A 230,686-nucleotide genomic window follows, 5' to 3' on the forward strand; every position below is an offset into this window, starting at 1 on the left:
TTTTTGGATTTGTATACTTTTCTCAATGCATTCATAAAGGCATCGTATTGTCCGTCGCCCTGAGCGTGCTCCTCTATAAGTTCACCATTAATTTCGAGGGCCAGGGTAGTGGAGGGCTTTAAACCTTTCGAATGGGTGAGTACATATGATTTAACAAAAACCTTTTGCTGATAGGTATCGCTATCCAAAACATCGGAAATAATATAGGGGAGGTCCTCCTTGGTTACCTTTTCCTTTTTATCTCCCAATTCAATAATACGTGCCGTAACCTTTTTTAACTCATCATCATTGAGCGTTAATCCCAACTCCTGTAAGTTCTTTTGAATGTTGGCCTTTCCCGAAGTTTTACCTAAGGCGTACTTACGTTTTCTACCAAATCTCTCCGGCATTAAATCATTGAAGTACAAGTTTTTCTTACTGTCCCCATCTGCATGGATTCCTGCAGTTTGAGTAAAAACATTATCCCCTACGATAGGCTTGTTAGCAGGAATTCCAAATCCGGTAAAGGCAGAAACCAACTTGCTCACCTTATATAGGGAAGATTCGTTCACGGCCACCTCTATTTCGGGCATAAAATCGTTGATTACCGCTATAGCACTTGCCATTGGCGCGTTACCAGCCCTTTCACCCATTCCGTTAACGGTTAAATGAAGTCCATGGCAACCTGCTTTAATTGCCTCCATTACATTGGAAACACTTAAATCATAATCGTTATGCCCATGAAAATCGAAATGCATATTGGGATAACGCTGTACTATTTCCGATATAAACTTATATGTTTCTGTGTAGGTCAGGATTCCCAAAGTGTCGGGCAACAAAACCCTTCTTACTGGCTGAGTGGACAGAAAATCTATAAATTGGAATACGTATTCCTTTGAATTTCGCATCCCATTGCTCCAGTCTTCCAAATATACATTGGTAGAGATACCTTCCTTGGCCGCTTCTGCAATGGCCTTTTCTATTTCGCTAAAATGTTGTTCCGGAGTTTTTTTAAGCTGGTGTGTTAGGTGGTTCATAGAACCTTTGGTCAAAAGATTCTGGACCTTGGCACCAGATTTTTTCATCCAATCAATAGAAACACCCCCATCCACGAATGTCAATACCTCAACACGGTTAATATACCCTTTGGTATTGGCCCATTCGGTAATCTGTTGTACCGCTGAAAGTTCTCCCTCCGATACCCTGGCAGAAGCTACTTCAATTCTATCTACATTCAACTCATCCAACAATAACTTAGCCAAGGTAAGCTTTTCGGATGCAGAAAAGGACACCCCAGAGGTCTGTTCGCCATCCCGAAGGGTGGTGTCCATTATTTCAATTATTCTTCGTTTCATTTATGCAGAACTAGTAACCGTATGTCTATTGTCCAATAACTTAAAAACAGTATAATGCCTTTTAATCTATCAAGAAGAGGATGAACCTCCACTTAATATGAGGTACATTTACTGCAACCCAATACTTTACAAGGGAGTATCTTCGGCAAATTCCCTAATATTCTCCTTTATGTTCAAAAGATAATCAATATCATCAAAGCCGTTAAGCATATTATCTTTTTTGTAATTGTTGATATCAAAGCTTTCGGATTCACCAGTAGTTGTCAAAGTAATGGTCTGTTCCGGTAGATTGACTACCAATTCTGTTTTTGGATCCGCATAGATTGCCTCAAATATTTTTTCTAAAAACGGAGCACTTACCTGTACCGGCAATACCCCAATGTTTAGACAGTTGTTCTTAAAAATATCTGCAAAAAAACTGGATACCACACATCTAAATCCATAATCGTAAACTGCCCAAGCAGCATGTTCCCTAGAAGAACCGGATCCAAAGTTTTTGCCCCCAACCAATATTTTACCACTAAAGGTAGGATTGTTCAATACAAAATCCTCTTTTGGACTATTATCCGGATTGTAGCGCCAATCCCTGAACAAATTGTCCCCAAAACCTTTGCGCTCCGTTGCCTTAAGAAAACGGGCAGGAATTATTTGATCCGTATCCACATTTTCAATAGGAAGCGGAACCGCTGTTGTTTTAAGTATATTAAATTTATCGTATGCCATGTTATTTAAACTTAGGTGCCCAGCGCCCAGCGCTAGACGAAAATTAAACTTTATTTTATCACAAAATTATTTTGACCTCTTTAAAACCTTCTTGAAGCTCTTCCAAAAAAATACCGTTCCCAGTCACCACAATTTATGAGGAATGCCTTAAACATTGCCAAAATTGCATTGAGGTATTAAACCAATTCCTCTTGCATCAACTCCCTTGGATCTGTTACCTTTCCGGTAACGGCCGCAGCAGCTGCCACCAACGGACTTGCCAAAAGTGTTCTTGACCCAGGGCCTTGTCTACCTTCAAAATTTCTATTTGAGGTACTCACGGCATATTTCCCTGCAGGAACCTTATCATCGTTCATGGCCAAGCATGCAGAGCAACCCGGTTCACGTAATTCAAAACCAGCTTCGTGCAAAATGTCCAAAATTCCTTCTTCCTTGATGGCAGATTCCACTTTATGGGATCCAGGTACTAACCAAGCAGTAACATTATCTGCTTTTTTTCTGCCCTTAACTATGGAAGCAAAGGCTCTAAAGTCTTCGATACGGCCATTGGTACAACTTCCCAAAAACACAAAATCAATTGGCTTTCCAATCATGTTATCGCCCTCATTAAAGGCCATATATTGAAGTGATTTTTTATAAGTGGCAACACCACCCTCCACAGATTCGGCCTGTGGAATACCATTGGAAATTCCGATACCCATTCCTGGATTGGTACCATAGGTAATCATAGGTTCTATATCGGCAGCATCAAAAGTTATTTCTTTGTCAAAAGTAGCATCCTCATCCGTTTTAAGGGTTTTCCAATATTCCATGGCTTTGTCCCAGTCGGCACCTACAGGAGTAAATTCCCGTCCTTTGATATATTCGAAAGTTTTTTCGTCCGGGGCGATCATCCCTCCACGGGCACCCATTTCAATACTTAGGTTACAAACAGTCATCCTACCTTCCATAGTCATGTTCCTAAAAACATCACCTGCATACTCCACAAAATATCCCGTAGCACCAGAGGTCGTTAATTTGGAAATTATATAAAGGGCCACATCTTTGGGGGTAACGCCCTTACTAAGTTTTCCATTGACATTGATACGCATAGATTTGGCCTTCTGCTGCATAATACACTGGGTGGCCAATACCATTTCCACCTCGGAAGTTCCTATACCAAATGCAATAGCTCCAAATGCGCCATGGGTAGAGGTATGAGAATCACCACATACAATGGTAGCACCGGGTTGGGTAATTCCGTATTCCGGACCTACCACGTGCACAATCCCATTTTTTTCATGCCCAAGTCCCCAATAGGAAATACCGTGAGCCTTGGAATTTTCTTCCAATGCTTTTAGTTGATTGGCCGAAAGTGGATCTTTAACCGGCAAATGCTGGTTAATGGTAGGAGTGTTATGATCTGCAGTGGCAAAAGTACGCCCTGGATACATTACTGGAATACCCCTACTTTTTATACCTAGAAATGCTACCGGACTAGTAACTTCATGAACCATGTGACGGTCTATGAACAGGACATCCGGCCCATTTTCAATCTTATGAACAACATGGGAATCCCATACTTTATCAAATAACGTTTTCTTCATTTTATAGGGTTATGATTTATGATCTTAGATTTAATATTCGCAACAAGGCACTTTGCCTACTTTTTTAATAGCATGCAAAATTAAGACTATCTTGGAAATCATTGAAATTAATATAGGAATAATTACGATGTTCAACATAAAAGTTGCCGAATGTTTGGAATATAACCCAATCTTTTTTTGATATGACATTTAGCCGTCAATCCCATATTTGGGACGAATAATTTAGGGCAGGACCCGGAACACTAAAACCCCAATTATTAACAATAAAAAAGGTGGTCAAAACCAGTTCGACCACCTTTTTAAAATATCTTTTTTTTATTACCTAGCAGCTTTATCCACCTTTAGACGGGCATCCCTGTTGGCTATTTCCCATGCGGTAAGAAAAACCAGTCTGGTTCTATTTTCCAGCAGGTCATAATTAATTTTATCCGGTGTATCCCCTGGTTGGTGATAGTCGGCGTGAGTTCCATTAAAGTAGAATATGATAGGAATATTATTCTTTGCAAAATTGTAATGATCACTTCTGTAGTAGAATCGGTTGGGATCATTTTCATCGTTATAAGTATAGTCCAATTCAATATTCATATACTTCTTGTTGACCTCTTCCGATAGATTATGAAGTTCCGTGCTCAACTTATCCGAACCAATTAAATAAATATAATTCCTATCTCCCGTACGATTAGGGTCTATTCTCCCTATCATATCAATATTTAAATCGGCCACCGTTTGGGACAAAGGAAAAATTGGGTCGTGATCAGCGTAATATTTAGATCCCAAAAGACCTTTTTCCTCTCCTGTAACATGGAGAAAAACAACAGATCGTTTTGGACCATTGCCTTCATCGGCTGCTTTTTTAAAGGCCTCCGCAATCTCCAAAAGTCCAACGGTTCCAGAGCCATCGTCGTCAGCACCATTATAAATTTCCCCCTCATTGTTTACTCCAACGTGATCAAGATGGGCCGAAATTATAACATACTCATCAGGTTTTTCCGAACCTTTTATTACCGCAACCACATTCTCGGATTCCACATCTTTACTATCACTTTCAATATTCAGCATCAATTTGACGGAAACGTTTTTGGAAGTATTTTCCGATAAAATATTTGGGAGAATGGCGTTAGCCACCATGCTATCGATAAAAAAGCTGAAAAAATCATTTTGGACTTCATCTTTCAAACCCATACTGCCTCCATCTTGCCGCTGCATAAAATTAAACCTATTTTTAAAGCGACCGTAGTTGGCCTCATCAAAATACATTACCCCAATGGCACCCTTGTTGGAAGCCAATTCCATTCTTTTTCCAATCGATTCCGACATATTGCTCCAAACAGATGCCTCATTGGAACCTGAAAGGGCATAGGTACCATCCTCATTCATAGGTTCCCCTGCCTTAACCAAAACTATTTTACCCTTTACATCCACGTTGGCATAATCCGAGTAATCCTCTTCTTCTATACCATAGTTTACATAAACGATATTGTCATAACTACCCGTAGCAGCAGTAAATGTCAGCAAGCCTTCCCCATTTTCGTATTCCTTACCGTTTATGGTAACAGATCCCTTAGGTAATTTACTTATGACCAAGGGAACATTTTGAAAATAATTTCCATCAGATTGGGCAGCAGGAATGCCAAGCTCTACATATTCTGCCTTAAGATATTCCACTGCCAATTTTTGCCCTGGTTCTCCAGTGTCCCTTCCTTCAAATTCGTCTGAAGCATAAGTATAAAGATGTTCCTTTAGTTCGGCCTCCGTAATGGATTGAGCATAAACCATGGGGTCTACACTGTTAACTACTGGTTCAATTTGTTGGGAAATGGTTTTTTGCGATGAGTTGCAGGCCATGGAAAGTCCTAACGCAACAAACAGTATCTTTTTCATTCAGCTATTTTTAATTAATTCAGAATTTTCCAAAAATAGGGAAATCTTAAAGAAAGAATCTTACTATTTTTATAAAACTGTTTGGACTCTTAATGTAGGTGCTCCATGAGCGGTACTTATACCAAAAATCTGGAACTGTGATCAAGACCAAAAGCTTTCCATTAGTTTTGGATGATGTAAAACCTACATTGTTTATTAAGCTGTTTCCCCCCAACCTAAGACCCAATAAGTTAATATTCTCTCAAATTCGGCTAATATTTCTCTATTTTAGGGTTTGTGGTTGTATTAAATTTGTAAATCATTATAAAAATCTTTGTCATGCAAATAAAATGGGAAGGCGTAATGCCAGCAGTTACCACCAAATTCACGAAAGAGGACACCTTGGACCTCGAAATGTTCGAAATCAATATAAAGGCACAGCTGAAAGCTGGGGTCAGTGCAATTATCTTGGGCGGTACCCTAGGAGAAGCCAGCACCCTAACAGATGATGAGAAGAAGATATTGATTCAGGAGACTGTGAGAATTGTTGACGGTAACATACCTGTAATCATAAACATAGCCGAACAAACCACCAAAGGTGCCATTGAAGCAGCTTCAAAAGCTAAAAAATATGGGGCCAGTGGTCTAATGATGCTTCCCCCTATGCGATACAAGGCTAATGACTTTGAAACGGTAACCTACTTTAAGGAGGTAGCCAAGAGCACAGATTTACCTATAATGATATACAATAATCCTGTAGATTACGGTATAGAAGTGACTTTGGATATGTTCGAAGAATTGTTGACCATGCCCAACATACAAGCCGTGAAGGAATCTACCCGCGATATCTCGAACATCACGCGGATCAAAAATAGATTTGGCGACCGCTTAAAAGTGTTGACAGGCGTTGACACTTTAGGGCTGGAAAGCGTTCTTATGGGTGCGGACGGCTGGGTTGCCGGACTGGTCTGTGCCTTTCCTGCAGAAACTGTAGCCATTTATAGCTTGGCAAAAGCTGGAAAAATTAAGGAAGCATTGGCCATATATAGATGGTTTTTACCATTATTGGAACTGGACATCAACCCTCAGTTGGTACAAAATATAAAATTGGCCGAAGTAGCTACAGGCATAGGAACTGAGCAAGTAAGGGCCCCTAGACTACCTCTTCAAGGCGAGGAAAGAAAAAAGGTATTGAAAATAATTGAAGAAGGGATAAAGACAAGGCCAACCCTTCCTGAGTATAAACCAGAATTGGTTTAACCTAATTATAACATAAAAAACTTTCTAAAGTGTTACTTTAGTCAAGGAAATTCAAGCTCATCTGAGCGTATAATTATAACAGATTCACAATGATTACAGGGAAAAACTATATTGGAGTAGATACATCGGCCAAGAACAGTAGAACATATTCAACTTTCAATCCAAAATTAAATAAACCTACGGAATGGATTTTCCATGAGGCTTCCCAAGAAGAGGTAAATGCCGCTGTAGACAAGGCGGCACTTGCATTTGAAACCTATGGCAAATTTCCAGACGCCAAAAAAGCCGAATTTTTAAAGGCTATTGCCAGTGAAATTGAAGCCTTGGGTGATGAATTGATTTCGGTTTATGTCCAGGAATCCGGATTACCTGAAGGTAGGGCAAAAGGGGAGCGAGGAAGAACTATGGGACAACTACGGGCTTTTGCTACCTTGTTGGAGGAAGGTTCTTGGGTAGAGGCCACTATAGATACCGCACAACCAGATAGGGAACCATTGCCAAAAGTAGACATCAGAAAAATGCTGCTTCCCATTGGCCCCATTGCAGTATTTGGCGCCAGTAATTTTCCATTGGCCTTTTCCACTGCCGGGGGAGATACCGCCAGTGCCTTGGCTTCTGGCTGCCCTGTAATTGTAAAAAGTCACCCAATGCATGCCGGCACAGGAGAGTTGGTAGCCTCGGCCATTGCTAAAGCAGCAAAAAAGACGGGGATGCCGGATGGTGTTTTCTCCAACCTAAATAGTAGAGATTCTGAGGTAGGACAATTATTGACCATGCACCCAAAAGTAAAAGGGGTAGGTTTTACAGGGAGTACCAATGGAGGTATGGCCCTTTATAAATTGGCCTCGCAAAGAAAAGAGCCGATTCCGGTATTTGCCGAGATGGGCAGTATTAACCCAGTAGTGGTGCTATCCTCAGCCTTGGAACAAAAAAGCTCCGAATGGGCTTCGCAATACGCGGGTTCCATTGTATTGGGAGCTGGACAATTTTGTACTAATCCAGGACTTATAATAGGGATAAAAGGACAGGCCCTCGATGGTTTTATAGCCAACCTTGGCAAGGAAATAGAAAAACTGGAGCCTACTTGCATGTTACACCCCAACATTTACGAAGGTTACGAAAAAGGTAAAAAGGAATTGTCTTCCCAGCCCAAAACAGCGGAAGTGGCTGCTTATAAAGGTGAAACTGCCCCTAATTTCGGTGAACAAAAAATATTGACCGTTGCTGCGCAAGACTTTTTGGACAATCCCGTGTTACATAAGGAGGTTTTTGGTCCGTTTTCAATTGTTGTACAATGCCAGGACAAAGCGGAATTGGTTACCGTAATCCAGCATTTGGAAGGACAGTTAACAGGAACTATTCTAGGGACGGAAACCGAGATAAAAACGAGTCCAGAGGTAGTGAGCGCTTTGGTAAATAGGGTAGGGCGTATAATCTTTAACGGGGTCCCCACCGGAGTGGAAGTTTGCCCGTCAATGATGCATGGCGGCCCATTTCCTTCCACTACGGACAGCAGGTTCACCTCCGTTGGAACTTCGGCCATAAGACGATGGGTCAGGCCAGTATCTTTCCAAAGTTGGCCCGAAGAAATATTACCGGATGCCTTAAAGAATAATAATCCTTTGGACATTATGAGGCTAGTAAACGGTGAGCACAGCAAACAGAAGATTTAGACTAATGCCCAGAAAGACTTTTTTTTGTGTGGATGCCCATACCTGCGGTAATCCCGTTAGGGTAGTTGCAGGGGGAGGACCTAATCTCCTTGGCGCGGACATGAGCGAAAAACGCCAACATTTTTTAAAGGAGTACGATTGGATTAGGAAAGGACTAATGTTTGAACCCCGCGGCCATGACATGATGAGCGGAAGTATTTTTTTCCCGCCTTCCGATCCGGCCAACGATTTTGGCATCCTGTTTATAGAAACCAGTGGTTGTCTCCCCATGTGCGGACATGGTACCATAGGTGCAATTACCATAGGGATAGAGGAAGGGCTACTTTCTCCAAAAGAGCCAGGGAAAATAAGAATGGAAACTCCAGCGGGCTTGGTAAATATTGAATATCAACAAACCGGCAAAAAGGTGGATTGGGTAAAGTTGACCAATGTTAAATCATACCTTGCCGCGTCCGATCTTACCGTGAGTTGTTCAGATTTAGGGGATCTCGTTTTTGATGTCTCCTATGGGGGCAACTATTATGCTATTATTGATCCCCAAAAAAATTTTAAGGGCATTCAGGATTACTCCGCTGGCAAATTGGTCCAGTACAGTCAGGAAATAAGGGAGAAAATAAATCTTAAATACCCCCACAAGTTTATACATCCAGAGAACCCAACCATCAATGGTGTTAGTCATATAGAATGGACAGGGAACACCATATCACCGGATGCCACCGCTAGAAATGCCGTTTTTTATGGGGATAAGGCTATAGACAGATCTCCCTGTGGTACCGGTACCTCTGCACGAATGGCACAATGGCACGCCAAGGGCAAGCTAAAAGTAGGGGATGAGTTTATCCATGAAAGTTTTATCGGATCCCAATTTGTTGGAAAAGTGGAGGAAGAAACTACTTTGGCGGGAAAGACGGCCATCATTCCCAGTATTAAAGGATGGGCACAGGTTTATGGTTATAACAATATCATTATTGATGATGATGATCCCTATGCACACGGTTTTCAAGTAATTTAAGATCATGGGAAAAGATGTAGTGATCATAGGTGGGGGAATAGTCGGACTCTGTTCTGCTTATTTTTTACAAAAAGAAGGACATAAGGTTACGGTATTGGACAAATCGGATATTACTTCCGGGGCTTCTTTTGTCAACGCTGGATATATTACCCCAAGCCATATTATTCCCTTGGCCTCCCCTGGAATGATTTCAAAGGGAATTAAATGGATGTTCAATTCGTCCAGTCCGTTTTATATGCAACCCCGTTGGGATACCGATTTTTTTAAATGGTCTTGGTATTTCCATAAATCCTCCACTAAAGAAAAAGTAGCCTTGGCCATACCATTGATCAAGGAAATAAATATAATTAGCAGGGAACTTTTCACCTCCATAAAGAATTCCGGGGATCTAGGGGATTTTCAACTGGAACGCAAGGGACTATTAATGCTTTATAAAACCGATAAGGAAGGTGAACATGAAATGCAAGTAGCCAAAAAGGCTTCCTATTTAGGCCTGGAGGTTAGCTCTTTGAACAAAAAAGAACTGGATACACTTCAGCCAAATGTTACCATGAACGTCAAAGGTGCTATTCATTATGAGTGTGACGGACATACCACTCCAACGGAGTTCATGAAAAAAATGCTGGAATATTTAAAGAGGAGCGGGGTAATTATTAAGACTAATGAAGAGGTTATAGATTTATCCACAGAAAATGGTCGAATAATAAAGGTAACTACCAATAAGAATGACTATTCCCCAAAAGAAGTTGTTTTGGCAGCAGGCTCTTGGAGCGATAATTTATCAAAGAAATTGAAAATAAAGCTTCCCATACAGGCAGGAAAGGGTTATCGGATAAATGTTCCCAGACCCACTGGGATTACTATTCCGGCCATTTTGATGGAAGCCAAGGTGGCGGTAACGCCAATGGCAGAATATACCCGTTTTGCGGGCACCATGGAATTCTCGGGAATCAATGATGTTATTAGAAAACAACGGGTTGAGGCCATCGCAAATGCCACCACCGAATTTTATCCGGAAATAAAAATAAGTGAGGCAGAAAAATTGGATGCCAAAAGTGGATTACGACCCGTATCTCCAGACGGATTGCCCTATATTGGAAAGAGTAGCTCCCTAAAAAATTTAACCGTTGCAACCGGACACGCCATGATGGGTTGGAGTCTAGGCCCTGTGACCGGAAAATTGGTTTCGGAAATAATATCGGACAAAAAAACATCGATGGATATAAACGGCTTTTCTCCAAATAGACGATTCTAGATCTTATGAATCAAAAAATAAATTCCAAATCATGAAATCGGAAACAAGCATGCTCCTTTTCATGGTTTGGAATTCTTAGGTTAAAAATATTAATTGGGATGAATAACACTACCTTTTAAAAGATAGACTAATGCTCGCTAATCACTACCGCCTGTCTCACCCAATAAATTAAATCCGCCTTTAACTATAACCTGATCACCATCCTTTAAATCGCCCATTTCTGCAATGGCGGTATATCCATTATAGCTATCACCAATTTTAACCGCCTTTGTTTCAAAAACACTTCCTTCATTTCCTTCAGAAACCAAGGTTATAACGTAATGGTTATTATCCTGGACAATTACACTTTCAATGGGCAGGGCGTTTATACTCTTGTTAGAAGTAATGATAGCAGCCTCAACAAACATACCTACTGCAAAATTGTGGTTTTCATCATCGTGTAAATGACCGTGGACCTTTACCGTTCTACTGTCCGCATCAATGGAGGTCCCCACCAAATATACCTCGGCTTCGTAATATTCCGCTGAAGCTTCGGATATTTTAAAACGTATTTTTTGATCCTTTTTTATATTCATAATATCCTTTTCAAAGACAGACAATTCCAAATGAATGTGATCGGTATTTATAATTTCCATAATTTCGTCGGCAGGGGAGACATACATCCCCTTACTAACATTTACTTTGGTTATATTTCCGTCTATTGGGGCAAAAATGGTTGCCTCAGATGCCAAAATTCCTTTTTCAACATTATCCGGAGAAATATTTAACATTTTTAGTTTTTGTCGTAACCCGTTGTATCTGGCAAGATTGCGTTTGTATTCGCTCTCTGCCTTTAAAAAATTCTTTTGTGAAGTTATGTTTTCGGCAACTAGACTTTTTTGGCGGTCAAATTCGGATTTCAAAAAATTAAGCTGTTCAAAGCTTTCTTGATAATCCTGTTGCAATTGTATGAATTCGGGATTTTCCAATGTAAGTAGGGGCTGTCCTTTTTTTACCTTATTTCCGATCAAAAGGGGAGTTCTTTTTATATATCCCCCGGCAAATGCACTTACTATTGCTTTATTTTGGGGAGGAACATCTATGGTCCCAGCAACCACTACCTCTACAGGGAAGTTTTGTAGACTAATACGCCCAAGTTCCATGCCCTCTACGTCAAATTGGGCTTTGGAAATGGTAATGGTATTTGTCGCTTGTTCACTTGGGTCAGCATTGGCAGCAACATTGCTTTTTTCATTGGAATCCCCGCATGCAGACACATTGAGGAAAAGGACTGTTACAATAAGTATATATAGTAATCGTGACATAGTATTTATTTTATAAGTTTAAATAATTGATAGCAATGACAGTTTGATTATAGGCATTAAGGTTCTCCAGATAAGTTAGGGTAATATTGTACCCATTTTCCATACTCTGTATATATTGAAAAAAGTCTATTTCCCCGCTCTGATAGCTTAGGGTCGCCGTTTTTATAATTTCATCGGCAAGAACTTGACCTTCAGTCTCGTAATAGGCAAGCACTTCTTTATACTTTTTTAATTGTCCCATAAGTGACTGGTATTTGGTCCTTAACTGAACAGTATAATCCTCGGCTTCCGCCAGGGACACCTTCTTGGCTATTTTGGCTGCCTTAATTTTGGAGGCATTACCACTAAAAAACAACGGAATCTTAACCCCCACCTGAAAACCATAAAGGTTCTCTCCCAAAGTGGAATTGGTTCCCTGGAAATAATTAAAATTCAGGTCCGGCAATAAATATTGCTGCTCTAGAGTACTTTTTGCTTGGAACATTTTTGTTCTATTTTCAAAAAACGACATCCCTGCATTATTTTCAAGATTCACATCCATTATCTGAAGTTTTTCCATAGGTATCGTCCTCACCAACAGTATAGAATCCGGTTGTACCGTTTTAATGAGTTCCTGATACGCCAAATTGGCATCTTCAACGGCTTTTTTGTAAAGTGTCTGAAGTTCCTTTTGTTTGGCCTGTGCTGTTATTTTTTCCAAATAGTTGCTTTCGCCAAGTTCAAACCTGCGTTGGGCGGAGTAGGAAAAGCGTTCGTACAGATCATTTAGTTCGCTAAAGGTCTTTTCCTTGTGCCTTGCGTATTGCAATCCATGATAATTGGAAGCCAGCTCCTGTTCCAGAATTCGCTTTTTCCGTTCATGAGCACTACTTTCTGTAAGATAATTGGCCTTATTGACACCTTTTTCTGCAAAATAAACGGTTGGAAAAAGAAAGTTCTGCTGTACACCAAAGACCTCCAAAGGCTTGTTGTTGATGGCGATATTGTTTTGATCGTAATGATAGTATAGGTCTGTCTTATCAAAACTGAAGGCACTGCCTATAAGCGCTTTGGATTCATCCACCTTAAGTTTCGATGCCCTTAGGCCAGAGTTGTTACTTAAGGCCAAGGTGTGTATTTCATCAAAATTGAGTCCCTCCTCCTGTGCCTGAACACCGCTGATACCAATTAAGAAAAGTATTACCAAACTTAGGACTTTTACATTGTTCTTGGAATTGACCGTCTCCTTTTTATCTTTTAAATGAAAAATAGAGTAGAGTATGGGCAATACCACCAATGTTAATATAGTGGCGGTAATAAGCCCTCCAATAACTACTGTGGCAAGTGGTCTCTGCACCTCTGCGCCTACGTTAGTGGAAATAGCCATAGGAAGGAAACCCAGTGCGGCAGCGGATGCCGTCAACAAAACGGCTCTTAACCTATCTTTTGATCCCTGTATAATAAGTTCATCAGAATCTTCCATACCTGCGTGTTTTAATTCTTTAAAATGTTCTATCAACACAATTCCATTGAGTACGGCAATCCCGAAAAGGGCTATGAAACCAACACCAGCAGAGATACTAAATGGCATATCCCTGACAAACAAAAGAAGTATTCCTCCAACGGCCGCCAAAGGAATGGCCGAGTAAATAATCAGTGCCTCCCTTATTGAGCTAAATGCAAAATAGAGTAATATCAGAATAAGTACCAACGCTACTGGCACTGCAATTTTCAGTCGGTCTTTGGCACTTTGTAAATTTTCGAATTGCCCCCCGTAAGTGATGGTGTAGCCTGTCGGTAGCTTTACATTTGTTTCGATAAGCTTTTGAATGTCATCTACCACCGACTGAAGGTCCCTATTCCTTACATTGATACCCACTACTATCCTGCGTTTGGTATCGTCCCTAGAGATTTTGGCCGCTCCGGTCGTATAGGAGATTTGGGCCAACTCCCCTAAAGGGATCTTACCGGCCGACGGAGTGTCCACATATAAATTTTTAAGATTGGAAATGTCCTGTCTACTTTTTTGATCCAGTCTTAGTGTTAGGTCAAATCGCTTTTCTCCCTCAAAAACACTCCCTAGGTTGGTCCCTGCAAACCCCATGGAAATAAGATTGTTTAAATCAGCAATATTAAGACCATACCTGGCAATCTTTGCCCTGTCGAATTTTACGTTCATTTGCGGAAGTCCTGCAATTTTCTCTACCGTTATGTCTGCCGCGCCCTCCACATTCTGAATAAGATTTCTTATTTCATTTCCTTTTTTATTCAAGATTTCCAGGTCCTCCCCGAAAATTTTAATGGCAATATCCGCGCGGACACCTGTAATAAGTTCATTAAAGCGCATTTCAATGGGCTGGGTAAATTCTAACTCCATACCAGGGATCACTCCCAGGGCCTCCTTGAATTTATCCGCCAATTCATCCTTAGTCTCTGCAGAAACCCATTCCTTTTTGGATTTAAGGATAATAATAACATCGCTTTCCTCCATAGACATAGGATCCGTGGGTACTTCTGCTGCACCTATTCTGGTTACCACCTGTTTTACTTCCGGGAAATTATCAATTAGAATCTGTTCAATCTTAGTAGTAATTTCAACAGTTTCGCTCAAAGAGGTCCCTGTTTTCAAAACGGGTTGTATCACAAAGTCCCCCTCGTCCAAGGTAGGCACAAACTCTCCGCCCATAGTGGTAAATAGGTATATGGATCCCCCCAATAGCACGACAGAAATAGCCAACACCACCTTTTTCTTTTTTAGTGCCCAACGGATAATGGGATCATAAGATCTATTTAGAAAATCCATTAGACGTACCGAAATGTTTTTTGAGGACTTGGTAGATGGTCTTATAAATATGGAGGCGGCCACCGGAACATAGGTAAAACATAAGATCATGGCACCTATTAAGGCAAAACTAAAGGTGAGCGCCATGGGTTTGAACATTTTCCCCTCTACACCACTTAAGGATAGGATTGGAATGAATACGATGAGTATAATTAGCTGCCCAAAAATAGCCGAGTTCATCATTTTGGAAGCGCCATTAAAGGTAATTTCATTTTTTAGTTGCTGTTGGGCCCTTGTTCCCAGCAATTGCAATTCTCCTTTCTTAGCGGTTATTTGATAGGCTATGAATTCGACAATAATAACTGCACCATCTATAATGATCCCAAAGTCTATGGCCCCTAGGCTCATCAGGTTTGCATCTACCCCAAAAATATACATCATTGAGAGGGCAAATAATAAACAAAGTGGAATTACGGAAGCCACTACCAAACCTGAACGGAGATTTCCCAACAGCAGAACAACCACAAAAATTACGATCAAACAACCCAGGATTAGGTTCTCTGCCACAGTAAAGGTTGTTTTTCCAATAAGCTCGCTACGCTCCAAAAATCCATTTATAAAAACACCTTCGGGCAAGGTCTTGGAAATAGCGTCTATGCGTTCATGAACAGCTTCAATAACCTTTTTGGAATTGGCATCCTTAAGCATCATTACCTGTCCCAAAACCTTTTCTCCTTCCCCATTTCCGGTAATGGCCCCAAAACGGGTGGCACTGCCAAAACCAACATTGGCTACATCCTTAATATAAATAGGTAGGTTGTCCGTTGATTTAACTACAATATTTTCAATATCCTTAAGGGAAGATATAAGCCCTTCCCCCCGAATAAAGTAGGCCTGGTTTACTTTTTCAATATAACCACCTCCCGAAACGCTATTATTCTTTTCCAAGGCCGTAAAAATTTCGGCAGTGGTAATATTCATGGCATGCAGCTTTTGAGTGTTTATAGCTACTTCATATTGTTTTAAATAGCCGCCCCAAGTATTCACCTCCACTACTCCGGGAATTCCCGAAAGTTGCCTCTTCACCACCCAATCCTGGATGGTACGCAGATCCATGGCAGAATACTTGTCCTTATACCCCGGCTTAGTATCCAGAATGTATTGGTAAATTTCTCCAAGACCAGTAGTGATAGGGCCCATTTGGGGAGTACCGAATCCTGCAGGGATTTTCTCGGAGGCAGAGATTAACTTTTCGGAAATTAACTGTCGGGGCAGATAAGTGCCCATATTGTCCTCAAAGACGATGGTGACTACCGAGAGTCCAAATTTTGACACCGATCGAATTTCAATAACACCGGGCAAATTGGCCATTTCCAGTTCCACGGGATAGGTTATGAATTGCTCCATATCCTGAGTGGATAAATTCTGGGAGGTGGTAATTACCTGTACCTGATTATTGGTAACATCGGGAACTGCTCCAATGGGTATCTGCGTTAAGGAATACAGTCCAAAACCTATAATAAATAATGTGAGTAAAAAAACAATTAATTTGTTCTTTATACTGAATTGTATAATATTGGATAACATAATTCATTTATAAAAAGATTGCAAGCTATTGCAAAACAGCTTGTTAAATAATGATTTCAATCAGTAATGAATTATGCAGTCTTGGGGGGTTGGAAAATATCGGAATTTTCTATTTGACAATAAGATTCCTGATAAAAATAGTTTGAAGTGGTATCTGCCACTTGAGGAGTTTTAGGTACCATAAAATCTGCTCCGCTCAGTACAAAGGCAGTGGAATAATGGGAGCAGGTTTGATGATTGAAAGGCAATTCTTCATGATCCTTCTGTTCCTCCCTATGTTCCAAATCGTGCTGGGTTTTAAGTTCCCCATAATGTTTGGATATAAAAACAAACAAGTTATCCCCATATTTCTCTTTGTGGAACTGGGCATGAGTCATAAAATCATCCAATTGGGCAACATCTACCATATCCAAATTAAAACTTTGGAACAGCAATAAAATCGACAACGTTATGGAAAATAATTTGCTCATTTGCCCACTAAAGATAAGAAATAATTATCTCTCACAATAAAAGCTGTTACTAACTTTTTGCCAAATGTTATTCAATGACTACCAAGGCTTTGATCAAAGCCTCTTTTTTATGCCTGCTCAAAGGAATAACTTGTTCGTTTATTTCTACCGTGGAACCGTTAAAATTTTCAATCTTTTCCAAATTAACCGTATAGGATTTGTGGATTCTAAGAAATTTATCCTTGGGCAATTGCTTGGCAAAGGCCTTCATGGTAGAGAGTATTAAAGTCTTTTTATCCGTGGATATAATCTTCACATAATCTCCATAAGCCTCTATCCATAAAATCTCGTTCAGGAATAGTTTAGTTTTTTTAAGGTTACTATTTACATATATATATTCCAGCTCAATCTCCTCCGCATTTTCAAGTTCATAATTGTTAATTGCCTTTCTTATGGAAACATCAAATCGGGTTTTATCCACTGGTTTCTGTAAATAATCCGTTACGTCATAATCGAAGGCCTTCATGGCATAATTGGGGTTGCCAGAAATAAGTATAACCTGCGGTTTATGTTCCAAGGATTCCAGGAATTCGAATCCGTTGAAACCTGGCATTTCAATATCCAAAAATATTAAGTCTATAATATTGCTGCCGATGTCCTTTTTTGCATCTACACCATTATCGTATTCATTTATAAGATCAAGCTTGGAGTGTTCCTTTATTATTTTAGCTACTGCGCGGCGTTGTACCGTTGAGTCGTCTATTAAAATGCATTTTAATTTAGTTTTTTTCATGGTCGAAATTTAACAAACTACCACAACGAATTAAAGCTGACCAAAGCCCAAGATTGGGAACAGTCTAAATTTTCCCGTTACCGTTTGCAACAGGAATATCAACTACTTTAATGCCCAGGGTTAGTGTTTGGCATTTTATAAGGAACAAATATACAGTATGTTATATTAAAAATAATTCTAAATTATTATAAATCGCTCAGACCAAATACAATAGGGCCTAACACAATAAAATATCTGAAAATGGTGAACAAAAAAATAATTTATGAAGCATGACAAATGAAATATTACCCATAAAAAACCATTCGTTTTTATGTAGCTTGCCTGTAAATCAACTTATGGTGTTTTGACCTAGTAGGATTGAGTAGCCCTTTTGATAATACCTTAGGAATATCTGTTACTTGTGTGCCAATTAATGTCCTATTTAAGGTTAAAGGAAAATTTCCCGATCGACCAATGATAAGGATTAAAATACACTCTTTGTATATGTTTATTTTGAATTATCTTTATGTATCTGTCCCCGAATCCAAACCTAAAATGTGCGCTCAAAATATTTTTTTCAATACCAACCTACCCAGAAAATAGTAATGATATGGATTTGGATGAAATGTTCTGGGCATATTATTTTGGAAGTTTGATTGACAAATTCGGCATTCGATGGATGAGCTGTGTCAACCAAGATTAGTCCGTATAAGTCATATAATTAAAGACAAGGGGGATCTCGACAGAACAACACCTTTAGTTACGTAAATAATTGCAAATCAATACTTTAAAACAATTACAATAATCTTTCAATTTAACAAAATGTGTTATGCAAGATTTTAAATTAAACAGTTCCGCAAAAGATGTTAGCTCATACATTGCCAGTTGTCCAGTAACGGTACAGGAGGTTTTGGAAAAATTGCGAAGTACCATCCTAAAAGCGGCACCAGAGGCAGAGGAAACGATTAGTTACAAAATGCCGGCCTTTAAGTATTATGGTATGTTGGTATACTTCGCTGCCTATAAAAATCATATCGGATTCTATGCCACCCCAACGGGTCACAAAGAATTTGAAAAAGAATTGGCTCCCTATAAACAAGGGAAAGGTTCGGTTCAATTTCCACTAAACCAACCCTTGCCGTTCTCTTTAGTTGCAAAAATTGTAAAATTTAGAGCACAGGAGAACTTGGCAAATTTTCAAAACAAGAAGAAAGCTAAAAAATAAATCTTAAAGTATTGTAATGAATGTGGACAATGCCCACTTCCTTAAAAATAGACCATAATTCTCAATTAAACTACCTCGGGGCATTGAAAGGACCCATATTTCAGATTTCGACGCCCGCCTGAATGGGACAGGCAGGCAAGCGCCGGAGCATTTTAATCTCGATTATCGAGTAAAATGGTTGATCTCTGAGCACAGACCATCTTCAATTTCAACAAAAATCTGCAATTTCCTATCTTAGTGGCTACCTTTAATTATGTAACCCTTAATACACAATGAACCATATAAAAACATAGCTCCAAGTTATTATTTTGTTATGTTCTATTTTGTTTTTATTATGACTTTTTAAAGACTAATTTTGACATATGATGAAGAACTACTTAGTCCATTTTGTTTTGTGTATTTCCTTTATACTGGGCATAGCCTTCCCAATAGAACTTTTGGCCCAGGAAATAAAGATTTTTTCCGTTGAGGATTTTGATTTAAAAGGACCGGTTAAATCTTGTTTGGTTGCGACCGATTACGGAAAGGAAGAATATACCTTTAATGAAGGAGGAATTCTAACAAAGGCCGTTACCCGTTATAACGATACAGATTATGACATAACAATTTATAAATTGGATGGTTCCGTACTATTGGAAAAACGGTTAGAGAATTATAGGGACGGTGTATTTGTGAAGAACACCTCTATTGCCAATTTTTATGAATTGGACACCACAGATGGCAAAAAGATTACCGAAAAAATTATTTCGTACAACAAGGAGTTTTTAGATCAGTATGAATACAACTATGGAGAGGACGGGAAGCTCTCCACCATAAAACGTATCAATGATAGCGGTATTGACGAAACTGCACTTAAATATGAAGTCTACAAAGGTGAGGTTACCGAAACATATTATTTAAATGATATCATTTTCAAATCTATCAGGACCTCAAAAATAAAGGGAAAGGACAATACCGTTCACAAATTAATTCTGACCAAAGAATTTCTGGAAGGTTTACCTCAGAAGGCGCTGGAACAGACTTATGACAGTAATAACAAACTGGTCTTGGAAAAAAGGTTTGTTTATAACGATGGTCAAAAAACATTTATTCCCACAGAAAGTATGACCTATACGTACAATGACAAGGGAATGCTAATTTCATTAAAAACTGCCAAAGGTAAATCGGTGAGTGTCCAAGAATTTATTTACCAATACGACAGCCATGAATCCGGCAACTGGATAAAACAGATTATTACCCCGGACAACACCTATAAAACCAGAAAAATTAAATATTACGAAAAGGAAACCATACAGGCTCCGGAAGTCAAGTCGTAAATACTTTATTCCGAAAAATTAACTCCATTCCTCTTTTAGAAGGCCATAGCAGCAGGTATTTCGTTTGAAGCCATCCAACAGATAAACGTTTTTACGCAAGACACCTTCCAATTTGGCCCCCAATTTTTCAACCGCCTTACGGGATTGAATATTGCGTTCATCAATCCTAAATTCTACCTTTTCAAAATGCATTTCATTAAAGGCATGATTGAGCATTAGAAGTTTTACCTGACCATTAAGGCCAGTGCCTTGAAATTCCCTTCCTATCCATGTGGAACCTATTTCAAGAACCTTGTTTTTTTGGTCGATATTCATAAATCGGCTACTACCCGCATACTTTTTATTCCTTTTATCGTAGATAATAAAGGGCATGGCCGTAAAATTTCTTTCTTTCTCCAGAGCCTGTTCCACATACTTTTTTAGTGCTTCGGGTGTCTCAATATCAGAAGGGGAATATTGAACAAGTTTTTCCTGACCGGCAATAGGCAATAAATGATGGTAGTTGCTCATTGACAGTGGCGCCAGTTTCACAAAATCGTTTTCCAGAATTGGGCTAAAGCTTTTCATGTAATTAGATTGATTAAAATATCCTTTTTTATTTCATGCCCACCATCAAATTTAATCAATTCGGCTTTTCCGTTAAATAGCGATTTCAACTTTTCCTTCTCTCTTTGTAGACGGGATTCCGATATAAATTCATCCTTATTGCCCAACACCAATTTTATCTTGGCGTTTTTGGTAAGTAAAAATTTAAAATCCTCAGGAGTAAGTTCCTCTGGGATACCACCAGCATATAATATCAATTGATCTAGGTTAACTTTACTTTTCGCGGTCCAACGGGCAGCTATGGACACCCCTTGGGAAAAGCCCAATACAATTAGTCTGCAATGGGCGGGTATTTTTTCCGAGGCCAACAGATTATCCATATAATTTAAAACATTCCCCGTTTCCAAAACCGTGTTTTCCTTGGTAAGCCAACTAGCTCCAACATGCTTAAAATCCTTGTTCAAATAATATTTTGAGGGAGCCTGTGGAGCAATAATATAATTTTCCTCCTTGGGCAATTCATTAAAATATTTAATAAAATATCTGCTCAAAAATCCAATACCGTGAAATACTATCCAAACATTCTTGGTTTTTTCGCTCAGGATGTTCAAGGCGCAATAGGTATTGGTGGCAGTATATGAAATTTGCTTTTCTTTGAGTTCCATCAATTTTGGGATAAGGTATAAAGTAACACAATTGTTGAATTTCTAATGCTTAATTTTACAAAAAAATAATTCATGAACGAATACAAGGAGAAAATTCTAAAAATTTGCAATGAGCATAACAAAGCTACCCTAATGGAAACCTTGAATATAGAATATATTGATGTTGGAGAGAATTATTTGGTGGCAAAAATGCCAGTTACTTCGCAGGTACATCAACCTGATGGGGTTTTACATGGTGGTGCCACTGTGGCATTGGCCGAAAGTGTAGGAAGTATGGCTTCCCACATTTTTTTGGATACCAAAGAATTTTTTGTTCGTGGTTTGGAAATATCGGCCAATCATGTCAAAAGCATCAGGGAGGGAGATGTTTACGCTAGGGCAGAGGTGGTACATAAAGGCCGTACCACACAGATTTGGGATATTAAAGTAACGGATAAAGACGGAAACCTAATTTCAATTTGCAAACTTACCACCATTGCCTTATCCAAAAAATAGTATGTCCCTAGGTTTTTTAGATCAAATTGAAGAGCACTTTCGTCAAGGATTGCCATTTGTTGCCTATAGAAAACCCAATAAGGCTGAAGTAAAGGTAATTTTTCAAAATGACCGGGAATTACATTATATAAACAACTTTACCGAGAGTGGCTTTGTATTCGCACCCTTTAATGGGGTAGGACCTGCCGTCTTAATTAAAGAGGACGAAGCTTTAGAGGAAACCTTTGAATCGGAACCGGTAAACGCCAAAAATCCAATTTCCCCTTCATTAGATCAGGACTCCGATAAAGATTTTTACCTCAAATTAATAGAACAGGCAATCAAAAGCATTGATTCGGGAAATTTAAAAAAGGTGGTACTATCCAGAAGTATAGAAGTAGGGACCTCAAAGACCCCTTTTGTTATGTTCAGCGATTTGCTCCTCCAATATCCAAAAGCTTTTTGTTATATCTGGTTCCATCCTAAAATTGGGCTGTGGTTGGGAGCCACTCCCGAAATATTTTTGGAAACTGAAAACAATAAATTTAGGACTATGTCCTTAGCTGGCACCCAATTGCATAAGGTTGGAGAAGCACCAATTTGGAAAGAAAAAGAAATTGAAGAGCAGGAGATGGTGACCCAATTTATTCAAAGTTCACTGAAAGACAAGGTTTCTTCCCTAGAGGTATCCGAGGCCATGTCTATTAGAGCGGGCAATCTTTGGCATATTAAATCGTCCGTTTCTGGAAATATGAATAATTCGCGGCTCCAAGAAATTATAGAAGTCCTACACCCAACGCCGGCCGTTTGTGGACTACCAAAAAATGCGGCTAAAGAATTTATTTTGGAAAATGAGAATTATGAACGCCAATTCTATACAGGTTTTTTGGGAGAGTTAAATTTTAAGGAAGATATCAGACGGCCATCAACAAGAAAAAATCAGGAAAATATGGCCTATAGGACCATAAAGAACAGAACCTCCTTGTATGTAAATTTAAGATGCATGCAGGTACTGGAAAACAAGGTAAAAGTCTATGTTGGCGGCGGCATAACCAGTAGGTCGGTCCCCGACAAGGAATGGCAGGAGACACTGGATAAAAGTAGGACCATGTTAAATATAGTTTTAAAGTAAACCAAAAACCAGCTATGAATTGGTTTTAGAAATACCTGAGTTGTATTTTTGCAATAATGAAATATTCCAATATTCCCACCGCACAGTCACTTGTCCATCATTGCAAAGCAAGGGGCATTAAAAATATAATTATATCTCCGGGATCAAGAAATGCACCTTTGACCATAAGTTTTTCGGAAGACCCTTTTTTTAATTGTTATAGTATCGTTGACGAGCGTTGCGCTGCATTTTTTGCTCTGGGCATATCACAGCAACTAATGCAACCTACAGTAATTTTATGTACCTCTGGCAGTGCATTGTTAAACTATTATCCCGCCATTGCGGAAGCTTTCTATAGCGATATACCACTAATTGTTATATCGGCGGATAGGCCCTCTTATAAAGTGGATATAGGGGACGGACAAACCATAAGACAGGAAAATGTGTTTGAAAAGCATATTGGTCACTCCGCAAACCTAAAACAGGATGTTTGTCATTCAACCCATAAAATCAGGAAATATGACCCAGATCAATTAGCGGAAGAAAATATTGACCAATCCCAATTTCTGGTTCAAGAGTACAATGACAAAGCACTTAACAAGGCACTTAATATTGCCATTGCCAATAATACTCCCGTACATATAAATATTCCGTTCGAAGAGCCTTTGTACGAAACAGTGGAGGAATCCCCACTTTTGCCACAGATTGAGTTATTGAAGAAGCAAGGGGAAAATGGTCTAGACGAATGGCAGGACTATATTCATAGCTGGCAAAATGCTTCCCGAAAAATGGTGTTGGTCGGGGTAAATCCGCCTAACGCGGTTGAAAAAATGTATTTGGAAATTCTTGCCAAAGATCCAACGGTTGTGGTAATGACGGAATGTACTTCCAATTTATTTCATCCCAACTTTTTCCCCAATATAGACAGTATAATAGCTCCTATTGAGAAATCCGCCAACAAGGAAGAATTGTTCAAAATGCTACGCCCGGAAATTGTCCTAACATTTGGGGGGCTTATTGTTTCGAAAAAAATAAAGGCTTTTTTAAGGGATTATTCCCCCTTAATGCATTGGCATGTAAATCCCAAAAAAGCATACAACACCTTTTTTAGTCTAACAAAACATTTTAAAACGACTCCCAACGAATTATTTAAAAACCTTTTGGCAAACCCTTCGTCCCAAGAAAGTAACTATTATGACTATTGGACAAAAAGGAAGGATCATTACAAGTTAAGAAGACAACAGTACTTACTGGAAATACCATTTTCTGACATGTGGGTATTCCATAAGACTTTGGAAAGTATTCCAAGTAATTATCAACTACAACTGTCCAACAGTTCTACTGTTAGATATGCCCAATTATTCGATTTGGAGCCCTCTATCCGTGTTTTCTGCAATAGAGGCACCAGTGGTATAGATGGCAGTACTTCAACGGCCATAGGGGCTTCGATTTATGAACCCAGTCCAACATTGCTGATTACGGGCGATTTAAGCTTTATCTATGACAGCAATGGTCTATGGAACAATTACATTAAACCTAATTTTAGGATAATCGTTATCAATAATGGTGGCGGCGGCATTTTTAGAATTTTACCTGGCAAAGAGGAAACCGACAATTTCAATACCTTCTTTGAGACAACCCATAATCTTAATATCCAATCCATAGCTGAAATGTACAACTTTGAATTTGAGTCCGTTTCCAACAAAATCGACTTAATTGAAGCCTTGGGGAATTTCTATAAAGCATCCGAAAAACCCAAAATTCTTGAAATAAAAACGCCTAGATTATTAAATAACAATATTTTGCTTAGTTATTTTGATTTCATATCTTAGAAAGATATTAATCTAATCATTAAGAATATATACTATTATGAGCAAAAGAGATGAATTAATCGAAAAATATGCAGCAGACATCAAGGACAAATTTGGTGAAACTCCAAATATGGATTTATTGACGAAAGTTACCATAGGATTAGGGCCTTCCATATACAACATGGATGCGTCTAAAGTTTCAGGGTCGGATGACAAAGAATTGCAAACGGTTAAGAATAACTTCCTAATTAAAAAACTGGGATTAAAAGATAGCCCACAATTAATGGATGCTATTAAAAGCGTAACAGACAAATACGGCAGTTCCGTAAAGAGCAAGCACAGGGCCGTAGTTTATTATATGTTGGCGAAACACTTTAAAAAGGAATCCGTCTATAAATAATAGTACCTACAATATATACATGAGCCGCCTTTAAAAAGAGCGGCTTTTTTTTATTGAGATTCTTTTTAAACGTATTTTTGCCAAATGATAGCACTTGGAAAATATAATAACTTAGAAATACTTAGGGACACAACAGTTGGTCTCTTTTTGGGAGATGACGAAGGTAATGATGTACTATTGCCCAATAAGTATGTACCCGAGGAATTTGAGATCGGAGACCACTTGGATGTATTTTGCTATCTGGATCATGAAGAGCGAATTGTAGCTACTACATTGGTACCTTTTGTGACTGTAGATCAGTTTCAGTTGCTCCAAGTTGCAGAAGTAAATGAATACGGTGCGTTTATGGACTGGGGACTGGAAAAGCATTTGTTGGTTCCTTTTAGGGAACAGCGCAACAAAATGCAAGAAGGTCAATGGTACGTTGTATATTGCTATTTGGATGAAAAAACAGATAGACTGGTAGCTTCCAACAAGCTGGATAAATTTTTGTCCAATGATGAATTAACAGTGCAAGCCCTGGACGAGGTAGATCTTGTGGTTACCAGACTGACCGATTTAGGCTGGGAGGTAATTATAAACCATAAGCACAAAGGATTGGTTTACTCCAACGAAATTTTCAAAAAAGTGGCCGTTGGGGACAAACTAAAAGGGTATATAAAAAATATAAGGCCAGATAACAAAATAGATGTTAGCTTACAACCTATAGGATACAAAAGTTTAGAGCCTGCGGCAAACTTAATTTATGAAAAACTTGTCGCCAATGGTGGAATTCTAAATTTACACGATAAATCGGACCCAGAGGATATTAAAAGAATTATGCAGATGAGCAAGAAGACTTTTAAAAAGGGAATAGGGGCTCTGTACAAGGAACGTAAAATAGAAATTAAGCCAGATAGCATCAAGTTGCTATAATTTACCAGCTTTAAATAACGGACATTAAATTAGTGGTGTCCAATTATTTAAGGATTTTACTTTTAATTATTTGTCGTTTTGCAACAAAAACCATTACTTTTACAACAACCAAGTTTAAAAACATAAATAGTCGATTTATTTTCACTAATTTTAGAACTCATCCCCTAAACAATTTAGACTATGCCATTCATAGAGGAAAGTGATTTATTAGAATTGCATAAAGACATAGACAAGGCTCAAATCATAAATGAGCGTCTATTGGATCAAATAAAATACAAGAACAAGGAATTAAAGCGCAGTAAGATACAGCGAAATCTATTTGGCAGTATAACCGTGCTTTTTTTAATTGGCACACTGGCCATTTTCTCGTACAATGCAGGATTTATCAGATCTTCCAATTATGAGAACAGAAATAACATGAGCAATAACCTCTTGGTGTCCATAGATAGTCTGGAGGTGATAAAGGCCAGAATAGATAATCTTAAGGAACAGAACGAGGAACTAAGTCTCGTGAAGGAGTTTTATTTGGCTAAAAAGTTTTTGGATAAAGAAAAGATTTATTCCGTTCAGGTTAAGTCCTTTGTAGACAACAACATAACTCTTGCTTCAGAATCTCTCAACAATACAATATTCGTAAAAACCAATCCCTTTTATTCTTACTCTCTGGGAAATTTTGAAACCTTGGAAGAAGCCAGATCTTTTAGGTTCCAATTGGTGAAAATGGGTTTTGAGGATGCATTCGTTGCTTCGTACAAAGAAGGAAAGCGTTTAGAAATAGAAGACCCATATTAAATTGCCAAAAATTAAAGCTTGGATTAGTGCGGCCCGTTTGAGGACACTTCCTCTTTCGTTGTCCGGAATAATTATAGGTACAGCACTGGGAAGCATGTACGGCCAATTTCGTTGGGATATTTTTGTATTTGCACTATTAACCACTGTCGCATTCCAGATTACTTCAAATTTCGCCAATGATTATGGCGATGGTGTTAAAGGCACCGATAATGAAAATAGGGTAGGACCTATGCGCGCTCTCCAAAGTGGCCAGTTAACCAGGCACGAACTTAAAAGTGGGATTGTAATTTCAATTGTAATATGTGTCTTTTTAACAGTTGCCCTATTATATCTCTCCTTTGGTACAAAGAACCTTCTTTTTACCCTAATTTTCGGAGCACTTGGAATTCTGAGCATTTGGGCAGCCATTAAATACACCGTTGGAAAATCGGCCTATGGATATAAGGGCCTGGGAGATTTGTTCGTTTTTCTTTTTTTTGGCCTGCTGGGAGTAATGGGTTCCATGTTTCTTTATACCAAAACACTATTTGCGATGGCTATTTTTCCTGCTGTAGCTATAGGCCTTTTGAGTACGGGGGTATTGAATCTTAACAACTTAAGGGACTATGAGTCCGATAAGACTTCCAATAAAAATACCCTGATAGTGAAGATGGGCATTAAAAACGGTAAAATATACCATGTTTTCCTAATCATAATTAGTTTTATAAGCATGCTGGCCTTTACCTTCATGCATTACCAGAATTGGAAAAATGCCATTCATTTAGCAGCATTTGTACCTATATTTATACATCTAAATAAAATGTGGAAAATTAGGAATACGGTACTGCTGGATCCCGAATTGAAAAAGTTGGCTTTGAGCACTTTTTTATTGTCGATTCTGTTTTATTTTAGTTTTAATAATTTTTCGTAATTTTGAGATAATAACCAATCAAATAAATACACCTTGGAACAACCGATTAGAATTCTTATTGTAGAGGACAACGTGATAATTGCAGATGACATGCAATCTATGTTGGAAGAGATTGGATACGAAATCGTAGACAATGTTATTGTTTACGAGCAGGCAGTTGAAGTCTTAAAGAACAAGGAAGTTGACCTTGTGTTGATCGATATTATCTTAGCCTCCGATAAAACCGGAATTGACTTGGGCAAGCACATTAGGGAAAACTACAACATCCCCTTTATCTTTGTAACATCCAATTCCGATCGGGCCACTGTTGAAAATGCCAAGACTGTAAAGCCCAACGGCTATTTGGTCAAGCCATTTGAGCAACAGGATTTATACACCTCCATTGAAATTGCCCTGTCCAACTTTACTTCCGTAAAGAACAATGGGGCATCTGAAAGTCAGGAAGAGGAAGATGATAGGCTAATGTCCAACAAGGTTTTGAAGGATTCCATTTTCGTTAAAAAACAACATCTGTATTATCGAATCCAATTTGGGGATATACAGTTTATCAAAGCGGATAATGTGTATCTAGAGGTTAATACAGTAGACAAAAAGTTTTTGGTTCGATCTCCTCTCAAGGATTATTTGGAGAAACTACCGCAACAGAAATTTTACAGGGCTCATAAATCCTATATTGTTAACGTGGACCATATTGATGCCATTAACTCCAAGGATATTTTAATTAACAATACACTTATTCCTATTTCAAAGGAATTCAAGGAATTTATTATTTCAGCAATGAATTCGTAACAAATAATTTTATTTAAGAATATAAAGGTGCTTCAAGGCACCTTTTTTATTTACCGCAAACTGCATATTGATCTAATTGATTTTACAGCTAAAGCAGAAGTAAATTCTGTACCATTGTACACATATTAAAGCAGAAACCCCGGCAATAAGACGGGGTTGTTATACTATCAGAATTTCAAAGAGCCTTCTGCTTTTGAAATTCAGGTTTAAGCAATAAAATTTAGAGTAGTTATTTTATCATACACAATATCATTTTATTTAAACTAAATGGGCAGAATATTCCATTTCCCTCAATTTGGACAAGGCCTCCGATTTAGAGTTTACATTTAATTTTAGATATATATTCTGTATATGAAAGTTTACGGTACTCGGAGTTACAAATAAATTATCCGCAATGGTCTTATAAGTAGCTCCCTGACATAAATAATCAATAATCTGATTTTCCCTTTCAGAAAAAGATGCATAAGCTTTTCGTTGAAACATAGCTATTATTTTCTTGGCTATATCGTTGCTTATGGTAGCGCCTTCATACTTTATCGCATTCAGGGCGTGGTACAAACTCTTTATGCCGACAGGCTTGGAAACATAACCATTTGCCATATTTTTGAAGGCTTTTTTTACGATGCCAAAATCACTTTGGCCACTGATCATGATAATTTTAACTTCAGGGTCTTTTTTACGAAAAAGTCCAATACCTTCAATACCACAGCCATCCGGCATAGAAACTTCAGAAGCAATAATATCGGGTAGAACATTATCGTAATCCAAAAGCGCTTCCTTAACCGAAGCATATATGCCTACAAGTGAATATTCCTCATAAGTTTCGAAATAATATTTGTAGGTTTCGTGGAACGATGGGTCATTGTCTATAACAATAATTTTAAGAACGTTAAGTTTCATAAGTTTTGGGATTTGGGGAGACTTCTTTTTTTGCAATAAAAATCAAGTATTGCCATAAGAATAGAGCACCACTTGATACAAATTAAGAACTACTGTTCTAGAATTGGCTATGAACTGTTTTGTCTGCTATTATGCAGATATAGTTCTGTCGCTTTTTGAATCGGTAAGGGTAGGTTTTCATACTTTGGTGATTTGGGATTTAAATATTATTTAATCTATTTCTGCTTCACTATTATAATGGAAAATAAGGAACACTTGGCTAAACTTCATCTTAAGACCGTAGGTATATCTTAAACGCCATGCTCTATCTTCCAATCCTTGTTTTTAAAACTTAAAATTATGTTAATAAAATTTAAATATAGAGATAAAATCTTAAACCTCCATAAAAAAACGATGTATTTTCCTACAAAATAATATTGTAAGGACTATTATGAATTATTCATAAAAATTAAACCATTTCATTGAATTATTAAAACTATAATTGTAAGTAACTCAGGTCCAACCCTAAAGGATATATTATTAAAATTGGAGGCCAAATAAATTTATACTTTTTCATATACTATTGAACATAATAGACATACAGTCCTACAAATACTAATTTGAGTTATTCAAAGCGGTCAATTAACTCATCCCCGTCTTCATATAAATTTTCGGCGGTTGCAGCATTATTATTGACCTTCATAATCCATTTTTCATTTAGATATTTGCCATCCAAGTCTGTGGTATAAGCCATTTCAGCATCGTTTTTCTTATTGTAATCTGCTAAATACACATAATACAGACCATTTTCCTTATTGAAAAATTGCTTGGCACTAATCCCTTTGTGTTTTAAGTCACTTATAAAGGAATCCACATTTTCCTTATTTTTATAAACGTTGGCAATCAAATAGTAGCCTGTTTTTACACCGGCAATCCCCGATTGCTGCTCCATCCTAATTGGTAATTTGGCGTAATCTTTATTCTCTATTGGTAATTTGTTGTATTCTTTATTTTCCGCATTATTAATGCGGTATATGGTTTTTTCCTGCACATTGGCAACAGCAGTTTCATATTGCTCAGTATTTAATTTTTGAAGGTCGGTTTTCATGCTCTGTTTTATTTCGTCTTTCAGTATCCTAACCAACATATCGAACCTTTTGTCAATCTCCCTCTTGTTCGCAGATTCCAAAGAGTCCTGTCTTAGTATTAGTCCATCCAATATTAAACGATTTTCGTTAGCAAGGGTATTTTGGCATCCATCATTTTTTCCAGATTTATCGGCATCGCCCGTATTTACAGTGAGGTTTATTATATGATCTTTGGAGTCGTCATTTTTGGCGTACCTACTTCTAAGCAGCTCCTTTAAGAGCAAGTGATTCTGGTAGGCCAATGAACTTTGGCATTCGCAATTGCTATTGCTACTGCCGTCATTACTAGAAGCTAATCTTAACATATCATTCCCTGAGCCCTCCTTATCAGTGTAGTCATCAATTACTTCCGAATATTGTTGATCACTTAATTTTATGCCTTGATCCCTTCGCTGTATTTCAGCCTTCAGTTTTTTAATCTCTTTTTCGTAGTTCTTTACTATGGGGTCCGACTTTCTCTTCTTGGTAGTGGTGGGCTTTCTATAGGTGGAATTTACTATTGGTTTCCTAGTATCGCCAAAGTCATTTTTAAATGTGTAGGCTAAGGATAGCTCATGGTTCCAACCCAGGCTGGCACCGTATTTTAAAAAATTCTTTTCAAATACGTATCCAAGGGTCATCTTTTTACCAAGATTAAATCCCAGCCCCACAGACAAACCATACCTATCATCAAAAGTTGACTGCAGCCAACCATAATCCGGTAAGTCCAATAAAACAGATCCTGCTATAGAAAAATTCTCCTCCTCATCCCTATGGACCTGTAACAAGGGCATAATTCTACCATTAGTAAACAAGCCTCTCCTAGCGTCGAGCTCGTGCGTATATTGGAGGGAGGCTTTAAGGGTTTTGTCGCTAAAATTGGTAATAACACTATTGGTCGTTTGATTATAACTAACAAGGTCTTGGGCATATAGACCAAAATCGACCTGACCTATAGATAGTACCGCCCCGGGCTGAAGGGCCAACCTGGTCTCTTTTCTGGCATCCAATATTTCCGGGTCGTTTTCTGAAGCTATTATCCTGTTTTTATCTATTCCTGCATTAAGATAGGTGATATTGGTTCCGAAACTTAAATCACTATTCCGACCTAATTGTACTGAAGTGGCATAGTTGGCGTTAATTCCAAATTCCTGCATAACACCGGCACGATTGGTATAGATTCCTATACCCATGGCGGTATTATCATTCAGTTTGTTGCCAAATCCCAGAAAATAGTTTTGATTATTATCGTTAAAAGTGGCGTATTGATTTTGATGTAGAATATTTACATAGGATTTGTTTTCCCTAACCAATGAAAAAGCAGGATGAATTAAAAACCTATTGTAGACCAATTGGTTGTGGTAGGAGGTAGAGGAATTGAAATCGGAATTGGTTTCTTGACAAAATAAAGCATCATTGCAGAGTACAATGCAAAATAATATTAGGAGCAATACCTTCTTAAAAATGGCACCTCTGCAGTTCATCCAAGGGGAAAAATTTATGTTATTCCGATTATAATTTGTTTCTTATAATCATATAGTGCGTGTCTCTCGCTTAACTTGGATCATTCATCTTAAGTTGACCGCAAACCTGGTCGGGGCTTTAGAAAAATTTTGCTGAAATGGTCCAAAAAAATATAGAGGACCAAATTATAAATATGTAGGTAAATTCTTACTATGAATTTATCATAGCTTTACCTCTGTACATTGTATCAGTTACACAATAATTAATGATAGTTCTACTCTTCAAAAACAGTATTTGAGTAATGTATTTGCGCTTTGTCATCAATACTTTCCAAAATATTGAATTGCTTTTTCTCCAATATCCTGTCCCTTTTCTCTTTGGAATAAGTGAATGCTACCCTTTGAGGATGGCTTTTACTTTCGCCTCTGTTGGACATTACATACCCCATTCCGTTTTTACCTGTTAGTAAAATTGAAAAGTCATCTTCAACACTATTGATGTCTGCTCCAAGGTTAACGGAAGTCCCCACTTTCCTATGATCTACCTGAACCATGAACACGTCCAGTCCACCTAAACCTTTTCTACCTTCCGAAGCAAAGACCAAGGAAGAGCCTCCTATTATTTTTGGATAAAGATCGTTATCGTCAGTGTTCACTTTTTCACCTAAATTTTTTGCTATACTAAAAGAACCGTCGTTTTGAATGTCTGCTACATAGATATCATATTTCCCAAACGTACCGGGCATATTGGAGGCAAAGAACAATCTTTTTCCGTCCGGTGAAACGGTAGGATGGATGGCCGAATAATGCTTGGGCGCCAATGCAACTTCTTTTATGTTCTGCCATTCCCCGTTTACTTTATTGGCCTTGAATATTCTGTGTACCAATTCCTTTTTTGAAAATACCCCGTACAAAGGTTTTGAATATACGGCCTTACTAAAATAGGCTGTACGACCATCTTCGGTGATTGCAATTGGCGCATTGTAGGCAAATTTAGACTTTTCCTTGTCCTCAATGTCAGCTACCATCTCACTGTCCAAACCCAGATCTTCCAGAGTCAGTTCCCTGGATACCACCGTTTCTTGAGGTTGTTGAAAGTTGAAATCCCTGTATTTACTTACTTTTTCATGATGATCGTTATTTTTCTCTATGGAGCGGTTTATTTGATAGTCCCCTTTAATTTGAGCCAGCCAATCCTTATCCTCGGAAGTACTTTCCACCACTGTAGATCTAATTTTTTTTAGTGCGAAAAGATATCGTTCATAATAACTTGCCTTGGCCTTAGAACTCCTGTTTGCATCAATTAACTTTTTATACCAAAATATGGCTTCCTCATAATTTTCGACCAAAAAGTTGGCGTTGCCAAGGTCCTCGAATATTTCGTTTTCCTTATAACCCAGTTTTAGAAGTTGTTGATACTTGTCAGCTCTTTTGCTATTTTGGACGACATTGGACTTACTATAGTCGGAAACCTTGGATTCTTGGGCGGACAAGGAACAGAAGAATAACGTAATAATGCAGCCGAGTATCCCTTTAGTGCAATTGGATAGGTTCATATTATTAGATATTGGGGTGTTAAACTAGACAAAGGTCTATTAATTTGTAGGAATAATTATTAGTAAAATTTCATAGGTTTTTGATTTTTTTGAAATCTTCCCCCATACAATTTGGACTCAGGTGGCTAGATTAAAGACTATATTCTCCCGAGGACATATAACATAAAGGCCCCAATTAATTTGAGGCCATTTTTAAAAATTAAGGATCAATTCTTGTGCATTTATCTACCATATTCCATGGCTACAATATCAACTATAAGCGAATTACACCTTCCTTAAGGGAATAGAGAATTGCCAGAACATCTTTTTTTTCGTCATCCCCATGATTATTATTATCCATGGCTTCCATAATATCATCCACAACTGCCAAATACTCTTGTTCTGAAATATTCATTCCCTTATGTGTTGTAACCATATCCCTTCCTGCATATTGCTGAGGCCCACCGGAACCCGCACAAAAGAAGTGGACAGTATGATGCTTTATAAGCTTGAGTCGCTCCGGTTGGTCCCTATACGGTACAAACCGCGGACTAACGGTTGGATTGCCCATGTGTAGATCAACCACCTCATCCACTAATTTTGTAATCCCATTTATTTCGCCTAATCTGCTGTAAAGTGTCTTTGCCATAATGTTTAATTTTAATGATTAAAGTATTACATCAAGTTTAGGCTCTTTACTGAAAAGTCAATTGCTAAATTCATTCAAATAAGTAGATTATTAGTTCATTTGTTGCCTAAAACATCCGTTTTAAAAAGTTAGAGCTGAATAAAAAGTATTTTTACAAAAGAAAGGGTCTATAATGAACAATTCCACCACAAACCCTTTATACGTATTATTGCATTAGGTAATCATCCAGTACTAAGATGTGGCCACTCCTAAAGCATATAACTGTTCCAAATTGGGAGATTCACTACCGCCTGCTGGTTCCAATGTAATACCGAATGCCTCCGATTCGTTGGGGTTGGCCAAGGCAAACACCTTATTGTCATCATCAACAAAGTCCTCCAATAGCCCCATGCTGGTTGGTGTCAACGGATTTAATTTCAGGGACCATACTTGGTAAACAAATCCATTTGGAGGATCGGGTAGGCCTTGCGCATCTATATACACCTTCTTTTCCCCCTTGTTCCAATAAGCCTTTGCGTAGGAGGTAGGGGAGACGGTCTGTCCTCCCAGTGCTACTACCGTTATATTCTTATCACGAATGGTATTCAATAAATCTTCAGTTTTTGCCAAAGAATTTTTGGAATCGGCAATCTGCAGTTCCATAGCGTCGTTTTCCCTGGAAACTACTTCTATATCTAATTTCAATTGATCGTTCTGCTGATAGAGCCATATTAAACCTCCCAAAAATACCAAGGATGCGGCCCAGCCCAAATAGGCCGTCCAACTTACTTTGTTCCTAATCGGTTCGGTTTTGACAATACCCGCCTTGGCCATTCTATTCTGTATATCACTAAATCCTTTTGTCCCAGGGGAAACGGACTTGGTCAATGACAAAACCGAAGCTTCAATGTCCTCAATTTCCTTTTTTATTTCAGGATATTTCTCCGCATTTAGATACACCTCCAAATTTTCTAAATCGGAAAGGGTACCTGCAACATATAGTTCCAATATACCTGATGCTATGTATTCCTTTGTATCCATATTATATTGCCATGTTCGTCCTTATTTGGGAAATACAACTTCTGTTTCTTGTCTTTACCGTTCCCAATGGAATGTCCAATTCTTTTGATACTTCTTTCTGTGTTAGCCCTTTAAAATAAAGTAACTCTATGATCTCGATACACTTGTCCTTTAAATTTACCAATAGTTTTTTTAACCCAATAATATCTTCTTTTCCTTCTTCACTATCCGTCATACTTTCCAAAATACCTACGAAGTAATCAGCAGAAAGGTTCTTTTTACTATTTTTATGCGACTTACTGCGTATTTCATCGATGGCGGCATTCCTTGCAATATTTAATATCCAGGTAAAGAAACGGCCTTTGGAGGCATTGTAGCTCTCGGCGTTGTTCCATGCCTTCATGAACACATCCTGACAAATCTCTTCGGCAACACTGTTATTCTTAACAATAGTATTTATTACCCCACAAATATTTTCGGAATACATATTGTACAGCTTTTGAAAGGCATCAGCATCCTTTTTTTGAAATTGTTCTACAATTATTTCTAATTCCATTCAAGAATTTTTTTAAAGATAAAAAAAGCTGCCCAAAAAGCAGCTTAATAATTTTTTTCAAACTGATCACTATTCTATAATACCGGCGCAACTAATCCTTCCCCCGGCATCACCAGTGGGTTGGGTTACAAAATCATCTTCCCCTTGATGCACAATGACTCCTTTTCCGATTAGGTTTTTGGTCTCGTCCCCACATCCCAAACACCACTCGTCAGTAGAAAACTCCACAGTTGCATTTCCTTCCGCATCTGCCGTGAAATTTCCAATGTCTCCCCTGTGATAACCTTCCGTGGAACCCCATTTACCATGAGGAGCAAAGGTAGGGTTCCAATGGCCACCGGTAGATTTTCCGTCTGCCGAGGAACAGTCCGCTTTTTCATGAATATGAATGGCGTGCTCCCCTGGGGTAAGTCCGGACAAATTGGCATTCATACTTACGGTGCCGTTCTCTTCTGTAAAGCTTACCTCGCCTTTAACATTACTGTCGCTTTTAGGTTCCAGTGAAAATTTAAGGGTCTTAACTTCTATTTCCTCTTTTATTTCCTCGGCCATTGCTTCAACATTTTCCATGGTGTCCTTGGCTTCCTTCTTTGCCTCCTTACAACTATAGGCGCCGAGGAAAAGTAATACCAACGACAATAATTTTATATTTTTCATCTTTCATTTTTTTAGGTTCTCATAAAATTACCAATTTTGGGAAAGGATGTCAAGACCAGAAGGGATACGCGTTATTTTATAACTCAATTGAGTCAAAAACTTTTTTTATTTCAAGGGAAGGATATTTAGACACTGCTCCTTCCTGAATATTTAGCATTATTTTTCTTGCAAAAGGACATCGGCATGTACGGCAACCTCGCTCCAGGTCTTACTAACACCGTCCTTACCAGTATGCAATACTTCGCATGCTTTGTTTATGGATGCCACGGCATTTAAGGCATCCCAATTCTCTAAATTCATTACACCGCTAAAGGAATAGCTGTTATCTCCGGACATTTCATGATCAAGGGGAATATTGGCGGTTTTTCCGTTTAGCGTAACGTCTATAGAACAATTATCCTCACCTTCAACTTTAAATACCCCTGAAATAAGTTCTGTATTATCCATAACACCGAAAAAGAATTCCAAAATCTTGGGATCCCTGGTACCTGTAGCATCATTCGTAAACAGACTGCTCACAGGAATGTTAAAAGTGGTACCGTTCAGGGCTTCCATAGCAGTAGCGCCTTCCGTGGTATTTGTAATATTAATTTTGGTAAACTTGCCGCCAACAGGCAATTTTTCGGTCGTCTTATACGCCGTGAAACTTACTTTGGTCGAATCTGTGACCAGGCTAAATTTTTCGGAAGGAGCGGCCTCCAATTCTACGGCCCCACCATCTTGCCCTTTTTTGGCATCCTTACAGCTTATTCCAGTAATTAAAAGTAAACTTAAGCATGCAAAAGCGATTTTTTTCATGATATTTTATTTGAAATATTAGCTATAAAGTTAAGCATAAAAAATGTTGTCGAACAATTCTTTAAAATGAATTAATCATATTTTAATAATGCTCTGGAATTCATGGAAAATGCATTGTCAATTCTAGGTGTTCAGTAAAGTAGTATCGATTTTTATTTCGCTTTTCAAGGTTCTGTGAACAGGGCATTTATCTGCAATCTCCATTATTCTGGCAATTTGTTTGTCGTCCAGGCTGCCCGTAAGTTTGATGGCTCTCTGAAAAGTATCTATTTTTGCCTCGCTAGAATCACAGTTCTGACAATCGTCCGCATGTAATTTTTGATAGGAGGTATGCACTTCCACATTTTCCAAAGGCCATTTCTTTCTTTTGGCATACATCTGTATGGTCATTGCTGTACAGGCCGACAGGCCGGCCGATACCAATTCATAGGGAGAAGGACCAAAATTATTTCCACCATATGAAACAGGCTCATCCGCGGTGATATAATGACTCCCGACTTTCAATTGAGTGGTAAATCCATCAGCACTATCCAAACTGGCAACCACTTCTTTTTCCGTTTCCAAGGCTATGGCCCCAGGCATCTCCAAATATCTTTTAGACCATTTTCCAATTATTTCCCCGGTATAGGTGGCGTCCTTGGGATTACTTAGTAAATGGTCGGCCCCATCCAAAGAAACAAAGCTTTTGGGATGGCGAACCGCAATGTAAATCTCCTCTGCATTTTTTATTTCCACAACCTGGTCCTGGGGGGAATGAAGAATCAATATAGACTTTCCAGAATTCTTTAAGGTTTCCTGGAAGGATTGTGATTTTAAGTCTTCCAAAAACTGGTTTTTTATAGTAAAGCTTCTTCCTCCAATATTTACCTCTGCAATTCCTTTATCCTTTATGGTTTCGATATCATCCTTAAAAATGTGTTTTACATGTAAAGGATTGGACGGTGCAGCAATAGTTGCAATGGCCCTTATGGAAGATATTTTTTGCGCGGCAAGAATGACTGCGGCCCCGCCCAAGGAATGGCCAATGATCAAAGTTGGAGCAGCGTAATGCTCTTCCAAATATTTGGCCGCCTCCAAGAGATCCTCCACATTGCCAGAAAAATTGGAATCCGAAAATTCGCCTTCACTTTCGCCAAGACCAGTGAAATCGAAACGCAAAACCCCAAAGCCGTCCGCTGTAAGGGCCCTGCTTATATTCCTTATGGCGGTAAAGTTTTTATTGCAGGTAAAACAATGTGCAAATAGTACAAAATTATGTGGGTGTTGGTTGGCAGGAAGGGACAAGCGCCCTACCAAGGTTTCCCCATTCACATTTTTAAAACTTACTTTTTGTTGGTTCATAATACTATTTTTTCTTCAGTATACCCCTTAAGTCGGGATTATAGGTAACACCTATCTGAAGTCGGTCATAATGTGCCCCTGAAAAATGATTTTTCAAATAGCCCGCCTGTACGCTCATATTATTGGTTACATTTATTCCCAAAGCGGCATAGAGCCGGTTTTGACCAAAAGTATCATCTTGAAGATTGATAAAGATTTCATCATAGAAGTTAAGAAAGAAGGTATTGGTCAAAGGAAGGGTCATCTGCAAACGATACCGCATCCTATGTTGCACATCGTTACGATCCCCAAAATCCAAAAAACGTTGTTCCAGGGTATACCTATGCTCAAAGTTAAATTCCCAGACCTTATTTTTCAGGAAAAACCGTTCAAAAATACGGTGCTCAATAGAATTCGTTTCATCTGGAAATTCCTCGAAACTACCATCAGTAACAATATAGCCGTATCCGAAAGTGGTCCAGGCATTGGCATCTATATGATAGTTTATGCCTGTTCGCAAAAGCAATTGATTAAAATTTTTGGCCTGTTCGTAATAACGGAGCTGTGCTTCTGTGTGGATACTTAATTTGTGACTAATCTTGTTGGTGCCGAAATACATATGCCAGGATCCCAACTTGTCTTCCCCATTTACCTGTGCTTTCATAGTAAAGGTTGAAATAAGGATAAGTAAGCCTAAAATTTTCTTCATAATGTTAACGCGTTTCTTTTTTGTGTTTATAATTATTATTTAAGTTTCGTTTAAGCGAGTTTATGCCGCCCAAGGCCCAAAAATACAGTTTCTACAGAAATCACATTTTTTTTTGGGGATATCTGATCAATAGCATTCTATTTCGTCATGATTCCAGGCTCGAAGTAAACATCCAAAAACATAAACTAATTAACATGAGTTCGATTTATATTTAATTGTTATTGAGTTATTTATGATAATTTTGTCCGGTAGAGCCTGCCTATCGGTACACAGGCGCATCCCGATGGTTATCGGGAGAGACCTCAATTTAAATTCGTTATAGTACAATAACCTCTCGACTCCGCCTGCCTTCCGGAGGCAGGCTCGAGGAGACAGTCGCAATTTTTTAATTTACACCAAATAAATGTCTTGTAATTATTTTTTATGTCGAATTCACGTTAATTATTATGGTCCAATAATGGTATTTTAAAAAATTAACGGATATCAATTATTTTTAGCATTATCGGCTATTTGCTCCAACTTCTCGGCTATAGATTCCTTGGATAACCATTTTCCTCTTACCATGACACCAGAAATCTGTTTTAGCGCCGTAATGTCCAAGAGGGGATTGGAATTTAATAATACCAAATCTGCATCCAGACCCTCCTTTATGCTTCCGAAGGTATCCTCCATCCCAAAGTAAATGGCCGGATTAATGGTTCCTGACTGCAAAATCTCTAAAGGAGTTAGTCCCGCTTCTAACATCCCATCAACCTCATGATGAATGGAAAAGCCGGGAACATTGAACAATTGTGGCGCATCCGAACCCAATAACATACCATGTCCATTCTCCTGTAGTTTAAGGATCAGCTGCCTTCTTATGGCCGTGAACTTATTCCATTGCTCTTCGTTAAACCCGGATTCAGGTTTAGTGGATTCATCCTTTCTTCTCTTCCAGTCCTCCAAAGTGGAAACGGGCATATACTTCATTTCCGTTTGTTTCAACAATTCGTCCGAGCTTACTGGAGCAAACCACCTCTCAAATAAACTCTGTGTGGGTACAACCCATACCTGGTTCTTTTTGGACAGGGCCACCAACTCATCAATTTTGGAAGTATCGGCCAAAGGGGTAAAGGAGTACCCAAAAAACCCATTGGCAGAAGGGTCAACGCCTTCAGATTCTGGTACAAGTCCTTCCAAATAACCGTCAACATGGTCTATAGAAGCATATTTGCTTTCCAGAGCATGTCGTATGCCAACCATCACCGGCACATGGCCGGCAAAGGGAATATTAAGTTCATTGGCAGTTTCCACCATCTGATCAAAAACCTCCAACTGCATCCCCGGGTGTATTTTAAGAAAATCGTAGCCCTCGTTCTTATATGTGGTAACTTTCTCAACAGCCTCCTCCTTGGTGGTTACTGTATTGCCATTAAATGAAGGACTGGAAGTAAAAATACGGGGACTCAAAACTTCCCCTTTTAATGCCTTTTCCCTTAGGTCCAGATGGGAAGGGTGACCCAACATTCCCCTAATGGTGGTGATACCATTGGAAAGGTATAAATATAAAGTTTCCTCTATACGGGTGTTGCTGGTAGGAGGCTGGGGAATGTGCGCGTGCATTTCTGCCAGTCCTGGAATAAGGTATTTGTCCTTGGCTTCAATTTTAGTAGGATATTCCTCAGCGTCCTCTACCGATTCCACTATTTTTTTGATTTTTCCGGAGTCGATTACTACCTGCCTATTCTGTAGGATATCACCGTTGCTAACATCAACAATATTGACACCTGTTATCAATATGGCTGTTGGGCTAATACTTTTCTTTTTTGGGGCACAGGAAAGAAAAGTTACAAAACAAATGAGTAAACTAATTTTTTTCATTTTGATAAAGGTTTAAAGTTAATACGTATTGCCGTTATTGGCGGCAGGGGGAATTAACCAATCTGGACAAGCTATTCTGTCCTGAATAATTTATTTTACCTAGTCTGAAAAATAAGGGATCTACCTGTTTCTAACGTAAATTAACTTAAACCGTCCCTTAACATTTTCGCGTTGGTCTATTTCAAAGTTTTTAATGGACTTTATCAATGGGGTCAATTTTTGAAAACCATAGTTCCGTGAATCAAAATTGGGCTGCTTCTTTTGAAGCAGACTACCTACATCTCCCAAGAAAGCCCAACCATCATCATCGGCAAGATCGGAAATTGTGGAAGCAATAAGCTTAATTTCCTTTTGGGTAATCTTGTCCACATTGTCCTTCTTACCCCTTTTGCTATCTGTAGTTTCAGAAGAACTTTCCTCTGTTTGGTTTTTTAGAATCTCAATATATATAAATTTATCACATGCTACAATAAAAGGATTTGGGGTTTTCTTTTCACCAATGCCGATCACGTTCATACCAGCTTCCCTTAACCTGGTAGCCAAACGGGTAAAATCGCTATCACTGGAAACAATACAAAAACCACTTACCTTATTGGAATACAAAATATCCATAGCATCAATGATCATAGCAGAGTCGGTAGCATTCTTGCCCGTGGTATAAGCATATTGTTGAATGGGGGTTATGGCATTTTCCAACAACAAATTCTTCCATTTGGACAATTTGGGATTGGTCCAGTCACCATATATTCTTTTTATGGTAGGGTTGCCATATTTGGCAATTTCCTCCATCATCTCCTTTACATAGGCAGAGGGAATATTGTCACCGTCTATTAATACTGCTAGATTTATGTCCATTTTATTGAATTATTATTTTTAGATTTTTACGAAGCTAACCATTTATTGGTCGCGCGCCTTTTTATTTTCCTTGCAAAGCGATATAATCTCCCTTATCCGTTTCTGCCTTGTTTCTTCCCGCTTGGCTTGGTAAAGCCAATAAAGATAGCTTTTTCTATAACTGGCGGCAAAACCATGATAATTTACATAGGCTGTGGGCTCCACATCGAATGCAAGTTTCAGATCCCCTGGTATAACACCATTTTCAACATCGTCCATAGCATTCCAGGAACCATCCATTTTAGCTTCCTTAATTTTGGTCAGTCCACTTGGGTGCATTTCTCCCCTATTTTTGAGTTCTTTAATATAGGTTTTGTTTAGTTTACTCCAAACACTTTTTGACTTTCTAGGGCAAAAATATTGCCGTCGTTTTCCGTCCCCAAGGCTTTTAACGGTACTGTCTATCCATCCGAAACACAAGGCAACCTTTACGGCATCTTCCCAGCGCATACTATCCTTTTCGTGGGCTACTTTATAAAAAATAAGATAAACCCCAGAACAACTTTTGTGATGCTCGTGTAACCAATTGCGCCATTCCTCATCCGTTTTAAAATAGAATTCTTCAATCCCTTTCAAAATTATATACTTTTAGGGTCTACATAAAAATTTTCATCAACTTCAACAGTTTGGATATCCTCTTCATAGGTTTTTGATTTCCAACCTGCATTGGGGTAATACCAATCTTCGCTACCATTTATACTTAGTCTTAGAGGCATATCAAAACCATTGACAATATTGGTATATCTAAATCGCAGTTGTTTATTTTTTACCTCATATTCCAAAATGGGTATCTTAACAGTCCTGAGGTATTGGTCAAAAAATTGGGTAAGGTCAATACCAGAACTTTTACTTATATAATCCTCAATTTCTTTTGTGGTAACCGTTTTATGGTAGAATTCTTTGTTGAGCCCCCTAAGGATGGTACGCCATTTTTCATCGTCTTCAAGAAGTTGCCTTAAGGTGTGCAACATATTGGCACCCTTATAGTACATGTCTCCCGAACCTTGTTTGTTAACATTATAAGGGCCAATTATGGGCTTGTCGTTATTAATATTTGCCCTGGTACCCACTACATATTCCGAGGCAGCTTTTTTACCGAAGTGGTAATCTACATACAAGTTTTCCGAATAGGCCGTAAAGCTTTCGTGTATCCACATATCGGCCATATCCTTGTAGGTTATATTATTGGCGAACCATTCATGACCCGATTCATGGATAAGGATAAAATCGAATTTTAATCCCCAACCAGTTTTTGAAAGGTCTCTGCCCAAATATCCATTCTTGAACTGATTACCGTAAGTAACCGAACTTTGATGTTCCATCCCCAAATACGGTACTTCCACCAACTTAAAGCCGTCTTCATAAAAGGGGTAGGGGCCAAACCAATGTTCAAAGGCTTCCATCATCATTGGAGCCTGTTTGAACTGTTCCTTGGCTTTTTCCTCATTATCCCGCAGTACATAATAGTCCATCGACAATTTTCCCTTTTCCCCAATATAAGTTTCACCAAAATGGACATAATCGCCTATATTGATATTTACCCCATAATTGTTGATAGGATTGGCCACATACCAATGATAGGTATTTCCATCCTTATTTTCCACCACTTTTAGAAGCCTTCCATTGGAGACATCCATTAAGTCTTTTGGAGTTGTAATGCTTATGGCCATACTATCTACCTCATCGTACATATGGTCCTTATTTGGCCACCAGATGCTGGCGCCCAAACCCTGACAGGAAGTGGCTACAAAGTGTTTTCCATTGTTATCTCTTTTCCATGAGAAACCACCGTCCCATGGGGCTCGGACTGCTTCTTTGGGATGACCAGAGTAATACACTTTTATTTCATTTACGTCCCCTTTCCGTTGTGGCTTCTTAAGGGTGACAAAATGGGCGTTTCCATTCGATTCCCAATTTAAATTATGTCCATCCTGGGTAATCTTTTCAATAATTAGAGGCGGTTGAAGGTCTACTTGCAGCAGCTGCTGTTCTTCCAAAACTGTATAACGAATTATATTACTACCCGAAATGAATTTCTCATCGGGTTTCACTTCAACACTCAAATTATAAAAATTAAGGTCCCACCAAGAGCGCTCAGGGGTAATACTGCCTCTTAGGGTATCCTGTTTGGTAAACGTCGGCTGTTGTGAATAGGAGGAAAGAGCCCAACCGAACAACAAGCATATCGTTATTTTCTTCATTTTAAAAGCGATATTAATTTCTTCCATGACTTTTCATAAGCCATATTATTTGGTCCATAAGCTTCTTGGGCACCCCTACTCATAAAAGCATGACCTGCGTCTTCATATATGTCAAAAGTATAAAGGTTACCATAATCCTTCATTGTTTTTTCAGTATCGGGAATCGTCATATTTACCTTATTATCGGCAGCACCATAAAAACCATATACTGGCGATTTAATAAATTTTAATATAGTTAAATCCTGTGGGGCCGCACCGTAATAAACCATTACATTTTCCAGATTTGGGTTTTGTGCCGCATAACTGAAACTCTGGGAGCCCCCCCAACCAAATCCAACAACCGAAATTTTCCCATTGACGGCTGGGTCATTTTCTACGTAATTATAGACCAAGTTCAAATCTTTTGTTACATGCTCCTGATCCAGGGCATAAATGGCATCTCTAACCTTATCATTATTTTCAAAATCGGTAGTTTTTTCAATACCCTCAACGCGATTCGATATTAGATCTGGGGATATTACCAAAAATCCTTGGCCTGCCACCTTCTCCGAAAAGGTCATTATCCATTCATTTAATCCCAGATTTTCGTGAATTACAATCACTGCTTTGGTAGCTGCACGGCTTTCAGGATACACAACAAAAGCCTTTAAAACGCTACCGTTATCCCTTTCAAAATCTACCCATTCCGCATGTATAAGGGAATCGGAAAGTTGTTTTGATCCTTGGGCCTTTAATATCCCGCTAAAGCCCAACACGAGGACAAGTATTTGTAAATTTAATTTCATACAATTTAGTTCTAACCGTCCTATTTTACCTTAAAATCGCATTTGGAAACACCACTACACTTTCAAAACCGTCCTTCCCAACAGCAGACACCCCAAAGAAAAAATTGTCCAATACAACACCTTCCAAGGTAAATTCCGAAACGTCGCCCACAAACCTGCTATGGTCCCAAGTGGGGGATGTGGTATCCCTCCAATAAATTTTATATCCGGTTGCGCCGGGAACCTTGCTCCATTGAAATTTTGCCGATGGTTCTACAATACCTCCGATTTTTACTTCTTTAGGGGCAGGAGGTGCCCAGGCCAAGGAAGCCAGATTAATGGCATTCACTGAAGTTAATTTTTTGGCATAGTCAAAATTCACATGTTCCATAACATCTCCATAAGCTATTCCATTTTCTACCCGAATATCCTGATGCTGTTGGGTGTAATTTTCATGTGCCTCCATTATCCTTATTCCGGCATAACCCGCATCATTAAAGGGACGGTGGTGGCCACCACGTCCAAACCTATCCAATCTATAGATCATCATTGGGTTCATTTCCGGCATATAGGTTTTAACGTTCTTATAAACGTATCGAGCCAATTGTCTGGAAATACCGTCTACTTCCCCTCCATAAAACCTGCGCATATTTCTTTCCCTTTCCGTCTCGGTAGGGGGCACAGGTTCAGAAAAAATCCTAAAATCGGTATTACTAATAATTCCATCTCCCCCCTTAATATTGCCTATCATATCGTTGTTGAATATTCCAATAATATCCCATCCCTTTTCCTTGGCACTTTTTACCAGGCCCTGGCCCCCAAAAAGACCTTGTTCCTCTCCTGAAAGTCCTAGGTATATGATACTGTTCTCAAACTTATAATTGGAAAGGACCCTAGCCGCCTCTATAGTCCCTGCCATACCACTGGCATTATCATTGGCACCGGGAGAATCCGAAGTGTAATTGTTGGCATCGCTGACACGCGAATCAATATCCCCGCTCATAATAATATAGCGATCCGGATATGTGGTGCCCCTTTGGATGGCCACAACATTAACTACCCAAACATCCTTTGGAATCCGATTACTTTCTTCCTTTTTAACCAAGTCCCTTTGATAGCTTACCTCAAGGCAATCGTTGCATTTTTCGGAAATCCTGTCGAACTCGCTTTTGATCCATCGTCTTGCTGCGCCTATTCCCCTTGTATTGGAAATAGTATCACTTAGGGTATGGCGTGTACCGAAACTTACCAAAGTTGTAACGTCTTTTTTAATTCTTTCGGCCGAAACCTTGTTCATAATATCATAGATACGCTGGTCTGTTTGCCCTATTAAGCAAACAGAAAATAAAAATATATAGGCAATAGCAAATTTGTGCATTCGTCTTGGGTTTTAACTTGGTAATTTACGTTTATCCGTAAAATTAACTTCTTAATTATTTGTTAAGTCCTCCTTTTCGCAGTGCCCATATTCCTAGAATAGGACCAATGCTCAGAACTGTAAAAATATAACTGGAATCTACAACTTCCAACCAGTAAGTTAGCAATTGTATGCTAATTATACTGATAGAGAAACCAATGCAATTTACCAGGGTAAGTGCCGTACCCTTTAGCTCCAAAGGCACTGCAGAAGCCACCAAGGTGGAGAATTGGGGCGAATCCGAAACCACAAACATTCCCCAAAGGCAAAAAGCCAATAGAAATAGGTAGGAGGGCAGGAGAAAAAACAAAGGGGAGGCTATACAGAGGACCCCCGACAGCAGCAATGAAATCAGGGCAACTTTCCTACTTCCCCATCTAAGTGCAAAATGTCCGCCAATGGCACATGAAATACCGCCCAGACCAATAATGGAAAATGTCCACAAGGAAAACGGAAGATGGTTATTATGAATGGAATTGTAAGTTTTAATAGCAAAGGGAATGAAGGCCCAGAACGCATATAGTTCCCACATATGTCCAAAGTAGCCTATGGCCGCTTTCTTAAATGCAGGGATCTTAAAAAGTGCCATTCCTGCTCTTAGTTGCAACACCTTACTAGGTTTTCTATACGGACCATCGGGGACCATAAAATAAATGGTTGCCCCGCCCAGAATTGTCAATAAGGTGGTTATTGTAATTACAATGCTATAATCTTCGCTCAATTTCAAGCCTTGCAGCAAATGGGGAAATGCCGTACCCAGCACCAAGGCACCGACCAAATATCCAAGGGCCTTGCCCAAGCCTTTTTCATAGTAATCGGCTGCTATCTTCATCCCTACAGGGTAAATGCCCGCAAGAAAAAAACCGGCTCCCAATCTTGCCATAAAAAGTGTTGTATTGGAGATGTCCTGGAACAGAAGCACCATATTACATATTGCTGCCGAGAAGGCGCTGAACATAAAAACTTTGGAAGGGGAAAAGCGATCCGCAATCATAAAAATAGCAAACACCAAGGTGCCCAAAATAAAACCTATTTGAACCGAAGACAGCACATAGCCAATAATTTCGGTTCCCAATCCTGTTTTTAGGACTAGGTCATCCAAAACGGCGTTACCAGCAAACCACAACGAAGTGCACGCAAATTGCGAAACTATAATGATGGGCAGTATATAAGAACCCGACTTCAATTTGGCAATAGGTTTCACAACGGACATGTATGAACAGATATAATCTAAAATAGTCGCAACAACCTATATTTGATTACGCAAGATTTTACTTTCTTAATCAATAAAATGCTCCAATAGTCCACGGACATTTTTAATGCTGTCCACATAATAAGTAGCCTGGGTCTTTTGCCTACCTACCTTTACCGTAATGGCGCTTTCCGGTAATTCCTGGAACATAAATTCATCGGTCCAGTCATCACCTATGGCAAATACAAAATCATATTCCTTTTGCGAAAATACGCGCATGGCAGCCCTACCTTTATTTACATTACTGCTCTTAATTTCAATAACCTTATTTCCATTAAGTATGCTCAGATCGTCGTTGGCTATAAGACTTGTAAGTACTGTATTGAGTTCCGTGGCCCGTTTTTGGCCAAAATCTGGATCGGTCTTTCGGTAGTGCCATGCCAGGGAATAGTTTTTTTCTTCAATAAAACTACCCGGCGTCCTATCCACAAAAGATTCCAATACTGGGTGAATTTTTTCCATCCAATCTTTTTTTACATTCTCCAACATTCTAAAATCTTCCCCATTTTCGGAAATCCACACCCCATGTTCCACAATCATGTTGTACTTCTTTGGTAAAAACCATTTGGTAAAAGTGTCCTTATCCCGACCACTAATTAAATAGACATCCGTGTTTTCCAATGCGGACATGCGGTCCAACAAACCATACAATGCCTCATCCGGATTGGCCTTTTGTGGATCCCCGTGAAAGCCCGCCAAGGTACCATCATAGTCCAGGAACATTAATCTTTTTTTCGCTTTAATATAATCCTTTTTAATGTCGCTCAAAATATCATTGGACAACCTGCGCGACTTATAGGAATGGTCTATTAGTTTTTGATTTTTCAGGGAGGTCATAAAATCATTGGCCCATTTTTCAACGTTATACCTTTCCAATCTCTTTTGCAAAATGGCATTTCTTGCCTTCTGCTCTTCAACCGGCATATTAATGGCCTCGTAAAGGGTATCCGCAATCTCTTCAAAATTATTGGGGTTTATGAGCAGGGCTTCATTCATTTCATTAGCGGAACCAGCCATCTCACTCAGGATAAGAACGCCTGTTTTATCCGTTCTTGTTGCAATATATTCTTTGGCTACAAGGTTCATCCCATCACGTATTGGGGTCAGCCAGGCAATATCGCTGGAGGTATAAAGATCAATCAGGTTCTCGAACGGCATGGAGCGGTAAAAATACCAAATGGGCGTCCAGCTCACGGTAGAGAATTCGCCATTGATCCTACCCACCAATTCGTCTATTTCTTTTTTCAATAATTGATATTGTGGCACATTTGATCTTGATGGAACAGCTAGAACAATAAGTCTAACCTTTTCCTTATACTGTGGGTATTTGTTCAAAAAGTATTCAAAGGCATTAAGTCGTTTTGCAATCCCTTTGGAATAATCCAATCGGTCTATAGATAAAAAGAATTTGGCCTCCGGATCCGATTCCTTGTGCATATCCAGCCTGCGCTGTAATTCAGATCGCTCACCAGTTTTGTTTTTATCATGTTTTTTAGCCGCATCACTAAATTTCTTGTAATCGATTCCCATAGGAAAAGAATCCACTTTAATAACCCTATCCTCCAGATAAATATCGTTAAAACTAACCTCAAGCCCCAATAACCTTCGAACAGAACTTAAAAAATGCCGTTCGTAATCATAGGTATGGAAACCTACCAAATCCGATCCCAACAACCCCATTAGAACTTCCTTACGCCAGGGTAAGGTTCTAAAGATTTCGTATGATGGAAAGGGAATATGCAAAAAGAAACCAATGGAAATATTTGGGCGTTTTTCCCTGACCATTTGTGGTACCAGCATTAATTGATAGTCATGTACCCAAATGGTATCGTTTTCCCCTGCTTCTTTCAAAATGGCATCCGCAAATTTTTGATTAACGCTTTTATAGGTGTCCCAGCTTTCCAACTCAAATTCTGAATATTCCAAAAAATAATGAAAAAGAGGCCATATGGTACGGTTACTAAATCCATAATAAAAACCATCTACTTCCTCCGCAGTTAGATTTACTTTGGACGACCCGTGTTTAGCCAAGGCCTTGTCTATTTCAGGAGCAAGTCCGTCCGGAATCTCTTCATCCGTTAATCCACTCCAACCGATCCATAAACTATCGCCCCCTGTATGAACAGATTTCATACCCGTTGCCAACCCGCCTACACTTGGTATTGCAGTGATGCCTCCATTGTCAATTTGTAATTGAACGGGTAATCTATTTGAGATTATGATAGTTTTGTCCATAATTTGCTTTTTTTAAAGGTTATTCGCATTAAATTTCCTTAAATTTCGGTAAAATGATGTGTAAAACCTACTAATTAGGTTTATTTAAAGAATAAAATGATATATGGATAATTTAGACTACGGTATAATAGGGAATTGTAGAAGTGCTGCATTGATTTCTAAGAAGGGTTCTTTAGACTGGTGCTGTTTACCAGAGTTTGATTCCTCCTCCATTTTTGCAAAAATTTTAGATGATGAAATAGGAGGTAGCTTTGAAATCCTTGTAGATGACACTTATACCATAGAACAAAAATATATTCCCCTTACTGCAATCTTGGTCACTAAATTTTCCGATGGTGAAAATAGTTTTGAAATACAGGATTTTATGCCGCGTTATTACAAACCAAGCGGGGGATACAATGCACCACCGGAAATTATAAGATATATAAAACACCTTTCCGGCAAACCCGTATTCAAGGTTTTGTACAATCCCAAATTGGAGTATGCCATGGGGAAAACAAATACCTATGTGAAAGAAAGTTTTATTGCCAGTTTAACCCATGAAGTAAAATTTGACACTTTTTTTCTCTACACTTCCTTCAACAAGGAAGATATCATTTCGCAAGAAGAAATAGTTCTGGAAAGCGATGGGTATTTTCTCTTGGGCTACAATGAAAAGATATTGGAACCAACCTTGGAAAGGGTCTATTTGGAACTGGAGCGCACCAAGGTATACTGGTTGAATTGGTCCAGTAAGACACCCACTTATAAGAAATATGATGCCGAGATAAAAAGAAGTGCCCTAACCCTAAAGATGTTGAGTTATGACAAGTCGGGGGCAGTTCTTGCCGCTGCAACCACCTCGCTCCCTGAAACCATAGGGGAGGTCAGAAATTGGGACTATCGCTTTTGTTGGATACGGGATGCTTCCATGGTTATCAAGGTCGTGGGCCAATTAGGACATAAGAATATAGCCAAACGATATTTACAATTTATTATCGACCTCATCCCCGATAAGGATGAGAAATTACAGATCATGTACGGCATCAACAAAGAAAAAAAGTTGACCGAGGAAACTTTGGACCATTTAAAAGGGTACAAGGGTTCCAAACCAGTAAGAATAGGAAATGCCGCATATAAACAGCGACAGAACGATATTTATGGTATCCTAATGGACGTCATATATACCCAATTGGAAAAATTTGACACGGAAATAGAAAATGGGGAAGAGCTATGGGGAATTACCAAAGGTATTGTTTGGATCGTAAATAAGCATTGGCAAGAGGCCGATAAGGGAATATGGGAATTCCGTACGGAAGATAGGCATTTTACGTTTTCAAAAATTCTGTGCTGGACAGCCATCGATAGGGCGATTAAAGTAGCCGAACTTTTTGGTAAAAAGCGAAAAGTGGATAAATGGCGTACTTTGGAAAAACAGATCAGGGAGGATATCCATCAGCACGCGTGGAACGAAGAAAAACAGGCATTTACACAATCTTATGGGTCGCCGCATTTGGACGCCTCGGTCTTATTGATGGAATCCTACGGCTTCATTGACCCCAAAGACCCTAAATATGTAAGCACGGTACTGGCCATTGAAAAAGAACTTTGCAATGACGGATTGCTATATAGGTATAAAAATGAGGATGACTTTGGACTGCCCTCCTCATCCTTTACCATTTGTACCTTTTGGTTCATCAATAGCCTGTTTAAGATAGGCCACGAAAAGAAGGCCATGAAACATTTTGACCAACTGTTAAGCTATAGCAATCATTTGGGTTTATTTAGTGAGGATATCGATTTTAAGACTAAAAGGTTGCTAGGAAACTTCCCGCAGGCTTATTCGCACTTGGCCCTGATAGAATGTGCCATGAATTTCTCCAAAAAACACAGTGAAATGGAAATTTTGGAATCCCTTCAGGACCACGACAAGTAATATAAGTGACCAAATAAAAGCAAATAACAATATCTAGGGGCGGATTAGTCTGAAATTTTTAAATCTAAGGGGGATCCCGACATTTTTAGTAAGGTACGGCTAAAATAGATCGGTTTTAAAATTTCTCAAAAACACCCAGACCAAATAAAGCAAAATCGTACTTTACCGGATCATGGGGATCCAATTTTCTGAGATTGGCATCCAATTCCGCCAAGGCCTTGCCGTCGTTCTGTTTGCGTTGGATTAGTCCCAATTTGCGTGCCACATTGCCCGAATGAACATCCAATGGACAAGACAATTGCGAAGGCGAAATCTTATCCCAGATACCAAAATCCACGCCGCTGCTGTTATTTCTTACCATCCAGCGCAAGAACATGTTGATTCGTTTGGCCGCAGATCCCTTTTGAGGGTCGGAAACATGTTTTGTGGTTCTAGCCAGATGGTCCAACTCAAAGAATATAGTCTTGAATTGGGAAATAGACATTTGCAGGGAAGTTATATCCCCCTTCAAGGCGAATACGTTTTCCAATCCACCATGTTCCTTATAAATATTGTTTAGACTGCGTATAAAATACCTTAGGTCTTCCCCATTAAAAGTCCTATGTACAAACCCTTGAAGTTTTTCCAGATCCCTCTTTTGATGGTTCATTACAAAGTCGAAAGGGGAATTCTCCAACAGTTCCATCATTCGCTCCGAATTGTTGATGATACTTTTTCTATTGCCCCAAGCAATTGTAGCGGTTAAGAATCCACTGATCTCTATATCTTCCTTTTTTGTAAATCCATGAGGTATCCGGATTGGGTCTGTAGATAAAAAATCCGGGCGATTATACTCTTCTACCTTGGCATCCAAAAATTCTTTTAACTCATCCTGCGTCATTCCAAAGGGAAATTTAATAATTTGTAAAGAAGTATGGGGATAACCAGTATACCATTATACATGGCGTGCAAACAAATAGACCACTGTAGTCCCAATTTAACACGAACATACCCCAAAAATACGCCCAAGATCAATTGTGGCGCCACTAAGAGCGGTGCAATATAATATACTTCCCTTGTCATTTCAAAATTGGTCATATGCACAGCCGCAAATAATAAAACAGAAGCATAAAAACAATATTTGAAATATTTCTTATTCTTGAACCAGATCAACGGGCCGCGAAACAAAATTTCTTCGACTGCCGGAGCAATAATTACTGCCATAAGGAAAAGTGGAACAATGGAATAGTTCTGTAGAAACGTTTCAATGGCATGTTCTCCAAGATCAATTTTCAAAAGCCCTATCAACCATTGGTTAAATATACCGACAGTTATACCAATTATAATACCCCATTGCAATAGAGCCAAAACAATCTTTAATTTTAAGGGATTAGGGGCATGGTCCAAGCGTCTATAAGCAGGAGCTTTTGTAAATTTCAAGACCTTGGCAAGTATTTTCATTGCGTAATGGATCCATCCACCATAGTCAGTTTTCTATCGGCCATATTGGCAAGTTCCTCATTATGGGTTACAATAACAAAAGTTTGCCCAAAGGCATCCCGAAGATCAAAGAACAATTTATGAAGATTATCAGCACTTTCCGAATCCAGATTTCCACTGGGTTCGTCCGCAAAAATTACGGAAGGGTTGTTCACCAAAGCCCTTGCTACTGCCACCCGCTGTTGCTCGCCGCCCGAAAGTTCATTGGGTTTGTGCTGTAACCTATGGGAAAGACCCAGAAACTCCAACAGTTCTATAGCCCTTAATTCTGCCTTTTCCTTTTTTGTTCCCTTAATAAATGCCGGGATACATACATTTTCCAAGGCCGTGAACTCCGGTAATAACTGATGAAATTGAAAAATAAAGCCAATATGGCTATTTCGAAATTTGGCCATAGCCTTATCCGATAATTTAGTTACGTCTTCATCATTAATTAACAAGCTGCTGTCATTCTTATTACTTAAGGTATCCAAAGTGCCCAGTATTTGCAAGAGGGTAGTCTTACCTGCTCCAGAAGGGCCTACAATAGACACCACTTCTCCTTTTTTTATGTGCAAATCAACTCCTTTGAGCACCTGAAGATTGCCGTAAAATTTATTGATATTTGTAGCCTTGATCATCCTTTTTAATTATGGGTTGAAAGTAAACATTACCAAGAAGAATACAAAATAGTTATTCTCCAGTAGCGCCATTATTATCCATTTTAATGGGAGGCCGTAAAAACTCGACCATAAAGAAAAAATTCTGATATGATATTCTTTTTATTATAATATGGTAATGATTATATTGTGATGGCGACAATGAGATAAATTTTAGGACAGGACTTTTATGACACAATATAGAAATTTGGAAGAATATAACTTGGAAATTACCGACGAGGTCAAATCCAGATACTCATCTATTATCAATGAAATAGGGGAGGACCTCAATAGGGACGGTCTAGTAAAAACTCCGGAGAGAGCGGCAAAGGCCATGCTTTTTTTAACCCAAGGTTACAAGCAGGATGCCGTAGAAATTCTAAAAGGAGCTATGTTCAAGGAATCTTATGATGAAATGGTAATCATAAAAGATATTGAGGTATATTCCTTGTGCGAACACCATATGCTACCATTTTTTGGCAAAGCTCATATAGCCTATATTCCTAACGGCCATATCGTTGGCCTAAGCAAAATACCCAGGGTGGTAGATGTTTTTGCAAGACGATTACAGGTGCAGGAGAGGCTCACCAATGATATCCTGGAGTGTATTAACAACACTTTAAAACCACAAGGTGTAGCTGTGGTCATAGAGGCCTCACATATGTGCATGATGATGAGGGGGGTCCAAAAACAAAATTCAGTAACTACTACTTCTGGTTTTAGGGGGCAGTTTGAGAAAATAGAGACGCGGAACGAATTTTTGAAATTGATAAGTTCAAAATTATCTTAGGACCTTATCCTATATAAGGTTCAGGATTATGGCATCTTATTTGATTTAAGACAGCTATAAATTAAATTGTAATTATGTCTACATTGAAAGACCATAAATTAAGGAATCTATTTTTGGGATTGCTTTTTGACGGAATAGGAATGCTTTCTTTCGTTATTCCTGGGATCGGCGAGTTTTCAGACGTCATCTGGGCTCCGGTTGCCGGCTGGCTCATGACCAGATTGTACAAAGGCAAGATAGGACGGGCAGCTGGTGTAATAACCTTTATAGAAGAAATGCTGCCTGGACTGGACATTGTTCCAACCTTTACGATCATGTGGTTCTATACTTATGTTTTTAAGTCCTTTAAAAGAGGGAAATATATTTCGGCCAAGTAATATGATAATCAAGTTCTTAAAGTAGCCTACAAACCGTGCAAGTCTATTAAGTGACCAATGTTACTTAAGTTTTCCCATATCTTTCTTAGATTTATCTAGTATTATAATATTAAGTAAATGAAAAGAAGAAATTTTGTCAAAAAAACCGGCTTAGGTTCTTTGGCAGGAATACTGGGTCTGGATATTGTATATGGAGCTAATATTCCTGAAAACTATACCCTATTGGGGCTTCAGGATCCAGATCCATTTCAAATGTTCAATAAGGATAAGGAAATGGTAGTCCTGAACAGCAAACCGTGGAATATGGAGGCGGTTGCCCATTTGTTGGACGATAGGATTACTCCCAATAAATATATGTTTATCCGTAACAACGGACTTGTTCCGGAAAATATTGATGCAAAGGAATGGACCATAACTTTTGATGGTGAATCTATAAAAGAAAAGAAAACCTTCACCTTGGATGAACTTAAAACAAGATTTCCCCATCACACCTATCAACTTACATTAGAATGCGGAGGCAATGGCAGGAGCGAATTCGACCCGCCTGCTAAGGGAAACCAATGGACAATAGGGGCTGTAGGTTGCGCCACATGGACAGGGGTTCGTTTAAAGGATGTGCTCAAAGATGTTATAATAAAGGATGATGCCGTGTATATAGGTTATCATGCAGCAGACCAACACCTAAGTAGGGACCCCAACAAAGAACCTATTTCAAGGGGAGTTCCCATTTCCAAGGCCATGATGGCTGAAACCCTGTTGGCCTTTAAAATGAACGGAGAGGATATTCCTTTGGTACATGGGTATCCCTTGCGTTTGGTATGTGGGGGATGGCCCGCCTCTACATCAGGAAAATGGGTCAATAGAATCAGCGTTCGAAATATAGTCCATGATGGGGAAAAAATGACGGGAACCTCTTATAAGGTGCCCTGTAATCCGGTTGCCCCGGGTGAAGAAGTTAAGGATGAAGACATGTGCATTATAGAATCCATGCCCGTGAAATCCTTGATAACCTACCCTAAATCCGGAGCCATGATCCCCAAGGGAAAGAAGCTTAATATTAGGGGGCATGCTTGGGCCGGGGAATTGGAAATTTCCAAGGTTTCCTATTCCATCGACTTTGGAGCTACCTGGTCCGAATGCTTGTTGGAAAAACCTGCAAACCGTCTAGCTTGGCAGCATTTTAAGGCAAGTATAGGTTTTCCAAAATCAGGATATTATGAAGTTTGGGCCCGGGCCACAGATGCCAATGGTGTAAGCCAGCCCATGTTGTTGCCAGGATGGAACCCCAAAGGATACTTGAACAATGCATGCCATAGAATTGCCGTAAAAGTTAGTTAAATGAACAAACAGGATAAATTTAGACAGCAGGTCAAGTCATTCTATAGTGTCTTAGTGATTTCGTTCGCCCTGGTTTTGTTAATTGGGGTATTGGGAATTACCTATATGATGGATCCGTCGGCTTTTTCCTTCAAAGGGGATACCCCCAATTCTGAAATTATTGGCAACACTGGGGAAGATGAAGACTGGGACAAGATAGAAAATGGTATCCACCTAAGAACCGGATTTAAGGATGGGGAGGGTTTAATGACGGTGGTCAACAATTGCACCAATTGTCATTCCGCCCAATTGGTTATACAGAATAGAATGAACGAGGAGCGATGGATAGAGATCATTCGCTGGATGCAAAAAACACAGAATTTATGGGATTTGGGACCCAATGAAAAAATCATTGTTAATTATTTGGTTACAAATTATCCAACCAAAAGTAAGGGAAGGAGGGAAGCACTGACTAATATAGAGTGGTACCCACTGGAGGAATAATATTTCATGGGTGAAATGTAAAGGAAAAAGATCGTGGAAAAATATTTTGAAGGTTTCATCAATGCGATTGTAGGAACTGCGAATTGGACTTGGAAATCCATAATATTCGAGGTTCCGTGGTATATGAATTATTTTTGGGGGCTGATAATTATTTCGCTAGTGGTTTGGATGCTGGAAATTTTATTTCCTTGGCGCAAGGATCAATCCATTTTTAGAAGGGATTTTTGGTTGGATGGTTTTTATATGTTTTTCAATTTTTTCCTTTTCGCCATTGCCATAAGTGGCTTCTACAAGTTATTGGGCCTACTTTTTAGCGATTTGGGAATAAAACAAAGTAGTCTAGCCCTTATTGATATGTCACAATTTCCCAGTTGGCTTCAATTATTGATCTTTTTTCTTATTTTGGATTTTGTACAATGGTTTACCCATATTTTACTTCACAAGTATTCATTTTTATGGAAATTCCATCAAATACACCACAGTGTAAAAGAGATGGGATTTGCAGCACATCTCAGGTATCATTGGATGGAAAATGTATTCTATAAACCTTTAAAAACTTTTGGAGTAATGATCTTGGGCGGTTTTGAACCCGAACAGGCCTATATTGTCCATTTCTTTGCCATAGCCATAGGACATTTCAACCATGCCAATATTAAAATTACCTGGGGCCCTTTGAAGTACTTTTTAAACAACCCGGTAATGCATCTATATCATCATGCCCATGATTTACCAGATGGAAAATATGGGGTTAATTTTGGAATCAGCCTCAGTCTGTGGGATTATATTTTTAAAACCGATTATATCCCCGAGGATAGTGGCTCTATTGAACTGGGATTTGAAGGTGATGAAAAAATACCAAATTCCTTTTGGAAACAAATAACCTACGGCCTAAGAAAACCTAAACCGTAGGTATTTATTATAAATGTAATAATTGAATCCGAACCATTTAGCATAAAGACTTCTCTTGGACTAAAGTCTCCTACAATAGAATGTTTAGACCAACAACAACCGATCTTCCCATATTCAGAACATTGTCACTTTTTAATCTGGACAGATGGGAAATGTATGCTTTATCCAACAGGTTATTGGCACTAAGAGTAAAATTCATGGATTTTTTAAGAAATTTAATATCCCCGCCTAAGCCGGCATTTAAAAGGGAGTATCCAGGGGTAACTGTTTCAAAAATGCTTACTTTTCCCTGCTTAAAGGTGGTATTCAAGGAAACAAATGCATTGGACCGAAGCCACCAGCCTCGAGCATTGTTAAACTCTACCCTCAAAGTATTGGTCAATTTGTTGGCAGGTATCAAAGGTAAGGGGTCACCGGTCTGTAATTCGCCGAACACCGTTTGGTAACTACTTTCTATATGCAGCCAGTCGTACGGATGGGGGTGCAAATGAAATCCAATTTCCCCGCCGTAAAGGGTGGCATCTTGTTGTAGATAGTTGTAAACAGGAGTTTCATCCATAAAGGTTCCACTGGGTGCTATAAATATATAATCCTTTATAGTGTTGTGAAAACCATTGATAAAAAATTCATAATGTTCATTTTGAAATTCCAAAGCCAGATCAACTTGAAGGTTTTGTTCATTTTTGAGGTCTGCATTTCCTATTTCAAATCTATTGGTGCCCTCATGGGTACCATAGGAGGTAAGTTCTGCCAAATTGGGAGCTCGGAACCCTGTAGCAACATTGATTCTGCCCGTAAATTGCCTTGAAAAATTGTTTTTATATCCAAAGGCACCATTAAAGCTATTAAAGTTTCTTTTTAAAGGGGCAATATAACCGTCTTCCCCGCTAATACCATAGGCCTTTCCGTCTATTTGTCTATGGTCATAGCGCAGTCCCACTTGAAAATCGTTGTTCTGATTGAGGTGAAAATGTGTGGTCCCCAAAAATCCTATATCCTGGGTAGTTGCATCCGGAATTAAAATCTCTTCCCCAAAATTTTTATTGGTTTGATAAATCCCTTGTACGCCAACAACAGTTTCGAACTTGTCCCATTTAGGGAGATGATACAGTAGGTTGTAATTAAAGGTGTTCAGCTTCATATCCAAGGCAGCTTCTTCATCCCCTTCCTCTTCATGTTCTTCTTCATGCTCTTCTTCGCCTTCTTCATCGTGATGGTGGTCTTCAAATTCCTTACGGTTATTTCCTATGTAACCCAAGGTGATGTCCAAATTGGAGTTGTTGAAAAATATTTTGGTATTGGAACTCAAAATATGGTTGTCCAATTTTTGATATGGTAAATCCGGCGTTCTTGAGGTAGTTTGCAGACCTACCTCTTCCGGAATCCCTAAATTGGACTGGTTGTAATTATACCTTAATTCACTTTTAAAGGAGGTTGCCTGATAACCAAATCCCGCTTTTAAATCTTTTTCGTTGAATCTGGAATTGGTAACCCTATTGTCATCTCCACCTAAATAATCTACATGGTTATTGCTTGCCAAACGCAGAAGGTATTTAAATCTTTCCCCTGAAGTTCTAATTCCTGCTCCACTGCTTACACCTTGGGTATTGCTATTATAATTGAAGTTTATATCTCCCTCCGTGCTATTGGACGCCGCAAATTTTTCCGGGTTTAGATATAGTACTCCTCCCATGGCATCCGATCCATATAATAGGGAAGCAGGACCCTTAATTACCTCAACACTTTCTATTCCCGCTTCGTTTACTCCTAAACCATGTTCTGCCCCAAACTGCTGGTTCTCTAACCGGATCCCCTGCGTGTAAACCAGTACACGGTTAGAGGTAAGCCCTCTGATTACCGGTTTACCTATTCCCACCCCCGTGGAAACTACATCTACACCAGGAATGGTCCCTATACCTTCCACAAGAGTAGGGGCCCCCTGGGTCTTAAGGGTTGATAGCTTTGCATATTCAACCTTCATTACATTTTCACGTTGTAATTTGTGGAATGGGGTAGATACAATAACTTCTTCCATTTCAATGGCACTAGGGGACAAGGAAATATCCAAGGTATTACTACCTTTTTCTATGGTGATATTTCCGGAAAATGTTTGAAAACCTAAATAGGAAGCCACTATTTTATAGGTCCCCGTGGGTAAAGCTTCAATAATATATTTCCCTTCACTATCAGTAATACCGCCCTTTTCCAATTGCGGAAAATATATGGTGACCTGTTCCAAGCCTTCCTGGTTCTCTTTGTTAATTATTTTTCCTGAAAGGCTATTTTGTGAATTTGCAGATATATATGTCAAAATGCAGAGCATTGACAGAATTACATTTTTCATTTATTTTTTTTTAGGTAAAGAATAGAACTACCTAGTGGCAATTCACCTCCAAATTATTATTTATAATAGCTTGGTACTTATATGGACAGCTTTATACCTCAAAGGCTCTAAGAATATTAAAGATAACGGCCTGTCTAAATATCAATATGTATTGGGCCGCCTCTATATTACTATAGCGTTTCTTGGTCACACTGCAAGCATGTCCAAAAATTGTATAAGTCCCGTGAAAATTAATATATAGTGGATGGAGGTCCCCTTCTGGAGAAATGAAGTTTCTGATACTTACTTAAAAAATTATAAAAGTTTATAATTTTTTTTGATTTAGCGATGACAGTAAATGTGGTAAACTCCTGTTGGAAATGTGTGTAGTAATGCGTAAGGTTGAATTTATGGTAATCACAATCCAATTCTACTTCATGTATATGCAGCTTACCTTTTTCTTTACAGACAAAGGTATGGTGCTCAAAAATGGCATGTTTTAGTTTTAATATTGAAGGCAGGGTTATTAACCCGACCAAGAGGACGGCTATAAAAGAAAAGGCTATATTTCTCAAATAAATCTTCACCATTCAAATCTAGTGGTATCCCAACAAAATGATTGTTAAGAAAAGTATAATTATTTAAGGATGAACCCTAAGCCCATGCGGCTCAACATCTTTTTCTCAAATTCCCAAAAGAATTTGAACTGACCGAACAACCACCCATAAATAACTAAAAGGAATTGATAAATGGGAAAAATGAGCAGTATTCTGAAAGTCAAATAAATAAGGCCTCCCCATAGAAAATCGGGGGAAAAATTCTCCCTATATAGTCCGATCCAATCTAGAAATGGCTTTGCAGCATAAACCGAGGATGAACCAGTAATGGAGAATACTATAAAAATTATTACGAGCTGTAAATTGGAGCTTACTCCCCAACGTTGTTTTAATTTCTTCATACCTTAAAAAATCATTGCAAAGATAACTTTTTATACACGTGGAACAAATGGTCCCAATCTTTGATTGTATTTGCGTTGAAAATAAATAAAGTAGTTGTATAATTTATAATTTACCTCGTAGCCATAATCTATATTAGGGTCATAATCTATTCGGAGCTCATAAAGATTGGTATTATATCTATACGGTTGCATTACCCTCTGATTCCATTCTATAACCATAATCCTATTCCTATTTTCCAGAAAGGATTGGGAATAGTAACCTTCGGGCCTGGCAATACTTTGAAGCCAAAAATCGAAGCCCGGTTCTATTATAATAATTTCATATTCAGTTTTATCATCCCGAATAGTTATAGTGTCTCCCTCTGTTTGGGAAAAAGCGGCCTTCTCCTCGTCCGTAACTGAAATTGCTTGCTTAGTACTGCTACAATTGGCCAAGGACAAAACAAAAAGGATTGCAACTCCTATGGTAAAAATAATCTTTTTCATCGCTTATATATTTTCAAAGGACATAGATAAAATATGTAACAGCACAGATTTTACAGGTTTAATAACCGAGATTCACTACACTTACATATCGTCTATTTCCTTCCTATAAGATACAAAAAAAGCCATTTATGTTACAAATGGCTTTCCTTATATTATGTTAAATCTGTTATTTGCCAAAAAGTCCGCCTAGCAAGCCTCCCAATCCACTTTTCTTTTTGCTGGTTCCCATGACCATCCCGGCAACATCGTCCAATACACTTCCATCACCATCAGCATCCAATAAAGTTGTAATCAAGCTCTGGTTCTGTGCTGGTTGCCCACCAAGCATACTGCCCAATAAGCTATTTAGTCCATTGGCATCATTTACATTGCTCTGTGCTTTTTGTTTACCCAAGTAGGCCATTACCAAAGGTGCGGCTATTTTAAGGATTTGGGCAACAGATCCTGCATCCAATCCCGATTTCTGACTTAAAGCATTTTCAACATTAGCTTGCTTTCCTCCAAAGACATGGCCTAAAATACCTGCTCCGTCATTTATAACGGACTGATCAACTCCTCCTCCGAATAGACCGCCAAGATTATCCAACAATCCGCCATCGTGTTTGGAAGAAAGGGCATTCATTAGACCTTCAGCCCCTTGTGGCGAAGACACATTCTTCTTCATGGCACCCAATAAAAGTGGCATAGCCATGCTCAAAACATCTGCTGTTTTGTTTTCTGGTTGACCAGTTTGACTTGCAACCCCGCTAATTAATTGTTTGCCCATTGGGCTGCTTAAAAGATCCAATAATCCTGACATTTTTATAGTGTTATGATTAGTAATTAATATTTTTTAAGATACAAAAAAGAGTTTAAATAGCACTACTTTATACCCACTTCCACTATTTATAAAGATCAATAATTTGTGATGCCAACTCCATACCTATCCTATCCTGGGCCTCCTCTGTTGCAGCCCCAATATGTGGACTTAGGGAAATATCAGGATGCATTAAAATGCGTATTTCCGGAATTGGTTCGGACTCATAAACATCCAATCCTGCAAAGGCCACTTTCCCACTTTCCAGTGCATCAACAAGTGCCACCTCATCCAAAATGCCCCCTCGGGCAGCGTTTACAATGCCAACGCCGTCCTTCATTAGACCAAATTCGCTTTTGCCAATAAGATAGGATTTTTGGGCAGGAACGTGAAGGCTAATAAAATCAGCGGTTTTCAACAAGTTTTCCAAGGGCGTACTTCTAAGTTCAAAAGAAATTGATCGGCCGTCAAAAAAAGGAACTGTCACCGTGGCCTCATCCAAAAAAGGGTCGGTAAAAATAACTTTCATACCAATCCCCAAAGCTATTCTGGCTGTTGCCACACCAATTCTCCCAAACCCTATAATCCCTAAAGTCTTGCCTCTTAGTTCGATACCCTTGGCATAGGCATTTTTAAGTTTCTTAAAATTACTATCGCCTTCCAACGGCATATTCCTATTGGCATCATGTAAAAATCTTACTCCACTGAACAAATGGGCAAAAACCAGTTCGGCCACAGAGGAAGATGAAGCTTCCGGAGTATTGATGACGTGTATGCCTTTGGATTTTGCATAATCCACATCTATATTGTCCATTCCCACGCCACCCCGGCCTATGATTTTCAAGGCAGGGCATCCATCTATTACATCCTTAAAAACTTTAGTGGAGCTTCTGACCAGTAGCACTGAAACCTTATTTTGGTTTATGTAAGATACAAGCTGTTCTTGTGCCACATTCACCGCCAAAACTTCAAAACCGGCATTCTCCAAGGTCTGTTTGCCACTTTTTGATATTCCGTCGTTTGCTAAAATTTTCATGCTAAGTGTTGATTATTATATTTTTAAAATCTACTATTGGTACCAAGTCGATCCAATTGTGTACCTCAAGGAAATAGTTAGATGAAATGCCCTATTGTTTGCACAGGAACTTTGCCTTGCTATTTCAGCGGGCCCAGGCCCAGGAACTAAACTTCTAAGCCTTTCGTTCCAATTCGCTCATTACGTCGACCAAGGTACCGACGCTTTCCAAAGGAAGGGCATTATACATAGAAGCCCTATATCCTCCCACAGAACGATGTCCGTTTATCCCACTTATTCCAGCTTCTTTACACATTTCTTCAAATACATCTTTCAGCTTTTCCTCTGCCAGCGTAAAGGTGGCGTTCATATTGGAACGGTCCTCCTTATGGGCAAAGCCGTTGAACAAAGGGTTCAAATCTATCTCCGAATATAATAGCTGGGCTTTCTTTTCATTTATCTCTTCAATAGCAGCAATTCCTCCCAACTTTTGAAGCCATTCCAGCGTAAGCATGGAAACATAAACTGGAAATACTGCAGGGGTATTGAACATACTTTCCTTCTCTATATGAACCTTGTAATCCAGCATAGATGGAATTTTTCTACTTACCCTGCCCAGGATCTCCTCTTTCACCACTACCAAAGTGGTTCCGGCAGGACCCATGTTCTTTTGGGCACCGGCATAAATAAGGTCGAATTGTGAAAAATCCATTTGTCTGGAAAATATATCGGAACTCATATCACAGACCAAAGTAGCTTCCGTTTTTGGAAATTTCTTTATCTGGGTTCCAAAAATGGTATTATTGGAAGTTAGGTGCAGGTAGTCCAAGTCGCTTGGAATAGTATAACCCTTGGGGATATAGCTAAAATTCTCGTCTTTGGATGATCCCACCTCAATGACCTCGCCAAAAAGCTTGGCTTCCTTCAGCGCTTTATCTGCCCAGGTACCCGTATTAAGATATCCGGCTTTCTTTTCCAATAAGTTGTAGGCTACCATTAAAAACTCCATGCTAGCTCCTCCTTGCAGAAATAAGGCCTGATAGCCCTTTCCTTCGAGGCCCAATAGCTCCAAGGCCAGGGATCTTGCCTTGTCCATTACAGCGACAAAATCCTTACTTCTATGTGAAATTTCTATTAGGGAAAGCCCCAATCCATTAAAATCCAACACAGCCTCAGAAGCTTTTATGATTACTTCCTGTGGCAGGATACAAGGGCCGGCACTAAAATTATGTTTTTTCATTTATCACTAATTAGGGTTATTCAAATATTATATTCCATATATGTGCTTAAAAAAAGCAGCAATTTCCAAGTTAAAAGGAACTTAATTACTTTTTTTTCATGTCCGCACTACGGCTTTTAAAGAGTTATTTTCAAATTGGGATATACTTTTTTCAAAGGTTAAAGGTCATAAATATTTTAGGAAGTAGGGTAGTGCCGACCTAGAATATTGTATTATGTTTTCAACAAAAAATCAACAGTATCAATATTATCCGCATAATCCGTTAAAGATGGTTTTTGGGTTAGCCCAAATGGCACCTCGTCTTCTATAAATCCTTTGGCTACCATGCATTGAATCCTATCCTTTTCATTGGTAAGCCTAATTTTCAATTCCTCCGGGGATTCATAGAACTCGTAAAAAACGGTCGCAATGGGCGAAGCATAATTTTCGTCCTCCTTAAACATAAGGAAACCATTTTCCAAAATTTTATATAAACTCATTAGGTAAACTGCCTTGTTATAATCATAATTGTTGGCATACTTATGTTGTTCAATAATGGTGTTATAAGGATAAAGGGCCTTAAAAAGGGCATCAAAATTATAATCATTTGGAACAAACAATTTGGAAACACTTCTACAGCCCAATCCGTAATACCTAAAAATATCCTCGCCCAATGCAGCCAACTCATCATTGGTTTCATTACCGCTAAGTATGGCCACCGAATTCCTATTTCTCCTAATAATATTTGGTTTATTCCCGAAATAATGTTCAAAATAGCGAGAAGTATTGTCACTTCCCGTAGCAATTATTGCATCAAATTTTTCCAGTTTCCCTTCCGAAAATGAAATTTGATCTTTTAAGGAAGGCTCAACTTCAATTAAATATTGGGCAATAAAGGGCAATAAAATTTTATCGTTGGAGGATAGTTTTACCAAGACTTTATTTCCTGTTATGAGGGTACTTATAAAGTCATGGAAGCCCACCAAAGGGATGTTACCTGCCATGATCAAGGCAACTGTCTTAGGCTTGTTTTTACCCAAATCGTACACAGATAACCAACGTTCCAGTTCTGATGGCGTAAGTAATTCCGACCAACTTTCTAAACTGAATAAAATATTTTCAGGGGTAAACCAGCCATTATGATGTCCGGCCAATACCAGTATTTCATCGAATTTTATAAACCATGCATACTGAATATCATCTATTTGAGTTTTGTTTTTTGCATATTTGCAATATTCTTTAAAAAAACTACCAAGTTTAACAAAAGCATTAAGTCTATGTCTAAGGTCAGTCATTATATTTGTAAAAGATTTTATTAGGCTTTACCTTTGTACAAAAGTATTGATACTGAAATTAAATCAGCATAAAAGAAATATAAAATATGGCAATTATAATAACAGATGAGTGCATAAATTGTGGAGCTTGTGAACCTGAATGCCCAAATACTGCAATTTATGAAGGTGCGGATGATTGGCGCTACAGCGACGGAACCCTTTTAAAGGGAGATGTTGTACTGCCCAATGGGAAGGCCGTTAATGCGGACGAATCCCAGGAGCCGGTAAGCGATGAGATATATTTTATTGTCCCTGATAAGTGTACGGAATGTAAAGGATTCCACGACGAGCCACAGTGTGCCGCGGTGTGTCCGGTAGACTGTTGCGTACCTGATGAAGACCATGTTGAGTCCGAAGAAGTACTTTTGGGCAAACAGCGTTTTATGCATCCTGAATAGGTTATGCATTAGGCTAACTAGGCATTCCCCAATTTAAATTTAATTGGAGGTGCTCAATTTTTTTAGATATTCTATGGCAATTCCAGTTCCTTATTAAGGTTCCTTGCCAATCTTTCAATATAAAAAAGGCTGCCTTAAAGCAGCCTTTTTCCTTTTGTCAACATCCCTTAAAATGTAAACCCTATTTTGGCGTAGTAATAGGCTCCCCCAAAACCCATTTGTACGGAGTCCCAATAACCTCCTCCTTCTACCCAATCGTCCTGCTGATCAGGGTATACATTAAATAGGTTATTAGCCCCTACATTTAATTTAAGGCCATCACATAATTGATAACCAAATACCAGATCGGTAACGAGCCTGGCATCATAGGTATCCGTCGCCTGATTGATCTGGTCCTCAAAACTGGCATAATCGGTGGTGGACTCATACATTTGGTAATCCAATAGCTCCACCTTGCTGAAATGAGTGAATGCCAGACCGGCATCAAACTTATCCCTACTGTAATTCATATTCAGGGTAAATTTGCTTTTTGGGGCAGAAGCCAATAAAAACCCCTTATCCCTTTCTCCAAAGAAAGTTTGCTCATCCAAACTACCATTGTTTACCTTATCTATTTTCATATCGTTTATATTGCCCGTAAAAGTGGCAGATAACCTATTGTCATCAAAACTTTTCTTCCAAGCCAGAACTATATCCAAGCCCGTAGTTTTGGTGTCCACACCATTAACAAAGAATTGTGCCGCCTCCACGTTGGGGATTTGGGGCGCATCAAAATTACCAGTAAGCACTATACGATCGTCAACCTTAATATAGTAGCCATCCACAGTTGCTGTAAAATCCCCAAAAGTTGCGGTAAAACCCAAACCGGCATTAAGGGCTTTTTCCTCTGTTAACTGATCTATTCCAAAGGAAGCCGTTACAGGACTGTTATTGGGTGACAATAAGGATTCTAAGGCAGCCCCACCTACAAAATTCGTAAACTGCAGATTGTAATATTTTTGGGCCAAGGAAGGAGCTCTAAAACCTGTACTTACAGAACCTCTAATATTAACATTATCCGATGCTTTTAACCTTGCGGCCAATTTCCCGTTCAAGGTGCTTCCAAAATCACTGAAATTCTCGAATCGAGCGGCTGCACTTAACAAAAAGGTTTCGGTTAGATCAAACTCGCCGTCGGCATACAGGGACAAATTACTCCTGCTTCTATCCACTTCGTTCTTGGGACTGTATCCAGGAAAACCTTGGGAGCCCCCAGGACGTGGATCGCCCGAATCCGGATCGATGGGCTGGGTCTGGTTGGCCGGGTCCGTAATTAAAAGCCCATTTACGTCATAGGTGCCCCAAGACCCCTCCTCGCCGGCAAAAATGATAAAATTTTCCGTTCTATATTCAGCACCAAAAGCCAAGTTCATCCCCTCCAAAACATCCTCATAATACTTGGAAAAATCCAAATTAACCGTGTTCTGTGTCAGACTATGTCCACCCGCGTCAAAATCGGTGGGAGATACATCCTCCAATGAAGCATTAAGGGTACCTTTTATAAAATAATGAAAATTGTTCTTGCCATAAGTATTGCTGATATCCAATTTCCAGCCATTATCCAATTCTGTTCTAAAACCTGCCGAGAAGGAATTATCAATAATATTGGAAGTAATCCTTGGCGTAAATCCATTGGGGTATATGGAGGGGATTACCCTATTACCTCCATTTCTTGTAAATGCGTAGGCATCCGTATCCCTATAGTTCCTACCACCAAAAGCATATAATTCCGAATTATCGGATAGGGGAACGGAAGCATTCAACATTAAGTTAAAACCGTCTATCGCCGCCTCTCCAAAACCTCTCCTGAAATCGAATCCAGGCCTTAGGGTTTTGTTCTTGCTGATATATTCCGTGGTGACATTGACAAATCCACCGTCATTTCCAATAGCGGCACCAAAATTCACTCCGGCTTTTAGCGAACCCCCATCAAAACTTTTGTCACTGCCAATGGCGTTACCATCCTTCTCCGTATCCAATCGGTTGCCATCGGTATTGGGTGTTCCAGACGGAAAATCTCCTTTTGCATTGGTATTGTAGGCTCCATAATTAATAAAGCCCGATACCTTATCCGTTTGGTTTTTCAAAACAATGTTGATTACCCCCGCAATGGCATCCGAACCATATTGGGCTGCGGCACCATCGCGCAATATTTCTATCCTTTTAATGGCCGATGACGGAATAGCATTTAAATCGGTACCTGTATTGCCACGCCCCCTGGTTCCGAAGATATTGATCAAGGAAGACTGATGCCTTCTTTTACCATTGATAAGCACCAAGGTTTGATCGGGACCTAGCCCCCTAAGGGTTGCGGGATCTATATGATCCGCACCATCCGAACCCGATTGTTTATTCGCATTAAAGGACGGAGCCGCATACTGCAGCAACTCGTTCACTTCAACACGGCCCGTTTGGGTAGAGACTTCTGCAATGTCAATAACATCTACCGGTACTGCTGTATCCGTAGAGGTTCGTTTTGGACTTCTGGAACCTACCAATTGCACCTCGTCCAGCATCATTCCACCGGACAGGGTAACATTGATAACCGATTTTCCGGAGACAATTTCCTCCTTGGTATCATAACCAATATAGCTAAAGACAAGCGTTGCATTATCCATGACCGAAATTTGATAATTGCCATCGAAATCGGTTGTTGTTCCATTGGTAGTACCCTTTTCTACAATATTTACCCCCACCAGGGGTTCGCCACTATCATCCGTAATGCTCCCGGACACGGAGTTTTGAGCAACTGTTAATGCAAAATTGCCCAACATAAAAGCTGTCAATAAGATGATTTTTTTCATATTAATGGTTTTAAGTGTTATGTCTTCTAATTTAGGTATTTTATTTTTACATAATTAAGATTGTTAATGTGTGTTCTTACACGTACATAAATAGTATCTTTGCAGCTGTTTTAAAAAAAGCTGGGAAACAGTTTTTAATTTATGTTTCCCGTTTAATATAGATCTCGACCATGAAAGCAGGTATTGTAGGATTGCCCAATGTAGGAAAGTCCACACTTTTTAATTGTTTGTCCAACGCCAAGGCACAAAGTGCCAATTTTCCTTTTTGTACCATTGAACCTAATATTGGGGTAGTAAACGTACCGGACACTAGATTGCAGAAGTTGGAAGAACTTGTAAATCCTGAACGAGTATTGCCTGCAACTGTAGAAATTGTAGATATTGCCGGTTTGGTAAAAGGTGCCAGTAAAGGCGAAGGTCTTGGCAACCAGTTTTTGGGTAATATTCGCGAGACAGATGCAATTTTGCATGTGCTACGCTGTTTTGACAACGAAAATATTGTACACGTAGATGGTTCTGTAAATCCGGTGAGGGATAAAGAGACCATTGACATTGAACTTCAATTAAAGGATTTGGAGACCGTAGATAAAAAGCTTGAAAAAGTAAAGCGGGCCGCCAAAACAGGAAATAAGGAAGCGCAAAAAGAGGAAGCTGTTCTACTAAAGATCAAACAAGGCCTTGAAACGGGTACCTCTGTACGCGCCCTGGACATTAACAAGGAGGATCGCGCAGAATTTGTAAAACCTTTACAGTTCATTACAGACAAGCCAGTAATGTACGTTTGCAACGTGGATGAAGATGCAGCTACCACTGGCAATGCCTACGTGGAGCAAGTTAAAGCTGCTGTTGCCAATGAAAATGCAGAAGTAATCTTTTTGGCCGTAGGAACCGAAGCCGATATTACGGAATTGGAGAGTTATGAGGAACGACAAATGTTCTTGGAGGACTTAGGACTCACCGAACCCGGTTCTGCCAAATTGATCAGGGGAGCTTATAGGTTATTGGACCTTGAGACCTATTTTACCGCCGGGGTAAAGGAAGTAAGGGCATGGACCATTCCAGTGGGCGCCACGGCTCCACAGGCTGCAGGAGTAATCCACACCGATTTTGAAAAGGGCTTTATTAGGGCTGAAGTTATTGCCTATAATGATTTTGTTTCCTTTGGCAGTGAGGCCAAAGTTAAGGAAGCTGGAAAAATGCGTGTAGAAGGAAAAGAATACATTGTTAAGGATGGCGATGTAATGCATTTTAGGTTTAACGTGTAATCCCTAACGTCATTTATTAGTATAACACCTGCCAATTTCAACTCTATAATCAAATCCTAAGAGAATTTATTACAAAATTCTTTTGGGATTTGTTCATTTTAAATCGCTCTGCTCCATAGAATCCTAAAAGGATACTGAAATTGGGCCGGCTTTGGCGCCCCTTCAAATAATCAATAATATTTTATATTTTTGTGATTGCTATTGTTCTCTTAATTAAGAAATTATTGCACTTAAAACCCCTTACTATCAACAAATCGTTGATTTCCTTTGTTAATTACTTTAACGCCTAGGGGTTTCATCTTTTTATAACACTTGCTATATTAGCAACACTTTGGATAAAGCCCTAGACCATGTCAGATAACGCCCAATATACAGAAGACAACATTCGCTCATTAGACTGGAAAGAGCATATCCGGATGCGTCCGGGAATGTATATTGGAAAATTGGGTGATGGTTCTTCTGCAGATGATGGTATCTATATCCTCCTAAAAGAGGTTATAGACAACTGTATAGATGAGTTTGTAATGGGTGCCGGCAAAACCATAGATATCGTTATCAAAGATAATGTGGTAAATGTGAGGGATTATGGCCGGGGAATACCTTTGGGCAAGGTAGTGGACGTAGTATCCAAAATGAACACTGGTGGTAAATACGACTCAAGGGCCTTTAAAAAATCCGTTGGTCTTAACGGGGTTGGTACCAAAGCGGTAAATGCCCTATCCAGTTTTTTCAAAGTGCAGTCCTCTAGGGATAATATGCTTAAAACCGCAGAATTTCAACAAGGAAACCTAGTTGCGGAAGTAGGCCCGGAAGACACCTCAAAGCGAAAAGGAACCAAGGTATCCTTTACTCCTGACGAAATTATCTTTAAAAAATACAAGTATAGGAACGAGTATGTGGAACGCATGCTCAAAAATTATGTATACCTCAATCCTGGTCTCACCATTATTTACAATGGAGAGAAATTCCATTCCGAGAACGGTCTAAAAGACCTATTGGAAGACAATAATAATATTGAGGACATGACTTACCCTATTATACACCTAAAGGGTAACGATATCGAAATTGCCTTAGCACATAGCAAAACACAGTATAGCGAAGAATACCATTCGTTTGTTAACGGACAAAATACCACCCAGGGAGGAACACATCAGACAGCATTTCGGGAGGCGATCGTAAAAACCATCCGGGATTTCTACGGCAAAAATTATGATCCATCCGATGTTAGGAAATCTATTATTTCCGCCATCGCCATCAAGGTCATGGAACCCGTGTTCGAGAGTCAGACCAAGACTAAATTGGGTTCTACGGATATGGGCGGCGATCTACCAACGGTACGAACCTATATCAACGATTTTGTGGGCACCCAGCTCAACAACTACCTACACAAAAATCCAGATACTGCAGAAAAGCTTCAACGTAAAATTATGCAGGCAGAACGGGAGCGTAAGGAACTCTCCGGGATTAGAAAATTGGCAAAGGACAGGGCCAAAAAAGCCAACCTCCACAATAAAAAATTAAGAGATTGCAGGGTACATTTGGCAGATTCCAAAAATGATCGCTGTTTGGAAAGCACCCTGTTTATCACAGAGGGTGATTCAGCTTCGGGTTCCATTACCAAATCAAGGGACGTAAACACCCAAGCCGTATTTAGTTTAAGGGGAAAACCTTTGAACTCCTATGGCATGTCCAAAAAAATAGTTTACGAAAATGAGGAATTTAACCTTCTCCAAGCCGCATTGAACATAGAGGAATCAATGGAGGATTTAAGGTACAACAAAATAGTAATTGCAACGGATGCCGATGTTGATGGAATGCACATTCGACTTTTATTGATCACTTTTTTCCTGCAATTTTTTCCTGAACTAATAAAAGAAAATCACCTGTACATCCTTCAGACACCGCTGTTCAGGGTCCGTAACAAAAAGGATACCTTTTACTGTTACAGCCATGAGGAAAAATTACAGGCTATTGAAAAGTTAACAGGGAAACCCGAAATAACCCGATTTAAAGGATTGGGCGAAATCTCCCCGGATGAGTTTCAACATTTTATTGGTGAAGATATTAGATTGGAACCGGTAATGTTGGACAAAGCCATGTCCATAGAAAACCTACTGGAGTTTTATATGGGAAAAAACACCCCTGACCGTCAGGAATTCATAATAAACAACCTTAAAGTAGAGGTAGACCTAGTAGAGGAAAACCAATTATAAACCTGTCTGCCGATAGGCAGGCCAAACTAATACGAATCTTTCTTTATGGAAGAGAATGAAGAACTGAACGAAGTACCTAAAGAAAATCAAGAAGAAACCCACGATACCCTTACCAAGGTTACTGGGATGTACAAGGACTGGTTTTTAGATTACGCTTCCTATGTTATTTTGGAGCGTGCAGTACCCGCAATAGAGGACGGATTCAAACCTGTTCAGCGAAGGATCATGCACGCATTAAAGGAATTGGATGACGGGCGATATAACAAAGTAGCCAATGTTGTAGGACATACCATGCAGTACCACCCTCACGGCGATGCGAGTATTGCGGACGCCATGGTGCAAATTGGACAAAAAGACCTCTTGATCGACACTCAGGGTAACTGGGGAAACATATTAACGGGCGATAGTGCTGCCGCATCCCGTTATATTGAGGCCAGATTGACAAAGTTTGCCCTTGAAGTGGTATTTAGCCCAAAGATTACCGAATGGCAACTTTCCTATGACGGAAGAAAAAAAGAACCTGTAAATCTTCCTGTCAAATTTCCGCTTTTACTAGCGCAGGGAGCAGAAGGCATCGCGGTGGGACTTTCCACAAAGGTATTGCCCCATAATTTTATTGAACTTATCGACGCCTCCATAAAACATCTTAAAGGGCAAAAATTCACAATTTACCCGGACTTTCCCACTTCCGGTATCATTGATATAAGCAATTACAATGACGGCTTGAGAGGGGGTAAGATCAGGGTTAGGGCCAAGATACAGCAAATAGACAAGAATACATTGGTAATCAGGGAGATACCCTATGGCACCAACACCTCTTCTTTAATAGATTCCATCCTAAAAGCGAATGACAAGGGGAAGATAAAAATCAAAAAAATAGAGGACAATACCGCAGCGGAAGTGGAAATTTTGGTACATCTGCCGCCAGGACTGTCGCCCGACAAAACCATAGATGCCCTTTACGCCTTTACCTCCTGCGAATCATCCATTTCCCCATTGGGCTGTATCATAGAGGACAATAAACCCCTATTTATAGGCGTCACCGAAATGCTACAACGTTCCACAGATTACACCGTGGAACTTCTAAAGGCCGAATTGGAAATACAACTGGGAGAACTGGAGGAACAATGGCATTTTGCCTCCCTTGAGCGCATCTTTATAGAAAATAGAATTTATCGGGACATTGAAGAGGAGGAGACCTGGGAGGGCGTTATTGCAGCCATAGACAAAGGTCTCGCCCCACATACGACCCATTTAAAAAGAAAAGTCACCGAAGACGATATTGTTCGACTTACAGAAATTAGGATCAAAAGAATCTCTAAGTTCGATCTGGACAAGGCCCAACAATATTTAGACAGCCTTGAAGAAAGGATTGCCGAGGTAAAACACCATTTAGCCCATCTGATCGAATTTGCGATCAACTATTTCAAGTCCCTAAAGGAAAAATACGGGAAGGGAAGGGAACGAAAATCGGAAATCCGAATTTTTGACGATATCGAAGCCACCAAGGTAGTTATAAGAAATACAAAATTATACGTTAACCGTGAGGAGGGTTTTGTTGGAACCTCCCTAAAACGGGATGAATATGTAACCGATTGTAGTGATATTGATGACATAATTGTTTTCACCAAGGAAGGCAAAATGATGATTGCCAAGGTGGACTCCAAAATTTTTGTAGGCAAGAACATTATTCATGTGGCCGTATTCAAGAAAAAAGACAAGCGGACCATCTACAATATGATCTACAAAGACGGTAAGGGCGGGGCCAGCTACATTAAACGATTCAACGTCACAGGAATTACCAGGGATAAACCCTACGATCTCACTACCGGCAAGCCACAATCCGAAGTCCTTTATTTTTCAGCCAATCCAAATGGAGAGGCCGAAGTCATTACCGTTCTTTTAAGACAGGTAGGTAGTGTAAAGAAGCTGAAATGGGATATAGATTTCGCCGATGTATTGATAAAAGGTAGGGCCTCCAAAGGAAATATCGTCACCAAATACTCGGTAAAACGCATAGAGTTAAAAGAAAAAGGGGTTTCCACCCTTAAGCCAAGAAAAATATGGTTCGACGAAATAGTCAGAAGACTGAATGTAGATGGCCGAGGGGAACTCCTTGGAGAATTTAAGGGAGACGATATGCTATTGGTTGTCACCCAAAAAGGCGTAGCAAAAACTTTTATCCCCAACCTTTCCACCCATTTCGATGAAGATATGGTTGTTTTGGAAAAATGGAACCCCAACAAGCCATTATCTGCCATATATTATGAAGGGGAAAAAGACCGCTACTACGTAAAGCGTTTTATGATAGAGAATGAAAACAAGGAGGAATTGTTTATTTCGGAACACCCAAAATCATTCTTGGAACTCGTTTCTACCGATTGGCGACCTGTTGTCGAGATTGAATTTACAAAACCAAGAGGAAAGGACGCTAAACCCAATCAAATAATTGATTTAGAGGATTTTATATCAGTTAAGGGAATAAAAGCTTTAGGCAATCAACTCACCTCGGATAAGGTTAAAAATATAAATGCCCTGGAACCGCTCCCTTTTGAAGAACCCAAGGAAAACGAAACCAGTGAGATTGAAGTTGTAGACGAAGAGAACATAGTGGTTAAGGAAGACCAAAAGACGGACTCCCCAAAAACCGGCACAAGCCCGCAAGAGCCTAAGAAAGAAAAAAAACCGGAGAAAGGGGACGACGAATCACAGACAACGCTGTTTTAAGATTTTACATGGGTATCTGCAGCATATTAAAAAACTGATACCCATTTTAAAATGTATTAATTAATGGTTAATTGGGATAATTCCTTAAGGAATTACTCTAAGAATAGCCTATATTTGCACAAATTGATTATTTTTTATGGATTTTACCAACCCCCTGGTATACGGAGTTCCTTGTTTTATAGCTTTCATTTTATTGGAACTCACTTATAGCAAGACACATGGAGACGATCATTTATATGATTGGAAAGATCTGGCCGCAAGCGGCTTTATGGGTGTTGGCTCTGCCATTATCGCGCCTTTGATCAAGGTAATATCAGCAATTGTAATATTTGAATTTACCTATGAATTGTTCAACCCTATCACAGACGGGGTCAGAACCAACATTCTTGGATATGAATCTTTTGGATATGCGTGGTATATTTGGCTTCTTTGTCAGTTAGCGGACGATTTTACATATTACTGGTTCCATAGAGCCAATCATGAAGTACGTATTTTATGGGCCGCGCATATTGTTCATCACTCCTCGGACAATTTTAATTTAGGGACTGCCGTACGCAACGGGTGGTTCACTATTTTATACAAACCCCTCTTTTACATGTGGCTTCCCGCCATAGGATTCCCCCCAGAAATGGTCGTTGTATGCTTGGGAATCGAAGCCTTATGGCAATTTCAATTACATTCTGTCTATATCCCAAAAATGGGATTCATTGAAAAAATATTCAACACCCACACCATGCACCAAGTGCACCACGCCCAAAATGTGGAATATCTGGACAAAAATCACGGTGGTTTCTTAAATATTTTCGATAAAATGTTTGGGACCTGGAAAGAGCTGGACGATGATATTGATGTAAAGTACGGGGTTATTCACGCACCCAATTCGCATAATCCGGTAGTTATTCTTACCCATGAATTTAAGGATATCTACAAGGATGTAAAGAATTCGAAAAAACTATCCCACGCCCTGATGTATATTTTTGGCCCTCCGGGTTGGAGTCCGGACGGAAGCACCTTAACCGTAAAACAGCAACAGCGACTGTTTAAAAAGCAAAAGACTGCAAATCCAGAGGTTGCCTTTAGTAGGCCCAATTAACCCATAACAACTTACGGATTAGGCTATGTTCAACCATTGTTGGTGCTAACACATGCCTAAAATTGATTTTAGGAGGAAGGTACAGGACCTTGCCATCAATTGGAGTCGATAAAAATCATTGAAGCACTGCCTATTATTAGAACAATCTTTTTTCAATAACTACAAATACATCTTCCGAGGAAACTTATCCGGTCATTTCAACCCTTCACACCCCTTCGTTACAACAATAATTCCGCCTCCAGAAATACGCCTTTCCACACAGTTAGAACCAAAATCCCTAAGCGTTTCTTTTTTTCGATCGATCTACAAATGAAACAACATAAAAAATAAAAAAAAAGTATCCCTCAGAAATAGGTCTTTTATTCCTTTACTCCCGAAGGCTTTTCCTTGTTCTTTTGCATGCGAATATTAAGAAACTCCACAAATAAGGAGAAGGCTATGGCAAAATAAAGGTAACCTTTAGGAATTGCACCTACTTCATTTCCGAAGAATTTAGCATGACTAAGATGTGCTGCCTCCATAATCAACATAAAACCAATTAAAATCAAAAAGGAAAGTGCCAGAATCTGCATAGATGGGTGGGCACTTATAAATTGTCGTATTGGATTGGCAAAGACCATCATGATAATAATGGAAATAACAACGGCTATGATCATAAGCAATAATGCGTCCCCCGGCTTGTTGCCTATACCGTTGGTCATACCCACCGCGGTAAGAATTGAATCTATGGAGAAAATAAAATCGATCAGAACAATCTGTACAATGGCACTGGAAAAGCTGGTAATCCCTTTAGCACTAACCTGATTCTCATCATGGTCGGGCATTTCTATTTTTTCATGAATCTCGGAAGTACTTTTATACAACAAGAAAAGCCCCCCAGAAAACAAGATCAAGGCCTGACCGCTGATCCCCATATAAACCCATGAGCTCTCTATATAGAAAAACGGATTTTTAAGCCCAATTAAGAAGGAAACGGCAAACAATAATGCAATCCTTTGCACCATAGCCAAAAGCAGTCCCAGATTAGTTGCTTTGGCCTGCAGTTTTCGCGGCAGCTTGTTGGCAATAATCGAGATGAAGATTATATTGTCTATTCCTAGTACAATCTCCAAAAAAGTTAGGGTAATCAAAGCCACCCATGCATCAGGAGTCGATAAGATTTCAAACATATTTACTGTATTTTAATTGCGGTTCCTCTGGATTTTTTGGTGCTACCCACAACGTTATACTCAAATGTATACGAATTATCGCTAGTAGACAAAATCTTCATATGGATTGATTTCTCTTCGGCCATGTTCTTGGGATGGAGCTTCTTAACGATATACTCACAATCATTTATCCACCTAACGGAAGAGGTATCCACTTTCTCTTGAAAATAGTCCAATTCAATACTGTCGTTCCTAACAAATGTTGTAGTGAGTTCTTCACCGTTGATCTCTGCGGTAAAGGAAAATTTTCCATTTTTAAAATCGGAGCAGTTGCGTTCAGGCTGATAACAAGAGCACACTAGAAGCACAAGCAGCATTACTCCAAAAGTCATGTATTTAGTCATGCCACAAAATAAAGAAATTTGATGCTGAAATTACTAATAAAACTTATAATTCAACTTCCTTTTTCCGAATAGGATTTAAAACTTCCGTCAGAATAAAATATAATAATTTTATCTATGTCCCCATTCCGTGGCTTGGCGTCACGGGATACCTCACTGTTGACAACCACTTTCGACTCTGCCTGAACGTCAGTGGAGGCCTTGGCCTTCTTAGGAAAAGACCCCTTGCCAAACAACAACCAATAAAGATCAACATCCGGAAAAGAAGCAACAACCTTGAGTACAAATTCCAAACTGGGTTTGTTTCTGCCAGCTAAAAGATGGGAGATACTGGATCTTTGAACACCTATGGTATCCGCAAACACAGAAGCGGATAAATCATGGAACTTCAAAATTTGATCGATTCTATTTATAAAATCAGAAGTATTCACAATTGTAAACTTTATTTACAAAAGTAATCATTTCATGCCAAATTCTAAAGGCAATCACTTACCATTATGACAATATATATTAATTCAACACTTTAAATAACGATAGCATTTAAATTGATTGGTAGTTATATGTAATTTTACAATAGACAAAGCATATTTCACGGTAAATCGCCCAGATCCGCTTATAGAGGTGGAGTTATGAACCAATTATTATTGTTTACATTTGTAACATACATAGTTTACAAATGTAATTTATTTTGAAGTTACCTTTGTACGGTTCAAACAAAACCAGAGTCTTACGCATGCCGTTAAATTATAATGATATAAAGGAAGTAACGATAAAAGGCAGATACGTTACCCATAAGGACATTGACCCATTTCTAAATAATGTAGCCAAAGATTTTACAATCCAAACCGAGGGATTATCGGTGGAAGAACTGGCTATAAAAAGTATTGTTCTAGGTAAGGGGGAACTGAAAATTTTGATGTGGTCCCAAATGCACGGAAACGAATCCACTACTACAAAAGCTGTTTTGGATCTAATAAATTATTTAAAATTGGATTCAGATCTAGCCACTACCATTTTAAAAAACTGTACCCTTAAAATTGTTCCCATATTAAATCCGGATGGTGCCATGGCCTACACTAGGGTCAATGCCAACGGAGTGGATTTAAACCGGGATGCCCAGGATAGAACCCAGCCGGAAAGTATAGTGTTAAGAAGAATATATGAGGATTTTAAACCCAACTATTGTTTTAACCTACACGACCAACGCACTATTTTTAATGTAGGAAATACTCCGAAACCCGCAACGGTTTCTTTTTTGGCACCTGCCCATGACCCCGAACGCAGTATTTCCAAAACTAGGGGGATTAGCATGCAATTGATTGTAGCCATGAACCAAGAACTGCAAAAGTTTATTCCCGGTCAAGTGGGAAGATATGATGATGGGTTTAATAGTAATTGTGTTGGCGATACATTTCAAATGTTGAATATTCCTACCATATTATTTGAGTCGGGTCATTTTCCTGGAGATTACGACAGGGAAGTAACAAGGAAATATATTTTTACTGCCATGCTCAAGGCCATTGAGGTAATTTCAAAGGGAACCATTGACCAATATAATAGGGATTCCTATTTTGATATTCCTGACAACAACAAGTTATTTTTTGATGTTCTAATAAAGAATATCCACATTCTTGAACCCAAGCATGAGCAGGGCAGTAGTGCTGCTATCCAATTTGTAGAAACTTTAGTAAATGGGAAGATTGAATTCATAGGTAAATTGGAAGAAATAGGGAATTTACAAGGCAAATTTGGCCATAAAACGTATAATTGCTTATATGCTAAGGACTTAAAGGAACTTAAAAACAATCCCGACCTGGCGGACCTACTCCGCAATACTGGAATATTTTTTCAAAAAATCTAAAAAAGTTACGGTTTTCATAAAAAAATGATGTATTCATTACATTTAATTCTATAATTTATTATTTTTGCATTTAAATTAAACACTAATGGGTAAAGTAAAATTAGACGAAATAGACCACCAAATTCTGGACATGTTAATCGACAATACCAGAACACCATTTACCGATATAGCAAAAAAGCTTCTGATTTCCGCAGGAACTGTTCATGTTCGTGTAAAGAAAATGGAGGAAGCAGGCATTATCAAAGGATCATCCCTAACATTGGATTATGTTAAACTTGGATACGCCTTTATAGCCTATGTTGGTATCTTTTTGGAAAAAACGCATCAGACCAAGTTTGTGTTGGAGCGATTAAATCAAATTCCAAATGTTACTGTTGCCCATATTACTACAGGGAAATTCAATATTTTCTGTAAAATACGAGCCAAGGATACCAATCATGCCAAAAATATTATTTTTAAAATAGATGATATTGATGGTATAGATAGAACAGAGACCATGATTTCATTGGAAGAAAGCATCAACGACAAAAAACGTCTAATGCACACGATCTTCAACGAAATGTAATTGTTTTAGAAGACAAAAAATGTAATTAATCCCAAGCAGTTTTTGTTTGGGATTTATTGTTTTTAAGCAGGTTGGGATATAAAAGGCATATTTTGCCCAGAGCAATCTTTTAATATTTACAAAATGAAAAAATCCAATTTACCCAAAGAAGCGTACGATCAGTTTTATGGAACTTATTTATCCGTATTGGACGATAGCGAATTAAAGGTCTTATTGGTCAATGATAAAACTGGGTTTACCAAGTTTATTGAAAATATTCCAGAAGAAAAATTACATACTTCCTACGAACTAGGCAAGTGGACAATAGCGGAAGTAATTTTGCATATTATCGATGCTGAGCGCGTCTTTCAATATAGGGCCCTGCGGTTTTTACGAAATGACAAAACACCTTTGCCGGGTTTTGACCAGGACTTGTTTGTTAAACATTCCAATGCCAGTACCAGGGACAAGGAAAGTCTAATTGCAGAATTTAAAGCGGTAAGGGAGGCATCCATCACCCTTTTCCATAATTTGGACCATGAAGATCTTGCCCGTAGTGGAATAGCCAGTAATATTGAATGGACCGTGGGAACTCTGGGGTTTGTAATCTGTGGTCATCTAAAACACCATCAACAGATTATTACCTATAAATATCTGCAGGCTTAATCAAATTTGGATTCCTCTTCTTCGTGGTTTAATTCCAGCTCCATTTCACCTGAAGGAGATTCGAAAGTTTCGGATTCGGGCCGATTATCCAATTCCTTTTCTATATTATCCTCAAAATTTGAAATAAAATTGGCCAAACTTTTGCTGATCTTTACGAGATAAATGGTATCCTCTGTTTTAACTTCCACGGCTTCAATAATTTCTCCATGGACGTTCTTAAACATAATAATATCCTCATCGCCATAGCCATATGGATACATTTCTATTAGGCGTGCAGCCACTTCATGACTCAGTTTTTTGTAATCTACAAGTTTACGTAACATAGCAGGTGGTTTATTCCCAAAAAAATAAGGGCGGTTATTACACTACCTAAACTATATAATTTTATGAATCAACCCTATAAAGAGTTGTAAAAGCGGCAATTATAGTATATGTATCCTTTATTCCGCGTAGTAAACAAAAGCTTCTTCCAATAAATCCGGGGTTACTTTTATGTCTATCACCGGTTCACCTATTTTTTTTAATAAAACAAAATTGATATTACCATGAGAGTTTTTCTTATCAAATTTCAATAAGGTAAGAATGGTGTCGATATCCTTTGTTTCAAATTCTACCTTTTTGTACCTCCCAAGAAAGGTGGCCTTAATATCCTCCAAAGCACTCTTTCCAAGCCCTGTCAGCTTATAGGATAGATAACCTTCCAGTATCATTCCAACGGCAATGGCTTCGCCATGCAATAGTAGCTCGTGTTCTTTGCTTTCCAAGAAATAGGATTCTACGGCGTGTCCCAAGGTATGTCCGTAATTCAGGATCTTTCTTAGATGCTGTTCCGTGGGGTCCTGTTGTACCACTTCATTTTTTATGGCCACCGATCTAAGGATATATTCATCCAAATTATCAAAACCAGCAAGGCCTTTTAAGGTTTCCCAATAGGCGGCATCGCTAATAAGACCATGCTTAAGCATTTCGGCAAAACCACTGTTCAATTGTCTTTGATCCAAAGTATTCAGAAAGTCGGTATCCACCACCACTATTTGGGGTTGATTAATAACCCCTACCTGATTCTTTAAGGGACCAAGATCCACACCGGTTTTTCCCCCAACGGAGGCATCCACCATAGACAAGAGGGTAGTGGGTACATTTATAAATTCTATACCCCGTTTAAAACAGGAAGCCACAAAGCCTCCAAGATCTGTAACTACACCGCCACCAAGGTTTATCATTGCACTTTTTCGGTCCGCATCCAATTCGGACAAAACTTCCCAGACCTGTGTACAGGTGGCTATGTTTTTATTGATTTCTCCCTCTTCTATTTCAATAATCTCAAAATCATATTCCCCTTCAATTTTCGACATAAAAATTGGCAGACAGCAATTATGGGTATTTTCATCTACCAAAATAAATATTTTGGAATAATTGGATTTTGCCAAATGATTATTGAGGGCTACATAGGCCTTTTCATTAAAATGAACAGAGTAGGAGGGTGTCGTAATAGAATTCATTATTGATTTATTTACGGCAAAATAAACATTATTTTATATGATAGGAATATAAAATCTGTACTTATATTTGAATCCTTAATAAATTCATAGGAATGAAGGAAATTTTTGAGGATACGGCAACCGCATTTGCACTTAAAACCGACTCAGAATTAGAAAGGGCATATTTTTTATTCAAACTTATAGCCAACGAGCCCCTGGTTAAAATTGGCACTGCCGTAACCAACTTTGCCATAAAAGCGCACCTACCTGTGGAAAAACTTATCCGGGCCAGTGTTTTTGATCATTTCTGTGGCGGGGTAAACGAAGAAGAGTGTATGGTGGTGGCCGACAAAATGTTCGAAAAGGGGGTAAGCACTATTTTGGATTATTCCGTGGAAGGACAGGAAGTTGAGAATCAGCTGGACTCCTGCTACGAAAAAGCCTTGAAAACCTTAGATTTTGTTAAAGAAAATTCAGCTATACCTTTCATAGTCTTCAAACCAACCGGTTTTGGACGTTTTAAACTTTATCAAAAGATAACGGAAGGCCACAGCCTTAACAAAGATGAAAAAGAAGAATGGCAACGCGTTGTAAATAGGTATGACAAGGTCTGTAAAAAAGCCCATGATCTGGAAGTTTCTATTTTGATAGACGGGGAGGAAAGCTGGATGCAAGGAGCAGCAGATGAACTGGCGGAAACAATGATGCGGAAATACAACCAAAAGAAGGCTATTGTTTTCAACACCCTACAAACCTATAGGTGGGACCGCCTTGATTATATAAAAAGACTTCATAAGGATGCCCTAGAAAACAATTATTTTATAGGGATGAAAGTAGTCCGTGGGGCCTATATGGAAAAAGAAAATGACAGGGCCGAGGAAAAAGGTTATCCATCCCCGATCTGTGAATCCAAAAAAGCAACCGATGAAAATTTTGATAATGTGGTAGCCTATATGGTGAAAAATTTGGACACCATGTCCCTTTTCGCGGGAACCCATAACGAGATAAGTAGCTACCGGTTGATGGAACAAATGGAGGCCAGTAATATTGAACACAACGACCCTAGAATTTGGTTTGGACAACTATATGGAATGAGTGACCATATATCCTTCAATCTAGCGAAAGAAGGATATAATGTAGCCAAATACCTGCCTTTTGGACCGGTGAAGGACGTAATGCCCTATTTAATACGACGGGCGGAGGAAAATACCTCGGTAGCGGGCCAAACCAGCCGGGAACTCACCTTATTGAAAAAAGAACGGAAGCGAAGAAAAATCTAAAAAGCAACACTTTCTATGACGGCCTTTTCGGAACAGTTTTTCACTTTCAAGATCGCCGATTTATCCTTCACCATACCCTCAATATAATAAGTTTTGCAAGGTTTGGTCTTGGTTTCACTCATACCAAAATCTACATCACCATTGTATAAAAAACCGTTTATATCGGTACTGTCCAAATCCTTTTGTTGGATTAATTGAACAATGGCGTCCGAATAGGAAATTTGCTTGGACCTGATATCCTTTAAGGTCCTACAATTTGGGAAATAGCAGAATTCGGTACCGGTTTCCTGCGATTTTTTCTTTAGAAAAATCGTCAAAAAAACCAAGCCAATAGATAATCCAAAAATAAAGAAGCCCAAACGCTTTAAAAATGCCATAAATTAAAAAATAAGAAAATTAATATCGCTGTATGAGAGGTCGAACCACTCTCCAACAGATTTATTGGTCAGGATACCATGGTATAGATATAGACCATTGCGCAGGCCCTTATCAAATCGCAATGCATTTTCAAAACCACCATCTTCCCCAATCTTTAGCAAATAAGGAGTAAAAATATTACTAATGGAAATAGAAGCTGTTTTTGGATATCTCGAAGGAATATTGGGTACTCCGTAATGCAAAACGCCATTCTTAACTTTTATAGGTTTGTCATGGGTTGTTACCTCACTGGATTCAAAACACCCTCCCATATCGATACTCACGTCGATAATTACTGCCCCTTTCTTCATTTGCTCCATCATAGTAGTACTTACTACAACAGGTGACCGATCTTTGCCCCGGGTAGCGCCAATGGCCACATCGCAACGCTTTAATGCCTTCAATAAATTTTTAGGTTGAATGGTAGAGGTATAAACAGTCTGTCTTAAATTGGTCTGGATACTCCGTAATTTAGTAATGGAATTGTCAAAAACCTTTACATTGGCACCCAGCCCTATGGCCGATCTGGCAGCAAATTCACCTACAGTGCCCGCTCCTATAATCACAACCTCCACTGGTGGGACACCACTAATGTTTCCAAACATAAGGCCATTACCTTTGTTGGTGGCAGCCATAATTTCAGAAGCGATCAATACCGAAGATATCCCCGCTATTTCACTCAATGAGCGTACCGCCGGATATTTACCATCATCATCCCTAATATATTCAAATGCAATTGCAGTAATCCTTTTTTTGGCCAGTTCCTCAAAATACTTTTTACTTTGGGTCTTGATCTGCAGGGCTGAAATGATGGTCGATTGTGGGTTGATCAACTGGATCTCCTGTAAGGTAGCAGGCTCAACCTTTAGAATTATTGGACAGGCAAAAACTTTCTTGGTATCCCTAGTTATTTCGCCCCCGGCATTGGTATAATCCACATCGGAATAATTGGCACCATCTCCAGCTCCGGATTCAATTAGAATCCTGTGCCCATTGGCCGTAATTGCATTTACGGCGTCAGGGGTAAGACAAATTCTCTTTTCCTGGTATTGGTTTTCCTTTGGAATCCCAATAAAAAGCTCTCCTTTTTGTCTTAGGATTTCCAAAGTTTCTTCTTGGGGCAGTAATTGCTGCTTGCTAAACGGTGAGGAATGTTGGCTCATATGCTGTAAATCTGTCAGATAAATTCCGATATGTATCGAAACTATCCAAAATCAAAATTACGATAATTTTTCTTTTGCCATTTCGTCTTTTTGAAGTCGCTCTTTTTCTTTAAGTTCTTTTTCCTTGTATGCCTTTAATTCCCGGTCCATTGCCTCCAAATCGATGCCAAGAACATGTTTATCGAACAGCTTTAAGCGAATAAAATAAACAAATGGTATTACCACTATCATAATTGGCAACAACCAAAATATTTCTACCTCATCTATAAACCGATCTTCATAAATTAAAGAAACAACCTGAAAGACGTACATGGCTATCGGAATCAACAACACGTGATACCACCAATGTTTACAGGTAAAGAACCATAATACCAAGAGCACCAAGGGCACAAATTTGGCCATAAACAGCCACATAACGGTAATTATACTTAACTGATATTTACTTTCATAAGTATAAAAATAAAGGTCCAATGTACTTCCGGAAGGGAAGAACTTGTAAGAATAAAATATTAAGGGCGTCAAGGCAATGATTACCGCTACAATACTTCCAATTAGAAGACTTCTCGACTTCTTTGTTTTGTTGCTTTGGTCGACTTTGCGGAACGTTTTGAACATATTGGTCAAGTGGGTAATTGTTTTACTCTAATTATAACAAAAAAAATGGGCTTCTAGTATACAGAAGCCCATCTAAATATGAAAAGAATGCCTTAACCGTTCTTAGGCACTTTTACCTTTAAAATATCTATACCGTTCGCCGGCACCTTAATTTTTAATATGTCGATATTTTGTTCGTATAATGAATCGTCTTCTGCAGTGCTGTTAGGGGTACAGGAAAAACTCAATAATGAAATACATGCCGCAAGTGCAAAGCCTAGTAGGGAAGTTTTTTTAATCTTCATGGTTTTTAAATTTTAGGTTCGATAAAGGGTTTAATTTAAAAACAAAAATAGAAAAATATTTTACCCATCCCGCCGAACATCGATTAATTCATGTATTTTGTCTAAAAAAATTGTCAGTTGAAAAAATTTCATTTAACATATTCCGTATTCCTATAATAGAAATCATAAAGCAATTAAAGTTATAAAATTGATAGTTGCCTAGTTTTTTCATCCAGAATTTCAATCTTAATGTTAGTTGCTGTCTGCGGAAGTAAACCTTCAATTTTTTCCGGCCATTCCATAAATATCCATGCATCGGCACTCAGATACTCTTCCAACCCAAGATCCCAAGCCTCCGATTCGTCATTTAAACGGTAGAAATCAAAATGATACCCCAACAGCTCCCCATTCTCCCTATGATATTCGTTTACGATACCAAAAGTGGGACTGCTAGTAGATCCCGCACCATTCAATTCTTTCACCAAGGCTTTGATCAACGTAGTCTTACCGGCCCCCATTTCCCCATAAAAGCAGAGCGTTTTTGAAGGAAACTTGGTAATCAATTGTTGGGCAACATCAGATATTTGGGAAATGTTATAGGAAATTGTCATTTTAAAATATTAAAATTTGCGCAAGATAAATCCTATTCCCCATTTATTAAAATAGAAGTTTTATTTGCGTCATTGAAACTACGATCACCTTGGTTCCAAAACTACAAAGGGAATTATCATTTCTTCCATAGACACCCCTCCGTGCTGATAGGTATTCCTATAATAACTCACATAGTGGTTGTAATTGTTGGGATAGGCAAAGAACAGATCGTTTTTAGCAAATATGTACGAACTGCTAACGTTTATATTGGGCAAAAATATTTTCTTTGGATCTTTTGCTTCCAATACATCCTTTTCTTCATAGGTTAGGCTCCGACCTGTTTTGTACCGGAGATTAAGACTCGTTTCCTTATCACCGATTACCTTGGAAGGCTGCTTAACATTAATAGTGCCGTGGTCCGTAGTAACAATCAACTTTAATCCCAACCCTTGTGCCTGTTGAATAATTTCCAGTAAGGGGGAGTTCTTAAACCAACTCTGCGTTAGGGAACGGTAGGCCTTATCATTAGCGGCCAACTCCTTAACAACATCCATTTCCGTTTTGGAATGCGAGAGCATGTCCACAAAGTTGTAAACTATCACCGTAAGGTCATTGTCCTTTTGGGATCTAAAATTTTGGGAAAGGTGCTTCCCTTGTTTTAAGCTGCTAATTTTATGGTATTCCCACTTCAGTTCCAGCCCCAATCGTTTTAACTGTGCTTCTAGGAACTCCGCTTCAAAAAGATTCTTGCCCCCTTCCTCTGTATCATTTCTCCACCATTGCGGATATTTTTTCTCCATATCCAATGGCGTAAGTCCCGAGAAAACTGCATTCCTTGCATATTGGGTAGCCGTAGGCAAAATACTGAAATAGGGCAGTTCCTTACGTTTTCTATAGAAAGAATTTAAAGTATCTTCAAAAGCCATCCACTGATCATATCTCAAATTGTCTATGACCACCAATAATGTTTTGTTGTCCTTCAATTCCGGTTTAACCAATTGCCCAAAGAGGGTGTGGGACATAATGGGACCATCTTTATCGGTAAACCAACTTTCGTAATTTTTTTCGACAAATTTTCCGAACTGTTGATTCGCCTCCGTTTTTTGGGACTCCAATATTTCGAACATTCCTGAATCTTCAATTTCCTCCAATCTCAATTCCCACGAAATAAGTTTTTTATATAGTTCCGCCCATTCCTCATAACTGTTTACCATAGCCAATTCCATGGCAATTTTCCGAAATTCCTGCTGATAGTTGGCGGTGGTCTTTTCCGAGACCAAGCGGGAATGGTCCAAGTTCTTTTTTAGGGACAAAAGAATTTGATTGGGATTTACCGGTTTAATTAAATAATCCGCTATTTTGGAACCAATTGCCTCCTCCATAATCAATTCCTCCTCACTTTTGGTTATCATAACCACAGGAAGCGAATTATTGATCACCTTTATTTCATTCAATGTTTCCAAGCCGGAAATGCCGGGCATGTTTTCATCCAAAAAAACAATATCTACATGTGTTTCCTTTAATTCATCCAAAGCCTCCCGACCACTTAGACATGTAATAACTTTATAATTCTTGCCCTCTAAAAATAAGATGTGCGGTTTTAATAAATCTATTTCATCATCTACCCAAAGTATTGTTATCTTGTTCATTTAGTCCTTATATTTGCCTGCGTAAAGAATTCTGGTTTTGATAAAATCAAATAAGCTCAAAATTTTCAATGATCCAATTTACGGATTTATCGGAATACCCAATGCACTAATCTTTAATCTAATTGCTGAACCCTATTTTCAGCGCTTAAGGAGAATCTCCCAAATGGGGCTATCCTATCTAGTTTATCCAGGTGCCCACCATACCCGTTTCCACCATGCTTTGGGAAGCATGCACCTAATGCAACAGGCCATTCAAGTCCTGCGTTTTAAGTCGGTAGAAATTACAACAGAAGAGGAGGAAGGACTCCTTTGTGCCATATTATTACATGATATTGGACACGGCCCTTTTTCGCATGCCATGGAGCACAGTATTGTGGAGGGGGTAAATCATGAACATATATCCTTATTGTTCATGGAAGCCCTCAATCACAAATACAAAGGAAAATTAAGCACGGCCATTGACATCTTTAAAGGGCAATATCCTAAGAAATTTTTAAACCAATTGGTCTCCAGCCAACTCGATATGGACAGGATGGATTATTTAAAAAGGGATAGTTTTTACACTGGCGTTGCGGAAGGCAATATTAATTCCGAAAGGCTACTTACCATGTTGAATGTTCTAAATGGCGAGTTGGTGATAGAGGAGAAGGGGATATATTCGGTTGAAAAATTCCTAATGGCAAGACGCTTTATGTATTGGCAGGTTTATTTGCACAAAACCGGATTGGTAGCAGAACAGCTTTTGATAAAAATATTACAAAGGGCCAAGGAATTGTTGGCAAAAGGGGAAAATGTTCAATTTAATGGCGCCCTCAAGTTCTTTATGGAAAACAAAATTCCGAAAGAGGAATTTTCCCAGGATAAGTTGGAATTGTTTGCCCAATTGGATGATGTAGATATTTTGTGGGCCATTAAAAGTTGGCAGGATCATGACGATTTTGTATTGTCAAAACTCTGTAAAATGATCATTAATCGCAGGCTTTTACATGTAAAACTGAAGAACAAGCCTATTAATGAAGATAAACTGAACAGGCATTTTTTAAGTTTTAAAAACGAGCATCAATTAACGGATGAGGAAACGGCCTATTTTGTGTTTTCAGGGGAGATTAAAAACCAGGCGTATAACTCCAAAAGTCAGAATATAAACATTCTACGTAGTAATGGCAGAATTACGGATGTAGCCAAGGCCTCCGATCAACAATATTTGAAAACGCTTTCAAAGACGGTTACCAAATATTATATGTGCTATCCTAAAGTTTCCGTTTAACTATTTTTCTTACTTTTGTCCCCATGATATTTACAGCAAGTCAAATCGCGGGTATTTTGGAAGGGGATGTAGAGGGCAATCCAGAGATAGCTGTACATAAATTGGCGAAGATAGAAGAAGGTGAAAAAGGAGCACTTACGTTTCTGGCCAACCCAAAATACACTTCGTTCATTTATACTACAAAAGCATCTGTAACCATTGTAAATAGAGACTTTGTTCCAGATCATCATTTAGAAACCACCTTGATAAAAGTGGATGATGCCTACAAGTCCTTTTCCAAACTTTTGGAATATTACAATCAGGTCAAAAATAATAAAATTGGCATTGAGGAACCTGTTTTTAGAGCAGATACCGCTACCCATGGCAAGGATTTTTATTTAGGGGCTTTTTCCTATTTGGGCAATAACGTGAAGATTGGGGACAATGTAAAAATATATCCCAACGTCTATATAGGAGACAATGTTTCCATAGGCAATAATGTGGTCATCTTTGCCGGGGCCAAAATATACTCCGAAACCCTTATTGGCAACAATTGTGTGGTGCATAGCGGAGTTGTTTTGGGAGCCGATGGCTTTGGATTTGCTCCTTCTGAAAATGGAGAATATATAACTGTTCCACAGACAGGAAACGTTATTCTTGAAGACAATGTAGATATAGGGGCGGGTACCACCATTGATCGTGCCACCTTGGGCTCAACCATTCTGAGGAAAGGGGTAAAATTGGACAATCAAATTCAGATAGCCCACAATGTAGAAATTGGGGAACATACCGTAATCGCTGCGCAGACCGGGATAGCCGGATCCACTAAAATTGGAAAGTACTGCAAAATAGGGGGACAAGTAGGTATTGTTGGTCATATTATAATAGGGGACAGGGTGAAAATACAGGCCCAGTCCGGTATTGGAAGAAATGTTAAGGATGATGAAATATTGCAGGGCTCCCCAGCATTAAATTATGGGGATTACAATAAATCCTATGTACATTTTAAAAATCTGCCCAAAATAGTAAATAGATTAGAACACATTGAAAAAAAGGATTGACGGTGAGTAATACAACTACAAAACAACGGACAATTGCAAAGGAAATTACACTTAAGGGTGTAGGATTGCACACAGGGGAAAATGTAACATTGAAGTTTGTTCCTGCCCCTGAAAATTTTGGTTATGCTTTTAAGCGTGTGGATCTGGAAGGTGAACCCATCATAGAAGCTGACGCCAATTATGTAGTAAATACCCAACGGGGTACCAATCTGGAAAAACGTGGGGTTAAGATTCAAACCTCGGAGCATGTCTTGGCCGCTTTGGTAGGATTGGAAATAGACAATGTCCTTATAGAATTGAATGCGCCCGAACCCCCTATAATGGACGGGTCTTCCAAATATTTCGTAGCGGCACTTGAAGAAGCAGGAATAGTTGAGCAGAATGCCTTGCGTGATGAGTTTGTAGTAAAGGACGTTATATCGTACAAAGATGAGGAAACTGGTAGTGAAATCACTATTATACCGTCGGATACCTACCAGATTACTACCATGGTAGATTTTGGCACCAAAGTACTCGGTACCCAAAATGCCACTTTGGAAAGTTTAAGCGAATTTAAGTCGGAAATAGCGGACGCCAGAACTTTTAGCTTTTTACACGAACTAGAAATGTTGTTGGAAAACGGCTTGATAAAAGGTGGCGATTTAAATAACGCTATTGTCTATGTAGACAAAGAGATTTCTGATTCAACCATGAAAAAGCTGGAAAAGGCTTTTAACAAGAAAAAATTATCGGTAAAGCCCAACGGGATATTGGACAACTTAACATTGCACCAACCCAATGAAGCTGCCAGACATAAGCTGTTGGATGTTATTGGAGATCTTGCCTTGACAGGAACAAGGATTAGAGGGAAGGTAATTGCCAATAAGCCCGGACATTTTGTGAACACACAGTTCGCCAAAAAATTGTCCAAAATCATTAAAATGGAAAAGAGGAACCACGTACCACAATATGATCTGAACAAACCCCCTTTGATGGACATCCATCAAATTATGGACATGTTGCCACACAGACCTCCCTTCCTTCTAATAGACAGAATATTGGAACTATCCGACGAACACGTGGTAGGAATGAAGAATGTGACCATGAACGAACCATTTTTTGTAGGTCACTTCCCCGGAGCTCCTGTTATGCCTGGGGTACTTCAGGTTGAAGCGATGGCGCAAACCGGAGGCATATTGGTCCTGAGCACCGTTCCAGATCCCGAAAATTACCTTACGCTGTTCATGAAGATCGATAATGTAAAGTTTAAGCAAAAGGTACTTCCCGGAGACACCTTAATTTTCCATTGTAGTTTAATTACTCCCATAAGACGAGGTATATGTCACATGCAGGCCTATGCCTATGCCAATGGTAAATTGGTATGCGAAGCTGAAATGATGGCTCAAATAGTTAAAAAGAAATAAAATATAGGATGAATCAACCACTGGCTTACATTCACCCTGGAGCTAAAATTTCCAAAAATGTTGTAGTAGAACCGTTTACAACTATTCATAATAACGTAGTAATTGGGGATGGCACTTGGATAGGTTCCAATGTGACCATAATGGAAGGGGCACGAATTGGAAAAAACTGTAATATTTTTCCTGGTGCCGTCATTTCTGCACCACCCCAGGACCTAAAGTATGAAGGGGAAGACACCACGGTCATAATCGGCAACAACACCACTATTAGGGAATGTGCTACCATACATAAGGGCACATTGGATAGGATGAAAACGGTAATTGGCGATAATTGTCTTATAATGGCCTATTGCCATGTTGCGCATGATTGTCTGGTAGGCAACAATTGCATTTTCTCCAATAATTCCACCTTGGCCGGACACGTAACCATTGGGGATAATGTAATATTGGCCGGCTTGGTAGCCGTACACCAATTTGTATCCATTGGTCGCCACGCCTTTGTAACGGGTGGTTCCTTGGTAAGAAAGGATGTACCTCCTTTTGTTAAAGCGGCACGGGAACCTTTATCTTACGTGGGTATCAATTCGGTAGGCTTAAGAAGAAGAAACTTCGATTCCGATAAAATCCGCGAGATTCAGAATATTTATCGAATACTATATCAAAAAAATTATAACAATACCCAGGCTGTTCAAATTATAGAAGCAGAAATGGAGGCTACTCCGGAAAGGGATGAAATTTTACAATTTATAAGGGATTCCCAAAGAGGAATCATGAAAGGTTATTTCAGTACTAATTAGAATTTTATGGCATCAACATCAGATATTAGAAAAGGATTGTGCATTAGGTACAATAACGACATTTACAAAATAATTGAATTTCTACATGTAAAACCGGGAAAGGGTCCGGCTTTCGTAAGGACCAAGCTAAAAAGTGTAAGTACCGGCAAAGTATTGGACAATACATTTTCCGGAGGTTCAAAAATTGAGGATGTGCGCGTAGAAACCCGCTCTTATCAGTTTTTATACGCCGAGGGCGAGAACTACCACTTTATGAATACGGACGACTACAACCAAATTACGCTTCAAGAAAGCTCTTTGGATGCACCAAATTTATTAAAGGAGGGCGAAGTAGTAACCATTCTTTTCAACACAGAGGATAGCATGCCACTTTCTGTAGATATGCCGGCAAGTGTTATTTTGGAGGTTACCTATGCTGAACCTGGAGTTAAGGGCAATACGGCGACCAATGCAACCAAACCCGCCAAGGTTGAAACAGGGGCAACAGTGAATGTTCCTTTGTTTATCAATGAGGGCGATAAAATAAAAATTGATACGGAAAAAGGCGCTTATATGGAGCGTGTAAAGGAATAATACAATTTACAATACGCTTTTTGCTGCTTAATGGCATAAGAACCCTATTATGAAATTTCCAACTCCTTATACGCTTAATCAGATTGCGACTATAATCAAGGCCGAATATGTAGGCCAAGATGATTTTCCTGTTTTGGGCATGAACGAAATCCATGTTGTGGAACATGGCGATATCGTTTTTGTAGATCATCCCAAATACTACGATAAAGCCCTAAGCTGTGCAGCTTCCATTGTTTTAATCAATAAAAAAGTGGACTGCCCAGAGGGAAAGGCTCTATTGATCTCCGATGATCCATTTAGGGATTTCAACATCCTCACTCTATTTTTTAAGCCTTTTTTAAAGGCCCAAAACAACATTTCCAGCTCGGCCAAGATAGGTAGGGACACGATTGTTCAACCCAATTGCTTTATTGGGAACAATGTAGTGATAGGGGACAACTGCCTTATTCATTCCAACGTATCCATTTACGACAATTGTGTAATAGGAAACAATGTTACTATTCATTCGGGTTCGGTATTGGGGTCGGACGCCTTTTATTATAAAAAAAGACCTGAAGGATATGACAAATTGATCTCTGGCGGAAGGGTAATTATTGAGGACAACGTGGACATAGGTGCTCTTTGCACTATAGACAAAGGTGTTACAGGTGATACCACTATAAAAAAAGGCACCAAGTTGGACAACCAAGTGCAAGTAGGCCATGATACAGTAATTGGGGAGAAATGCCTAATAGCCTCCCAAACCGGTATTGCCGGCTGTGTAATCATCGAAGATGAAGTTACCTTATGGGGACAGGTTGGCGTAACAAGTGCTGCTACCATTGGAAAAAATGCAATGGTTAGTGCACAATCCGGCGTTTCAAAATCTCTCAAGGGAGGAAAAAAATATTTTGGTAGCCCAGCGGAGGAGATGAGGGAAAAATTGAAAGAACTGGCCTATGTTAAGCAAATCCCTTTTATCCTTAAAAAATTAGAAAAATAAATATGCAGGATAATAGTTTAGAATTCCTTTTCAAAACTTTATTTTTGCAAGAATCAATTAAACCAAATATATAATGAGCGTTTTAGTAAATAAAGATTCCAAAATTATTGTTCAAGGTTTTACAGGTAGTGAAGGTACTTTTCATGCCGAACAGATGATCGAATACGGCACCAATGTGGTTGGTGGGGTAACACCGGGGAAAGGTGGACAAGAGCATTTGGGAAAGCCTGTATTCAATACAGTTGAAGAAGCCGTTCAAAAAGTTGGGGCCGATACCACTATCATCTTTGTGCCACCAGCTTTTGCTGCAGATGCAATTATGGAAGCTGCTAGCGCTGGAATTAAAGTAATAATTACAATTACAGAAGGTATTCCCGTAGCCGATATGGTGAAGGTATATGATTATATTAAGCATATGGACTGCCGATTGGTAGGTCCAAACTGTCCTGGAGTTATTACTCCAGGCGAAGCCAAAGTAGGTATTATGCCAGGCTTCGTATTTAAAAAGGGAACTGTAGGAATTGTTTCCAAATCAGGAACTTTAACCTATGAGGCCGCAGATCAGGTAGTACGCCAAGGTCTTGGGATTACCACTGCCATTGGAATTGGTGGGGATCCAATAATTGGCACAACTACAAAGGAAGCTGTGGAGTTATTGATCAATGATCCGGAAACCACATGTGTGGTTATGATCGGTGAAATAGGTGGACAGTTGGAAGCCGATGCCGCCCAATGGTATAAGGCAAGTGGAAGCAAGAAACCGATCGTTGGGTTTATTGCGGGTGAAACAGCTCCAGCAGGAAGAACTATGGGGCATGCCGGTGCTATTGTGGGTGGTAGTGATGATACGGCCCAAGCCAAAAAGAGAATTATGAGGGAATGTGGAATACACGTTGTTGATTCCCCAGCCGAAATTGGTTTAAAAGTAAAACAAGTATTGGGATAACCCCCATTCAATATATTTAATTCCGTTTATACTGTGCCGATTAACTCGGAATTTTCAGGATAAGCGGGATTTTTTTTGCCTCGAATTACCAGGACCTTAAAATTTTATTCCAGCATTTAGGGTAAAAATTTTAAAACAGCTAAAACATAACTTATATTTGATTATCAACTAAGAAACTAAAGACAGATGAAGTTACTAGAAGGAAAAAATGTAATAATCACCGGAGCAAGTAGGGGAATTGGAACCGGAATAGCGCAAGTTTTTGCAAAGCACGGCGCCAATGTTGCCTTTACATACAGTTCAAGTGAAGCCCCGGCTTTGGCCTTGGAAAAAGAGTTGAGTGCCTATGGTGTAAAAGCTAAGGCATATAAAAGCAATGCGGCCAGTTTTGAGGATTCAGAAAAATTGGTATCGCAAGTATTGGAAGATTTTGGAGGTGTTATAGATGTTCTGATCAACAATGCCGGTATTACCAAAGACAATCTCTTGATGAGGATGGGCGAAGATGATTTTGATTCTGTTATAGAAATAAATTTAAAATCGGTTTTTAATATGACAAAGGCCGTTCAGCGAACCATGCTCAAACAAAGAAAAGGCTCCATAATAAATATGAGCAGCGTAGTAGGGGTAAAAGGTAATGCGGGCCAGGCAAACTATGCCGCGTCCAAAGCTGGAATGATTGGGTTTACCAAATCTATTGCCTTGGAACTTGGTTCTAGAAATATAAGATGTAATGCTATTGCACCAGGCTTTATTGAAACAGAAATGACAGATAAGTTGGATGCCAAGGTAGTACAGGGATGGAGAGATGGAATTCCATTAAAAAGAGGAGGTCAACCCGAAGATGTTGCCAATGCCTGTCTGTTTTTAGCTTCGGACCTCTCTGCCTATATCACAGGACAAGTTTTAAATGTGGATGGCGGAATGCTCACCTAGGTATAATTTTTGGCCAGAAAGGCCTTGAACTAGCTGTAGAAATACTATTTCCAGGTTACTGCATGGCACCGTGCTGAACAAGCGCAATGCTGTATACCAAGTTCTCAAGTATCTAGTTCACAGCAATAATTCCAACGACCTTAAATAATGCAAATACAAACAGTACTTTTTATATTGCTCGCGGCCATTGTGGCATTGGCACTCGTACTGTTTCAATATTACTATAAAAACAAAAGGAAGGGAAAGCTCCAGATAATCCTTTCCTTTTTGCGTTTTTTGGCCATATTCGGAACCCTATTGCTTATTATAAATCCAAAATTCACTAAGAACGAATACACTCTGGAAAAGACCAATTTGGTGCTACTGGTAGACAATTCATCTTCTATGACGTCTGAGGATAAGGCCAAAGTAATTTCCGACCTTTCTTCATTGAAGAATAAAATGGAGTCATCATCCGAAAGTTTCAATATACTCAATTACAGATTTGGAGCGGAACTATCCAATTCCGATAGCCTTGGTTTCACAGAAAAAAGCACCAATATTTCTAAGGCCTTGGCTGGTTTAAACGAAATATTCACCGGCACCAACACCGCGGTAGTACTGTTTACCGATGGTAATCAGACCATAGGGGAAGATTATGAATTTTATGGGAAACGTAAAAAATTCCCTATTTACCCTGTAGTTTTGGGCGATACCACCAAATATGATGATATATCAATAAGCCAAATAAATGCCAATAGATATGCCTTTTTAAAGAACAAATTCCCCCTGGAAGTATTTATTTCTTATGATGGCAAGGAAGAAGTCCCTTCGGAATTACAAGTTTTTGTGGACGACAAATTGGTTTATAAGGAAAAAATTTCGTTATCCAATATTTCCAACGCCAAGATTGTCAATACGCAGATAGAAGCCAGTACGGTGGGAATTAAAAATATTAAGGTAATTGTTCCTCCATTGCCAAATGAAAAAAATACGGCAAACAATGAAAAATTATTGGCCTTGGAAGTATTGGACGAAAAAACAAATGTAGCCATCATTTCCACTGTCCAGCACCCGGACATTGGAGCTCTAAAGAAAGCTATTGAGAGCAACGAGCAAAGATTGGTGTCAATCTATAGGCCTGACACCGACTTGAGCAAATTGCAGGAGGTTGACGTTTATATACTTTATCAGCCCGATGCCTCCTTTGACAAGGTGTACAAACAAATGCAATTGCGAAAATCCAATTCCTTTACCATTTTGGGCACTTATACCGACCTGAATTTTATAAACAGAATTCAAAACAACTACCTAGTTGAAACAGGTTATCCTGTGCAGGAATTCTTTGCAAGCCCCAATGCCGCATTTTCGAAATTCGATATTTCAGAATTCTCCGTGGAAGGTTTCCCGCCCCTTGTATCGGATGCGGGGCCAGTGAATGTTTTGGGCATTGGAGAACCCTTGTTAAAAGTCCGTATCAAAGGGGTGGACATGGACCAACCCTTATTGACCACTGCAGAAGAAGACACGGCAAAACATGCCATATTGGTTGGGGAAAATATATGGAAATGGAGGGTTCAAAATTACCGGAACGATCAAACATTTAAGGATTTTGATGCTTTTCTAGGAAAACTGATCCTTTACCTTTCGACCTCCAAAGGCAAAAATAGATTTGTATTGGATTATAGTTCCATTTACAATAACAGCAGCGAAACCAAAATAAAGGCTACTTATTTTGACGAGGCTTTTGTCTTTGATTCCAATGCGTCTATCAACATTAAAGTGGAGAGTAAATCCACCAATACTTCCGTAGAGGTTCCAATGTTGTTAAAAGACGGATACTATGAGGCGGACCTAAGCAATTTACCCCCGGGAAAATATGATTTTGTTGCTACTGTAACCAAAGGGAACCTGAGCAGGTCTGGAAGCTTTTCCATCTTGGATTTTGATGCAGAAAAACAATTCTCTTCCAGCAATTATGCAAAACTGAATCGTCTGGCAATGAATACAGGAGGAAAACTTTACTTTCCGGATCAAATGGACTCCTTGGTCAAGGCATTGGAAACCGATCCTAAGTTTGTACCTGTTCAAAAAAGCAAACAAAATGTCGTACCTTTAATCGATTTTAAATTTCTTTTGGGTATTATCATTGCGGCCTTATCGTTGGAATGGTTTATCAGAAAGTATAACGGATTAACTTAATAAATAAACTAAATGGATAAATTACCAAAAATTGCATTACCGGCCATATTCGGCTTAATAGTTCTTGTAATATTAATTTCAAAATCGGCCGTTACCATTGGCTCAGGTGAAGCTGGAGTGCTGTACAAGACCTTTTCTGGAGGGGTTGTCACAGATGAGGCACCACTGGGAGAGGGATTCCAGATAGTTGCGCCTTGGAACAAGGTCTTTATATATGAGGTAAGGCAACAGGAAGTTTTGGAAAAAATGCAAGTATTATCATCCAATGGTCTTGAAATTAAATTGGAAGCTTCGGCCTGGTTTGAACCAAAAAGAGAATTTTTAGGAAAATTGCATCAGGAAAAAGGTACGGACTACATACAACGCGTATTATTGCCAACCATTAGATCTGCCGCAAGAAGTGTTGTAGGAAGATATACCCCGGAACAGCTTTATTCCAGTAAAAGGGATGCCATTCAGCAAGAAATCTTTGAAGAGACCGAAAAAATTGTAGATGGACAATATATTCAGCTCAATGAAATATTGGTTAGGGATGTAACCTTACCACCTACTATTAAAGAGGCTATTGAGCGTAAGCTTAAACAGGAACAGGAATCTTTGGAGTATGAATTTAGATTGGTAACGGCACAAAAAGAAGCTGAAAAGGTACGGATAGAGGCCCAAGGTAAAGCGGATGCCAATAGTATATTAAGCGCTTCTTTAACCGACAAAATATTACAGGACAAAGGTATTGATGCTACCATTAAATTATCGGAATCCCCTAATGCCAAGGTAATCGTTATTGGAAGTGGAGAATCGGGAATGCCAATTATACTGGGGAATCAATAATAATTTAACAATTTTAAAATAAATTGTTCCGTATAAATTTTCCAAGGTTGAAAAATAGTTTTAATTTTGCCTTAACATGAAAAATAACAGGACACATCATCATCATTTCTTCACTTGCAATCAAGCGAGCTAGGAATGTATTGTTGTATCTAAACTATATTCTAACCCGTTTGAGCAATCAAACGGGTTTTGTATTTAACAACCTGTTAGATTTGTTCAGGCCAAAAACAAAATACCAAAAATGAAAAAAATTAGAATTGCGATCCAAAAAAGCGGGCGATTAAACGAAGACTCACTTCAAATATTAAAAGACTGTGGTATCTCCATAGACAATGGAAAAGATCAACTTAAAGCCTCTTCCAGAAATTTTCCTTTAGAGGTTTTCTATCTTAGAAATGGGGACATTCCCCAATATCTTAGGGACGGGGTCGTAGATATTGCCATTATTGGTGAAAATGTGCTCATAGAAAAAGGTGAGGATATTTCCATTGCTGAGAAACTGGGTTTTTCCAAATGCAAAGTATCCCTGGCCGTTCCCAAATCGGTCAAGTATAAATCGGTGACCGATTTTGAAGGTAAAAGGATTGCCACTTCCTATCCCAATACCGTAAAAAATTATTTGGATAGCAAGGGCGTAAAAGCAGATCTTCACATTATAAATGGTTCTGTAGAAATTGCCCCAAATATAGGTTTGGCAGATGCCATTTGCGATATTGTTTCCAGTGGAAGTACATTGTTCAAAAACAATTTAAAGGAAGTGGAGGTAATGTTGACCAGTGAAGCCGTATTGGCCGTTTCCCCACAAATCTCCCAGGAGCGAACAGTATTGTTGGAAGACTTAAGATTTAGGATCCAGTCCGTATTACGTGCCAGACAGTCCAAGTATGTTCTTTTGAACGCACCAAACGAGAAACTAAAAGAGATTATTGCATTATTACCTGGTATGAGGAGTCCAACCGTGCTTCCTTTGGCCGAAGAAGGATGGAGTTCCGTACATACCGTAATAAATAAGGATAAGTTCTGGGAAGTAATCCAAGAGCTCAAAAAAGCAGGAGCAGAGGGAATATTGGTTTGCCCAATAGAAAAAATGGTGTTGTAATAGTGCTATGCTTACTGAATTTCAAATAGGGTTCATTCCGAAGGAGAATATGAATGAAATTTTGCCTTTGGTACAAATGCTCAACAACTATAAAATTCCTGTCGAAACCCTTAAAAGAAGATTGCAGGATATGCTCATAGACGGATATCAATGTTTGGGCGCTTATGATAAAGATGAATTGATCGGCATATGTGGGATATGGGTTTTAAATAAATTATACGTAGGTAAACATCTGGAACCGGACAATGTATTTGTATTGCCGGAATATAGAAGTTCTGGGGTTGGGAAATTAATGTTGGACCGGGTTTTGAACTATGCGTTGGAAATTGGATGCAATACGTCAGAGATCAACTGCTATATTAATAATGATAAAGGAATTCAGTTCTGGGACAGCCAAGGTTATAAAGCTATAGGTTACCACATGCAAAAAGTATTATAAGAATGAATAAAATATACAATCCGGAAAGAGCACAATGGAAGACCGTTCTAAAACGGCCTACACAATCGGTCTCCGATATCGAGGATATCGTTAATTCCGTTTTCAGGGAAATAAAGGCCGGGGGGGATACCGTTGTTAGTAGCTATACCAAAAAGTTTGATGGTGTGGTCTTAAAGGACGCTTTGGTACCATCTGTAGAGATAGAGGAATCCAATAAATTGATTTCCAACGATTTAAAAGCAGCCATTCAACAAGCTAAAAACAATATTGAAAAATTTCATAAGGCCCAAAAAACCGAAAAAATTACAGTAGAGACAGCAGATGGCGTACAATGCTGGCAGGAAAAAAGGCCTATACAAAAAGTGGGATTATATATTCCAGGAGGTACAGCCCCTCTGTTTTCCACCATTTTAATGTTGGCTATACCAGCCAATATTGCCGGGTGCAAAGAAATTATCCTGTGTACCCCTCCCAACAAGGAAGGGAAAGTACACCCGGCCATTTTATATGCTGCCAACTTATGTGGGGTTACCAAAATATTCAAGGTGGGTGGCATCCAAGCCATTGCAAGCATGACTTTTGGGACGGAAACCATTCCTCCTGTGTATAAAATATTTGGACCGGGTAACCAATTTGTAACCGTTGCCAAACAGATTGCCACCAAATACGGAATTGCCATAGATATGCCTGCCGGCCCGAGTGAACTTTTGGTCATGGCCGATGATACCGCCAATGCCGCATTTGTGGCCTCCGATCTATTGAGTCAGGCCGAACATGGAGTGGATAGTCAGGTCATTTTGGTGTCCACTTCAAAAACCCTAATAGATGAGGTTGAAGAGGAGGTGGCCAAGCAAATTAACGACCTGCCTAGAAAAGAAATAGCCGTGAAGGCCATCGCCAATAGTAAGTTGATCTTCGTGGAAGACCAGCAGACGGCTGTGGATCTAATAAATGAGTACGGGCCGGAACACTACATTTTATGTGTTCAGAACGAGGACTTTTATTTAGAACAAACCTATAATGCCGGTTCTGTTTTTATTGGAAATTATACTCCGGAAAGTGCGGGGGATTACGCATCGGGAACCAATCATACCCTACCTACCAACGGATATGCCAAACAGTATAGCGGAGTAAACTTGGATAGTTTTATGAAGAGCATGACCTTTCAAAAAATATCTAAAAAAGGAATTCAGGAAATTGGCAGGACCATAGAGTTGATGGCCGAAGCCGAAGGGCTACAGGCGCATAAAAATGCAGTAACCTTGAGATTGGACAGTTTAAAATAATGGAGCCAATGTATTCAGGCAAAAGACCTGTATACAAGTGGAGCCAAATGGCGAAAAGCATAAAAGAATGAACACGAAAATATTCGATATCAACAATATAGTACGGGAAAACGTAAAGGGATTGAGCCCCTATTCTTCTGCAAGGGACGAATATGTTTCGGACGGCTCCAAAATGGTGTTTTTGGATGCCAATGAAAATCCTTTTGAAACTGGTGTAAATAGATACCCCGATCCGCACCAAAGACGTTTAAAAGAGGTGTTGGCAGAAAAAAAAGGAGTTTCTTCACAACAACTTCTATTGGGCAACGGCAGCGATGAAGTACTGGATCTAATTTTTAGGGCTTTTTGTGAACCCAAAGAGGACAACATTATAAGCCTACCTCCAACCTATGGCATGTACAAGGTACTTGCGGGTATCAACAACGTGGAGAACAGGGAGGTTCTTTTAACAAAGGATTTTGAGCCTAATGTACCCGAAATACTTAGGGTAGCCGACGACAGAAGCAAATTGTTATTTTTGTGTTCCCCTAACAATCCAACCGGGAATAGTTTTTCCAATAGCAGCGTAAGGGAGTTGTTAAACAATTTTAATGGCTTGGTAGTCGTAGATGAGGCCTATATCGACTTCTCGAGTGAAAAGAGCTGGATTACGGAATTATCCAACTATCCCAATCTGGTGGTTACCCAAACCTTATCCAAAGCCTATGGAATGGCCGGGATACGATTGGGAACATGTTACGCTTCAGAAGAAATTATTTCGGTATTGAACAAAATCAAACCTCCGTACAACGTAAATGAATTAACCCAACAAAGAGCTCTGGAGAGGGTTTTGGACACCAATGCGGTTAATTTGGAGGTATCGGATATTTTAAGGGAACGTGAAGCTCTTGTCAATGTATTGGGTAAAGTAGACTTCGTGGAAAAGATATACCCATCCGATGCTAATTTTGTATTGGCCAAGGTAGATGATGCTACCAAAAGATATAATCAACTGCTAAAAAAAGGCATCGTTGTCCGTAACAGAACTACCCAGCCACTTTGTGAAAATACCTTGAGATTTACTGTAGGGACCAAGGAGGAAAATAAGATATTAATAAGTGCATTGCAGAATATAACAACCATATAATACTATGAGTCCGGATACAAATACAAATTCCCCACAAGGGACCAAGAAGGCGAAAAAAGTGCTTTTTATAGACAGGGACGGCACTATTATCAAGGAAACCGTGGATGAACAAATAGATTCTTTTGAAAAAATGGTGTTCTATCCCAAAGCCTTTACTTTTTTGGGTAAAATAGCCAAGGAATTGGATTATGAATTGGTGATGATTACCAATCAGGATGGATTGGGGACCGATATTTTTCCAGAGCATACCTTCTGGCCGGTACATAATTTTATACTTAAATCCTTCGAAAATGAAGGTGTTGTTTTTAACAAGGTTTTTCTCGACAGGACATTCCCACACGAAAATGCAAATACCCGAAAACCGGGAACCGGATTGCTTACCGAGTACTTTTCCGAAGAATATGATCTTGCCAATTCCTTTGTAATAGGCGATCGATTGACCGATGTGGAACTGGCCAAGAATTTAGGGGCCAAAGGAATCTTTATCAATGACAATACCAATTTGGGGACTGGGGAAATATCCGTTAAAAGGGAGGAATTGGATAATTATATAGCCCTTGAAAGCAATGATTGGGAGAAAATTTACGAATTTTTAAAACTGAAAGACCGGGTATCGGAAATAACGCGCAAAACAAATGAAACCGATATTTTTATAAAACTCAATTTAGACGGTACCGGAAAAAGTGATATCAAAACCGGATTGGATTTCTTTGATCATATGTTGGATCAATTGGCACGTCATGGCCAAATGGATCTGGAAATCAAGGTCAATGGAGATCTGGAAGTGGATGAACACCATACCATTGAGGATACGGCCATAGCGCTGGGCGAGGTTTTCCATAAAGCCTTGGGCAATAAATTGGGCATAGAACGATACGGTTTCTGTTTGCCCATGGACGACTGTTTGGCACAGGCAGCCATTGATTTCGGCGGACGAAACTGGTTGGTATGGGAAACCGAATTTAAAAGGGAAATGATAGGTAAAATGCCCACAGAAATGTTTTATCATTTCTTTAAATCGTTTACAGATGGGGCAAAGGCCAACCTAAACATCAAGGCGGAAGGTCAGAACGAACACCACAAGATCGAGGCCATTTTCAAGGCATTTGCCAAGGCCATTAAGATGGCCGTGAAACGCGATGTAGAAAAAATGGTACTGCCAAGTACCAAAGGTGTATTGTAGAAGAAATAAATATGTCCTAGGGACAAAGAAAATGAAAATAGTAATTATAGATTACGGGGCTGGAAATATACAGAGCATTAAATTTGCCTTTCAACGCTTGGGATACAACGCTATCTTGAGCAAGGATGCGGATGAGATCATGGCAGCCGATAAAGTTATTTTTCCCGGGGTGGGGGAAGCCAGTAGTGCCATGAAAAAATTGCGCGAAAGTAAATTGGACCAAATTATACCAAAATTAAAACAGCCAGTATTGGGAATCTGCCTAGGGATGCAATTAATGTGTCATTCTTCAGAAGAAGGAGATACACAGGGCCTTGGTATTTTTGATGTAGATGTGGTTAAATTTTCCAAAGAAGTAAAAGTTCCACAAATTGGATGGAATCAAATTACCAATTTAAAATCCGATCTGTTCAAGAACGTCAAAGAAAAAGAGCATATCTATTTAGTCCACAGTTTTTATGCCCCTTTGTGCGAGGAGACCATAGCAGAAGCGGAATATGGTCTTGGATATAGTGCTGCATTAAAAAAAGATAATTTTTATGGAACCCAATTTCACCCGGAAAAGAGCAGTGAGGTAGGGGAGCAGATTCTTAGAAATTTTATCGAAACAATAGAGACCCCAGTATAAAATATACCAATTGGGACTTAATTTAAAACAGAAATGAGAATAATACCTGCAATAGACATCATTGAAGGAAAATGTGTTAGACTTTCCAAGGGAGACTATGATACCAAGAAAATTTACAATGAGAATCCCTTGGAGGTGGCCAAGGAGTTTGAAGCCCATGGGATAGAATACCTACATTTGGTAGATCTGGACGGTGCCAAATCCAAGCACATCGTAAATCATAAAGTGTTGGAAAAAATAGCCTCCAATACCAACTTAAAAATAGATTTCGGGGGCGGACTCAAAACCGATGAAGATCTAAGGATAGCGTTTGAAAGTGGGGCCAATCAAATTACAGGAGGAAGTATCGCTGTCAAGGACAGGGAAACCTTTATCTCATGGATCAACAAATACAGTCCTGAGAAAATTATTCTAGGAGCGGATGCCAAGGACGAAATGGTTGCCGTATCTGGTTGGATGGAAGAATCCCAAGAGGAGTTGATACCCTTTATCCAAGGGTATCAAAAAGAAGGAATTAGAGGGGTTATCTGTACCGATATTAGCAAAGATGGTATGTTGGAAGGCCCTTCCTTTGAATTGTACCGCAAAATATTGGAGGAATGCGGGCCGAAATTATTGCTGATTGCCAGTGGCGGTATTTCAACTTATGATGAACTCCCCAAATTGGCCGAGTTAGGCTGCGAGGGAACCATAATTGGAAAGGCCATTTATGAAAATAGAATTAGTTTAAAACAATTGGAGAAATTTATACTCGATATCTAACCCATTAATGTTGTTTTAGTATAATGGGAACAAGCTATTAATAGCAATGAAGATATTAACTGGATTAATCTCCAAAGACAAAAATAAAAGCACTCAATGTTAACAAAAAGAATAATCCCTTGTTTGGATATTAAAAACGGTAGAACGGTAAAAGGGATAAACTTTGTAGATCTACGAGATGCAGGAGACCCTGTGGAACTAGCTGAAATCTATGCCAAAACTGGAGCGGACGAACTTGTTTTCCTTGATATTTCCGCTACAGAGGAAAGGAGGAGAACCTTGGCCGATTTAGTCCTTCGCGTTGCTGAAAAAGTCAATATTCCGTTTACTGTAGGAGGTGGCATTTCTTCCGTGGAAGATGTGGATATTTTGCTGCACAACGGAGCAGATAAAGTATCCATAAATTCATCGGCCGTAAAAAACCCTCAATTGATCAATGATCTCGTAGCCAAATTCGGCTCCCAATGTATAGTGGTTGCCATAGATGCCAAACAAATAGATGGGGAATGGATAGTACATTTGGTAGGAGGCAAGGTCCCAACAGAACTAAATCTTTTTACCTGGGCAAAGGAAGTGGAAGACCGTGGGGCGGGTGAAATCCTGTTTACTTCCATGAACCACGATGGCACTAAGGACGGATTTGCCAACGAAGCTTTGGCCAGATTATCCACCGAATTGAATATTCCCATAATAGCGTCGGGCGGCGCTGGAAATATGCAACATTTCACGGATACCTTTAAAGAAGGTAAGGCCGATGCAGCTTTGGCGGCAAGCGTTTTTCATTTTAAGGAAATCGAGATCAAGGACTTAAAGGAAGAGTTGAAAAGAAACAATATACCGGTTAGATTATAAAACCATTATGGAATCCAAAATCATGAATATAGACTTCAATAAAAATAACGACGGACTGGTCCCGGCCATAGTACAGGATGCAACTACCAAAAATGTACTTATGCTCGGGTATATGAACCAAGATGCCTATAAAAAAACGGTGGACAGCCGTAAAGTAACCTTCTTTAGTCGCACTAAAAAAAGATTATGGACCAAAGGGGAAGAAAGCGGAAATTTCTTGAACCTAGTGGATATTAAACTGGATTGTGACAATGACACCCTATTGGTCATGGTAGATCCTGTTGGGCCAACTTGCCACAAAGGTACCGATACCTGCTGGGGCGACGAAAACAATACTTCCTTTGGATTTCTTTCTGAATTGGAAAATATAATTCAAAACAGAAAAGAACAAGCTGAGGGAAAGGTAGAGATTCCCGAAGGAACAAAGCCTAGCTATGTTTCCTCCCTATTTAAGAGCGGTATCAATAAAGTAGCCCAGAAAGTAGGTGAAGAGGCGGTTGAGGTCGTCATTGAAGCCAAAGACGATAACGACCAGCTGTTTAAGGATGAAAGCGCAGATCTATTGTTCCATTACCTAATATTGCTACAGGCAAAAGGATTTAAACTTCAGGACATAGTTAATGTACTAAAGTCTCGGCATTGATTCATGGATATTTTTCAGATGCCCTAAAATTTGTGTAATTTCCAAATTGATTTTTTTTTGTAAAAAAAATTAACTTATCTTCAAAAATTACAAGGATTAATCAATAACATTATTAAGAGCATAGGCTATGAAATCAAACAGGAGAGATTTTCTGAGAAAAACTTCCATTGCCGGTATGGGTTTGGCAATGACCCCGGCATGGTCCAATTCAATCACTGGCAACAACCCGTATAATACTCCGGCATCTTTATCCAGCGCCAACTATATGGGCGGATTTTCTGCTCCTAAATTGGAAACGGTAAAATGCGCTTTTATTGGGGTAGGTGCCCGAGGGTCTGGACATGCACATCAGATTGCATCCATTGAAGGAACAGAAGTAGTAGCTATCTGTGATTTGTACCAGGATCTTGCCGAAAAATCGGCAAATATATGTAAGGAGAATGGCGGAGGTACCAGGCATAAGAAAATAAGCCTTTACACTGATGGGGAGAACGACTGGAAAAAGATGTTGAAAAAGGAAAAGCCAGATGCCGTCTTTGTGTGTACCCCATGGAAATTGCATGCGCCTATGGCCATTGAGGCTATGAATAGTGGGGCCCATGTTTTTGTTGAAGTTCCTCTTGCCCTTACCATTCAAGAGATGTGGGATATTGTGGATACCTCGGAAAAGACCCAAAAGCATTGTATGATGATGGAAAACGTCAACTACGGCAGGGAAGAACTACTCTACCTAAATATGTGCCGTAAAGGTGTTATTGGGGAGTTGCTGCACGGGGAAGCCTCCTATATTCATGAGTTAAGAGGGCAAATGAACGAAGTTGAGCGTGGCACAGGTTCATGGCGCACCTATCATTATGCCAATCGGGATGGCAATCTATATCCTACCCATGGCTTGGGACCGGTTGCCCAATATATGAATTTAGCTAGGGGAGAAGATAATTTTAAGTTCATAAACTCCTTCTCTTCCCCCGGCAAAGGACGTAATCTATACGCCGCCAAGAATTTTCCGGCAGACCACAAATGGAACAAGCTGGACTTTAAAGGAGGGGATATAAACACTTCTATTGTTAAAACAAACATGGGTAGGACTATTATGGTGCAATGGGACGAAACAAGCCCTAGACCCTATACCAGACACAATATGATTCAAGGTACAAAAGGGACACTGGCAGGCTTCCCGACCAGAATTGCCTTGGAAGGCGGGGTAGAAGGTGGCCCGGATAATCACCACGAATGGGCAGAAGGCGAGCAATTGCAAAAAATCTATGAAAAATACGAACATCCATTATATGTGCGCCTGGGAGAATTGGCAACAAAAATGGGAGGACATGGTGGAATGGACTTTATTATGAGGTATAGAATCATCGAATGCCTGCGTAATGGCCTGCCTTTGGATCAGAACGTATACGAAGGTTGTTATTGGAGTGCTGTTGGTACTTTGAGCGAGGTATCAGTTGCTCAAAACGGTGCTCCTCAAGAGTTTCCTGATTTTACAAGGGGCAATTGGAAAACCACTGCGCCTTTGGATATTGTAGGCTAAAAGCCCTACATAATTATAATAAAAAGTCATTGTATACCGGTCCAACCTAATATTATATGGTCCATGTATACAATGATTTTTTCTTTGATATAAGGAGGGTACTAGACCCAAAAAATTATTCTGTACTGTCAACCCCTGCAACCTCTGTTCTACTATCCATATGGCTTATTAGGTCTTGGGTACTTGTAAATACCTTTTTACTGTAATAACGTCCTCGATCCCAATCCGCAGGGTCCGCAGCTTTTAAGGCATCCGCTATAATGTCCTGGACTTTTTCCGACAGGCCTTCACATTGACTACCTTCCAACAACTTAAAAAGTTTTTCATAAGACTCCAAGGCCTTACCTGAATAGAATTTCTGATGGTCATAGTTGTTCGCCTTCAATGCGCTTTTGGCATGATTCAGGGCGTAAGAGGCGGTAGAATAAATTAATTCACAATCGTCCTTTGCCTGTGCTATGGTAAAAACAAACAATGAAAAGAACAATAAACAAACTTTCTTCATGGGTGCGGGGTTTTAAGATTTGTCTTTAGAAAACGAAACTTTAATCCCAATATTGCTGGCCTATTTCATTTCTATTAGTTTTACACAGGGTTCTTAGCTCCCCTTATATCCAACTAATTTTACTAGGTTTTACCACCAAACAACAAAAAGTTTTTCAACGGTATAATCAGATGATTTCATCCATAATAGTGGCGCATTTTTATTTTCCAATCCAACTGTAATCAAATCTAGTACGTCCTTATGACCTAGCCAATTAACCCCTTGTTGCGGGTCTAATAGCCACTCCTGTTTAGATGGCAAATAATACCGGTATTCAAAAAACTCAGGGGATTTAAATTTGTGGAAAGGAATCCACCTGCCACTAATACAATTGGAATTAAAAGGGGAGAGATCCATGTTATGGGCCATAAAAGGGACAAATAATTGGGATTTAAAACATACCTGATGCAATAGTTCCGAAGGCTTTATATTAAATCTTTGCAGCACGGATGTAGCTTCCGGTGTCTTTAAAAGTGGAATTTGATGGTTTATTATCCTCTCTTTCTTTGCCTTAAAGGAATCGCGTTGATTAGGCCCTATAAATTGGAGCTCAATATTTGTTGACTCCTCAGATATTACATAGAACTTGTATGTTAATTCAACATGACTAAATTGATGACTATCAACATCTTGCAATAAAAAATCTATTTCTCCCAAACTTACTTTTTCTTTCCTTATGGGAATGTTATGTGCTATTACTTTGTATTGCCTTGAATGTTGTATCAGTTTTAGAAAAATGTGTTCTATTTTATGCCCTAATCTTAGCTTGGAGGGAATCGACCCCATATCTAAATTTTCAAAATATATTTCTGGAAATACAAATTGCTTCAAACCATCCAATTCCCCAGTCCAAAGGGTAGGAGTGTTATAAAATGCCTTATAATATGAAAGGTTTTTATGATCCAAGCGATACTAATATAGGTAAAGCGTTAAGTTTTCTTTAAAATGGAAATGGTCTAGACCAAATTAAGTAATTTTATAGTATGGCTATTAATAAAAGAAAAGGGTTTCGATTTTCCAACTATGAAGCCCCAGAGCAAACTCCTTTCGAAAAGCTTTTTGATATTTTCAAGGAACTGATTACACATACTTCGGGTGATGTGGATGAGGCTTTGGATTGGTTGAGGGAGTTGGACAAAGAGTACGAACTTACCGATGAGAATTATACTATTGATGATTTTATAGAAGATCTCAAGGCAAAAGGTTTTCTGAGAGAGGAACCAAAAGACGGTGATGGTGATGGTTCCGGCGGGCAAAAAGCGGATCTGTCCATTACTGCCAAAATGGAACGGATTATTAGGCAAGCGGCCTTGAATCAAATTTTCGGCAAGATAAAACGCAGTGGTTCGGGCAATCATAAAACCGGTTTATCGGGCAGGGGGGATGAACATATGGGTGAATTCAGGGAATATAGATTTGGCGATAGTTTAGAGCGAATTTCCATGACCGAAAGTTTAAAAAATGCCCAAATAAACCATGGTATCGGTAATTTCCATTTAAGCGAAGAGGATTTGGTGGTAGAGGACACCCAGTTCAAAGCCCAAATGAGCACAGTCTTAATGATCGACATTAGTCACAGTATGATACTCTATGGGGAGGACCGCATTACACCTGCCAAAAAGGTAGCGATGGCCCTGGCAGAACTCATCACGACCCGTTACCCAAAGGACACCTTGGAGATTTTGGTTTTTGGCAACGATGCCTGGCCCATTCCGATAAAGGATCTGCCTTATTTAAAAGTAGGGCCCTATCATACCAATACCGTTGCCGGTTTGCAATTGGCAATGGACATGCTCCGTAGAAAGCGCAATACCAACAAACAGATATTTATGATTACGGATGGCAAACCCAGCTGTATTCGATTGGCTGATGGCACCTATTATAAAAACAGTGTGGGCTTGGACGATTATATTGTGGAGAAATGCTATAACATGGCCAGACAGGCCAGAAAGCTCCATATTCCCATAACCACCTTTATGATTGCCAAGGATCCGTATCTAACCCAATTTGTGAGACATTTTACGGAAGCCAATAAGGGAAAAGCCTTCTTTACCGGCCTAAAGGGACTTGGTGAAATGATTTTTGAGGATTACGAACAAAATAGGAGAAAAAGATTAAAGGGATAATTAGCAAAAGCTGTTAGTCAACATACCCTGTACAACGATATAAACAGGGAGACCAAAATATAAATAATTACAGATGAAATTGAATTATAAGGAGATTACCAATCTTGGCGAACTTAGAAAGACTGGATATAAAACAAAAAAAATTAAGGATGAGTTAAGGGCAAATCTTATTGACAAAATAAAATCGGATGAAATTACTTTTCCTGGGGTTTGGGGCTATGAAAATTCCGTGGTCCCGGAACTGGAAAGAGCCATATTATCCAGGCACAACATCAATCTATTGGGCCTTAGGGGCCAGGCCAAAACGCGTTTGGCAAGGCTAATGGTAAACTTATTGGACGAGTATATTCCAATTGTCAGCGGTTCGGAGATAAATGATGACCCCATGAGCCCAATCTCCCGCTTTGCTATAGAAGCCATAAAGGAGCACGGTGACCTAACACCTATTTCCTGGCTGCACAGAAGTGAACGTTTCTATGAAAAATTGGCTACGCCAGATGTAACGGTGGCCGATTTAATTGGCGATGTTGACCCTATAAAGGCCGCAAACCTAAAATTGTCCTATGCGGATGACAGGGTGATACATTTTGGAATGATCCCACGTGCAAACCGTTGTATTTTTGTAATCAATGAACTGCCGGATCTACAGGCAAGGATACAGGTCTCCCTATTTAACATTTTACAGGAGGGCGACATTCAAATTAGGGGATTTAAACTTAGATTACCTTTGGACCTGCAATTTGTATTTACCGCAAACCCTGAAGATTATACCAATAGAGGTAGTATTGTAACCCCATTAAAAGATAGGATAGGTTCCCAAATTTTAACGCACTATCCGGAGGACATTGAAACCGCGCGTAAAATTACCGAACAGGAATCCAAATTGGATAAACGCCAAACCGAGGCCATTTATGTCCCGGATTTGGCAAAAGATCTCTTGGAACAAATAAGTAGGGAAGCCAGGGAAAGTGAATATGTGGATGCCAAAAGTGGAATAAGTGCCAGAATGAGCATAACATCCTTCGAAAATTTAATGAGTACCGCCGAACGAAGGCTGCTAAAGAATGGCCAACAAACAACCATGATAAGGCTGAGCGATTTTATGGGGGTCATTCCCTCCATTATCGGTAAGATAGAACTGGTTTATGAAGGAGAACAGGAAGGTTCGGGCAGTGTTGCGGAAATACTGATCGAAGATGCAGTGAAGTCTCTCTTCCTAAATTATTTCCCTAAGATAGATAAATTGGAGCGCAAGGATGCCGTAGGTCCTTATGACGAATTGGTAAGTTGGTTTTTTGATGGGGAAGGTTTTGATCTGTTGGACGATGCCATCGATAAGGAATACAAGGAAAAGCTGGATAGTATTATTCCACTTCAACAATTGGTTACTAAATACCAACCTGATATTGAAAAGGAGGACACCTATTTTCTAAAGGAATTGTTGTTGTGGGGGCTTGTTGCCCATAAAAAATTAAGTAAGCAGCGATATACTATTGGGTATCAGATAAAAGATGTTTACGGCAGTTTTATAAGAGGATTGTAAAATATAGCTTTGTTACTCCCAGGCATCAATGTGATTATTTAAGTAATCAAAATCATATTTGCCCACTATCCGTTTTCTAATGATAAATGACCAAACGGTTAGTAGAACCAATAGCGTTTGAAGACTAATAATCAAGATGCCCATGGGAACGAAAGAACTTGGAATAACATGGTCCTGAAATTCATTTTGGGAACCAAGAATTAAAAAGGTTTCAGAGATATTATATGCATAGGCCAATAAAACGGCGTACATGACATACTCAATATTTTTCATGATCATATCAGGATATTCCATTTCCGTTATCTTAAACCATAGTACATACAAATAAAGAAAGTGGATCATTGTCAAAAATGGAAAAATATAACTCTCGAACCTATTGAATATAAAGGTATTTCCATACATGCTGTAAAAACCCAGGACTATTAAGGATAGCAGTGATACAATGGTAAGGACAATTATAATTTTAGGAGTGGTTCGTTTAACGGAATTTTCCATAATTACGGTTTAAGATTATAGGACAATTTTCAACATAATTACAACTTAATTCTTGAACCCATGTGGAATTTTCGTTGAATATATAAAAATATAGGACAGAAAAAAGGCGCCTTGGACGAAGTGCCAAAAAGCACGATGAACATATGGCAATCCTATTGTAAAATACGGTTAAGAAACAAACATAAACCCGACCTTCCTTAGCTATCTTTGCCGAGGTTTTGTCAGGATTTAACCAAGCAACATATACACCAAATGCAAACACCCCGTTTTTACTATTTAATACATGTTCAATTTCTGGGCTTTCGTTATAGTGGCTGGCAAAAGCAACCAAATCAAAAAACGGTGGAGGGTATGCTGGTAAAGACCTTAAAATTTGTTTTGCCCAATTCCAAATTCAAAATCTTGGGAGCCGGGCGTACAGATGCCAAAGTATCTGCCTTGAATACGGCCTTCGAATTATTTGTGGATAAGGAACCTCTAGAAGACCTTCAGGTATTTATGTGCGATTTTAATGCAAACCTACCCCCAGATATTCGTATCATCAGCATAGACCAGGTCAATGAAAACTTCAATATCATACAAGAAAGCAAGTTAAAGGAATATGTATATCTTTTTTCCTTTGGACAAAAAAACCACCCCTTTTGCGCGCCGTTTTTGGCAAACATCATAGAGGAACTGGATGTAGAACTAATGTCGGATTGTGCCCGACTTTTTATTGGCACCCATGACTTTTCATCCTATACGGCCCGACTTCAGCCCAATACAAAAGTGCTTAGGACTATAGATTCATGTGAAATAAAAAGAAACGAAATATTAAAGGCCAATTTTTTTCCGGAAGTGAGTTATGCCCTGCATATTACCGGTGAAGGCTTTATGAGATATCAGATTAGGATGATAATGGGGGCTTTGATCCAAGTAGGCAAAGGTGACCTTACGACAATGGACATTAAAGATTCCTTGAAAAAGGAAAACAATACTTTATTGACATATGTGGCCCCTGGTTCAGGATTATTGCTTAATAAGCTAAAGTTTAAATAGCTGCTTCCAAATAAACTGTAGCGAAATAGTCCTATTATTTTTTTTAATCACGGCTTGTCCACATTTCATAGGCTGGATTTCATAAATTAGTAGCTAGAACAAATAGCAACTAGCATCTTAAATTAAGATTCCGACCTATGTCCAAAAAAAAAACAACTCATAAAAAGGCTTCCATTAGACACATTAAGACCGGAAAGTCTCCCGGAACAGTTACTTATTTAGGGAGTAGGGAAGGGGCAAAGAGCGTTGTTAACATTATGGAATATAATCTGCAGGACATTAAAGAATCCACCCTTGATGTCTATGCCCCTTCCAATTTCAATAAAATTATTGCCCACAAAACATCTACATCCATCTCCTGGATCAATGTCATTGGCATTAGTGACGAGAAATTCATTGAAAATTTGGGAAACGCCTTTTCTCTCAATCCATTATCTACGGAAGATGCCGTAAATACGCATCAGCGCCCAAAGATAGACGAATACGACAACTATATTTTTGGGTCATTTAAAATGCTTTATTTGGACGGGAACAATGAATTGGTAGCCGAACATGTTGCCATTGTTTTGATGGAAAATACTGTTCTTGTTTTACAGGAAATGCCCGATGATGTTTTTAACAGCGTTAGGGAAAGGGCCAGGACCAAAACCGGACGAATAAGAACCAAAAGTGCCGATTACTTATTTTTTGCACTGTTGGATGCCATTATAGATAATTATTTTGTGGTGCTGGAGAACGTTAATCACAAAATAGACCTTTTGGAAGAGGAAGTATATGACAACCCCAACCCCAAAACCGCCCATGCCATTCAAGATTTAAAGAAAGAAATACTTAGAATTAGACGGTTTATTTACCCAGTAAAAGAACTTATAAGTAAACTAATTGACTCAGAGCATGTATTAATTAGCGACGATACCAAAATATTTCTCAGAGACACAATGGATCATTGCACAGAAATTAATGACAGTCTTAATATCTTAAGGGAAATGTCCATGAGCCTAATGGAAATGTATATGAGCAACATTAGCAATAAAATGAACGAGGTAATGAAAGTACTGACCATTATGGCCTCTATTTTCATCCCCCTTACCTTTATTGTAGGCGTATACGGAATGAATTTCGAATATATCCCGGAATTGAAGTACCACAACGGATACTTCTATATTTGGGGACTTATGATAGCAATCTTTATCGGCCTACTATTTTATTTTAAAAAGAAGGGGTGGCTATAGTCTAGAGCTTAATTGCCGCCCTTTAATCGAACAAATCCGAGGATAGATAGCGGTCGCCACGGTCGCATACAATAGAAACAATGGTTCCCTCCTCCAAACTTTGGGCCAACTTTACTGCGGCAGCGGCAGCGCCACCACTGCTCATTCCTGCAAAAATACCTTCTTGCTTGGCCAATCGCTTGGCCATATCCCTAGCTTCCTGTTCGGTAACCTCCATCACGGTGTCCACTTTCTTGGGATTAAAAATTTTGGGGAGATATTCTACAGGCCATTTGCGAATACCGGGAATTTTGGCCTCATCAGCGGGTTGTACCCCAACAATTTGAATCTTGGAATTCTTTTCCTTTAGAAAGGTGGATGTCCCCATTATAGTGCCGGTGGTGCCCATGGACGAAACAAAATGGGTGATTTCCCCTTGGGTATCCCTCCATATTTCCGGACCGGTACTTTTATAATGTGCCTTCCAATTATCATCATTGGAAAACTGATTGATCATGATATAACCTTCTTCCTTTACCTTAAGTTCAGCATAATCCCTTGCCCCTTCAATGCCTACATCGGCAGGGGTAAGGGTCACCTTGGCTCCATATGCCCTCATGGTCTGTACTCTTTCCTTGGTGGAATTTTCGGGCATTACCAATTCTATATCCAATCCATAAATTCCCGCTATCATGGCCAAAGCAATACCTGTATTTCCACTGGTGGCCTCAATCAATTTGGAGTTTACATCAAAATCGCCCCTTTCCAACCCTCCTTTTATCATATTAAGGGCGGCACGATCCTTTACGCTTCCTCCTGGATTATTTCCCTCCAACTTAAAAAAAAGTTTAACCTTGGGATTGGTGTTGATTGTTTTTGATATTACCAAGGGAGTGTTCCCTATAATATCCAAAATACTATGAGACATGCGGTAAGGTTTTTATTTTGATAATTGGAGAATGGTAAACGGTAGAATTGGCGGGCACAGATTCTGTAATCCATGCATTTCCTCCAATTATGGAATTTTCCCCGATCACGGTATCCCCTCCAAGAATAGTGGCATTGGCGTATATGGTAACATTATTTTCTATGGTGGGGTGACGCTTTGTTTTTTGCAGTTTTTTGGCCACATATAAAGCTCCCAAGGTTACCCCTTGATAGATTTTTACGTTATTTTTAATTATCGCTGTCTCCCCTATGACCACACCTGTGGCATGATCAATGAAAAACGATTTACCTATTTGCGCCCCCGGGTTAATGTCAACACCCGTTTGTCTGTGCGCATATTCCGTCATTAATCTGGGAACCAAAGGGAAACCATCTTTATAAAGTTCATGGGCAAGCCTGTAAATGGCAATCGCATAAAAACCAGGATAGGCCATATAGACCTCTTCTATAGATAGGGAAGCAGGATCACAATTTACAATGGCCTCTGCATCCAAATTCAATTTTTCAAGTACTTCTGGCAGGCGTACCACAAAATTCGCCCAAACCCTTTGGCAAGGTTTATCTACCTGCCAGCAGGCCAGATTTACCAAGGTATCAAATTCCTTTTCCAACAGATCCAGATTTTCATCTACCGGGGTATCTATATCGAACAAGGTATAAAATAAACGATTGGTAAATAATTCAGTTTTTTCCTTAAGCTCGAACCTCAGGTTAGGCTGATTTTTATGTTCCTTAATATTCTTTATTATAGATGCTTTATCCATTTGCACTTTTTGATTATACATTCAAAATTAACCATTATTTCAAAATCAGCTTATGCTAAATTGGTTAACTTTAGCACAAAGATAATGTGTTATGAGTCGTATACAACAGCAGCTAATTACGAAAGATGTATTTCAATTTTTGGAAAAACTAAAAAAAAACAACACTAGGGAATGGTTTGCGGAGCATAAAACTGAATTCAAGGAGCTGGAAACAGGGGTCAAAAGTTTTTATTCCGCCTTATTGAATAAATTGAAAGCTCATGATGATATTGAAAAATTAAAAATGTTCCGCATCTATAGGGATATACGTTTCTCCAAGGACAAAACTCCCTATAAGACCCATTTTGCAGGTTCCTTTTCCAGGTCCGGACAGCGATTGCGGGGAGGTTACTATTTAAGGCTAAAACCCAATGAAACCTTTATTGCTGCTGGTTTCTGGGAGCCTAATAAAGAAGATCTCCTTAGAATAAGGAAAGAATTTGAAACCGACGCATCGGAAATCCGTTCAATAATGAACAAAAAAAACTTCAAGGAGGTATGGGGCGAAATGCAGGGAGATGAATTAAAAACTGCACCCTCCGGATTCAATAAAGATCACCCCAATATTGATCTGATAAAAAGAAAACAATTCATTTTTGTGAAGAATTTTTCAGACGAGGAAGTCATGTCGCCAGATTTTATGGCGAATGTAGACCTTGCTTTCCAAGCAATTAGACCTTATTTTAACCTTATGAGCGATATACTCACCACTAATCTTAATGGGGAATCGCTTTTGGATTAAAAAATCTATACCGGCTGCAGGGATGCCTTTTCAAAAAACTGAACCTGATCTTTAATACGCTCAATGACCATCTGCATCATGCGCTTATTTAAAGACGACGAATTAAGTATGTATAACTCATACTCCTCAGTGGTAAATTGGCCTATGATAATTCCTTTTAAAGAATTTCTAAACTTAATGTCCTTTTGGATCGCATTTTCTATAAAAATCAGACGTTTGTTCATCCCTAGCTCATAAAAACTATTTTTATGTTTAGTGATGTAATTCTGGAAAACCAAAAGCAGTAAGGAGTTTTGCATTTTAATTACAGGACGCAGGGTTTGGTTTTGAAACCTCTCGTCACTGCTCATTATTTCCGTTACTTTGGCTGAAGGGATTATAGGACGAATTTCCAAAAGACTATGGGACCTATCGCTCATATCATTGGTGTTTTTATAAAGGTAGGTATTAGGGTTTTCCCATATTCGGCAATTCTATATAGTTTTTAACGAGGTTATGAACATTGCTATTTTTCATTTGGAACAAAGCCTTATTTTTCTGAGGAAACAAAAAGTTCAATCTTTTATTTTAAAAAATAGACTACAACATATTTAAGAATAATCTTACTAATATATTGCCCGTGGATTATGGGAATCTAATGATTATAACCCCTATTAATTCCCAAATTGAACAAAAAATTATGATGTAATTTAGATTTACCTAAATCGGTTGACATTTCCCCTTGAAGAGTATTATGGGGCAAATTTCTTTACTAATTTTGCAATAAAAAATAAAAGACATGAGATTTCATACTAGAAAATGGGTGAAACCGGAAGATCTAAACGCCAATGGCACTTTATTTGGGGGCAAGTTGCTTGCCTGGATAGACGAGGAAGCCGCCCTATATAGCATTATACAGTTGGAAAACAAACGAGTGGTTACCAAATATATGTCCGAAATAAACTTTATGAGCACCGCATTAAAGGGCGATATCGTTGAAATTGGCATAGACGTGGTAAAATTTGGAAAGACCTCCTTGACACTTAACTGTGAAGTTAGGAACAAAATGACCAGGGAAACTATTGTCACGGTAGACAATATCATAATGGTCAATCTAGGTGCGGATGGAAAACCCAAACCACATGGCAAGACCAAAATTGAATTTGTAAGGGATCGTCTGGCTACGGAAGTTTAATTAGGGGCGTAAGCTTTCGCCACTTCCTGTACCTCATCCAATACCCGAAGTAAATTGCCTCCCCAGAGTTGTGCAATTTCCTCTTCGGAATAACCTCTTTTAACCAACTCCAGTGTTACATTGGGGGTTTCGGAGGCGTCCGACCACCCTTCAATGCCTCCACCACCGTCAAAATCGGAACTGATTCCCACGTGATCAAGGCCGATTAAATTTACCATATAGTCTATGTGGTCCACAAAATCAGCAACGTCAACGGCCTGCGGCCTATCCGTCCTCTTATTTGCATTGGCTTTGGCCAAACCCACTACTTTGGAATAATTCGCCATAAAGGTCTTTTTCTTTTCATCGGACAGATCGGCAAGCTCATCAAAGGTATACCAATCTATTCCCAAAGAATCGGCTACCTCTTTTTGAAAATCTTTTAAATAAGCGGCATGGACCTCATGTTTTTTGGTATTCAAATAAGAACTAAAGGCCACCGTTTGCACCACACCACCATTTTCCTTCATCAGCAATAGTTGTTCATCGTCCAAATTCCGGCTATGGTTGCATAGGGCCCGTGCAGATGAATGCGAAGCAATAATAGGTGCCTTGGAAAGGGCTATCATTTGTTTCATGGACTCTTTGGATACATGGGATACATCTATCATTATCCCCAACCTGTTCATTTCCTTAACAGCCATTTTACCAAGGTCGCTAAGCCCGTTATGCAACCACACCCCATCGGCCTCACCGGTATTGGAATCACAGAATTGGCTATGTCCGTTATGGGAGAGGGAAATATATCTTGCCCCTAAATTATAATAGTTTTCAAATTCCGAAAGGTCTTCGCCTATTGGGTAGGCATTTTCAACCCCTATCATGGCCACTTTTTTACCTGAATCTACAATTTTGTAGACATCCTTGGAGCTATAGGCCAGATCTATCTCTTTAGGCGCTATTTCCTCGCACAATCTGTGAATGGCATTAAACTTTGCCATGGCATTCTCCTTGGCTTTCGCATACCCTTCTTCTGTTAATTCGCCTTGGCCAGTATAGACTATCAACCAAGGAACATCCAAGCCTCCACTTTTAAGTTTTGGAAGATTTACTTGATTGTCCAATTTCTGGGTATAATTTATGGTATCTGTAAAATTGGCCACATTAATATCAACATGGGTATCAATAGTGATAACATCCTTGTGTATACGTGCCGCTTTTTCTTCGACCGACTCCGTCAATTTTTCCTGTTTTTCCTTACAGGCCATAATCGACAAAAGACATATAAATCCGACAAAATGCTTCATGCTTATAGGTTTTGATACATACAAATAACGGTATTTGACAACATAAAATGAAGCATAGATAACATTTAATTGTAAACCGCACTTTAAAAGGTGAGTTTTAGACCTCAGAACCCAAACTATTTTAAATTGAAATCCAACAACCTACTATCCCATCTGACAAATCTTGAAGGTCAACTAAATCATTTTTCATTTGAGGAGTTAACCTCTGAGGAAGCTTCCTTATTAAAAAAATCCTTTATGACCTTTAAATATCGTCTGGAGGAAAAAGTATTGGGACCAAAACCAAAAGTTTCCAACTCCAATGCAAACAACAAGGATTTTGAATCGGCCATTAGGAACAAAGAAGTGGCAAATCCGTTAAAAAACAAACCGAACCGGGAAGAAGGTAGACTACTTGCAAAAGTTGGGGATGAAATTAGAACCCCAATTAATGGTATAATTGAGTCTGTAGACTTGTTAAAAGCAGGCAACATAAGTACGGAACAACTAGCGCAACTTAATTCCATAACGGCCACCTCCAACAATCTTTTGGATATCATTAATGAGCTGTTGGAATATACCAAGCTTACTTCGGGAAGGGAAAAGTTTGAAAGCATCGATTTCAATTTTTACAGTATTATTAGGGATACCATGTATCTATGCAACACCTTAATTATCAATAAGGATGTTACCCTAGAAGTAGATTTGGATACGGAAATACCCGAAGTTCTTTTGGGTGATCCATCCAAGTTGTCCCAAATTCTACTTACTCTCTTGGGGAATTCGATAAAACTTATAGATGAGGGAAGTATCCTTCTCAAAATTAAACTGCGTAGACAGCATAGCAATTACTTTGTGCTCGATTTTGAAATCAGGGATTTACGTACAGGAGCATTCAATAACGACTTAAGCCCCCATGTACCAAATCAAAATTTAGAACCCAATACAAATGATCTGGGAATTGGTTTTGCCATGGTAAAGGGAATATTGGAAATCTTAAATGGATCCTTGGCAACGATGGCCACCTTGAATGATGGTTGTGCTTATAAGTTCACTATTCCCTATAAAAAGGGAAAACAGATCAAAACTTCAGGGTACCGGTTAGATTACAACAATACAGGTACAACAAATAAAAATATAGAAGGCCTCCATATACTCGTTTTTGAGGACAATATTCTAATTCAAAAATTAATTGAACAGCGCTTAAAGAATTGGGGATGTACCGTTCATGTAACCGATAATGGTCTAGCTGGGATGGATTATTTATTAAAACATAGGGTAGACCTGATATTAATGGATCTAAGAATGCCAGTGATGAATGGTTTTCAAATTACCCAAATAATTCGGGAATCCAGCAACAATCACGTCAAAAGCATACCCATAATAGCCTTAACGGGCGATTTTACCGTTAATGACAAAATTAAATGTAATGCACTGGGAATAGATGATTATATCCTAAAACCATATAGCCCTGATGAATTACAGACCACTTTATACAAATATAAAAGCGCTATAGGGTCCAAGCCCGCATTTGAGTCCGGTGAAGACCCAGCCCAATTTTCAACAAAAAAAGAATTGTGGGAAGTTAACTTAACTGAGATACTGGAAGAGTGTATGGGCGAAATAGACCTATTGGAGGAGCTGATCGGTTTATTTAAACAAAATATGCTGGATTTCATCGGCAGGGCCAATGTCTATATCCCAGAAGGTAATTATAATCGTTTGGGGTTTGCTGCACATAAGGTTAAATCGGGACTTTCCATGATGAAAGCGAATCATCTTTATTCCCTTGTAGATAAAATCACCGTAGGCTGTAGGACCCATAGGAATCTTCCAGAAATAGGAAGGTTATACGATCAATTATTATTGGCATATCCCATGGTAGAGAAAGCGATTGATAAGGAACTGATGTTCTTAAAAAGAAAGGGAAAGTAAACGTTGAATACAATTGAACGCACGAATAAGTGAATATACCTCAAATACATACCAACCTGATATGGGATTTAACGGCCTTGTTCCTGCTTTTGACCATAGGATATTTGACCATCCTATTCTTTTTAAGAAAAACCAACACAATGTTACAGTGGAACAATAGGGAAGAAAAAAAGAAACATCTACGCGGAATGTTATGTCAGCTATTGCTTTATGAGCAAGGAAAGTTAAAAATGCCAGAAAGAGAACTCATAAACCTAAAAGTGGAATTGTGGAAGCTTTTAAGGCAGCCCAGCAACAAACGCATCATGTCCAAGATTTTGATGGAGATGAACAACGATCTTGATGACGGGGCAAAGCAGATAATCCCAAGACTATCCAGAGAATTTGGCCTGCAAATAGAGGCCTTTGAAAATTTGGACGTCGGTACTTACGGCATTAGTAATGCTCAGAGTTATAAGGCTGACAATGTAGACGATATACAAGATACAGAAACAATAATGGAAGCACCCAAAATGAACCAACCCTTGAATAGCAATACCGACAAGTTGAATGCCAAAACCAATTTACTAAAAGGGGAGGAGCTAGATCTTAGCTTCGTTCCATTGGTAACGGATAATGAAGATGCAAATAAAGGTAGCAGTCGGGAGGAACAGGAAGTATTGATGATTAGCAACGATTTGGAATTCCTAAGGGAATGCCTGGATAAGGAAAGTTTTGATAGAAATCCATATGAGACGATATTCGAGGAGGTATATGGCGAAAATATAATTCTCTCCAAAAACAAACCGCATGGGACAGACGCTTCTTTTTTAAACATAGATTTCTTGCCTTTGATAATGGAAATTGAAGAAGGGATAGAGGAACCGACCACAAACCTCAATGATCTTGAAGTGGAGTACGAGGTGGTCCTAGATCCACATTTTAAAAAACAGATCAGTGATATATTAAAGTCCCATGTAGAAGAACAAAGTAGGGCAGAGGCCATAGAAGAAGATGATAATTTATTGGATCTAGGAGAAATGGAACTTCCTGCTGCCAAATTCTACACGGATTGGGAATTTAAAAAAGTAAAATTACTTCACTCCATAGCAGAAATGGGAGATATACGGGAGGTACCCTTATTAAATGAAATGTTGGATGGGGAAGAAAACGAATCCATTGGCAATCTCATACAGGAAATAATTTTCAGGTTCCTTTCCGAGTATCCCATCATTATCGATGAGGAGTTCAAGGACAACAATCTCGTAGATTTTGGGGAACATTATGTGTTCAATCATTTATTCAGCTCCTTGGATAGGGAATCGCAACTGCTATTACTGCAGGAGATGCAACAAATAGGGGATCTAAGTGATCTATATTTTTTGGAAACCCTCCACAATCATTCTGATAAAGCTATAAGGGAAAAAGCTAAATTGGTTTCCTTATATATGGAAGCGAAAATACCGGACATACCAACCAGGAGCATAGAAATCCTTTCAGGAGACAATTTGGATTTCATAAAGCAAATCAATGAACCCTCAAAGCTACATTTAGACCCTTCGATTACCTTTGAAGTAGGAAAATCCGGTTTTATTTCTTCGGCATCCTCCAAGAAGGAGCCCTTGAAAAACGATAAGTCGACATACTTGGAGCAACGTGCCAAACCACAAGATAATGAGGAGGAGACTTTTGGTCACAATGACCTGTTCAATATCGATTTTGACATTACAACCTCAGAGCATATAACTTTCTACAACAATAGCTACCAGAAAGGAGAGGAGAGTTTGGAAGAATTGGAGGAAATAAAATTCTTGGACCAATTAAAGGACCTCACCAATAAAATTTTTAAAAATAAATAGTTTTAAACCTATGGTATAGCAAATAATGACATCGGAATAATTAGATTATATACCCGTAAAAAGATTAAACTTTATGAACTGTACCTTTTACAACTAAAAAACACTTATACACAACATTTTATTGGCACGAAAAGAGATATTAAATATGTTTACAGTATAATTATTGACCCAAACAATAACAACCTAAACCAAGTCTTACTATGTTATACGACACCTACGGAGAGGAATACCTAGCATTCCTACAAGATTTAAATGAAATTTTGAGTTTAAACGAATTGGCCGAGTTGGACTACATGTAGTTTGGCCCACAATTCAGAATCTAAAAACCCCTATTAAGATGGCAAAACAAAATCCAGACAACGCAGCTTATTTAAACTTTATTGAAGATTTAAATGAAATTCTAATCGATTTCAATATCAGTAAATTAAGTTATTCTTAAACCCATAACTTAAAAAAGAAAGAGGCCGAAAAAAATAGCATTTTTTTCGGCCTCTTTCTTTTGGGTTATCTATCCCAAATAGGTTTTGAGCAATTTGCTCCTGGAGTTGTGACGCAGCTTTCTTATAGCTTTTTCCCTTATCTGCCTTACCCTTTCCCTTGTAAGATCAAACGTGAGTCCTATCTCTGCCAAGGTCATGGATTGCTGATCGCCAATGCCGTAATACAATTTAACAACATCTGCCTCCCTTTGGGAAAGCGTATCCAAAGCCCTATTGATCTCTGTATTTAAAGACTGTTGTAATAGAAACATATCCGGTCTTGGGGATTCTCCTGAGCGAATTACATCGTACAGATTGGAATCCTCACCCTCTTTTAATGGCGCATCCATGGAAACGTGTCTACCTGAATTTTTTAGGGATTGTTTTACCTCACTGACGGACATTTCCAATTCTTTGGCTATCTCCTCTGGTGATGGCGGCCTTTGATGGGCCTGCTCCAAATAAGAAAAGGTTTTTTTAATTTTATTTATAGAGCCAATTTTGTTGAGCGGTAAGCGCACCACTCTAGACTGTTCTGCCAGAGCCTGTAAAATAGCCTGCCGTATCCACCAAACTGCATAAGATATAAATTTAAAACCCCTTGTTTCGTCAAAACGCTTGGCCGCTTTTACCAATCCTACATTTCCCTCATTAATTAAATCAGGGAGTTTCAAACCTTGATTCTGATATTGTTTGGCAACAGAAACCACAAATCTTAAATTTGCGGTTGTAAGTTTTTCCAAGGCAATTTGATCCCCATCCCTAATTTTTTGAGCCAATTCAACCTCTTCATTAGCGGTGATCAACTCTATTTTACTGATATCCTGCAGATATTTGTCTAGTGATTTTGATTCCCTATTCGTAACCTGCTTGATAATCTTTAGTTGCCTCATATATTTTTTATTTGGATTTTGAAGTGTTAATCTCTCATTATACCTTTTTTTTATGTCTTTTCCAAGGGAAGCTGTACTACTTATACATAATTTATGAGAAGTTTATGATATTCATTGTTCAATCCAAATATTAAAATACTAATTTACCTCCTTGCGCTATATTTTGATTTTTAAATGGGAAATTGCAATTCTTAAGTTCAAATCGAATTAATTGGGAGAATGAGTAAAAGAGCATTGGTAAAATATTTATCGGAATTAAAGAAAAAGGAGCTGGAAGAGCAATTAATAGATTTATATCACAGATTTCCGGCAGTAAAGGAATATTATGATTTTGTATTCAACCCAAAGGAAGATAAGCTGGTACAGGATGCGAAAATAAAGATCTCCAATGAATACTTTCCTTTAAAAAGAAAAAGGCCCAAGGCCAGAAGATCCGTTGCCCAAAAATACATAAAGCACTTTGTAAAATTGGGAGTAGACCCGCATTTAACGGCAGATCTTATGTTGTACAACTTGGAAGTGGCCCAATCCTTTTCGCTGGAGAAAAATGTCCCGGAGGCTTTCTATAAAAGTATGGGCAACTCCTTTAACGAACTGGTCCAATTTGTTTCATTAAATGCGCTTTTAAGCGATTTTAAGGACAGAATTGTTGCTTGTTATGTATTTAGCCAAGATCACCATTGGCCCAACAGGGAGGACTTCTCAAAGTCCTTGGATATCATAGATTAACCACAAGCTAGCGTCGTTTTCTAATTTTTAAACACCTTTTGCACTACATTGCCCTAGGGAGTTCTCTTCTTAAATGTACCCCATAAGCAATCCCAATTTCATGTTTTTACCTTATAAATTTGAAACCGGCACAAAAAACTCTTAATTTTGTAAGGTTTGATTTTTCTTAATTTTAAAAAATTTCATTTCCCGTTTGGAGCTACCTAAAGAAAGTACAGAAAAAACCCTTTATGATTATCAAGAGGAAGACCTGAACACCATTTTCAAGTGTTTGGAGGAGTCCCCGGACGATATGAATCTTTTATACCAATTGCCAACAGGAGGAGGTAAAACGGTTGTTTTCTCGGAAATTGCGAAAAGATATATTCATAAAACCAATAAAAAGGTAGTAGTTCTTACCCATAGAATAGAATTGAGCAGCCAAACCTCCAAAATGTTGAAGGGATTTGGCGTTAAAAACAAAATAATCAATAGCGAGGTTAAGGAATTACAGGACCAGGACCAATATATGTGCTTCGTGGCCATGGTGGAAACCCTTAACAATAGACTTCAGGATGACAAGGTAAAAATCAATGATATTGGACTTGTCATTATTGATGAAGCCCATTACAATTCCTTTAGAAAATTATTCAAATATTTTAAAAAGTCAATTATCCTTGGGGTTACTGCAACTCCTCTAAGTTCCAACATAAAACTTCCGATGAAGGACCACTATCAAAAATTGATCGTGGGTGAATCCATATCATCGCTCATTGAAAAGAATTTTTTGGCCAAGGCCAATATGTACAATTACGACGTAAGCCTAAAAAGTTTAAAATTGGGCATAAGCGGTGACTATACGGTAAAATCTTCGGACGAGCTATATGGTAACCAGAATATGCTTACCAAATTGGTAAATGCCTATGAGGAGATTGCAAAAGGTACCAAAACCCTTATTTTTAATAATGGTATCAACACTTCTTTATACGTTTTGGACACCTTTAAAAAGGCTGGATACAACATTCGGCATTTAGATAATAAGAACAGCGCCTCCGAGCGTAAGGAAATTTTAAAATGGTTTTCAAAAACCCCCGATGCCATTCTTACCTCGGTAAGTATATTGACCACTGGATTTGACGAACCCACTGTGGAAACCATTATTTTAAACAGGGCTACCAAATCCTTGACCCTTTATTTTCAGATGATAGGACGCGGATCCAGGATTTTGCCCAATAAGAATGAGTTTACAGTGGTAGATCTTGGGAACAATGTGGCCCGATTTGGTCTTTGGAGCGCTCCCATAGATTGGCAGGAAATTTTTCATTTTCCGGATTTCTTTTTGGAGAGCATAAAAAATGATGAAGAAATAGAGCGGGACTTTGTTTACGAAATGCCGGCCGACCTCAAGGCGCTATTCAGCAAGTCCAAAAATATCGAATTTGATATCAAAGCAGAATACAAAAAAGTTTTTGCCCAGGGACTTAAATCCAAAACCGTATTGGAGAACAGTATTGAACAGCACGCCACTATATGTGTTGAAAATAGTGAGGATGTATTTGACGCCCGTATCCTGGCCAAGAAATTAAAGGAAGAGATCGCTTTTAGGGTGCGCCAATATTCCTATTGCATAATGAACAACACCAAGAATTACAAAGAATGGTTGGAGGAAGATTATGAGCGGAAACTACGTTCCAAAATTTCCCAGAAATTCGCCAGGCGTTTATAGAACACATGCTCCCAGAAACGGATAAAAAAATATTGATCATTGGCTATGTCTGGCCGGAGCCCAATACAACGGCAGCTGGAGGACGGATGCTACAATTGATCCATTTTTTTCTGGAGCAGGATTACCAGATAACCTTTGCCAGTACTGCGGCAGAAAGCGAATTCTCCTTTGATTTGGACAGCCTTGGGGTTAGGAAAAAAACTATTCTCCTTAACCATTCCAGTTTTGATGTTTTTTTAAAGGATCTAGATCCGGGAATTGTTCTATTTGATCGTTTTATGACAGAAGAACAGTTTGGATGGCGTGTTGTGGAAAATGCTCCAAATGCCTTGCGTATTTTAGATACCGAAGATCTACATTCGCTTAGGATTGCCAGACAATTGTCATTTAAAAAATCCATCCCCTTTACCGAACAATTTTGGTTGGACCAGGACCAGACAAAAAGGGAAATGGCCAGTATTTATAGATGCGATCTTAGTCTGATCATATCGCTATACGAAATGGAACTTCTGACCAAGACTGTGAAAATGGACCCCAATCTACTTCTGCATTTACCAATGATGTTTGATGCCATTGATGAAGAAAGACAAAACCATTGGCTCCAATTTGATCAAAAAAAGGATTTTGTCTGTATCGGCAATGGGAAACATGCACCAAATATAGACGCGATCCATACCCTTAAAAAGGACATTTGGCCCTTGATCCGCAAGGAGTTGCCCCTTGCCAATCTATTTATCTATGGAGCTTATATGCCCGAAAGCATTAAACAATTGAACAGTCCAAAACAAGGATTTTATATTATGGGATATGCCAATGATGCCAATAAGGTTATATCCCAGGCCCGACTAAATCTTGCGCCCTTAAATTATGGCGCTGGAATAAAAGGTAAATTACTGAGTGGAATGCTAAACGGCACTCCCAGCATTACGACAGAAATAGGCGCTGAAGGCATCTGTGAAAACTTGGCATGGAACGGAATTATTGCCAATGAGGTGGAGGCTTTTGCCAAGGCTGCCATTCTCCTGTACCAAAATGAAGATAAGTGGACCGTTGCCCGACATAATGGTACCGCCATTATAAACGGCTTTTACAACAAAGTTGTTTTGCAAAAAAAATTAAGGGATAATATTGAGCTGCTTACCAAGAATCTGGAAGAACACAGAGCAAGAAATTTTATTGGTGCAATGCTCTTGCACCATAGCTTGGCCAGTACAAAATTTATGTCCAAATGGATCGCAGAAAAAAACAGCAAACCACAATCGGAATAAACTAATGGTCGAAGCCTGCCAAAATAAAGAGTATTATCTTTGATAACTGTTAAACCATTTTAGAAATGAGTAAAAAAATTGATTGGAAAGTAGTTAAGGAATTTGAGGATATCACTTATAAGAAATGTGATGGCGTTGCTAGAATTGCCTTTAACAGGCCCAATGTTAGAAATGCCTTTAGGCCCAAGACCACAAGTGAACTATACCAGGCATTCTATGACGCCCAAGAGGACACAAGTATAGGGGTTGTGCTACTTTCTGCCGAAGGTCCGTCTACCAAAGATGGAGTGTATTCGTTTTGTAGTGGAGGGGATCAAAAAGCTAGGGGGCATAAGGGTTATGTAGGGGAAGACGGTATGCACAGGTTGAATATTTTAGAAGTACAACGACTAATAAGGTTTATGCCCAAGGTTGTCATTGCCGTAGTTCCTGGTTGGGCCGTTGGAGGAGGCCATAGCCTACACGTTGTCTGCGATCTAACCTTAGCAAGCAAAGAACATGCAATCTTTAAACAAACAGATGCCGATGTAACCAGTTTTGACGGTGGGTATGGTTCGGCATACCTGGCAAAAATGGTGGGACAAAAAAAGGCCAGGGAGATATTTTTCCTAGGCAGGAATTATTCGGCCCAAGAGGCTTTGGACATGGGAATGGTAAATGCGGTTATTCCCCATGAGGAATTGGAAGATACAGCTTATAATTGGGCACAAAAAATACTTGAAAAATCGCCAACCTCCATAAAGATGCTCAAATTTGCCATGAACCTCACTGATGACGGAATGGTGGGGCAGCAGGTATTTGCCGGCGAAGCAACAAGATTGGCCTATATGACCGAGGAAGCAAAAGAAGGACGGAATGCTTTTTTGGAAAAGCGAAAACCAAATTTTGGAAAGAACAACTGGATTCCTTAAACAATTGGACATTTAAGTTTCCAAAACCCTGGAAACTAAAAAGAGCCTTGTCTTTTGGATCAAGGCTCTTTTACGAGAACACTATATGAAAATGAAAAAATTATTACTTCGTTTTTGTTACACTACTAAAGTAGGATAGAAGGCCTTATTGGGAAAACTATTGTTGTGAAGTGATCAAAAGTTGTGGTTAGACAAGAGAAACTTGTTATTTAACAATTACAAAGAATTAAAATTGGAATAGATAATACTAAATATGGCATTCAAAAAAATACAGGAACAGTTAAAAGAAGTGTTGGGGCAACAGGGGATTAAGGAGCCTCTTCCCTTTCAAAAAGCGATTCTTTCAAAAATTAAAGGGGGAGCCAGTGTTTTTGGTATAGCGCCTGCCGGTGCCGGTAAAACTACCGCGATAATTATAAGTACGCTTCAGAAACTGGATTGTACAGCATTTGAGGAGGCTCCAAGAGCCCTGATCTTCGTAAAGGACAAGGAATCCGCTTTGACCCTACAAAGTGAATTTGAACGGTTTACAAGAAGAATGGACCTTCGTATTTATTCCGTTTATGAAGAACACAATATAGAAGCACAACGGAATGAAATTTTTGAGGGAGTGGATATTGTCATTGCCACCCCAAAAAGATTGAGCAAGATCTTTTACCTCAACGGCATCAATTTAGGAAAGCTAAAGTTGTTTATTGTAGACGATGCAGAATTCTTGTCCAAACCCAGCCCTTTTTCCGATGTCATCCGAATCCCTGAAAGTTTGGACAGATGTCAGTATGCCATTTTTTCCACTAAGTTCGATAGCCGAATGGAGCGGATGCAGGAATTGTTTATGGCCAATGCACAGATCGTTGAGGTAGGGGAGTGATTTTATGTAACAATGCCATAATGAAACAATTACTCCTTAACTATTAATAATCCCAAACGGACTAAAACTAAAAAGAGCCTTATCTTTTAAGACAAAGCTCTTTTACGAGAACACTATATGAAAATGAAAAAATTATTAATTCGTTTTTTATTACACTGCTAAAGTATCAGGGTTGTGCCGTTGAAAGAAATTAATGTTGGGAAATAGGCCTTTTATGTGGTGAAAGGGGTATATTATGATATTTTGAAAATTTGCTGTCATCAAAAAATAGAGTTCTACGCCTTTAAATGGATATAAATGAATCGCATACTGTTTACAAAACATTCCTAAATACAGGGATTGGTTCTCATTCCAAATACTTTAAGTAATAACAACCGTATTCAAGAGCTGCCCAATAATTCTCAATTACCAAGGTTTTATAATTTCAAGCAAACACTTTTTATTATCTTTAATACTATCTATCCCCCGTTTGGATTTCATCAACACAATTAGATTATTCTAACGAGTATGAAATATAGGTTGTCATTTTTATTTTTAATATTGTCACTACCATTCCATTCCCAAACTTCCGAAATAAATATTTCGGGAAGGGTGACCGATGTATGGGACACAGCCATTCCAAATGTTAATGTTTTGCTTAAAGGCACTGAACGTGGAACACAAACAGATGAAAGCGGTTGGTTCTCCTTAAGGGCACAAGCCAATGAGGTTTTGGTGTTCTCTTCCCTTGGCTATGGCACTTATGAACGTGCCGTTCCGGAAACGGAAGAGGAACTTAAAATAGTCCTATCCCCAATGGTAACCGACTTGGATGAAGTGACCTTAACCAAAAGGAAACGAAAAACCCAAAAAGGCATATTGGCGGAATATCCCGATAACACAAATCTTGTCAAGACCTCAAGGGGCGTTTTAAATAAGGACCGTTCTTCATCGTCCTTTCAGGTTATCAGTGGTAGGGATTTGGTGGCTACAGGACCAGATTTTTTAACCTCTCTGATGAATTATAGTCCTAGCATGAGGGTGGTTCGAGTGCCTGAAGTAAAGGTGTATTTGCGTAGAATAGCTTATTCCATTTATGATTCCATCGGAACACCTCCGAAAGCTATTTTTGATGTGGATGGGTTTATACATGAAACCGCACCTACTTATTTATCCTCACATGATATAGACCGGATCGCTATTCTGGAGCGTAATGCTGCGATTTCCAGATATGGACCTACGGGAGTTGGAGGGGTCATTGTAATCAACACCAAAACCACGACCCAAATGGATTACAGTGGAAATGTTAAGAGGTATGATAATTCCGCGTTACGCGATAGTCTAAATGAACTGTTTATAGATCAAAGTAGGAATGCGCCTATACCACATGATTAAATAAAAATTTTTTGGAAGATTTCCTTATAATTTAGTAAGTGCTTATTTAATCGAAGCTAAATTGTCAATGTTCAATTTTGCTTTTATCCGGTTGTTCCATTTGACCAAGCCCTCGTAGTCACTATCATTGCTCGTTTCCTTCTCCATTTTTTTCACTTCAGTTAAAGCCGCCTTGTACATTTCATCATAAATTATTTTTGCCTCTTCAAAGGTCGTATTCTCCATAATCCGAGAGGCGGCCAATTGTCTGTAAACTTCATAGATATCAAAAATAATATTGAAATATACCAGCTTATTTTTTGTGCGCTCATGGCTGAATTGAGAGGAATCGATATCCAACAATGTTCGACTCACTATTTTTGTAATCCCATTTTCGCCTATATAACTATCTACCATATAGCAAATATTGATATTATCTTTGTCATTTCGGGAAGCTTTGGTTTGCAGATGTTGAAACGGGGTATCATAGGCTTTGCCAGTTGACAAATTTAATCCTCGGTTATAACCCATGGTGTCGCTCTCATATTCTTCGGTAGTTAATCTATGCAAATGTTCCCAATTCAACCTTCTTCCCTGCTGCCATGAAAGCACGGTGGGTCTTGTGTATTTTAGGTCGTCCAAGGGGATATAATTATTAAAATTAATCAGGAATCCATTTTTTTTCATGAAATCCATCGATTTATTTTCATTGATACTTTTAGGAAATTGGTAGTTGCTCTCCCAAAAATCATCGGATGCCTGCAAGGCGATCATTTTATCATAATCATTGTTAAAATGGATTGTCTTGGTAAAATAGGGGTCTTCATAAAATGTGTCGTAATCAAAGAAATATAGAAAAGTACGGGAATCAATAATTTCCGAGATATTTTTGGATCTGTAACCCATCTGAAAATGAAGTTCCAGATATTGGATCTTTTCGGGATCTATAGGGTTAAAAACAATGTTGAGCCGAATTTCCCTTGGGGTCAGTTCAACATCTTTATTGATGGAAGCCAAAGCGTTTGTTATGGGATCAACAGCCAAAAGTTCTATTTTTTTAATTATTAACAGCTGATGGTCTATTAACATGTTTCCATAAAACAATCTACCATTGGCCACTTTGGGGGAAAACGAAATGGATACCTCCCCTTGGCTGCATTCGACACAATCATCAATTTTTACATCATATATTCTTTGTATGGCATTGTAAGTCAAATTCCCTGGATAATCGGGTAATATTTGTTTGGAGGTCCCGAAAAGCTGAAAGTCACTCAAAATTTTAGTATTGTCCAAACTATAAAAAGGGAATGCTCTGTTTTGTCCAAATCGACCACTTTTGACCTTTAGATCCAAAATTCCGTTTGCCAAACTTTGCTCGCTGTTGTAGAAGCCTTCTACATGTTCGATCGGGATATTCCTTGTAGAGGAAATCATGGTTAGAAAAGCCTTACTGACCGTTGTATTTTTGCTATTTCGGTACACTTCTATTATCCTCTCCAATAGCTTATAGGGGTACACCTCGTTTTGGCTGGCGGTCAGCACAACTTCGTCCAAAACGGAAACATCCATTTCCAATTGAAGTTTGGATTCCTTCTCAAAATAGGATACCACGGTCTTTATTGTTTTAAACCCTAAGTGCCTTACTTCTATAGAATCACTAGAATAAATACTGTCTACTGCGAACTTACCATCCTCGTTAGTTATAGTAGAATGTGCCTGTGAACCGTAAATCCTTATAGTACAATAGGGCAGTGGAACATCTGACATCCCGTCATAAATAAAGCCTTCTATTTTAGACTGCGCCAAACTAGTGATGCAAAAAAATATTGTCAAAAAGAAGATGATTTGTTTCATACTTTCGATTTCTCCATTACAAGTACTTTCACACTAAGTTAACTGTTTTATTATTAGGAGGTTGATTCGATTAAAAGATTATGGCTACACTTTTTTATAATTGAATTTACGCCATTTTCTGTTGTTATAGATGTACCCTTAATTTCTTTTTCGAAGTGAATTATTGACAAAGACACTCTATTCTATGAGATAATATCATGAAATTGATTTAGATTCTTAATGGTTTCAACAGAATAAGTATCTCTAAAACGTTCAATTGTTTGATTAAAGGGACTATAATATCATAGTTTTTAAAGCAGTTACCTAGGACTCCAATTAATCCCAAATAAAGGGTTAAATTTATACCTCCCAAATTTCAGTTTTAGGAATGTAATGTATACAAGTGTAGCAAGATTCGCTTAGAAAACATAGGAATAAACGATGCATCGGCCCTATAATAGTACTTAGCACATCATTAAAATGGTTATAGGTTATTTAGTATAATTAGGATCCTTGGGTCCGCACTTAAATTATTCAGATAAATGGAAGATTTCGAATTATTTGAGCCTAAGAGTTGGTTGGAACTTCAAGCGTATTTGTTTAATGAAAAAGACGAAAAGATCGATAGGTTTCGATCTCCGTACGCCTATAGGGGTGTCTATAATGCCCAATTTGGATTGGAGACCAGCCTTCAAAGATTGGGAAGAATACCTTCAAAAGTAGAAGCCACTATGATCAGAAACTTTAGGAAGTACTCGCCTATCAATACCTTGATCGATGATTATAACAACCTCTGGAACTGGATCTCCTTGGGACAGCACCACGGACTTCCTACAAGACTAATTGACTGGACCCACTCTCCCAATGTTGCCTTACATTTTTTAACAGAGGATATGGGCACTTATAATTTGGACGGAGCCATCTGGATGGTAAATTATGTAGCACTAAGAGAGCATCTTCCGGAAGAGCTCAAAACACCTATATTAAGCAAAGATATTTTCTATTTTAGCTCCATGGAGCTAAAACAAACAATAGGTAATACCATAGAAGAACTATATGATTTTTCGAGTCGGAACACCAATACCATGATATTTTTCGAGCCACCTTCCCTTGATGATCGTATAATTAACCAATTTGCTCTTTTTTCATTTATGCTGGATCCGGATTCCAGTCCATTGGACTGGCTTAAAAACCATCCCAAGTATTTAAAGAAAGTAATTATTCCATCAGAATTAAAGTGGGAAATAAGGGATAAGCTGGATCAGGCAAACATTACGGAAAGAATCATATATCCGGGCTTGGAAGGAATTTCCAAATGGCTAAAAAGATGGTATAGTGATAAAAACAAAATCTAATAGTTTTCTAATTACTTAATACCAAACTCTCTATTTTGTTGATTTTTTAATCTAAATAATTGGTGTGAATAATATTTTGGGTACATTGGGCGCTAAGGGTAGGCAGATTATACTATGGCTGGTTTTGCCGGGTATCCTTTTGTCCTTGGCCAGTTGCAAGGAGAAAGTTGTGGATGATGGTTATATTTGGAAGCCACTTAGGGTAACGGCCACCGCCTACAATTCCTTTCCCTCACAAACCTCTAAAATTCATCCGGGAATTACCGCCTGGGGCGATTCGCTTTTTCCAGGGATGAAAGTAATTGCTGTTTCCAAAGACTTGATTCCATTGGGATTGGATTACAATACACAAGTAAGGATAAAAGGGGATACCAGTATTTATTTTGTGAAGGATAAAATGCATTCCAAATGGAAAAATAGGATCGACATCTATATGGGGGAGGATAAGGAGAAAGCTTTAAAATGGGGGCGAAAAAAAATAACCATCCATTACAGGGTAAAAAGGGATTCCACGGAAATAAAATGATATTGTATCTTTATTGCCCAAGTTTATATACTAAAAATAGAATGAAGAAGAGCTTACTTTTATGCACCCTTTTTATTGCCATCTCATGTTCCGTAAACCGTGAAATAGTAGACAAACCAATTATTTTTGACGAAGAGCGAAAAGAGCTCACTTTGGAATATATGTCCGACCACTACGGCCTTATCCAAGACGAACCGGTTATTGCTCCCAAGATGGTAGTATTGCACTGGACGGTAATCCCAACTCTGGAGAAATCGTACCAGGCCTTTGAGTTGCCTACCCTACCCGATTGGAGACCGGAGATAAGCTCTGCCAGTGGTTTAAATGTATCCTCCCAATTCCTTGTAGATCAAGATGGTACAATTTATAGATTAATGCCCGAAACTACTATGGCAAGACACGTAATAGGTCTAAACCATTGTGCTATCGGGATTGAAAATGTTGGGGGAACCGGGGATACCAAACTCACAAGGGCACAATTAAGATCCAACAAATGGCTGGTCAAATATTTAAAATCCAAATACGATATAGATTACGTTATTGGTCACTATGAGTATACGCTTTTTGAAGACCACGAACTGTGGTTGGAAAAAGATGAGGGCTATAGGACCGTAAAGACCGACCCCGGTGAGAAATTTTTAAAAAGAGTAAAAAGAGCTACCAAAAAACTTAATTTTAAACCTACACCAATTGCAAAATAATACAATGACATCAAATAATTTCGCCCTTATCCTTTGTTTGCTAATGGTATTTTCCGGCTTTGGGCAGGAAAAAGATTTTACATCCAAGCTATACTCAACTTATGAAAAATACAAAGAACCTTCTTTGGATAAAAGAAGGATAAAGCATAATGATATTCAACCACTTATCAATAAATTATCTGCCAACCCCAAATTTACTGTAACGGTTGTTGGCAAATCCATCGAAGGGCGCAACCTTTCCCTTATAAGTATTGGAACAGGTGCTACAGATGTTTTTCTGTGGTCGCAAATGCATGGGGACGAACCTACGGCCACCCAGGCCATATTTGACATTTTCAATTTTTTAAGCAGTGGCGATTTCAAAACCGAAAAGGAAAACATTCTAAAGAATTTAAAATTGCACTTTTTACCTATGCTCAATCCCGATGGGGCAGAAGTATATCAAAGAAGAAATACCTTGGGAATAGATATAAATAGGGATGCACTTGCATTGCAGTCGCCCGAGGGAAGAACCTTAAAAAGGGTAAGGGATAGTTTGGATGCGGATTTTGGTTTTAATCTTCACGACCAAAGCACTTATTACAATGCGGAAAGAACTGACAAACCTGCTACCATCTCCTATTTGGCACCTGCCTTTAATTATGAAAAAGATATTAATGAGGTGCGTGCCAACGCAATGAAGGTTATTGTTTATATGAATAAAATAATTCAGAAATATGCCCCGGGACAAGTAGGGCGCTATAATGACGATTTTGAACCAAGGGCCTTTGGCGACAATATTCAAAAGTGGGGCACAAGTGCCATCTTAATAGAATCTGGCGGTTACAAAAGCGATCCTGAAAAACAGGAGATCAGAAAACTGAACTATGTTTCCATTCTATCGGCCATATATAGTATAGCCAATGGAAATTATAAGGACATTCCCATTTCCGACTACGAAAAAATTCCCGAAAATGATAGAAAACTATTCGATCTAAAACTGAATAACCTCACCTATAATTTACTGGGCAAAAATTATACTTTGGATGTGGGCATTCACCAATTGGAAATTGATAACACATCACATAAAACCTATTATAACAGCAGCAGGGTAGTAGACCAGGGCGATCTATCCACCTATTATGGTTACGAAACTTTGGAAGGGAAAGGCTACTCTATGGTAGGAGGAAAGGTATACCCAAAAACCCTAGCTTCCATAAACGAGGTATCACAATTAAAGGCATTGGATCTTTTGCGATCGGGCTTCACCTATGTGCGGGTGGAGAACATTCCAAAGGGCGAAAATTATGTATCCTTTCCCCTCAACATTATAGGGAAGGACTACAAGGTGCCACAATTTAAAATGCGGGTAGGCATTATTCCCAACTTTATATTGGAAGAAAAGGGCCAACCCCGCTATGCGGTAATCAATGGATTTTTGATCGACCTAAAATCTGGGGAAGGGAATTTTAAAAATGCATTGATCTTACGATAGTTCTAATATCCATAAGAAATCCGCATACTATCCCCGTAGGCAAGTAGCCAATAAAGCATTGTAAAAAGAATACTTACAATACAGGTAAAAATAGTTATGGCCAGGCCCTTAAACCCATTGGATAGCTCACTGATGGCGCTATATTTAAAGATGTCGTTGATTACAACCATGATATTCTTTTTTAAGTGTTACAAAATTTAGTTTTTAGCATTCATTATGAACATAGGTTGATAAGGGTTGTTATTATTAGAACAATTATCTAGCCAAAAACCCTACCTTACTTTTTATTTTTTTCGATATAGCTTGTTTGGAGCTCTTTATAAGCACCTTTTATCAAGGAGCTATATTTGGAACAGTTTATATCTTGGTTAACTTATCCCTATGTAACAATTTCTGCAGAAGAAATTATTTAGTTTTGTTTAAATTGGTCCAGTCCATTTTATTTCTCCGGTAATTTAATGGGCAATAAAGTTATTTGCACCTCAAAATTTAGTATCAATAGTCATATAAATAAATTTCAATGTTTAAATCCAATCGCTTTTTTTTATTGCTGTTTTTACTGTCCCTTCAAATTGTATTGGGACAGAAAACAAATTCGTTTAAAATACATTCCCATAACGATTATCTGCAAACTGCACCGTTTTGGGATGCCTATGCAAATGGAGCAAACTCCATTGAAGTAGATGTGTTTCTAAAAAACGATACCTTATATGCCACCCATGACGAGGAGGATATTATTACAAGCCACACTATAGAAAGCTTGTATTTGGAACCAATGAAAAAGGTGATGGAACTGCAACTGGGCAAGCACCAGGAGTTACAGCTATTAATAGATATAAAATCGGAAACCTACTCAACCCTGGACAAGATAGTAGCTGTTTTGGAAAAGTATCCCAACATAATCAACAATCCCAAAATTACCATGGTCATATCCGGAAATAGACCCAAACCGGAAGAGTATATGAAATATCCGTCCTTCATTAAGTTCGATTATCAGACTTTGGAGGATATTCCCAACACGGAGGCATGGGACAGGGTAGCGTTGATAAGCCTGCCATTTCATAAGTTTTCCAGATGGAACGGAAAAGGAAGATTAACTGCTGAGGACCTGCAAAAGGTAAAATCCACTGTTGACAAAGCGCATACTTACAATAGGCCCTTCCGTTTTTGGGCAACTCCAGACTCCAAGACCGCATGGAAAGCCATGCATGACTTGGGAGTGGACTATATAAATACGGATATTCCGGACAGGGCATCTGCATATTTGGAAACATTGGGAAGCAGGGTATATCACAACAAGGCTAAGTCCGATGTATACAAGCCCACCTACAAATCCGACCAAACAGAAAAGTCTGTTAAAAATGTAATATTGCTTATTGGCGATGGCAATGGGCTTACCCAAATCTCTTCATCTGTTTTGGCCAATGGAGGCAGCCTTACCCTAACGCAATTGAAAAGTATAGGGTTTATAAAAACCCAATCCTCGGACGATTTTACCACAGATTCAGCTGCTGCAGGCACTGCCTTGGCCACTGGCACAAAAACCTATAACCGGTCTATTGGTATGGCCTCTAACGGGCAACCCTTAGTAAATATCACCGAATTGCTGGATAAACATCAATTTGTAACGGGGTGTATCACCACTGATAAAATTGTGGGGGCCACCCCTAGTTCATTTTATGCCCACCAGAAAGACCGGGACGATACCGATGGTATTACCAAAGATTTATTAAAGAGTAAGCTCTCACTTTTTGTTGGGGGAGGGGAATCCAGTTTTAGTACTGTAGAATTACAGAGGAACAATTTTACAATTTTGAAAGGTGTTGAGGAACTGTCAGCAAGCAAAAAAGATAAAATAGGATTGTTCATCTCGGAAAATGACGTTCCAAGCTTTTTGGAAGGCAGAGGGAATATACTTGCAGAAGCTACTAAAAATGGGCTTCAGTTCCTAAATGCCAAGAAAAAGCCATTCTTTTTAATGGTGGAAGCGGCACAAATAGATTCATACGGACATAAGAACGAAGTGGCAGGTATAGTTACTGAGGGGATAGATTTTGACGTGGCCATAGCGGAGGCAATAAAATTCGCCGATAAAACAGGAAACACTTTGGTGGTAATAACGGCAGATCATGAAACATCCGGATTTACCATGCCACAAGGGAATATGGAAAAGAGTATGGTGGAGGGAGATTTCACTACGGATGATCATACTGCTACCATGGTTCCTATATTTGCTTACGGGCCCCATTCACAGGAGTTCCAAGGTGTTTATGAGAACAATGCGGTTTTCCACAAGATTCTAAAGGTGCTGAATATTAAGGAATCCGGAAAATAAAATAAGCTATCCTGAAATGCCCATAATAAAAAAGAAGCTGTCTCATTAATAGAGGCAGCTTTTTTTTTGGATCATTCTTTGAAATAGCTTGATTATCTTGTATAAATGCTAGGTTTTTGCTACATTACTGTTGCAATATTACTACCAAATGAAGCGCAATTTCAAGGAGTACAATCAACAACAAAATTGGCTTTTTCCTCCCTCTATTGAAGAATTAATTCCAGAAGACCATCCGGTTCGGATTGTCAATGGAGTTATCGAACATCTGGATCTAAAGCCACTAATTAGAGCCTATAGTAAAGACGGTCAGCCAAGTTATCATCCAAAGATGATGTTGAAGGTAATGGTCTATGCGTATATGGACAATACCTATTCTACCCGTAAGATAGAAAAGGCCATGCGGGAGAACATTAACTTCATGTGGCTCTCCAATAAGCAGGTGGCTGACCATAATACCATAGCCAGGTTTAGAAGCCAAAAGCTAAAGGATGTTTTCAAAGATATTTTTAAGCAAGTGGTATTATTGCTGGCCCAGGAAGGCCTTGTGAAGTTAAAAGAAGTTTATACCGATGGCACCAAAATAGAATCCGTAGCCGGCCGTTACACCTTTGTTTGGGGCAATGCCCTTAAAACCCAAAAAGAAAAGATGGCCCGGCAGCTCGAAGAGATGTGGGAGTATGCTCAAAGCATTGCTGATGAAGAGGATACCGATCCTACTCCTCCAGATTTTAAAAAAGTCGATAAGGAGAAGGTAGAAAAAACAGCTCAAAAGATTGACAAGATCCTCAAAGGGAATCCTAAAGCCAGCTCTAAAGCAAAAGCAAAAGCCCGCTATATTGCGAAAAATTTTCCTGCCAACCTGGAAAAATATGAGCAACAGGAGCAACTCCTTGGCAACCGAAGCAGTTATAGCAAAACAGATCCCGATGCTACTTTCATGCGAATGAAAGAAGACCATATGAAAAACGGGCAGCTTAAGCCAGGCTACAATGTACAGATCAGTTCCGAAGATCAGTTCATCCTAAATTATATTCCACCGGGACCAACTTTATTACAATGAAAAGGAAGATCATTATGTATGTCCGATGGGACAGCGGATGGAGAAAATAGCCCAAGCAACAAAGACCACCAAATCAGGCTACAGGCAAACAGTAAGTAAGTATAGCGCAAAAAATTGCAATGGGTGTCCAATAAGGAATGTTTGTTTTAAAGGAAAATACAATCGGGTAATAGAACGTAACCATGCCCTGGAGCATTACAAACAGAAGGCTAGAGAGCATCTTTTATCTGAACTAGGAGAAATAAAGCGTAGAAAAAGAACGGCTGATGTGGAGCCGGTCTTTGCCCATATCAAATCTAACCGAAATTTTAAACGATTTACCCATCGCGGGTTGGATAAAGTGGAATTAGAGTTCGGATTACATGCCCTGGCGCATAATATGAGAAAGAAAAGTGCCTAAAGCACTTAAAATCTCCTTCCAAAAAATTAAAATGGCCTACTTCATGAAAAAATTCAGATGAAAATCTATAAAAAATAAAAACCGCCTCATTTTAGTAAACGAGACGGCTTCTTTTTAGCTAAAACAAAAATTATAGTAATGGTAGTGTTCTATAATGACTCAGCATCCAAAAGAGCAAAAAACTTATCCAAATTTGGAATAATTACGATTCTAGTACGTCTGTTTATGGCCATATTCTCCTTGCTATCGTTTTCAACCAAAGGCAAGTAGCTACTTCTACCCGCTGCGATCAAATTAGCAGGATCAACATTGTACTTATTCTGTAAAAGTCGAACTATGGATGTCGCTCTTTTAACACTTAGATCCCAGTTGTCCTGAAACATTTCGGTACTGATAGTTCTGGAATCGGTATGCCCTTCCACCATAACTTCCATACTAGGCTCGGAGTTGATAACTTCGGCCAATTTGGCCAATATAGTGTTGGCTTTGTTACTTACCCTGTAACTCCCTGAATTAAACAATAATTTATCCGAAATATTGATCATCACAACAGTTTTGTTGATATCAACAATAACATCATCCTCCTCATCTGAAATGGATTTCTTCAAATTGTAAGAAATAGCAAGATTCATGGAATCTTCCAAGGTTTGGGCCTTTGCCAATTCACTAGGATCAATTTTTGCCAAGGTAGCCCTCATTTTTTCCTTGGTATTGTTACTCATTACGGCAACATCCCCAATAGAAGCATATTGGGAATCATTTATTTCCTGTAAGGAATTTATTTTTTCGTTGTATTCTGCAACTCTTGCCTCAATTTTAGAGACTTTGGATTCCAATTCCTCTTTCTCCACTTGGGTTTTTGTCAACATACTTTTAGTATTGGACAAATCCCCTTCAAGGGCTACATATTTTTTCTTAGATACACAGGAAGCTAAAACTACCATTCCCATCAAACCAACTAACGTTACTTTTTTCATTTCTTTATTGTTAAAAATTTACAAATAGTTTTCTGTAGGGTTATACGGTCAAATTGCAGAAAAAGACGTTTCACCCTGAATAAATTTTAACAAAAAAAAAGGGCATCAAATTAATTTGATGCCCTAATCCTATGACTTAAAGAAGTTTAGCCTATATTATTCACAACCTCCAGTAAACCCTTTTGCGTTAAATTTAGTTTGTACCGCACCCTGTCTGTTACCTTCCTTCACTTGAATGGCAAGGTTGTTCTCACCACTGCCATCACGCTTAGGACTACAGTATTCAAAAAGGTAAAAACTATTGGCCTGTTCCGAAACCCGAAAGGAAATATCATTAAATGTTGTTTCCAATTGCTCCTTATTCCCAGCAAATACACTAAAGGTCTTTCCAATTTTTCCCAAAACATCGGTATCAATTTCCGCTCCCAAACCTATACTGAAGAAAGCAATGTTCTTATTGGCGTTATCCACTTTTTTCAAGGCAGCAGATTGAGTATAACGGGAGGCCTGATCGGTACCATCCGTAAAAATAACTACCGAAGCTGCACCAATACGGTCATTGGTTGTACTTGCTGCCAATAACTTTTCTGCCTTGTCCGTAGCTTTGATGACCGCACCATATAAATCTGTAGAAGGATCCTTGCTAATATTGGCATTAATTCCATCAATAGAAGTCAAGAGTTCCTGTTTTACGTGGGTCAACTCGTTTAGCACATGCAACTTATCTTCTCCATCAAACCAATAAATGGCCATCTTAAAGGATTCTGTATCGGATGCCGGCATAACGTTGTTCACAAAACTTGCGGAAGCAGTTTTCAGTTCTTCCATACTACTGCTTAGAACACTATTACTTAAATCCAGCACCAAAATAGTGTTGTTATTGAAAATTTGTGAATTGGGGGAGATCCTGGCAAAGGACTCCGTAGTGGAAATGGTACTGAAACATTCATCATTTCTACCTTGCTCATAAATGGTAAACTGGTTTGCCGTTAATCCGGGGACTGGATCTCCGTCTGTATCAGACACCTTAAAAAATATGGATACCTTTCCCGGTAGTGTGGTATACTGGTCCTGAATGGACAATACCAATTCGCCATCGCCTAAATTTAGACAGTCGTCCACTGGTTTCCCAAGACCCAGATCGCCGCCGCCATTTACGCCGAATTCCACATCGTCATCCGCATTTCCACAAGATACAAATAAGGCCATACTGAAGCAGATAGCCGCCAACTTAATATATAATTTCATTTTCATAATTTTTAACGTTCACCTAGCAGAACGTTCAAAACTATTTAAAATTATAATTCAATTAAAAATAGGTGTTAATATTTGTTAAAGACTTTATTCACATTTTTTATTTGCTCCTTTAGAAGGTGTTCTTAGGTAAGGAAGTGACGTATTTTACATCGTTAAACTTACTTAACAAACCTATGGCTTTGATCAATAAAGCTTTGGTATTCCTAGGCTGCAAACCATAATGATGTCCTACTAAAAACTTAAGGGCATGAAAACTTTGGCTCAGGTGCACGACCAGTGCTAAATTTTTGTATTTTACATATCCCTTCGAAAAATAATGCTTGGGCTTGTTATGAATATACACTATTGTTCAGATTATGAAGGTATGAGCCAAATGGCTTTTGATTCCCTTTTGACCAATTTAAAGACAAAACCACAGCAGTTGATATGTACGGCCACAGGTTATTCACCCACTAGGCTTTACGAGAAATTGGCAGAATCCTACCGAAGCACCCCAAAGATCTTTAAGGAAATAAAAATTATAAAACTGGATGAATGGGGTGGAACCAATGGAGATTATCCCAATACCAGTGACTACTATATTCACGAGAAACTTTTGGAACCCTTGCAAATTTCAAAAAGCAATTATTTGTCATTCGACAGTAGCCCTACAGATGCAAAAAAGGAATGCGATCGTATGGAAAACGAAATTCAGGAACACGGACCAATAGACATCTGTATCCTAGGTCTAGGAAAAAATGGGCATTTAGGTTTTAACGAACCTTCCAAAACCCTGTTCCCGGACTGCCATATTGCGGATCTAAGCGAGTCTTCCTTAAAACATCCCATGGCCAATAAAATGAAGACCAAACCCACTTATGGCTTAACCTTGGGCATGGCCAACATTCTAAAATCAAAGAAAATTATTCTACTGGTCACCGGACCGAGCAAGAAAAAAGCCATAAAAAAATTGTTGAGCAGGGAAATAACCACCTTCTTACCAGCTTCCTTTTTATGGTTGCATCCCAATGTGGAATGCTTTTTGGATAAAAGTTCCCTTTAGATCTAGCGGATAATCCTTATCCCAATTTTTATTTAAGATATATTTGATGAACTTTAAAATAAATGGTTCTTATTGTGGGAATGCACCTCTTAACAATCTGTTAAAATGACATAAGCTTTCCGTAAATTTGGTAACTTGTAGAGTATTAATTTTATCAACTTAAAAACATCAACTATGCCAAAATACGAAATCAATGTAAATGGAGCTTCCAAAAGTGTAGATGTTGCGGAAGACACCCCGTTATTATGGGTACTACGTGATCATTTGGATTTGGTAGGAACCAAATATGGCTGTGGTATTTCCCAGTGTGGGGCCTGCACGGTTCATTTGGACGGCAAAGCGGTAAGAAGTTGTTCTTTGCCCATTGCTTCCTTAGCTGGACAGAAAATTACCACAATTGAAGGACTTTCCGAAAATGGCGACCACCCTGTACAGCTGGCTTGGAAGGAAGTAGATGTTCCCCAATGCGGTTATTGTCAGGCCGGTCAAATAATGACAGCCTCCGCCTTCTTGGACAATAATCCAAATCCAACATCGGACGAAATTAAAACGGCCATGCACGGTAACATTTGCAGATGTGCGGCCTACACCAGAATTCATAAGGCCGTAGAGATTGCCGCTACCAAAATAGGGTAGTCCATTCCTATCTGGAAATTTAGGCTACCATATTCGCATACCCCTAAAAAAATAAACCCTCGGAGTATTGAGGAATAAAAACTAAAAAAATTATGTCAACATCATCAATAACTTTCAATAGACGGGCATTCATCAGGACATCCTCCCTAGCAAGTGGTGGACTGCTGATAGGCTTTAATCTTTTTACGGCCTGTAAACCCAAGGTGCAGCCCCCTGTAGATATTTCCCAGTTAAATTTTAATGACTTCAATGCCTTTATAAAAATTGCCGATAATGGTGCCGTAACCATTTTCTCGCCCAATCCTGAAATAGGACAGGGTGTTAAAACAGCCATGCCCATGTTGATTGCCGAAGAATTGGACGTGGCATGGAAGAATGTTTATGTGCAACAGGGTATTTTGGATACCGAGAATTATACCAGACAGCTTGCCGGAGGGAGTCAGTCTATCCGACTGGGATGGGAACCTTTGCGACAAACTGGGGCTACGGCCCGACAAATGTTGGTTAATGCCGCTGCTGCCAAATGGGGCGTAGATCCATCGGAATGCACAACCTCGGAAGGGGTAATCACCAATGCCAAAGGGGAAACTTTGGGCTATGGCGATGTGGTTAGGGAAGCAGCAGCCCTGGAAGTTCCGGAAAACGTAACACTTAAGGAACCCAAGGATTTTAAAGTTATCGGAACCGATGCACCCAATGTGGATATTGATAAAATAATTACCGGAAAACCACTTTTTGGGTTGGATTATAAGGTTGAAGGCATGGTATACGCCAGTGTGTTGCGCCCTCCCGCCTTTGGTAAAATATTGGACTCCTATGACGACACCAAGGCCAAGGCCATGCCGGGCGTTTTGGATGTAATCAGAATAGGGGAGAAGGCCAAAGAGCTTTCAAAAGAAGGGATAGGCAATTGGACGGTGACCTTAGGTAAAAGTGATAAAGTGGTTGTCATTGCCAAAACTACTTGGGAAGCCCTAAAGGCAAAAGAAGCCATATCCGCTACTTGGGTAGATGACAGCAATTTGGAAAGCACTGAATTTCAGGATAAACAATTACTGGGACTTTTGGATGGAAAGGAGTTCAAGACCCTTAGAAAGGACGGGGATATAAATAAAGCATTTTCCCAGGCCGATAAAATTTTGGAGCGCACCTATGAATCACCATTCCTTCCACATAATTGTATGGAACCCATGAATTTCTTCGCCAATATTACCGACGAAAAAATTCATTTGGTTGGGCCTGTACAGACACCCGAATTCGCTGCCACTGCGGTAGCGGGTATGTTGGGTAGGGACGTGAAAGACGTTCATTTGGAAATGACCCGTATGGGAGGTGGTTTTGGAAGGCGATTGTACGGGGATTTTGTTTATGAAGTTGCTGAAATTGCCGATGCCATAAAAAAACCGGTGAAGTTGGTATTTTCCAGAGAGGATGATATGACGGCCGGTACCTATAGACCGGCAATAAAATATAGAATCAAAGCGTCCATAAAGGATGGTCAAGTAACCGGATATCAATTAAAAGAGGCTGCCATTGGGGGGAACATGTACGGATTAATACCCAATTTCTTCCCTGCCGGGGCCATAGAGAACTATCAAGTGGATGTGGCCAACTATCAAAGCAATATTACCACAGGGGCTTGGAGAGCTCCCTATACAAATTTCTTGGCCTTTGCCGAACAAAGCTTCTTTGACGAACTGGCAGAGACCATGGAAGTGGATCGAATCCAATTGCGCCTTGATCTATTGGAAAAAGTTAAGGGAACTACGGATGAGCGTATCGAATATTCCCCAGAACGCATGCAGAATGTTATAAAAGTGGCCGTGGACAAATCTGGTTGGGGCAAAAAAGAGGAAGGCGTATTCCAAGGTTTTGCTGCCTACTATTGCCACAATTCCCATGTTGCTGAGGTGGCCGATGTTGAAATTGAAAATGGAATGCCTGTCGTAAAAAAAGTTACCTGTGTAGTGGATTGCGGAATTGTAGTGAATCCTTTGGGCGCCAAAAACCAAATAGAAGGTGGTGTTATAGATGGAGTTGGCCATGCCATGTACGGAGATTTAACCTTTCTGGATGGACAACCCCAATCGCAGAACTACGATAAATACCGATTGATCCGGATGGGGGAATTTCCAGTGGTGGAATCCCATCTGATACAAAATGACCTGGCTCCAACGGGATTGGGCGAACCAACATTGCCTCCGGCAGGGGCAGCAGTGGCAAACGCCTTAAAAGCCGCTACGGGAAATAGATTTACCCAACAGCCCTTTTCAAAATTCCCGGAACTAATGCAAGTCCCAACAAAAGCAATTATAGGATAATATGACCATACTACTTTTTGGAGTAACAAAAGATATTATAGGGAGTGCTACACTGTCCATGCCCAGCTCCAGCGAGTTTGGATCCAAAAAATCCAAGACCGTTAAGGAGCTTAAGGATTACTTGGGCAAAATGTACCCTGAACTCAAAAAATTATCCTCTTTGGCTGTCGCCGTGAACAATTCTTATGCTAATGATGACACCATAATCGATAATTTTGATGAAATTGCACTAATTCCGCCGGTAAGCGGGGGATAAGTAAAAAAAGAGGATAAATGCTGATAGACAATCACAATAGGAAAATAAATTACCTGCGCTTGGCAGTAACCGATCGCTGCAACCTGCGATGCAACTATTGCATGCCATCGGAAGGAATAAATTTTGCGGAAAAAGACTCCCTTTTTACCATAGAGGAACTCTGTAGATTGAGTGATATTATGGTAGGACAGGGGATAGACAAAATAAGGATAACCGGTGGGGAACCCTTTGTTAGAAAGGACTTAATGGTATTATTGCGCAAACTTTCGTCTTTGGAAGGTTTGAAAGATATTTCCATTACCACCAATGCCACTTTGATAGGGCCCTATATTCAAGAATTAAAAACCTTGGGCATAAAAAACATCAATGTGAGTTTGGATGCCATTGATAAGGAAACCTTTGAAAGGATCACCCGACGCAATCAATATGATACCGTATACGGTAATTTGGTAAAATTGATAACTGAAGGTTTCAATGTTCGTATCAATTTTATTGCCCTCGAGAATCAGAATACCCAAGATATAATACCTATACTCGAGGTTATGAAGCATTATCCGGTTTCTGTACGATTTTTGGAGGAAATGCCATTCAACGGTGGCTCCAAGTCTTTCAACACCATAACCTGGGATTACAAAAAAATACTGAGCCATATCCAATCAGAATATTCTGAAATAACAAAACTGGAATCGCCCAAGACCTCTACCTCCATAAATTATAAGATTAAAGGTCACAAAGGAACTTTTGGACTTATTCCCTCCTTTACCCGTACCTTTTGCGGAAGTTGTAATCGACTAAGAATATCTGCCACAGGCGATGTAATCACTTGCCTGTACGGTAAACCCAGAATGAATTTAAGGGATGTGATGAGAGGGGACAATGTAGAATCCCAAATCAAAGAACATATTCTTAAGGCTATTGGCAGTAGGTCAAAAACCGGCTTTGAGGAACAGGAAAAATATGATGGAATATTTGAAAATTCAATGACCTCCATAGGAGGATAATTCCATCTATCCGCCGAGCGGAACAAACTTGTTCCCAGGGTGGAAATTAAAAAAATAACTACAGATAATGAGCTCCACTAAAATATATGGTCTAGTACTTACCGGTGGAAAAAGTACCAGAATGGGAACCGACAAGGGTTTGATAGAATACCATGGCGTAGCACAACGCGAATATCTATATCAACTTCTGCAGACGGTATGCGACAAAACTTATATGAGTATCCGAGAGGAACAGGCCCCGGAATTCTCCTCCGATCACCAACTTATTATTGATGAAGACCAATTTAAAGGTCCTTACAACGGACTTTTAAGCGCCCACAATTTTAACCCAGAGGTGGCTTGGTTGGTATTGGCCTGCGATTTGCCCTTGATGGACGTGAATGCACTACAACAGCTGATCGACCTGAGAAATCCGGACAAATTGGCCACTGCTTTTGCTACTAGGGAAAGTGGTTTGCCAGAACCTCTTTGTGCGATATGGGAACCTTCAGGTTTAAAAAAATCATTGGATTATCTGGAAAACGGGCCGGGTACATGTCCACGGAAATTCTTGATCAATGAGAATATTAAATTGGTATTTCCCGAGAACGAAGAAGTATTGTGGAATGCCAACTTTAAGGAAGATTATGAAAAGGTATTGCTAAAGTTATCGCCCAATCAATAATGGCTGATGGGTTGTAGAAGGAATAAAATTATGATAGTTATTTGCAGATGGACATCAATAGATATCAAAGACAGACCATTTTAAGGGAATTTGGACCGGAAGCCCAACAAAAGCTGAAAGACTCCAGTGTCCTAGTGGTCGGTGCCGGGGGTTTGGGAATTCCAGCGCTTTTATATCTGAATGCCATGGGGGTTGGTACCATAGGCATAGTAGAACAGGATATTGTTGAAATTACCAACCTACAGCGCCAGGTACTTTATACCGAAGGAGATTTAGGAAAGCCAAAAATTGAAGTGGTGCTGGAGCGATTAAAAAGACAAAATTCAAGTACAAATTTTAAGCCTTTTGACACCTTTCTTACCCGGCACAACGCCTTGGAAATTATAGCTCAATTTGATATTGTGGTAGATGGTTCCGATAATTTCCCGACTCGATATCTGATCAACGATGCCTGTGTAATCCTAAAAAAACCTTTTGTTTCCGGTGCCATTCAAGGCTTTGAGGGACAACTTAGTGTCTTTAATTATCAAGGCGGCCCTACCTATAGGTGTCTGTTTCCCAACATGCCTAGCGCGGAAGAAATTCCGAATTGTAACGAGAACGGGGTATTGGGGGTAATTCCGGGTATCATAGGAAATCTTCAGGCATTGGAAGTGGTAAAAGCAGTTAGCGGAATAGGAGATGTTCTTAATGGCAAACTATTGTTGTTCAATGGGTTACATCAATCTTATCAAACCATTAATTTCAATCTACAACCTCAGAATACAGCCATAAAAAAACTTCTAAAATCCTATGGTTCAGAGGCATGTGAAATACACCAAAACATCAGCGTAGAAGAATTGGAAAAAATATTGAAAGATCAAAAGCATGTTCAAATAATCGATGTAAGAACGAAAAAAGAATTTGAGAATTTTCCATTGCCCCAAGCGAAAGCGCTTAATATTCCCTTGAACGAATTAAAGGGCCGGATAAAGGAATTGAACTCCCAAAGTCCAATATATCTCCTCTGCCAATCCGGAACGAGAAGTGATATGGCAGTAAGAATGTTGGAAGAATTAAATCCCAAACTTGAACTTTATAATATTGTAGGGGGAGTGGATCGATTCCTTGCCCTTCAAAATTAAAACCATTTTTTACAATTACCATAAATTTCCACAACACTAAACAATATGGCGAAGCATTACGACCTAGAGCGATTGGGATACCAGAAAGAAGATATCCTTTTAATGATACATGCGGATGACGCCGGACTATCATGTTCAGAAAATGCGGCTACCATAGAAGCCCTGGAAACAGGTATTGTAAATTCCTATAGTATTATGGTCCCCTGTCCTTGGTTCTGGGATATGGCTCATTTCGCCAAACAGCATCCCCAGTACGACTGTGGAATCCATTTAACATTGACCTGCGAATGGAAACAATATAAATTTGGACCGGTGCTGCCTTATTCAGAGGTCTCAAGTTTGGTGGACAAACAGGGTTTTTTCCATGCCAAGAGAGATTTGGTAAAGAAATATGCCAAACCCCAAGAGGTTAAAAAGGAGCTCAAGGCCCAAATTGATAGGGCATTGGCCGCTGGAATTAAACCAACCCATTTGGACTCCCATATGTACACCCTGGGCCTCACCAAGGAACTCCTAGCCGTTTACAGGGAATTGGGGAGGGAATACCAGTTACCTATTTTTTTAAGCGATCAGCTGATGAGAGAGGTAGGTAATCCTGACTCGCTTCAGGAAGGGGACAACTTGGTAAATGCAGTACATATAGGCAATTATAAAGCTATGGAAAGTACAGGTTTGGATGAATTGTACACTCAGCAACTAAAAAGCCTAAAAGCGGGATTCAATATGATTTTGATCCATCCAGCTTTTGACAATATGGAAATGAAACAAGTCTGTGTTGACCATCCCAATTTTGGTTCCCTATGGCGCCAAATGGATTTTGATTTTTTTACAGATCCCAATACGTTAAGCTTACTTAAGGAAAGGAACATTAAACCCATAACTTGGAGAGAAATACAGAAGATAAGCCTTTAACAAATCTCCTTTTAATTGTAACTTGTGTTCCATGATTTCCTTTAAAGACGCTTATCATAAAGTTTTGGCCCTCTATCAGGATTTTGGCCTTGAACAGATTCCCCTGGAAACTGCTATGGGCAGAGTACTTGCCGAAGATATTGTAGCCGATAGAAATTTCCCTCCTTTTAATAGGGCCACCAAAGACGGTATTGCTATAAATTACGATGCCATTGAAAACGGCCTGACCTCTTTTAAAATAGAAGGGGTATTGGCCGCCGGCATGCCATCCCAACAATTAAAGGACACTTCCAATTGTATTGAAATAATGACCGGGGCAGTGGTTCCCAACAATGCGGACACAGTGGTAATGTACGAACATCTGATTATTGAAAACGGGGCGGCCACCCTTACCAAAAACCCAAACAGGGGACAGGACATTCACTTGGACGGAAGTGATCAGAAAAAAGGGGATCTGGTTTTGAAAAAACACTGCATTTTATCAGCCTCCGAAATTGGGGTCTTGGCAGCTGTGGGCAAAGCATCAGTTAAAGTTCGCAAACTACCCAAAGTGGCAATTGTATCTACAGGGAACGAATTGGTGGAGGTCGAAGAAATCCCCTTACCCCACCAAATACGCAAATCCAATATCCATACCCTTTACGCTGCCCTGTCAGAAGAGGGTATTGTCCCGACCAAGCTTCATCTGCCAGATGAAAAAGCCAGTATAAAAAAAGCACTTGACAATACTTTACGGGAGCATAAGGCCGTCCTTTTAAGCGGCGGGGTGTCCAAAGGCAAGTTCGACTTCCTTCCACAAGTACTGGAAGAATTGGGCGTAGAAAAGATATTTCACGGGGTATACCAACGCCCGGGAAAACCGTTTTGGTTCGGAATCCAACGAGAAACAAAAACAGTAGTTTTTTCATTTCCCGGTAACCCGGTATCCACCTTTGCAAACTATAATGTCTACTTTAAGGATTGGCTAAGACGTTCCTTGGGCCTTCCCCTACCAAAAATTGATGTAATTTTAAAGGAAGCCGTTGCCGTAAAGGGAGATTTAACCCTGTTATTAAGGGTGAAAATAATGTTTAATCGAGGGCATTTGGTAGCAACCTTGGTAAAAGAGAATGGATCTGGTGACCTTTGCAGCTTGGTGATTACGGATGGATTTATAGTGCTCGAACCAAAAATTGATGCGTATGAAGTAGGGGAGTTGGTCCCCTTTGTCCCTACCAGAGATTTATTATAATTATGACACACGAACTAAAAAAAATTATTAGGGAATATCAGTCGGCCACATCAAAAGGGCTAAAATGTGTTTTGGCCACCGTAGTGGCACTGGACGGCTCCTCTTACCGAAGACCTGGAGTAAGGATGTTGATTCTGGAAGACGGACATATGATTGGCGCAGTAAGTGGTGGATGTGTTGAAAAGGAAGTAGTAAGACAGGCCCAGTCCGTTTTTGCCGATGATATATCCAAGGTAATGACCTATGACGGTCGATATAGACTTGGGTGTGAGGGTATTCTTTATATTTTACTGGAGGCCTTTAGACCAGATAAGGCATTCTTGGAAACCTTTGAACAAACCATTGCATCAAGACATCATTTTAGAATACAATCCTTTTTTGAAAAAAAGGAGGGCTCCAATGCCAACTACGGCTCCATGGTCATATTTGGTCAAGAGCAATTGCCCCTATTGCCAGGGTTCCATACCCAAGAGAAGCTTGAGGTATTTGAGCAAAGCATGAAACCCTGTTTTAAACTATTCATCATCGGAGCCGAGCATGATAGCGTACAGTTATGCAATTTTGCCGCCATGGCAGGCTGGGAAGTTACCATCGTAGCTGACCCATCCGAAGAAAAGAATATTTTGGATTTTGAAGGTGCCCATGACTTTCTGGGAATCTTACCAGAAAGCTTTCCGTTGGCCGAAGTTGACCAGCATACTGCCATTATTCTAATGAACCACAGCTATTCCAAAGACTTAAAGTATTTATTGACATTAAAGGATTCAAAACCCATATATTTAGGACTTTTAGGTCCATTTAGAAGGCGGGAAAAACTTTTTAACGAACTAATGGAACTAAGCCCGGAGATCTCGTACGAATTTCTGGACGGTATCCACGGTCCGGCCGGACTCAACATAGGCGCCGAGACCCCTCAGGAAATTGCCATTTCCATAGTTGCCGAAATTTTATCGGTGATCAGGAAAAAGGAACCTATGCTCCTTAAGAATAAAGAAACTGGGATTCACGATTGATGCCCAAAAAACTAAAAATAGCGATTTTGATCATGGGGGCCGGTACTTCCTCCCGCATGAAGGCCATAAAGCAACTGCTCCCCTGGGGAGACAGCACTTTCATTGGCAATGCCTTAAAAAATGCACAAAGTTCCAAGGCTAGCACCGTACTGACCGTTTTGGGGGCCAATGCCGCTGAAATAAAAAAGGTTACCGATTTTTCGGCTACTCAAGCCGTACTTAACCCCAACTGGAAAATGGGATTGGGGAATTCGATTGCCTTCGGCACCAAACAGCTTCTGGAGCAGGACCAAGACTATGATGGTATTTTAGTGATGCTGGCAGACCAACCCTTGATAGATGAACCATATTTAAATACGTTGATCGATACTTTTTCCAATTCCGAAAACAGCATTGTGGCCACCAAATATGATAATAGGGTAGGAGTGCCCGCTATTTTTAGAAAAATCCATTTTGATGCCCTCCAGGAATTGAATTCCGATTATGGGGCCAAGGAAATTATAAAAACACATCTTAAGGATGTTTTAAGTATTTCCGCTGACGGAAAAGAGCTGGATATTGATACTAAGGACGAATACGAGAAGGTGAGAAGGGACCTAGATTCCGGAGACTAGAGCCTGGACACTTGGCTATTCCCAAATTCCTCTACATTGTTTCATAATAGAGTTGGCAGCGGCGGTTGGCAGTAGGCAGGTTCAAGGAATCATATATATTAACGCTGTCCGTTCGGAGTCGAGAACTGCATATAATCAGTACTACGGTTTAAGAGTTCAAATGCGTTGGCCAAAACCAAATACGTCATTGCGAAATGCTAAGGCGTAGAAGCAATCTTTTTCTTAATAAGTTGGCAGTGGCGGTCGGCAGTAGGCAGGTTCAAGGTTCAAGGTTCAAAGTTCAAGGACTTATATATTAACGTTGTCCGTTAGGGCGGAGTTGAGAACTGCATATAAGCAGTGCTGCGGTTTAAGAGTTCAAATGCGTTGGCCAAAACCAAATACGTCATTGCGATCCTGCCTATCGGTAGATAGGGAGCTAGGTAGAAGTAGCAATCTCTTTCTTATAGAGTCGGCAGTAGCGGTTGGCAGTTGGCAGTTGGCAGGTTCAAAGTTCAAATGCGTTGGCCAAAACCAAATACCTCATTGCGATCCTGCCTATCGGTAGATAGGGAGCTAGGGCGAAGAAGCAATCTTTTTCTTAATAAGTTGGCAGTAGCGGTTGGCAGTTGGCAGGTGCAAGGTTCGAGGTTCAAATTTTAAAACCTTGATCCTTGAAACTGTAACCTTGAACTATAGCGCCAGCCTTATGCCAGGGATTCATTTTTCAAATATTTTTTGGCTTCAAACTTTTAGGTTGTCCGTTATATAACATAAATTTAGAATCTAATTTAATGACGAAATGACTTTAAAGAATTTAGCCCCCCTATGTATTTTGCTTATTACCTTTTCCAATGAAGCCTTGTCCCAGAACATGAGTTTCGAGGAATACAATCCTGTTTCCACCCTTAAAGTACCTGGAAAAGAAATACATAGGGCCAAATTCCCATTTATAGATGTTCATGGCCATCAGTATCAAATGCCAACACAGGATCTTTCCCTACTTATTGCTGATATGGATAAACTGAACTTGGCCATCATGGTCAACCTCAGTGGTGGATCGGGAGAAAGAATAAAACAATCCCTGGAAAACATAAAGAACCATTATCCCAACAGATTTGCGGTTTTTGCCAATGTGGATTTTGACGGGGTTGGTAAACCTAGCTGGTCCGAGAAGGCCGTAGCGCAGTTGGAAGCCGATATAAAGAACGGTGCCAAGGGACTTAAGGTATACAAAAGTCTAGGTTTGCTGGATACCGATGCCTCTGGCAAGCGATTGGCCGTAGACGATGATCGTTTAAGTGCCATCTGGGAAAAATGTGGAGAATTGGGCGTGCCTGTCCTAATACACTCAGCAGACCCGAAACCCTTTTGGGATGAGGTAAATTCCGATAACGAGAGATGGTTGGAACTAAAAACACACCCACGTAGAAAGCGCTCGGCAACGGATCCTGCCTCTTGGGAACAGATTATAGCGGAGCAGCACAGGATGTTTAAAAAGCACCCGAAAACCAACTTTATAAATGCACATATGGGATGGTATGCCAATGATCTGGGTACTTTGGCTAGGTTAATGGACGAAATTCCCAATATGTATGTGGGTATTGGGGCCATAATTGCAGAATTGGGCCGACAACCCAAAAATGCACATAAATTTTTTGTGAAATATCAGGACCGAGTCCTATTTGGTAAGGACAGTTGGAAACCGGAAGAATTCCCAACCTATTTTAGAGTATTGGAATCCGATGATGAATATTTTCCGTACCATAAGAAATACCACGCTTTCTGGGCCATGTACGGAATGGACTTACCGGATGAAGTCCTTAAAAAGTTATATTACAAGAATGCGTTAAAACTCATTCCTGGATTGGACAGGAGCTTATTTCCAAAGGATTAGCTATGCCCAAAAGAGTGGACTATTTGCTTTCCCGGGGGCTTTGAATCTTTTCCAATTTCCCATATTCCTGAAAAATACCACAAGAATCGGGTTTTTTAACAAGGGACTGTTCCTTTTTTCTTTTAGCCAAAGCTTCAATCTGTGGTGATAAAAATGACATATCTAACTTTTTTTGTTATATAAAATTACTTTTTTTTAAGAACGCCATTGGAATTAAATTGTTGTTTAATTGTTAAATTTTTTGCCTGATATCTACGACTATATCACTCCACCGACAATCCCAATGAGGATTTAAAAATATTTTACAATTAGTATTCAAAGTTGTAAAACCATCTAAATCAATAACTTATACATCATACTATAAACTAATGATCACAATTGCGATCCAATAGGCCAAATTCCCATTTTATTAGAACTTTCTACGATTATAAACATCCAGTATCTAGGATCTTGGTACTTTTTATTCCCACTTCTCAATACTCAATACTAACTTCTCAATACTCAATACTCACTTCTGTATAATTACTTTGAAGAATCAATCGTATGTTTCATCCTATTTTAACATTTAAATCGCTGTGATTTTATATTTTTCCGCGAAAAACAAACCCATCGCATAAATATTCCGTAGGTAGAGTATAAAAAAGGTATCCGTGACCAAGAAAAATGAAAAAGGCCTTAGGCCGTGGTTGGTTAGAAGTGTAGCTGTCTTTATGGGCATCTGCTATCTCATGGCCCCCATGCAGCAGGAGGTTACGGAACTGATGCACTTTTTGTCCCATAGACTTCATCAAGGATTAGGTCATCACTCCATTGCCTCCCACACCCACGATTTTCATGACCATGACAGGCAGGATAAAGCCCAAGATGGGACATTAACCTATTCCACAGAAGCCCACGAGCATAAAGGAGCAAATGAAATAGCCCTACATGGCCATCCCCAGTCACACAATTCAGAATCCCACAGTCATGAGATTATAGATTTTATGAGTATGGCTTTTAGTGCTTCAATCCCAACCCACCATGAAAACGACAAGATTAAGCTACAATCCGATTTGGACAAGCACCTAGTGGTTTACACTAATAGTCATATCCAAACTATCCCGGCCTTTGTAAAAACCTATTTTTCCAACCTAAAGGAAAACACCTCAAAAGGAATTCAATTTCTCATTGTACCTCCTCCAAAGCCCATTTATTAATTTTTGGAACGTAATAATTTCTAAAAGGCATCCAACATCCAATACTGGATATATTGGTTCGCTTCTACATTGTTATTATCCAATTCTGAAACACTTTAAAGAAAAGACATTCAACCCAATCCCTTTTATGGCCATTGGTTTTAGAGGGATAGTTATGTCCAAATTATATGTCAAGAATAGCAGGCCGCTATTCGGAATAAAAAATAAAACTATGATTAAAAATACACTTGCCTTATTGATTTTATTACTTTCCGGAGCCTTACACGCCCATACCATAAGTGGAACAATAACCAACCAGGACAGCACGCCCCTAAGCGGAGTAGGGGTTTACAATAAAAATACAGGTAATTATACTTACAGTAATAATTCGGGAGCCTTTAGCCTAGCAAACGTGAGCGTTAATGATCACATTTATTTTTACAGTCTTGGGTTCAAGAACAAAGAACTGCTGATAACTGAAAATCAATTGGATACAACGCTAGAAATTGTCCTGGAAGAGGCTGCAGTTTCCCTGGACCAGGTGGTACTGGTATCCAATATAAATGCCATGAGCAGTTTTGTAAACGTGGACGTTAAATCCGATCCCGTTAAATCTTCCCAGGAAATCCTTAGAAAAGTACCTGGCCTCATTATAGGGCAGCATGCCGGTGGCGGTAAGGCCGAACAAATATTCCTAAGGGGGTTTGATATAGACCACGGAACGGATATCGCTATAAATGTGGATGGTTTACCCGTAAACATGGTATCCCATGCCCACGGCCAAGGATATGCCGATATGCATTTCATTATTCCGGAAACCATCGATAATATAGATTTTGGCAAAGGACCATACTATGCCGAGAAGGGTAACTTTAATACCGCCGGCTATGTGGACCTGACCACCAAGAAAACATTGGACAAAAACGTAATTAGCATGGAGGCCGGAAAATATAATACCCTAAGAGGCTTGGGGATGCTGAAACTATTGGAAAGCGATGATGACAATGCCTATATAGCCTCAGAATATTTAATTTCCGATGGCGTTTTTGAATCGCCCCAGAATTTCAATAGAATAAACATTATGGGACGGTACAATCATAAGGACGATGCCGGCAACGAAGTGAATTTAACGGCCTCCCACTTTCAGAGCAAATGGGACGCTTCTGGACAAATTCCCCAACGGGCAGTCGATAATGGAAGCATTGGCAGGTTTGGCGCCATTGATGATACCGAGGGGGGCAATACCAGCCGTACCAACCTATTGGTGAACCATGACAAACAATTGGATCAGCATAGTCGATTTAAATCCAAGTTTTTTATTTCAAAATATGATTTTGAACTTTATTCCAATTTTACATTTTTCCTTGAGGATCCCGTGAATGGCGATCAAATAAAGCAAAAGGAAAATAGAACCCTAATTGGAGGAGAAACCAGTTATGATAAAACCATACACTTGGACCAAAATAATTCTCAATTCCGATTCAATATGGGTATAGGCTTTAGATACGACGACATTAACGAGGTAGAGCTTTCCCATACCCTAAACAGGAAGACTACCTTGGACCGACTTGCATATGGCAATATTGATGAATTGAATGCCTATGGATTCTTCAATATAAATTACAAAATCAACAAGTGGAACATTAATCCTGGTGTACGTCTGGATTATTTAAAATTCGATTATGAAAATCTATTGTCGACCACTTATGACCAAAAAAGTGAAAACAAATTGGTGGTCAGTCCCAAGTTAAATACCATTTACCAAGCCTCTCAAGACCTTCAACTGTATGCCAAAACCGGGATTAGCTTTCATTCCAATGATACCAGGGTAGTCACCGCCAATAATGGGGAAAGTATATTGCCATTGGCCTTCGGGGCCGATGTAGGAACCATATACAAACCACAAGACCGATTGGTATTAAATTTGGCCTTGTGGCATCTTTTTTTGGAGCAGGAGTTTGTTTATGTGGGAGATGCGGGAATTGTTGAACCCAGTGGTAGGACCAAACGTTTTGGGGTGGACCTAGGAGCTAGATATCAACTAACGGACTGGTTGTACGCCTATGGCGATGTTAATTACACTTATGCCAGAAGCTCGGAAGACCCCAGTGGGGCGGATTATATTCCCTTAGCGCCCGACCTGACTTCTTCCGGAGGAATTACCTTTAAGGGGCTTAAAAACTTCTCGGGGGGAATGAACTATCGCTTTATCAAGGACAGACCGGCCAAGGAAGACAATTCTATTATTGCCGAGGGGTATTTTGTAACCGATTTCAACCTGAATTATACATGGAAAAATTGGAGTTTTGGCCTCATCGTGGAGAATCTTTTTGATACGGAATGGAACGAGACCCAATTTGCCACCAATAGTAGACTGTTCAACGAAGCGGAAGCGGTTGAAGAAATCCATTTTACCCCTGGAACACCATTTTTTGCCAGAGGTAAGGTGTCCGTTAGTTTTTAAATGCGATTGTAACTAAATTATAGCTCCTTCCCTAAAGAAAGGGTCCCGCACCCCTTCCGTATTCTCCACCTCAGGGTGGAGAATCCACCTTCCCCTACTTAGGGGAAGGAGCTTTTTTTAGTGTTGTTGTGATTAGGGGCTTTCAATCCCATCAAGAGTTCTCGATACAAAATGCCTACTGGCATTCCACTTGAACTGACGGTGGAACTCCAACCTTGAACCCTGAACTTCAACCAACCGACCGGAGCTACCCGTCACTACGAGCCTGCCTAACGGCAGGTAGGTAATATTGCATAACGAAGTGGAGAAAAATTGTATCGAGAAGTATTTTAAATGAGGAACTTCAAACTGCTAACCATCAGCTATTTACTGATTACTGTTTAACACTCCCTTATAACACCGATTTCGACTACGCCCGCCTTACGGACTGGCAGGCCTGCCTTGCCGGTAGGTTGACTCAATCTCCGTCCGGACCTTGAACTTTGAGCCGTGAACTTTCTAATGCCCACTGCAAACTCTTTGAACCTTGAACCTTGAACTTTATCCAACACACCCCTAACTCCTCTCAAGAGGGGAATTTGATTGTCTCAACATTGAATGTGTACAAATTCAAACTTTGAACCTTGAACCTTTTAATGCCCACTGCAAACTGCAACTGCAAACTCTTTGAACCTTGGATATTGAACCTTGAACTTTACCTAACACACCCCTAACCCCTCTCAAGAGGGGAATTTGATTGTCTCAACATTGCATATGTACAAATTCAAACTTTGAACCTTGAAGATTGAACCATGAATCCACTTCTGGAAAGCGCAACTTGTGCGATTTCTCATATTCATTCGAAATGAACTTTTGATTTTATTCAACTATTATACAACACCAGTTCCAATTGCATTCAAATGGACCAGATGGTCAGACGAGCTGCAAACTGCTACTGAAAACTCTTTAAGCTGACTAAGCCTTGAACTTTGAACATTCAACTTTACAACTCCTTACCCTACTACGATTTCGACTACGCTCAATCTCCGTCCGGACCTTGAACCTTTTAATGCCCACTGCAAACTGCAACTGCAAACTCTTTGAACCTTGAACTTTATATCTTCTTATAAAATCGCCTCCTTTTCAATAACACTTAGGGCGAGGCGGATGGTAGAATATTCCATTTTTTCTTCAAAATGCTCAAAGTAGGGTTTTAGGCCTTCCGGGTCTTGAAGTTCTTTCTTGGCCTTGGCTACCTTGGCTACATCTTCTTTAGATATTAGTCGGTAGATATCAATGTCTTTCCCATCATGGTACAATTTTTCCAAATGGGCCAAAATGGTATTGGGCTTTAGGCCCCTGGTCTCTGCTATGTCTTTCACGGTTACCCCTGTCTTAAACAGCTCATAGGTTTCCAAAGCGGTATCCGATTTCCTGGTCTTCTTTTTCTTCTTCTTGGGTTTTGCTTCTACAAAGGCCTTGATTTCATTGATGAACATCTCCCCATACACCTCCAATTTTCTCTGACCCACCCCATTGATCTCTTTGAACGCTTCACTGGTCACCGGCTTTTTGGACTCCATTTCCTTGAGGGTGGCATCGTTAAAAACCAAATAGGCCGGAATGTTCTCCTGCAAGGAAATTTGAAACCGCAATTGCCGAAGTTTTTCAAACAGGGAATTTTCATTGACAGGCTTGGACTTGCTTTCCTTACGGACAGCCATTTGCTCTTCTTTGGACAAGGGCTGACTCAATTGTACTTTGGCGTTATTGAACAATACGGCCTTGGCCAAATCCGTCAGACGCAGAACGTTGTTCTTATGGAAGGCAATCTCACATAGCCCCTGATTTATAAGCTGTATGGTATAATGCTGCCAATGGTTCCATGAAATATCCTTCCCAATGCCATAGGTCTTTATTTCCTGATAATTTTTATCCAAAATGTTGGCATTTTGGGCGCCCCTCAACACGTCTATTACTGTTCCCGTAGCCTCCGACTCCTTTAGTCTGGCAATGGTAGACAATATCTTTTGCGCTATTACCGTGCCATCAAAAAACTGGGGTGGATTTTTACAAACGTCGCAATTGCCGCAATCGGTCTGTAAATACTCCCCAAAATAACTCAGTAAAATCTTTCTTCTACAGCTGGATGCTTCCGAAAACTGCTTCATCCGCTCCAACTTGGCCAGCTGTACCTCCTCATTGGTAGCACCCGAGGCAAATCTTTGCAACTGGATTACATCGGCATAACTATGGAACAAAAGGGCATGTGCCGCCAGTCCGTCCCTTCCGGAGCGACCGATTTCCTGGTAATAGCCCTCAATATTTTTGGGCATATTATAATGTATTACCCAGCGTACGTTGGATTTATCTATTCCCATCCCAAAGGCAATCGTGGCACACACGATCTGGGTCTTGTCAAAAATAAAATCCTCCTGCACCTTGTTTCGACTATCAAAATCCAATCCGGCGTGGTAGGCTGCTGCCTTGATACCGTTATTGCGCATCTTTTCGACCAAGGTTTCGGTGGATTTTCGACTTAAACAATAAATAATACCCGATTCATTGGGCCTTTGATCTATAAATTGAAGAATTTGGGACACCCGGTCATGGGCCGCCCGCACTTCCAAGGAAATATTTTTTCTATCGAAGGAAGCCAAGAACTGTTTAGCTCTAGGGATCTTCAACTGCGCCATAATATCCTGTCTGGTAGCTTTATCCGCGGTTGCCGTTAAGGCAATAATGGGCGTTTGGGGCAGGGATGCCTTTAAAAATCCCAACTGTTGGTAAGAGGGCCTAAAATCGTGCCCCCAGGAGGAAATACAATGTGCCTCGTCCACCGCAACACAACTAACAAACTCCTCTTTTAAAATAGGGGACAGGCCCTGAAGGCTTTCCGGTGCCACATAGAGTAACTTTAATTCCCCTTTGTGGGTCCTATCCAGTATATCCCGCTGTTCCTCCGCAGACTGATTACTATTAAAAAAAGCGGCGGGAATACCGTTAGCTATAAGTCCATCTACCTGATCCTTCATCAAGGCAATCAAAGGGGAAATCACTAGGGTAGTGCCATCGAACAAAAGGGAAGGCAACTGAAAACAAATGGATTTTCCTCCACCGGTAGGCATGATCACCACACAATCTTCCTTATTTAAAACCGCAGTGATAATGGCCTCTTGTTGTTTTCTAAAGCGGTCATAACCAAAATACTTTTTTAAATAGGGAAATAATTTGTTCTGGATATCGGGCATGGGTATCGGTAAAACTTTTGTAAGGAACGAAAATAATCATATTTGCAGTCCTATAACAACTTTCACGGTCTTAAAATTCCAAAAACCAAACTAAGGACTGGGACACAGGAAAACAGTGGCTTTTGGCTCTTGGCTCTTGGCTAATGGCTTTTGGCTTTTGGCTTTTGGCTTTTGGCTTTTGGCTTTTTTGTCTTTGCTAAAAAGGTTAAATTTATCCACTGCAACCTTAATAATCTACCAAATGAACCTTAAACACCCCTATTGCCTTTTTGTTCTCTCCCTTTTCACATTGGCCACAGCCTTAAAGGCACAAGAAACCTATGCCCCGCCCAAATTGTCCAATCCCGACTCTTGGTCCATTATTTTGGTTCCCGATACCCAGACCTACGCGAAATTTGAAAGAAACCAGGGTACCCTAGAAACCATGACGGCCTGGATCAGTGAAAATATAGATGCCCTAAATATAAAAATGGTATTGTGTACGGGCGATTTGGTAGAGCAGAACGAGCTTTTGGTCCCGGACAAAATAAATGGAAATATGCCCAGTAGGGACCAGTGGAGGGCCGCTTCCCATGCTTTTGAGCGTCTGGATGGGAAAGTACCCTATATCTTGGCAGCAGGAAACCACGATTTTGGCTATAAAAATGTGGAAACCCGAAAATCCAATTACAGCCAGTATTTTCCCGTGCATAGAAACTTGTTGAATGCAAAGGCCTTACGGGCCGCCGGTAAGAACATAGACGGCCTGCCTTCGGCAGAAAATGCCACCTATGAACTCATATCTCCCCAACAAAGAAAGTTTTTATTCCTGAACCTGGAGTTTGCGCCACGGGACACTATATTGCAATGGGCCAACAATGAGATTTCCCAAGAAATATATAAAGATCATACCGTGGTAATGCTTACCCATTCCTATCTAAATGCCCAAAACGAGCATATGGAAAAAGAAAACTATCCAATAGAGGATGCCAACTATGGCAAAGCCATATGGGAAAAGCTAGTGGCACCTTCCAAAAATGTACAAATGGTATTCTCTGGCCATATTGGCTCCCCTGATAATTTTAAGGCACATACCGCATTTAGGGTTGATAGGAACGCTGCCGGAAAAAAGGTGAATCAGATTACGTTTAATGCCCAGGCTATAGGCGGTGGATGGCATGGTAATGGGGGAGACGGTTGGCTAAGGATTATGGAGTTTCTACCTGATGGAAAGACCGTGATTACCACTACATTTTCACCTTATTTCGCCATATCGCCGACTACACAAAAAATGGCCTATCAGAGGGATGATTATAACAATTTTAGCTTTCAAATGGATTGATTGCACCACAACATACTGCAAATCAAGTAGTTTTTAATGGGCCATATCCAAAAACCAAGGTCAAAATAGTCCTAAAACAAATACTTTTGTCAGATATTTCTTAATAATACATACTGTAAGTCGAAAATTTACGTTTTTCTTAACATAATAATATATAAGGGCTTATTTTAGCCGCGTTCAATATGTTTTAAACCCCACAAACAATGAAAACATTTAATTATTTAGTTTTGAGTTTCGGATTTATTTTGATCTCTGCTTGTAGCAATGATGCTATGAACGGCCTAAATGATGAAAGTATGACCCCCGAACAGGTTAAATCCCAAATGCAGGTCAATTCCGTTTCTGACGGCTTGGACGAGTTGGTTTCAGAATTACTGATCAATGACAAAGCAGGAAAATCCAACAAGACCAACACAGAGTGTGCAACACTTGCATTTACCGAAAATAGTATTACTGTAGCCTACAATCAATGTATCATTCAAGGTAAGACCATAAGCGGAACGATTGTATTGACAGGAAACAACGGTAGTACAGATGGTACCAAAGGTAGTTTTGAAGTGTCTTTTACCGACTTCACCTACAACGACTATTTACTTAACGGTACCAAGACTTTTGCTTTCGATTTTTCGGATTCCAATAGTCCAACCTTTACTATAGTTACCGATGCCACCTTTGAGGATGATAATGGAGACATTGTAATCTGGAAGGGAAATAAAGTGCTTAGCTGGCATTTGGACCAGATCAATGCTGAAGGAGCCGATCTTACCTGTACAGGTGATTGGGACATTACGTTAGATGGTATTACTTACGAATTTACGGTGACCGAACCGCTTGGGGCCAACTTAGGATGTGCTTTTATTACCTCTGGAGTTATGCAGTTGGAAGTAAATGACATGACGGCTTCCTTGGACTTTGGGGCTGGCACTTGTGATCAGACAGGTACCGTTACCTTTCCTAATGGAGAATCTGAAGAGATTAGCTGGTAGTTACCAATAATATATACTTATATTTTGAAACCCCCGATGAAATTCATCGGGGGTTCTTTTTTATTATTCATTTTTCACTGTTGGTTTTGGTTAAAGATAGACCCGGCAACGGACTCCCTGGAGAAAATACAACGGCATTCGAAAAGTGGTAATAATTTATCGAAACTTTGTTCGTGTGGACTGAACAAAGGAACGGCCTATTTTCATTTTACTTAAGTGGTTCTTATCATTTTTAATAGGTTTTCTTAAATCATCGATTTCTTTGCTTGTCCAACCCTTCGGCTCCGCTCAGGGTACGGCCAGCGCATCCAAATTTGAACCCCACAAATAATTAGGAAGTACAATTTGCCGCAGTCTAGATTAAATCTTTTAGGAAAGAGTCCAAGATAGCTTAACAGGTGATTGGGGTAATGTTAAATTAATGATTTGGGGCAGGAGGGGAGTGGTAGGGGAGAAACACTTCGCTTTATAATGGAGAGACCAATGAAAAGCAAGGATTTCAGAGAAAACGGACCGTTTGTCCCAGAAAGAATTCAGTACATCGAGGAAATCTAGGTGTTAATTTTGCTTTAAACTAATGTTAATGAGGGTTTTGCTTACATAAAAATGGGATTTTTATTGTATCTTTTAGCTACAAATCAAGAAATCAAATTATATAAGAGTGTAGCAAAGAAAAATCCGTTAACCCTAAAAACAAAGCTTGTCCTATGGAAACAACCCCAAAGATTAGTAGAAATTTAATTAGTAGGCCCTCCAATAGTGCATGTATTCTTAAATTGGAAAGAACAAACAATGATTTGTGCCAATTGGAAAGAAAAATGACCTCTTATGTATGTGAACCTAACACATATAATTTATTTATTAAATCTGAAACCTTACGACAGACTTTACAATCCTTGAAAAATACGAATGCCGAATTGATCAAGGCCTTAAAAAGGGAAAAGGATTTAAAGATTGATCTCTTTGAAAAAACAATGGCTCAAATTCGTTCCTATCTGGAAATTCAGAAGTCGGTTGAGGAATACAGCAACATGTTAAGGTATTAAATGATTTCTAGTACTTTCTGGTAATGTTTAAACAACTACATTTACCTAAAGACCTAAACATCATCGGGAAACTAGGAAGAAAAGCTCCGGACATTTATATCCGGAGCTTTTTTTGTTATATATTAGGTATTAAGGAATAAAAAAAGCCTTGGATTATCACAATCCAAGGCTTTACCAAATGTGGAAGAAAATTTAATTAGTTTAAGTTGGCTCCAACATTTCCTCGGGCCACTAAAGTGTCCAAATCTTCGGCGCTCAGATGTACATTTATGTACCCATCAATAGCCAAGAGGGCGTCATAATCCAATGCGCCACCGGAATTTGCCTGGGTAACGTTGGTTACGCTTATTCCATTATCTCCAATAACATTGCCCAAAGTTACGATTACCGCTCCAGGGGCATCTGCCACAGCTCCAGTATGAATATGGGCGGGGTGGATACCGCCTGCGGTGGTACCTACCAATTCCAAAGTCACTAGAGTTTCTTTGTTTACACGCTCGGAAAAGGTAGCTGTTCCAAATATGGCCGCATTGCTAACGGCAGCCAGATCATAGGAAACCTCATTGCCCGTAAGTTCATTCTGTCCAATATCTCCCTGGGCAACCAAAACGTTAAGTTCGGCGATGGACTTGTGAACGTTGATATACCCATCAAATTCCAACAACTGCTCGTAACTCACTGAAGTACCGTCGTCATCTGCCTCTATATGTGTCCAACTTTTTCCATTGGCACCATTTACTGTGTTTAGTGAAATTACAATATCGCCACCTTCTGCAGCGGTATTCGCATGAATATGTGCTGGATGTTCCCCATCGGCCGGAGTACCCTCTAAACTTATCTCTAGGAGGGAAGCCCCACTAAGACGTTTGTGTACCGTTGCGGTACCGTTAATGGTAGGGACCAATACGCTGTGTAGCGCAAATTCCTTGGAATCTCCAGTAAGCACATTGATACCTATATCACCCTGGGCCACCAGAACATCCAATTCATTGGCGGATTGGTGTACATTGATGTATCCATCCAATTCCAACAAGGCTTCATAGTTAAGGGCAGTACCCGCATCATCTTCCTCAATATGGGTGAAACTTTTTCCATTAGCTCCAACTACTGGTGATAGGGAAATGGCAATATCACCGCTTTCAGCTGCAGAGTTCATATGTATATGCGCAGGATGTTCCCCATCGGCCGGAGTACCTTCCAAACTAATCTCTAGGAGGGAAGCCCCACTAACACGCTTATGAATTGTGGCCGTACCACTAATATTGGCATCGGCAGCACTTTTTAGCTCATACTCCCTTGAATCGGCCGTAATTTCATTAACACCTATATCGCCCTGAGCAATAAGGGTTCCCAGATCATTGGCAGACTGATGTATATTGATGTAGGCATCCAATTCCAATATCTGCTCATAGGTAATTGCCGTACCCGCTTTGGTTGCACTAATAATGGTAGTACTTTCACCTGAGGCACCATCTACCTCGTTAAGGTCAATAAGAATATCTCCAGTTTCTGCGGCTGAATTGGCATGGATATGGGCCGGAAAACTTCCAGCAGAGGTACCGGTCAATTTTAGATTAACGGTGGCTGTCCCGTCTTCATTTTCCACAACCGTGGCGGTTCCGGACACCGAAGCATCGGCTCGGGATTGCAATTGATACGTTTTGCTGTCGCCATCAAAAACTCCTGGGGGCTGATCAGTACTATCATCTTCGGAACAACTGCTGACAATCATAGTTGTTGCTGCTATAAATAAATACATTAATTTTTTCATATATATAATAATTTAGGGTTTAATATGACGTCTAAATTAGTGGGAAGGATTAGGAGTGCTTGCTGCGATAGCTTTAATAATTGACGCTAATCCCGAGCAAGCTTATAAGCTTGAGCCGGGAATGATTTCTTAGAAGACAGCGGATTGGGAGGGCTTGTTGGAGATGATTTAATTATTGACCCTAAAGAAAGAAGATGTAGGAGGGGTTTTTAGTTTTATATGTCTATGGGGTAAGAAAAGAAGGCCAGCGCACCATCTCGCATAGAAATGCGGAGGTATTACATAGTAGTGGGGACTTCCACGAAAGTTCTATTTTACATAATATAAATTATAGTACAAATGTATTGTTTAGTTAATAAGAGTTATTTTACACACAATTATCCAACGCTTGCCAACGCCAAAATAAAAGCTAACCTTTTTGCTCTTATTAAAAATCGCGTATTCGATAAAATGTACGTAATAAAAAATTTTAGACAATTCTCGTGGATTGCCACAAGAGTATAAAATTTAAGAAAAATAAATTTCTATACACTTGTTAACTATAGAACTTTAATTAATCCTTTTTTTTAATGTTTCATTATCTTTTGTCTTGAAACAAAAGAAACAAAAATTCAAGGCTGCATATAATTTTGGAAACAACCCGCCCGAACGTAACCATTTCGGTACGGGCGGGTGTACGGCTCATTCGCTATATTTTAGGAAACATTGTAACTGGTTAACATTGCTTTGAAATACCCTGTAAAACTAAAACTCTTAAGAATCTTTAGAACTAAACCCCTAAAATATGCACGCTCATTTCTCCTATTGTTTTCACCAAAATTTTATGAGGCCAAGTTAAACATCTAGATTCTATTTTACATAATACTATTAAACAATGATTTTAAAAAAGTCCAGAATGTTTTCGTTTTTGGATTAACTATTTCAACTTCGTCATCAGGATTATAACTTTCATTAAAAAACTCAGATTTTAATTGTTTATCTTGTTTTCTATTAAATTCAATTGCTTCATCAGACCATTTTTTTGCCCATTCTACCCTATTCTCTCTAATCCAATAATGAGATTTACAATCAAAACCCCAATTTCCAATTGAAGGTGATAAAGAAACTGATTTACCATCAAATATTATCTTCCAATCAGTTGGAGATAATGGAGTTACAACCTCATTATCACAACCACACATGCATTTATGTATGGCTGTGCAATATTCAATTGAAATATACAACGTATTATTTTCAATCAAATTAGGCATAAACTCTACAAACTTATACGATAACTTCTTCATTCTGTAAATGTGAATTATTAATAGAATAAGTTGTGTGATGTTCATTTTCTAAATCCTGATAAAATCCAGATAATTTTTTCCATTTAAGTACTGCTAAAACAGCATTTAACGAATTTAATTCAGCAATTTGAATATTTGTTTCATACTCGTTATTTGGATTGTTACTTGCTGGAATTCTATTTTCAAAATGATCGTTTTTATATTTAGTTCCTGTAGTTACCCTTACAGTGCCAATCAAACAATCATCAACTGAATTTACTCCTAATCCAACATCAATAAATGGTATTTCTAAAGAATTCAGATAACTGACTAATGATCTTCTAATAAGATTATTATCGATAGAAATAAAAACGTAATCCATACTATTTAGCTCTTTAAAATTATCTTCAATAAGATAATATGAGTGCCCAAATATGTTATTTCTCATTTTAGAATAGACACCCTTATAATAATCCACTTTTTTAGGTTTTTTTTCTAAAACTTCAATTGATGCTGCACCAGGAGATCTAAAAGCATTATGATTTAGAAAGATATCTCCATCATAAATATGTATTTCATTTACTTTAGTTTTTGCTATTAAATCTAGAATGTACGCTCCTGTACCACCTAATCCTATGATTGCTACTTTTTGATTGATAAATTTTTCATTAATAAATTCAATATTAGCTCTACTAGAATTCGTGTCATAATATTTAAATACAGAATTAACATCATTTTCAATTGGATATTCCACTTCAAAGTTTACCACTGTTCTGAGCCAATGTTTACCACCGATTCCGAAGCAATGTTTACCACTGATTCCTGAGTATAGTTTACCAGAATAATCAGGGCAAAGATTTACAATTTTTCTGATTGATTAGGATTTTTGAAGATGGAACTACGCTTTTATAGGCTGACATTCCGGCACAAAGTTTACCAAAAATTCCAAAGCAAAGTTTACCACCAAGGGAATAAATCCATGATGCTGGGGTACATTAGGTTGAATAACCAACTCCTTAAAATTATGGCGAATAAAACCCTTGGTATGCAAAAAATTAGACAAATACTATTATTCCTAAAACGAGATGTATCAGAGCGTAGCATTGCGGAGCAGACTGGTGTCTCCAGGCCTACTATTCATTCCTACCGGGGCATCTTTGAGACCAGTGGATTTGATTATGATACACTTCTTAAACTTAAAGATCCGGAACTTTATGAATTGGTAAAAACCAAAAAGAAAGGATCGGACCGGACCCCGGATGTCCGTAAACTATATTTTTTGGAACAAGCGGATTATTTTATCTCCGAACTAGGGCGCGTCGGGGTAACCAGGCTACTGCTCTGGCAGGAGTATTTAAAAGAATATCCAGAAGGCTTTAGCTACTCTCGTTTTTGTGAATTATTGGATATCCAGATCAATTTGAAGAGCCCGTCCATGATCTTTAAACATAATCCCGGAGAGCTGCTGGAAATTGATTTTGCAGGTTCTAAGTTAAGCTATGTGGCCACTTCTACGGGGGAAATTATAGCCTGCCCGGTACTTATAGGCGTACTTCCTTTTAGTGGTTTTGGTTATGCAAAAGCATTACCTGATGCTTCCCTTGCCCAGGTAATTCCTGCCCTGAATGATATCTTAAATTATTTTGGCGGGGTTCCACTCAATGCCAGATCCGATAATATGAAACAATGGGTGGTCCGTAGCTGCAGGTATGAACCTACTTTTCCCCAGGCATTGGAACAATGGGCCCTGCACAACCATATAGGGTTGTTGGCCACAAGGGTAAGGGCTCCAAAAGATAAGCCATCTGTAGAAAACCAGGTGAAGATCACCTATCGCCGGGTGTATGCCACTATCCGTAACGAAACGTTCTACAGCATCCAAGAGCTGAACCAAGGGATAAAAAAGGCTTTGGAAGCCCATCATGACATTAACTTCCAGAAGAAGTCTTTTAGCCGAAGGGAGCTCTTTACCGGCCAGGAGCTACCGGCACTGCAGAGCCTTCCCGAGCATCCATACCAGTTCAATCATCTCACCAGGGCCAAGGTACAAAAGAACTATCATGTGGTAATGGGAGAAGACTGGCATTTTTATAGTGTTCCTTACCACCACGTTGGTAAGGAGATAAATATTATTTACGATACAGAATGTGTGGAAATCTATTATCAACTGGAGCGCATTGCCGTGCACCAGCGTAACTATAAAAAACATGGGATAACCACCCTTTTAGAACATATGCCCGAACATCATCGCAAGATGGCCGTGCAACGTGGATGGACTCCGGATTATTATTTAAAACAAGCTGCGGACAATGGTCCCCATACCAAAGAATTCTTTGAGAAGCTTATGAAAAGTAAGATTTCCGTGCATCAGGCCTATGGCCCCTTTCTGGGAATTATGCGACTGATCAAACAATATGGGGGTCTCCGTGTGGAGGCAGCCTGTAAGCGGGCCCTGACCGGAAACCGGTACAACTACAAAGTGGTAGCCACTATCCTAGAAAACAAGATGGACCGGATAGAAGAGAGCCCGCCAGAAAAATCACCCATACCCCATCACGAAAATCTCCGGGGACCACAAGCTTTTGTAAACAAAATGAAACATTAATTAATAATCTTTGAAAGATGAACACAGCAACAACTTTACAACAATTACAGGGCCTAAGGCTTGCCGGAATGGCCAAGCGGTATCAAACCCTACTAAGCCTGCCCACACATCAGCAGGAGGATGCCCACACCATTCTGGCCCTGATGTGCCAGGCAGAACAAGAGTATCGTAGGGACAAGCAGACCGAGCGATTGCTCAAGGCCGGGAAACTTCGCTATCGGGCCAACATGGAAGAAATTATCTGTAACCCGGAAAGGGGAATTACAAAAGAGACCCTATTACAGTTAGCTGAAGGACACTATCTGGAAAAAGGACAGAATTTACTGATCCAAGGCCAGACCGGAACCGGAAAATCCTTCCTGGCCTGTGCACTGGGGCGCTCCGCCTGTCTTATGGGATATAAGACCCTATACCTATCGATGAACAAATTTTTAGAGACTATTGCACAATCCAGGATCGATGGCACTTACTTAAAACTCATCAAACAGTTGACGGCAAAAAAGCTGATCATCCTGGATGATTTTGGTCTGAAACCCTTATCCGGCGATGCTAAACTGACCTTATTGGATCTGTTGGAAGATCGTTATGGCATAGGGTCGGTGATCATAACCTCTCAACTGCCCTTTGACCATTTTTACGCGTTCTTGGATCAGCCGACTTTAGCCGAGGCCATACTTGACAGATTGTCAGCAGCTGCACATAAAATAGAACTTAAAGGGGAATCTTTAAGAAAAAGAAAATAATGTTGTATAATTGATTTTTATAACCGTTCCCGCGGTGGAAAAAAGTGATGTAAACTGGTAAACTTACGCCAGGAATTTACTGGTAAACTTTAGAGCGGAATGGTGGTAAACTTTCCTCGGAATATCCATTCAATTATGGGATTAAATGGTGTTTCTGTTATATTTTCATCTAAAGCTTTTGCAGGTGATGAAATTATAGTTGCATAAGTTTTTACTTTCTCATAATAATTTAGGTATCCTTGAGGTGGTTTATTAGAAAAAGACAATGAAGTAATTATACCATTACTAAACCTTTTACTAACAGAACTATGCTGTATTCCATTTATAATAACACCGTTTTTGTCACAAGGCTGCTCTCCATTAAACATAATCACATGAGTTTCTGGCTTTACAGTTTTTGTACCACTTAAATTTAAAGTACTTACCATAACACCAAATTTAACTTCTTTATGAATGTTAACATAAGGTATATGATGGACAAATAAATGTCCATCACATACTTCTAATTGATATCCTTCGTCTCTTAGACGCTTCAAATCTTGGCTATGATTTATCAGTAGCTGTGACATTGAATATCATTTTATGCTTAATACGTATAGTGTCTCCAACAACCATAGAACCTTGTGGTTTATGATTATTACCTCTTGTGTAAGTTACCGTATAACAAGTTCTGTTATTTTCTTGATAACTTCCAAAAGCTAAGATTACTACTTCTTTGAATGAAATTTCTTTTTTATTCCATTCTTTTTCTCTACCATTAACAACTATAACATAAACTTTGTTATGTCCGTTTCCATGGTCTTTACTACTGTCATTTTTATGTTCCATTTTTTTCTTTTTTTAATGGATTTCATAGTTCTCAATGCTTTAAAACAGTTTGAGAATAATACTGTTCAGACAAAAAGGTTATATCAATAGTTGTACAAGTCTTTAAAAAGAAGTAATATTGTATAACAAAACACGGGAAACTATAAAGGTGATAAGCCTTTTTATTGTAAAGTCGTCGAAAACTTTTTATCCCATTTACATAATCCAATTTATTGTTGTCGCAATAGATTGGATTTTTTTATTTCTTATCAGCTAATATTTTTAATGTTAAACGCATATTTATAATCTATTAAACTCTTACCATTGTGGAAATTATTAATCCAAGCATCTTCAGTATGACTTATTTCAACAATATCAGGAGTATTAATATCTTTAAAAGTATTATTCACTTTGTTTAGTATTTCTAATTCAATTTCAGAAAACAAGCTTGAATTAAAAGTACGGTCTTTAAATAAAACAAATTGTTTACTAAATCCCCATTGTCTTTCCTCTTCAATAATATTAACATCTCCCTCTCTATTCATAAAATCAAAAATACTATCATAATTATTAGGAACAGGTCCTCGATCTATAGCACGATATCTTGTGCCACTCATCGAAACAGCTTCATACTTATAATGTAGAAAATCACTATAAAACAAAAGCTTATTTAATTTAGTAATATATGGTTCCATATTTTGTGCAAAAAACACAACCATTTCTGTCAGTTTTTCTATACTTGGTTTTATATAGCCACTAAAATTATCAGGGAGTTTTTCTCCAAGAAGATAATCTTCAAATCTAAAAAAGAATTGTTGTTTCCGTTTTTTAGTTATTAAGTTATCAATTTTGGCTAGCAATTCTTCTTTCTCCTTAGAATCAACATCAAAAACACTGCTAATTTCAACTAAGGATTTAAATTTTTCTGGGTCATTTGCCAATTGAATCAAATTCGCATTTGATTGACTTGGTACTTCTCCGTTTTCATAATTTCTGTAACCATTAACACCAAAACCTAATATTTCAGACATTTTGACTGCGGATAATCCATATTTACTTCTTATTTCCTTTATTTCCTCTGGAAAGGGTAAATTATACTTGTCACGATACTGATTATAAACTTGTTTCATTTTAATCGTATCAAATTGAGTAGTCGTAAAATACTCGTTACTGTCTTCACAATAAAAACTTGGGTAATCTACCGAGAAAGAATCCTTTCTAAATGTAATTACCATGTTTCTAACTTGAATAGACATTTCTTTTCCTGTAATTGGACTTTTCATAAAATTAGTTAAACTGGTGATATTTCATTGGAAATTCAGCTATATGAAAAGAAATACAAATAACACCTGTGTTTTCCCTTCCAAGTGATATTTTAATATATATTTCTTCGCCTTTTAGTCTCCTACCAAAGACCCACATCTCACTACCAATAAATTGGCTTTCTTCGAGTGGACCTTCGCAGTAATCTTCAAGTTCTAATTTTTCTAGAACTTTTTTTCTTTCGACTGGCATCAACTCCAAATCAGCAAGCGTTTGAGTGTTCTTTTCTCTGCCATCAAGAAAAATAACCTCCCAAATTTTCATTTTCTCCTTGAATTCTCGAAGAAAGTCTTTTACTTGTTGTTTTGTTACCATGATATAATTTCACAATACAAATATACAAAAAATATTTTAATTCAACTTTAAAGTGTATTATATAATTACTAACACAATTGTTAATAACTTTATAGTTGTTTTGCACTTTTAGGTGTGACACTTCATTCCACACACATTATGCTTCCCTCCTACGTCGTCGCATAAAAAGTGTTCCATTAACATTGCAAGAGAAACTTTTGAGATATATTTTTTGGAGCAACTGTAGTAACAACTTTCGCTTTTAAGCAAAGCAAAGTTACATAACCTGCCCGAATGAATTCGTTCAGGCGGGCGCAGAACATTATAGAACATTTAATGACGTTTTGGCAAATAGCCCAAAATGCATAATTTTCGTATAGCTCCGCTATTTTGCATAATACCAGATATGGCTTCTTTAGAACCATATCGGCTGGTATTATGTAAAAGAAAATTTTGCCAACAAGTCCAACGGCATCAACCCGCCGAAAAAAATAATCACCCACCGGGTAATCCATTTTTATCGCGTATGTAAAAGCTAAATTCAAGACTAAAGTACCTGTCAAAACTAGAGAATCAGGCTATTTTGATCCATTTAAGGTCTTATAGGTTTTTGGCCTCTTCTATGTAAAAATCTTTTAGATGTTCCTGTCCATAGGTTGGCGCAATATTGTCCTCCGCCATCAGGGTCAGAAAAAACTCGATAGGGCCATAGGTTTTAACACTTGTGAAAGATCTTAAACACCGAATGCTTAGTTTTCTTGACCAATCGGGTAAATGAACGATTTTTATGGGCTTGTTCAAAGCGGTCAGGGCGAGTTTGGCAATATCATTAAGACTCAGAACATCGGGGCCTCCAATGGTCAATTCCTTATTGTCATCATCCAAGATATCTACAATGGCTCTAGCAAGGTCCGCACCATGGATAGGGTTGAATTTTTGATTGCCAGATCCAAACAAAAACACACGACCCGATTTGGCGATTTGTAAAAAGTGGCCCATATCTGAAAAGAAACCGTTTGGCCGCACTATGGTATAGTTGAGCCCAGAAGCTTTTAAAGCAGCGACAAACTTCTCTTTGGCTTCAAAAATCTTTAAATCCCGATATTTGTCGCCATTAATGGCAGAAACGTATACAAAGTGTGCTACACCACTTTTTTTGGCTTCTTCGAGCAAATTCATATTGGCCCTATAATCTACATCCATATACGTTAGGCCATCTTTTTGTTTTGTAATGCCGACCGTGGATATTACCGTGTTTATTCCTTTACAAATGTCTCGTAATGTTTCAGGCTTTGTAGCCTCTGCCTGTTTTATCTCTAAATAGTTTTCATCACTATTTTGCAGCTTATCAGCATTGCGTACAATAGCGATTACCTGATTTTTTTTCTCTAGCAGTTCTTTTAATATATACTTGCCCAAATAGCCTGTGGCGCCCGCTAATAATATGTTGGTATCTTTCATTTAGGTAACTATATTAACGTGAGTACGATTTATATTTAATTGTTAATGAGTTGTTTATGATAATTTTGTCCGGTCGAGCGGAGTCGAGACCTCATTGTAAAAGCATTACAGTAAAATAACCTCTCGACTCCGCTCGAGGAGACAATAGCAATTTTTTAATTTGCACGAAATCAATGTCTTGAAATTATTTTCATGTCGAACTCACGTTATATTACGCCGGTTTAGTTGAACTTTCTTTTAAGAATATAGCGGGTAATAAAAATACCGTTGTCATCGTTTTTCCCCGCATCGCTTTCTACGGCACTGGTTATGAACATCAGGTCCCAACCTTTGGAAAGCATTTCGGTCAATTTTGAAGAAATCAAGGCATCATTGGCGGCTATATTTTGAAACCGGATTCCGCCGAGGTTATAAAAGTTCAATAATTTCGTTTCTTCAAAATTTTTAAGTCTAATATCTTTTCTTTTCGATTTGTTTCTGGTATTGTTTTCTTCCGTTCTACTAGAGGTAAATTGTTTGTAATCCCTTTCTTCGTTGGACGAAATTAAACGTGACCGTCCCAGCCCGCTCGGAATGATAGATTCTACACTTGTAATGACCTTGATCTCAAATGCTTGTTTCGATGTTTCCTGCCCATACATATGTGCTACTGACAATGTAAGTAATGTGACTATTGACGCTAACTTTTTCATGTGTTTATTGATTAAATGATTGTATTCTATTGTTAATTAAATTCTTTCGTTAATAATTGACGGATAATGGTATTGCGTTGCCAGCCTCTATCGTCTTGCCGATGGCTCAGCAAGACAATTGTGGCATCGTGTTCTGGCACAAAGCCAATCATGCTATTTAGAATATTCCCTAAATAAGTTTTGGCTCCTAAAATGGATGCATTCATAATTGATCGTTTTTTGATTATAAATTATGCAGCAAAGATTCACCGGATTATTGGGCAAATCGTTCTAAATTATAATCTGAAACGAAATAGGCGAGATTTACAATGAGTTGGCTTTCATCCAAGCCCTAGGGGTTACCCCTTCTATTTTTTTAAAATAGGTGTTGAATACGGTTTTAGAATTAAAACCACTATCATAAGCCAACCCAAGAATGGTAAGGTGAGAATTATTGGAATCGAGTGCTATCAATTTAAAGTGTTTGAGGCGATAAGAATTAACAAAGTCATTAAAATTTACATCAAACGCCTGATTGATCAGAAATGATACTTTATTGTTGTTCAGCTCCAAAACCTGAGCAACGAACTGTAAGTTTAATTGTGGATTTAAAAAAGGTTCATCTTCCTTAAAATATGAAAGTAATTTGCCTTTTTGTTTCTTAATTTGGTCTTTATCCAAAACATTTGCCGTTGCTTTCTCTTCATCTTTCTTAGTAGATTTGATATCCGCAGACGATAAATTTGACCGGTGTAGATCTGTGAAACCATTTATTTTATGCAGGGGCCTCAAGAATGGATCCTGCCTATAGTTAATGATTTGACCGCGTCTTTGGTCGATCATTTCCTTTAAGAGAGAAAAGGCCGTCCCCGTTTGATGCGAGTTGGCCAAAATAAACACGTCATAAGGTAACAGCATGGTTTTATCTTTACTGAGACTAGACCATTTTTCAATAATTTGATGGGGAACGTCAATATGCTTTTCGTTAACAAGGCTAAACAAGAGATTTTTCTCTTCTATTAATGAGGTGTTGTGTATAAATTCCTGAAACTGCTGTTTTTTGTTCAGCCATATTAAACAAAAGCATTTTAAATGATGCGCTAATTCTAGTTCAGGGTTAAGTGTTAAGGCGTAATCGACATTTTCAAGGGCTTTGTCAAATAGGCCTTGAAAATAGTGAATATGGGCCAATGTGTAATGATTGTTTGCAGAAAGCGGATCTACCTCTAAAAGTTTGTTTGCATATGGCAAGGCCATGTCAAAAAAACCAAGCGCTATGAACAACTCTGTTAAAGCTTCTAAACCGTCAATATGATTGGGGTTAATGGCCAAGACTTTCTTAATATGAATATAGGCATTCTTAAAATCCCATTCTCCCCACAAAAACTTTCCGACATAAGACAAAGGATATTCCGGTAAAGAGGCGTCTAATTCTTTTGCCATAAGCAAATTGTTGATGGCCGACTCCATAGCCTCGTCATAAGGAATATAACCCCACATTGCCGATAACCCATAGCATTGTAAATTGGCATAATAGGCCTTGGCGTAATTTTTATCCAATGCAATGGCCTTGTTATAGTAGTTTATGGCCTGGTTAAGGCCCTCTGGTGTCCATTTCAATTGAAAAGAACGTCCTTTCAAATACATTTGATAGGCATCTACGCTGCTTGTTGGCTGCTCTATTAAATGCTCTTGAATTTCAAAATGCCCAAAATTGTTTCGAACTTCTTCAGCTATTGTTAAACTAATTTCATCCTCTAAATCAAAAATATCTATTAATCGCCTATCAAATTTTTTAGACCAATAGTGCGTACCATCTTCAACGTCTATTAATTGGGCCGTTATCCTAACCCTTTCCCGGGATTTCTTAATGCTTCCTTCAAGAATTGTGCTTACCCCTAGTTGCCCCCCAATTTTTCGGATATCTATATCTTTTCCCTTAAAGGCAAAAGATGAGGTTCTGGCAATAACCTTAAGTTTGTCAATTTTTGTTAGTGCGTTTATAATTTCTTCAGTGATACCGTCACAGAAATATTCGTTGTCAATATCATTGCTCATATTAACAAAGGGTAAAACTGCTACTGATTTTTGATTGTTCAAAGTGTTGATTTGTTAAAACAAATCTATAAAATTAATTACACAAAGAACCCATTCCTCACAGCTGTCTGACGAACAGGCCCGCCTGAATGGAACGGCCATTTATTCATAACTAGTTTTTGGTTAAAAGAAATTCATGCACCTCACGACAAGTTCGGTGTAACTCCCCTCCTACCATCGGCTCCCAAGCTGGCTCGAGCGTCACGCTCGTGCCCATACCATGCCTCTTAATCTTTTCTACTATTCCCCATAATTCCAGTATACCTAAATGAATGCCATCATTATCTATTTTATAACCGAATCATCCTTCTCATAGTTCCTTGCGCTGCTATATTTCCAAGCCACTGGGTCCTTAACTAATCCTTGTTCTACGCAGTTGTTGTGGATATAGTCAATTGTTATTGACAACTTTTACTCAAAGCTGCTCTGTGATACATATTGCTGAGGGCACGAACCTAAGGGGCGAGGTATTGAACCTAGATCCCGCCGAAAAAGGCGGGATTAGTTCAACTTGCAATTTTAAGTGCGTCTTACAGACTTCCCAAAATTGAGTTTCAATAATAATAGGAATCGACCTAAGGGTCGAGGTATTGAACCTAGATCCCGCCGAAAATGGCGGGATTAGTTCAACTTGCAATTTTAAGTGCGTCTTACAGACTTCTCAAAATTGAGTTTCACTAATAATAGGAATCGACCCAAGGGCGAGGTATTGAACCTAGATCCCGCCGAAAATGGCGGGATTAGTTCAACTTGCAATTTTAAGTGCGTCTTACAGACTTCTCAAAATTGAGTTTCACTAATAATAGGAATCGGCCCAAGGGGCGAGGTATTGAACCTAGATCCCGCCGAAAAAGGCGGGATTAGTTCAACTTGCAATTTTAAGTGCGTCTTACCGACTTCTCAAAATTGAGTTTCACTAATAATACAATCTAAAATCAAGCAATTTGCAGACATTGTAATGTCTTTGGTGCAATTCTTCTACAACATCCAACATATTATCATCTTCCTTAAACAAGTTAAAGAATGCTTTATCAAGATTTGAGCTACTTAGTCCATTAAATTCATTGCCATAGCCAGAAACCGCTTTTGCGTTGGTGATATCCAAAAAATATTGTGCTTCTTCTTCGTCCAGATCCAGCACTTTTGCATTGGAAAAATGTAAGATCTTTCCTTTTAACTTTCCTTCAAAAAGTTCTGCAATTTCCTGTAAACTATAGTAGTAGTCATTTAAACAAATACTATTAGCCTCACCCGTCATCACCAAGTAGATTATTTCATAGTCTTTAAAATGATGATCATCCATGACCAAGGCATTTAAACTGGCTTCTAGCCCTTCAATGGTGTCGCATGTTTTATAAATACTGGCTACTCCGTACTGCATGGCCAATTGTTCCAGGTTTTTTTGTGCTTCGGTAAGCTTGTCCGTTTCTATGTCAGGAACCCCTTCCAAACAATAAATGAAATAATCTGCATCAGTTAATTGCTCTTGGGGCAATTGTCGTCTTTTCTCTAACAAGTTTCTGAAATTATGTATAGTATATGAAATACAAAATTACTGTAACTCTTCTGGTTTTTCAACGTTTTCACATAAAATACCGTTTCACGCACATAGCCTTCCCTCCTGCCGTTGGCTCATATAATAGGTTATCAACCTGCCATTATCTCTATTCCGGCCACTTGGGCCAATAATTGTTCATTCAGCCTTCCGGGATACCCTTCTTTTATTGTTTGAAGACAACCATATCCATCACAATCATAATACTGTGTGCGGCCAATACCCCAATGTCCAATTCAGCAAATCCCAATCAATAATGATGGGTAACTGCTTATCATTTACCTGAGCTTTTACGCTGATATGTGCGAAAAGGAATAGTGGAATTATAAATTGAAGCAAAGGGATATGAATAGCTTTATGATAATTTAGGGTTTTAAATGTCCGGTATTTGTTGTTATGCTGCTGCATTCAATCTTTCTATAAATGTTGATCCTGCTTTTGGTCCTTTAAATGGATAGAACATTACCAATCGGGCCAGGCACCATTATCATTCAAAATAGCTTCCCGTCGACTTTTGCGTTCCGTTCATCATTTTTAAAAACTATTTCATATTAAAAATGACTTTCTTTACACGAAACACACACTAAAAAAAAAGCCTTACGAATATGGCCCATGTTAAACATTTACTATTTTTTTGCATAAGCCTTTTATACTCCAATTCTTCTTTTTCTCAATGGACCCAAACTTCAGGGCCCATTGGTGGCTCTACTGAAGAAATTTTTAAAGTTCAGAATAGCTTAGTTTTAACAACCCAGTGGGGCGGAGTTTATAAATCTATAGATAATGGCGAATCATGGAATCCCAGCAATTCCGGTTTCCCTAACAATCCACGTATTTATGACATGTTCGAAAAAGATGGTATTCTTTATACCAGTATCGAAAACAAGGGAATTTATGTCTCTGAAAATCAAGGCGATAGTTGGACCTCTATAAGTCCTTTACAAAAAGATGAAACCTCATATCACATATTTATCGAAGGAGATAACATTTATGGAGGATTGGCTTATGGCGGCCTGATATATTCACCTGATAAGGGGGATACTTGGCAGTTCAAAACAGAGGGGACAACTGGTCATCAATTTGTCAACTTACATGTTTACAATTCAAAACTTTATGCCAAGCGAAATAATAAACTATACGAAACCCAAGACCATGGGGATACATGGGTCGAAATTATTGTGCCGGGGCTCTCGCCAAATGGAGTAAGCTCAATGACGACACATAATGATATGTTGTTTATTGCAGATCAATCCAACGTCTTTTTTAGTCAAGATGCATTAACCTGGACTAACGCCAATATACCGTCCCCCGGGGCAAGTATAACCAGTATGCAGAGTCATGAAGGGACCTTGTACGCTACCACGAACAAGGGAAGATATTTTTACTTATCGGAAATTGGACAAAGTTGGACGTTAGTCCAGAAGCCTAATACTGAAGGTTTTGTTAGTAATCTTTTGTTCTTGGATGAAGGTATAATTATGTCTGCCTCCGACGGTATTAATAAAAGTGTCGATGACGGGCTAACATGGTCAGTGAAAAACAATGGTATTAGGGCACAATCTGCGTATAGCATGGCCAAAAACGAAAATTATGTTTTTGCCTCTGGAAGCGACGGTATTTACAGATCGAATGACAATGGTCAAAATTGGAGTATTGTAAATAATGAATTCTTGAGACCAAGATATCCTCAAAACACTCCAGATATAGTTAACGTGGACAATACCCTTTTTGTTAGCACTTTTGGAGGGGTTTTCAGTTCAAGCGACAATGGAGATTCATGGGTTCCCAAATATCTTTCTAATTCTTATTCTAAGTATACCGGGCATCTGGCATATGACAACGGTGTTTTGGTTACTTCCGAATCTGGAACCGGTGTGCTTCTCTCCACCGATATGGGAGAAACTTGGATTTTAGCTCAAACCGCTGGTCTAAATCCTAATTTTCAATACATAAGCATGTTGATTAAAGGAGATACTATTGTCTTAGGGACCTATCAGGGTGAAATATTCCTCTCCACAGATTTGGGACAGAGTTGGAGTGATATTGCTATACCAGGACAATATAGCAATCAGCGTCCCATTGATCTAGAATATCATAATGACAAACTTTATGTAACAACAACCCAAGGTCTTTGGGTAAGTGAAGACCTTGGCGGTCACTGGCTGCCCTTTATAGCCAACGATACACAATACATGTGGGACGTAGAGATTTTAGGGGATGCCGTATACGTGGCCACTTTTAATGGGGTTCAGGTAAGTACCGAAGGAAGAAGTTCTTGGTATCCCCTGACCGAGGGAATGGGACCCAAACGTATCATCAAGCTATTAGTACACGATGATGTCATGTTTGCAGCAATTGAGGCCAATGGAATTTGGTCAAGGCCACTTTCAGAGCTGGGCGTCCCTCCACCAGATGACGACAAGGATGGAATTGCGAATGTAGACGATGTTTGTCCTAATACATTTCCTGGAGTTCCAGTGAACAATTCTGGCTGTGACCTGATCGCTTTGAATGCTATAAGTGTTTATGGCGCGACCCCTACCTGTCCCAATGTCGACAATGGGATCATTGAAATAGCTACTACGCTTATAGGCTATAGCTTTGATATTCATATTGTAGGTGAAGGAAGGGACCAAAGTTTTAAAGCTATAAATTTGAATGGAAATTTAAAAGTAGACGACCTAGCGCCAGGTACTTATGATGTCACGGTTTCTATACCCGCTGTTCTTCATGAGCAAACTTTCGGGGTTAAGGTTAACGAGCTGAGCAGTATTGCTGGAAAGTTTCAAGGAGCTGATTATAAATCCCGAAGTGCTAGATATATCGTTTCGGGAAGCAACGAGTATATGGTAAATGTCAATGGAATTCAAAAAAAATACGTATTCGATTCCACCATAGATAACGAGATTGTACTACATAACTTAAAAATGTCGAACAAAGTTCTTATTTCAGGAAATAATGATTGTCAGGGAAAAATTGACGATTCATTTTCTCTGGAAGCTCAAATTATGGTCTATCCGACCATTACCTCTGGCCTGCTGTCAATGTCGGGCGGATCTACGGTTACCGAAATAAGAGTTTATAATTCAGTTGGGCAGCTTGTTTTAAGTGAAAAAACAGAAACTGGAGGGGTTAACAACATTCATTTGGATAATTGTACTCCCGGATTGTATATCGTACATGTTTTGTCAAAAGGAGATTTAGAATCCTTTAAAATCATTAAACTATGAAAACACTACTGCAAAGATATACTATGGTATTTACATTTTTGATTGCATTTATAGCTGGGTGTTCGAAATCGGGATCAGAGACAAATAAAATGGAATCAATACTACCTGGAAAAGCTGTTGGTATTCTACCGGTAAATGGCGAAACGTGCACTGATTTTGAGGAGGTTTCCGGAGAAGCGAACATGGCGACTATCACCATAAGTTGGTCAGCTGCTGAAAATGCCTCTAGCTATTTAGTACAAGTTTTTGAATCTGATGTCGAAATTGGTGATGCGACAGCAACAACCAATCAAAGCAAATTTACACTCGAAAAAGGAAAATCATACTCATGGATGGTAACTGCAAAGAACAATAATGGTGAGACCCAAAGTGATACCTTTTCATTTATCACACCCGGTGAGGCGATAGGTAATTATGTACCGTTCGCCGCCGAAATTACTATGCTTTATAATACAAATAATGGTGAATTGGCTATATCTTGGATTGGGAACGATGAAGATGGGGATCTTTTGACCTATGATGTTGTTGTAATGGAAAATGATGCCATCATTGAGGAACAAGAAGATTTGACAACAGTTGAATTGGATCCTATTAATGCTTTAGCAGGAGCCACATATAACGTTCAGGTAAAAAGTAAAGATAGTTTTGGAAATTTCTCTGTTTCTATTCACACTATAACCATAGCCGATTAGTTAAATACAGTTATTATTACTATAAAGGTAGTCTTGAAATTTAATTTTTTTCACCTTACCCAAAACAAAGTGTCAAAACGCAAAACATTATAAATGTTGATCTTAGGTTTGGTCTTACAAATTGATAGAACATTACCAATGTAATATTGAGAACGTTTTTTTAAAAGGTCTCGCTGGCTGAGCCAAAATATAGATGCTCCTTGAATGATTAATTGACTGAACCCCAGATAGCTGACTCCCTAAATTATTCCCCCTGGGCTTTTTCTTTACGGCCCGCCCAGTTTTGACTTAAATATTGGGAGGCCTAATAAAAGGCATTAAACCTCAGGGCAAGCCCTGAACCCAATAAAAGGAATCGACCCAAGGGTCGAGGTATTGAACCTAGATCCCGCCGAAAAAGGCGGGATTAGTTCAACTTGCAATTTTCAGTGCGTCTTACCGACTTCTCAAAATTGAGTTTCACTAATAAAAAACATGAACATAGCAACAACTTTGCCTTCGCCCCACCTTTCAAAAAAAGAAAGAGAAGGCACTGTAATTCTATGGCTTTAAAACGCTCAGTTGGCAAGAGTAACCTTAAGCCAAAATGAAAATTAAACATAAAAAAAACGTTCTCCCCACAGTTGGAAAGAACGTCTTTTATTATATCGATAGACTTATCCTATTGTAAATCGAAATAAGAAATCACTTCTTCATAACTCATTTTCTTAAAATCCTTCTGGACGCCTTTAGCCGTAGGTGCTATGGTAGTAGCCGGAATGATCACAAACCTAACACTGATTTCCAACGGATCTGTTAAATGGGTATATTCTAGACGATAGGAAGGCGTTACATTGATTCCTAAACTATTCAATGTTAGCATAGCGGTATATGCAACTGCCATCATCTCGTCTGCATGATATACATAGGGCATTTGAACAATTTGGCCCGTACTCAATTTAAGATATACCAAAATAACATCCTGATCCAAAGCCGCTTGCGTTAATAGCGCAGTGCTGTAACTGGCATCGTACATATCCCCATAACCAGCGGTCTTTTGAGAAATTGTAAAATCGCTTTCCGTTAGGGCGATCCAAGTACTGGCAACTACTGTCGCATCCACTCCATCAACACCATCTTGACCATCAGCACCATCTTGACCATCAACACCATCTTGTCCATCAACACCATCTTTGCCATCTTGGCCATCTTGGCCATCGGCACCATCTTGACCATCAATTCCATCAACACCATCTTGGCCATCAACACCATCGATTCCATCTTTTCCGTCAATTCCATTTTGGCCGTCGGCTCCGGCATCCCCAGTTTCCCCTTTGTCGCCCTTTGGTCCCTGCTCTCCTTGTATACCCTGCTCTCCTTGAATACCTTGAAGCCCCATAGCTCCATCAACGCCATCATCTACACTACATGAGGTCAGTGAAATAGACGACAACAATACACAACAAGCAATAATTTTAAAATGTTTTTTCATAAAATAGATTTGATTGGTTTGGTTTATATTTTTATCAAAATTTACTTGAAGAAAAAAACGTATCAGTCATGTTTATATTGTAAGAAAAATGCCACATTGTTGTTGTAAAAGGCTAATTCCCTGAAAACATGTATACTTAGCTTTTTATTTTTTTTTTTATAAAAGGTATTAAACCTCAGGGCAAGCCTGTCTACCGACAAAGGCAGGCCCTGAACACAATAATAGGAATCGACCCATGGGTCTAGGTATTGAACCTAGATCCCGCCGAAAATGGCGGGATTAGTTCAACTTGCAATTTTAAGTGCGTCTTACCGACTTCTCAAAATTGAGTTTCACTAATAAATAGCAATCTCCTCTGCGCCTACTTACGGGCAGTTAAAAAAAAGTTCATTGACGAAGATTTTATTAATTTGAAAAGGAGTCCATGAATCTAGCAAAATTGCTAGATTTATTCATTGAAGATCTACTGCTTTTGATTGGACCTTTCACTACCTTATCTTTTTAATTAGGACGTAACCAAGGTTCAAGTTACATAACCCTCCTGTAAAAAAATCCATGGCAAGTAGGCGCAGGATATTTTAGTTATAACCAAGCCATCGACCCAACCGGCTCAAAAAATAAAAGATCTATAAGATCTTCCATTTTTTATGCCGTATTATTGGGTTGGCAGCTATCCAAATCAGGAAAGATAGCAAATAGCGTTTATAGCCTTGCACAAAAAATTACTCCAATTTGGCAATTTCCTGCTGTAATAGTTTTTCCACTATACTATCCTGTTTTTTTACTAAAAGCCATTCATCAATAAGCCTTTTAAAAACGGAGTCTTTTTGGATCAGATAGCCAAAGTCAAAAGAATTAAAGGGCTTGTTAAGGCTAACAGCTTCCAATTCTTTATGTATTTGTTCTTGTATTCTGGTTTCTATAGCATCCGTAACCATTACATCTGCTTGTTTGTCTATCAGTTTTTGAAAAATGGTTATGTTGTCTTCATTCAATATCAGTGTGGCCTTTGGAAAATTTTCCCTGGCGAAAGATTCATTGGTACCGCCAGGATTAAAAATAACCTTAACCTCTTTTCTGTTAATGCTTTCTATACTATTGTATAAAGAAACATTTTCATCCCGAGTTATAGCAACCTTTCCGCTAGAATACACCGGAATGCTAAATAATGCCTGTTTTTCTCTAGCGCTGGTAATGGTGATGCCACTCATACCAACATCAAACTTTCCCTCCATTAAATCTGTCATTAATGTAGGCCAAGTGGTTTCTATAAATTTAAGGTTTACACCAAGGTGCTTGGCTAAATCTTTGGCCATTGCTATATCTATTCCCAAATAGTTGTTACTAGAGTCTGTTTTATAGGAAAATGGCATAAAATCACCTGTAGTACCAATATTAACGGTATCCCTGCCAAGTATAGTATTTAATATTGGTGATACATTGGCTGCAACCGAATTAGAATACTTGTTGGTCCTGGATAATTTAGGGCTGCAGGCCGTAAGTAGTAGTAATACGAATACAAGGACTATATTCTTAATTTGGAAGTTAATTTTAAACATGGATTAATTTTAAAAAACGTGCCTTAACACGATAATTTTATGCCTTCCAAAGTTCCGTAAGAACTTTTGTAAATTCTTTAATTTCTTCCACCGTTCCCATACTCACTCTACACCACTTCTTGCCCAAATAGTCACGGGTCCCGATCAATATTCCCTTATTTTTCATATCCATCATAAAATCCGTTGGATATTTTGAAATATCAAAAAGAATAAAACTAGTCTGCGACGGAATGTAGTCGATTTCCAATTTGCTCAAAGTCTCCACTACAATGGCTTTGGATTCTGTGTTTTTTTTTACCACAAAATCTACAAAATTCTCGTCATCAAGGGCCACCGTAGCAACAGAAAAGGAAGGAGAGGATATAGGGAGACCGGCAAAAATCATAAATTTTTCCAATTCATTGACCCACTCATTATGTGCAAAACCATACCCAATACGTAGGCCTGCCAAACCATATACTTTGGAGAATGTTTTAATCACCATGACCCTTGGATTTATAACCATATCTATCATCGATTCCGGGTTATCGCAGAATTCAAGATAGGCCTCATCAATTAAGACGTAGGAATATTTAGTGGCCTCAGTAATAAACTGCCTAAGCTCTTGAGAAGCTACGACCGTACCAATAGGATTATTGGGATTGACAATATATACCAAACCCGGATGCTCTTGGGTTTTGGCCAACATAGCATCCAAATCAAGGGTATGATCTTGTTTTAAGCGTATATAGTGTGCTTTTCTGCCAAACTTTTCCAACATGGAAGGCAATATATCAAAGGTAGGTGTGGCAGTGGTTACATCACCTTCCCTTTGTAGCATAAAATGTACGACAGCTTCCAAGATACCGGAGGAGCCAGCACCCAATAAAATGTTTTCCGCTGTTAGTTGAAAACGTTTTGCCAGGGCTATTTTTAGTTGAGGTATTGACGGAAAAGCATATCTATTAATAGCTGAAGCAGAAGTTAAATAGGACTTTTTTACATGTTCCGAGCACCCATATGGATTTTCATTGGAAGCTAATCTAAGATAGGTATCACCTAGGTTGGTCTTTGGCATGGCAATTCCTAAATGTGGAAGTATTACCACTCCCGTAGAACCGAGTGTTGCCTTTGATAACCAGTTTCTTCTATTCATTTCCAATCAATTTTGAAAATAAGTTACGTATTTTTTTTATATAGGGTAAAACAGTTAAATGCTTTAGTTTTATTTTTACCTATTATGGAAATATGACACCTAATTATTGCGAATAGCTATTGGATTAATTCTTGAAATTACAAGATACTTCCACGCACATTGCCATCCCTCCTATCCCTTTGGCTCCACTCAGGACAGGCTTTGGATCGCATAATAAGCCCGCCTGAATGACAATGTCGGGCAGGCCCGCCTGAATGACAATGGCGGGCGTTCGGGCGGGTGCCATTTAAAAGCTAACTATTTCTTTTGAATTCATTTTTTTTTAAATCTAAATATATTATCAACTAAATTCTCATCAGAACGCGTTCCATAAGGATCAATAGCAATGTAATCGGGAATTTCACTTACTATAAACTTAACTTCGGTGATTTCCTTATTGATTTGATTTGACTCATAATACAATACGGAACTGTCCTCTTTTACCATTGATGGATGTGTTTTAAAGGCTCCAATTTTAATAGGTTCGTTTATTCCTATTTGGATTATTTCCCCTTTACCTATAGTTTCAAATCGCCTGGATTTTACGGTTGCAGTAATCTCATAAGTACCATTTTCCAATTCTTCATAAGAACTTTCCTCTATGCTTAAGTGATACGTTATTATTTTTTTAAACCAATCGTCTATTAAGTGATGATGCTCTTTTGGAGTGACGTTATAAACCAAATCCAAAAATTCAATGGTATTGGCTTCTAAGGTATCACTGTTGCGATAGGTATCGGTTATTTTTTTTAAAACACGATTTACTTGTTCTTCACCAATAAGATCTCGTAATGCCAGCATAACGTTTAATGATTTTCCATAAGAAATATAACCTTGGCCTAGTACCTTATAAACTGGTGGTTCTAGGTCGGTTGCATATGATCTTCCTGAAAAATAACGCCTCCTGGCATTTTCACTCAAGGCGTATACAGCACGTTTGCCATACATTTTTTCCATGACAACGGCTTCGGTATATTTTGCAAAACCTTCTATAAGGACAGACCCACCTGCAACTGGTTTGGCAGACAGCGTATGTCCCCAATATTGATGTGCAACTTCATGAATAACCCTTTTAGCAACCAAATTGAATGTTTCTTCCCTACTAACATCTACCAAATACAAACGGTCTTCAACCATACTGATCATTCCTGGATGCGCAAAGCCACCAAAAGACCAATGTGATGGTACTTCTGCTATTCTAATATGGTCAAAAGCATAGTCTCCAAAGTTTTCCTCACAATAATCTATGGTTCGTTTGGTGCTGTTTTCAATGTCTTCAATGTTAAATGAATGAGCTTCATCGAAATACTGCTCAATAGAAATTCCTTTGTAATCCACTTTTTTGGTTTTATAGTCGGCTGAAAAATAGGCAATCATTGGGATGACTTTATTCTTGGTTTTATAGTGAAAGTAGTTTCTATTATTTTCTGCCCATTTTTTTACCAAGTTACCAGAACTCAATGCCGTTTGCTTGCTACTGGTAGATACAATGGTTTCGAAATCTGTTTTTTCATTGTTAAAATCTTCAAGAGCAATATGTGCATCAGAGATAATTTCTACTTCACGCTTTGGCAAATTTCTCTTTTCCCGTTCTACCTTGCCAGTAATTTCCAATCCAGAGCTATACCCCAATATAGGTTCAAAATTTGTGTGTGTGATATAGGTACCATTATTTACAATGGTTTTGTCCTCTTCATAACCTTTACGATGGTGTTTCAATTCAAAATTATAGCCTACCGTATGGTTGGGCTGTAACGGCTTTTCAAACTGAAATATATAAATACCATACACACTGTCGTGGGTTACTAAATTTGCATTTTCAATAGCGATGGTTTCCAACGGAAGGCGTTGTGTAACAAAAACTTTAGTTATAGGTTGTTCACCTCCGTTTTTCAATATATAATCTGCCTTTATGGTATAACGTCGTTCTTCAGGAAAAATAGCAACTTCTGTTTTTCTATATATGGCATATGGGCGTACCAAGTCTTCGTACTGTTTGAATTTTTTTTCATACTGTTCTCTAAATTCTAAACCGTCATCTGTTGTTAAATAATCTGAAACGATATTCAAATTATAAAAAACCGCGCTTCCGAAGCTTAAAAATACTATGATTAAAAATGAAAAAGATAATTTTTGAAAGTTTGTAAAACCACTTCTTAGTAGTTTTAGTTTTGTTGAATAGTTAGCCGTTACGCCTCTATTCCAAATTTTAAAAATGACCAACATTATTAACAAACCAAAAGCCAACCAATAGATGGCCAAATGGTTATATAGGTTTGATCCACCATAAAAACCATTCATATTGGAATAAGAAATTCTTGGTATAAACCCAAGACTAGTTAAAGGGTGTTCAAGACCAATTGCATCAGATTTTAAACTTAACAGCACAAACAAACCAAAAACACCCATACCTAAATATTTGCTTTTCGCCAAACTGCTAATAAACAACCCAATCATACTAAATACACCAAGTTGCAATCCGTAATGATAATATAAAGATGCATATTGGCCAAACTCAAAATTTGTATAGTTTAAACTTATCTGAAACAGCATGCACATTATAATTCCGGTTGTAATTAGGATGACCGGTAATAATAGGATTGCAAAAAATTTTGAGAGAAAGAACACGCCGTTCTTTGTTGGTAGGGCATCAACAATTAAGTGGAAGTTTATGCTTCGCTCTTTCCAAACAATTTCGGAACAATAGAAAATAATTAAAATGAGACTAAAGAGCGTTAGAGGGTTTACTATTAAACTTATGAGTTGATTTGTAAATGGATATTGACTAACGCCATATTCCCCACCACTAATAACTGTGCTATATAATTCTGAAAACACAATAGCTAACCACATAATCAATACCGCAATGAATGGCAAACTCTTAAACACACTTTTCAATTCTATCTTTAGCAAAGAGAAAAATGCTAAATACTGTGCTTTAAAATTATGTAATGTCTTTAAAGGTCTATAAGCTACTAATTGGGTAGTTTGGCCCGTTACTTTTTTGGCTTTTTTTACTTTTTTGGAGATTTTTCTAAAAGAGAACAAGCTGTAGGTACCAAATAAAATACCCAAACCTACTACTATCCAAATCAATCTATTCCATAAAAACAATCCGGAAAAAGATAGTAATTGTGAGTTTTTTTGGAAAGGCGTCCAGTATTGCGTTTGCTCAAAAAAAGCAGCAATACCAAAGGGATCTGCAATTGCAGCAATGGCCATACTTTCTGGTGATGCTGGAACGGCCTGTGCCAATAATGGCGAATTTAGAAAGAGGGAACTAACAAAATACAACATGTAAACAAAGACGGCACTTACATACGTTGCTGTACTGTTTTTTGTTAAGGTACATACAGAAAATACGATGGCCGAACAGACAAATATATTTGGCACAACTATATATAACCATGGTTGAACATAAGTTAGCAATTGAAAATCACCTAAACGTTCTGCATCCAGATCAGAAAAATAATTCCCAAAAATATAGCCTAATATAAATGGTGTAAATGCCAGGACGCTAAATATAAATGTGCCTATAAACCGACTCCAAAAGTAATGGGCCTTTTGTATGGAAGAGCTGTAAATTAACTGTTCCATATGGTTTTGCTTATCTCTAAGCATAGCACTAATGGCAAAGAACATGATGATAAAAACACTTCCTAAAGTAAACAAACTTGTGTGGAAATAAACTTGATATACAGAGTTATAATTAACACCTGTTGGTGCAAATCCTTGTCTACCAACAAAAACTCCCAAGAATAAAAATAAGACAGCGAATATAAGAAATGCACGTTGTTTTAACTGATAAAAAACTTCAAATTTTAATAATTTAGTAAACATGACTTATTGCTTTTTTGTTGAATTATTAAAAAGTATAGCGAAATAAAAATCTTCCAAATTTGGTGTAATAGCTTCAAAACCATCTTCAGGTTTATAATCGGATAATACTCTAAGTTGTGTTTCACCTGCAACTAATTTTGTTGAGATAACATCAAAGGTTTTTTTGTATACTTCAATGTCTTTTTTAAGTACCATCTTTGTCCATATTTTGCCTTCAATACTCGCAACTAAATCTTTCGGGTTTCCTTCAGAAATAATTTCACCATTAGATAATATGGCCATTTTTGGACATAAGTTTCTAACATCTTCAACAATGTGTGTAGATAAAATGACAATAACGTTCTCTCCTATTGCGCTTAATAAGTTTAAAAAGCGATTGCTTTCTTCTGGATCTAAACCTGCAGTTGGCTCATCTACAATAATTAACTGCGGATTTCCCAATAAGGCTTGTGCAATCCCAAAACGTTGACGCATACCACCAGAAAATGTATACACTGATTTTTTTCTGTGTTGATACAAATTAACCTGTTGCAACAAGGCTGTCACATGCTCTTTACGTTGCTTTGTGTCTAATATTCCATTTAAAACTGCCAAATGATCTAATAATTTTTCGGCCGAAATTTTTGGGTACACACCAAACTCTTGTGGTAAATAGCCTAAATATTTTCTTATATTTTCTGGCTCTTTAATGATATCGGAACCATTAAAGGAAATACTTCCAGAAGTGGGTTCTTGTAATGATGCAATAGTTTTCATTAAGGAAGACTTACCAGCTCCATTTGCTCCTAGCAAACCAAACATTCCATTGGTGATTTCTAAATTAATGTCGTTTAACGCCCTAACACCATTAGGATAGGTCTTACTTAAATTATGGATTTTTAGTGTATTCATATCTGTTGATTTCTAATTGAAGTGCTGTTTTAGTTTTAATTTGGGACAAACATAAATTGAAGAAAGAGTCCCTTATAATTTATATGATGTATAACATTATTATAAAGCCATATTTAATGAAAAACAGTATCAATTATGTTCATGTAGAAAACAATAGCGTTCGTGTTGATTTTAGTAGTGTCTATCAACTTTCTTGTTAATGCAGAATTACGTACTTACTTTTGTTCTATGGTACAGTTTTTAAATAAATACAAAGCATTTTTTATTGGGGTTCTACTTATGTTTCCAATATTCTATGTGATGAATTTTTTTGAATTTATTCTCCTTCCAAAAAACAATCCATTAGAAATTATTATTTATGCTATTTTTTGGGGAATATTAGTTGCATTACCATTTTATAATTACAGCTATTTAAAAACCAAGAAGAAAACAGTTTTAAATGTATTGGGCTTAATTGTGCTCTTTTTTGTTGCATTGTTTATAGATTCTTATATGCAGATGCCCGATAATCCAGTCACTTTTATTCTTCTAATGGTATTTTGGTTTGGTTTTGCTTATCTTTTAATTCCTGATTTTATAAAAAAATATTGGAAGTTAATTTCATTTATATATGGTCCTTTATTTTTATATTTTCTGTACTTAAGATTGTTTACTGGGAATTTAGAGACATACCTAAAAATTAAAGAGGACTTTCCTTTCTATTTATTTTTTTTACCAATTCCTATATTATTTCTTATTTGGCTTTTTGAGCAATGGAAATGGCTTCAAAACCTTAAAGCGGACAAAGCAAAAGCAGAATTATCAATGTTAAGAACGCAAATAAGCCCACATTTTTTCTTTAATACCTTGAATAATCTGTATGCCTTAACCGTAAAACAATCTGAAAAAGCTCCAGAGGTAATTTTAAAATTATCTGATATGATGCGATATACCATTTATGAAGGAGATAAGGAAATGGTAACCCTTGAAAATGAAATAGAATACCTAAATAACTATATTGAATTACATAAAATACGCTATAAAAAGTCTGTAGAGATTATTTTTAATCATGACGTGGATACCAGTTTAACTATTGCACCTTTGTTGTACATTATTCTCTTGGAAAATGCCTTTAAACATGGCATTGAAACTTTAGCTGAAAATGCTTTTATACATATTAACTTAAAGGAAGAAACAGATTTTATTGTTTTTTCAATTGAAAATAATTTTGATCCTAATGAAATAAGTCCATCAAACGGAATAGGCTTACAAAATATAAGAAGAAGACTATCTTTATTATATAAAAACAAACATGAGTTAAAAGTTGATGTGTCACATAACCTATATATAACAACCTTAAAGATTGCTAAACATGCTTAAGTATATAATTATTGATGATGAACCGTTGGCTCATGAAATTATTGAAGAGTATTGTAGCATGTTACCACATTTACAATTAGAGAAACATTGCTACAGCGCTATGGAAGCCATGCAGTATCTAAATAAAAGTACGGTCGATTTTATTTTTTTGGATATTAATATGCCTAAATTAAAAGGTTTGGATTTTTTAAAAACATTATCAAATCCCCCACTGACCATAGTTACAACTGCCTATAAGGAACATGCTTTAGAAGGGTTTGAGTTGAATGTTGTAGATTATATTTTAAAACCTTTTAGTTTCGACCGATTAGTGAAAGCTGTAAACAAAGTTTCCGAAATACATTTGCCTAAAACAGTTTCAAAAGAAATTACATCTGAAACTTCTAAGCGATTCTTTATAAAAGGTGATAAAAAGTATCATCAAATAGATTTGAAGGATCTACTCTATATTGAAGCCCACGGAAACTATACCAAATTGTTCTTAAAGGGTGAAATGATTATAAGCCATGAAAAAATATCGCAATATCAATCTATTTTAAATGAAGATAATTTTTTGAGAGTTCACAAATCGTTTATTGTTGCTATTGATAAAATTAAATTTATAGAAGGTAATAGCATTTTGATAAACGAATATAGAATTCCTATTGGACAGACATACAAAAGCAATGTAAATAAGCTATATAACATTTAATTACTATTCCAAACACATTTACAAATTACTGGTCTAATGTTTTATTTTGGTATTTATGAATCTTGAATAAGATTAATTCATAGCTTATTATTTTAAAGTAAAGAATTCATGTACCTCACGAAAAAAGTTCGATGTCGCTACGCCCCTACCGTCGGGTCGCATAATAAGCCCGCCTGAACGACAAAGTACGGGCAGGCCCGCCTGAATGACAATGTCGGGCAGGCCCGCCTGAACGACAAAGTACGGGCAGGCCCGCCCGTACCGAAAAGGGGCACCTGCCCGAAGGTCATGGCGGGCGTTCGGGCGGGTGTTTATACCTTTGGAATAAATTTTTTAAAGAAGCTATAGTTTCCCAATGTAGTAGCTGCCCCATTCGCTTAAATAGTCCCATATACCGTTTCTTAACGCCCTGCCCTGCCTTTATTCAAGGCTTAAGTTACCCTACCTCTGGCAGTGGGGTCAGACGCTACGTAGTACTCTAAAGAAAATTAAGGAATAGTACAGAAATTACACTATTCCCTAATTTGTCTACAACATCTGCATCTACCCACCGGGTAATTCTCATTATCTCAGTGTTCCATTAATTCTACATTATGTACATGTCTTTGAATTTTCAAACACTTGCATTACAGGATACCAATAATTACTTGAACGCGCTTACCCGGGTTCCCGGTACCGGAAAATGGGCATCTATCCTCGTAAGGTTCAAGGCTTGTAACCTGTTAATGGCTCCAATACCATTATCCGTGAAATTCACTGGGTCTACCGGACTTTGATGGGCATTGTCCACGAACCCTGTACGTTGGGTAAAGGTACGTTGGCTTCCACTGTTCATAATATCATTATTAATTTTTGGATCATTATGTCCATCTTTAACTATTATATCCCATAATAGCGCATGCACTATTTCGTGGGCCAAGGTCTCTCCAATCAAGCGTCCGTAGACATCTATTGCAAAGGATTCCAGTGCTGGATCCCCTCCTACTCCTTGCGATTTCAGTTGGATCATAAGTGCTTGAGTCTCCGTATCAAGTTCCGTATCGCTAAATCCGCCACCGCCCATTGGTTCGTCATAAGCCCCTGGAAAAACATCGATCGTTCTGTTTGGTACTATATTCCCAACTTCCCCAGGTGCCGGATTGGTTTGTCCAAAGGTTCTGTTACCAGCGGCCAATCTATTTTTAATCGTCGCTACCGTAATCATATTAGCAGGTAAATGCGCTGGAGTAACTTCGGCAAAACTTCCCACTTGCCATATGGTCCTTACATTTGCATTTACCAATAGAGCCTCACAGACCTCTTTGGCTTTACTAATAAGATCGTTCTTTAAGGCGGTCAGAGACAAATCGGCCAAGACCTGATTAAAAGCGGCAGGATCTTCATTGATAGTCACAAATTGAGGAATGCTCAGTGGCAATTTCATACTTTGAACAACGGTGTCGCTAACATCCCTTACTTCGACATCAATATTGCTCAATCCAGGTTTTATGCCTTGAATAGTAACACTTTCTCCTGTTGTTGCAGTAGGGCCATTTTTTATGGTAAAGTCCCCCGCATTGCTCGGTGGCACACTCCAACGTATAGATCCACCAGCAGGCATATTGCTCACACGTACAGAAAACTTGGTCTCCCCGGTTTTACTGCCCGAGCCTGGAGCAGCTGCGGTTGCAGGATTAAAACTCCTAGAAGCAGCATTCAGATCTGGATTTTCAATAATTCTGGGTGTTCCCTCATTATCACCCTTGGAAACGGACACCGATTCGTTACCCAAAGGTGTAGTGCGAGTTACGTTAATTTTTCCATTTTCAGACTGACTGGCATCGGATATGGCCTTCTTGATTTCTGGTGAACTGGTCAACGGCTGAGCATTGCTCGAATCTTTTTTACCTACAACACTATCTGCTGCATCCGTATAGGAATCCAGTACTTTCTTGATTTGATTACTTGCTTCGGTATCGTTCAAAAAGCCTTCTTTGTTGAGCTTCTTGATTTGCTCAATCTGTTTGGCGCCATCTTCCTTTTGATTGGCCATTACCGCCAAACTTGCAAAGTCCTTGGAAATACTCGCCAAATCTGTAACACTTTTTGAGGTGGTCTGTAAGGCGCCCAAAGCATTGGCTTGAGTACCTGCCAAACCAGTAAAGTCTTTAAAGGCATCACCCTTGCCAAGTAGTCCATAGGCAGCAGCTAAACCAGTAGGATCTGGTGCTGCAGGGGCATTCTGCATATTGATTATGCTACTTGGAAAGTCCTTGGCCTGTAAATTGCCAGGATCACTACGTCTACTGGCCGTAGATACGGGTTCAATAGCCGTTGGCGAGGTACCGCATGGCTCATCGGAAAAACGCCAGTGCCTAGTTTCGTCTATCTCTTCACAGCTGTTGCACTGACCCATCACAGATTCTGCATACACGCCCTTGGTGGGTACGCTAATGCGATATGGGTCGGGTTTGGTGGTTGGCTGATAATATTCCAATAAATTCTCAACGTTTTTGAAAACCGGATCCAATCGTTCACCTGGAATTACTTTTAACACCAAATTGTTGCCAACAATGCCCATTATCCTGTTTTCAACCACACTGGCCACACTCCTACCCCCGCTATGTGGTGCAATATAGCCATCAAGGAGTCCAAAAAGCCTACTTGAATCGATGCTCGACCAAATAATTTTATGTGACATTTCCAGATACTCGTTTAAAAAGGAAACAAGGGCCCTTGCTGCGTCCCTATCCTCCTTTCTAGGATTCCGTTCTTCCCGACTGTTCAAGGGGGTGAATATAAGCGCTGCATCGGTAACCACCCCAATTCCGCCCAAATTTATAGTCAAAGTGTTGATGATGTCGTTACTTATTCTATTGTTCTGAATAATATATTCGCTCAAGTGATTGGTGCGATACTGTAAATAGGCAGAGCGCAATATAATCTTAGAGGTGGGTTTCACAATGGTATTGGCCCTGAACCGCAGATACTTAATTTGCCTTCTTGTGATGCTTGGCACACTGGCCGTATTAATACTAACGCGTAAGGGAACCCCTTTTCTATAGTTGGATAGCAGGGTAACATCAAATGGGAGCTCATGCTCCGTTCCATTGTCCGCTATGGCATAAAACAACATAGTGTCTATAAAACCCCTTACGATATCTGGGGCGTATTGTTGTTCAAAAATGGCATCTTTTTCCGCCTCGGTCAAAGGCACTTCCCTTTCCAAGTGAAATACCATTTTACCAAAAAACCATGGGAAAGGAATATTTAAATCGTATTCCTCGGTCTTGGTAGCCTCGTCAATTTCTTTAATAAAAGGTCGATCCAACTCAAACGAGATGGTGAAATGCCCTGTAAATTCATGAATCATTTCATCCGCATAGCTTCCAATGGGCAAATCCGAGTCGGCGTAATTTGATTCTATACGTTCAATAGCATCAAACCCGCGTCGCAATTTTCTACCATATATCGTCCTGCTTAGGGTATTCTTCCACCTAAGGACTTTTTTGAAATCGAAATGACCTAAGGGCATAGGCACAAAAAGACATTCCTGTACATCTACCAACTCCTGCTCTATGGCATAGTGCTTTAATACTTCAAAATACTCAACTGTCACGGCATGGCAGTGATTATTGTTTTTGATTACCTCTGTCTGAACATTTACGGATTCATTTTGGCCCACCGTCTGTATTACCGTGCTACGCTGGCTTCTTAAGCTTGATGCCGACTGGGAGGTGTTATCCTGAAGGCTGTTCAGTGTATTGGCCGAAAGGTTGCGTGACGAATTTTGGTTTGCGGTCGATTTTGAAGATGCTCCTGAGTGTGAAATGCCACCGGCGACCCCAAAGACCACGCCACTAACAAAACCGCCTACTCCGCCTCCAATTCCGGCACTTGTTGATTTCGTTTTATTTGTTGAGGATGCGGTAATGGATTCTCCAAACGACGAGCTCATTATCTCGGTAATATCCCTATCCCTTGATATTTGGGCTTCCAGCTCTTCTGAGACAGTTTGCGCTTCAGTTCTAGAGCCAACCTCCGTTCTGTCCCAATCTACAATTGCTATCTGCTTTTCTTGACAGGGGGCCAGGGGAAGACTGTACAACAAATCTCCCAGGGAGTAACCTGCAGCCTTCCATTTTTGTTTAAAATGTAGGATATGGCCATGGGCTATGGTTGTATTTTCATAAATGGTTGGGGTCTCATCCCAATCTATACTATTCTCCACGGTCAAATCTACCCTACCGGGATGATTCTGTATATAGGCCCTTTCCAACTCCTCAACCCTTCTTATGGCACTATAGATCTGTCGTCTTAAAGTGGTAAGGGTGCTTTTTATTTCATCATAATTTTCAAAGAAATAGTCATCGTCAAGCTCGGTGGCAAAACTTAAATTAGAAGTATAAAAAGTATGGAACTCATCCAATAAATCAAGGAAGGTAGAAATACTGTGCAAAAATATGGTGTAGTAGGCACGTATTTCCAATATTTCTGCCAAGGTAAAAATAGACTTGTTTTTTAAGGTCTCCTTAAGATCATTGAACTTTTGAATAAGGCATAAAATCCCCATAGTATCAGGTTTGCTAGCTGGTGGACAAGGTTCAAATCCAAGAATTGATCCGTCTTCGGCCCTAGCAAGTTCAACGATTATCCGACGCAAATAACCCAACATGTTTTCCTTAAGTTGACCGTTCAAATCAGCACTATCAATGGCCTGTATAAGGGCCTCGACCTTTTTCATGGCCGAGGTAAGTAATTTTTTATCCACGGAATTGCCCTCAATAAGTTTGTCGAGCTCAAGAATCGCGCTGCTGTACAGCTTATTCACATTGGCAGCCAAATTCAATTGCGATTTTATTTGCTCTACATGTCCAAGTGTAGATCTAAGCTCCTCCCTATCAAGACTGCCTTTTGCGGCTAGTTCCTCACAATAGCTCTTTGCAGCTTGTACCCCTGTTTTCCCACAATAAGCCGCAGCCAATTTTTGATGTAAGTCGGATAATTTTTTCTTTTTCTTTAGCTGTTCAGAAGCCAGTTTAACTATATCAAATGGTCTTAACTTGTTAGTTGCGGCGATTAGATCGTTGGTTTTTATGGCGAACTTCGATTTGATACCAGTGTCAATTTTTAATAGATAATTTGGAAAAGCTGTGACTGTTTCCTTGGTGCTTCCATCCTCAAAACTGATATCGGACTCCTGGCGTTTTTCAACCGCAGAATCTTCTTCGATGGTATATGGCACCATTGAGAGTGAGGTAAATGAGTTATTGAGTCTACCAATAAGCTTAAAGGCATGGTCGGAGATATCCAACAACTCATTTTTGATGTTTCTCGATTGTTTCGAATTTATAGTAAGTCCCCTAATTTCGGGCTCGGTAGTACGTACTGTATGGAAGAAGCTGAACTCTTCAAGGGTTCTATTGGGAATGGTGAAATCCACGCATTTGCCGCCAATATCCTGGGAGAAAGCATTGGAGTTTACCAAATCATCCCCATCGGGAAGAACGGGGACCTTTTCGCCACAGCCACAGCCATCTTCATCCGATAAACTGGACAGATCTGCAACTAGTATAATATTTTTGGGCAGCTTATTGTTTTCTAGTGGGATACTAATTGGATGACCCTCATTACCCGCAATTACACCAAATGCCTGTTGAACACTTTTGTTAATTACTTGTCCATAAAAATAGCCTTTGGCATCCGTAGTTGCGGTAAAGATAGCCTCAAACTTGGCCACATCGAAAGTGGCGGCAGCTTCATTGCTGACCATAACCAAAACCTGTAGTCCAGAAGTTTTGGAATCCCCTGAAATATCAATGACCCGTCCGCTCAATTTTTTCGAAGCCTGTTCTGCAGGGGATGACTGATTAAAAGTAATCTCTTTGGGGTTGACTTTGATATCCAATGTCTGACTATCATCATCGGCACCAATGGGTATTTCTGCAGTTTTTAAGGCTCCATGGGTATACCCCTGCCTTCCTAAAAGTTCCCCATCTGGGGCATAGACCTCTACGGTTACCAGGTCATTTGCCAGCAATTCTTTCTTGGGCACATATAATCTGAAACGTCCATCGGGTTCTACATCTGCACGATCCTTACTAAAAATAGTATGACCGGAAATCTGTTGGGTATAGCTCACTTTTAAGAAGTGGCCTGTGTAATGATCGGTGATGGCGGAGCCATCTAATGGCACAAGTTTACCATTGGCACTTACTCTTTCCATGCTGTTGTAGATTAATTTTGGTGTTTTTACAAAATCTTCAATGGGAGGAACTGCCAAAGGGTTTACAAGGAAATGGGGGCATTTCATCTCAAGTACCCTTCTTAAAATCTCGTTTAAGATACTTTTTATAACGCACTATTGTAAGATAATTTGTACAAATGGTAGCGAATTTTGTATTGTTTACCTAAATGAAGCGTTGAAACAATTATAAATTTTACTGAAATTAAAACAAGTAACAATATCGTTAAAGCATTGGCGATCATTGGCTTTAGTAGCTAATACCATTCTTTACCCCTTCCCTTAACCTATTGCTTTACGCAGAACTGGCTGAACAGTTTCCAATGCGCTTTACAAATAGTTTATTAATGGGAACATGGGTTATCCCTAAATAATAACGAAGTTTCAGTAAATGAATAGTTTTTAACAGCGAAATAGTACCATCTTTTTGTTGTACAAAGTCAATGGTATTTAATATTTAACATATTTATGCTTTCCAATGTTCCGGTCCTGGAGACTATCGTTTCAAACTGCGGGATGAAACGGAGGCCTAAACCTTAAAAAAAGTTCGTATATTCAAGACTACCAATATAATCTTCTAAACCCTTATTGTATGAGCCATCTGAAAAGACGAACCTTTATGAAAAATGTGGTCACAGCGGGAGTTGGAGCCACTGTTCTACCTATTAATACATTAACGGCGAATGATGTGCGCGAAAAGTCAGGGTACGATTGGCCAAAACCCACTGCAGCTCCAAAAAAAATAATTGTCGGGGGTGCAGGTATTGGTGGTCTGTGCTGTGCCTACGAACTTGTGAAAAAGGGACATGAGGTTGTTGTTTTGGAGGCTTCCGGTAGACATGGCGGACATGTATATACCACACGGGATGAATTGTCGGACGGACTTTATGGGGATTTTGGGCAGGAGCACATTGTAAAACCTGGTTATGAAAGATATTGGGAATACCTGAAGGAATTTAACATTACAGCCCTGCCCTACCCCCGGAGAAAAAATTTAAGACGAAGGATCAATGGGAAATTCTATACCGAACAAATGCTCCAAGACCCTGTGGAATTGAAAAATTTTGGATTTAATAAAATAGAAATCGACTATTTATCTACGCACCCGTGGTCCGATTTGAAGTCGCTTTATACCAAGCCATACTTGGATACCTTTAAAGATGAATACCAGCCTTTTCAAGTTGGTTACGATGCATTGGACAAGGTACCCATGTCCGATATTTACAAAAAGGGAGGCGCTTCTCCTGCAGCCTTGGCCTTTCTAGGCGGAAACAACTCTTCCGCGCTTTATGAATTGTGGTATGCCGCAATCCTGAAAATGCGGGGTGTAGCCACCTATCCCACAGAAGTTTTTAGGTTAAAAGGTGGAAATCAAATGCTACCGAATGCCTTTGCCAAAAGATTGGGCTCCAGAGTGTGGCTTAATTGCCCCATTACCTCCATAACCAACGGGGAAACAGGAGTAAGGGTAACCTATGAACGGCAAAAAGAAGTGAAAGAAATTAGCGCGGATTATTTTGTGAACTGTATTCCATTGCCAACACTAAAAAATATACCCATAACCCCTGCACTATCAGAGAAAAAGGAATATATCAACGAAAACATTACTTATGATTCTTACCAGCGGTTTGTATTTCAAGCCAGCTCCAAATTTTGGGAAGATGACGGTTTTGAGAATATTAATATGAGTTTGGACCATCCGGATCTCTGGGAAGTATGGCAATCCGCAGAAGAAGTGGATACCCATAGGGTTATTGTATTGGGAACAGGACCTGGAGGTGTTTCCCCTCAACGGGCATTGGCAGCTTTTCGTGAAGTTTATCCTGGAAAATCGGATACGATAGAGTTGGCGGTGGGACGTGATTGGACCAAGCAAAAATATTCACCAAACTGTGAAAGAACCGCCTTTCCTATTGGAGAGCTTAATAAATTTTGGCCGCATATTATGGCAGCTGAAGGACGTATCCATTTTGCAGGGGCTTATGCGGATAACCTTAATTGGGGCACAGAAGCAGCAACCAGGTCCGCCAACCGTGTAGCAGAAACCATTCACCAACTCTAAACCTGCTCAGGATGCGACAAATTATAATCGTTGGAATTCTATTGATTGCTTGCTTTTATTTTCTCTTTAGCTTTTCAAATCGTCAAGTTCAAGAAAATCGACCTCCAGAAATTAGAATAACCGCTCCCCTTCCCAATAGTACTTTTAACTGGAATTCCATTTTACCTTATGAAATACAAGTTTCGGATTTTGAAGATGGAAATTCTGAATACGATGAAATTAACCCAAACGAAGTGCTTTTGATAGTACAGTATTTGAGGGATTCTTCCGAGCTTAAGCCCTATTTAAAGCGTAAGTCCAACACTAATTATGAGACATTGATCCAAATGGGCTGTTCCACATGTTTCAATTGCCATAGGGCCAAAGGAAAATTAATAGGTCCGTCCTTTACAGATATTTCTGCCAAATATGAAAGGGACCCAAAGACCATAGAATTGCTCGCCAAAAAAATAATGACAGGGAGCAGCTCTGTATGGGGCGATGAGAAAATGCCTCCCCACCCGGATTTAATGGCTGGTCAGGTCCGGGAATTGGTACGCTGGATATTGGAAAATAATTCAGATTCCAATAGAGATTATTTAGCGGGCCTTAGGGGGTCTATAAAAACTAGGGAAAACGTAGAGGACAAAGAAAAGGGTATTCTTGTAATGACAGCAATTTACAAAGATCATGGTTCCGATAATCAAGGACAAAGCAGTATCCAGGCCCAAAATACACTTATCTTAAAAAATCACTGACCTCTGCAGAATTTAAGCGTGGGACTTTATCCATAAGATATGGCCATTATTGGACCAAAATTAAAAAAGATGTTGAACTGGTGAAGTTATAAAGAAGCTAACACTACTCCATTCGGCTATTATATTCCTCCTCCGAAACAGCTTGCAGCCATTGGGTAGCTCCTTTGTCGCTGCTTGAAATTGCAATATGCGAAAATTCTGAATCAGGGATTGCTCCGTGCCAATGAGGGGTGTTTGGAAGACATTTTACTGTTTCTCCTTACCTAAGAACACGTTTGGTTTTAACTTGTTCCTGATAATAACCTTCACCTTGGGTCAGAATTGGTAAGTCCTTCGTTTAGCGCATCTTCCAATTTTATTAAATTACCCAGTGCCGTATGGCTGGCGATTTCTATGATACTCTTTTCCTGATGGGATAAGCGAATCTTGGTTGCCTCTTTATTTTGGGCATTCTATGGGTATCCAAGAATCAGTACCAATACCAGCACAAGACTAATTTTCATGGTGAAATTTTTTATTGCGTAAAAAGCCTTATTCCCTAACCATTTGCTTTACAAAAGAAAGGTTGAGCAGTTTCCATACTCCACCTATCTTCTTGTACATTTCGGTTACTATAAAGGGATTGCTAACCTCGTTTCCGCCTACTTCGGCCAGCAGTGTAATGGTGTTGAGCAAAACGGCGGTATCATCCATCACTTCTACCGAAGCCTCGTGCACCGTAGCCTTCTTGTACCATATGCCGCCGCTCTTAATAATGTCCAATTCGCGTTCCGTTACCCATGATCCGCCCATATGCACATACTGGGCATCCTTATGAAAGAGCTGACCCAATTTTTCCGTGTCCTTATCGGCCATCCATTGCCATTTATCCTTAGATAGTTTTAAAAGCTCTTCATTTACAGAATTTGGCGCCTGTATGGCATCATATTCCCCTTGTGTCAACTCGTTAGTCCATACCGTAGGTGTCTTTCCGCTTATAGCCAAATAGGTAACCGGACTATTGGGAGCTGCACCATGCCAATGCTCCACGTTGGGGAGACATTTCACTACATCACCTGCCTGAATTACCTGCACCTCTTTTCCTTTTTCCTGATAATAGCCAATACCGTTGGTAATCAATAATTGTTGTCCATCTGGGTGTATGTGCCAATTAAGAAATGCTCCCGGCGCAGAGACTGCCTGTGCCACATGATAATCAAAAGTTTCATCAGCTTCCGTAACATGACTAAGCCAAACATCGCCTTTGTGGTGCACGTTAGGTGCGAGTTTCCCTTTTGGGAAAACAGATTCCTGGGCATATAAAGAGGTAATCGTTACCAATGCCAATATTAAATTGATAGTCCTTATTTTTGTCATATTATTTATTTTTAAGAGTTCTTAAATTGTCTAATTCAATCCTTTTTCTTCAAGAATGGATTTCTGTCGAATCAAAATTAGGTCAAGAAAGTAAGAACAGTGTACCTAAGTTACGGATGTTCATACCATTATTACAGATTTTTACTTATAGTTTTGACTTCTTGGTTATCCATAGCTTATCTTTATAATAAATAGCATTGGTCGTGAAGCATATTTTAGAAATTAAAACGGTAGCGGATTATTTGAAGTTGCGTAATTGTGAGGTATTGCATCCGTTGGTGGGTATTGTAGATTTTGACAAAGTGAATGAAAATGGACACACCAATACCTCATATGATGCCTTTCACTTTGGTTGTTATGCCATATTTTTAAAAGATGCCGTTGGGTGTAAGTTTAAATATGGTGGTAAATCCTATGACTACGATGAAGGTACACTTGTTTTCATGGCACCAAACCAAACGATTGAATTGGGCGGTTACGACCCTAATTTCGTTCCCAAGGGCTATGCCTTGCTTTTTCACCCAGACTTGCTATTGGGTAGCGATATGGCCAAAAAGGTACATGAGTACACTTTTTTCACCTATTCCAGCCATGAAGCCTTACATCTTTCTTCCAAAGAACGAAAAGTGATATTGAGTTTGCTGGACAAAATCCAGTTTGAACTGGAACAGAATATGGACAAACACAGCAAGAAGTTGATTGTAGGAAATATTGAACTGTTCTTGGATTATTGCCTAAGGTTTTATGACCGACAGTTCTTGACCCGGGAAATGGTAAATCAAGGAGCTTTACAAAAATTTGACGCGCTGCTAAAGGATTATTTTTCATCGGAAAAACCCAAAACCTACGGATTGCCTTCAGTAGTCTATTTCGCGGACCAATTACATCTATCCCCGAACTACTTTGGGGACCTGGTAAAAAAAGAAACAGGAAAATCGGCTCAAGAATATATACAGGGCAAACTCATTGATGTGGCCAAGGAAAAAGTTTTCGATCCAAGCAAATCTGTAAGTGAGATTGCCTATGAATTGGGGTTTAAATATCCTCAGCACTTTAGCCGTTTGTTCAAGCAAAAGGTTGGGCACTCCCCTAAGGAATTTAGGGCATCCATTAATTAATTTGGTTAAAATGATACCACACACTCCCCAGACTTAAGCCATAAGATCATACAAAAAAAAGGGAAGTCAGCTAGACTTCCCTTTATTATGCCTTAATATTTCACTACTCGGCTTGCGGAGCACTAATGGCTTCTACATACCTACCTGCCCAGTAGGGTAACAGATAGATATAGGGGGCATATTCCCGTTTGCCATCACTTCCTCCATTGTTCCTATAGGCCCCATTGTGCAAATGAAGCGTCCGCTCGTCACCGGGCAACACCTCGGTATAGGTCTGGCTTCGGAAATTAGGGGCTATTTTAGTCAGGTCCTTCCTGTGGTCGTTATCAATTTTCCAATCTATAAGATCCATGGGGAACTCACGTAACCACCAGGCGGATTCTTCACTATCTATATTTTGCCCTCCGGTAAGTGCAAAAAGATAATTCCATAGCGGATTTTTTTCGGAGCGTTCCACTTCCCAATGACTTTTTGCCGCATTAAAGTGTGCTGCTTTTTGTTCTTCCGTAAAAGAATAATTAACAAATCCGGGGATGGTCAAAAAATACATTTCATCATCGGAATGGTTCCATTTATTGCTTAAGTCCTCTCCTTCTACAAAACCGATGACCGTAGCCGGTCTGTTGGCATTCTCATCATAGCCATATTTTTTTATCAGCTTTTCGGCCCCCTTCTTATATTTTTTGTCTTTTGTAAAATGATAGGCGGTTTGCAGAAAAGATAGAATAAGGGTGGAATTTAGTCTACGATCCCCTACATTGATCGGGAAGCTATTTACGTATTCCGGATTCCATTTTCCCCAAGCGGTAGGCTTTCCGTTCCAATCCATTAAGTACCAATCGTTGTCCATAATATGGTCCATCTCAATTTTTATTTGATGTATGGCCCTATCACGCCATTCCTTATCCGGTGCCAATTCGGCAAAAAGTGCATATACGAAAAAATGTCCGCAGGATTCATCGCTACTGGTGGTGGACTTCCACCTCCAAAGTTCATCGTCCGATAACTGCCAGATCCGTCCGTTTTCTTTCTCCCATTGCTGTCTCCACTCTTCAGAAAATCCGTTGGCGTGTAGCCCCACTTCATAGCCATCCCTTTCAAAAGACCTTGCCGGAAACCCTTTTAGATCGGGAAGTGCCGTCAACCTCTCCATAGCCTCAAACGCTTCGTAGGCATTTTGCTTGGCATCTTCGGACTTGGTTACCGCATATCTAAACAATTCCCCTGCCAAGTACATGGATGTCCATAATCCATCATTATCGGTATCATGAAAATAGCCTGTGGCAAGATCGCCCGGAGTTCTCATGGCCAGATCGGAGGTAAAACCGTAGCGAATATGACGTAAGCGTTGAATTTCTTGAAAATACTCAGCTTTTTGCGCCAATGTCATAGGTTCAAAATCTATTTTGCTCATCCCCTTTTGGGTCAAGACCAGTACACTTCCATCAGGACCTTCTGCAATATCGGCCACATGATCGTCTACCAACCATCGCTTTGAAGCGTAATAATCGTACTTGCCATCTACACGTAATTTAAAGGCGCCTTTGGTTGAGCCAAACCATAGGTTACCGCGAATGTTGTTTACACTGGTAATTTCTGTCCAAGGTAGTTTTTGGTCCAATTTATTCAAGGTAAATGTTTTACGGTCCAATAGCTGAATGCCGTTGGTAGTCCCTAAAACAATAGTGTCCTCAAATAAACTGAATGCCGTTAAATCATTACCGTCAAACACCTTTTTTGCCGTCTTCAAAACACTGTCCACTTGGTACAATCCTTCTGCCGTTAAAAGCAAAAACTGACCGGAATTAGGGTCGTATTGAACGGATATCGGATTTAGGCTTTCGATGGAAGACCTCCAAACCTCTTGGTTGTTCTTAAAAATAGCTAAATTGCCCTCTCCTGCTACCAAGGTCAAAAAATCTGGACCCATACCCATCGCCTTGGGAGCTTCTATACCGTGGTTGATATATAACTTGCCCGCCCATGCATTGCTTAAAACCGCCTTCTCCGTTAGATAAACAAACTGACCTTGGTACTCCGTCAATGCAACAATATTCATATCGAGCAAAGGTCGATATTGAACATCTTGTCGAAGATTTTTTTCATATGGGAGCATTAGGCCTTGACTACTGAGAACTTTAATGGCCTTATTTCTATCACTGCCTATTTGAAGCAAATTCACATTCCCCTCGCCCTCTTTCAAGGAGAATTTATCAGCACTATCTTGAAGAAATCGCTGATCGGCGACCGTTTGTGCCTGGGTTCCAAAACCCACTAGTAAACAAAACCCTAAGAATAATTTTTTCATATATTATATCAATTATAGAATTGATAAAAATAAAAGTATGTGGGCGAAGTAGTATCACTATTCTTGATGAATACCTATAGAATATTAACCTATGTAGTTTTTAACAATTTAAGTGTTCCGAAGAAAGTTATTATGCATATGGGCTATGTCTTGAAACAGGCAATAAAGCAACTACGTGTAATTATATACGTATATTATGGATAGATTATGTTTATTCTGAAAATCGTGATTCCGGAACTAGTGATAATTATGGCCGGGATTTTGTCTAGGGCATTAGAAATCTATCTGATACTATGCTAAAATTCCATGCATTTAAATGATACATGCCACAGTGGCTCTTATAAAGTCGACTAAGGGAAACAACAACCACTGCCTTAATTTGAATATGCTGGACCTCATACCAACTTTTGGTTTTCAATTTCAGCAAACAGCACCATATAATTGTGTCCTTTTTCTTGAACACATTGAGGACAATAGGCATAATGCACAAAATACCGCTTAGCCTTTTTGTTTTTACTGCCCAAATAGATGTCCATTTCCTTCATAAATTTTGGTATGGCATTATAGTCACCATCAAACACCTTGCTCATGAATGTTCCGGTAAGGGAAATGTTTTTTGCTTCGGGCACTTTAGCCATTACCGATAAATATATTTCGGATTTAAACGGATGTGGATCCGCGAACAGGACCAAAATATCTTCCTTGTTGGGGTCTAATTTATTGGAGTCTTCGGCGAGCTTGTTCATCCTACTAATCTGCTTGCCTATCATTGGTGGAAAAGGAATGTGAAAAAAGGTAGGTACGGATGCCTTTATAAATGGTTTGTTATCCCAATTGAAGGTTTTTTCATCCCATTTTTCAGTACTAAAGGTAGGGCAGCATTCCTCTACTTTTTGTGGAGCTACGGTTTTCATATTATTTTAATTTTTTATGTATCTTTTTAGTTTATAAAATCCCAAAAACTCTATTCCCCATGGCACAAACAGCATCTTGCCTAAAGCTGATATAAGATCCAACTTTTAGGCCGGTTCATTTTTGGGATCGATTCTTAAGTATAGATTAATATAGACCTAATACCGGTAATGGACAATGATATTCATCATACCGGAGATAAGGTTTTAGACTTGGCGCTCCCCTCCTACTTTAGTCCCGCTTAACAGCTATACCAACCTTGATCCATAAAAAATAACCCCATACCAAAACCACAAAAGCGCTTACCATAGGATGGATAAGCGCTTTTTTTATTAAAAGAATATGTACTATATAAACTATTCCAAATCTATAATCCCAACAACTTCATAGGCCCTAGTACCATCTAGCTGTACTTTTTCATATAGAATATTACCGTACTCGTAATACGTCTGTCCATCTATGGTAACTCTTTCATAATCTTCCGGGAGCTCATAGACAATAGTCCCTATTTCCGGCTCTACCACTTCATATTCATTCCCTATCTGGGTATAAAAAGTGCCCGCCACAACAAAGTACATATGATTATTAAAATGAATTCTGCGATAATTGGCAGGTAAGGTATTTATTCTAAATCCTATTTTGGGGGCGATTACAATGTAGCGCCCTCTGGAATAGGTATAGAACCTGTTATTGGAATAGTAGTAATTTTGCCCCTGATACTTCACCACTTTTCTGTTGGGTACGGTTCTTACGGAAACAACCTTCCTGGTCGGGGTTCTATAAACCACTCGCTTACTGGACACCCTATTTGGTGTTTTTTTAGTTACCGTTCTGGTAGTTTTGGTGGTGGTAGTTCGTGTACGGGTCTGGGCCGTACCCAAATACATAAATCCTATAAGTAATATGGATAAAATGAAATATGTTTTGCTATTTGTTTTCATAGGTCATAAAATTTAAAAAGGTTAAACTTTAATTTATACTTTCACTCCTTTGACCTGAATTTTCAATTTTGGTTTAATCCCTATAAAAGCCATTTATCGAATATTGGACAAAATGATATTAATTCTCGACAAGGACCGTATTTGGAGGGACAACAATATGTCTTCTGTAAAATGCAGTCCATTACTTTAAATTGGTGCTTATTAAGATATGATTGCCCCTTCTCCTACCCTAAGCTTAATTTGAGTTCGTTCCAAAAAAACCGTATCTTGGTAGTTGCTATGCATGCATAGCAAAAATCTCAAAAAAATGACCGAGTATAAACATATTTTCGAACCCTTGGATTTAGGATTTACCACCCTTAAAAACCGTATTCTAATGGGTTCTATGCATACAGGATTGGAAGAGAAGAAGAACGGCCTGGAAAAAATAGCAGCCTATTATGCAGAACGGGCCAAAGGTGGTGTTGGCTTGATCGTTTCCGGTGGAATTGCCCCTAACGTACAAGGTTGGACGGCCCCCTTTTCGGCACGCATGAGCACCAAAAAACACGCAAAGCACCATAAGGTAATTACAGAGGCAGTACACAGGGAAGGCGGTAAAATATGCATGCAAATTTTGCATTCCGGACGATACGGCTATCATCCATTTGCGGTGGCACCCTCGGCCATAAAATCGCCCATTACCCCTTTTAAACCTTTTAAACTAAAACCCTCAGGTATAAAACGTACGATCCGCGATTTTGTAAATTCTGCAAAAATGGCAAAAATGGCAGGTTATGATGGCGTGGAAATCATGGGATCGGAAGGGTATCTGATCAACCAATTTATTGCGGAGAGGACAAATAAGCGCACTGACGAATATGGCGGATTTTATGAAAACAGAATGCGTTTACCCATAACCTTGGTGAAACAGACCCGCGAAGCGGTAGGCAGGGAGTTTATCATCATCTACCGTTTGTCCATGCTGGATCTGGTGGAAAAAGGAAGCAGTTGGCAAGAAGTGGTAGCCCTGGGCAAGGAAATTGAAAAAGCCGGTGCCACTATTATAAATACAGGAATTGGTTGGCACGAAGCGCGAATACCAACTATTGCAACATCCGTACCCAGAGCTGCCTTTAGCTGGGTGACGAAAAAAATGAAGGAAGAAATTTCCATTCCCCTAATTACTTCCAATAGAATAAATATGCCGGAAACCGCTGAAAAAGTATTGGCGGAAGGTCATGCAGATATGATTTCCATGGCCCGCCCTTTTTTGGCAGATCCCGAATGGGTAAATAAGGCTGCAGCAAATAAAGCTGACGAAATAAATACCTGCATCGGCTGTAATCAAGCCTGTTTGGACCATGTTTTTGTACAAAAAGTAGCCAGTTGCTTGGTGAATCCAAGGGCATGTCATGAAACCGAACTAAATTATCTTCCTGCCGAAAAAAAGAAAAAAATTGCTGTTGTAGGCGCCGGTCCTGCAGGATTGGCTGCAGCAACCATAGCGGCACAGCGCGGACATGAGGTGACCCTATTTGATGCTGACAAGGAGATTGGGGGACAATTCAATATGGCAAAACAAATTCCTGGAAAGGAAGAATTCTATGAAACCATTCGGTATTTTAATAAGCAATTGGAATTACACCAGGTAACTGTAAAATTAAACACTCTGGTAACTACGAATGATTTAAAGTATGGGAATTTTGATGAGGTTATATTGGCTACGGGAATAAAACCAAGAACTCCAAAAATTGAAGGGATAGATCATCCCAAAGTGCTGAGCTATATTGATGTTTTAAAGTTAAAAAAGCCAGTGGGCAAACGTGTTGCCGTTATTGGTGCAGGGGGGATTGGTTTTGATGTGTCCGAATATTTGTCGCACGAAGGTGAAAGCACCTCCTTAAATATTGACGCTTGGCTAAAGGAATGGGGAATTGACAAAACCTTGGAAGCTCGAAGTGGCATTGAAGGTGTAGAAGCCAAAATTCCTGAGTCACCAAGGGAAATTTTCATGTTCAAGCGCAGCAAAGGCAAGTTTGGCGGTGGCCTGGGCAAAACTACCGGTTGGATACATCGTACTAGTTTGAAGAATAAAAAAGTACAGTTTATCAACCAGGTGCAGTATACCAAAATTGAGGATGATGGCCTGCATTATATACAAAATGGCGAGCCAAAAGTATTGGCGGTAGATAATATTATCATTTGTGCAGGACAATTGCCACTTAAGGACCTGTTGCAACCCCTGGAGGCACAAGGGTTAAAAGTACATGTAGTTGGAGGGGCGGATTTGGCGGCCGAATTGGATGCAAAACGTGCTATAGATCAAGCCAGTAGGTTAGTTGCAATAATTTAACCCTTTAAATAGAAGTAACTTTTAATCTTAAGGTGTTCTGTTCTTTTTTGTATGGCCCCAAAAAGAACCATGGCCGAACAATAAAGGCGGGGTTCGTTTGCCTATCTCATTTCAATGCCCCCACGGACTTTGAAATGCTGACTAAATAATTAAAAAGAGCTATTCGGTCAAATTTGCCTTAAACCAGAAGTCGATCGTAACTTCTTCGGATCGTTGATCCTGTTGTGGTAGACCGCCACCTAGGCCTCCACCCTTGGGACCACCACCTTGGCCTCCTCCTCTGGGACCACCACCTTGACCGCGGCCTTGACCTACTCCTCCAAAGCTGATATTTGAACCTTTGTTTTCAGTATCCCTTTCCATTTTTGGGGTTACCACACCTATAGACATTTTTGAAAAATCAATACCGCCATCGGCTATGCGCTGTTTTGGCATCTTAAGATAATATCGCAATATTTTACCTTCTTCCTCATAATTGTAACTAATGGAGATACCCAATTTATTAAGATCAAGATGAAATTCTTCTTCGTAATCATTCTTAATATAATTGGCTTTTTTTGGCATAGCATCCAGCATAAATAAAATATCAGGTCCTTCATGATCAACTTCTTCTTTTTTCCCGCTGTTGCCCCTGTCCCTATCATTTCTTCCTTCTGATCTTTATAGCGGTTCCATTTCTAAAGGATATTGAACGGACACTTTCTTTTTTTTCTTCCCCTTGACATCAAAATAAACATAGAATCCACGGTGCAACATAGCAAGCATAGTGGATTGATCGTCAGTACTAAGTTGCACATAAATGTTTTCTGTATCCATAGAACTATTATATTCAATATGGTCTTCGGTATTTTCCTTTGGAGATTGAGCATGACTTATTGAAAATGCAAACAACCCTATAACACAAAGCGATAGTCTAATCCTATTAAAAATAAACCTCATTGTTTTTTACTTCTATTTATTAGTAATTGGAACAAACCTAATGAATAACAAAAGGCGATTTTTGTACTTTCTGCCAATAGGGATTAGTTTGAAGCGAATTAGGTTTTTTTTCCTGGGAGTCCAATTTTATATCTTTTACGGGCAACCCAAAACACTCCTGAAGGTAAATATTATTCAAAAGGAAATTTCAATAACTGATTATCAATTATAAATCGGTCGAACTTACATTTCTTAACATTTTTAAAGAGTATTTTATATTTTATTTAGAATAAATTAAAAATAATCGCCATTTTATTAGGAATTATGCAAAAAATTGTTAAATTATAAGTTATAACTAATAATTAAAACAAATATATGAGGCAACTTAAGATCACGAAACAAATTACAAACAGAGACACCAAATCCTTAGAAAAGTATTTTCAAGAAATATCAAAAATTGAATTGATTACCCCAGATGAGGAGGCGGAACTGGCCAGAAGAATTCGTGAAGGAGATCAAATTGCCCTTAATAAATTAGTAAATGCCAATTTACGTTTTGTGGTTTCTGCTGCAAAACAATATCAAGGTAAGGGCTTACGCCTTTCCGACCTAATTAACGAAGGAAATATTGGCTTGGTCAAGGCGGCCCAACGTTTTGACGAAACCAGAGGTTTTAAATTTATCTCTTATGCCGTTTGGTGGATCAGACAATCTATTTTACAAGCGATGTCCGAACATTCACGTATGGTACGATTGCCCCTAAATAAAATTGGTGAAATAAGTAAAATAAACAAGGTATTCTCTGCCTTGGAACAAACCTTTCAGCGCCCTCCCAGTGCCGTAGAAATTGCTAGAGAGCTCGACATGAGTCCCACTCAGGTAAAATTGGCGATTAAAAATTCCGGAAAGCATTTATCTATGGACGCTCCTTTTGAAGAAGGGGATTCATTCAATTTATACAATGTTATAAAATCGAAAGAGTCCAACAGTCCAGATACCAAAATGATGAGAGACTCCCTTAGAACGGATATTGAAATGGTATTAAAAACGCTTCCCTGTAGGGAAAGTGAAATTATACGCCTCTACTATGGTATTGGGGAACGTAACCCAAAAAGCCTGAGCGAAATTGGAGAACTCTTTGATATTACTAGGGAACGTGTACGGCAAATTAGGGAAAAGGCCTTACGGATCCTACAAAGCAAATCCCGTAACCAAATATTAAAGGCGTATTTGTAAGAGAACATAAGCCGCATCATATAATTTAAAGCCGACACCAAAAAGTCGGCTTTCCTTATTATGACCTCTTCCTAATCCTTGTTGCTCCCTATATTCCAGGGCTTAAAACGGTAAGCCTATTTTCCCAGTTTTCCCAATGCAATAATTATGAGCCTAATTAACAAGGTTCGATTAAAAATGGTTATCTTTAAGACAATCAATTATTTAGCATCCATTGTACATAATTAATCAGTAATAAATCAATATCTATTATGGGCCGATTAAAAGAACTAAAATACCTTACTTTGGTCATGCTCCTATTTGGTTTTGTTGCAACCGCTTCATTGAGCTCATGCAGGGAAACAAAAAAAGAGGACAAGACCGAACAGCAAGAAGAGCAGATGACAGAAGAGGAGTCCGTTCATGAGGAACATCCCACTGAGGGTGGCGACGAACACCCCAAAACCGAAGGGGACGAACATCCTACGGATTCCGATCCAGAATAGGCTTTTTATATCAATGAGCGATCATGCTCAGTTTTCCCTAAGAAACGAAAAAAATGTTTTTGGGTAAGCTGGAGTCTGTCCAATTTCCATGACCGGGTAGGCCAAAAAGTTTATTGGGCCTGACTTAGGACCTGGCTCTATTTGCAGATCCCTCCCCTTACTAAACTCAATTCTATTTGCCGGATGCCGCCCAAAATAATAGGTAGCGAGCGCGCTGTATTTATTGGCTTCACTGATATCTACAGGCCACCATTTTTCTTCAGCATAAAACTCTGCCCAACAGTGGTAACCATCAATACCCCCGTCGTCACGATCGGAAGGAATGGCGGCCCCAACGGCAAATCGCGCTGGTATTCCGGCAGACCTGGCCAAGGAAATGAACAAGGCGTGGAATTCCGTACAGTTGCCACTTAGGGCATCACAGGCGTAAACGGCATCTCCCGTACCGTATTTCCCCGCCTTTATATACCGCATATTATCTATAACGTAATCATAAAGTGCCCTGGCCCGCATTATGGTACCTCCGCCCCCTTTATTACCGATAATGGAATCTGCAAGGATTTGAAAACGGTCGCCTACAGGCATCAATAAATTAGGCTTGAGATATATGGTAGGCGAGGCCTCCTCTGAATATGGTTTTTTTTCTTGCCGCACTACATCGTAAACAAGTTTAAGTTTCTTTCCACTATGTACCGGGGAAAGTTCCATATAAAGGATAGTATTGCCATAATATTTTTCACGGAGCAGCTGATGTGCCGTTGGAGCTTCTATTTCCAGTAATTTCACGCTTTGAAAGCGGTCGCTCTGCGGTACGGGAATCCAAATCTTTGCCGTCTCCTGCATCTCTGGTAGGCTAACCTCATAATGAAACTCAAACCTGTCCTCTCCTTCTTTGATTCCGAGTAAATCCGTAGAGGCGTTTTCTATGGGCATTCTATACCAGCTCTTATCCTTACGCTGTTTCCAAGTGTAATAGGGTTTTCCATTAAGCTTGTGCAAGGTGGTTTCTGTAACGGTCATACTTCCGGGGTCGCCCTCCAAGAAAAAATCCACATCATAAACATCACCACTAATATCGGCCAGATCAACACATGCAAAATGCCGTTGAGGGCCCAAATTGGATAGGTATTCGGTATGTACCCGCACCAACTTTAGCCGTAGATCCCTGTCTTCGGTTGACATGTTAAAATATCCGCCCCCTTCTTCAACCTTTTTGGCTATATTGGCCTTAATGCCCGCCTCTATATCCGAAGTAACTACCTTCGGGATTTTTTTAACTGCGAGCATTTCCTCTTTTTTCTGCTTTGTGCCCGAATTGCAGGACATAAGTGCGCAAAAAAGCAATGCCAAAATAATCCGATAATCTTTCATAGTGGGATAACATAATGGTTTCCATGAATTTACAACAATTCCATGGTTCTTCCAATTAAGGATATAACACTCCAATAGCGATCGCTAAAATGATGAAAATCTCATTCTGCACTTTGCGCTCTCACCTGTCCACAAATGCTATGTATTAAATAAGCCCTTTGTAGAAACCTTATTTTGGAATTATTCCTTGAGCGATTTCATATCTATGACAAATCTATAATTCACATTGCTCTTAAGCATACGCTCATAGGCAACATTGATGTTCTGCATTTTAATGATCTCGATATCCGAAGTAATTTTATGCTTTCCATAAAAATCCAACAGTTCCTGGGTTTCTGCAATCCCTCCAATTAAAGATCCTGCCATTGCCCTACGCCCCATAATCCTGTGCACGGTTACCAGTATTGGATCCAAGGGCCCTAAATAACCAACAACTACCCAGAATTTAGTTTCAATTCTGGGACCTTTACCATATCTTAATTCTTTCGTCTTCCGGTTTGTAATTACGATCGCCTGGCTTAACATTAAATGCCTCATAAAAAGGCGTAAAGTTCATTAATGGGCCATTTACACGCCAAATGGGCGGCGAATGCGGATCGGTCATCACATAATTGCGCAAGAATTCCTCCCGCATTTTAACCCGCCATATACGTGCAATGGATAAAAAGAAGCGCTGGTCTGGAGTAAAGCCTCCAATCTTGGTAGTGTCCCGGCCTTGTTCTGTTAGTTTAAATGCATCATAGGCAATGGCAATCCCGGCATTATCCGCGGTGTTTTCCCCAACCGTCAAAGCCCCCTTTAAATGTATACTATCCAAAACCTTAAAGTCCGAATATTGATCTATAATTTTTTGTGTTCTGGCCTTGAACTGTGTATAATCGTCATCGGTCCACCAATTGGCAACATTTCCATTTTTGTCATATTGTGCCCCTTGGTCGTCAAAGGCATGGGTGAATTCATGACCTATTACCATTCCTATACCCCCGTAATTCACGGCATCGTCCGCATACAGGTCAAAATATGGAGCTTGCAAGATTCCGGCGGGAAATACAATTTCGTTTAACGACGGGTTATAATATGCGGTTACCGTAGAGGGAGTGGTATGCCACTCGTCCCTATTGGGCGGCCTATTAAGCTGTTTTAGCTCATATTGATATTCATCTTGTTGCAAGGCCACCACATTCTCAAAGAATTTATCCCGATCTATAACTACATCATAGGTTCTCCACACATCCGGATAGCCTATTTTTTTGTTAATGGCATATAATTTGTCCTTCGCTTTTAGTTTGGTGCTATCGCTCATCCAATCCAAGTCGTCTATGCGTTTCTCCAATACTTTCTGAAAATTATTGACCAAATCCAGGGCCCGTTTTTTGGCATCCTCCTTAAAGTATCGCTTTACATATAATTGTCCAAGGGCAAAGCCTATTTGGTCATCCACCCTACGTACCATTTGCTTTGCCCGTGATTGTTGCTGTGCCTGACCGGATAAAACTTTACTATACTCAAAAGCAGCATCCCTAAAAGGTGTGCTTAAAATATTGGCATGTGAATCTATGGAGTGAGCTTTCAAGTACAATTTCCAATGGGCCAATGGCACCTTAGCCAGTAACTTGTTCAAGGTATCATAATAATTTGGCTGTGAGACATCCAAGGAATCTATCTCTGCTCCCAAATTTGTCAAAAATGATCTCCAGCCCAAGTTAGGATGTTTTTTATCCAGATCGGAAACAGATATTTTGTGATAGTTTTCTTTAATTATCCTGCGTTCAATACGCGTCTTATGGGCTTGGGCCAATTGTTTTTCAATACCGTAAACAATAGCTGCCAGGGCGTTTGCATCCCTATCCCCTACCAATTCGAACAGTGAAGTCAGATATGTTTTGTACGCCTCCTGAATACTTTTTACAGATGCATCTTCCTGAAAATAATAATCCCGATCGGGCATGCCCAATCCGGACTGGGCAACATGCAAAATATTAAGGGAGCTATTCTCCTGATCGGGAGACACATAAGGCGAAACCATGGAATAATCGCCAGATTTGATCTGGATGGATACAAAATCCATAATGCCGGAAATATCCTTTATGTCTTCTATTTGGTCCAATAGGGGTTGTATAGGTGTAATTCCTCTTGCATCAATACTAAGGGTATCCATTCCCGATGCATAAAAATCGCCCACCTTTTGTTCAATACTCCCTTTGGGATTTTCTTGTTGCGACACTTCCTGCAAAATATTTTTAAGCAGTTCCTGCTGTGGAATATTTAAAAATCGATAGGACCCCACTCCAACTTGATCCTCTGCTATTACAGCTTCGGTGAACCATGTTCGGTTAACGTGGTCGAAGAAATTATCACCTGGTTTAATGGAGTCTGTAATACCCTCAAAAACCACTGTTCTATCTACAGTTTGAGAATCACTTTTTAAGGACGGTTCGTTTTTACAGCATACAAGTAAACAAATCAGAATTGGGAAGTAGTGAAGATTTTTCATTTGTTGAGGATATGTTCTCTCAAATATATAAAATATTTGCAGTCACTGTTAAACCACAATACCGTACTAGTACTTCTAAATCTTGACCTTATAGCAGATGATCTAAAGTTTGACCAACAACTAGCCATTGGAGGCCGCTACGTCCGCAATCACGGCTGTGGACATTCTGACCTTGGCATCCGTCAAGATTACATTGCCTTCTTTTAAACTTAAATCCAAACTCCCACCTTGAACTAATGCCTGTTTAAAGGAGCGACTACCTCCTCTGGGCTTCAATTCCTGTCTTACCTTTTGCTGTAGAATAAAAAAAAATCTCTTTTTCAAGATTGTCAAAAAAATATGGCAAACTAGAACATTTTCCGTAGTTATTCTTTTCTGACAAATCTCGTGATAAGGTCCAAAAGAATTTAATGTAATGTCATCTAGTTTTAACCCAGATACCCCAACTCCGGTAAGTAGTACTTTTCAATAAGGTAAAAGACAGCCACCTAAAGTTAAAGCTAAGAGAAAATCAATTGTATGCTCCAATCGCGGGAAAAGAGGATTAAATAGAGAGCTCAAGTTTTTTGGTATCCTTTCCTTGTTTAAGCTTTACCTTATACGTAATTAAAGGGTTTTCGTTGACTTCATAAAGGATCCGGCATTCCACTTGGTCTATAGCCCAGCCAGGATGTTCTTTTATAACTTTTGAACTCAGATTGTAGGGTAACCTAATGCTCTTGAAGGTCTGTTCGCTTTTGAGGATAATACCTTGGTAACTGTATACAGTGGTACTAGCATCTTTCCCTTCTTTCATAACCACCTTATAGGTAGAATTCTGCTTTGGCATAAACACTGAAGCTTTGGAAATATCATAATTTGCCACCAGCTTTTGAAGTGTTTTAGCCCGCATAGGCATGTAATCTTTTCGCAATACTTTTATAAATTTGGCATTGACGTTAGTTTTAAGTGTAGTATTGACCATAGATGGACCAGTAAGTCTGGGAGCCCTAAAATGAGCATAGGTTATAGCGTCTTGAGAATAGGTAAGGGCATTCGCCCCTAAAAAAATTAGAGCAAGGAAATACGTTTTCATTTGAAGAGAATTTTAAAGATGTTTGAAATGTTTAAAAAGACCGACAATAATATTTTCTTGGGAATAAAATATTATTTAGACCTATGCGGGAGGAAAACAGTATAATAATTACAGTATAAACGAAGGGCGGGAAATAAGCATTGCTAAATATTTGATATTCAAATATATATGCAATTTTACGTTTGTTGGTTCAATTTTAAAATTACTAAAAAAATCTTTTGTGTCAAAAGGATTATCAAGTTAATTGGGCCCAACTTCCAAAAACATCCAATTTTAGAATGTAAAAAATAACGGGTTGCTTACTCACCTAGATTACTACGTCTTACTCAGGATAGTTTGCAATGGGCTCCGAAACCGAAAAGTTGCCAAACCCATCCATACGTATTTCCTGTACGGCACTATAACCAATTACGAAATTCTAAAGGAATCTTTTGATGTAAGGCTCCTGAATTGCTTGGAAATCCCAATGCCGTCTTTAGAGATATCCAAAAAAAACTACCAACCCGAGTATATTTTTTGAATCTTTAAGAAAATATAAATTAATGGACCAGCAGTATTCATATAAGTCATAAGTACAAAAAAAAAGGAGGGTAATTAAAAAATTAATTACCCTCCCGTTCACTAATTAACCAATCTAACCATCTTTATTCCATATCTATAAAGCCTACTACTTCGTAGGCCCTACTGCCATTTACTTGTACTTTCTCATAAAGGATGCTGGAATATTCGTAATATTCCATTCCATTTATGGCTACTTTTTCATAATCATCCGGAAGCTCATAAACTATGGTTCCTATTTCGGGTTCTACCACTTCATATTCACTATTCATTTGAACATAAAAGACCCCTTGGGCATTGTAATAATTGTAATCATTAAAACTAACCCGCTTGTATTTTGGAGGTAAGCTGCTTATTCTGAATCCTATTTTAGGAGCAATTACAATATACCTTCCCCTGGATTGTGTGTAATACTTATTATTGGCATAATAGTAATCCTGTCCGTTGTGCTTAATAACTTTTCTATCGGGCACCGAACGCACTGAAACCACTTTTTTCATTGGAGTTTTATAAGTGACTTTTGTACTAGGTACTCTATTGTTCACCGTTTTCTTTGCTGTGGTGGTTTTGGTATCTCTTGTGGATCTAGAATTTGAGTTACCAACAGATTGCGCAGTTGCTTGTGTAACAAAAGCTAGGGCAATTAAAATTGATAAGGTGTATATTCTATTAAATGCTTTCATAAACTCTAAGATTTAAGGTTCTAATTGTTTTTAATACGTGGACGTTGCAACGTATTTACAGGATAAAGGTATTGGTACCTTGAAGAATTATGAAAGCAAATAGACCATGACTGGTTTTCTATCTATGAATATCTGAATTTAACAGATTAAAAGGAAAGGGCTATAAGTAAATGTGGGGTATTGCTAGTTCCATAGGCTTAGATGCATGGTTGGTAATATTTAGCTAATGCCGCCATAGCAAGTGAATATTATTGGTATCACAATTGTATTTAATGACGCATATGAACTATACATTTGAGCTAAAGCCGAATATTACCATATAAAATGCCTCAGGTCGACTTTTAGGTTACTTTCAACTTTTAAAAATACTTTCTTATTAAAAAAAGATGTTCTTTGAAACTTCAACAAAAACTGAAGTAAAAATCCTACTTATATGGCCACCCCAAAACCATTGTTACTCGCTTGTCTAAGTTTATTGTGCATATCCATTTCCTATTCCCAATGGACCCAATCCGCAGGTCCGGAAGGAGGCTATACCAATGATATTGTTAAAGTTGATAATACTTTGATTGTATCAGCTGGCGGAGGGGGAGTCTATATATCCACAAACAATGGCGCTTCATGGGAACCCAGTAATGAAGGGTTACCACTTCATCCACATGTGTATCGTATAGCCAGTCATGGTGATAACGTGTATATAAGCCTTTATCAAGGTGGCGTTTATAGGTCCGTTGATAAGGGTAGTACCTGGTCACCAGCAAATAATGGTGCGGACCGATTAACTTTCTATTCTTTGTTTACCAATGGTCAGGAAATATATGCTGGAAGTGCTGACGGAAAGCTTTATTATTCGGCAGATTACGGAGCTAATTGGTCTGAAAAAAATAATGGCCTCCCAGGAAATTCTATCTCTGGATTTGTAAGTTATAATTCAAAAATGTACGTAGGAACAGCAGATGGATTGTTTGAAAGCGTAGACAATGGTAATATTTGGAATGCGATAAATATTCCTGGTTTATCCCCCAATGGCATTCAATCAATGACTGAATATAATGGTGTGTTTTATGTTACCAATGATGGGCAGATGTTTGTATCCAATGATAATCTTGCCTCTTGGATTCTTACTCCTTTAGGTGGTGGAAGCACTTTAACAAATTTAGCGGGTTACGAGGGGGTAGTATATACCACAAATTCCTTCGGAAGATACTATTATTCCAGTGATAATGGAGTCAACTGGACCATGGGCCAAAACACCCAAACAGATAGTTCTGCAAATAATATCCTATTATCAAATGATAAGTTATTCATGTTGACCAGCGAGGGCGTCTTTGAATCTGTGGATTACGGTTCAACCTGGGCATTCAACAGTAAGGGAATTAAAGCACATAATATAAGTGCATTGGCCGCTAATGACACCTATTTATTTACCGGTACCTCGGAAAATGGAATATTCAGGTCTAGCGATAATGGTGCCACATGGACCCCAATTGGTATAAGCTCGACCGATTTAAATTCAAAGTCAATTAATGATATCATCGTAATAGATAATACGATATTCGCTGCAACCTCTGCGGGAATTTATATGTCCAACGACATTGGTGATAATTGGGTTATAAAATTGGAACCTGATTTAAATTTGAGCACAGCAGCCTTGGATTATGACAACGGAGTATTGGCAACTACCATGAATGGGAAGGGTGTGTATCTTTCTAACGATTTGGGAGAAACATGGACACTTTCTCCTATGGAGGGGATTGATCCATCCCAAATGGGTTATGAAAATATTCTAATTCGTGATCAAGTTATAATAGTAAGTACGGCCAATGCAGAACTATTTATTTCTACCGATTTGGGTCAAGCCTGGTCTAATATTTCCATACCCAATGACTATTATCTCACCCAAGATCTTGAGTTTATTGAAAATAGAATATACGCTGCTACAGCAAGAGGTTTAATGGCCAGTGATGACCTTGGTATTATTTGGTATCGTTTCTTAGCTCAGGATTACACATCTGTACAGGATATTATAGTGAAGGACAATATTATATATGGCGCAACTGCTTATGGGATATTTGCAAGTGAGGCTGGAAGGGAATGGTGGTATCCAGCTATGGATGGTATGAAAATTGATTATATGACCGAAATTATTATAAAGGACGACAAATTGTTCCTAGGAACATATGGCTCAAGTGTTTGGTCGCGTCCCTTATCTGAAATTGTCGTACCTCCCTTAGATGATGACAATGATGGAGTAATTAATGAGGATGACCTTTGCCCAGGTACGCCCTGGGGTTCTGAAGTAGACAGCAATGGCTGTGCCGCTTCCCAACTGGATGATGATAAAGACGGAGTTGCCAATGATTTGGACCTTTGTGCCAATACTCCGGTTGAGGCCGAAGTGAACAGCAATGGTTGTTCCGCTTCCCAATTGGATGATGATAACGACGGAGTTACCAATAATTTGGACCTTTGTGCCGATACTCCTTTGGATGCTGAAGTGGACAGCAATGGTTGTGCCACATCCCAATTGGACGATGATAACGATGGAGTAACCAATGATTTGGACCTTTGTGCCGATACTCCTTTGGATGCTGAAGTGGACAGCAATGGTTGTGCCGCTTCCCAACTGGATGATGACAATGATGGTATAACCAATGATTTGGACCTTTGTGCCGATACCCCAGCGGATGCTGAAGTGGACAGCAATGGTTGTGCCGCTTCCCAACTGGATGATGACAATGATGGAATTACCAACGATTTGGACCTTTGTGCCGATACACGGGTTGATGCTGAAGTGGACAGCAATGGTTGTGCCACATCCCAATTGGACGATGATAACGATGGAGTAACCAACGATTTGGACCTTTGCCTCAATACATCCCCAGGAATAACGGTAAATAGCAACGGGTGTGATTTTATTGCTATGAATGCCATAAGAATTTATTCCGAAACACCCAGTTGTCCCAATGTTGCCAATGGTAGTATTGAAATAGCCACCTCTTTAATTGGATATAATTTTGATATTGCAGTTAGCGGTGAAGGAATAAATGAAAATTATACGGGAATAAACCTATACGAAAATTATAAGTTTGAAAACCTGGCTGCAGGAACCTACGAAATCACAGTTGCCATACCCTCTATATTGCATGAGCAATACTTTGGGATAACCATAAATGGGCCAAGTAGCATCTCTGGTAAGTTACAAGGTATTGACAGCAAAACCCAAAGTGCCAAATATATTGTTTCTGGAAGCACCGAGTACACTGTAGATATAAATGGTATTCAAAAAAACTACATCTTCAATTCTAACGAAGAGAACGAAATAGAAGTTCACAATTTAAAAATGTCCAATGAAATTCATATTTCGGGCATAAATGATTGTCAAGGAAAAGTCATGGATACCTTCTCCCTGGAAGAAGACATTTTGGTCTATCCTACCCTTACATCAGGACAAGTGTACATATTCGGAGGTTTTCAACCAGCAGAAATACGCTTATATAATTCCGTGGGACAGCTTGTATTTATCGAGAATTGGAATAACATGTCAGAGAGCGTTCTTCATTTCGACAATTATACCAGCGGACTATATATAGTGCATATCATCACAGAAGAGGATACAAAAACATTTAAAATAATTAAACAATGAAAAGATTAATTCAATTACGCCCTCTTGTGATGGTACTGTTTCTGGCAATTATAAGTGCTTGTTCCAAATCTGCACCTGCATTAAAAGCCTCCGTTGAAGAAGTGCTGATTATGCCTGATAAGGCTATCGGAATCCTTCCAGCAAATGCAGAAACCTGCTCCGACTTCAAAGAACTGCCGGGAGATAACAATAAGGCCACCATCTACTTTAGCTGGTCTACCGCTGAAAATGCTTTGAGTTATTTGGTACAAGTTTTTGAAGGCGGGAAAGAAATAAACAACATCACCGTAACAACGGCCGAGACCGAATTGACCCTCGAAAAAGGAAAATCATACACTTGGACCGTAACTGCTAAAAATAATGATGGCGAAACCGTGAGCAGTACCTTTTCCTTTACTACCCCTGGCCCGCCCATAGGTAATTACGCGCCCTATGCCGCCCAGATCATTACTGATTATAATGTCTCAGATTCCGAACTCAGCATTTCTTGGATAGGAAGTGATGAAGATGGGGACACCTTAACCTATGATGTTAAAGTAACAGATGCAGATGGTAATGAACTTGTTGACCAAACCAATTTAAGTGCAACCTCCCTAGATCCCATTTCTATCAGCACTGGTAAAACTTATACCATACAAATAACCACAAGGGATAATCTTGGAAATTTCTCGATAGCGACACATACAGAAAAAATTGAATAATAGTTAAACCTTAAATTACATTTCCCTTCCAGAGGCAATTACGTTTTGAAAACAATCCGATCAAAAATGCATCTTCATCCCTTCATGGCTGGCCTTAAACCCCAATTTTGTATAAAAAGCTATTGCCTTGGGCCTTTTCTTGTCCGTGGTCAATTGCAATACATGGGCCTTTCTTTCTTTTGCCCTGCCTATGGCCCAATGGAACATTTCGGTGCCGAGACCTGTTCCCCTTTGGTCCTTCCTAATCCGTACCGCTTCAATCTGTGCCCTGACACCTCCACGATAAGTAAGGTATTGTATAAAGGAAAGTTGTAAGGTGCCAACTACCTCCCCATCTTCATTTTCAATCACAATGAGTTCTTGGTTGTTATCCTGAACTATGTTCGCAAAAGCCTTGTAATACTCCACTGGCAAGGGTGTTTTGAAATCTTCCCGAGTTTTTCCCAACTCATCATCGGCAATCATTTCTACAATGGCCTGTACATCATTCTTTGTTGCTTTTCTAAAATTCATTTCTTCTTACATTATTTGTTCTTTTAAACTTATGAACCAATAAGGTGTACAAAACCAATGCGAAAGCTATCCCAAAACCTAAAACACCAATATTAATTCCCAAGAGTTGTTTTTCGCTACCATCGAGGTATTTCATGGAGCCACCATAGAACTCTTGTAGCATAAATGCGACCAAAAATCCTCCGGTAACGAGTAAGCTCAATATTGCAGTGATCTTGGTTTCATTCTTACCCCAAACCAACCAGATACAAAACAACCCTATACCGGAATTGGTAATTAATTGCCATACCTCATGAATTCTAACATGGGGAGTCCAATTTGGATTGAAAACATGGGTTGCATTGATTTCCATAAATGGAACAACAATGGCATAAAGAAGGATACTGAATGTAATTATTGACCTATTCTTGTGATTATTCATTGCAGTACAATTTTTCAGTAGCCTTTTTAAGATCAGCATTTGGTAAAAATTGATCTGTTATAGTTAATATGGCATGTAAATTATCGCGCAACCTATCCAATTTAATTTCACCCGGTTTGATTGATGTTTGCAGTAAATGCAACGCCATATCGGCCAAAAGCAAACGCTGTTTTTCCAACCACTCCGCATCATCGCTATTTGCAGGGTTTTTCAGGTAACTTGTTTCAACTTGACTATGTAACTCCCAACTAGCATTTAACATTTTTAATTTCTCTTCTGTACTCATCTTTTTTAAATCATAGGTTTATTAAAATAAGTTGCCGCTTCAAAATCTCGAATGTTCATGGATAGTATGGGAACTTCAGGAAACACTTGCTTTAATTTTGTTACCACTGTTTTTGATAACATAGCCTTTTGTTCTACCGTCCTTCCTTCCATAATATTGGCAAAAATGTGAACAAAATCATTCTTAGTGTCCCCAACATTGTAATACTTAAATGGATTGATTCTCACCTTTATATCCCCTGGATCAAAAAGCGCTGTAGACTCTGCGGCATCATATACATTTTCTATAATCACATCAGGTGATTTTAATGAAATAAGGTTTTCTGAACAATCTATTATAAAATGTGGCATAAATTTTAAGGTTTTAATAATTCTTTCCCGGTATCACTTCCTGCAATTAGTAAAGAAGGGGAATTCCAAATCCCTGTTGCTGCAGTTTCCTTTACATAATCTGAAAAATCCTTTGGTTTTCTTCCCAAAACTTTTTCTATATCATGGGTAATCTCCGCATTGTTGGGATTTCCAAGCACTTCAGAGAATAGATACTCTATAAGCCAAACAAAATCGGCAGGGACCCCTTGTTGTTTCATCACTTGGGTGTAGGCCGGTAAGGCAATAGGTGTAAATGCGATGTCCCTTCCAGTGGCATCCGAGATTTCTTGGATCACTTCCTTAAAAGTAAGCTGCCTAGGCCCTGTAAGCTGATAAATTTTTCCATTGTGCTCCTCGCCCAACAAGGCTGCTACGGCCACATCGGCAATATCATCGGTATCCACATAGGGAACTTTGGCCTCTGCCTGTGGCAAGGCTACAAAACCTTCCAAAATGGGTTCCAAGAAAAAGCTTTCACTAAAATTTTGATTAAACCAACTGGCCCGAACAATGGTGTAATCCAATCCTGAATGTATCACCACCTGTTCACACAGTTCGGCTTCCCTTTCTCCCTTTCCCGACAAAAGAACCAACTTTTTTACATTGCTTTGTTTCGCTTTTTTGGTTAACTCCTCAATGGCTTCCAAAGCTCCGGGAACGGCCAAGTCTGGCTGAAATGTAATATATACTTTATCCATTCCTTCCATG

General features: G+C 39.1%; 196 protein-coding genes and 2 pseudogenes (2 of these 198 running past the window's edge). 100 read left to right on the forward strand and 98 right to left on the reverse strand.

The genetic code is table 11. The features are described from left to right. From U735_RS0112160 to U735_RS0112175, 4 genes are all read right to left on the reverse strand, one after another. A protein-coding gene (locus tag U735_RS0112160) for an alpha-isopropylmalate synthase regulatory domain-containing protein (RefSeq protein WP_031444076.1) crosses the window boundary here: on the reverse strand, positions 1 to 1,334 show its 5' portion. The gene continues 184 nt to the left of window position 1, outside the view; 1,334 of the gene's 1,518 nt are visible here — the first part of the coding sequence; it begins with the start codon at positions 1,332 to 1,334; its stop codon lies off the left edge, out of view. A 126-nt stretch (positions 1,335 to 1,460) separates the two neighbouring features. Further along, a complete protein-coding gene (gene leuD, locus U735_RS0112165; protein WP_031444077.1) occupies positions 1,461 to 2,057 on the reverse strand; it encodes a 3-isopropylmalate dehydratase small subunit in 597 nt (198 codons plus the stop codon). A 176-nt stretch (positions 2,058 to 2,233) separates the two neighbouring features. Then, the gene (gene leuC / locus U735_RS0112170) at positions 2,234 to 3,643 is read right to left on the reverse strand and encodes a 3-isopropylmalate dehydratase large subunit (protein WP_031444078.1); all 1,410 of its coding nucleotides are present in this window, start codon (positions 3,641 to 3,643) and stop codon (positions 2,234 to 2,236) included. A gap of 318 nt (positions 3,644 to 3,961) precedes the next feature. Continuing rightward, a complete protein-coding gene (locus tag U735_RS0112175) occupies positions 3,962 to 5,524 on the reverse strand; it encodes a M28 family peptidase (protein WP_031444079.1) in 1,563 nt (520 codons plus the stop codon). 318 nt (positions 5,525 to 5,842) lie between these two features. Here U735_RS0112175 and U735_RS0112180 point away from each other — a divergent pair, with 318 nt between their 5' ends. The 4 genes from U735_RS0112180 (at position 5,843) to U735_RS0112195 (ending at position 10,703) form a co-directional block, all read left to right on the forward strand. Then, on the forward strand, positions 5,843 to 6,763 hold the full coding sequence (locus U735_RS0112180) for a dihydrodipicolinate synthase family protein (RefSeq protein WP_031444080.1): 921 nt from the start codon (positions 5,843 to 5,845) through the stop codon (positions 6,761 to 6,763). 89 nt (positions 6,764 to 6,852) lie between these two features. Continuing rightward, on the forward strand, positions 6,853 to 8,436 hold the full coding sequence (locus U735_RS0112185; protein WP_031444081.1) for an aldehyde dehydrogenase (NADP(+)): 1,584 nt from the start codon (positions 6,853 to 6,855) through the stop codon (positions 8,434 to 8,436). 4 nt (positions 8,437 to 8,440) lie between these two features. Continuing rightward, positions 8,441 to 9,448, forward strand: coding sequence for a 4-hydroxyproline epimerase (locus tag U735_RS0112190; RefSeq protein WP_031444082.1), 1,008 nt, complete (start codon positions 8,441 to 8,443; stop codon positions 9,446 to 9,448). 4 nt (positions 9,449 to 9,452) lie between these two features. Next, positions 9,453 to 10,703 (forward strand): NAD(P)/FAD-dependent oxidoreductase, encoded by a 1,251-nt coding sequence (locus tag U735_RS0112195; RefSeq protein WP_031444083.1) that lies wholly within the window; start codon positions 9,453 to 9,455, stop codon positions 10,701 to 10,703. A 137-nt stretch (positions 10,704 to 10,840) separates the two neighbouring features. On the opposite strand, the gene U735_RS0112200 is transcribed toward U735_RS0112195, so the two are convergent. From U735_RS0112200 to U735_RS0112215, 4 genes are all read right to left on the reverse strand, one after another. Further along, a complete protein-coding gene (locus U735_RS0112200; RefSeq protein ID WP_031444084.1) occupies positions 10,841 to 12,007 on the reverse strand; it encodes an efflux RND transporter periplasmic adaptor subunit in 1,167 nt (388 codons plus the stop codon). A 10-nt stretch (positions 12,008 to 12,017) separates the two neighbouring features. Further along, complete coding sequence (locus U735_RS0112205; protein ID WP_031444085.1) at positions 12,018 to 16,355, reverse strand: CusA/CzcA family heavy metal efflux RND transporter; 4,338 nt, start codon at positions 16,353 to 16,355, stop codon at positions 12,018 to 12,020. A gap of 71 nt (positions 16,356 to 16,426) precedes the next feature. Then, positions 16,427 to 16,825: a hypothetical protein gene (locus tag U735_RS0112210; protein WP_031444086.1), complete on the reverse strand. Its 399-nt coding sequence runs from the start codon at positions 16,823 to 16,825 to the stop codon at positions 16,427 to 16,429. Positions 16,826 to 16,892: 67 nt separating this feature from the next. Further along, on the reverse strand, positions 16,893 to 17,597 hold the full coding sequence (locus tag U735_RS0112215) for a LytR/AlgR family response regulator transcription factor (RefSeq protein WP_031444087.1): 705 nt from the start codon (positions 17,595 to 17,597) through the stop codon (positions 16,893 to 16,895). 808 nt (positions 17,598 to 18,405) lie between these two features. Between U735_RS0112215 and U735_RS0112225 the strand changes: the two genes are divergently transcribed. Further along, positions 18,406 to 18,801 carry an iron chaperone gene (locus U735_RS0112225; RefSeq protein ID WP_031444088.1) on the forward strand — a complete coding sequence of 132 codons (396 nt, stop codon included), beginning with the start codon at positions 18,406 to 18,408 and terminating at the stop codon, positions 18,799 to 18,801. A gap of 362 nt (positions 18,802 to 19,163) precedes the next feature. After that, the gene (locus tag U735_RS0112230; protein ID WP_031444089.1) at positions 19,164 to 20,117 is read left to right on the forward strand and encodes a hypothetical protein; all 954 of its coding nucleotides are present in this window, start codon (positions 19,164 to 19,166) and stop codon (positions 20,115 to 20,117) included. Positions 20,118 to 20,135: 18 nt separating this feature from the next. Here the strand turns inward: U735_RS0112230 and U735_RS0112235 are convergent, their stop codons facing one another. Continuing rightward, positions 20,136 to 20,684, reverse strand: coding sequence for a GNAT family N-acetyltransferase (locus U735_RS0112235; RefSeq protein WP_031444090.1), 549 nt, complete (start codon positions 20,682 to 20,684; stop codon positions 20,136 to 20,138). Further along, entirely contained in the window at positions 20,681 to 21,328 is a 648-nt protein-coding gene (locus U735_RS0112240) for an alpha/beta hydrolase (RefSeq protein WP_031444091.1), read from the reverse strand. Before U735_RS0112240 ends, U735_RS0112235 begins: the two co-directional genes overlap by 4 nt. 72 nt (positions 21,329 to 21,400) lie before the next feature. Between U735_RS0112240 and U735_RS0112245 the strand changes: the two genes are divergently transcribed. From U735_RS0112245 to U735_RS0112280, 8 genes are all read left to right on the forward strand, one after another. After that, the gene (locus U735_RS0112245; protein ID WP_031444092.1) at positions 21,401 to 21,823 is read left to right on the forward strand and encodes a PaaI family thioesterase; all 423 of its coding nucleotides are present in this window, start codon (positions 21,401 to 21,403) and stop codon (positions 21,821 to 21,823) included. Position 21,824: 1 nt separating this feature from the next. Next, the gene (locus tag U735_RS0112250; protein WP_031444093.1) at positions 21,825 to 22,934 is read left to right on the forward strand and encodes a chorismate-binding protein; all 1,110 of its coding nucleotides are present in this window, start codon (positions 21,825 to 21,827) and stop codon (positions 22,932 to 22,934) included. Positions 22,935 to 22,990: 56 nt separating this feature from the next. Continuing rightward, the gene (gene menD / locus U735_RS0112255) at positions 22,991 to 24,745 is read left to right on the forward strand and encodes a 2-succinyl-5-enolpyruvyl-6-hydroxy-3-cyclohexene-1-carboxylic-acid synthase (RefSeq protein WP_031444094.1); all 1,755 of its coding nucleotides are present in this window, start codon (positions 22,991 to 22,993) and stop codon (positions 24,743 to 24,745) included. A 37-nt stretch (positions 24,746 to 24,782) separates the two neighbouring features. Then, entirely contained in the window at positions 24,783 to 25,124 is a 342-nt protein-coding gene (locus tag U735_RS0112260; RefSeq protein WP_031444095.1) for a DUF2853 family protein, read from the forward strand. A gap of 84 nt (positions 25,125 to 25,208) precedes the next feature. Then, positions 25,209 to 26,039: a CvfB family protein gene (locus tag U735_RS0112265; RefSeq protein WP_031444096.1), complete on the forward strand. Its 831-nt coding sequence runs from the start codon at positions 25,209 to 25,211 to the stop codon at positions 26,037 to 26,039. A gap of 180 nt (positions 26,040 to 26,219) precedes the next feature. Beyond that, entirely contained in the window at positions 26,220 to 26,831 is a 612-nt protein-coding gene (locus tag U735_RS0112270) for an SPOR domain-containing protein (RefSeq protein ID WP_031444097.1), read from the forward strand. A gap of 1 nt (position 26,832) precedes the next feature. Then, complete coding sequence (gene menA / locus U735_RS0112275) at positions 26,833 to 27,741, forward strand: 1,4-dihydroxy-2-naphthoate octaprenyltransferase (RefSeq protein ID WP_031444098.1); 909 nt, start codon at positions 26,833 to 26,835, stop codon at positions 27,739 to 27,741. Positions 27,742 to 27,774: 33 nt separating this feature from the next. Beyond that, complete coding sequence (locus U735_RS0112280) at positions 27,775 to 28,530, forward strand: LytR/AlgR family response regulator transcription factor (protein WP_031444099.1); 756 nt, start codon at positions 27,775 to 27,777, stop codon at positions 28,528 to 28,530. A 258-nt stretch (positions 28,531 to 28,788) separates the two neighbouring features. Here the strand turns inward: U735_RS0112280 and U735_RS0112285 are convergent, their stop codons facing one another. The 18 genes from U735_RS0112285 to U735_RS0112370 all read right to left on the reverse strand — a co-directional run bounded on the left by U735_RS0112285 (position 28,789) and on the right by U735_RS0112370 (position 49,845). Continuing rightward, the gene (locus tag U735_RS0112285; protein WP_031444100.1) at positions 28,789 to 29,430 is read right to left on the reverse strand and encodes a response regulator transcription factor; all 642 of its coding nucleotides are present in this window, start codon (positions 29,428 to 29,430) and stop codon (positions 28,789 to 28,791) included. A gap of 604 nt (positions 29,431 to 30,034) precedes the next feature. Continuing rightward, positions 30,035 to 32,020 carry a PorP/SprF family type IX secretion system membrane protein gene (locus U735_RS0112290; RefSeq protein WP_031444101.1) on the reverse strand — a complete coding sequence of 662 codons (1,986 nt, stop codon included), beginning with the start codon at positions 32,018 to 32,020 and terminating at the stop codon, positions 30,035 to 30,037. A 254-nt stretch (positions 32,021 to 32,274) separates the two neighbouring features. Further along, positions 32,275 to 33,555 (reverse strand): TolB-like translocation protein, encoded by a 1,281-nt coding sequence (locus U735_RS0112295; RefSeq protein ID WP_031444102.1) that lies wholly within the window; start codon positions 33,553 to 33,555, stop codon positions 32,275 to 32,277. 253 nt (positions 33,556 to 33,808) lie between these two features. Then, a complete protein-coding gene (locus tag U735_RS0112300) occupies positions 33,809 to 34,183 on the reverse strand; it encodes a group I truncated hemoglobin (protein ID WP_031444103.1) in 375 nt (124 codons plus the stop codon). A gap of 231 nt (positions 34,184 to 34,414) precedes the next feature. After that, complete coding sequence (locus U735_RS0112305) at positions 34,415 to 35,203, reverse strand: anti-sigma factor (RefSeq protein WP_031444104.1); 789 nt, start codon at positions 35,201 to 35,203, stop codon at positions 34,415 to 34,417. Position 35,204: 1 nt separating this feature from the next. Continuing rightward, on the reverse strand, positions 35,205 to 35,738 hold the full coding sequence (locus U735_RS0112310) for an RNA polymerase sigma factor (protein ID WP_031444105.1): 534 nt from the start codon (positions 35,736 to 35,738) through the stop codon (positions 35,205 to 35,207). Positions 35,739 to 35,807: 69 nt separating this feature from the next. Beyond that, complete coding sequence (locus U735_RS0112315) at positions 35,808 to 36,395, reverse strand: superoxide dismutase family protein (RefSeq protein ID WP_031444106.1); 588 nt, start codon at positions 36,393 to 36,395, stop codon at positions 35,808 to 35,810. Positions 36,396 to 36,551: 156 nt separating this feature from the next. Then, positions 36,552 to 37,193: a YceI family protein gene (locus tag U735_RS0112320; protein WP_031444107.1), complete on the reverse strand. Its 642-nt coding sequence runs from the start codon at positions 37,191 to 37,193 to the stop codon at positions 36,552 to 36,554. Positions 37,194 to 37,316: 123 nt separating this feature from the next. Beyond that, the gene (locus U735_RS0112325; RefSeq protein ID WP_031444108.1) at positions 37,317 to 38,534 is read right to left on the reverse strand and encodes a bifunctional alpha/beta hydrolase/OsmC family protein; all 1,218 of its coding nucleotides are present in this window, start codon (positions 38,532 to 38,534) and stop codon (positions 37,317 to 37,319) included. A 4-nt stretch (positions 38,535 to 38,538) separates the two neighbouring features. Next, positions 38,539 to 39,222 (reverse strand): DUF2490 domain-containing protein, encoded by a 684-nt coding sequence (locus tag U735_RS0112330; protein WP_031444109.1) that lies wholly within the window; start codon positions 39,220 to 39,222, stop codon positions 38,539 to 38,541. A 483-nt stretch (positions 39,223 to 39,705) separates the two neighbouring features. Continuing rightward, entirely contained in the window at positions 39,706 to 41,082 is a 1,377-nt protein-coding gene (locus tag U735_RS0112335; RefSeq protein ID WP_031444110.1) for an amidohydrolase family protein, read from the reverse strand. 120 nt (positions 41,083 to 41,202) lie between these two features. Continuing rightward, positions 41,203 to 41,937, reverse strand: coding sequence for an NYN domain-containing protein (locus U735_RS0112340; protein WP_031444111.1), 735 nt, complete (start codon positions 41,935 to 41,937; stop codon positions 41,203 to 41,205). Positions 41,938 to 41,979: 42 nt separating this feature from the next. Next, positions 41,980 to 42,552, reverse strand: coding sequence for a YdeI/OmpD-associated family protein (locus U735_RS0112345; protein WP_031444112.1), 573 nt, complete (start codon positions 42,550 to 42,552; stop codon positions 41,980 to 41,982). A 2-nt stretch (positions 42,553 to 42,554) separates the two neighbouring features. Continuing rightward, complete coding sequence (locus U735_RS0112350; RefSeq protein WP_031444113.1) at positions 42,555 to 44,177, reverse strand: M1 family metallopeptidase; 1,623 nt, start codon at positions 44,175 to 44,177, stop codon at positions 42,555 to 42,557. Beyond that, the gene (locus U735_RS0112355) at positions 44,174 to 44,962 is read right to left on the reverse strand and encodes a dienelactone hydrolase family protein (protein WP_031444114.1); all 789 of its coding nucleotides are present in this window, start codon (positions 44,960 to 44,962) and stop codon (positions 44,174 to 44,176) included. Before U735_RS0112355 ends, U735_RS0112350 begins: the two co-directional genes overlap by 4 nt. A gap of 25 nt (positions 44,963 to 44,987) precedes the next feature. Further along, entirely contained in the window at positions 44,988 to 46,319 is a 1,332-nt protein-coding gene (locus U735_RS0112360) for a M28 family peptidase (protein ID WP_031444115.1), read from the reverse strand. 55 nt (positions 46,320 to 46,374) lie between these two features. Continuing rightward, entirely contained in the window at positions 46,375 to 47,571 is a 1,197-nt protein-coding gene (locus tag U735_RS0112365; RefSeq protein WP_051892118.1) for an MFS transporter, read from the reverse strand. A 66-nt stretch (positions 47,572 to 47,637) separates the two neighbouring features. After that, positions 47,638 to 49,845, reverse strand: coding sequence for a bifunctional alpha,alpha-trehalose-phosphate synthase (UDP-forming)/trehalose-phosphatase (locus U735_RS0112370; RefSeq protein ID WP_031444117.1), 2,208 nt, complete (start codon positions 49,843 to 49,845; stop codon positions 47,638 to 47,640). A 103-nt stretch (positions 49,846 to 49,948) separates the two neighbouring features. Between U735_RS0112370 and U735_RS0112375 the strand changes: the two genes are divergently transcribed. Next, positions 49,949 to 51,760, forward strand: coding sequence for a glycoside hydrolase family 15 protein (locus U735_RS0112375; RefSeq protein ID WP_031444118.1), 1,812 nt, complete (start codon positions 49,949 to 49,951; stop codon positions 51,758 to 51,760). Positions 51,761 to 51,875: 115 nt separating this feature from the next. On the opposite strand, the gene U735_RS0112380 is transcribed toward U735_RS0112375, so the two are convergent. The 3 genes from U735_RS0112380 to U735_RS0112390 are packed head-to-tail and all read right to left on the reverse strand — an operon-like array spanning position 51,876 to position 53,859. Next, on the reverse strand, positions 51,876 to 52,640 hold the full coding sequence (locus U735_RS0112380; protein ID WP_031444119.1) for a TIGR02757 family protein: 765 nt from the start codon (positions 52,638 to 52,640) through the stop codon (positions 51,876 to 51,878). Further along, positions 52,637 to 53,179 (reverse strand): CPBP family intramembrane glutamic endopeptidase, encoded by a 543-nt coding sequence (locus tag U735_RS0112385; protein WP_198036655.1) that lies wholly within the window; start codon positions 53,177 to 53,179, stop codon positions 52,637 to 52,639. Before U735_RS0112385 ends, U735_RS0112380 begins: the two co-directional genes overlap by 4 nt. A gap of 17 nt (positions 53,180 to 53,196) precedes the next feature. Beyond that, positions 53,197 to 53,859: an ABC transporter ATP-binding protein gene (locus U735_RS0112390; protein WP_031444121.1), complete on the reverse strand. Its 663-nt coding sequence runs from the start codon at positions 53,857 to 53,859 to the stop codon at positions 53,197 to 53,199. Positions 53,860 to 54,067: 208 nt separating this feature from the next. Between U735_RS0112390 and folE the strand changes: the two genes are divergently transcribed. The 5 genes from folE to U735_RS0112415 all read left to right on the forward strand — a co-directional run bounded on the left by folE (position 54,068) and on the right by U735_RS0112415 (position 57,774). Continuing rightward, positions 54,068 to 54,667 carry a GTP cyclohydrolase I FolE gene (folE, locus tag U735_RS0112395; RefSeq protein WP_031444122.1) on the forward strand — a complete coding sequence of 200 codons (600 nt, stop codon included), beginning with the start codon at positions 54,068 to 54,070 and terminating at the stop codon, positions 54,665 to 54,667. Positions 54,668 to 54,741: 74 nt separating this feature from the next. Beyond that, positions 54,742 to 55,044, forward strand: coding sequence for a hypothetical protein (locus tag U735_RS0112400; RefSeq protein ID WP_031444123.1), 303 nt, complete (start codon positions 54,742 to 54,744; stop codon positions 55,042 to 55,044). 117 nt (positions 55,045 to 55,161) lie between these two features. Further along, a complete protein-coding gene (locus U735_RS0112405; RefSeq protein WP_031444124.1) occupies positions 55,162 to 56,382 on the forward strand; it encodes a sulfite oxidase in 1,221 nt (406 codons plus the stop codon). Then, a complete protein-coding gene (locus U735_RS0112410; RefSeq protein ID WP_031444125.1) occupies positions 56,383 to 56,865 on the forward strand; it encodes a hypothetical protein in 483 nt (160 codons plus the stop codon). 33 nt (positions 56,866 to 56,898) lie between these two features. Beyond that, positions 56,899 to 57,774 (forward strand): sterol desaturase family protein, encoded by an 876-nt coding sequence (locus U735_RS0112415; RefSeq protein WP_031444126.1) that lies wholly within the window; start codon positions 56,899 to 56,901, stop codon positions 57,772 to 57,774. 70 nt (positions 57,775 to 57,844) lie between these two features. On the opposite strand, the gene U735_RS0112420 is transcribed toward U735_RS0112415, so the two are convergent. The 7 genes from U735_RS0112420 to U735_RS0112455 all read right to left on the reverse strand — a co-directional run bounded on the left by U735_RS0112420 (position 57,845) and on the right by U735_RS0112455 (position 65,866). Then, positions 57,845 to 60,118, reverse strand: a complete 2,274-nt coding sequence (locus U735_RS0112420; protein ID WP_031444127.1) for a TonB-dependent receptor — start codon at positions 60,116 to 60,118, stop codon at positions 57,845 to 57,847. 616 nt (positions 60,119 to 60,734) lie between these two features. Continuing rightward, positions 60,735 to 61,055, reverse strand: a complete 321-nt coding sequence (locus U735_RS0112430; protein ID WP_031444129.1) for a DUF6787 family protein — start codon at positions 61,053 to 61,055, stop codon at positions 60,735 to 60,737. Positions 61,056 to 61,085: 30 nt separating this feature from the next. Continuing rightward, entirely contained in the window at positions 61,086 to 61,541 is a 456-nt protein-coding gene (locus tag U735_RS0112435) for a DUF6146 family protein (RefSeq protein ID WP_031444130.1), read from the reverse strand. Positions 61,542 to 61,707: 166 nt separating this feature from the next. Beyond that, entirely contained in the window at positions 61,708 to 62,340 is a 633-nt protein-coding gene (locus U735_RS0112440) for a DUF937 domain-containing protein (RefSeq protein WP_031444131.1), read from the reverse strand. Between the two features lie 82 nt (positions 62,341 to 62,422). Beyond that, complete coding sequence (locus U735_RS0112445; protein WP_031444132.1) at positions 62,423 to 63,373, reverse strand: D-2-hydroxyacid dehydrogenase; 951 nt, start codon at positions 63,371 to 63,373, stop codon at positions 62,423 to 62,425. Positions 63,374 to 63,527: 154 nt separating this feature from the next. Beyond that, a complete protein-coding gene (gene serC / locus U735_RS0112450) occupies positions 63,528 to 64,592 on the reverse strand; it encodes a 3-phosphoserine/phosphohydroxythreonine transaminase (protein WP_031444133.1) in 1,065 nt (354 codons plus the stop codon). A 212-nt stretch (positions 64,593 to 64,804) separates the two neighbouring features. Then, complete coding sequence (locus tag U735_RS0112455) at positions 64,805 to 65,866, reverse strand: acyl-CoA reductase (RefSeq protein WP_031444134.1); 1,062 nt, start codon at positions 65,864 to 65,866, stop codon at positions 64,805 to 64,807. An 86-nt stretch (positions 65,867 to 65,952) separates the two neighbouring features. Between U735_RS0112455 and U735_RS0112460 the strand changes: the two genes are divergently transcribed. Next, entirely contained in the window at positions 65,953 to 66,303 is a 351-nt protein-coding gene (locus U735_RS0112460; protein WP_031444135.1) for a 4Fe-4S dicluster domain-containing protein, read from the forward strand. A 167-nt stretch (positions 66,304 to 66,470) separates the two neighbouring features. Here U735_RS0112460 and U735_RS0112465 read toward each other — a convergent pair whose 3' ends face one another. Continuing rightward, positions 66,471 to 69,146 (reverse strand): TonB-dependent receptor, encoded by a 2,676-nt coding sequence (locus tag U735_RS0112465; protein WP_031444136.1) that lies wholly within the window; start codon positions 69,144 to 69,146, stop codon positions 66,471 to 66,473. A 170-nt stretch (positions 69,147 to 69,316) separates the two neighbouring features. On the opposite strand from U735_RS0112465, the gene ychF reads away from it, so the two are divergent. The 4 genes from ychF (at position 69,317) to U735_RS0112485 (ending at position 76,444) form a co-directional block, all read left to right on the forward strand. Then, complete coding sequence (gene ychF, locus U735_RS0112470) at positions 69,317 to 70,411, forward strand: redox-regulated ATPase YchF (RefSeq protein ID WP_031444137.1); 1,095 nt, start codon at positions 69,317 to 69,319, stop codon at positions 70,409 to 70,411. Between the two features lie 350 nt (positions 70,412 to 70,761). After that, on the forward strand, positions 70,762 to 72,624 hold the full coding sequence (locus U735_RS0112475; RefSeq protein WP_031444138.1) for a DNA topoisomerase IV subunit B: 1,863 nt from the start codon (positions 70,762 to 70,764) through the stop codon (positions 72,622 to 72,624). A 45-nt stretch (positions 72,625 to 72,669) separates the two neighbouring features. Beyond that, positions 72,670 to 75,351 carry a DNA gyrase/topoisomerase IV subunit A gene (locus tag U735_RS0112480; RefSeq protein ID WP_031444139.1) on the forward strand — a complete coding sequence of 894 codons (2,682 nt, stop codon included), beginning with the start codon at positions 72,670 to 72,672 and terminating at the stop codon, positions 75,349 to 75,351. 136 nt (positions 75,352 to 75,487) lie between these two features. After that, positions 75,488 to 76,444 carry a sterol desaturase family protein gene (locus U735_RS0112485; protein WP_031444140.1) on the forward strand — a complete coding sequence of 319 codons (957 nt, stop codon included), beginning with the start codon at positions 75,488 to 75,490 and terminating at the stop codon, positions 76,442 to 76,444. Between the two features lie 359 nt (positions 76,445 to 76,803). On the opposite strand, the gene U735_RS0112490 is transcribed toward U735_RS0112485, so the two are convergent. From U735_RS0112490 to U735_RS0112500, 3 genes are read right to left on the reverse strand one after another with little or no spacing between them, the layout of a single operon-like run. Continuing rightward, complete coding sequence (locus U735_RS0112490; RefSeq protein ID WP_031444141.1) at positions 76,804 to 77,613, reverse strand: TerC family protein; 810 nt, start codon at positions 77,611 to 77,613, stop codon at positions 76,804 to 76,806. 2 nt (positions 77,614 to 77,615) lie between these two features. After that, positions 77,616 to 77,996, reverse strand: a complete 381-nt coding sequence (locus tag U735_RS0112495) for a hypothetical protein (RefSeq protein WP_031444142.1) — start codon at positions 77,994 to 77,996, stop codon at positions 77,616 to 77,618. Positions 77,997 to 78,046: 50 nt separating this feature from the next. Further along, the gene (locus U735_RS0112500) at positions 78,047 to 78,424 is read right to left on the reverse strand and encodes a helix-turn-helix transcriptional regulator (RefSeq protein ID WP_316933017.1); all 378 of its coding nucleotides are present in this window, start codon (positions 78,422 to 78,424) and stop codon (positions 78,047 to 78,049) included. Positions 78,425 to 78,726: 302 nt separating this feature from the next. Between U735_RS0112500 and U735_RS0112505 the strand changes: the two genes are divergently transcribed. From U735_RS0112505 to U735_RS0112515, 3 genes are all read left to right on the forward strand, one after another. Continuing rightward, positions 78,727 to 79,854, forward strand: coding sequence for a M14 family metallopeptidase (locus U735_RS0112505; RefSeq protein WP_031444144.1), 1,128 nt, complete (start codon positions 78,727 to 78,729; stop codon positions 79,852 to 79,854). 85 nt (positions 79,855 to 79,939) lie between these two features. Then, positions 79,940 to 80,419 carry an Lrp/AsnC family transcriptional regulator gene (locus U735_RS0112510; RefSeq protein WP_031444145.1) on the forward strand — a complete coding sequence of 160 codons (480 nt, stop codon included), beginning with the start codon at positions 79,940 to 79,942 and terminating at the stop codon, positions 80,417 to 80,419. A gap of 123 nt (positions 80,420 to 80,542) precedes the next feature. Beyond that, a complete protein-coding gene (locus tag U735_RS0112515) occupies positions 80,543 to 81,064 on the forward strand; it encodes a DinB family protein (protein ID WP_031444146.1) in 522 nt (173 codons plus the stop codon). Here U735_RS0112515 and U735_RS0112520 read toward each other — a convergent pair. Further along, positions 81,061 to 81,387: a hypothetical protein gene (locus tag U735_RS0112520; protein WP_031444147.1), complete on the reverse strand. Its 327-nt coding sequence runs from the start codon at positions 81,385 to 81,387 to the stop codon at positions 81,061 to 81,063. The two genes, U735_RS0112515 and U735_RS0112520, sit on opposite strands and share 4 nt — an antisense overlap. Before the next feature lie 117 nt (positions 81,388 to 81,504). Continuing rightward, positions 81,505 to 82,566, reverse strand: a complete 1,062-nt coding sequence (gene aroB, locus U735_RS0112525) for a 3-dehydroquinate synthase (protein ID WP_031444148.1) — start codon at positions 82,564 to 82,566, stop codon at positions 81,505 to 81,507. A gap of 92 nt (positions 82,567 to 82,658) precedes the next feature. Here aroB and U735_RS0112530 point away from each other — a divergent pair, with 92 nt between their 5' ends. Then, complete coding sequence (locus tag U735_RS0112530) at positions 82,659 to 83,825, forward strand: proline dehydrogenase family protein (RefSeq protein WP_031444149.1); 1,167 nt, start codon at positions 82,659 to 82,661, stop codon at positions 83,823 to 83,825. Here the strand turns inward: U735_RS0112530 and U735_RS0112535 are convergent. The 6 genes from U735_RS0112535 to porX all read right to left on the reverse strand — a co-directional run bounded on the left by U735_RS0112535 (position 83,822) and on the right by porX (position 88,523). Further along, the gene (locus U735_RS0112535) at positions 83,822 to 84,202 is read right to left on the reverse strand and encodes a DUF4258 domain-containing protein (protein ID WP_031444150.1); all 381 of its coding nucleotides are present in this window, start codon (positions 84,200 to 84,202) and stop codon (positions 83,822 to 83,824) included. The two genes, U735_RS0112530 and U735_RS0112535, sit on opposite strands and share 4 nt — an antisense overlap. A 3-nt stretch (positions 84,203 to 84,205) precedes the next feature. Continuing rightward, the gene (locus U735_RS0112540) at positions 84,206 to 85,405 is read right to left on the reverse strand and encodes an alanine dehydrogenase (RefSeq protein ID WP_031444151.1); all 1,200 of its coding nucleotides are present in this window, start codon (positions 85,403 to 85,405) and stop codon (positions 84,206 to 84,208) included. Between the two features lie 57 nt (positions 85,406 to 85,462). Then, on the reverse strand, positions 85,463 to 86,020 hold the full coding sequence (locus U735_RS0112545) for a hypothetical protein (RefSeq protein WP_034248469.1): 558 nt from the start codon (positions 86,018 to 86,020) through the stop codon (positions 85,463 to 85,465). A 92-nt stretch (positions 86,021 to 86,112) separates the two neighbouring features. Further along, complete coding sequence (locus U735_RS0112550; RefSeq protein ID WP_031444153.1) at positions 86,113 to 86,304, reverse strand: hypothetical protein; 192 nt, start codon at positions 86,302 to 86,304, stop codon at positions 86,113 to 86,115. A gap of 179 nt (positions 86,305 to 86,483) precedes the next feature. Further along, a complete protein-coding gene (gene tsaE, locus U735_RS0112555; RefSeq protein ID WP_031444154.1) occupies positions 86,484 to 86,894 on the reverse strand; it encodes a tRNA (adenosine(37)-N6)-threonylcarbamoyltransferase complex ATPase subunit type 1 TsaE in 411 nt (136 codons plus the stop codon). An 84-nt stretch (positions 86,895 to 86,978) separates the two neighbouring features. Then, positions 86,979 to 88,523 carry a T9SS response regulator signal transducer PorX gene (porX, locus tag U735_RS0112560; RefSeq protein WP_031444155.1) on the reverse strand — a complete coding sequence of 515 codons (1,545 nt, stop codon included), beginning with the start codon at positions 88,521 to 88,523 and terminating at the stop codon, positions 86,979 to 86,981. A gap of 37 nt (positions 88,524 to 88,560) precedes the next feature. Here porX and U735_RS0112565 point away from each other — a divergent pair, with 37 nt between their 5' ends. The 20 genes from U735_RS0112565 to U735_RS0112660 all read left to right on the forward strand — a co-directional run bounded on the left by U735_RS0112565 (position 88,561) and on the right by U735_RS0112660 (position 109,031). After that, positions 88,561 to 89,790, forward strand: a complete 1,230-nt coding sequence (locus tag U735_RS0112565; RefSeq protein WP_031444156.1) for an HD domain-containing protein — start codon at positions 88,561 to 88,563, stop codon at positions 89,788 to 89,790. 23 nt (positions 89,791 to 89,813) lie between these two features. Further along, entirely contained in the window at positions 89,814 to 90,830 is a 1,017-nt protein-coding gene (gene lpxD / locus U735_RS0112570; protein ID WP_031444157.1) for a UDP-3-O-(3-hydroxymyristoyl)glucosamine N-acyltransferase, read from the forward strand. A gap of 2 nt (positions 90,831 to 90,832) precedes the next feature. After that, positions 90,833 to 92,233, forward strand: a complete 1,401-nt coding sequence (locus U735_RS0112575) for a bifunctional UDP-3-O-[3-hydroxymyristoyl] N-acetylglucosamine deacetylase/3-hydroxyacyl-ACP dehydratase (RefSeq protein WP_031444158.1) — start codon at positions 90,833 to 90,835, stop codon at positions 92,231 to 92,233. Between the two features lie 8 nt (positions 92,234 to 92,241). Then, the gene (gene lpxA / locus U735_RS0112580; RefSeq protein WP_031444159.1) at positions 92,242 to 93,027 is read left to right on the forward strand and encodes an acyl-ACP--UDP-N-acetylglucosamine O-acyltransferase; all 786 of its coding nucleotides are present in this window, start codon (positions 92,242 to 92,244) and stop codon (positions 93,025 to 93,027) included. A 6-nt stretch (positions 93,028 to 93,033) separates the two neighbouring features. After that, entirely contained in the window at positions 93,034 to 93,600 is a 567-nt protein-coding gene (gene efp, locus U735_RS0112585; RefSeq protein WP_031444160.1) for an elongation factor P, read from the forward strand. A gap of 49 nt (positions 93,601 to 93,649) precedes the next feature. Next, positions 93,650 to 94,582 (forward strand): UDP-3-O-(3-hydroxymyristoyl)glucosamine N-acyltransferase, encoded by a 933-nt coding sequence (locus tag U735_RS0112590; protein WP_031444161.1) that lies wholly within the window; start codon positions 93,650 to 93,652, stop codon positions 94,580 to 94,582. Positions 94,583 to 94,655: 73 nt separating this feature from the next. Then, entirely contained in the window at positions 94,656 to 95,528 is an 873-nt protein-coding gene (sucD, locus tag U735_RS0112595; protein WP_031444162.1) for a succinate--CoA ligase subunit alpha, read from the forward strand. A 186-nt stretch (positions 95,529 to 95,714) separates the two neighbouring features. Then, positions 95,715 to 96,464 (forward strand): 3-oxoacyl-[acyl-carrier-protein] reductase, encoded by a 750-nt coding sequence (gene fabG, locus U735_RS0112600; protein ID WP_031444163.1) that lies wholly within the window; start codon positions 95,715 to 95,717, stop codon positions 96,462 to 96,464. Between the two features lie 147 nt (positions 96,465 to 96,611). After that, a complete protein-coding gene (locus tag U735_RS0112605; RefSeq protein WP_031444164.1) occupies positions 96,612 to 98,645 on the forward strand; it encodes a vWA domain-containing protein in 2,034 nt (677 codons plus the stop codon). Between the two features lie 12 nt (positions 98,646 to 98,657). Continuing rightward, entirely contained in the window at positions 98,658 to 99,473 is an 816-nt protein-coding gene (locus U735_RS0112610) for a prohibitin family protein (RefSeq protein WP_031444165.1), read from the forward strand. Positions 99,474 to 99,714: 241 nt separating this feature from the next. Beyond that, positions 99,715 to 100,572, forward strand: a complete 858-nt coding sequence (gene hisG / locus U735_RS0112615) for an ATP phosphoribosyltransferase (RefSeq protein WP_031444166.1) — start codon at positions 99,715 to 99,717, stop codon at positions 100,570 to 100,572. Between the two features lie 7 nt (positions 100,573 to 100,579). Then, entirely contained in the window at positions 100,580 to 101,011 is a 432-nt protein-coding gene (locus U735_RS0112620; protein ID WP_031444167.1) for a GNAT family N-acetyltransferase, read from the forward strand. A gap of 2 nt (positions 101,012 to 101,013) precedes the next feature. After that, positions 101,014 to 102,297 carry a histidinol dehydrogenase gene (gene hisD / locus U735_RS0112625; RefSeq protein WP_031444168.1) on the forward strand — a complete coding sequence of 428 codons (1,284 nt, stop codon included), beginning with the start codon at positions 101,014 to 101,016 and terminating at the stop codon, positions 102,295 to 102,297. 67 nt (positions 102,298 to 102,364) lie between these two features. Further along, positions 102,365 to 103,423, forward strand: a complete 1,059-nt coding sequence (gene hisC / locus U735_RS0112630; protein ID WP_031444169.1) for a histidinol-phosphate transaminase — start codon at positions 102,365 to 102,367, stop codon at positions 103,421 to 103,423. Positions 103,424 to 103,427: 4 nt separating this feature from the next. Further along, on the forward strand, positions 103,428 to 104,606 hold the full coding sequence (hisB, locus tag U735_RS0112635; RefSeq protein ID WP_051892124.1) for a bifunctional histidinol-phosphatase/imidazoleglycerol-phosphate dehydratase HisB: 1,179 nt from the start codon (positions 103,428 to 103,430) through the stop codon (positions 104,604 to 104,606). A gap of 31 nt (positions 104,607 to 104,637) precedes the next feature. Beyond that, entirely contained in the window at positions 104,638 to 105,234 is a 597-nt protein-coding gene (hisH, locus tag U735_RS0112640; RefSeq protein WP_031444171.1) for an imidazole glycerol phosphate synthase subunit HisH, read from the forward strand. Between the two features lie 33 nt (positions 105,235 to 105,267). Further along, on the forward strand, positions 105,268 to 105,996 hold the full coding sequence (gene hisA / locus U735_RS0112645; protein ID WP_031444172.1) for a 1-(5-phosphoribosyl)-5-[(5-phosphoribosylamino)methylideneamino]imidazole-4-carboxamide isomerase: 729 nt from the start codon (positions 105,268 to 105,270) through the stop codon (positions 105,994 to 105,996). 96 nt (positions 105,997 to 106,092) lie between these two features. Then, positions 106,093 to 106,848, forward strand: coding sequence for an imidazole glycerol phosphate synthase subunit HisF (gene hisF, locus U735_RS0112650; RefSeq protein WP_031444173.1), 756 nt, complete (start codon positions 106,093 to 106,095; stop codon positions 106,846 to 106,848). A 22-nt stretch (positions 106,849 to 106,870) separates the two neighbouring features. Beyond that, positions 106,871 to 107,491, forward strand: a complete 621-nt coding sequence (hisIE, locus tag U735_RS0112655; RefSeq protein WP_031444174.1) for a bifunctional phosphoribosyl-AMP cyclohydrolase/phosphoribosyl-ATP diphosphatase HisIE — start codon at positions 106,871 to 106,873, stop codon at positions 107,489 to 107,491. Between the two features lie 127 nt (positions 107,492 to 107,618). Further along, on the forward strand, positions 107,619 to 109,031 hold the full coding sequence (locus U735_RS0112660; protein WP_031444175.1) for a Gfo/Idh/MocA family protein: 1,413 nt from the start codon (positions 107,619 to 107,621) through the stop codon (positions 109,029 to 109,031). A gap of 115 nt (positions 109,032 to 109,146) precedes the next feature. On the opposite strand, the gene U735_RS0112665 is transcribed toward U735_RS0112660, so the two are convergent. Continuing rightward, positions 109,147 to 109,536 (reverse strand): hypothetical protein, encoded by a 390-nt coding sequence (locus U735_RS0112665; RefSeq protein ID WP_051892126.1) that lies wholly within the window; start codon positions 109,534 to 109,536, stop codon positions 109,147 to 109,149. 129 nt (positions 109,537 to 109,665) lie between these two features. Further along, on the reverse strand, positions 109,666 to 110,481 hold the full coding sequence (locus U735_RS0112670; RefSeq protein ID WP_031444177.1) for a DUF1853 family protein: 816 nt from the start codon (positions 110,479 to 110,481) through the stop codon (positions 109,666 to 109,668). Between the two features lie 77 nt (positions 110,482 to 110,558). Here U735_RS0112670 and U735_RS0112675 point away from each other — a divergent pair, with 77 nt between their 5' ends. Together U735_RS0112675 and U735_RS0112680 are read left to right on the forward strand one after the other, a co-directional pair. Continuing rightward, complete coding sequence (locus U735_RS0112675) at positions 110,559 to 111,701, forward strand: vWA domain-containing protein (protein ID WP_031444178.1); 1,143 nt, start codon at positions 110,559 to 110,561, stop codon at positions 111,699 to 111,701. Between the two features lie 73 nt (positions 111,702 to 111,774). Beyond that, the gene (locus U735_RS0112680) at positions 111,775 to 113,244 is read left to right on the forward strand and encodes a hypothetical protein (RefSeq protein ID WP_031444179.1); all 1,470 of its coding nucleotides are present in this window, start codon (positions 111,775 to 111,777) and stop codon (positions 113,242 to 113,244) included. A gap of 12 nt (positions 113,245 to 113,256) precedes the next feature. On the opposite strand, the gene U735_RS0112685 is transcribed toward U735_RS0112680, so the two are convergent. Beyond that, positions 113,257 to 113,739 (reverse strand): hypothetical protein, encoded by a 483-nt coding sequence (locus tag U735_RS0112685; protein ID WP_051892130.1) that lies wholly within the window; start codon positions 113,737 to 113,739, stop codon positions 113,257 to 113,259. A gap of 252 nt (positions 113,740 to 113,991) precedes the next feature. On the opposite strand from U735_RS0112685, the gene truA reads away from it, so the two are divergent. Both truA and corA read left to right on the forward strand, forming a co-directional pair. Continuing rightward, positions 113,992 to 114,777, forward strand: a complete 786-nt coding sequence (gene truA / locus U735_RS0112690; RefSeq protein WP_031444181.1) for a tRNA pseudouridine(38-40) synthase TruA — start codon at positions 113,992 to 113,994, stop codon at positions 114,775 to 114,777. 137 nt (positions 114,778 to 114,914) lie between these two features. After that, positions 114,915 to 116,009 (forward strand): magnesium/cobalt transporter CorA, encoded by a 1,095-nt coding sequence (gene corA, locus U735_RS0112695; protein ID WP_031444182.1) that lies wholly within the window; start codon positions 114,915 to 114,917, stop codon positions 116,007 to 116,009. A gap of 22 nt (positions 116,010 to 116,031) precedes the next feature. Here the strand turns inward: corA and cysM are convergent, their stop codons facing one another. Next, positions 116,032 to 116,916: a cysteine synthase CysM gene (gene cysM / locus U735_RS0112700; RefSeq protein WP_031444183.1), complete on the reverse strand. Its 885-nt coding sequence runs from the start codon at positions 116,914 to 116,916 to the stop codon at positions 116,032 to 116,034. Then, positions 116,906 to 117,700, reverse strand: coding sequence for a serine O-acetyltransferase EpsC (gene epsC, locus U735_RS0112705; RefSeq protein ID WP_031444184.1), 795 nt, complete (start codon positions 117,698 to 117,700; stop codon positions 116,906 to 116,908). The genes cysM and epsC overlap by 11 nt, the downstream gene beginning before the upstream one ends. A 91-nt stretch (positions 117,701 to 117,791) precedes the next feature. Between epsC and U735_RS0112710 the strand changes: the two genes are divergently transcribed. Then, positions 117,792 to 118,481 (forward strand): DUF2461 domain-containing protein, encoded by a 690-nt coding sequence (locus U735_RS0112710; RefSeq protein WP_031444185.1) that lies wholly within the window; start codon positions 117,792 to 117,794, stop codon positions 118,479 to 118,481. Positions 118,482 to 118,486: 5 nt separating this feature from the next. Here U735_RS0112710 and U735_RS0112715 read toward each other — a convergent pair whose 3' ends face one another. After that, positions 118,487 to 118,900 carry a hypothetical protein gene (locus U735_RS0112715; RefSeq protein ID WP_031444186.1) on the reverse strand — a complete coding sequence of 138 codons (414 nt, stop codon included), beginning with the start codon at positions 118,898 to 118,900 and terminating at the stop codon, positions 118,487 to 118,489. A 359-nt stretch (positions 118,901 to 119,259) separates the two neighbouring features. On the opposite strand from U735_RS0112715, the gene U735_RS0112720 reads away from it, so the two are divergent. Next, positions 119,260 to 119,655 (forward strand): acyl-CoA thioesterase, encoded by a 396-nt coding sequence (locus U735_RS0112720; RefSeq protein WP_031444187.1) that lies wholly within the window; start codon positions 119,260 to 119,262, stop codon positions 119,653 to 119,655. Here the strand turns inward: U735_RS0112720 and U735_RS0112725 are convergent. Then, positions 119,652 to 120,941: a dipeptidase gene (locus tag U735_RS0112725; RefSeq protein WP_031444188.1), complete on the reverse strand. Its 1,290-nt coding sequence runs from the start codon at positions 120,939 to 120,941 to the stop codon at positions 119,652 to 119,654. The two genes, U735_RS0112720 and U735_RS0112725, sit on opposite strands and share 4 nt — an antisense overlap. A 126-nt stretch (positions 120,942 to 121,067) precedes the next feature. Between U735_RS0112725 and U735_RS0112730 the strand changes: the two genes are divergently transcribed. Both U735_RS0112730 and U735_RS0112735 read left to right on the forward strand, forming a co-directional pair. Beyond that, entirely contained in the window at positions 121,068 to 122,855 is a 1,788-nt protein-coding gene (locus U735_RS0112730) for a response regulator (protein ID WP_146032794.1), read from the forward strand. Between the two features lie 29 nt (positions 122,856 to 122,884). After that, positions 122,885 to 124,693 (forward strand): hypothetical protein, encoded by a 1,809-nt coding sequence (locus tag U735_RS0112735; protein ID WP_031444190.1) that lies wholly within the window; start codon positions 122,885 to 122,887, stop codon positions 124,691 to 124,693. A gap of 508 nt (positions 124,694 to 125,201) precedes the next feature. On the opposite strand, the gene U735_RS0112745 is transcribed toward U735_RS0112735, so the two are convergent. After that, entirely contained in the window at positions 125,202 to 126,065 is an 864-nt protein-coding gene (locus tag U735_RS0112745) for a sigma-70 family RNA polymerase sigma factor (protein WP_031444191.1), read from the reverse strand. A gap of 219 nt (positions 126,066 to 126,284) precedes the next feature. On the opposite strand from U735_RS0112745, the gene U735_RS0112750 reads away from it, so the two are divergent. The 6 genes from U735_RS0112750 to U735_RS0112775 all read left to right on the forward strand — a co-directional run bounded on the left by U735_RS0112750 (position 126,285) and on the right by U735_RS0112775 (position 132,923). After that, positions 126,285 to 126,794: a DUF6155 family protein gene (locus U735_RS0112750; RefSeq protein ID WP_031444192.1), complete on the forward strand. Its 510-nt coding sequence runs from the start codon at positions 126,285 to 126,287 to the stop codon at positions 126,792 to 126,794. Positions 126,795 to 126,987: 193 nt separating this feature from the next. Further along, on the forward strand, positions 126,988 to 128,499 hold the full coding sequence (locus tag U735_RS0112755; protein ID WP_031444193.1) for a DEAD/DEAH box helicase: 1,512 nt from the start codon (positions 126,988 to 126,990) through the stop codon (positions 128,497 to 128,499). A gap of 5 nt (positions 128,500 to 128,504) precedes the next feature. Beyond that, positions 128,505 to 129,767 carry a glycosyltransferase gene (locus U735_RS0112760; RefSeq protein ID WP_031444194.1) on the forward strand — a complete coding sequence of 421 codons (1,263 nt, stop codon included), beginning with the start codon at positions 128,505 to 128,507 and terminating at the stop codon, positions 129,765 to 129,767. Between the two features lie 65 nt (positions 129,768 to 129,832). Further along, positions 129,833 to 130,678, forward strand: a complete 846-nt coding sequence (locus U735_RS0112765) for a 1,4-dihydroxy-2-naphthoyl-CoA synthase (RefSeq protein ID WP_031444195.1) — start codon at positions 129,833 to 129,835, stop codon at positions 130,676 to 130,678. A gap of 253 nt (positions 130,679 to 130,931) precedes the next feature. Beyond that, a complete protein-coding gene (locus tag U735_RS0112770) occupies positions 130,932 to 131,549 on the forward strand; it encodes a DEAD/DEAH box helicase (protein ID WP_031444196.1) in 618 nt (205 codons plus the stop codon). A 507-nt stretch (positions 131,550 to 132,056) separates the two neighbouring features. Further along, positions 132,057 to 132,923 (forward strand): carboxypeptidase-like regulatory domain-containing protein, encoded by an 867-nt coding sequence (locus tag U735_RS0112775; protein WP_031444197.1) that lies wholly within the window; start codon positions 132,057 to 132,059, stop codon positions 132,921 to 132,923. Between the two features lie 42 nt (positions 132,924 to 132,965). On the opposite strand, the gene U735_RS0112780 is transcribed toward U735_RS0112775, so the two are convergent. Beyond that, positions 132,966 to 134,756 (reverse strand): peptidase associated/transthyretin-like domain-containing protein, encoded by a 1,791-nt coding sequence (locus U735_RS0112780; RefSeq protein WP_031444198.1) that lies wholly within the window; start codon positions 134,754 to 134,756, stop codon positions 132,966 to 132,968. Between the two features lie 521 nt (positions 134,757 to 135,277). On the opposite strand from U735_RS0112780, the gene U735_RS0112785 reads away from it, so the two are divergent. The 4 genes from U735_RS0112785 (at position 135,278) to U735_RS0112800 (ending at position 138,791) form a co-directional block, all read left to right on the forward strand. Next, positions 135,278 to 136,090 carry an FRG domain-containing protein gene (locus U735_RS0112785; RefSeq protein ID WP_031444199.1) on the forward strand — a complete coding sequence of 271 codons (813 nt, stop codon included), beginning with the start codon at positions 135,278 to 135,280 and terminating at the stop codon, positions 136,088 to 136,090. Positions 136,091 to 136,154: 64 nt separating this feature from the next. Next, on the forward strand, positions 136,155 to 136,616 hold the full coding sequence (locus U735_RS0112790; RefSeq protein WP_232233260.1) for a 3D domain-containing protein: 462 nt from the start codon (positions 136,155 to 136,157) through the stop codon (positions 136,614 to 136,616). A gap of 41 nt (positions 136,617 to 136,657) precedes the next feature. Beyond that, positions 136,658 to 137,317, forward strand: coding sequence for a peptidoglycan recognition protein family protein (locus U735_RS0112795; RefSeq protein WP_031444201.1), 660 nt, complete (start codon positions 136,658 to 136,660; stop codon positions 137,315 to 137,317). Between the two features lie 4 nt (positions 137,318 to 137,321). Beyond that, a complete protein-coding gene (locus U735_RS0112800; protein ID WP_031444202.1) occupies positions 137,322 to 138,791 on the forward strand; it encodes a M14 family metallopeptidase in 1,470 nt (489 codons plus the stop codon). A gap of 2 nt (positions 138,792 to 138,793) precedes the next feature. On the opposite strand, the gene U735_RS25590 is transcribed toward U735_RS0112800, so the two are convergent. Next, positions 138,794 to 138,961, reverse strand: coding sequence for a hypothetical protein (locus U735_RS25590; RefSeq protein WP_157365023.1), 168 nt, complete (start codon positions 138,959 to 138,961; stop codon positions 138,794 to 138,796). 350 nt (positions 138,962 to 139,311) lie between these two features. On the opposite strand from U735_RS25590, the gene U735_RS0112810 reads away from it, so the two are divergent. Then, positions 139,312 to 141,126, forward strand: coding sequence for an alkaline phosphatase (locus tag U735_RS0112810; RefSeq protein ID WP_083260625.1), 1,815 nt, complete (start codon positions 139,312 to 139,314; stop codon positions 141,124 to 141,126). A gap of 148 nt (positions 141,127 to 141,274) precedes the next feature. After that, positions 141,275 to 142,586, forward strand: a pseudogene (locus U735_RS24625) (transposase). A gap of 149 nt (positions 142,587 to 142,735) precedes the next feature. Here U735_RS24625 and U735_RS0112820 read toward each other — a convergent pair. Together U735_RS0112820 and U735_RS0112825 are read right to left on the reverse strand one after the other, a co-directional pair. Further along, positions 142,736 to 143,563: an OmpA/MotB family protein gene (locus U735_RS0112820; protein ID WP_031444204.1), complete on the reverse strand. Its 828-nt coding sequence runs from the start codon at positions 143,561 to 143,563 to the stop codon at positions 142,736 to 142,738. A gap of 156 nt (positions 143,564 to 143,719) precedes the next feature. After that, entirely contained in the window at positions 143,720 to 144,811 is a 1,092-nt protein-coding gene (locus tag U735_RS0112825; protein WP_031444205.1) for a vWA domain-containing protein, read from the reverse strand. A 340-nt stretch (positions 144,812 to 145,151) separates the two neighbouring features. On the opposite strand from U735_RS0112825, the gene U735_RS0112830 reads away from it, so the two are divergent. The 14 genes from U735_RS0112830 (at position 145,152) to U735_RS0112900 (ending at position 161,149) form a co-directional block, all read left to right on the forward strand. Next, the gene (locus U735_RS0112830) at positions 145,152 to 145,862 is read left to right on the forward strand and encodes a galactosamine-6-phosphate isomerase (RefSeq protein WP_031444206.1); all 711 of its coding nucleotides are present in this window, start codon (positions 145,152 to 145,154) and stop codon (positions 145,860 to 145,862) included. Positions 145,863 to 146,036: 174 nt separating this feature from the next. Further along, on the forward strand, positions 146,037 to 146,498 hold the full coding sequence (locus tag U735_RS0112835) for a (2Fe-2S)-binding protein (protein ID WP_031444207.1): 462 nt from the start codon (positions 146,037 to 146,039) through the stop codon (positions 146,496 to 146,498). Positions 146,499 to 146,590: 92 nt separating this feature from the next. Continuing rightward, positions 146,591 to 148,819: a xanthine dehydrogenase family protein molybdopterin-binding subunit gene (locus tag U735_RS0112840; protein ID WP_031444208.1), complete on the forward strand. Its 2,229-nt coding sequence runs from the start codon at positions 146,591 to 146,593 to the stop codon at positions 148,817 to 148,819. A gap of 1 nt (position 148,820) precedes the next feature. Further along, entirely contained in the window at positions 148,821 to 149,075 is a 255-nt protein-coding gene (locus U735_RS0112845) for a MoaD/ThiS family protein (protein WP_031444209.1), read from the forward strand. A 17-nt stretch (positions 149,076 to 149,092) separates the two neighbouring features. Further along, positions 149,093 to 150,076, forward strand: a complete 984-nt coding sequence (gene moaA / locus U735_RS0112850; RefSeq protein ID WP_083260690.1) for a GTP 3',8-cyclase MoaA — start codon at positions 149,093 to 149,095, stop codon at positions 150,074 to 150,076. 67 nt (positions 150,077 to 150,143) lie between these two features. Continuing rightward, entirely contained in the window at positions 150,144 to 150,740 is a 597-nt protein-coding gene (locus U735_RS0112855; RefSeq protein WP_031444211.1) for an NTP transferase domain-containing protein, read from the forward strand. Positions 150,741 to 150,787: 47 nt separating this feature from the next. Beyond that, on the forward strand, positions 150,788 to 151,864 hold the full coding sequence (locus U735_RS0112860) for a HesA/MoeB/ThiF family protein (RefSeq protein WP_031444212.1): 1,077 nt from the start codon (positions 150,788 to 150,790) through the stop codon (positions 151,862 to 151,864). 45 nt (positions 151,865 to 151,909) lie between these two features. Beyond that, positions 151,910 to 152,776 carry a polysaccharide deacetylase family protein gene (locus tag U735_RS0112865; RefSeq protein ID WP_031444213.1) on the forward strand — a complete coding sequence of 289 codons (867 nt, stop codon included), beginning with the start codon at positions 151,910 to 151,912 and terminating at the stop codon, positions 152,774 to 152,776. A 31-nt stretch (positions 152,777 to 152,807) separates the two neighbouring features. Continuing rightward, complete coding sequence (locus U735_RS0112870; RefSeq protein WP_031444214.1) at positions 152,808 to 154,007, forward strand: molybdopterin molybdotransferase MoeA; 1,200 nt, start codon at positions 152,808 to 152,810, stop codon at positions 154,005 to 154,007. 2 nt (positions 154,008 to 154,009) lie between these two features. Beyond that, a complete protein-coding gene (locus U735_RS0112875; protein ID WP_031444215.1) occupies positions 154,010 to 155,020 on the forward strand; it encodes an XdhC family protein in 1,011 nt (336 codons plus the stop codon). Next, a complete protein-coding gene (locus U735_RS0112880) occupies positions 155,020 to 155,634 on the forward strand; it encodes a nucleotidyltransferase family protein (protein ID WP_051892137.1) in 615 nt (204 codons plus the stop codon). Before U735_RS0112875 ends, U735_RS0112880 begins: the two co-directional genes overlap by 1 nt. Positions 155,635 to 156,415: 781 nt before the next feature. After that, the gene (locus tag U735_RS0112885; protein WP_031444217.1) at positions 156,416 to 157,510 is read left to right on the forward strand and encodes an amidohydrolase family protein; all 1,095 of its coding nucleotides are present in this window, start codon (positions 156,416 to 156,418) and stop codon (positions 157,508 to 157,510) included. A 650-nt stretch (positions 157,511 to 158,160) separates the two neighbouring features. Then, on the forward strand, positions 158,161 to 158,706 hold the full coding sequence (locus U735_RS0112895) for a hypothetical protein (protein WP_146032837.1): 546 nt from the start codon (positions 158,161 to 158,163) through the stop codon (positions 158,704 to 158,706). Between the two features lie 211 nt (positions 158,707 to 158,917). Further along, on the forward strand, positions 158,918 to 161,149 hold the full coding sequence (locus U735_RS0112900) for a TonB-dependent receptor (protein ID WP_031444219.1): 2,232 nt from the start codon (positions 158,918 to 158,920) through the stop codon (positions 161,147 to 161,149). Positions 161,150 to 162,252: 1,103 nt separating this feature from the next. Here U735_RS0112900 and recQ read toward each other — a convergent pair. Then, positions 162,253 to 164,379, reverse strand: coding sequence for a DNA helicase RecQ (gene recQ / locus U735_RS0112905; protein WP_031444220.1), 2,127 nt, complete (start codon positions 164,377 to 164,379; stop codon positions 162,253 to 162,255). Positions 164,380 to 164,620: 241 nt separating this feature from the next. On the opposite strand from recQ, the gene U735_RS0112910 reads away from it, so the two are divergent. The 3 genes from U735_RS0112910 (at position 164,621) to U735_RS0112920 (ending at position 167,732) form a co-directional block, all read left to right on the forward strand. Further along, positions 164,621 to 165,700 carry a metallophosphoesterase gene (locus U735_RS0112910; protein WP_031444221.1) on the forward strand — a complete coding sequence of 360 codons (1,080 nt, stop codon included), beginning with the start codon at positions 164,621 to 164,623 and terminating at the stop codon, positions 165,698 to 165,700. A gap of 203 nt (positions 165,701 to 165,903) precedes the next feature. Continuing rightward, positions 165,904 to 166,686, forward strand: coding sequence for a hypothetical protein (locus tag U735_RS0112915; RefSeq protein ID WP_031444222.1), 783 nt, complete (start codon positions 165,904 to 165,906; stop codon positions 166,684 to 166,686). A 707-nt stretch (positions 166,687 to 167,393) separates the two neighbouring features. Then, positions 167,394 to 167,732 (forward strand): hypothetical protein, encoded by a 339-nt coding sequence (locus tag U735_RS0112920; protein WP_031444223.1) that lies wholly within the window; start codon positions 167,394 to 167,396, stop codon positions 167,730 to 167,732. Positions 167,733 to 167,928: 196 nt separating this feature from the next. On the opposite strand, the gene U735_RS0112925 is transcribed toward U735_RS0112920, so the two are convergent. The 3 genes from U735_RS0112925 to U735_RS0112935 form a co-directional block, all read right to left on the reverse strand. Next, the gene (locus U735_RS0112925; protein WP_031444224.1) at positions 167,929 to 169,503 is read right to left on the reverse strand and encodes a CHRD domain-containing protein; all 1,575 of its coding nucleotides are present in this window, start codon (positions 169,501 to 169,503) and stop codon (positions 167,929 to 167,931) included. A gap of 854 nt (positions 169,504 to 170,357) precedes the next feature. Next, a complete protein-coding gene (locus tag U735_RS0112930) occupies positions 170,358 to 170,786 on the reverse strand; it encodes a DUF6527 family protein (protein WP_031444225.1) in 429 nt (142 codons plus the stop codon). Next, on the reverse strand, positions 170,767 to 171,534 hold the full coding sequence (locus U735_RS0112935; RefSeq protein ID WP_051892139.1) for a ThiF family adenylyltransferase: 768 nt from the start codon (positions 171,532 to 171,534) through the stop codon (positions 170,767 to 170,769). Before U735_RS0112935 ends, U735_RS0112930 begins: the two co-directional genes overlap by 20 nt. A gap of 276 nt (positions 171,535 to 171,810) precedes the next feature. Here U735_RS0112935 and istA point away from each other — a divergent pair, with 276 nt between their 5' ends. Next, positions 171,811 to 173,370 (forward strand): IS21 family transposase, encoded by a 1,560-nt coding sequence (gene istA, locus U735_RS0112940; RefSeq protein WP_051891860.1) that lies wholly within the window; start codon positions 171,811 to 171,813, stop codon positions 173,368 to 173,370. A gap of 17 nt (positions 173,371 to 173,387) precedes the next feature. After that, entirely contained in the window at positions 173,388 to 174,113 is a 726-nt protein-coding gene (gene istB / locus U735_RS0112945) for an IS21-like element helper ATPase IstB (RefSeq protein WP_031442541.1), read from the forward strand. Positions 174,114 to 174,202: 89 nt separating this feature from the next. Here the strand turns inward: istB and U735_RS0112950 are convergent, their stop codons facing one another. The 9 genes from U735_RS0112950 to U735_RS0112995 all read right to left on the reverse strand — a co-directional run bounded on the left by U735_RS0112950 (position 174,203) and on the right by U735_RS0112995 (position 182,282). After that, positions 174,203 to 174,682, reverse strand: coding sequence for a DUF6791 domain-containing protein (locus tag U735_RS0112950; RefSeq protein ID WP_031444227.1), 480 nt, complete (start codon positions 174,680 to 174,682; stop codon positions 174,203 to 174,205). Next, positions 174,657 to 174,941 (reverse strand): multiubiquitin domain-containing protein, encoded by a 285-nt coding sequence (locus U735_RS0112955; protein WP_031444228.1) that lies wholly within the window; start codon positions 174,939 to 174,941, stop codon positions 174,657 to 174,659. Before U735_RS0112955 ends, U735_RS0112950 begins: the two co-directional genes overlap by 26 nt. Positions 174,942 to 175,189: 248 nt before the next feature. Next, positions 175,190 to 176,203 carry a type II TA system antitoxin MqsA family protein gene (locus tag U735_RS0112960; RefSeq protein ID WP_031444229.1) on the reverse strand — a complete coding sequence of 338 codons (1,014 nt, stop codon included), beginning with the start codon at positions 176,201 to 176,203 and terminating at the stop codon, positions 175,190 to 175,192. 4 nt (positions 176,204 to 176,207) lie between these two features. After that, complete coding sequence (locus U735_RS0112965) at positions 176,208 to 176,558, reverse strand: type II toxin-antitoxin system MqsR family toxin (RefSeq protein WP_031444230.1); 351 nt, start codon at positions 176,556 to 176,558, stop codon at positions 176,208 to 176,210. A gap of 579 nt (positions 176,559 to 177,137) precedes the next feature. Beyond that, entirely contained in the window at positions 177,138 to 177,998 is an 861-nt protein-coding gene (locus U735_RS0112975) for an SDR family oxidoreductase (protein WP_031444232.1), read from the reverse strand. Between the two features lie 221 nt (positions 177,999 to 178,219). Then, the gene (locus U735_RS0112980; protein WP_093979978.1) at positions 178,220 to 178,639 is read right to left on the reverse strand and encodes a hypothetical protein; all 420 of its coding nucleotides are present in this window, start codon (positions 178,637 to 178,639) and stop codon (positions 178,220 to 178,222) included. Positions 178,640 to 178,722: 83 nt separating this feature from the next. Further along, the gene (locus U735_RS25595) at positions 178,723 to 178,896 is read right to left on the reverse strand and encodes a hypothetical protein (RefSeq protein ID WP_157365024.1); all 174 of its coding nucleotides are present in this window, start codon (positions 178,894 to 178,896) and stop codon (positions 178,723 to 178,725) included. A 97-nt stretch (positions 178,897 to 178,993) separates the two neighbouring features. After that, the gene (locus U735_RS0112990; RefSeq protein ID WP_031444234.1) at positions 178,994 to 180,727 is read right to left on the reverse strand and encodes a helix-turn-helix domain-containing protein; all 1,734 of its coding nucleotides are present in this window, start codon (positions 180,725 to 180,727) and stop codon (positions 178,994 to 178,996) included. 955 nt (positions 180,728 to 181,682) lie between these two features. Further along, on the reverse strand, positions 181,683 to 182,282 hold the full coding sequence (locus tag U735_RS0112995) for a DUF6642 family protein (RefSeq protein WP_031444235.1): 600 nt from the start codon (positions 182,280 to 182,282) through the stop codon (positions 181,683 to 181,685). A 644-nt stretch (positions 182,283 to 182,926) separates the two neighbouring features. Here U735_RS0112995 and U735_RS0113005 point away from each other — a divergent pair. Continuing rightward, positions 182,927 to 185,551: a T9SS type A sorting domain-containing protein gene (locus U735_RS0113005; RefSeq protein WP_031444237.1), complete on the forward strand. Its 2,625-nt coding sequence runs from the start codon at positions 182,927 to 182,929 to the stop codon at positions 185,549 to 185,551. Beyond that, positions 185,548 to 186,243: a fibronectin type III domain-containing protein gene (locus tag U735_RS0113010; RefSeq protein ID WP_031444238.1), complete on the forward strand. Its 696-nt coding sequence runs from the start codon at positions 185,548 to 185,550 to the stop codon at positions 186,241 to 186,243. The genes U735_RS0113005 and U735_RS0113010 overlap by 4 nt, the downstream gene beginning before the upstream one ends. Positions 186,244 to 186,904: 661 nt before the next feature. Here U735_RS0113010 and U735_RS25035 read toward each other — a convergent pair. From U735_RS25035 to U735_RS0113045, 5 genes are all read right to left on the reverse strand, one after another. Further along, the gene (locus U735_RS25035) at positions 186,905 to 187,714 is read right to left on the reverse strand and encodes a collagen-like domain-containing protein (RefSeq protein WP_031444239.1); all 810 of its coding nucleotides are present in this window, start codon (positions 187,712 to 187,714) and stop codon (positions 186,905 to 186,907) included. A gap of 722 nt (positions 187,715 to 188,436) precedes the next feature. Then, positions 188,437 to 189,273, reverse strand: coding sequence for a transporter substrate-binding domain-containing protein (locus U735_RS0113025; RefSeq protein ID WP_051892143.1), 837 nt, complete (start codon positions 189,271 to 189,273; stop codon positions 188,437 to 188,439). A 37-nt stretch (positions 189,274 to 189,310) separates the two neighbouring features. Continuing rightward, a complete protein-coding gene (locus U735_RS0113030; RefSeq protein WP_031444241.1) occupies positions 189,311 to 190,408 on the reverse strand; it encodes a pyridoxal phosphate-dependent aminotransferase in 1,098 nt (365 codons plus the stop codon). Positions 190,409 to 190,720: 312 nt separating this feature from the next. Further along, the gene (locus tag U735_RS0113040; RefSeq protein ID WP_031444242.1) at positions 190,721 to 194,287 is read right to left on the reverse strand and encodes an ABC transporter permease/M1 family aminopeptidase; all 3,567 of its coding nucleotides are present in this window, start codon (positions 194,285 to 194,287) and stop codon (positions 190,721 to 190,723) included. A gap of 3 nt (positions 194,288 to 194,290) precedes the next feature. Beyond that, entirely contained in the window at positions 194,291 to 195,178 is an 888-nt protein-coding gene (locus tag U735_RS0113045; RefSeq protein WP_031444243.1) for an ABC transporter ATP-binding protein, read from the reverse strand. 228 nt (positions 195,179 to 195,406) lie between these two features. On the opposite strand from U735_RS0113045, the gene U735_RS0113050 reads away from it, so the two are divergent. Next, a complete protein-coding gene (locus tag U735_RS0113050) occupies positions 195,407 to 196,537 on the forward strand; it encodes a sensor histidine kinase (RefSeq protein ID WP_031444244.1) in 1,131 nt (376 codons plus the stop codon). Continuing rightward, positions 196,530 to 197,228, forward strand: a complete 699-nt coding sequence (locus U735_RS0113055) for a LytR/AlgR family response regulator transcription factor (protein WP_031444245.1) — start codon at positions 196,530 to 196,532, stop codon at positions 197,226 to 197,228. Before U735_RS0113050 ends, U735_RS0113055 begins: the two co-directional genes overlap by 8 nt. A 643-nt stretch (positions 197,229 to 197,871) precedes the next feature. On the opposite strand, the gene U735_RS24635 is transcribed toward U735_RS0113055, so the two are convergent. Next, positions 197,872 to 203,433 (reverse strand): hypothetical protein, encoded by a 5,562-nt coding sequence (locus U735_RS24635; protein ID WP_034248777.1) that lies wholly within the window; start codon positions 203,431 to 203,433, stop codon positions 197,872 to 197,874. Between the two features lie 610 nt (positions 203,434 to 204,043). Between U735_RS24635 and U735_RS0113065 the strand changes: the two genes are divergently transcribed. Together U735_RS0113065 and U735_RS0113070 are read left to right on the forward strand one after the other, a co-directional pair. After that, positions 204,044 to 205,513, forward strand: coding sequence for a flavin monoamine oxidase family protein (locus U735_RS0113065; protein ID WP_031444247.1), 1,470 nt, complete (start codon positions 204,044 to 204,046; stop codon positions 205,511 to 205,513). Between the two features lie 11 nt (positions 205,514 to 205,524). Next, positions 205,525 to 206,250, forward strand: coding sequence for a c-type cytochrome (locus U735_RS0113070; RefSeq protein ID WP_031444248.1), 726 nt, complete (start codon positions 205,525 to 205,527; stop codon positions 206,248 to 206,250). A gap of 531 nt (positions 206,251 to 206,781) precedes the next feature. On the opposite strand, the gene U735_RS25985 is transcribed toward U735_RS0113070, so the two are convergent. Beyond that, entirely contained in the window at positions 206,782 to 207,606 is an 825-nt protein-coding gene (locus U735_RS25985) for a DUF4440 domain-containing protein (RefSeq protein ID WP_083260544.1), read from the reverse strand. A gap of 203 nt (positions 207,607 to 207,809) precedes the next feature. Between U735_RS25985 and U735_RS0113080 the strand changes: the two genes are divergently transcribed. Continuing rightward, positions 207,810 to 208,724 (forward strand): helix-turn-helix domain-containing protein, encoded by a 915-nt coding sequence (locus U735_RS0113080; RefSeq protein WP_031444250.1) that lies wholly within the window; start codon positions 207,810 to 207,812, stop codon positions 208,722 to 208,724. 103 nt (positions 208,725 to 208,827) lie between these two features. Here U735_RS0113080 and U735_RS0113085 read toward each other — a convergent pair whose 3' ends face one another. The 3 genes from U735_RS0113085 to U735_RS0113095 all read right to left on the reverse strand — a co-directional run bounded on the left by U735_RS0113085 (position 208,828) and on the right by U735_RS0113095 (position 212,885). Beyond that, a complete protein-coding gene (locus tag U735_RS0113085; protein ID WP_031444251.1) occupies positions 208,828 to 211,032 on the reverse strand; it encodes a hypothetical protein in 2,205 nt (734 codons plus the stop codon). A gap of 395 nt (positions 211,033 to 211,427) precedes the next feature. Then, positions 211,428 to 211,946, reverse strand: a complete 519-nt coding sequence (locus tag U735_RS0113090) for a hydrolase (RefSeq protein ID WP_031444252.1) — start codon at positions 211,944 to 211,946, stop codon at positions 211,428 to 211,430. Positions 211,947 to 212,300: 354 nt separating this feature from the next. After that, positions 212,301 to 212,885 (reverse strand): DUF6515 family protein, encoded by a 585-nt coding sequence (locus tag U735_RS0113095; RefSeq protein ID WP_031444253.1) that lies wholly within the window; start codon positions 212,883 to 212,885, stop codon positions 212,301 to 212,303. 307 nt (positions 212,886 to 213,192) lie between these two features. On the opposite strand from U735_RS0113095, the gene U735_RS0113100 reads away from it, so the two are divergent. Beyond that, positions 213,193 to 215,220 carry an NADPH-dependent 2,4-dienoyl-CoA reductase gene (locus U735_RS0113100; RefSeq protein ID WP_031444254.1) on the forward strand — a complete coding sequence of 676 codons (2,028 nt, stop codon included), beginning with the start codon at positions 213,193 to 213,195 and terminating at the stop codon, positions 215,218 to 215,220. A gap of 159 nt (positions 215,221 to 215,379) precedes the next feature. Here U735_RS0113100 and U735_RS25775 read toward each other — a convergent pair whose 3' ends face one another. Beyond that, positions 215,380 to 215,784, reverse strand: coding sequence for a hypothetical protein (locus tag U735_RS25775; RefSeq protein ID WP_180994017.1), 405 nt, complete (start codon positions 215,782 to 215,784; stop codon positions 215,380 to 215,382). Between the two features lie 96 nt (positions 215,785 to 215,880). Continuing rightward, on the reverse strand, positions 215,881 to 216,159 hold the full coding sequence (locus tag U735_RS0113110; protein WP_031444255.1) for a hypothetical protein: 279 nt from the start codon (positions 216,157 to 216,159) through the stop codon (positions 215,881 to 215,883). Between the two features lie 354 nt (positions 216,160 to 216,513). On the opposite strand from U735_RS0113110, the gene U735_RS0113120 reads away from it, so the two are divergent. Together U735_RS0113120 and U735_RS0113125 are read left to right on the forward strand one after the other, a co-directional pair. After that, positions 216,514 to 217,374, forward strand: coding sequence for a sigma-70 family RNA polymerase sigma factor (locus tag U735_RS0113120; RefSeq protein ID WP_031444256.1), 861 nt, complete (start codon positions 216,514 to 216,516; stop codon positions 217,372 to 217,374). Between the two features lie 251 nt (positions 217,375 to 217,625). Beyond that, entirely contained in the window at positions 217,626 to 217,859 is a 234-nt protein-coding gene (locus tag U735_RS0113125) for a hypothetical protein (protein WP_034248474.1), read from the forward strand. Positions 217,860 to 217,886: 27 nt separating this feature from the next. On the opposite strand, the gene U735_RS0113130 is transcribed toward U735_RS0113125, so the two are convergent. The 6 genes and pseudogenes from U735_RS0113130 to U735_RS0113155 form a co-directional block, all read right to left on the reverse strand. Beyond that, entirely contained in the window at positions 217,887 to 219,146 is a 1,260-nt protein-coding gene (locus tag U735_RS0113130; RefSeq protein ID WP_232233261.1) for a transglutaminase-like domain-containing protein, read from the reverse strand. 264 nt (positions 219,147 to 219,410) lie between these two features. Continuing rightward, positions 219,411 to 219,668 (reverse strand): annotated as a pseudogene (locus U735_RS24645) (NAD(P)-dependent alcohol dehydrogenase); the annotation flags it as partial. Positions 219,669 to 219,696: 28 nt separating this feature from the next. Next, positions 219,697 to 221,724 carry a M13 family metallopeptidase gene (locus U735_RS0113140; protein ID WP_031444260.1) on the reverse strand — a complete coding sequence of 676 codons (2,028 nt, stop codon included), beginning with the start codon at positions 221,722 to 221,724 and terminating at the stop codon, positions 219,697 to 219,699. A 120-nt stretch (positions 221,725 to 221,844) separates the two neighbouring features. Next, positions 221,845 to 222,048 (reverse strand): hypothetical protein, encoded by a 204-nt coding sequence (locus U735_RS25990; protein WP_031444261.1) that lies wholly within the window; start codon positions 222,046 to 222,048, stop codon positions 221,845 to 221,847. 220 nt (positions 222,049 to 222,268) lie between these two features. Then, the gene (locus U735_RS0113150) at positions 222,269 to 222,799 is read right to left on the reverse strand and encodes a hypothetical protein (protein WP_031444262.1); all 531 of its coding nucleotides are present in this window, start codon (positions 222,797 to 222,799) and stop codon (positions 222,269 to 222,271) included. Positions 222,800 to 223,443: 644 nt separating this feature from the next. After that, positions 223,444 to 224,040: a DUF6515 family protein gene (locus tag U735_RS0113155; RefSeq protein WP_031444263.1), complete on the reverse strand. Its 597-nt coding sequence runs from the start codon at positions 224,038 to 224,040 to the stop codon at positions 223,444 to 223,446. A 433-nt stretch (positions 224,041 to 224,473) separates the two neighbouring features. Between U735_RS0113155 and U735_RS0113160 the strand changes: the two genes are divergently transcribed. Together U735_RS0113160 and U735_RS0113165 are read left to right on the forward strand one after the other, a co-directional pair. Then, entirely contained in the window at positions 224,474 to 227,686 is a 3,213-nt protein-coding gene (locus U735_RS0113160) for a T9SS type A sorting domain-containing protein (RefSeq protein WP_069857919.1), read from the forward strand. Beyond that, the gene (locus U735_RS0113165) at positions 227,683 to 228,387 is read left to right on the forward strand and encodes a fibronectin type III domain-containing protein (RefSeq protein ID WP_031444265.1); all 705 of its coding nucleotides are present in this window, start codon (positions 227,683 to 227,685) and stop codon (positions 228,385 to 228,387) included. Before U735_RS0113160 ends, U735_RS0113165 begins: the two co-directional genes overlap by 4 nt. Positions 228,388 to 228,447: 60 nt before the next feature. Here the strand turns inward: U735_RS0113165 and U735_RS0113170 are convergent, their stop codons facing one another. The 5 genes in view from U735_RS0113170 to U735_RS0113190 are tightly spaced (at most 5 nt apart) and all read right to left on the reverse strand, a layout consistent with a single transcriptional unit that may run on beyond the window. Beyond that, positions 228,448 to 228,900 carry a GNAT family N-acetyltransferase gene (locus U735_RS0113170; RefSeq protein WP_031444266.1) on the reverse strand — a complete coding sequence of 151 codons (453 nt, stop codon included), beginning with the start codon at positions 228,898 to 228,900 and terminating at the stop codon, positions 228,448 to 228,450. Continuing rightward, entirely contained in the window at positions 228,890 to 229,321 is a 432-nt protein-coding gene (locus tag U735_RS0113175; RefSeq protein WP_031444267.1) for a hypothetical protein, read from the reverse strand. Before U735_RS0113175 ends, U735_RS0113170 begins: the two co-directional genes overlap by 11 nt. Beyond that, entirely contained in the window at positions 229,314 to 229,607 is a 294-nt protein-coding gene (locus U735_RS0113180; RefSeq protein WP_031444268.1) for a hypothetical protein, read from the reverse strand. The genes U735_RS0113175 and U735_RS0113180 overlap by 8 nt, the downstream gene beginning before the upstream one ends. A gap of 5 nt (positions 229,608 to 229,612) precedes the next feature. Further along, on the reverse strand, positions 229,613 to 229,957 hold the full coding sequence (locus U735_RS0113185) for a 5-carboxymethyl-2-hydroxymuconate Delta-isomerase (protein WP_031444269.1): 345 nt from the start codon (positions 229,955 to 229,957) through the stop codon (positions 229,613 to 229,615). 5 nt (positions 229,958 to 229,962) lie between these two features. Further along, positions 229,963 to 230,686: the 3' portion of an NAD(P)H-binding protein gene (locus tag U735_RS0113190; RefSeq protein WP_051892145.1), read on the reverse strand. 158 nt of this gene lie beyond the right edge of the window; only the last 724 of its 882 coding nucleotides appear in the window; its start codon lies off the right edge, out of view; the stop codon is at positions 229,963 to 229,965.

Source organism: Arenibacter algicola (genome assembly GCF_000733925.1).
Lineage (GTDB): Bacteria > Bacteroidota > Bacteroidia > Flavobacteriales > Flavobacteriaceae > Arenibacter > Arenibacter algicola.

Bases quoted from the DNA above. Each gene is read 5' to 3' on its own strand.
- leuD (WP_031444077.1), bottom strand. From the start codon at position 2,057: ATGGCATACGATAAATTTAATATACTTAAAACAACAGCGGTTCCGCTT.
- leuC (WP_031444078.1), bottom strand. From the start codon at position 3,643: ATGAAGAAAACGTTATTTGATAAAGTATGGGATTCCCATGTTGTTCAT.
- U735_RS0112175 (WP_031444079.1), bottom strand. From the start codon at position 5,524: ATGAAAAAGATACTGTTTGTTGCGTTAGGACTTTCCATGGCCTGCAAC.
- U735_RS0112180 (WP_031444080.1), top strand. From the start codon at position 5,843: ATGCAAATAAAATGGGAAGGCGTAATGCCAGCAGTTACCACCAAATTC.
- U735_RS0112185 (WP_031444081.1), top strand. From the start codon at position 6,853: ATGATTACAGGGAAAAACTATATTGGAGTAGATACATCGGCCAAGAAC.
- U735_RS0112190 (WP_031444082.1), top strand. From the start codon at position 8,441: ATGCCCAGAAAGACTTTTTTTTGTGTGGATGCCCATACCTGCGGTAAT.
- U735_RS0112195 (WP_031444083.1), top strand. From the start codon at position 9,453: ATGGGAAAAGATGTAGTGATCATAGGTGGGGGAATAGTCGGACTCTGT.
- U735_RS0112200 (WP_031444084.1), bottom strand. From the start codon at position 12,007: ATGTCACGATTACTATATATACTTATTGTAACAGTCCTTTTCCTCAAT.
- U735_RS0112205 (WP_031444085.1), bottom strand. From the start codon at position 16,355: ATGTTATCCAATATTATACAATTCAGTATAAAGAACAAATTAATTGTT.
- U735_RS0112210 (WP_031444086.1), bottom strand. From the start codon at position 16,825: ATGAGCAAATTATTTTCCATAACGTTGTCGATTTTATTGCTGTTCCAA.
- U735_RS0112215 (WP_031444087.1), bottom strand. From the start codon at position 17,597: ATGAAAAAAACTAAATTAAAATGCATTTTAATAGACGACTCAACGGTA.
- U735_RS0112225 (WP_031444088.1), top strand. From the start codon at position 18,406: ATGCAAGATTTTAAATTAAACAGTTCCGCAAAAGATGTTAGCTCATAC.
- U735_RS0112230 (WP_031444089.1), top strand. From the start codon at position 19,164: ATGATGAAGAACTACTTAGTCCATTTTGTTTTGTGTATTTCCTTTATA.
- U735_RS0112235 (WP_031444090.1), bottom strand. From the start codon at position 20,684: ATGAAAAGCTTTAGCCCAATTCTGGAAAACGATTTTGTGAAACTGGCG.
- U735_RS0112240 (WP_031444091.1), bottom strand. From the start codon at position 21,328: ATGGAACTCAAAGAAAAGCAAATTTCATATACTGCCACCAATACCTAT.
- U735_RS0112245 (WP_031444092.1), top strand. From the start codon at position 21,401: ATGAACGAATACAAGGAGAAAATTCTAAAAATTTGCAATGAGCATAAC.
- U735_RS0112250 (WP_031444093.1), top strand. From the start codon at position 21,825: ATGTCCCTAGGTTTTTTAGATCAAATTGAAGAGCACTTTCGTCAAGGA.
- menD (WP_031444094.1), top strand. From the start codon at position 22,991: ATGAAATATTCCAATATTCCCACCGCACAGTCACTTGTCCATCATTGC.
- U735_RS0112260 (WP_031444095.1), top strand. From the start codon at position 24,783: ATGAGCAAAAGAGATGAATTAATCGAAAAATATGCAGCAGACATCAAG.
- U735_RS0112265 (WP_031444096.1), top strand. From the start codon at position 25,209: ATGATAGCACTTGGAAAATATAATAACTTAGAAATACTTAGGGACACA.
- U735_RS0112270 (WP_031444097.1), top strand. From the start codon at position 26,220: ATGCCATTCATAGAGGAAAGTGATTTATTAGAATTGCATAAAGACATA.
- U735_RS0112285 (WP_031444100.1), bottom strand. From the start codon at position 29,430: ATGAAACTTAACGTTCTTAAAATTATTGTTATAGACAATGACCCATCG.
- U735_RS0112290 (WP_031444101.1), bottom strand. From the start codon at position 32,020: ATGAACTGCAGAGGTGCCATTTTTAAGAAGGTATTGCTCCTAATATTA.
- U735_RS0112295 (WP_031444102.1), bottom strand. From the start codon at position 33,555: ATGAACCTATCCAATTGCACTAAAGGGATACTCGGCTGCATTATTACG.
- U735_RS0112300 (WP_031444103.1), bottom strand. From the start codon at position 34,183: ATGGCAAAGACACTTTACAGCAGATTAGGCGAAATAAATGGGATTACA.
- U735_RS0112305 (WP_031444104.1), bottom strand. From the start codon at position 35,203: ATGGATACAAAGGAATACATAGCATCAGGTATATTGGAACTATATGTT.
- U735_RS0112310 (WP_031444105.1), bottom strand. From the start codon at position 35,738: ATGGAATTAGAAATAATTGTAGAACAATTTCAAAAAAAGGATGCTGAT.
- U735_RS0112315 (WP_031444106.1), bottom strand. From the start codon at position 36,395: ATGAAAAATATAAAATTATTGTCGTTGGTATTACTTTTCCTCGGCGCC.
- U735_RS0112320 (WP_031444107.1), bottom strand. From the start codon at position 37,193: ATGAAAAAAATCGCTTTTGCATGCTTAAGTTTACTTTTAATTACTGGA.
- U735_RS0112325 (WP_031444108.1), bottom strand. From the start codon at position 38,534: ATGAACCAACAAAAAGTAAGTTTTAAAAATGTGAATGGGGAAACCTTG.
- U735_RS0112330 (WP_031444109.1), bottom strand. From the start codon at position 39,222: ATGAAGAAAATTTTAGGCTTACTTATCCTTATTTCAACCTTTACTATG.
- U735_RS0112335 (WP_031444110.1), bottom strand. From the start codon at position 41,082: ATGAAAAAAATTAGTTTACTCATTTGTTTTGTAACTTTTCTTTCCTGT.
- U735_RS0112340 (WP_031444111.1), bottom strand. From the start codon at position 41,937: ATGGACATAAATCTAGCAGTATTAATAGACGGTGACAATATTCCCTCT.
- U735_RS0112350 (WP_031444113.1), bottom strand. From the start codon at position 44,177: ATGAAGAAAATAACGATATGCTTGTTGTTCGGTTGGGCTCTTTCCTCC.
- U735_RS0112355 (WP_031444114.1), bottom strand. From the start codon at position 44,962: ATGAAATTAAATTTACAAATACTTGTCCTCGTGTTGGGCTTTAGCGGG.
- U735_RS0112360 (WP_031444115.1), bottom strand. From the start codon at position 46,319: ATGCACAAATTTGCTATTGCCTATATATTTTTATTTTCTGTTTGCTTA.
- U735_RS0112365 (WP_051892118.1), bottom strand. From the start codon at position 47,571: ATGTCCGTTGTGAAACCTATTGCCAAATTGAAGTCGGGTTCTTATATA.
- U735_RS0112370 (WP_031444117.1), bottom strand. From the start codon at position 49,845: ATGGACAAAACTATCATAATCTCAAATAGATTACCCGTTCAATTACAA.
- U735_RS0112375 (WP_031444118.1), top strand. From the start codon at position 49,949: ATGGATAATTTAGACTACGGTATAATAGGGAATTGTAGAAGTGCTGCA.
- U735_RS0112380 (WP_031444119.1), bottom strand. From the start codon at position 52,640: ATGACGCAGGATGAGTTAAAAGAATTTTTGGATGCCAAGGTAGAAGAG.
- U735_RS0112390 (WP_031444121.1), bottom strand. From the start codon at position 53,859: ATGATCAAGGCTACAAATATCAATAAATTTTACGGCAATCTTCAGGTG.
- folE (WP_031444122.1), top strand. From the start codon at position 54,068: ATGACACAATATAGAAATTTGGAAGAATATAACTTGGAAATTACCGAC.
- U735_RS0112400 (WP_031444123.1), top strand. From the start codon at position 54,742: ATGTCTACATTGAAAGACCATAAATTAAGGAATCTATTTTTGGGATTG.
- U735_RS0112405 (WP_031444124.1), top strand. From the start codon at position 55,162: ATGAAAAGAAGAAATTTTGTCAAAAAAACCGGCTTAGGTTCTTTGGCA.
- U735_RS0112410 (WP_031444125.1), top strand. From the start codon at position 56,383: ATGAACAAACAGGATAAATTTAGACAGCAGGTCAAGTCATTCTATAGT.
- U735_RS0112420 (WP_031444127.1), bottom strand. From the start codon at position 60,118: ATGAAAAATGTAATTCTGTCAATGCTCTGCATTTTGACATATATATCT.
- U735_RS0112430 (WP_031444129.1), bottom strand. From the start codon at position 61,055: ATGAAGAAATTAAAACAACGTTGGGGAGTAAGCTCCAATTTACAGCTC.
- U735_RS0112435 (WP_031444130.1), bottom strand. From the start codon at position 61,541: ATGAAAAAGATTATTTTTACCATAGGAGTTGCAATCCTTTTTGTTTTG.
- U735_RS0112440 (WP_031444131.1), bottom strand. From the start codon at position 62,340: ATGTCAGGATTATTGGATCTTTTAAGCAGCCCAATGGGCAAACAATTA.
- U735_RS0112445 (WP_031444132.1), bottom strand. From the start codon at position 63,373: ATGAAAATTTTAGCAAACGACGGAATATCAAAAAGTGGCAAACAGACC.
- serC (WP_031444133.1), bottom strand. From the start codon at position 64,592: ATGAAAAAACATAATTTTAGTGCCGGCCCTTGTATCCTGCCACAGGAA.
- U735_RS0112455 (WP_031444134.1), bottom strand. From the start codon at position 65,866: ATGACTGACCTTAGACATAGACTTAATGCTTTTGTTAAACTTGGTAGT.
- U735_RS0112460 (WP_031444135.1), top strand. From the start codon at position 65,953: ATGGCAATTATAATAACAGATGAGTGCATAAATTGTGGAGCTTGTGAA.
- U735_RS0112465 (WP_031444136.1), bottom strand. From the start codon at position 69,146: ATGAAAAAAATCATCTTATTGACAGCTTTTATGTTGGGCAATTTTGCA.
- ychF (WP_031444137.1), top strand. From the start codon at position 69,317: ATGAAAGCAGGTATTGTAGGATTGCCCAATGTAGGAAAGTCCACACTT.
- U735_RS0112475 (WP_031444138.1), top strand. From the start codon at position 70,762: ATGTCAGATAACGCCCAATATACAGAAGACAACATTCGCTCATTAGAC.
- U735_RS0112480 (WP_031444139.1), top strand. From the start codon at position 72,670: ATGGAAGAGAATGAAGAACTGAACGAAGTACCTAAAGAAAATCAAGAA.
- U735_RS0112485 (WP_031444140.1), top strand. From the start codon at position 75,488: ATGGATTTTACCAACCCCCTGGTATACGGAGTTCCTTGTTTTATAGCT.
- U735_RS0112490 (WP_031444141.1), bottom strand. From the start codon at position 77,613: ATGTTTGAAATCTTATCGACTCCTGATGCATGGGTGGCTTTGATTACC.
- U735_RS0112495 (WP_031444142.1), bottom strand. From the start codon at position 77,996: ATGACTAAATACATGACTTTTGGAGTAATGCTGCTTGTGCTTCTAGTG.
- U735_RS0112505 (WP_031444144.1), top strand. From the start codon at position 78,727: ATGCCGTTAAATTATAATGATATAAAGGAAGTAACGATAAAAGGCAGA.
- U735_RS0112510 (WP_031444145.1), top strand. From the start codon at position 79,940: ATGGGTAAAGTAAAATTAGACGAAATAGACCACCAAATTCTGGACATG.
- U735_RS0112515 (WP_031444146.1), top strand. From the start codon at position 80,543: ATGAAAAAATCCAATTTACCCAAAGAAGCGTACGATCAGTTTTATGGA.
- U735_RS0112520 (WP_031444147.1), bottom strand. From the start codon at position 81,387: ATGTTACGTAAACTTGTAGATTACAAAAAACTGAGTCATGAAGTGGCT.
- aroB (WP_031444148.1), bottom strand. From the start codon at position 82,566: ATGAATTCTATTACGACACCCTCCTACTCTGTTCATTTTAATGAAAAG.
- U735_RS0112530 (WP_031444149.1), top strand. From the start codon at position 82,659: ATGAAGGAAATTTTTGAGGATACGGCAACCGCATTTGCACTTAAAACC.
- U735_RS0112535 (WP_031444150.1), bottom strand. From the start codon at position 84,202: ATGGCATTTTTAAAGCGTTTGGGCTTCTTTATTTTTGGATTATCTATT.
- U735_RS0112540 (WP_031444151.1), bottom strand. From the start codon at position 85,405: ATGAGCCAACATTCCTCACCGTTTAGCAAGCAGCAATTACTGCCCCAA.
- U735_RS0112545 (WP_034248469.1), bottom strand. From the start codon at position 86,020: ATGTTCAAAACGTTCCGCAAAGTCGACCAAAGCAACAAAACAAAGAAG.
- U735_RS0112550 (WP_031444153.1), bottom strand. From the start codon at position 86,304: ATGAAGATTAAAAAAACTTCCCTACTAGGCTTTGCACTTGCGGCATGT.
- tsaE (WP_031444154.1), bottom strand. From the start codon at position 86,894: ATGACAATTTCCTATAACATTTCCCAAATATCTGATGTTGCCCAACAA.
- porX (WP_031444155.1), bottom strand. From the start codon at position 88,523: ATGAACAAGATAACAATACTTTGGGTAGATGATGAAATAGATTTATTA.
- lpxD (WP_031444157.1), top strand. From the start codon at position 89,814: ATGATATTTACAGCAAGTCAAATCGCGGGTATTTTGGAAGGGGATGTA.
- lpxA (WP_031444159.1), top strand. From the start codon at position 92,242: ATGAATCAACCACTGGCTTACATTCACCCTGGAGCTAAAATTTCCAAA.
- efp (WP_031444160.1), top strand. From the start codon at position 93,034: ATGGCATCAACATCAGATATTAGAAAAGGATTGTGCATTAGGTACAAT.
- U735_RS0112590 (WP_031444161.1), top strand. From the start codon at position 93,650: ATGAAATTTCCAACTCCTTATACGCTTAATCAGATTGCGACTATAATC.
- sucD (WP_031444162.1), top strand. From the start codon at position 94,656: ATGAGCGTTTTAGTAAATAAAGATTCCAAAATTATTGTTCAAGGTTTT.
- fabG (WP_031444163.1), top strand. From the start codon at position 95,715: ATGAAGTTACTAGAAGGAAAAAATGTAATAATCACCGGAGCAAGTAGG.
- U735_RS0112605 (WP_031444164.1), top strand. From the start codon at position 96,612: ATGCAAATACAAACAGTACTTTTTATATTGCTCGCGGCCATTGTGGCA.
- U735_RS0112610 (WP_031444165.1), top strand. From the start codon at position 98,658: ATGGATAAATTACCAAAAATTGCATTACCGGCCATATTCGGCTTAATA.
- hisG (WP_031444166.1), top strand. From the start codon at position 99,715: ATGAAAAAAATTAGAATTGCGATCCAAAAAAGCGGGCGATTAAACGAA.
- U735_RS0112620 (WP_031444167.1), top strand. From the start codon at position 100,580: ATGCTTACTGAATTTCAAATAGGGTTCATTCCGAAGGAGAATATGAAT.
- hisD (WP_031444168.1), top strand. From the start codon at position 101,014: ATGAATAAAATATACAATCCGGAAAGAGCACAATGGAAGACCGTTCTA.
- hisC (WP_031444169.1), top strand. From the start codon at position 102,365: ATGAACACGAAAATATTCGATATCAACAATATAGTACGGGAAAACGTA.
- hisB (WP_051892124.1), top strand. From the start codon at position 103,428: ATGAGTCCGGATACAAATACAAATTCCCCACAAGGGACCAAGAAGGCG.
- hisH (WP_031444171.1), top strand. From the start codon at position 104,638: ATGAAAATAGTAATTATAGATTACGGGGCTGGAAATATACAGAGCATT.
- hisA (WP_031444172.1), top strand. From the start codon at position 105,268: ATGAGAATAATACCTGCAATAGACATCATTGAAGGAAAATGTGTTAGA.
- hisF (WP_031444173.1), top strand. From the start codon at position 106,093: ATGTTAACAAAAAGAATAATCCCTTGTTTGGATATTAAAAACGGTAGA.
- hisIE (WP_031444174.1), top strand. From the start codon at position 106,871: ATGAATATAGACTTCAATAAAAATAACGACGGACTGGTCCCGGCCATA.
- U735_RS0112660 (WP_031444175.1), top strand. From the start codon at position 107,619: ATGAAATCAAACAGGAGAGATTTTCTGAGAAAAACTTCCATTGCCGGT.
- U735_RS0112665 (WP_051892126.1), bottom strand. From the start codon at position 109,536: ATGAAGAAAGTTTGTTTATTGTTCTTTTCATTGTTTGTTTTTACCATA.
- U735_RS0112675 (WP_031444178.1), top strand. From the start codon at position 110,559: ATGGCTATTAATAAAAGAAAAGGGTTTCGATTTTCCAACTATGAAGCC.
- U735_RS0112680 (WP_031444179.1), top strand. From the start codon at position 111,775: ATGAAATTGAATTATAAGGAGATTACCAATCTTGGCGAACTTAGAAAG.
- U735_RS0112685 (WP_051892130.1), bottom strand. From the start codon at position 113,739: ATGGAAAATTCCGTTAAACGAACCACTCCTAAAATTATAATTGTCCTT.
- truA (WP_031444181.1), top strand. From the start codon at position 113,992: ATGCAAACACCCCGTTTTTACTATTTAATACATGTTCAATTTCTGGGC.
- corA (WP_031444182.1), top strand. From the start codon at position 114,915: ATGTCCAAAAAAAAAACAACTCATAAAAAGGCTTCCATTAGACACATT.
- cysM (WP_031444183.1), bottom strand. From the start codon at position 116,916: ATGTCTCATAGTATTTTGGATATTATAGGGAACACTCCCTTGGTAATA.
- epsC (WP_031444184.1), bottom strand. From the start codon at position 117,700: ATGGATAAAGCATCTATAATAAAGAATATTAAGGAACATAAAAATCAG.
- U735_RS0112710 (WP_031444185.1), top strand. From the start codon at position 117,792: ATGAGTCGTATACAACAGCAGCTAATTACGAAAGATGTATTTCAATTT.
- U735_RS0112715 (WP_031444186.1), bottom strand. From the start codon at position 118,900: ATGAGCGATAGGTCCCATAGTCTTTTGGAAATTCGTCCTATAATCCCT.
- U735_RS0112720 (WP_031444187.1), top strand. From the start codon at position 119,260: ATGAGATTTCATACTAGAAAATGGGTGAAACCGGAAGATCTAAACGCC.
- U735_RS0112725 (WP_031444188.1), bottom strand. From the start codon at position 120,941: ATGAAGCATTTTGTCGGATTTATATGTCTTTTGTCGATTATGGCCTGT.
- U735_RS0112745 (WP_031444191.1), bottom strand. From the start codon at position 126,065: ATGAGGCAACTAAAGATTATCAAGCAGGTTACGAATAGGGAATCAAAA.
- U735_RS0112750 (WP_031444192.1), top strand. From the start codon at position 126,285: ATGAGTAAAAGAGCATTGGTAAAATATTTATCGGAATTAAAGAAAAAG.
- U735_RS0112760 (WP_031444194.1), top strand. From the start codon at position 128,505: ATGCTCCCAGAAACGGATAAAAAAATATTGATCATTGGCTATGTCTGG.
- U735_RS0112765 (WP_031444195.1), top strand. From the start codon at position 129,833: ATGAGTAAAAAAATTGATTGGAAAGTAGTTAAGGAATTTGAGGATATC.
- U735_RS0112770 (WP_031444196.1), top strand. From the start codon at position 130,932: ATGGCATTCAAAAAAATACAGGAACAGTTAAAAGAAGTGTTGGGGCAA.
- U735_RS0112775 (WP_031444197.1), top strand. From the start codon at position 132,057: ATGAAATATAGGTTGTCATTTTTATTTTTAATATTGTCACTACCATTC.
- U735_RS0112780 (WP_031444198.1), bottom strand. From the start codon at position 134,756: ATGAAACAAATCATCTTCTTTTTGACAATATTTTTTTGCATCACTAGT.
- U735_RS0112785 (WP_031444199.1), top strand. From the start codon at position 135,278: ATGGAAGATTTCGAATTATTTGAGCCTAAGAGTTGGTTGGAACTTCAA.
- U735_RS0112795 (WP_031444201.1), top strand. From the start codon at position 136,658: ATGAAGAAGAGCTTACTTTTATGCACCCTTTTTATTGCCATCTCATGT.
- U735_RS0112800 (WP_031444202.1), top strand. From the start codon at position 137,322: ATGACATCAAATAATTTCGCCCTTATCCTTTGTTTGCTAATGGTATTT.
- U735_RS25590 (WP_157365023.1), bottom strand. From the start codon at position 138,961: ATGGTTGTAATCAACGACATCTTTAAATATAGCGCCATCAGTGAGCTA.
- U735_RS0112810 (WP_083260625.1), top strand. From the start codon at position 139,312: ATGTTTAAATCCAATCGCTTTTTTTTATTGCTGTTTTTACTGTCCCTT.
- U735_RS0112820 (WP_031444204.1), bottom strand. From the start codon at position 143,563: ATGAAAAAAGTAACGTTAGTTGGTTTGATGGGAATGGTAGTTTTAGCT.
- U735_RS0112825 (WP_031444205.1), bottom strand. From the start codon at position 144,811: ATGAAATTATATATTAAGTTGGCGGCTATCTGCTTCAGTATGGCCTTA.
- U735_RS0112830 (WP_031444206.1), top strand. From the start codon at position 145,152: ATGAATATACACTATTGTTCAGATTATGAAGGTATGAGCCAAATGGCT.
- U735_RS0112835 (WP_031444207.1), top strand. From the start codon at position 146,037: ATGCCAAAATACGAAATCAATGTAAATGGAGCTTCCAAAAGTGTAGAT.
- U735_RS0112840 (WP_031444208.1), top strand. From the start codon at position 146,591: ATGTCAACATCATCAATAACTTTCAATAGACGGGCATTCATCAGGACA.
- U735_RS0112845 (WP_031444209.1), top strand. From the start codon at position 148,821: ATGACCATACTACTTTTTGGAGTAACAAAAGATATTATAGGGAGTGCT.
- moaA (WP_083260690.1), top strand. From the start codon at position 149,093: ATGCTGATAGACAATCACAATAGGAAAATAAATTACCTGCGCTTGGCA.
- U735_RS0112855 (WP_031444211.1), top strand. From the start codon at position 150,144: ATGAGCTCCACTAAAATATATGGTCTAGTACTTACCGGTGGAAAAAGT.
- U735_RS0112860 (WP_031444212.1), top strand. From the start codon at position 150,788: ATGGACATCAATAGATATCAAAGACAGACCATTTTAAGGGAATTTGGA.
- U735_RS0112865 (WP_031444213.1), top strand. From the start codon at position 151,910: ATGGCGAAGCATTACGACCTAGAGCGATTGGGATACCAGAAAGAAGAT.
- U735_RS0112870 (WP_031444214.1), top strand. From the start codon at position 152,808: ATGATTTCCTTTAAAGACGCTTATCATAAAGTTTTGGCCCTCTATCAG.
- U735_RS0112875 (WP_031444215.1), top strand. From the start codon at position 154,010: ATGACACACGAACTAAAAAAAATTATTAGGGAATATCAGTCGGCCACA.
- U735_RS0112880 (WP_051892137.1), top strand. From the start codon at position 155,020: ATGCCCAAAAAACTAAAAATAGCGATTTTGATCATGGGGGCCGGTACT.
- U735_RS0112885 (WP_031444217.1), top strand. From the start codon at position 156,416: ATGACTTTAAAGAATTTAGCCCCCCTATGTATTTTGCTTATTACCTTT.
- U735_RS0112900 (WP_031444219.1), top strand. From the start codon at position 158,918: ATGATTAAAAATACACTTGCCTTATTGATTTTATTACTTTCCGGAGCC.
- recQ (WP_031444220.1), bottom strand. From the start codon at position 164,379: ATGCCCGATATCCAGAACAAATTATTTCCCTATTTAAAAAAGTATTTT.
- U735_RS0112910 (WP_031444221.1), top strand. From the start codon at position 164,621: ATGAACCTTAAACACCCCTATTGCCTTTTTGTTCTCTCCCTTTTCACA.
- U735_RS0112915 (WP_031444222.1), top strand. From the start codon at position 165,904: ATGAAAACATTTAATTATTTAGTTTTGAGTTTCGGATTTATTTTGATC.
- U735_RS0112920 (WP_031444223.1), top strand. From the start codon at position 167,394: ATGGAAACAACCCCAAAGATTAGTAGAAATTTAATTAGTAGGCCCTCC.
- U735_RS0112925 (WP_031444224.1), bottom strand. From the start codon at position 169,503: ATGAAAAAATTAATGTATTTATTTATAGCAGCAACAACTATGATTGTC.
- U735_RS0112930 (WP_031444225.1), bottom strand. From the start codon at position 170,786: ATGAAGAAGTTATCGTATAAGTTTGTAGAGTTTATGCCTAATTTGATT.
- istA (WP_051891860.1), top strand. From the start codon at position 171,811: ATGCAAAAAATTAGACAAATACTATTATTCCTAAAACGAGATGTATCA.
- istB (WP_031442541.1), top strand. From the start codon at position 173,388: ATGAACACAGCAACAACTTTACAACAATTACAGGGCCTAAGGCTTGCC.
- U735_RS0112950 (WP_031444227.1), bottom strand. From the start codon at position 174,682: ATGTCACAGCTACTGATAAATCATAGCCAAGATTTGAAGCGTCTAAGA.
- U735_RS0112955 (WP_031444228.1), bottom strand. From the start codon at position 174,941: ATGGAACATAAAAATGACAGTAGTAAAGACCATGGAAACGGACATAAC.
- U735_RS0112960 (WP_031444229.1), bottom strand. From the start codon at position 176,203: ATGAAAAGTCCAATTACAGGAAAAGAAATGTCTATTCAAGTTAGAAAC.
- U735_RS0112965 (WP_031444230.1), bottom strand. From the start codon at position 176,558: ATGGTAACAAAACAACAAGTAAAAGACTTTCTTCGAGAATTCAAGGAG.
- U735_RS0112975 (WP_031444232.1), bottom strand. From the start codon at position 177,998: ATGAAAGATACCAACATATTATTAGCGGGCGCCACAGGCTATTTGGGC.
- U735_RS0112980 (WP_093979978.1), bottom strand. From the start codon at position 178,639: ATGTATGGGCAGGAAACATCGAAACAAGCATTTGAGATCAAGGTCATT.
- U735_RS25595 (WP_157365024.1), bottom strand. From the start codon at position 178,896: ATGAATGCATCCATTTTAGGAGCCAAAACTTATTTAGGGAATATTCTA.
- U735_RS0112990 (WP_031444234.1), bottom strand. From the start codon at position 180,727: ATGAGCAATGATATTGACAACGAATATTTCTGTGACGGTATCACTGAA.
- U735_RS0113005 (WP_031444237.1), top strand. From the start codon at position 182,927: ATGGCCCATGTTAAACATTTACTATTTTTTTGCATAAGCCTTTTATAC.
- U735_RS0113010 (WP_031444238.1), top strand. From the start codon at position 185,548: ATGAAAACACTACTGCAAAGATATACTATGGTATTTACATTTTTGATT.
- U735_RS25035 (WP_031444239.1), bottom strand. From the start codon at position 187,714: ATGAAAAAACATTTTAAAATTATTGCTTGTTGTGTATTGTTGTCGTCT.
- U735_RS0113025 (WP_051892143.1), bottom strand. From the start codon at position 189,273: ATGTTTAAAATTAACTTCCAAATTAAGAATATAGTCCTTGTATTCGTA.
- U735_RS0113030 (WP_031444241.1), bottom strand. From the start codon at position 190,408: ATGAATAGAAGAAACTGGTTATCAAAGGCAACACTCGGTTCTACGGGA.
- U735_RS0113040 (WP_031444242.1), bottom strand. From the start codon at position 194,287: ATGTTTACTAAATTATTAAAATTTGAAGTTTTTTATCAGTTAAAACAA.
- U735_RS0113045 (WP_031444243.1), bottom strand. From the start codon at position 195,178: ATGAATACACTAAAAATCCATAATTTAAGTAAGACCTATCCTAATGGT.
- U735_RS0113050 (WP_031444244.1), top strand. From the start codon at position 195,407: ATGGTACAGTTTTTAAATAAATACAAAGCATTTTTTATTGGGGTTCTA.
- U735_RS0113055 (WP_031444245.1), top strand. From the start codon at position 196,530: ATGCTTAAGTATATAATTATTGATGATGAACCGTTGGCTCATGAAATT.
- U735_RS24635 (WP_034248777.1), bottom strand. From the start codon at position 203,433: ATGGAAAGAGTAAGTGCCAATGGTAAACTTGTGCCATTAGATGGCTCC.
- U735_RS0113065 (WP_031444247.1), top strand. From the start codon at position 204,044: ATGAGCCATCTGAAAAGACGAACCTTTATGAAAAATGTGGTCACAGCG.
- U735_RS0113070 (WP_031444248.1), top strand. From the start codon at position 205,525: ATGCGACAAATTATAATCGTTGGAATTCTATTGATTGCTTGCTTTTAT.
- U735_RS25985 (WP_083260544.1), bottom strand. From the start codon at position 207,606: ATGACAAAAATAAGGACTATCAATTTAATATTGGCATTGGTAACGATT.
- U735_RS0113085 (WP_031444251.1), bottom strand. From the start codon at position 211,032: ATGAAAAAATTATTCTTAGGGTTTTGTTTACTAGTGGGTTTTGGAACC.
- U735_RS0113090 (WP_031444252.1), bottom strand. From the start codon at position 211,946: ATGAAAACCGTAGCTCCACAAAAAGTAGAGGAATGCTGCCCTACCTTT.
- U735_RS0113095 (WP_031444253.1), bottom strand. From the start codon at position 212,885: ATGAAAACAAATAGCAAAACATATTTCATTTTATCCATATTACTTATA.
- U735_RS0113100 (WP_031444254.1), top strand. From the start codon at position 213,193: ATGACCGAGTATAAACATATTTTCGAACCCTTGGATTTAGGATTTACC.
- U735_RS25775 (WP_180994017.1), bottom strand. From the start codon at position 215,784: ATGCCAAAAAAAGCCAATTATATTAAGAATGATTACGAAGAAGAATTT.
- U735_RS0113110 (WP_031444255.1), bottom strand. From the start codon at position 216,159: ATGAGGTTTATTTTTAATAGGATTAGACTATCGCTTTGTGTTATAGGG.
- U735_RS0113120 (WP_031444256.1), top strand. From the start codon at position 216,514: ATGAGGCAACTTAAGATCACGAAACAAATTACAAACAGAGACACCAAA.
- U735_RS0113125 (WP_034248474.1), top strand. From the start codon at position 217,626: ATGGGCCGATTAAAAGAACTAAAATACCTTACTTTGGTCATGCTCCTA.
- U735_RS0113130 (WP_232233261.1), bottom strand. From the start codon at position 219,146: ATGCTCGCAGTTAAAAAAATCCCGAAGGTAGTTACTTCGGATATAGAG.
- U735_RS0113140 (WP_031444260.1), bottom strand. From the start codon at position 221,724: ATGAAAAATCTTCACTACTTCCCAATTCTGATTTGTTTACTTGTATGC.
- U735_RS0113150 (WP_031444262.1), bottom strand. From the start codon at position 222,799: ATGAAAACGTATTTCCTTGCTCTAATTTTTTTAGGGGCGAATGCCCTT.
- U735_RS0113155 (WP_031444263.1), bottom strand. From the start codon at position 224,040: ATGAAAGCATTTAATAGAATATACACCTTATCAATTTTAATTGCCCTA.
- U735_RS0113160 (WP_069857919.1), top strand. From the start codon at position 224,474: ATGGCCACCCCAAAACCATTGTTACTCGCTTGTCTAAGTTTATTGTGC.
- U735_RS0113165 (WP_031444265.1), top strand. From the start codon at position 227,683: ATGAAAAGATTAATTCAATTACGCCCTCTTGTGATGGTACTGTTTCTG.
- U735_RS0113170 (WP_031444266.1), bottom strand. From the start codon at position 228,900: ATGAATTTTAGAAAAGCAACAAAGAATGATGTACAGGCCATTGTAGAA.
- U735_RS0113175 (WP_031444267.1), bottom strand. From the start codon at position 229,321: ATGAATAATCACAAGAATAGGTCAATAATTACATTCAGTATCCTTCTT.
- U735_RS0113180 (WP_031444268.1), bottom strand. From the start codon at position 229,607: ATGAGTACAGAAGAGAAATTAAAAATGTTAAATGCTAGTTGGGAGTTA.
- U735_RS0113185 (WP_031444269.1), bottom strand. From the start codon at position 229,957: ATGCCACATTTTATAATAGATTGTTCAGAAAACCTTATTTCATTAAAA.